Origin of the sequence: Ramlibacter tataouinensis (assembly GCF_001580455.1) — a bacterium.
In the GTDB taxonomy this organism is placed as follows: domain Bacteria; phylum Pseudomonadota; class Gammaproteobacteria; order Burkholderiales; family Burkholderiaceae_C; genus Ramlibacter; species Ramlibacter tataouinensis_B.
Genome location: NZ_CP010951.1, coordinates 775,165 through 999,907, shown reverse-complemented (window position 1 = coordinate 999,907; position 224,743 = coordinate 775,165). Strand labels below are relative to the sequence as shown.

Here is a 224,743-nt window from a genome sequence, read left to right as displayed (position 1 = left end):
TGCTGCTCATCGCGCTCGGGCTGGCGGTGTGCTTCCGCTCCAACGTCTGGAACATCGGCGCCGAGGGCCAGTACGTGATCGGCGCCGTGCTGGCCGGCGGCGTGGCGCTGATGGCCGGCAAGGACACGAGCGGCTGGATCGTGCTGCCCATCGTGCTGGCGGGCATCGCGGGCGGCATGGCTTGGGCGGCGATCACCGCGTTCCTGCGCGACCGCTTCAATGCCAACGAGATCCTGGTCAGCCTGATGCTGGTGTACGTGGCCGTGCAGTTGCTCAACTACCTGGTGTTCGGGCCCTGGAAGGACCCGGGCGGCTACAACTTCCCGCAGACCAAGACCTTCGAGGCGGCCACGCAGATCCCGCGGCTGATGAAGGGATCGCGCGTGAGCATCGGGCTGCTGTTCGCCCTGCTCGGGGTGGCGGCGCTGTGGGTGTTCCTGTTCCGCACGCGCGCCGGCTTCGCCCAGCAGGTCGGCGGCCTGGCGCCGGCGGCGGCGCGCTACGCCGGCTTCTCGTCGCGCCGGGCGCTGTGGACCGCGCTGCTGGTGTCCGGCGGCGCCGCCGGCCTGGCCGGCGCCTTCGAGGTGGCCGGACCGATCGGCCAGCTCACCCCCTACGTGCCGGCCGGCTACGGCTTCGCGGCCATCATTGTGGCCTTCGTCGGCCGGCTGCATCCGGTGGGCATGGTGTTCTCCGCCATCCTCATGAGCATGTTCTACATCGGCGGCGAGCTGGCGCAATCGCGCCTGGGCCTGCCCAAGTCGCTGACCGGGGTGTTCCAGGGCCTGCTGCTGTTCACGCTGCTGGCGTGCGACACGCTGGTGGCCTACCGCTGGCGCCGGCGCCGCGCGCCGGTGCCGGCACCGGTCCCCGTGGAGGCGCGCTGATGGACAGCTACGCCCTGCTCGTCGCCGCCACGCTCAGCGCAGGCACCGTGCTGGCGCTGGCGTCGCTCGGCCTCCTGGTCAACGAGAAGGCCGGCATCGTCAACCTGGGCGCCGAAGGCATGATGCTGTGCGCCGCGATCGCGGGCTTTGCCACCGTGGTGCACACCGGCAACGACTGGCTCGGCTTCGCGGCCGGCATGGCGGCCGGCGCCGTGCTCGCCGCGGCCTTCGGCGCGCTCACCATCTGGCTCAACACCAACCAGTACGCGACGGGGCTGGCGCTCAGCCTGTTCGGCGCCGGCTTCTCGGCCTTCGTGGGCATCGGCTACGTGCAGGAAAAGCTGCCGCCGCGGCCGCAGTTCAGCGTTCCCGTGCTGGGCGACACCCCCTTGCTGGGGCCGGCCCTGTTCCAGCAGCACCCGCTGGTGTATTTCGCGATCGCGCTGGCGGCCTGGCTCATCTGGTTCCTGTACCGCTCGCGCGCCGGGCTGGTGCTGCGCTCGGTGGGCGAATCGCCGTCCTCGGCGCATGCGCTGGGGTACCCGGTGCGCTGGATCCGGCTGGCGGCGGTGATCGCGGGCGGCGCCCTGTGCGGGCTGGCCGGGGCCTACCTGTCGGTGATCTACACGCCGCTGTGGATCGAGGGCATGGTGGCCGGCAAGGGCTGGATCGCGCTGGCGCTCACCACCTTCGGCACCTGGCGCCCGGCCCGTGTCCTGCTGGGCGCCTACCTGTTCGGGGGCGTGACCATGCTGCAGTTCCACCTGCAGGGGACCGGCATCGACGTGCCCAGCCAGTTCCTCACGATGCTGCCGTACCTGGCCACCATCCTGGTGCTGGCGCTGATCTCTCGCAATCCGGCGTGGATCCGCGTGAACATGCCGGCCTCCCTTGGAAAACCCTTTTATCCCGGCTCATAATCCCGTCTTTCCCGTCATCCGGAGAAGGACACCCATGGACCTGAAGAAACGCTCGATGCTCAAGCTGGGCACCCTGTCGGCGCTGGCCGCCGCGGCGGCCGTTGTCGGCTGCAGCAAGACCGAGGCACCCGCACCCACCGCCGCCGCTCCCGCGGCCTCCGCGGCCGCGCCTGCGCCCAAGGCCGAACCGCTGAAGGTGGCGTTCGCCTACGTGGGCCCGGTCGGCGACGGCGGCTGGACCTTCGCCCATGACAACGGCCGCAAGGCGGTCGAAAAGGAGTTCGGCGACAAGATCAAGACCAGCTTCGTCGAGAACGTCCCCGAGTCGGCCGACGCCGAGCGTGTGCTGCGCGACATGGTGGGCCAGGGCAACAAGCTGGTGTTCGGCACCACCTTCGGCTACATGGAGCCCATGCTCAAGGTCGCCAAGGACCACGCGGACGTCAAGTTCGAGCACGCCACCGGCTACAAGAGCGCCGAGAACCTGCGCGCCTACGACAGCCGCACCTACGAGGGTGCCTACATGGCGGGCGTGGTCGCCGGCAAGATGACCAAGACCAACACGCTGGGCGTGGTCGGTTCGATCCCGATTCCCGAGGTCGTGCGCAACATCAACAGCTTCACGCTGGGAGCGCAGTCGGTCAACCCGAAGGTCAAGACCAAGGTGGTGTGGGTCGGCGACTGGTTCAATCCGCCAAAGGAAACCGAAGCGGCCACCTCGCTGATCAACGGCGGCGCCGACGTGCTGATGCAGAACACCGACTCCTCGGCGGTGCTGCAAACGGCCGAGAAGATGGGCAAGCGCGCCTTCGGCTGGGACAGCGACATGAGCAGCTACGGCCCCAAGGCGCACCTGGGCTCGGCCGTCATCAACTGGGCACCGTACTACGTCTCCACCGTGCGTGAGGCGCTGGAAGGCAAGTGGAAGACCTCGCCCACCAAGCTCTGGTGGGGCGTGAAGGAAGGCGCGATCGACTTCGTGTCGCCCGCCGCCGACGTGCCGGACGAAACGAAGAAGAGGCTCGACGAGATCAAGGCCGGCCTGAAGGACGGCAGCTTCGTGATCTGGAAGGGCCCGATCGCCGACAACGCCGGCAAGGAAGTCCTGGCCAAGGACAAGGCGGCGGACGACGCGTTCCTCGGCGGCATCAACTTCTACGTCAAGGGCGTCGAAGGCAAGGTGCCGGGCGGCGACAAGAAGTAAGCCGGCTGCTGCCGCAACACGAGAAGGGCCGCAGCGATGCGGCCCTTTTTCATTGGATTTCCCTTGGAGTATCTTCGCCGCATGCTGCCGGTCATTCACTCGGACGCCGACCTGGTCGCGATCGACAAGCCTGCCGGCCTGCTGGTGCATCCGAGCCGGCTCGATGCGCACGAGGAGCGAACCGCGCTGCAGTTGCTGCAGGCCCAGCTCGGCGAGCGGCTGTTCCCGCTGCACCGGCTGGACAAAGGGACGAGCGGGGTGCTGCTGTTCGCGCGAACGCCCGACGCGGCGCGGCAGTGGGGTGGCGCGTTCGATCGCGGCGAGGTCCGCAAGCGCTACCTCGCCCTGGTGCGCGGCTGGCCCGCCGAGTCCGGGCGCATCGACTATCCGCTGGCGCGCGACCCGGAGCTGCCGTCGTCCGGCCAGGCGCGCGTGGAAGCCGTGACGCAGTTTCGCCGGCTGGCCTGTTTCGAGTGGCCCTTCAGTGTCGACGGCCGCCATCCGGTCAGCCGCTATGCCCTGGTCGACGTGAACCCGCTGACCGGCCGGCGTCACCAGATCCGCCGGCACTTCAAGCACATCGGGCATCCGCTGGTGGGCGATGCGACGCATGGCAAGGGCGCGCACAACCGCGCGGTGGCGGCCTTCCTCGGCACGCAGCGTCTCTGGCTGCACGCCCTGAGCCTGGTCCTGCCGGGAGGGCTGCGGATCGAGGCGGCATGCGGGCCGGAATGGAATGGCCTCGGCCCGCCCACAGCGGGCGCTCACACTGCCGAGTGAATCATGAAACGGGCTGAGCTCTAGCGCCCTCAGGGGCTTGCCGCGGCCAGCGCCTGGGTGACGGTGCCGGCAAGCAGGCGGTGGCCCGTGGGCGTGGGATGGAAGCCATCGGCGAAGGCCCACGTCGTCCACCAGCCGGGGGCGGTGCCCGGCACGGCATCCAGCGACGCGGAGGTGCAGGTCGGCAGCGACCACTCCGGCAAGCCCGCGGAGCTCACGCTGGTCACGGGGCAGGCCGCGTGGATGGCGTCGCTCAGGCCCCAGGCGGCGGCATGCGCGATCTGGTCGTCCACGGCCGCGCGTACATCGACCAGCACCACCCGCCCATCGCTTCCGAGCCGGCTTTGCAGCCGTGCGTTGAAGGCGCCGACGGTCTGCCGCACGACGCCCTGGATGACCGTGGCCTCGTCGACGCCGCGCTCCTGCACCAGCTTCTCGAACGCTGCGCTGAATCGCGGGGTCAGCGTGATGTCGGGCAGGTTCAGCACGGTGACGCGGGTCGCGCCCCGGTCCAGGGCGTGGGCCACGACCGCATCGGCCATCACGTCGGCGGCCTTTTCCATGTAGAGATTGGCGCTGCGGGCCAGGCTGGCGTCGCCGGGCGCGGTGGACACCAGGGCGTCCACCTCGACCTCGCGCGCCAGGAAGGCGAGGAAGGCCAGCATGCCGGAGCGGCTCGACACCCCGACCAGGTAGGCCGCGGCCAGGTCGGATGCGTCGTTGCCGCCGCCGTTCACCAGCACCAGGTCGCCCGCGCCGAAGCGGCCGCCGACGGTCACCGCGGCATCCTGCAGCTGGAACGGGATGCCCTGCGGGCCCTCGCCGCGCAGGAGGCGGCCACCGCCGACGGCAAAGTTGGTGCAGGGCAAGTTGCCCCGGGCGATGACGCCACTGGCACCGTTGTCCATGTAGTGGCTGCACATGGCAGACAGCCCGTAGGCGGCGCCGACCAGTTCGGGAAAGATCGGAAAACCGGCCGGGCTGGCAGCGTCCTGCACCGTGAACTTGATGCCGAAGGTGCCCACGTCCGCCAGGCTGTCGCCCGCCACGATCACGCGCGACACGCCGCTCATTGGGGGACCGGACGGAGCAGGGGCTGCGCCCGGGCCGGTCACCGTCGCCGGGCCAGGATCCACCGGGGTGGGCGCTGTCGGGGTCGCCGGGGTGGGCGCGGCAGGCGTCGGTGCAGAAGGAGCGGGTGCCTCGGACGTCGGCGCGGCGGGCGTCGGCGCAGCCGTAGCCGGCGCGTCGCCGCCACCGCCGCCGCAGCCGGCGGCGAGGAGCGCCCACAGCCAAGCGGCCAGCAGGCACCGGGGTGGGCGCTTCGTCATCGGCGCAGGATAGGAGCCGGAGCCGGTCCGGGCAGCTGGGCAATCAAGTGTTACCCCCGGGCGCCGGCGGGTCCCACACCGGCGGCGCTTCAAGCGATGCGCCGGAACCAGAGCACCGACAGCATTCCCGCCGCCAAGGTGAGCAGCGCGGCGGCCAGGGCGAACAAGGCCGTGATCTCGGTTTCGCGCGTCAGCATCTGCATCCGTGAGCCGAGATGATGGTAGACGTCGCGCAGCCGGTCCGCCGAGCCGGCATGGTGGTACTCGCCTCGGGTCATGCGTGCCACTTCGCGCAACGTCTCTTCGTCCAGCCGAAGGTAGATCGGCGTGCCTTCGGGCGTCGCGCCGTCGCCGTCGGGGGTCCCCAGCCCCACCACGTAGATGCGCACGCCGCGGTCGGCCGCCATCTTCGCTGCGGCCAGCGTGTCGACTCCGACCGTGCGGCGGCCATCGCTCAGGAGAATGATGGCGGCGGACTTGTACGAGCCCGGCGCGACCGGCGCGATGGGCTTGAGCGCCGGTTCGTCCCGCTCGTCGATGCTGCGGCCGCGCGTCAGCTTGTCGCCGAAGGTCAGCTGGCCCACGTCGATGCCTTGGTCGGGAAACAACTCGGCCAGGCTCAGCACGATCGCGTTGCCCACGGCGGTGCCCATCTGCATCTGGAAGCCGTCGATGACCGTCACCAGCACCTCGCGGTCGAGCGTCGCGCGCTGCGCGACCTGGGTGCTGCCGGCAAAGGTGACGAGCCCGACTTCAATGTGCTTGGGCAGGTCGCGCAGGAATTGCTTCGCCGCCTCCTGGGCCGCCACCATCCGGCTCGGCTGCACGTCGGTGACGCGCATGCTCAGGGACACGTCCATGGCCAGGATGATCGTGGTCTGCGCCCAAGGCAGCGTGACCTGCGCCACCGGGCGAGCGCCGGCCAGCAGCATCGCCGCGCAGGCCAGCAGCAGCAGCGCCGGTGGGACGTGTCGCCGCCAGTTGCCGGCCGCTGCCGCGCGGACGATGCCCAGGCTGCTGTAGCGCAGCGCCTGCTTGCTTCGCCGGCGCAGCAGCCAGACATAGGCTGGCGGCAACAGCAGCAGTCCCAGCATCAGCCAGAGGTAATGAGGCCACAGAAAGTACATCGCGGCGCCTGTTGTCCTCGAGCAGCTCGGCCGGCCCCAGGGGCAAGCCGGCAGCGCGTGCGAATCTTGCGCAGTGGAACGGCATCGTGCGCCCGAAGCAGCGACTTGGCAATCGTCGGACTCGAGCTTGCACCCCGGGCTTGGCAACTTGCGGTTACAGCGGATGGCGAAACCGCGTGCCCTGTTGCCGGTCGTACTTCTTGAGGGCGGCAATCCGGCCGCCGCTTTTTTTCAATCGAGCAACGAATGGGAGAAGTCGATGCTGCAGGAATTTCCCATGTACGCCTACATCCCGGCCAAGGACCTGGCCCGGGCGCGGCAGTTCTACGAAACGAAGCTGGGCCTCAAGCCCAAGGAGGAGGTCAACGGGGGCGTGGTCTACGAGTTCAGCCGGGGCACGGCGTGCTTCCTGTACCCGACGCCCAATGCGGGCACCTCGAAGGCGAGCCAGGCCTTCTGGAGCGTCGACGACGTCGACCGTTTGATCGAGGCGCTCAAGGCCAAGGGCGTGGTCTTCGAGGACTACGACCTTCCCGGGGAGAAGAGCAAGGCGGGCGCCATCTCCGCCGGCGGCGCCAAGGCCGCCTGGTTCAAGGATAGCGAGGGAAACATCATGGCGCTGATCCAGCAGCTCTAGCGGCGCTACCGGCGGGCTCCTTCTCGGCCGCCTGCGCTTGCGGCGGCGTGAACGGGTCGAGTCCCCACTCGGCCCAGTCGTCGCCGAACAGTTCGCTGGGATGCTGGGTTCGCTCCGAGCCGTTGCCGCAGGCCAGCGAGGTCGACGGGCAGTAGCGGTCGCAACCCCAGCAGTTGCGCTCGGGATGTGCCGGGTGGATGGGGAATTTCTTGCTCGCCACCATGATGAGACCATGGTAGAGGCGGCGGCCGCGGCTCGTGTTGCGATGGATCAAGCAAGCGATCCGGCTTGGCGTCGCCGAGCCAGGCTCAGCCGCGCAAGACCAGTTGACACCGAAGGACGACTGCAACAGGCTAAGTGGACTGCGGGGCACGCGCCCCGCGCGTGCGAGCCGCCAGGAGACGACCATGCAGGACAAGATGTCAACGGCCGAGTTGCGCGAAGCCGCGCTGGAGTACCACAGCACGCCGGGCAAGGGAAAGATCTCCGTCACGCCGATCAAGCCCCTGTCGAACCAGCGTGACCTGTCGCTGGCTTACTCCCCCGGCGTCGCCTATCCCTGCCTGGACATCAGGGACAACCCGGCGCTGGCCGCCGAGTACACGGCGCGGGCCAACCTGGTGGGCGTGGTCACCAACGGGACGGCCGTCCTCGGCCTGGGTGACATCGGACCGCTCGCCGGCAAGCCGGTGATGGAGGGCAAGGCCTGCCTGTTCAAGAAGTTCGCCGGCCTGGACGTCTTCGACATCGAGCTCGCCGAGCGCGACCCCGACAAGCTCGTCGACATCATCGCGGCGCTGGAGCCCACGCTCGGCGGCATCAACCTCGAGGACATCAAGGCGCCCGAATGCTTCTACATCGAGCGGAAGCTGCGCGAGCGGGTCAACATCCCGGTGTTCCACGACGACCAGCACGGCACCGCGATCATCGCCAGCGCGGCCCTGATCAACGGCCTGGAACTGGTCGGCAAGCGCCTCGGCGAGATCAAGCTGGTGTCCTCGGGTGCCGGCGCCGCGGCCATCGCCTGCCTGGACCTGATGGTGCACCTCGGCGTGTCTCCGAAAAACATCTACGTCGTCGACTCCAAGGGCGTGGTCTACCAGGGGCGGGCCGGTGGCATGGACGAATCCAAGGCCCGCTATGCGCAGGACACCAGCGCCAGGACGCTGGGCGACGTGTGCGAGAAGGCCGATGTCTTCCTGGGCTGCTCCACCGCCGGCGTGCTCACGCAGGACATGGTGCGCTCCATGGCCGACCGGCCCATCATCCTGGCGCTGGCCAACCCTGAGCCGGAGATCCGTCCCGAACTGGCCCGGGAGGCGCGCCCGGACTGCATCGTGGCCACCGGCCGCTCGGACTACCCGAACCAGGTCAACAACGTCCTGTGCTTTCCCTACATCTTCCGCGGCGCGCTCGATTGCGGCGCCACCAAGATCACCGAGGACATGAAGCTGGCGTGCGTGCGCGAGATCGCTGACCTGGCCAAGGCGGACATCAGCGAGGAGGTGTCCAACGCCTATGCCGGCCGGGAGTTGTCCTTCGGCGCCGACTACATCATCCCGACGCCGTTCGACTCCCGGCTGATCCTGCGCATCGCGCCCGCGGTGGCCAAGGCGGCGGTGGCATCGGGCGTGGCCACGCGCCCGATCGCCGACTACGAGGCCTATCGGCAGAACCTCACCCGTTTCGTCTACCAGACCGGGATGATCATGCGTCCCGTGTTCGTCGCCGCACGCGCCGCGTCCAAGCGCCGGGTGGTCTTCGCCGAAGGCGAGGACGAGCGCGTGCTGCGCGCCACGCAGCTGTCGCTGGACGAGCGCATCGCCACGCCGATCCTGATCGGCCGCCCCGCGGTGATCGAGACACGGATCGCCAAGGCCGGCCTGCACATGCGCCTGGGCACGGACGTGGAGTGCGTCAATCCGGAAAGCGATGTGCGGTTCCGCCAGTACTGGGAGGCCTATCACCGGCTGATGGGCCGCAACGGCGTCACGCCGGAGGCCGCGAAGGCCGCCGTCCGGCGCTCCAACACCCTCATCGGCTGCCTGGCCCTCCACCTGGGCGATGCGGACGCCATGCTGTGCGGGATGGTCGGCCGCTTCGATCACCACCTCTCGCATGTGCAGGATGTCGTCGGCCGCGTGCCGGGGGCGCCGGGGTTCGCGACGCTCAATGGGCTGATGCTGCCGAACCGGACGCTGTTCATCGCGGACACCTACGTCAACGAGGACCCGGATGCGGAACTGCTGGCGCACACCGCGCTCATGGCGGCCACCGAGGTGCAGCGCTTCGGCCTGCCGCCCAAGGTCGCCTTCCTCTCGCACAGCAACTATGGCTCGTCGACCCGGGGCTCCGCGCTGAAGATGCGGCAGGCACGGAACATCTTCCGCCAGCTGGCCCCGCAGATCGAGTGCGACGGCGAGATGCAGGGCGATGCCGCGTTGTCCGAGAGCCTGCGGCAGGCGACCCTGATGGAGACCACGCTGTCGGGCGAGGCCAACCTGCTGGTGTGTCCGGACCTGGACTCGGCCAATATCCTCTTCAACGTGCTGAAGATGTGCGGCGGGCAGGGCATCACCATCGGGCCCATGCTGCTCGGCGTGCGCTCGCCGGTCCATGTGCTCACCCCCTCGGCCACCGTCAGGCGCATCCTGAACATGACCGCGCTGGTGGCGGCCAGCGCGGCCCGGGGCGGTTAGGGCCTGTTAACAGGCCCAAGCTCACAAACTCTTCTGCGCGCCGTCCGGGCGGACGAGGTAGGCTCTGGCCATGGACTCCCTGGTCGCCGCCTCCGCGCGCGCGCTCGCTGCCGGCGACGCGCTCGGCGCCCTCAAGCGGGTCGCGCTGCGCGACGACCCGCCGGCGCTGGCGCTGCGCGGCATCGCCATGGCGCAGCTGGGCGAGCACGCGCCGGCGCGCGATCTGCTGCGGCGCGCAATCCGCGCATTCGGCGCTGCCGAGGAACGCGAGCGCGCGCGCTGCGTGGTGGCCGAGGCCGAAGTGGCGCTCGCCATGCGCGACCTGGACGGCTCGACGCGCGCGCTCGCCGCCGCAGCGGCCGCGCTGGAGACGCACGGCGACCGCGCCAATGCCTCGCATGCGCGCCTGATCGCGGCCCGGCGGCTGCTCCTGCTCGGCCGCCTGGCCGAAGCGGCGCACGAGCTGGCAGCGGTCGATCCCGCTGCCCTGCCACCTACGCAGGCCGCGGTGGCCGGCCTGATCGCCGCCGAACTGGCGCTGCGCTCGCTGCGCTGCGAGCCCGCGCAGGCGGCGCTGGCACGCGCGCACCAGGCGGCCTATCGCACGGGGGTGCCGGCCTTGATGGCCGAGGTGGCCGAGGCGCGGGCCGTGCTCGACCGCCCCGCGGCCCGGCGCCTGGCGGCCGGCGCCGGGACCGCCCTTCGCCTTCACGAGATCGAGGCGCTGCTCGCCTCCGGCGCGCTAGTGCTGGATGCCGGGCGGCGGGGTCTCGCGGCGGCCGGCGCCTGGCAATCGCTGGCGCGCCGGCCGATCCTGTTCGCGCTGGCTTATGAACTGGCCAAGTCCTGGCCCCGCGACGTGGCGCGCGACCACCTGATCGCGACCGCCTTCCGCACCCGCCGCTCCGACGAGACGCACCGGGCCCGCCTGCGGGTGGAGATCGGCCGGCTGCGCGCGCTGCTGCGGCCCCTGGCCGGCATCGAATCCACGCCGGGCGGCTTCGTGTTGGCGCCGCGGGCCGGTGCCGAGGTCGCCGTGCTGGAGCCGCCCATCGCCGGCGAGCAGGCTGCGCTGCTGGCGCTGCTGGCCGACGGCGCCGCGTGGTCGACCTCCGCCCTGGCGCTGGCGCTTCAGGCCAGCCAGCGCACCGTGCAGCGCGCGCTGGCCGAGTTGCAGGCGGCGGGCCAGGTGCGCGCCATCGGCCAGGCGCGCGCGCGCCGCTGGCTCGCGCCGCCGCTGGTGGGTTTCACGACAATCTTGTTACTCCCCGCTTCGCTGCCAGGTGCGTAGAGTGCACTCATCGCGTCACGACAAGGCGCAGGAAGGATCCCCCACCATGAGCAGCAGCAAGCTTTCCGCCAAGCCCGAACCCGTGGCGCAGCCCGCCGAGATCGTGCGCGAGTACGGTTTCGCCGGCGTGAGCAAGGTCGCCGGCGTCAGCTATGACGGCAGCCGGGTGTGGGCCGCCACCGGCGCGCAGCTGGTGGCCTTCGATCCGCAGCGCGGCGAAGTCGCGCGCACCCTGGACTGCGCCTGCGACGCCGGGACGGCCTTCGATGGCAAGCATCTCTACCAAATCGCCGAGTCGCGCATCGACAAGATCGATCCCGTCACTGGCGAGGTGCTGGCGTCGATCCCCGCGCCGGGCGCCGGCACCGACTCCGGCCTGACCTGGGCCGAGGGCAGCCTGTGGGTGGGCAACTACCGCGGCCGCAGGATCCAGCAGATCGACCCCGCCACCGGCGCGGTGCGGCGCACCATCGAATCCAACCGTTTCGTCACCGGCGTGACCTGGGTGGACGGCGAGCTGTGGCACGCCACCTGGGAGGCCGACGAGAGCGAGCTGCGCCGCATCCATCCGCAAAGCGGCGAGGTGCTGGAGCGGCTCGCGATGCCGCGCGGCACCGGCGTGAGCGGGCTGGAGTCCGACGGCGCCGGCCTCTTCTATTGCGGCGGCGGCGAAAGCGGCAAGGTGCGCGCGGTGCGGCGCCCCAGGGCCACGCGCGACTAAGCACCACCTGGAGCAGCATGCGAAGGCCGGATCCCCGGTCGGGCCGCCGCATGGGGCGATCGATTTCAACAAGGGCTGATCGAGCCAAAGGAGCACACCATGACCCATCTCACTGCACAAGGCACCACCGCCGCCACCGGCCACCACGCTGTCGTCTCCGACGAACGGTGGATCGAGGAGCGCAAGAAACTGCTGGCCCGCGAGAAGGAACTCACGCACCTGCGCGACGAACTGGCTGACGCGCGCCGCGCCTTGCCCTGGCGGCGCATCACCAGGGACTACATGTTCGACGCGCCCGAGGGCCGGCGCAGCCTGGCGTCGCTGTTCGAAGGCCGCCGCCAGCTGATCGTGCAGCACTTCATGTTCGGGCCGGGCTGGGAGCAGGGCTGTCCCAGCTGCTCGTTCATGGCGGACCACACCGACGGCCTGAACATTCACCTGGCCCACCGCGACATCACCTTCGTGGCGATCTCGCGCGCGCCGCTGGCCGACATCCAGCGCTTCCGCCGGCGCATGGGCTGGCAGTTCTACTGGGTCTCTTCGCACGGCAGCGATTTCAACCGCGATTTCTGCGTGAGCTTCACGCCCGAAGAGCTGGCCAGCGGCGAGGTCTACTACAACTACGGCAAGGGACCGTTCCCGGCGGAGGAGGCGCCCGGCGTCAGCGTGTTCTACCGGGACGACGCGGGCGAGGTGTTCCACACCTACTCCACGTTCGGCCGCGGCGTGGAAGTGATGATGGGCGCCTACATGCTGATGGACCTGACGCCCAAGGGGCGCGACGAGCGCGACACGCCCTACAAGATGGAATGGGTGCGGCACCACGACCGCTATGCGCCCGAGCCGGCGACCGCCGCCGCCGCGGCCGCCGCCGGGTGCTGCCACGCCGAGTCCTGATGGCGCGCGGGGTGCGTGCATGGACAGCCTGTGGCCTTGGCTGGCCGTGGCGGGCGCAGGCGCCCTGCACGGGGTGAATCCTGCCAGCGGCTGGCTCTTCGCGGCCTGCGGCCCGCGCCTGGATGGCCGGTCGCGGCCGCTGCGCGCCCTGGCGACCATCGCCGTGGCGCACCTCGCCGCGGTGGCCATGGTGCTGCTGATGCTGGGGGGCGTGCCTGCGACTTCGCCATCCAGGCTGGCTGTCGATCCCCTCGTCCTGCAGGGCCTGGCGGCGGTATTGCTGCTTCTGCCGCCGGCGCTGCATGCTGTCCGCGGGCAGGCGCCCGGGCGGGCATGGGGAATGCTCGGCCATGCAGGCCTGGCACTCTGGGTGTTCGCGGTGAGCACGGGTCATGGGGCGGGCCTGATGCTGGTGCCGCTGCTGGCGCCGCTGTGTGCGAGCGCGGGGCCTGCGCAGCAGTCCATGGCCGCTGGGGCCGTCCTGCTGGCGCTCGCGGTCCACCTGGCGGGGATGCTGGCGGCCACGACACTCATGTCGGCGGGCGCTCGGCGCGGGTGGGATGCGCTGGCGCGGTGGATGAAAGGGCGTGTCGACTCAGCCGTGACTGACGGTTGACAGCAAAGCGCGATGGCATAGGCTAGGGCTAACAGGCCCTAGCTGCCACAAGGAGATCAGCCGCCATGCGCATCCTCGCACCCCTCGCCCTGGTCCTTGCCGGCCTGGCCGCCTGCGCCACCGGACCGTCCGCTCCCGATCCTGGACGCTACGCCGCGATCGTCGCCGCGCCGGATCGCAGCGCGGCCGATCGCACCAATGACGTTCGACGCAAGCCCGCCGAGATGCTCGCCTTCCTCGGCGTGCGCCCCGGCATGGTGGCCCTGGACCTGAGCGCCGCGCGCGGGTACACCAGTGAACTGCTGGCCCGTTCGGTGGCGCCGGATGGCAAGGTGTACGCCCAGAACCGCCCTCCCGCCGCCGCGCGCACACCGCCGCCGCAAGCCGAGGGCGCTTCAGCGCCGGCGCCGGCCACGGCCCCACCTCCGATGCCCACGCTGCCCGAGCGGCTGCGGAACCCGGCGCTCGCGAGCGTGCTGGTGCCCGTGACGCGGCCCTTCGAGGACCCGGTGCCCCCGGAAGCGGAGGGGCGCCTGGACCTCGTGACACTGATGTTCAACTACCACGACTTCGGCCACCTCGGTGTGGACCGGGCGCAGCTGAACCGGGCCGTGTTCCGCGCACTCAAGCCGGGCGGCCAGTACGTGATCGCGGATCACTCCGGCCGCGCCGGCACCGGCATCTCCGAGTCGGGCACCTTGCACCGCGTCGAGGAGGCCTTCGTCGTGCGCGAAGTGGAGGCGGCGGGGTTCCGCCTTGCCGCACGCGGCGACTTCCTGCGCAACCCCGCCGACCCGCGCGACCGCAATACGCCCGAGCCGCCGATGCCCAAGGACGAGTTCGTGCTTCGCTTCATCAAGCCGAACTGACCAGCGGCGGCCACACGCATACCGCCGGCGGCGCCGCGCTGCGGGTGCGCGGACAATCGGCCGGTGACTTCTTCCACTCGCTTTCGCGCCGCCGTCATCGGCGGCGGACCGGCCGGCTTGATGGCGGCCGAGATGCTGGCCCGGGAGGGCGTGGTGGTCGACTTGTTCGACGCCATGCCCTCCGTCGGCCGCAAGTTCCTGCTGGCCGGACGCGGTGGCCTCAATCTCACCCACTCGGAAGCGCCCGGACCCTTCCTCACGCGCTACGGAGACCGCAGCGCTGCACTGCGAGCGGCCATCTCGGCCTTCGGCGGCGAGGAGGTGCGGCGCTGGGCGGCCGGCCTCGGCATCGAGACCTTCGTGGGGACCTCCGGGCGCGTGTTCCCGACCGGCATGAAGGCCGCGCCGCTGCTGCGCGCCTGGCTGCAGCGCCTGGGCGCTGCCGGGGTGCGGCTGCACACCCGGCACCGCTGGGCGGGATGGGATCCTGCGACGGGTGAGCTCGTTTTCGATACGCCGACGGGGCGGATCGCCCACGGCGCGGACGCAAGCGTCCTGGCCTTGGGTGGCGCGAGCTGGCCGCGCCTGGGCTCCGATGGCGCATGGGTGCCGCTGCTGGCCGCCCGCGGCGTGCCCATCGCGCCGCTGCAAGCGGCCAACTGCGGCTTCGACGTGGCGCCCACTCGCGCAGACGCTGCGGGGTGGAGCGATCATCTGCGCACGCGCCATGCGGGCCAGCCCGTCAAGCCCGTGGCCGCACGCTTGCCCGCGCAGGCGCCGGAGGACAGCCAGCAGGGCGAGTTCGTGTTGACGGACACCGGCATCGAAGGCAGCCTGGTGTATGCGTTTTCGGCGCGGCTGCGCGACGAGATCGCCAGGCAGGGCCGCGCCAGCTGGGTCATCGACCTGCTGCCGCAACACAGTGCGGCGCAAGTGCTGGCCGAGACCCGCCGCCCGCGCGGCGCGCGCAGCCTGTCCACGCACCTCAAGAGCCGGCTCGGCATTGCCGGGCTCAAGATGGACCTGCTGCACGAGCTGCTGTCGCCGCAGCAACTGCACGATCCGGAGCAGCTGGCGGCGGCCCTGAAGGCGCTGCCACTGACACTCGTTCGTCCGCGCCCCGTGAAGGAAGCGATCAGCACGGCAGGTGGCGTGCGCCTGGACGCGCTGGACGCGAATGGCATGCTGCGCGACCTTCCCGGCGTGTTCTGCGCGGGCGAGATGCTCGATTGGGAGGCGCCGACGGGCGGCTACCTGCTCACCGCCTGCCTGGCCACGGGCCGGGTCGCCGGGCAGGGCGCAGCGCGGTGGCTGCAATCGCGCGGCCGCGGGTGATGGCGCCGAGGGAAGGGCGTATGCTGGCTCACTCCCAGTCTCATCCTGACGGAAGGCGCCCATGAAGAAGCCGGATTCGAGCGCGGGCCAACCGGCCTCCGCGCTGATCGACCAGAGAATCGCCGAACTCGCGGACTGGCGCGGCGACACCCTGCGCAGGATGCGCATGCTGATCAAGGAGGCCGTGCCGGATGTCGTCGAGGAGTGGAAGTGGATGGGCACGCCCGTGTGGTCGCAGGGCGGCATCATCTGCACCGGCGAGTCCTACAAGGCGATCGTGAAACTGACCTTCGCCAAGGGGGCTTCGCTGGAGGATCCGGCCCGGCTCTTCAACGCGAGCCTCGATGGCAACGTCAGGCGCGCGATCGACATCCACGAGGGGGAAGAGGTCGACGCGGGCGCGTTCAAGGCGCTCGTCCTCGCTGCGGTGGCCCTGAATGCCGCCGGCGCCAAGGCCAAGCCGAAGCGAGCGAAGTAGCCTGGGCAGCTGGCACGCGCCATGAGGGAGCCGGCGAGTCTCGACACCGAAGTCCTGGTCGCAGGCGGCGGCCCGTGCGGCCTGATGCTGGCGAACGAACTGGGGCGTCGCGGCATCCGCTGCCTGCTGGTCGATCCCAAGCCGGGGACGGCCTTCAATCCGCAGGCGAACGCGACGCAGGCGCGCACCATGGAGCACTTCCGGCGACTGGGCTTCGCCCACGAGGTTCGCGCGCTGGGCCTGCCGCCGGACCATCCGACGGACATCGTGTACATGACGCGCTTCTCGGCGCATGAGCTCGCGCGCATTCGCCTGCCGACTGCCGCTGAAGCGGTTGAGAAGGTCAGGGCGATGACGGGCTCCTGGAGCGCGGCCGAACTGCCCCACCGCGTCTCGCAGAAGTTCGTCGAGCAGGTGCTCCTGCGGCATGCGCGGGCCTGCGCCAGCGCGGACATCCGCTACGGCTGGGCCCTGGAGTCCTTCGAGGCGTCGGACGATGCGGTCACGGCCACCGTGCGCCCGGCGGCATCCGTCGGCGAGGCGGTCCGCGTCCGGGCGAGCTATCTGGTCGGCGCGGACGGCGCGCGCAGCATGGTGCGGCGCGCGCTGGCCATCGAGTGGGGCGGCGCGACGGGGGCCTCCCGCGAGTTCATGGGCGGGAAGATGTTCGCCATGTACCTGCGCGCCCCCGGGTTCTTCAGCGTGCTGCGCCATCCCAAGGCATGGATGTACGTGGCGGTCAATGCCCAGCGCAGGGCCTTCATGGCATCGGTCGACGGCATCTCCGAATTCGCCTGCCATGCCGCGCTGCATCCGCACGAGAGCGCGGACGATTGGGGCGAGGCGGAGGCGCGCCGCCTGTTCGCGGAAGTCGTGGGCGCCGAGGTGCCGGTCGAGATCCTGTCGACCGGCACCTGGATCGCCGGCCATTCACTGGTGGCCAAGCGCTTCCAGACCGGTCGGGTCTTCATTGCCGGCGATGCCGCTCATCTCTTCACGCCCACGGGAGGGCTGGGCTACAACACCGCGGTCGAAGACGCGGTGAACCTCGCCTGGAAGCTGGCCGCCGTGTTGCACGGCCAGGCGGGGCCGGGGCTGCTGGGCAGCTACGAGGCCGAGCGCAAGCCGCTCGCCGAGCGCAACACGGCCTATGCGCGCCGCTTCGCGGACTCGGTGGGCCTGTTCCGCGCGACGCCGGAGCTCGAAGAGGACTCCGAACGCGGCGCGCTGGGACGCCAGCGGGCTTCGGAGCACCTGAACGAGCACGCGCGGCTGGAATTCAACATCCCCGGCGTGACCTTCGGCGGCCGCTACGACGCCTCGCCCGTCATCGTGAAGGACGGTTCCGCCGCGCCGTCCGACCAGCCGAACGAATATGTGCCGACCGCCTCTCCCGGCGGCCGGCCGCCGCACGCCTGGCTGGACGATGGCCGCTCGCTGTACGACCTGTTCGGGCGGGACTGGACGCTGCTGGTGCTCGGGAAAGGCGCGCCGACGACGGCGCCGTTCGAATCCGCTGCCCGGCATCTGGGGCTCGCCTTGCAACGGGTGAACCTGGAAAGCGAAACGCTGGAGGCGCTCTATGAGGCGCCGCTCGTCCTGATCCGGCCCGACCAGATCGTCGCCTGGCGTGGCAGCGCCGCGGACGATGCGCTTGCCGTCCTCGGGCAGGTCACGGGACGCCACTGAAGCTGCGCGCTCAGGCGATGAAGCGCTTGCCGACGGCCAGGGGGACGACCGTGCCGGCGAAGGCCTGCTCCAGGGCGCCAATGGCGCGCCAGCCGGTGCAATGACCGGGGGCCAGCAGTTGGAGGTCGAACTGCCGCAGGTCGGCCACGGTGTCCGGAATGATGCGTTCCGTCGAGCCGGAAAGGTGAAGTCCCCCCATCGCGCCATACAGCGGCAGCTGCGGAAACAGCGAGCGCGCGTGGCCCAGGACGTTGATGATCCCGGCGTGCGAGCAGGCCGAGAAGATGAACTGGCCCTTGTCCTTCACGTGGACCGAGACGAAGCGCTCGTCCATCAGCAAGGGGTCCGGCTCCCAGCCGGTGCCGTCGTCGGATCGCCGAAGGTGGCCGGGCAGTCCGGTCTCGTAGGGCGTGGTCCGCGGAATCTCCCCACTGATGTAGAACAGGCCACCACCGGCGGTGTGCGCGTCCCGCGAGCTGATCACCGTGGCGCCGGCGCGGGCCAGTTCGCCTGGCGCCGGCACGTCTTCGAAGGGGAAGACGATCCCGCTGGGCAGTTTCATGCCGCGCTGCGCGAACATGCCGGGATGCACGTGGCAGCCGACCTGGCCGGCGCCGCGCGCGCCGGCGATCTGCTCGATCGCGGCGGTCAGTCCGCCGGCATGGTCCCAGTGCCCGTGCGAGAGCACGACATCGGGGATCGCGCCGAAGTCGATGCCCAGGATGCGGCTGTTGCGCAGGAACACGGCGCCTTCCGGGCCGGCGTCGAACAGCAAGCTCCGGACCTCACCGTCGCGGCGCGCCTGCAGCAACAGCGACAGCCCGTGGTGCGCGCAGCAGATGCTGGTCCCGCCCAGCAGCTGCAGCCGATTGCGTTCGCGCAAGCCCTGCCACTCGGACACCACGCCGGCCGGATTGGTGGACAGTCCGTCGGTGGCGTTGTCCACGATCACCAGCACCTCGAGGCCGTCCGCGACGGCGACATCGCTGCTCATGGCGGCCTCGCCCGCGCGTCAGGCGCTACGCGCTGGTCGCGCTAGGAGACCAGCTTCGCGTTGAGCGTGATCGGCAGCGCCTTGAGCGCCTGGCTCACCGGGCAGTTGGCCTTGGCGTCCTGCGCGATCTCCTCGAAGCGCTTGGCATCGAGGCCCGGCACGCGGCCCTCCACGTTCAGCTCGACCCCGCTGATGCGGAAGCCGCCCTCGGCGCGCTCCAGGCTGACGGTGGCGCGTGCGTCCAGCTGCTCGGCGGGGTGTCCCGCTCCTTCCAGCTTGAACGCCAGGGCCATGGCGAAGCAGCCGGCGTGCGCGGCAGCGATCAGTTCCTCGGGATTGGTGCCGGCCCGGCCGTCTTCGCTCTCGAAGCGGGCGGCGAAGTTGTAGGGCAGCTTCTGCAAGGCCCCGCTCTGGCTGTCGAGCGTGCCGCTGCCGCTCTTGCCGGCGCCGCGCCACTGGGCACTGGATGTTCTCTTCATGAGCTTGCTCCTGGTGGTTCAGACGAAAAGAACATTCTCGGCGCATCACGGGCGCCGTGGGGCGGGGTGCTCCTCGCTGCGGGACGTGGCCATGGCGCGCACCATGAACAGCGAGTCCGTCCCGTAGCTCTGCAAGTTGGGCGCCTGCGGCTGCGGCGCCCGGAAGCCATGGCGCGTCCAGAAGGGCGCTGAACTGTTCACCGCCACCAATGAGACCTCGGCCACGCCGAGTTGCCTGGCCAGTTCCATCACCCGTCGCACCGCTTCCCCTGCCACGCCCGAACCCCGGGCTCCGGGCAGCAGCGCGAGGTCGTGGACATAGAGCGTGCCGGGCTGCAGGGGCAGCCGCTGCAGCAAGGAATTCAGCGGCACCGGCGTTTCGCGATGCCAGGGATGGCTCAGGAGGTATCCGAGCAGCCCGTCGTGCGGGTCGACCAGCACCCGGCAGCCGGCCGGAAACAGGCGCAGGCGCTCAGCGAAGACGGCTTCGTGCTCCGGAAAATCCGGATGAACGAGGGCGGCCACCGACAACAGCGCGGGGAGGTCTGACGCTGCCATGTCGCGCCAGCGCAGCGCGGTGGGAGAAGGCCTGGTCACGGCGGGCGCCCCTCCCGGTCACGACAGCCCCGGCGGCGGCATGACATAGCTCGCCGGCCTTTGCTTGCGGATCAGGAGATTCTTCACCTCCCACTGCACGGCGGGCTCCAGCGGCTGCAGGTAGCGGATGTCGCCGCCGCTTTGCGTGGCGATCGGAACGCCGGCTTCGAACAGCAGGCGGTTGCCGGCCAGGCGCGGCACCTTGTCGCCGGGCGTGAGGATGCCGGCGAGGTTCAGCGGATCGACCGCCGAGATCGCGACGCGCTCGCGCCCCGGCGTGCGGGCGGTCTTGCGCAGGGCCGCGGCGGCTTCCGGCAGCGCGAACTGCTCGCCGGAAAAGCCGCTGACGAAGCGGCCGCCGCGCACCTCGCCGCGCGCCTCCAGCCGGCGCAGCACGTAGTACAGCTCGCGCCAGGGCGGCAGTCCCTCCTCGCGTTCGATCAGTTTGCGAAACAGCACGCCATAGCGGCGCAGCAGCACGCGCGCGATGTGCTCGACATGCGGCGCGGCCAGCGCGCCCGGCGCCGGCTCCGTCGGTCGCGGCCGGCGCGTCAGCGCCCAGCGGCCGGCGTCGGCGATCGGGTCCCGGTTCTTGCGGCGCAGCTTGTTGCGCTTGTCGGCCGGCATCACCAGCGTACGCAGGCCGGCGAAGGAATCGCAGCTGACCAGGCCCTGCGCGACCAGCTCGGACAAGGCCTGCTCGAGCTGCTCGCCCAGCAGCCGGGCGTCGTGCTGCAGGTCGGCGAAGAAGCTGGCGCCGTGCGCGCGCAGCAGTTCCAGCACTTCCCGGGCCTTGCCGGACAGCACCGCTTCGTCGACTGCCACGGCGCCGGCCGCCTGCTGCCAATGCGACAGGGCATCGCGTTCGCACAGCAGCACCGGCGTGCCGCGCACTGGCCCCGACTTGTGGCCGCCGGCCTCGCCGGGTTCCGCCGGCCGCCACCAGGCGATGCGGCCCACCGCGCACAACTTATCCAGCATGGCGGGCAGGTAGTCCCCGACCCGCGCGGGCAGCAGGTCTTCTTCCCAGGCCGAGGCCGGCGCGGCATGGCCTTCGAGCTGCCGCAGCACATCGGACAATGAGCTTTCGCCTTCACGGCGCTCGTCGCCCTCGCTGCCGGCGAGCTGGTGCCAGCGGAACAGAAAGCGCATGAATTGCGCCGGCGGCACCGGCTGGATTTCGGCGCGCAGCTTGTCGCGCGTCATGCGGTGGATGCGCGCCAGCAGACGCCGGTCGCACCATTCGGCCGCACCCGCCGCGCTGGAGGCGCCGCGCATCACGGCGCCTTCGGCCTCGAGCGCGAGCAGGGCGGGCAGCACGGCGTCGCCGGGCAGGCCGAGCGGCGCGCCCAAGGCGCCGGCCGTCACCGGCCCCAGCATTTCCAGGCGCCCGCGCACGATCTCGCGCAAGGCCATCTCGGGGGCGGGACGGTCCTGGACCACCGCTTCGATGGGTGGGTGCAGCGGCGCCTGCGGGAAAAGCGCCTGCATCTCGTGCAGGCGCTCGGCCGCGACCTGCAGCGCGCCGCCGGCCGGCGTGTGAAGCCGCGTGATGCGGCGCTGCTGCACGAGCGCCTCGACCAGCTCCGGCAAGGGTGCTTCGCCGGTAGTGAGGAAGCCATGCACCACCAGCGCATCGTGCAGTTCCTCGGCATTGCCGATCTCGGGCCAGGCATCGGCGCGCACCTGCGCGATCGCCTCCGGGTCGAGCTTGCCGATGTCCTGCGCCGTCTGCAGGTCCATGATCGGCTGCGTCCGCACGGCCCGGGTGCGGCGCTCCTCCGCCGCGCCATCGTCGAGGAAGGCGAAGGGACGCGCATTGAGGATGGCGTGCGACAGCGGCGAGGGTGAGGCGAGCTCGCGGGTGCTGATCTGCACCTCGCCGGTTTCGATGCGTGCCAGCAGCGCCACGAAGCCCTCGGCATCCATGGTCTCGGTCAGGCAGTCGCGCAGCGTCTGCGCCACCAGGGGATGGTCCGGGATCTCGCGTTCGCCCACGAGGTTCTCGGCGCAGGCGATCTGGTCCGGGAACACCACCGTCAACAGGTCCTGCGCGTCGGTGCGCTGGAACTGCGGCGGCACCTTGCGACCGCCGTTCATGCGGCGCACCGCCAGCGAAGCGGTGGCGTTCCAGCGCCAGCGGGTGCCGAACATCGGCGCGTCGAGCAACGCCTGCACCAGCACATCGCGCGCGCTGCCCGACTTCAGGTAGTGCTGCACTTCATCCAGCGGGAAGCTGTGCGTCGGACCCAGCGACAGCACGATGCTGTCCTCCAGCGCGCTGGCCTGCAGCTCGAAGTTGAACTTGCGGCACATGCGCTTGCGCAGCGCCAGGCCCCAGGCCTTGTTGATGCGCGAACCGTAGGGCGAATGGATCACCAGGTGGGTGTCGCCGACCTCGTCGAAGAAGCGCTCGAATACGATCCGCTTGCGGGTGGGCAACGCGCCCAGCGCCGCCCGGGCGGCCGCCAGGTAGTGCGTCAGCTGCTCCGCGGCCGCGGCGGGGAGGCGCAGGACCTCGCGCAGCCAGGCGGCGCATTCCGGCACGCCGTCCTCGAGCAGGCTGTCCGCGGTCTCGCACAGGCGCGACACCGCCTCGCACAGCTCGTCGCTGCGGCCCAGGCCCTCGCCGAGCCAGAACGGCATGTTGGGCGCCTGCCCCCTGGCGTCTTCCACCAGCACCCGGCCGGTCTCGACCTTGACGATGCGGTAGGAGGTGTTGCCCAGCTGGAAGATGTCGCCGGCCAGGCTCTCGAAGGCGAAATCCTCGTTGAGCGTGCCCACGCGGTGCTCCTCGGGCAGCAGCACCACGTCGTAGTCGAACTGGTCGGGGATCACGCCCGCGTTGGTGACGGCTGCCAGCCGCGCGCCGCGGCGCGCCCGCAGCATCCGGTTGACGCCGTCGTAGTGCAGGTAGGCGCCGCGCCGGCCGCGGCGGGTGCTGTAGCCGTCCGCCAGCATCTGCACCAGCTGCTCGAACTCCGCCAGCGCGAGCTCGCGATAGGGCTGCGCACGCCGCAGGCGCTCGTACAGCGCATCGAGTGGCCATTCGCGGCAGGTCGTCTCGGCGACGACTTGCTGCGCCAGCGCGTCCAGCGGCTTGGCCGGCACCCGGATGCGGTCCAGTTCGCCGCGCGCCACCGCGTCGAGCAGCGCGGCGCATTCCAGCAGGTCGTCCAGCGCCAGCGGGAACAGCCGTCCCTTGGGGATCGCGCCGATGGCATGGCCGGCGCGGCCGACCCGCTGCAGGAAGGCATTGACGGCGCGCGGCGAACCGATCTGGCAGACCAGGTCGATGTCGCCGATGTCGATGCCCAGTTCCAGCGAACTGGTCGCCACCAGCGCTTTCAGTTCGCCCTGCTTGAGCCGCTGCTCGGCCTGCAGGCGGTGTTCGCGCGCCAGGCTGCCGTGGTGGGCGGTGACGTGTTCCTCGCCGATCCGCTCGGCGAGGTGGCGCGCCATCCGCTCCGCGGTGCGGCGCTGGTTGACAAAGATCAGGGTGGTGCGGTGCTGGTGGATCAGTTCGGCGAGGCGGTCGTAGAGCTCGTCCCACACTTCGGTCGGCATCACCGCGGTCAGCGGCGAGCGCGGCATTTCGATGGCCAGGTCGCGCTCGCGGATGTGGCCCGCATCGATGATCTCCACCGCCTCGTCGCGCGCGCCGATCAGGAAGCGTGCCATCTCCTGCAGCGGTTTCACGGTGGCGGACAGGCCGATGCGCACCGGCGGCCGCTCGCACAGGGCCTCCAGCCGCTCGATCGACAGCATCAGGTGCGAACCGCGCTTGCTGCCGGCCACCGCGTGCAGCTCGTCGACGATCACGCTCTTGACCGACTTCAGCATGGCGCGGCCAGAATCGGAGCTGAGCAGGATGTACAGGGACTCCGGCGTGGTCACCAGGATGTGCGGCGGCGTGCGGCGCATGCGCTCGCGCTCCGCCGCCGGCGTGTCGCCGGTGCGCACCGCGTCGCGGATGCCGGGGTCGGGCAGGCCCATCGCGGCCAGTTGCGCGCGGATGCCGGCCAGCGGCTCCTGCAGGTTCTTGCGGATGTCGTTCGACAGCGCCTTGAGCGGCGATACATAGAGCACATGGACCTCGTCCGTGAGCCCGCCGGCCAAGCCCTCGCGGACCAGCGCGTCGATGGCCGACAGGAAGGCTGCCAGCGTCTTGCCGGAACCGGTGGGCGCGGCGATGAGCGCGTGGCGTTGCCGTGAAGTGACTGCCCACGCCTGGGCTTGCACCTCGGTCGGCTGGCCGAAGCGACGCTCCAGCCAAGCGGACACGGCCGGGTGGAAGGGGAGCCGGGACATGCCGCCTATTTTGGCCGCTTGCCTGGCTGGACACGAGGGACCCAGCAGAGCCCTGGCGAAAAGCAGGGACGCAAGGCAGCAAGCCAGAGCTTGTTATCTGGTGACGAAGGAGCCGGTCACAAGGAGGTATTGGCCGACTCGTCACCCGAACCCGGCTTGGCCGGCGTCTCGAGTTCGTCGGTGACCCGCAGGCGGCGGACCACAAGCTCGTCAATCTCGAGCTTCCTGATGCGCGCACGCCCCACCGCGAGCCGGCCGATGGCTAACGCGCCCAGAGCCAGGGCCCCGGTGGCACAGGCGCCCAGCGCCATGGCGCCGAGGGCTCGAGCGCCCGTCGCGGCGGCCGGCTGGATTTGCGCGACACCGCGCTGAATCGGTGGAGCTTGGTGCATATCGGGACGGCTGCAGAGAGCTTGAACGAGGGTAAGCCGACCGGGCGCTTCGCAAGCGCAAGCGCTGCAATCGAATGTTGCGATGGCGTATGCTTTCCTGATGACTGCGATTCCCCAGATTTCCCCTGAGCGGCTGCCCGAACTGCTGCAGCGCATGCCCAAGGCCGAGTTGCACATTCACATCGAGGGCTCGCTGGAGCCTGAGCTGATCTTCGAATTGGCCCGGCGCAACGCAGTGAGCATTCCGTATTCCAGCGTCGAAGAGCTGCGCAAGGCCTACGCCTTCAGCAACCTGCAAAGTTTCCTCGACATCTATTACGCCGGCGCCAGCGTGCTGCTCCAGGAGCAGGACTTCTACGACATGGCCTGGGCCTACCTGAAGCGCGCCCAGGCCGACAACGTTCTGCGTGCGGAGATATTCTTCGACCCGCAGACGCACACCGCGCGCGGGGTGGCGATGGAGACGGTGGTCAAGGGCCTGCACCGCGCGTGCCAGGACGCGCGCGGCCAGCTGGGCGTGGATGCCGAGCTGATCCTGTGCTTCCTGCGCCACCTGTCCGAAGCCGAGGCCTTCGAGACGCTGGAGCAGGCGCTGCCCTTTCGCGACAAGTTCATCGGCGTGGGGCTGGATTCCAGCGAAGTGGGCCATCCGCCGGAGAAATTCGCGCGCGTGTTCGCCAAGTGCCGCCAGCAGGGCCTGCACCTGGTAGCCCATGCGGGCGAGGAGGGGCCGCCGGCCTATGTCTGGGCGGCGCTGGACGTGCTCAAGGTCGAACGCATCGACCACGGCGTGCAATCGGCCAAGGACCCGGCGTTGATGCAGCGGCTGGCCCAGCAGCGCATCCCGCTCACGGTCTGTCCGCTGTCCAACCTGAAGCTGTGCGTGTTCCCGAAGCTGGCCGACCACAATCTGCGCCAGCTGCTGGATGCGGGCTTGTGCGCCACGGTCAACTCGGACGATCCGGCCTATTTCGGCGGCTACATGAACCAAAACTTCAGCGAGACCTTCGGCGCCCTCGGCCTGGAAGCGCGGCACGCCTGGCAGCTGGCGGCCAACAGCTTCGAGGCCAGTTTCGTCGATGCCGCGACGCGGCGCGGCTACATGGACAGGCTGGGTGCGGCGTTCGAGCAATTCGCCTGAGAAGGACAAGAACATGCGCATCGTCAAGTTCACGCTCAAGGGCCTGCTGGCCCTGCTGCTGCTTTCGCTTGTCGCCGGCGGCATCTACGCCTGGCGCAGCTTCCCCACGCTGGATGGCGACATCCGCGCGCCCGGGCTCACTGCCCCGGTGCAGGTGCGGCGCGACGGCTCCGACGTGACGCACATCGAGGCCCAGAGCCAGGCCGACGCGTCGTTCGCGATCGGCTATGTGCACGCGCAGGAACGCAGCTGGCAGCTGGAATTCAACCGCCGCGTCATGCACGGCGAGCTGAGCGAGGTGTTCGGCCCCAGGACGCTGGAAACCGACAGGCTGATGCGGCGGCTGGGCATCATGCGCGCGGCGCAGGCGCAGTGGGAGCGCCTGCCGGCCGAAAGCCAGGCCCTGTTGCAAGCCTATGCCCGCGGCATCAACGCCTACCACGCCAGCAGCGCGCAGGCGCTGCCGCCCGAGTTCCATGTCCTGGGGGTGAAGCCCGGCGAGTGGACCGCGCAGGACAGCGTGGCCTGGGCGCTGATGATGGCCCTGGACCTGGGCGGCAACTGGGGCGCCGAATTCGCCCGGCTGTCGGCGCTGCAGCGCCTGTCGACGCAGCAGTTGTGGCAGCTGATGCCGGCCTACCCGGGCGAGGCGCCGGCCACCGGCACCGACCTGGCGGCGCTGTACCGGGGGCTCAATGTTTACAAGCCCGAGGGCCCCGCGCCGCAGAAGACGGTGGCCATCGATCCCTTGCACGACGAGTGGCTGCAAGGCATCGGCCAGGCCGAAGGCGTCGGCTCCAACAACTGGGTGGTCGCCGGTAGCCACACGCAAAGCGGCAAGCCGCTGGTTGCCAATGACCCGCACCTGGGCCTGAGCTCGCCGGCGATCTGGTATTTCGCGCGACTGAAGGCGCCGGCGGCGCCGGGCGGCAAGGCGCTGGACGTGATCGGCGCCACCCTGCCCGGGCTGCCGATGGTGGTGCTGGGCCGCACCGCGGGTGTGGCCTGGGGGTTCACCAATACCAGCCCGGACGTCCAGGACCTGTACCTGGAACAGGTCAATCCGGCCAACCCGAAGCAATACCGCACGCCCGAGGGCTGGGCCGACTTCGTCGCGCATGAGGAGACCATCAAGGTCAAGGGCCAGCCGGACGAGAAGTTCACGGTGCTGGCCACGCGGCACGGCCCGGTGCTGAGCAACGAGCATCCGACCTACAGCCAGGTGCTCGACACCAGCCGCTATGCGCTGGCGCTGCGCTGGGCGGCGCTGGATGCCGACAACCAGACCCTGCTGGCCGGCTACCGCGCCAACCTGGCGCAAAACGTGGACGAACTGCTGGCCGCGTTTTCGCTGCACCACTCGCCGATGCAGAGCCTGGTGGCGGCCGACACCTCGGGCAAGACCGCGTTCCAGGCGATCGGCCGCTCGCCGCTGCGGCGCGCCGACAACGACCTGCGCGGCGTCGCGCCGGCGCCCGGCTGGGACCCGAAGTACGACTGGAGCGGCTGGATCGGGCCGGGCCAGACGCCGCAGGTGGACCATGCGGCGATCGAGGCCAAGGGCTGGCATGCCACGGCCAACCAGCGCATCCCGCCCAAGGATTTCCCGCACTACATGGGCCAGGACTGGGTGACCCCCGAGCGCTACAACCGCATCGAGACGCTGCTGGCCGCCACGCCCAAGCACGACGCCGCCAGCATGCGCGAAGTGCAAAGCGACACCTTCTCGAGCGCGACGGCCAGGCTGCTGCCGGTGCTGCAGGCCACGAAGAGCGAGCACCCGCAGGCGGCGGCCGCGCTCGCCCTGCTGAAGGACTTCGACGGCACGATGAAGCAGGACAGCGGCGCGCCGCTGCTGTTCGCGGTGTGGGCCGATGAACTCACGCGTGGCCTGATCGAGCCCCAGCTGGGCGCCGCGCGCTTCAAGGCGCTCTACGGCAAGCGCACCTACCGCGCCGGCCTGGAGACCATGCTGCTCGATGCGAACGCGCAGGCGTTCTGGTGCGGCGCGGGCGGCTGCGCCGAGGCGTCCTCCAAGGCGCTGGCGCGCGCGCTGGACCGCATCGCGGCGCAGCAGGGCAGTGACTCCGGCGCCTGGCGCTGGGGCAAGGCGCATCCTGCGATCTCGGGGCATCGGCCCTTCAGCAACGTGGCGGCGCTGGCGAAATTCTTCGACGTGCAGGTGCCCACGGGTGGCGATCCCTGGACGGTGAACGTCGGCCAGTACTGGGCCAATGAACCGGCGATGCCCTTCGCGACCCGGCATGCGGCCAGCCTGCGGGCGATCTACGACCTGGCCGACCCGGAGAAGTCGCAGTTCGTCTACCAGACCGGGCAGAGCGGCCTGGTGTTCAGCCCGCGCTACCGCGACATGGCGCAGGAATGGGCGCAGGTGCGCTATCGGCCGCTGCAGATGCAGCCGCAGGGCTGGGCGCACCAGGCCACGCTGGTGCCTTGAATCACGGGATCAGGGATCGGTCACGAAGACAAGCGCGGATGCGATGCCGCGCAGGAGGAGAGGGAGTCATGCGTTCTGTCTTCAAAGGCTGCGCCGCAGCCCTGATGCTGGCGGCGCTGTCGGCGTGCCAGGCGCCCCTGCCACGGCAGCAGGGCGCGCCGGTGGCGGCGTCCTTCGACTGCCCGGTGGCTGCAGGCGTGAAGGCCGAGTACGTGGGGCCTTACCGCGGCCTGGACAACGACATCCCGGCGGCGGACCTGGCCCGCGACACCTACTGCGGCGAGGTGTTCAAGGCGAGCCGCTACCCGAACGGCTTCGTCACCGTGTTCGGCAGTTCCCGCATCAGGGAGGCCAATGAGGCCTGCCTGCCCGGCGGGCCCTGCGACCCGCAGCTGAAAGCCCGTTACGACGCGCTCTACGGCGCCGTGCGCACGTTTGCCGCCGACTGGAGCCGGCGTTTCGGCCAGCAATATCCCGTGATGGCCGGCGCCGGCCCGGGCCTGATGGAAGCGGCGAACCGCGGTGCGGCCGAGGGCGGGGGACCCAGCATCGGCTACACGACCTACTACGACCGGTCGCCAAGTCCCAGCCCGCAACGGCCTTACGGCGGGGATCCGGCGAAGGCCTTCAACCCCTACGTCACGAACGGGCTGATCTTCACCAGCGTCGCGGTCCGGGAGGCCGCGATGGTCCGCCACTCGGCCGCGATCGTGATCGCCCCCGGCGGCACCGGCACCGAGTGGGAGACCTACCAGGCGCTGGAGATGATCAAGAGCTCGCAGCTGAGGCGGATTCCGGTCTATTTCCTGGGGGACCGGACGCTCTGGAGCGGGCTGGAGGCACGCATCCAGGGCCTGGTGGCGCAGCGTGTCGTCGCGGCGGACGAGCTCAGGTTCATCCGGTTCGCTTCCGCGCCCGAGGCACTGGTCGCCGCCCTGGCCGCCGATCTCGGCCTCCAGCCCCCGCCCGGCCCGCCGGTAAAATAGCGGGTCAGAGGCCGCGCCCCGGCGGCCACTTTCGTCGATTCATCCGGGGCCATGTAGAGGAACACCATGTACAAAAACCTCGCTGCCGTGCTCATTGCGGCCGCCTCGTTTTTCACTCCCGCTTTTGCCCAATCGCCTGCGACGCCGCTCAAGGTGGGCTTCGTCTATGTCGCACCCATCATGGACACCGGCTGGGTCCACCAGCACGACGAGGGCCGCCGGGCGGTGGACGCGGCCTTCGGCAGCAAGGTCAAGACCAGCTATGTCGAGAACGTGCCGGAAGGCGCCGATGCCGAGCGCGTGATCCGCGACCTCGCGCAGCAGGGCAACAAGCTGATCTTCACGCCCAGTTTCGGCTACATGGAGCCGACCCTGAAGGTGGCGCGCGACTTCCCCGATGTGAAGTTCGAGTCGGTCACCGGCTACAAGAACGCGCCCAACGTGGCCACGGTCAACGCCCGCTACTACGAAGGCCGCTACCTGGCCGGCGTGCTGGCCGGCCGCATGACCAGCACCAATGTCGCCGGCTACGTGGCGGGTTTCCCGATCCCCGAGGTGCTGCAGGGCATCAATGCCTTCACGCTGGGCATGCGTTCGGTCAACCCGAAGGCGCAGGTCAAGGTCGTGTGGCTCAACGCCTGGTTCGATCCGGGGCGCGAGCGCGAAGCCGCGATGAGCCTGTTCAACCAGGACGTGGACGTGATTGCCTTCCACACCGCGACCGACGCGGCCATGCGGGTGGCGCAGGAGCGCGGCAAGATGGCGGTGGCCTATCACTCCGACATGCGCCAGGCCGGGCCCGACGCCCAGATCGCCGCGGTCACCCACCACTGGGACGAGTACTACAAGCGCCGCACGCAGGCGGTGCTCGACGGCACCTGGAAGAGCGACAAGCTCTGGGGCGGCGTGAAGGAGCGCATGGTGCGCATCGAGGCCTTCGGTCCCAAGGTGCCCAAGGCGGTGCAGGAGGAGGTGCTGGCGCGCCAGAAGGACATCGCCTCCGGCAAGCTGCAGCCCTTTGCCGGGCCGATCGCGGACAACGAGGGCAAGTCGCTCATCGCCGCCGGCCAGCAGCTGTCCGACGAGCAGATCCTGACGATGAACTACCTGGTGACCGGCGTGGTCGGCAAGGTGTCGAAGTAAAGGGCCTGTTCGGACCCTAGGCGATGCGTTCCAGGTAACTCTGGAACACGGCGACGTGCACCAGGGCCGGCTCGGCCGACCCGGGCCACAGGTCTTCGCTGCGGAAGCGCACGTCGTAGGTGGGCTCGTCCTGCGACGCGACGCCGTGCGCATGGGCATCGGGGAACGGGTAGGTCGGGGACTCGCTCACCACCACGCCGGTCTTGCCGCGAATGTAGCCCGGCATGCGCACGTGGCCCGGCACGTAGTCGGCGCGCACCCGGACCCGGTCGCCGGCCCGCAGCGGCTGGCTTGCCGGATGGTTGCTGCGGCCTTCTGCGGCGGGCGCCGCCAGCGGAAACCGGCCCTGCGCGCGCCGCTCGAGTTCTTCGTGGGTGACCAGCCCCTTTTCCACGAGCAGGGTCGCGCAACCGGTGAGCGAGCGCTCGTAGTAGCCGGCCGACAGGTAGTGGCGCGGTTCCATGCGTTCGATCGCATGGCGGTACTCGTCCATGTTGAACAGGCCGCGGCGCACCGCCAGTGCGTACAGCGAATTGGCCCGCACCTCCCACGAAGCGTGGAATGCCGGCGCGTTCAGTGTGTAGCGCACCCGGCCGAAACCCTGCTTGCCGCCCAGATCATGCATGCCGTCCATCTGTGCCCCTTCAAAGCCGCGCTACACCGATCATGGAATCACGGGTGACGATCGCCGCCAGCCGCTCGGGCGACCACCCCACGGTTGCGGCCGGCTGCATCGGCAGCACCATGTAGCGCGTATCGGCGGTGGTGTCCCACACGCGGATCTCCGTCTCCGGCGGCAGGTCCAGCCCCATTTCCTTCAGCACCGTCCGGGCCTCGCGCACCACGCGCGAGCGGTACTCGAAGTCCTTGTACCAGTCCGGCGGCAGCCCGATCAGGGTGAAGGCGGTGCAGGAGCAGAGCGTGCAGCAGATGACGTTGTGGACGGTGGCGGTGTTTTCCAGCACGACCAGATGCCGGTGGTGCTTGGGCATGGGCAGCCCCATCTCGGCCACGGCGGCGCGCCCATCGGCGAGCAGGCGCGCGCGGAATGCCGGGTCGGACCAGGCACGCGCGACGACGCGGGCGCCGTTCTGCGGCACCCATTCCTGCTGTGCAGAGTGATCCAGGTCGGCCAGCCCGGCCGCCGCGTCCCCTCCCTGCTCCTGCAGGACGGCCTGGACGGCGTTGACCCGCTCTTCGATCGAAGCCGTGCGCTGAAAGACCTGCTTGGGTGGGATCGCTTCCATGGCGCCTCCAGTCCCGGTTCGCCGGGCCGCCCCAGTGTGTCGCATCCCGCGCACCGGGGCAACCCGGCGGGCGCCGCGCTGGCCTGACAATAGGCGCATGCAAGCGTTTCGCGCCGCCATCCTGCGCTTTGCCGATGACCGCAGTGCCGTCTACGAGGAGGATGGCCTGCTGGTGGTCGGCCCCGACGCCACGGGCCGCAAGGTGGTGCGTGCGGTGGGCTCCTACGCGGCGCTGGCGCCCAACTTTCCGGGCGTGGCTGTCCAGCATTTTCCCGGCCGCATCATCGCGCCGGGCTTCATCGACCTGCACATCCACTTTCCGCAGCTGGACGTGATCGGCTCGCCGGCCGAGGGGCTGCTGCCGTGGCTGGAGAAGTACACCTTCCCGCATGAAGCGCGCTTCGCCGACGCCGGGCACGCGCGCGCGCTGGCGACCTTCTTCATCGACGAGTTGCTGCGCCACGGCGTGACCAGTGCGCTGGCCTTCGCCACCTCGCACCCGGTGTCGGTCGATGCGCTGATGGCCGAGGCCGGCGGGCGCGGCCTGCGGATGGTCGCGGGCAAGGTGCTGCAGGACCGGCATTCGCCCGAGGGCGTGCGCGACCAGACCGAGCAGTCGCTGGTCGACACCGAAGCGCTGATCCAGCGCTGGCACGGCGTGGGCCGCCTGGGCTATGCCATCACGCCGCGCTTCGCGCCGAGTTGCAGCGAGGCGCAGCTGCGCGGCGCCGGTGAGTTGGCCGCCCGCTACCCCGGGGTATGGATCCAGTCGCACGTGGCCGAGAACCGCGAGGAGATCGCCTGGGCGCGCCAGCTCTTTCCGGATGCGCGCAGCTACCTGGCGGTGTACGAGGGCTTCGGCCTGATGCGCGAGCGCGCCATCTACGCGCACTGCATCCACTTCGACGACGAGGACCGCCGCCTGATGCGAAGCACCGGCGCGGCCGCTGCCGTCAGTCCCACCAGCAACCTGTTCCTGGGCAGCGGCTTCTTCGACTACGAAGGCGCCGAGCGCATCGGCTTCCGCTACGGGCTGGCCAGCGACGTGGGCGGCGGCACCAGCTTCAGCCCCTTCCACACCATGCTCGCCGCCTACTACGTGGGCCGCGAGGGCCAGACCAAGCCGGGCCTGTCGCTGTCGCCGCAGCAGCTGTGGTGGCAGCACACCGCCGGCGCCGCGCAGGCCCTGGGGCTGGAAGGCGTGATCGGCAACCTGCAGCCCGGCTGCGAAGCCGACTTCATCGTCATCGATCCCGGCGCCACGCCGCTTTTGGCGCGCAAGACGCGGCTGGCGGGCAGCCTGGACGAACTGCTGTTCTCCCTCATCGTGCTGGGCGACGATCGCGCGATCGAACGCGTGGTTATCGGAGGAACCTGATGGCCTTCGCCACCTTCGACCCGAGCCACGACGAAGACGGCCGGCCCATCGTCCTGCGCGAGCCGCGCCAGTCCTGGCGGGCCAACGTGTTCTGGGCCTTGATGCTGGGGCTGCCGGCGGTGGGCCTGCCGCTGCTGGCCGGCGACGAGGCCATGGCCCTGGAGAAATACGGCACCGTGCTGCTCGGCCTGGGCTGGATGGGCTTCATGGGCGCCTCGGCCTGGCGCAACCTTGGCCGCACGGTGCGCTGCGACATGGAATGGATCACCCTGTCCCAGGCCTTCGCGCCGACGCGCGTGGCGCTGTCGCAGGTGGCCAGCGTCACGCGCGAGGACGTGCGCCGGCAGTTGCGCGCGTTCCGCGACATCGGGGTGTCGCAGGCGCAGCGGCGCCACACCTTCGACACCCTGCCGCCCATCGTGATGTACGTGCTGCGCGACGCGCAGGGCCGCACGCTGATGCGGCTGGACCAGGGCATGGAGCCCGCCGGCGAGATGAGCCGTTTCCTGAAGCGCCTGCAAAGGCAGGCCGGACCGGTGCGGGAGGGCTGACCGGCCGCTTTGGTATATTGGCCCGCAACCTTCATCGAGCCCATGAGCATCAAGAGCGACAAGTGGATCCGGCGCATGTCGGAGCAGCACGGGATGATCGATCCCTTCGAGCCCAAGCAGGTCCGCGAGGCCCATGGCCACAAGATCATCAGCTACGGCACCAGCAGCTACGGCTACGACATCCGTTGCGCGCCCGAATTCAAGGTCTTCACCAACATCCACAGCACGGTGGTGGACCCCAAGAAGTTCGACGAAAAAAGCTTCGTCGACATGCACGGCGACTACTGCATCATCCCGCCCAACAGCTTCGCGCTGGCGCGCACGCTGGAGTACTTCCGCATCCCGCGCAACGTGCTGACCATCTGCCTGGGCAAGAGCACCTATGCGCGCTGCGGCATCATCGTCAACGTCACGCCCTTCGAGCCCGAATGGGAGGGCTACGTGACGCTGGAGTTCTCCAACACCACGCCCCTGCCCGCCAAGATCTACGCCGGCGAAGGCTGTGCCCAGGTCCTGTTCTTCGAGAGCGACGAGGTCTGCGAGACCAGCTACAAGGATCGCGGCGGCAAGTACCAGGGGCAGCACGGCGTGACGCTGCCCAAGGCCTGATCCGGGCTCGCTTCAGCCCGCGGCCGCCCGCGCGGCGGCCAGGTCCCAGCCGGCCCAGCCACAGCTCTTGAACAGCACCGGGCCGCGCCGGCCCGGCTGCGCCTGCAGCAAGACCTCGCGCAGCGTCGGAAAGCCGGCCGCATCGAGCCCGGCCTGCAGCAGGTCGCCCGCTTCCTGCGCGGCCAGCGGGGTGTCGACCACCACGCTGCCCTGGCTGGCGCAATGCCGGCACAGGTCCGGCGCGAGTTCCACCATGGCCGGCGTGAAGGCGCCGATAGCGGCGATGAAGGCATCGGGGCGCGGGATGCCGGACAGCACGACGCCGGCGGCCGGCGTGCAGGTGACGACGAGCGCGCAGTCGGCGAGGGCCGCGTCGGCATCGGCGGTGAACTTCGCGCGCGCGCCCAGCCGGCGCGCATGCCCGGCCAAGGCCTGGGCGCTCGCGGCGCTGCGCGAGGCCACCAGCACCTCCTGCACGCCCAGCACCTCGATGAAGGCCTCCACATGGGCATGGCCCTGCGCGCCCGCGCCCACCACCAGCAGCGGCCCGTCGGGCTTCGGCGCCAGTTCCTGCGCTGCCAGCAGCGACACCGCGGCCGTGCGGCGGGCGGTCACGGTAGGGCCGTCGAGCACCAGCCGGCGCTCGCCGCTCTTCACATCGAAGACGACGACGTCGCCCTGGATGGCCGGGCGCGGCGTGCCGGCGTTGCCGGGCGTGAAGGTGATCAGCTTGGTCATGGCGATGCGCGCATCCAGCGCCGGCATGACGAACAGGCTGCCGCCGCCCGGCAATGGCTGCACCAGCCGGTCGGGGACCTGCACCGAGGGATCGGCCAGCACCTCCCGCACCTGGCGCAGCAGGGCGGGATAAGGAAGGCGTTGCGCCGTCGCCTGCGCGTCCAGAAGCGTCATCGGGCGGTTTTCAACCATGGTCGAGCCATTCTGTCCTACAGCGACATGCGCCAGGCGGCGGCCGACGGTGCGCAGGCACTGCCTAGGATCGCATGAAAGGTATCGGAGAGTGAACGTCATGCCACCCGCCTTGCGCCAGCTGTCGCGTGCCGATCTCGGCTTGAGGGTGCTGCTGGCCGTTTTGGTCGTGGTTCAGCTGACGGCCTTGTGGATGGTCTGCCTCGGCCAGGTGCGCAAGGCCGAGCTGCGCCACGAGAACCTCTTGGGTGAGCAGCGCGCGGTGGAGGAATGCGTGCGCCGCAACACCAAAGACTCGCTCGTCCAATGCGCCGGCCTCGCCACGGATCCGCAGACCACGGGCAGTGCCGGTGCAAAGGCAAACCGCTACGCCGCTTCCTCGCGCTGACCGACGCGAATTCGTCCAGGCGTCCTTCCACCGACTCGGCAGTGTCCGACACGGACGGGGCATGAGCGCCGACGGTCAGCGGACCGGCCGCATCCTAGATTGAAGGCATAGGCTTCACTGGGAGCGGGCCATGGACAACGCGGTATCCCCTTCAGGCGCATGGCGGCACGATGGCGCGCCGTCTTCCCTTGACGCATCGGACGATTTCGAATCCCCTGATGCGCAGCACTACTGCCCGATCCGGCTGCTCTGTGCCTTTGCCCTGCTGATGGCCGGCCACGGCCACTGCGTCAACACCTCGATGATGCTCGGTGACCGCGAATACGCGATGTGGCAGCTCGCGAGCGCCCACACGCTGGACGATCCGGAACTGCGTGAAATCTCGGCCCGGCTCTTCGCGTATTTCGACAATCAACAGGCGCCGGTGCCGGTCGGCATGCGGCCCTGAAGGGCCGGCTTAGGTCCTAGATTTCCGCGCCTTCCACCAGGAAACGCACCCGCCGCACCCCCTGCCACTCGTCGGCGTCCAGCCGGTACGCCAGCTTCACGCGCGGCGGCAGCGGGTCGGTGTGGCCGAACCAGATGCCGTCCACCAGCTGCCCGTGGTGGCGGATCTTCAGTTGCAGGTGCTTCTCGCCCACCAGGCGCTGCGAGACGATCTCGACCTCTTCACCGAACAGCGGCGGCGCGAAACCCTGGCCCCAGACGGCGGCATGCAGCGTGTCCACCAGGTCGGCGCGCCGGTAGTCCGGCGCCAGCGGCCCGTCCGTGTGGATGCGCCGCGCCAGCGTCGCGGCATCCAGCAATTCGTGCGCCACCTGCGCCAGGGCCTGCTCGAACACCGCCAGGTGCTCCTCGCGCAGCGTGCAGCCGGCCGCCATCGCGTGGCCGCCGAAGCGCAGCAGGATGCCGGGATGCCGCTTGGCGACCAGGTCGAGCGCGTCGCGCAGGTGGAAGCCGGCGATCGAGCGGCCCGAGCCCTTGAGCTCGTCCTCCTTGCCATCGGCCTGGCTGGGCGCGAACACGAAGGTGGGGCGGTTCCAGCGGTCCTTGATGCGCGAGGCGACGATGCCGACCACGCCTTCGTGGAAGTCCGGGTCGAACACGCAGATCGCGGGCGGCTGCTCCTCGCTGTCGTCGAACAGCGATTCCACGATTTCCATCGCCTGCTCGCGCATGCCGCCCTCGATGTCGCGCCGCTCGCGGTTGATCCCGTCCAGCGTGCGTGCCAGTTCGTCGGCGCGCGCAGCGTCCTCGGTCAGCAGGCATTCGATGCCCAGCGTCATGTCCGCCAGGCGCCCGGCGGCGTTGATGCGCGGGCCGAGCGCGAAGCCGAAGTCGAAGGTGGTGATCGTCTCGTGCTTGCGGCCGGCCGCCTGCAGCAGGGCCGCCAGGCCCGCCGGCAGCGCGCCAGCGCGGATGCGCTTGAGGCCCTGGGCCACCAGCCGTCGGTTGTTCGCATCGAGCCGCACCACGTCGGCCACCGTCCCCAGCGCCACCAGCGGCAGCAGGCCGTCGAGTTTCGGCTGGCTGGCGGCGTCGAAGGCGCCGCGCCGGCGCAGCTCGGAGCGCAGCGCGAGCAGCACGTAGAACATGACGCCGACGCCGGCGATCGACTTGCTTTCGAAGCCGCAGCCGGCCTGGTTCGGGTTGACGATGACAGCGGCGTCGGGCAGTTGCGCGCCGGGCAGGTGGTGGTCGGTCACCAGCACCTTGAGGCCCAGCGCGTTGGCCGTGGCCACGCCCTCGATGCTGGCGATGCCGTTGTCCACCGTGACCAGGAGGTCGGCGCCCCTGTCCTTGACCCGCCGCGCGATCGGCGACGTCAGCCCGTAGCCGTCGGTGATGCGGTCGGGCACCAGGTAGTCCACCTGGGCGGCGCCGAGCTGCCGCAGGCCGCGGATCGCCACCGCGCAGGCGGTGGCGCCGTCGCAGTCGTAGTCGGCGACGATGCAGATCCGGCTGTTGGCGGCGATCGCATCGGCCAGCAGGACGGCCGCCTCGGCCAGTCCCTTCATGCCGGCCGGCGGCAGCAGCCGCGCCAGGGCGTCGTCCAGTTCTTCCATGGCGATGACGCCGCGGGCGGCGTACAGGCGCGCCAGCAGCGGGTGCACGCCGGCTTGCTCGAGCGCCCAGGCGGCGCGAGGGGGGATGTCGCGGGTGATGATCTTCATAAAGTGTCGAGAACGGCGGCCGCCTGTTTGCCGCGCAGGGCGGCGGCCAGCCGGGGCAGCAGCCCCGCGCCGCGGCCGTGCCAGGTCCGGGCCTGGCGCTCGCCGCACAGCGTGAGCGCCACTGCCTCGCCCTGGTCCAGCGATTCGAGCAGCCGCGCGCACTGCTGCGCGTCGATCTGCTGCCAGGCCGAGGCCCAGCCGGCCCAGTCCTGCTGGAGGGCGGGGTTGTGCAGTTCGTGCGCGACCTGCAGGCCGGGCGGCGGCTGCGCCGTCGAAGGGGAAGCGGGGAGGGCGCCGGTGCCGCTCACCCAGAAGGAATTGACGGGCGGCAGCCCACGGGCCAGCCGCTCTTCGTTGATCGGATGGGTGTAGAGCAGCATCTGCATTTCCTGCTGCAGCCGGCGCAGGGTCCGGGCCTGCTGCGAGCGGGGCAGCCAGTCATCGATGATGCGGCCGACCACGCGGTCGAGCGAGGCGCTGGCCAGGCCGCGAAACACCTCGCCGCGGGCCAGCCACCGGGTGGGGGCCTCGTACTCCAGGGCGATGCCGTCTTCCTCGAAATACGGCCGCATGGCCGCCAGCAGCGCCTGCGAGTCGCGCTCATCCAGGGCCAGCTGCTGCGGCGCGTCCATGGCGATGTGGTCGCGGCCCACACGCCAGTGGCAGGGCGTGATCCAGGCCCAGGCGGCGCCCTGGGGGTCGCGGCCGGCCTGCGCCAACTGCCAGGCCGCCCACGGAATCCCGCCGTCGGGGGCATGAAGGCCCCACGCGCGGGCCAGCGCGCGCTCGTGCGGCATGGACAGGGTGTTCGCCCCACCGTCGTCGTCGCCGCCGCTGGCGGGCGCCAGGCGTGCCAGCAGCTTCTCCAGGTGGGGCCAGGCCAGGTGCCGGCGCGCCGCGATACAACCTTCGGCATCGCATGAAGCCAAAGGAATCAGTAAGTGGGCTCCGGCACCGTCCGACATCCCGGTATTCTCGGCGATGACACAATCCGCAGCACAGCAATAGTTCACTAACGTGCCCACCATCCCCTACGAACTGGCCCTGGGCTGGCGCTACACCCGCGCCGGCCGCGCCACGCGCCGCAACGGGTTCATCTCGTTCATCTCGGGCGTGTCGATGCTGGGCATCGCGCTCGGCGTGGCCGCGCTGATCATCGTGCTGTCGGTGATGAACGGCTTCCAGAAGGAAGTGCGCGACCGCATGCTGGGCGTGGTGTCGCATGTGGAGATCTACGGCGCCAACGGCGGCGTGCTGCCCGACGTGAACAAGACCATGGAAGAGGCCAAGCGCCATCCGGAGGTGGTCGGCGCCGCGCCCTTCATCGCCTCGCAGGCCCTGCTGGCGCGCGGCGAGGACATGCGCGGGGCCATCGTGCGCGGCATCGACCCGGCGCGCGAACCCGAGGTCACCGACCTGGCGATGGGCATGAAGCCGGTGCTGGCGCGGCTGCAGCCCGGGCGCTTCGGCGTCGTGCTGGGCGCGGAGCTGGCGCGCAACCTGGGCGTGCGCGAGGGCGATCCGGTGACGCTGATCGCGCCCGGCGGCCAGGTCACGCCGGCGGGCGTGGTGCCGCGCCTGAAGCAGATGACCGTGGTCGGCACCTTCGATTCCGGCCACTACGAATACGACAGTGGCCTGGCCCTGCTGCACGAGGAAGACGCGGCGCGCATCCTGCGGCTGGACGGGCCGACCGGCGTGCGCCTGAAGCTGCAGGACCTGCACCAGGCGCCGCAGGTGGCGGCCGAACTGTCGGCCACGCTGAGCGGCGCGCCGCTGGTGCGCGACTGGACCCGCCAGAATCGCACCTGGTTCGCCGCGGTGCAGGTCGAAAAGCGCATGATGTTCATCATCCTCACCCTGATCGTCGCGGTGGCGGCGTTCAACCTGGTGAGCACGCTGGTGATGACGGTGACCGACAAGCGCGCCGACATTGCCATCCTGCGCACCCTGGGCGCCAGCCCGTCCAGCATCATGGGCATCTTCGTGGTGCAGGGCGCGGCCGTGGGCGTGATCGGCACGCTGCTCGGGCTGCTTCTGGGCCTGGGCGTGGCCTTCAACATCGACGTGATCGTGCCGGCGCTGGAGCGCCTGTTCAACGCCAGCTTCCTGCCGCGCGACATCTACCTGATCAGCCGCATGCCCAGCGACCCGCAGCGCGGCGACATCATGCCGATCGCCGTGATTTCGCTGGTGCTGGCTTTCGTCGCCACCATCTATCCGAGCTGGCGCGCCAGCCGCGTGAACCCGGCCGAGGCGCTGCGCTATGAGTGAAGGCCAGGTGGTGCTCAAGGCCGAGGGCCTGACCAAACGTTTCCATGAAGGCGACATCGACGTCGAAGTGCTGCGCGGCGTCGATCTCGAAGTGCGCGCCGGAGAGACCGTGGCCATCGTCGGCGCCTCCGGCTCGGGCAAGAGCACGCTACTTCACCTGCTGGGCGGCCTGGACGCGCCGACCACCGGCAGCGTGCAGCTGATGGGCGAGGCCTTTTCGCAGCTGGACGCGGCCGGCCAGGGGCGCCTGCGCAACCGGCACCTGGGCTTCGTCTACCAGTTCCACCACCTGCTGCCGGAATTCAGCGCACTGGACAACGTGGGCATGCCGCTGCGGATCCGGCGCGACACGCCCGACAGCTGCCATGAGCAGGCCGCGCGGACGCTGGAAGCGGTGGGCATGCAGCATCGCCTGCGGCACCGGCCGGCGGAACTCTCCGGTGGCGAGCGCCAGCGGGTGGCGATCGCGCGCGCCCTGGTCACGCACCCGGCTTGCGTCATGGCCGACGAACCCACCGGCAACCTCGACCGCGGCACCGCCGACGTGGTGTTCGAGCTGATGCTGGAACTGGCGCGCAAGAGCGGCACGGCCTTCGTGATGGTCACGCATGACGAGCAGTTGGCCGCGCGCTGCGGGCGCACCCTCCGGCTGGCGGCCGGAAGACTAGGGCCTGTTAACGCTATGGGAGGGCTCGCGTGACCCAGGAAACGGGCGCCATCAAGGCGCAAAGCACAGCCGGGGTGGGCCCCGGCGAGCATTTGCAACGCCGAGGGCGCCCGTTTCCTGGGTCACCCTTCGGGCCGGTGGCTGTCAGGCCGCAGGGCGTCGTTGCGACCTCGTTGTGTGCACGAGCACACGGCCTCGGCCGCGCCTAGCCCTGCGGCCTGACAGCCACCGGCGCGAGCCCTCCCATAGCGTTAACAGGCCCTACGCGCTTAGACAACCGCGGCGCGGGCCGCTTAGAACCTAAGATTAAGATAGCAGCCATCCTGGGGGAAGGAGAACCACCATGGCTGCCAACTGGCTGCTCGAACAAGTGCGGCGCACGAGCCGCAACCGCATCATCCTGGCCGCACTCGTGGCGCTGGGGGCCGCCGGCGTGCTGGCCGCCAATGCCACCTACCTGAAGGAGTACTTCCGCGGGCCGGCGCTCATGACGGCCGCCGAGCTCGAAAGGGCGCCCTCGCTGGAAGCCCTGCCCCGGCGCTGGGTGCGGCTGGACGCCCGCGCGATCCAGGACACCGGCATGACCGAAGTGACCGTGCGCACCAAGCGCGGGGTCGAACGCGGGCGCAGCGTGTCGGCCAGCTATCACGCCGCTTTGCTGGACCAACGGCTGATCCTGGTGCGCCAATCGGAAGAGGGCAGCCCGGGCACGCGGCTCACGGGGGAGCTGCGGCCGCTGGAGCCGCGCGCCGTGCAGGCCCTGTTCAACGGCAAGGACGGCGCCGACCTGCAGGCGCTGTTCCTGCCGATGGAGCTGGAGCTGCACGACTACCGCGGCAGCGGGCACTGGCTGCTGCTGGGCGCGCTGGCGGCGTTCGTGGTCGCGGGCTACCTGGCGTTGACCGGGCGGGCCTGGATGGCCGAGCCGCACACCCATCCCGCGCTGCGCAAGGCCTCGGCCTGGGGCGACCTGCGCGCGCTGGACGCCGCCGTGCGCGGCGAGCGCGATGACGCGCAGCAGCTGGGCGGCTGGCAGATCGGCGCCAACTACCTGGTGCGCAGCAGCCTGCTGGGCCTGCAGTTGCACAACCTGAACGAGCTGCTGTGGGCCTACGTCGAAGTGACGAAGAAGAAGCTGTACTACGTCATCCCGGCCGGCCAGACCCAGGCGCTGATGCTGAAGTGGCGCGGCGAGCACGTGAAGATCGACGGCAAGGAAGACGAGGTGCTGGTGGCCTTGCAGCGGATCGCCGAGCAGCACCCGTGGATCGTGGTGGGCTGGACGGAGGATGTGAAGGCGCTCTACGAGCGGCAGCGCGCCAGCTTCGCGACGCAGGTCGGCAAGGCGCGCCAGCAGTGGCAGCAGGCCCGGGCAGAAGCCGCCTCGGCCCAAGCCGCCCCGGCCCCGGTTCCCGCCGCCCGCGGACAGGTGCCGGCGGCCCTCGTGCGGCCCGGGTTCGAGCCGACCCAGCCGCAACCGCTGTGAGGCGGCTCAAAGAATCCGGTTGAACCAGAGCAGCGACAGGCCGGCCGACAGCAGCGCCAGCACGGCGGCCGTCATCGCGAACAGGGCCGAGATCTCGGTTTCCTTCTTCTCGACCGTGAGCTTGGAGCTGAGCGTGTCGTAGACCTTCTTCAGGTCGTGCGCCGTGCCGGCGTAGAAGTATTCGGCGTCGGTCTTCTGGGCGATGGCCTTGAGCGTTTCCTCGTCCAGGCGCACGCGCATGGACCAGCCCTCGAAGCCGATGGTCTCGCCGTCCACCGTGCCGATGCCCACCGTGTAGACGCGCACGCCGCGCTCGGCCGCCATCTTGGCGGCGTCGATCGGATCCACCCCGGTGGTGCGCTGGCCGTCGGTCAGCATGATGATGGCGGCCGAGGTGTAGGAGCCGGGTGCCACCGGCTGGAACTCCTTCTTTTCCTTCTTCTCGCCGTCGATGGCGACGCCGCGCTGGCGCTCGCGGCCCATCTGCAGCGTCTGCAGGTCGATGCCCGCATCGGGAAACAGCGTCGCCAGCGAGATCACGATGGCGTTGCCGGTGGCGGTGGCGCGCTGCAGCTGGAAGCGGTCGATGGCCGTGACCAGGTCTTCGCGGTTGGTCGTGGGCAGCTGCGCTACCTGGGCCGACCCGGCGAAGGCGACGATACCCACTTTGACGTGGCGCGGCAGCTCGGCCAGGAAAGACTTGGCGGCATTCTGCGCGGCCACCAGCCGGTTGGGCTGCACGTCGGTGGCGCGCATGCTGCCCGACACGTCCATCGCCAGGATGATGGTCTGCTGGTTCGAGGGCAGGGTGACCACCGCGACCGGCCGCGCCGCCGCCGCCAGCATCGCCGCCAGCGCCAGCAGGAAGAGCAGCGGCGGAATGTGCCGCTTGAAGCTCTGAGCCCCGCCCATGGCTTCCTTGACGATCGACAGCGACGCGTAGCGCAGCGCCATCTTCTTCTTGCGCCGCATCAACCAGATGTACAGCAGCACCAACAGCGGCAGGGCGGCAAGCAGCCACAGGAATTCGGGCCAGAGGAAGTTCATGTCGACACCTCAGGCAGCATGTTTCAGGTGAGCGGGCAAGCTGCCGCCGGCCGACAGGCGGGCGCGGCGCTTGCGCATGTCGGCAAAGCGCACCACGGCGTCGACCAGGTCGCCGTCGGTGGACAGCTCCAGCGCGTCCACGCCGGCCTTGGTCAGGCCTTCGCGCAGTTCGGCCTCGCGCTGCGCGGCGATGCGGGCAAAGCGCTTGCGGAAGCCCGCGTCGTGCGTGTCCACCAGCAACTGCTCGCCGGTTTCCGCGTCGCGGATGGTCAGCAGCCCCAGGTCGGGCAGCTCCAGCTCGAGCGGATCGAGCACCCGCACCGCCACAACTTCGTGGCGCTGCGCCAGCTGGGCCAGCGAGCGTTCCCAGCCCGGCTCGCTGATGAAGTCGGACACCACGAACAAAGTGGACCGCCGCTTGATCAGCGAGGCGGCGGCGTCGAGCAGTTCGCGCAGCCGGGTCGGCCCGGACTCCACCGGCGCCGGCCGCTGGCGGATCGCATGCAGCAGGTGCAGCACGTGGCGGCGGCCGCCGCGGGTCGGGATCACCGAATCCACGCCGGAGCCGTACAGCATGGAACCGACGCGGTTGCCGTGCCGTGTCAGCAGCCGCGCCAGCACGGCGACAAAATCGGCCGACACGTTGCGCTTCCGCTGCTCGCCCGAGCCGAAATCGACCGAGGGGCTCAGGTCCATCAGGAACCAGGCCGCCATTTCGCGGTCTTCGGTGAACACGCGCACGTGCGGCACCTGCATGCGCGCCGTCACGTTCCAGTCGATGTGGCGCACGTCGTCGTGGTGCTGGTATTCGCGCAGGTCCGCCAGGTCCAGGCCGGCGCCGCGCAGCAGGGTGCGGTAGTCGCCCTGCAGCAGCCCGTCCAGCCGGCGGATGGTGGTCCATTCGAGCCGGCGCAGCACGCGCTCGGTCGACTCGGGCGCGGCGCCCGGGGAAGCGGCTCGCACCGCGTTCGGTCGTTGTTTATGCCACCAGCTTCTCATGCTCGAGCGGTTTCTGCGGCGCCGGGATCTTGGCCATGATCCGCTCCACCAGCGCATCTGCCGACAGTCCTTCGGACAGGGCTTCGTACGACAGCACCAGCCGGTGGCGGAACACATCGGCCACGAGGTCGGTCATGTCTTCCGGCAGCACATAGGTACGGCCGCGCAGCATCGCCAGCGCCCGGGCGCCTTCGGTCAGGTTGATGGTGGCGCGCGGGCTGGCGCCGAAGGTGATGTAGGGGCGCAGCTCCTTCAGGCCGTGCCGCTCGGGCGTGCGCGTGGCCGAGACCAGGCGCACCGCGTACTGCACCAGCGAGGGGTCGACGTAGATGCGCCGGCACTCTTGCTGGAGCGCCGCCAGCTGGTCGGTGGTGGCCACCGATTGCACCGTGATCGCCGGGCCGGTGACGCGCTCGACGATGACGAATTCCTGCTCGTCCGTCGGGTAGTCGACCAGCACCTTCATCATGAAACGGTCGACCTGCGCCTCGGGCAGCGGATAGGTGCCTTCGGTCTCGATCGGGTTCTGCGTCGCCATCACCAGGAAGGGTTCCGGCACGCGGTGCGTCTCACCCGCGATGGTCACCTGCCGCTCCTGCATGACCTCGAGCAGGGCGCTTTGCACCTTGGCCGGCGCGCGGTTGATCTCGTCGGCCAGCAGCAGGTTGGTGAACACCGGGCCGAGCGCCGTGCTGAACTCACCGGTCTTCTGGTTGTAGATGCGCGTGCCCACCAGGTCGGCCGGCACCAGGTCGGGGGTGAACTGGATGCGCTTGAACTGGCCGCGGATGGTGTTGGCCAGGGTCTTGACGGTCAGCGTCTTGGCCAGGCCCGGCACCCCTTCGACCAGCAGGTGGCCCTGCGCCAGGGTCGCGACCATCACGCGTTCGAGGAAGCGGTCCTGCCCCACGACCACGCGCTTGACCTCGTAGAGGATCTGCTCCATCAGTTGCGCGGTGTCGGTGTCCTGGCGGTTCGGTTCCATAGGGGCGGGGGTCCTCGCGAGTCGGGTGTGGAGTCGTCAGAAGGGCGGCAGCCCGGCGGCCGAGGCCGCGTTCTCGATCGGTACAGCAAAACCAATGCCAATGAAAGTGCGCGCCGGGGTCGGGTTCAGGATCGCCGTGACGATGCCGACCACCTCGCCGTCCATGGTCACCAGCGGCCCGCCCGAATTGCCGGGATTGGCCGCCGCGTCGAACTGGATGAGGTTGTTCATCTCCTGCTTGCCTTCGGGCGACCGGAAGGCGCGCTTCAGCCCGGAGACGATGCCGCCGGAGGCCGAGGGCCCGATACCGAACGGGAAGCCCACTGCCATGACCTTGTCGCCGGGCGCGAGGTCGCCGGTCGAGCGCATCGTCGCGGCGATCAGGTCATCGGGGATCTTGCTCGCCTGCAGCACCGCCAGGTCGTTCTCGGGCTGCACGCCGGTGATCGCGGCATCGGCTTCCAGACCGTCCTGGAACGTAACCCTGATGCGATCGGAGCCCGAGACCACGTGCAGGTTGGTCAGGATCACGCCCTTGTCGATGATGACGACGCCGGTGCCTACCCCTTGCTCGACCTCTTCGTTGTCGTCGTTGGTATCGGGCTCGACGGCAGGGCCGAGCGCCTTGGGCTTGGCCCGGGGCACGCCATGCGACTTGCCCATCGACTCTTTCAGCTTACTCTTCTTGACGTAGCCGACCACGCGCACGATGGACGGGCGGATGTTTTCGTAGGCCTTGGCGTACTCGGAGGGCAGGACCTGCGTCTCCATCGTCTTGAGCACCGCGGCGTTGATGTCCTTCTGGGTGATCGGGCGCTGCTGCGGCCGCAGCGACAAGCTCAGACTGAGCGCCAGCAACGCCGACAGCAGCAGGATGGCCGACCACATCAGCACGGGGCTGGAAAGCGACAGCCGGCGCCTGCGCGGCGCCGGCGCTTGCTGGGCCGGCGCGCTGTCCTGAGCCTGGCTCGCGGACGCACTGGTCTCCGGCGGACTGGCCGCCGGACGCGCTGACCGGCTGGAGCTGTAGAGAGCTGACCTGCGCATATCCAGATGGATGTGAGCTTGCACGGTAGCACGGTTTTCCAAGGACTGCACGCGGCTCCCGGGCCATTGGGGCATCATCGGACGGTGATCTCATGGATTGATACACATTGCCACCTGGACGCGGCCGAATTCGCGGGCGACCGGGACGGCGTCCGTGAGCGCGCACTGCAAGCCGGGGTCGCGCACTGCGTGCTGCCCGCGGTTGAGGTGGGCAACTTCGCGTCCGTGCGGGACCTGGCGCACCGGCATGGCGACAGCTACGCGCTGGGCATCCATCCGATCTGCACCGGCGGCGCCCGCGACGAAGACCTGGAGCGCCTCGAGCATGCGTTGCTGGCCGGCCGCAATGACGAGCGGCTGGTGGCGGTGGGCGAGATCGGCCTCGACTACTTCCTGCCGCAGCTGGACCCGCAGCGGCAGGAGTTCTTCTTGCGCGAACAGCTGGCGCTGGCCGACCGCCTGGGCTGGCCGGTGATCCTGCATGTGCGGCGCTCGGCGGACCAGCTCCTGAAGCACCTGCGGCGGGTACCGGTGCGCGGCATCGCCCACGCTTTCAACGGCAGCGACCAGCAGGCGCGCGAGTTCGTCCGGCTGGGATTCAAGCTCGGCTTCGGCGGCGCGCTCACCTTCGAGCGCGCCCAGCAGATCCGCCGGCTGGCGGTGGACCTGCCGCTGACGGCGCTGGTGCTGGAGACCGATTCGCCCGACATCCCGCCGCACTGGCTGTATCGCACCGCGCAGGAACGCGAGGGCGGCCTCGCGCAGGGGCGCAACGAGCCGGGGCAACTGCCGCGCATCGCCCAGGTGCTGGCGGACCTGCGCGGCATCGCCGTGGAGGACCTGGCGCGCGCCTGCCGCCGCAACGCCATCGAGGCGCTGCCCCGGTTGGCAAGGCTGCTGCCCGCGGAATCACATGACGGGGCGTTGCCATAATCCCCGGCAGTGAAATCCCGCCTGCCGCCGCTGCCTGAAGTCAATTTCTCCGATTACGGGGACGTCCGCTACCTCCACCTGGGCACCGAGTGGGTGCAGGGCTCCATGCGACTGGGCCGGCCCTTCGACATCCAGCTGGAGTACGTGCAGCGCATGATGGCCTGGCTGCTGTTCATGGAACCGGCCTCGGTGCCGAAGCGCCATGCCATGCAGCTCGGGCTGGGCGCCGCCGCGCTCACCAAGTTCTGCTGGCGCCAGCTGCGCATGAAGACCACCGCGATCGAGCTGAATCCGCAGGTGGTCGCGGCTTGCCGCCTCTGGTTCAAGCTGCCCGCCGACGACGCGCGACTGTCCGTGGTACTGGGCGATGCCGGCGAGGTCGCCGCGCACGAGCACTGGCGCGGCCAGGTCGACGCCCTGCAGGTGGACCTGTACGACCACGAGGCGGCAGCGCCGGTGCTCGACTCCAGGGCCTTCTACGCCGACTGCCGGCGCCTGCTCACCGAGGACGGCTGCATGACCGTCAACCTGTTCGGGCGCGCGTCCAGCTTCGACGAAAGCCTGCGCAAGATCGTCTCGGTGTTCGGCGAGGACTGCGTGTGGACGTTCCGGCCGACGCGCGAGGGCAACACCATCGTGCTGGCGCTGCGCACCCCCCGGCATCCGGTGCGCGGCGAGCTTGCCGGGCGCGCGGAAACCATCGAAACTCGCTGGGGCCTTCCGGCGCGCAAGTGGTTGCGGGTGTTCAAGCCGGTGGCCGATCCCCGCCAACCACACTAAGACATGAGCGCCGCCCCTCCCCAGACCTCCGCCAAAGCCCACCGCGCCGCGCATCACGGTCCCGTCACCTGGCGCCTGCTGGTCGACTGGCTGGCGCAGGACGGTGTGATCTCGCCCGAGGAGGCGCAGCGCACGATCTCGCGCTGCTCGCAGGCCGAAAGCGCCCAGCACGCGCTGGTGCGGCTGCCGGCCGTGGCGATCACGCGCAAGGACGGCAAGCCGCTGGACGTCGAGACGCTGGCGCAGTGGCTGGCCGTGCGCTGCGACATGGAATACCTGCGCATCGATCCGCTCAAGGTGGACGTGGGCAAGGTGGCCGACGTCATGAGCGCCGCCTACGCCGAGCGGCACCGGGTGCTGCCGGTGCAGGTCACCGCCGGCGAGGTGGTGGTGGCCACCTCCGAGCCCTTCCTGGCCGACTGGGTCGACGAAGTCGAACGGCAGTCGCGGCGCACAGTCCGGCGCGTGCTGGCGAACCCGCAGGACATCCAGCGCTACACGGCGGAGTTCTTTGCCCTGGCCAAGTCGGTGCGCGCTGCCCAGAAGACCGGCGGCAACGCGGGCGGCGGCAGTTTCGAGCAGCTGGTCGAACTCGGAAAGACCAACAAGCAGCTCGACGCCAACGACCAGGGCGTGGTGCAGGTGGTGGACTGGCTGTGGACCTACGCCTTCGACCAGCGCGCCAGCGACATTCACCTGGAGCCGCGCCGCGAGCAGGGCGTGATCCGCTTCCGCATCGACGGCGTGCTGCATCCGGTCTACCAGATGCCGCTGCCCGTGCTCAATGCGATGACCGCGCGCATCAAGCTGCTCGGCCGCATGGACGTGGTCGAAAAGCGCCGGCCGCAGGACGGGCGCATCAAGACCCGGAACCAACGCGGCGATGAGGTCGAGATGCGGCTTTCAACGCTTCCCACCGCCTTCGGCGAGAAGATGGTGATGCGCATCTTCGACCCCGACACCACCGTCAAGGATCTGGACGGACTGGGCTTCTCCCAGCACGACGCCCAGCGCTGGGAAGCGCTGGTGCGGCGCCCGCACGGCATCGTGCTGGTCACCGGGCCGACCGGCTCGGGCAAGACCACCACGCTGTACTCGACGCTCAAGCGCCTGGCCACCGAAGAGGTGAACGTCAGCACCGTCGAGGACCCGATCGAGATGATCGAGCCGGCCTTCAACCAGACGCAGGTGCAGCCGCAGCTCGACTTCGGCTTTACCGAAGGCCTGCGGGCGCTGATGCGGCAGGACCCGGACATCATCATGGTCGGCGAGATCCGCGACCTGGCCACGGCCGAGATGGCGGTGCAGGCCGCGCTGACCGGGCACCTGGTGTTCTCGACGCTGCACACCAATGACGCGCCCTCGGCGATCAGCCGGCTGCTGGAGCTGGGCATTCCCGCCTACCTCATCAATGCCACGGTGCTGGGGGTGCTGGCCCAGCGGCTGGTGCGCACCCTGTGCAAACAGTGCCGGCGGCCGCACGAGAACGCGCCGCGGGAGGCGCTGGACGCCGTGGTCAAGCCCTGGAAGATCAGCGGCAGCTACCAGCCCTACCAGCCGGTGGGCTGCGTGGACTGCCGCATGACCGGATTCATGGGCCGCATGGGCTTGTACGAGCTGCTCACCGTGAGCGAGGCGCTCAAGGACAAGGTGAGCCGCGAGCCCTCGATCGAAGGGGTGCGCCGCCAGGCGGTGGCCGACGGCATGCGCCCGCTGCGCCTGGCCGGAGCCCTGCGCGTGGCCGAGGGCCTGACCACGGTCGAGGAAGTGCTCACTGCCACCCCGCCGCTGGACTAGGGCCACGCGGCCGCCGGCGCGACTGCCATAGGTGAAACCCACATCGGGTGACACTGCCGTTGCCACCAAAATGCGCCATCGAGATTCCTTTTCGAGGGGTGCACCGTGAAGATAAAGAGCCAGCGGGACTTCTACTCCGGCCTGATGTTCATGGCGGTCGGGATCGCATTTGCCTGGGCCGCCACCAACTACAGCATCGGCGAGGGCGCGCGCATGGGGCCGGGCTATTTCCCGTTGGTGCTGGGCATCCTGCTCACGGGCCTGGGCGGCTTCATCGTGTTCGAGGCCCTCGTGGTCGAAACCGAGGACGGCGAGCCGATCGGCAAGTGGGCCTGGAAGCCGCTGTCCTTCATCATCGGCGCCAACGTGCTGTTCGGTATCCTGCTCGGCGGGCTCCCCCGCATCGGGCTGCCGCCCATGGGGCTGATCCTGGCGATCTACGGGCTGGTCTTCGTGGCCAGCCTGGCAGGCGACGAGTTCAACCTCAAGGAGAACCTGATCCTGGCCACCGTCCTGGCCATCGGCAGCTACCTGGCCTTCGTCGTGCTGCTCAAGCTGCAGTTCCCGGTCTGGCCGACGTTCATCACCGGCTGAAAATACAAGGACAAGGATCACCGACATGGAACTCGTCACGAACCTCATGACCGGTTTCGGCGTGGCTTTCACGCCGATCAACCTGCTGTACTGCTTCATCGGCTGCGTGCTGGGCACGCTGATCGGCGTGCTCCCGGGCATCGGCCCGGTGGCCACCATCGCCATGCTGCTGCCGGCCACCTATGCGCTGCCGCCGGTGTCGGCGCTGATCATGCTGGCCGGCATCTACTACGGCGCGCAATACGGCGGCTCGACCACCGCCATCCTGGTCAACCTGCCGGGGGAATCGGCCTCGGTAGTAACGGTGATCGACGGGCACCAGATGGCGAGGCAGGGCCGCGCCGGGCCGGCGCTGGCAGCCGCGGGCCTGGGCTCCTTCTTCGCCGGCTGCGTCGGCACGCTGATCCTGGCGGCCTTCGCCGCACCGCTGACGGAAGTGGCCTTCAAGTTCGGTTCGGCCGAATACTTCTCGCTGATGGTCCTGGGCCTGATCGGCGCCGTGGTGCTGGCCTCCGGCTCGCTGATCAAGGCGATCGCGATGATCGTGCTGGGGCTGCTCCTGGGCCTGATCGGCACCGACGTGAATTCGGGCGTGGCGCGCTTCTCGTTCGACATCCCCGAGCTCACCGACGGCATCGGCTTCGTGGTGATCGCCATGGGCGTGTTCGGCTACGGCGAAATCATCAGCAACCTGTCGCAGTCGTCCGAGCACCGTGAAGTCTTCACCGGCAAGGTCAAGGGCTTGTTCCCGACCAAGGAGGACTTCAAGCGCATGCTGCCGGCCGTGCTGCGCGGCACCTTCCTGGGTTCCGCGCTGGGCATCCTGCCGGGCGGCGGCGCGCTGCTGTCGTCCTTCGCGGCCTACACCATCGAGAAGAAGACCCGCCTGCAGCCGGGCGAGGTGCCGTTCGGCAAGGGCAACATCCGCGGCGTCGCGGCGCCGGAATCGGCCAACAACGCCGGTTCGCAGACCTCCTTCATCCCGCTGCTGACGCTGGGCATTCCGCCCAACGCGGTGATGGCGCTGATGGTGGGCGCCATGACCATCCACAACATCCAGCCGGGCCCGCAAGTGATGACCAGCAACCCGCAGCTGTTCTGGGGGCTGATCGCCTCCATGTGGCTGGGCAACCTGATGCTGGTGGTCCTCAACCTGCCGCTGATCGGCATCTGGATCAAGCTGCTCAGCGTTCCTTACCGCTGGCTGTTCCCGGCCATCGTGCTGTTCTGCGCGATCGGCGTGTACTCGACCAACAACAACACCTTCGACGTCTGGACGGTCGCCATCTTCGGCGTCATCGGCTACGTGTTCATCAAGCTGGGATGCGAGCCCGCGCCGCTGCTGCTCGGATTCATCCTGGGGCCGATGATGGAAGAGCACTTGCGGCGCGCGTTGCTGCTCTCGCGCGGCGACTGGAGCGTGCTGATCACGCGGCCGCTGTCGGCCAGCCTGCTCGCGGCGGCGCTGATCCTGATCGTGATCGTGGCCTTGCCCTCGATCAAGGCCAAGCGAGAAGAAGCCTTCGTCGAGGACTGACGGCGCCGGCGACACCGGATGACAAAATACCGCCTGCGGCCCAGGCGGTATTTTTTTGGCGGGACGCTGAACACGAGTCCGGTTCCACCACACCATGTACGCTACCCATCCGCAGCGCATTCCCCTTCACAACGAGATCCATGCCCGGCCGCCCGAGGCCATGAGCGCGCCGCTGGCGATCTCGCACATCGTGATGACGGCCGATGCCGGCGAGCGCGAGGCCAGCCGCGAGCACCTGGCCGCGCTGCTGCGCGAGCGCCACCTGCCGCAGCCCGCTGCCGGGGCGGCGCACCTGCGCATGGACCTGGGGGCCTTCCGCATCCGCTGGGAGATGCACACCGAGTTCGTGACCTGGACGTTCACGCGCGCCTTTGACGCCGAGGCCTTCGGCGAGCGCGAGCCGCCGACGGCGATCGAGGCCGTGCCCAAGGAATGGCTGGCGCAGCTGCCGGGCAAATGCCTGGCGAGCCTGCACCTGTGGCTGCTGTCCGCCCGCGGTTCGGCGGTCAACGGCAACCTGGTCAAGCATGTCCTGCAGGAGGACACGCTGGTGGCCTCGACGGTGGTCGACGGCCATGGCGAGGTCTACACCGACTTCGCGATCCACGCCGACGGCTTTTCGCGCATGGTGCTGCTGGCCGCCGGCATCACGCCGCGACGCCTGGGCCGCCTGGTGCAACAGCTGATCGAGATCGATACCTACCGCATGGCGGCGCTGCTCGGCCTGCCTGCGGCGCGCGAGGCCGCGGCGGTCCTGGCTACCGCGGAAGGCGAACTGGCCGAGCTGGCCGGTTCGATCCGCGCCGCCGGGCGCGACCAGGAACCGCAACTGCTCGACCGGCTGACCCGGCTGGCCGGGCAGGTGGAAAGCCAGCACGCGGCGACCCACTCGCGCTTCTCGGCGAGCAGCGCCTACTTCCAGCTGGTGGACCGGCGCATCGAGGACATCAGCGAGACGCGGCTGGCCGGCCTGCAGACCATCGGCGAGTTCATGGAGCGGCGCCTGTCGCCCGCGCGCGCGACCTGCGAGTGGGCGGCGCGCCGGCAGGATGCGCTGTCGCAGCGGGTGTCGCGCATCAGCAACCTGCTGCGCACCCGCGTGGAGATCGAGCAGCAGCAAAGCAGCCAGGAGCTGCTGGCCACGATGAACCGGCGCCAGGGACTGCAGCTGAAGCTGCAGGCGACGGTGGAAGGCCTGTCGGTGGCGGCGATCACCTATTACATCGTCGGCCTCGTGAGCTACCTCGCCAAGGGCGCGCACGCGGTCGGCTGGCCCTGGAGCGCCGAGAGCACCGCCGCCCTGGCCATCCCCGTGGTCGCATTTGGCGTCTGGCTGTCGCTGCGCAAGCTGCACTCCACGGTGTTCGCCGATTGAGCGAACAACGCGACCCGCGCCTCGTGTCCGGGCTGGCGATGGCCGTGGCCGGCGCGATCGCCTTCTCCGGCAAGGCCATCATCGTCAAGCTCGCCTACCGCCATGAGGTGGACGCGGTCACGCTCATCATGCTGCGCATGCTGTTCGCGCTGCCGCTGTTCGCCGGCATGGCCTGGTGGGCCAGCCGCGGCAAGCCGGCGCTGTCGCGCGCCGACTGGCTGGGTGTGATCGGGCTGGGTGTCAGCGGCTACTACCTGGCGAGCTTCCTCGACTTCGCGGGGCTGCAGTACATCAGCGCGTCGCTGGAGCGGCTGATCCTGTACCTCAATCCGACGCTGGTGATGTTGCTCGGGTGGATCCTGTACCGGAAGTCGCTCGAGCCGAGGCAGTTCGCCGGCATGGCGATCAGCTATGCCGGGGTGATCTGGGTGTTCGGCCAGGAGGTGCGACTGGAGGGCGCCAACGTCGCGCTCGGCGCCATGCTGGTGTTCGCCAGCGCGGTGAGCTATGCGGTGTACCTGGTGTACAGCGGCCGCATGGTGCAGCGGCTCGGGGCGCTGCGGCTGGTGGGGCTGGCCACCAGCGTCGCCTGCGTGTGCTGCATCGTTCAGTTCCTGCTGCTGCGCCCCGTGGCAAGCGCCTTCGAGGTGGCGCCGCCGGTGATCTGGCTGTCGGTGCTGAATGCCATCGCCTGCACGGCGGTGCCGGTGCTGCTGGTGATGATGGCGATCGAGCGGATCGGCCCGGCGATGGCGGCGCAAACCGGCATGGTCGGCCCGATGTCCACCATCCTGATGGGCGTGCTGATCCTGGGCGAGCCCTTCACCGCCGGCATCGCGGCGGGCACGGTGCTGGTGATCGCCGGGATCTTCGTGTTCAGCCGCGCCGCCCGGGCCTGAAGCCACTAGGGCCTGTTGACGCTATGGGAGGGCCCGCGCCGGTGGGTGTCAGGCTGCAGGGCTAGGCGCGGCCGAGGCCGTGTGCTCGTGCACACAACGAGGTCGCAACGACGCCCTGCGGCCTGACAGCCACCGGCCCGAAGGGTGACCCAGGAAACGGGCGCCCTCGGCGTTGCAAATGCTCGCCGGGGCCCCACCCCGGCTGTGCTTTGCGCCTTGATGGCGCCCGTTTCCTGGGTCACGCGAGCCCTCCCATAGCGTTAACAGGCCCTAGATCATCTTCGCCGCGGCGCGCAGGCCCGCCGGGACTTCGCTCTCGAGCTTGGCGCGCATCTGCGCATTGGCGCACGAGCCCGCCAGGGCAATGGTCACTTCGCCGCCCGCCGCGCCGGCGACGGTGAGGCAGGTCGCGCCCAGCTTGGCATTGAGCGGTCGCAGCACCGCTTCCTGCACGACGTCCGGCGCATTGCCCTGGGGCAGCTGCACCCGGAAGCGGCCTTCGGCCAGCGGCTGCGCGTCCAGCACCGCGCGCAGGGCGCGCAGCTCGCGCAGCATCAGCGCGGCGCCGCCCTCGGGCAGGCCGGTGAAGGTGAGGATGGCATTCTGCGGACGGAAGCTGAAGTGCGACAGGAAGAAGTTCTTGGAGAACTCGTCGCCCACCAGCCTGCCGATCTCGGCCAGCGCCTGGTCTTCCGAACTCCAGCTCTGGCCGGCCGGCAGCCGCGTGCTCAGGTACACCTCCTCGCCGCTCGCCGTATCGACCGCCTTCAGGGTCCAGGAGGTGAGGGTGGTCTTGGTGATGGTGAGTCCCGACGCCGGCAGCCTGGCCGACAGCTGCTTGAGCTTGACCTCGCCCCGGATCGCAAAGTCGGCCGCCTGCGCGTTCGCCCCGTTGGGGTTGTCGCCCTCGGCCGCCCAGACCCGGAAGCCGAAGGATTTGATGCGGTCCTTGACCACGTTCTCGGCCAGCTGCGAACGCTCCCGGCCCAGCGCGGCGCCGCCTTCGGCGCCGATGTCGATGCGGATCGAAATGCGCGGGTCGCCCTGGTTGCGGATGAACTCGATGCGCTCCTCGCGCGAGAGCTCGTTGAGCGACTTCTGCAGGTCGCGCACGTTGACGACGGCGCGGGTCGGCATTTCGAGGAAGCCGGCCTTGCCGGCGTCGGCCGCGCCTTCCTGCAGCACGTTGCGAATGAAGGCGCCGGAGTTGGACAACAGCTTGCGCTCGATCAGGCCCTGGTGGCTTTCGAGCGAGGCGCGCTCCACGTACAGCGCCAGCGCCTTTTCCACCAGTTGGCGCTTGGCCTGGCTGCGGGCCTCGAGCTGCGCGGCGCCGAGGTCGCCCTTGAAGCGCGCGTCGCGCGGGTCGACCACGCCCAGCGCGCTGATCACCATGGTGCCGGGTTCGGTGGCGGGCACCGCGGCCTCGGCGGTGGCCGGGGCGGTGGGGGCCGCGGCAGGCGCCGCCGCCGGCGCAGCGGCTGCCGGCGCCGGCGCCTGGGACGTCCGTCCGAGGAAGAGGAAGGCGCCCGCACCCACGGCAACCACCGAGGCCGCCACGGCCACCCACAAGCCAGTGGAACGCTGGGGGCCGGCCGCCGGCAGGGCGGCTCCGGGCTGGGCGGCTGGCGCGGCCGGCTGCGGCGCCACGGGCTGGCCGGCGACGGCGCTGCGCAGGGCCTGAGCGAATTCGCTGCCGCTCTGGAAGCGCTGGTTCGGGCTCTTGGCCAGCGCCTTCTGGATGACGGCATCCAGCGCCGGCATCAAGGACATGTTGAGTTGCGAGGGCGGCACCGGGTCTTCGCGCAGCACCTTGTACATCAGGGTGGTCGTCGACTCGCCGGTGAACGGCTTTTCGCCGGTGAGCAGCTGGTACAGCATGACGCCGCAGGAGAACAGGTCGCTGCGGCCGTCCAGCGGCTGGCCCATGAACTGCTCGGGCGACATGTAGGAGGGCGTGCCCAGTACGGCGCCGGTCTGCGTGAGCTCCGAGGCCTCCAGGCGCGCGATGCCGAAGTCGGCGATCTTCACGCGCCCGTTGTCCAGCACGATCAGGTTGGCCGGCTTGATGTCGCGGTGGACCACGCCCTGTGCATGCGCGTGGTCCAGCGCCTCCAGGACCTCGGTCATGATGCGCGCCACGTCGGCCACGGGCAGTCGCTCGCCGCTGGCGAACAGGTCGCGCAGCTCGCGGCCCTTGACGAACTCCATCGCGATGTAGGCCACCTGCTGGCCGGCCTGCGCGGGCGTGGGCGAAGCCAACATGGTGGCGTCGTCCTCGCCCACGTCGTGCGCGATCTCCTCGCCGTAGTCGTAGATGGCGACGATGCCCTGGTGGTTCAGGCGGCCGGCGGCCTGCGCCTCGCGCTTGAAGCGGGCCATCAGCTCGGCGAATTCGCCGCCCTGGATCTGAGAGGGCAGGATGGTCTTGATCGCCACCGTGCGCTCGATCACCGGATCGAAGCCCTCGTAGACGATGCCCATCGCGCCCTTGCCCAGGACGCGCCGGATCTGGTACTTGCCGAGCCGTTTCATCGCGAAGTGTTCCTGCACACCCGCGATCACTTGTACTTGTTGTCGATTTCCCAGACGCTGGTCTGCACCAGGCGCTGCACCATGGTGTCCAGGCCGACGCCACCCTTGGCCGACTGCGACACGCCCATCACGCTGGTGGCGTTGGCGCCGACTTCCATCTTCAGTTCCTTGTAGCCCTGCGCCACCTGCTCGGTGGTGGTCGCGTCCATGATCTTGTAGCGCATGCCGATCAGCCAGACGCCGGTGCTTTCCTTGGTCTGCACCGAGCCGGCGACCTGGCCCGCCGCCCAGGCGTTGCGGCTCCAGCCCCCCAGGGTGGAGATGACGCCGCCCACGGCGCCGCCATCGAATCCGGACTTGTTCTCCGCGATCTGTTCGGCCTTGAGGATGTCGAACTTCACCACCCACTTGGTGGTCTTGAGCTTGCCCACCTGCATGGTCTTGCGCGCGGCGGCGGGATCGCCCAGGTTGTAGGCCAGCGAGATCTCGCCCAGCAGCGGCCCGAGGTTGGAGCGCTCCAGCACCTGGAAGTTGGCCTGCGAGAGCTCCAGTTCGCCGAAGTCGGCGATGTTGTTGGGGCCGAACTTCTGCAGGAAGTCGGCGCTGGCGCTCTTGATCTCGCCCGGGATCACCACCAGGGCGGGGCCGGCCTTGCCCTTGTTGGTGTAGGCCACTTCCTGGTAGGCGGCCTGGTCCGCCGCGGCATTGGCCTTCTGCGAGGTGGAGCTGGCCGCATTGGGGGACGGGTTGCCGAAGGTGGGCTGCGCGAGCGCGGCGCCACAGCCGGCGAAGGTGATGGCGGCCATGGCCGCGGTGACGCGAAGGATCCTGTTGTTCATGCTCTTCTCACTCCTCTTTGAAACCTGTTCTTCAGCGGGCACTGCGGCAATGGTCGCTGTACAACTGGGCAACCACCTCACCGGCGCGTTCCTCGATCAGCTGCAGCGCCATGCCGGCGACGTCGGCGCCGGCGTAACTGGCGTTGGTCGTTTTTGCGGTGGAGATCGGACGGCCCGCGGCGTCGGTGAGGGTGAAATCCATGTTCACGCTGACCTGGTTGACGTTGACCATCGGCTTGTAGGCCGCCTCGGTGGCGATCACGCCCTTGAGGACGTACTGCGCCGCCAGCCGTTTGGACGCGCTCAGGGCGCGGTCCGGATCGTTCTTGAAATAGGCGTCGACTTCTTCCTGCGCGACCTGCCGCCGGATCTGTTCGGCCGAGTAGGTCTTCAGGCCGACGGCCTGCAGGCGCTGGTTGATCGCCTCGACGTGGCGGCCAAAGTTGCCCTGGGCCGAGCTGAGCGCGCCGTTGTTTTCTTCGGCCACCAGCACCACGATCTTGCGGTTCTTGATGCGCTCGCGGCAGGGCGTCGCCAGCTGCTCGGCGATGAGGGCGTCCTTGCGCGAGTTGGCGGCGGCCGCTGCCTGCTCGTCGCGGGACGGATTGGAGAACTTGAAACCTTGCGCGTGGGCCGAGGTCGCGAGGCAGCAGGCGAGGAAAATCGCCGATGATGTGCGCATCGCTACTGTCATGTTATTAGTATTGGCTCAGCTTTAAGAAGGGCTGATTATTATGGATTTGGGTATTGCAGGTAAATGGGCGCTGGTGTGCGGCGCGAGCAAAGGACTGGGTTTTGGATGCGCCGAAGCCCTGTTGCGTGAAGGAGTTAACGTTGTCGTCGTCGCGCGCGGCGCCGAAGCGCTGGAGGCCGCGGCGCGCCAGCTGATGGCCGATCCCGCGCGGCCGGCGCCGGCGGCCGTCCAGCACGTGGCCGCCGACATCACCACGGCGCACGGGCGCGAGCAGGTGTTCGCCCTCCGCCGCGACTGGGACATCGTGGTCACCAACGCCGGCGGGCCGCCGCCGGGTGACTTTCGCGACTGGGATCGCGAGGCCTGGATCCGGGCCGTGGACGCCAACATGCTGACCCCGATCGAATTGATCAAGGCCACGGTCGACGGCATGGCGGCGCGCGGCTTCGGGCGCATCGTCAACATCACTTCGAGCGCGGTGAAGGCGCCGATCGACATCCTGGGCCTGTCCAACGGCGCGCGCAGCGGCTTGACCGGATTCGTCGCGGGGCTCGCTCGCAGCAGCAAGCTGGCGTCGGCCAATGTCACAATCAACAACCTGCTGCCCGGTGCCTACGACACCGATCGCCTGCGCGGCACGATGATCGGGGCCTCGCAAAAGTCCGGCAAGCCGCTGGAGGAAGTGATGGCGGCGCGCCGCCAGACGATTCCCGCGAAGCGCTTCGGCACGCCGGCGGAGTTCGGCGCCACCTGCGCCTTCCTGTGCAGCCAGCAGGCGGGCTATATCACCGGGCAGAACGTGCTCACGGACGGTGGCGCTTATCCGGGGACTTACTAAGGTTCAGCGCTTCGACGAGACGAGGATCCCGCCAACGATCAGGGCGAAAGCGAGCGCGTGATACGGCTGCGGCGCCTCGCCCAGGAAGGCGGCCGACAGCAGCGCCGCGAACAGCGGCGTCAGGTTGGCGAAGAAGCCGGCAATGGTGGGCCCTACCCGCTGCACGCCCAGGCCCCAGCTGCGGTAGGCCAGGATGGCGGGGCCGATGGCCACGTAGGCGAGGGCGCCCGCCAGCGGCCAGCTCCATGCGATGTGCGTGTCGCCGCCGGCCCATTCGCCGGCCGCGAAAAGCGTGGACCAGGCCAGGCCAGGCACCAGCTGCGCCATCAGGAAGGCCGCCCAGTCGGTCCGGATCGCCGGCGGATCGCCCGGGCGCACCAGCAGCCAGCTGTACACGGCCCAGGCGGCGGTGGCGAGCAGCACGTAGAAGTCCCCCGGCACCAGGCGCACCTGCATCAGCGAATCCAGGTCGCCGCGGCCGAGCACCACCAGCACGCCGGCGATCGACAGGATGGCGCCCAGCACCTGGCGCCGCGTGATGCGCACGCCGAAGAACAGGGCGCCCACGCCGATCATCCACACCGGCGAACTGGCCGCCACCAGCGTCACGTTGACCGGCGTGGAGGTCTTCAGCGCGAGGTACTGCAAGGCGTTGTAGCAGCCCACCCCGAGCAGGCCGAGGACGGAATAGCGCTTCCAGTGCTTCCACAGCCCGCTGCCCGGCCGCAGCACCCAGCCCGCCAGCGGCAGCAGCAGCACGAAGGCCAGCGCCCAGCGCAGCAGGTTCAGCGTGACGGGCGGCACCACGCCATTGAGCATCCGGCCGGTGACCGCGTTGCCTGCCCATAGCAGCGGAGGCAGGATCAGGAGCGCGGCGGTGCGGAATGTCAGTCGTTGGTCCATGGGCAAGCCCGCGACTCTACCCGCCTCCCGGCGGTTTCGTGGCAGGATCAGTGATTCGCACAGGACAACCCAAGGACATCGACATGACACGCGCAGTAGTGGTCGAACAGACCGGCGGACCCGAGCAGCTCAAGATCGTCGACGTCAAGGTCGGCGAGCCCGGCCCCGGCGAGATCCGCATCCGCCACCAGGCCGTGGGCCTGAACTTCATCGACGTCTACCACCGCACGGGCCTCTATCCCTTGCCGCTGCCGGCGACCATCGGCGGCGAAGGCGCGGGCATCGTGGAGGCCGTGGGCGAGGGCGTGAGCTTCCTCAAGGCGGGTGACCGCGCCGCGTATGCCAGCAACACGCCCGGCTCCTACGCCGACGTCCGCGTGATGCCGGCCAAGCACGTGGTCAAGCTGCCCGATGCGATCGATTTCGACACGGCCGCGGCGATGATGCTCAAGGGCCTCACGGCGCAGTACCTGCTCAAGCGTTCATCGATGGGCCAGTTGCAGCGCGGCGACCAGATCCTCTTTCACGCGGCCGCCGGCGGCGTCGGGCTGATCGCCTGCCAGTGGGCGAAGGCCCTCGGCTACGAGGTGATCGGCACCGCGGGCAGCGAAGAAAAGTGCGCGCTGGCCAAGGCCAACGGCGCGGCGCACGCGATCAACTACAGCAAGGAAGACTTCCTCGCGCGCGTGAAGGAGATCAGCGGCGGCAAGGGCGTCAAGGTGGTGTACGACTCGGTCGGCAAGGACACCTGGGACAAGTCGCTCGACTGCCTTCGTCCGCTGGGCATCATGGTGAGCTTCGGCAATTCGAGCGGGCCGGTGCCGCCGTTCTCTCCCGCCATCCTGGGGCCCAAGGGGTCCCTCTTCGTGACGCGCCAGACCCTGTTCTCCCACATCGCCGTCCGCGAGACCTTGCAGGCCATGGCCGACGACCTGTTCGAGGCGGTGACCAGCGGCAAGGTCAAGATCCACATCGCCCAGCGCTATCCCCTCGACCAGGTGCAGCAGGCGCACCGCGACCTCGAGGCGCGCAAGACCACCGGCTCCACCATCCTGACCTTGTGAGCGGACTCGCGCTGGAGGCAAGTTGGGTCGCGCGACAGCGAGCGCGCGCCGACCAGCCTCCGCGCACGCCGCGCCAGTCCTTGTGGTGCGCCGGCGCGCGCATCGGATCGGTCGAGCCGGATTTCTTCGCGCGGCTGGCGCCGCCCCCTGGCTTGGTGAAAGGCACCATGCGAGGGGACGAGTCCGGCTGGGAACTACAAGGCGATGTGACCGGCTCGCTGAGCCGGCTGGCCCACCTCATGCGCGACGCCGGGCTGGCCCATGTGTGGCGCGACGAACAACTCGCCGTGACCGACGAGGCAGGTTGCGCGGTTGGCACAGTCGAGCGTGCGGTGGTGCGGCCGCTCGGCATCACGACCTTCGCGGTCCACCTGGCGGCCCTGTCCCCGGACGGCCGTCACTGGGTGCAGCAACGCTCGCTCGCCAAGGCGAACGATCCGGGCCTGTGGGACACGCTGATGGGCGGCATGGTGCCGGCCGGCGAGTCGCTGGAGACGGCGCTGGCGCGTGAAACGCGCGAGGAGGCCGGGCTGGACTTGTCCCAACTGCAAGGCCTGCGCTGGCGCGGCCGCATTCCCACGCGCCGGCCCAGCGGCGACATCGAGGGGGGCTACGTGATCGAGCACATCGACTGGTTCGACTGCGTGCTGCCATGGGGTGTCACACCGTGCAACCAGGATGGCGAGGTCGAACAGTTCGTGCTGCTCGATGCCGGTCAACTGGCCGACAAACTGCTGGGTGAGCAGTTCACCTTGGAAGCCGCACTGGTCCTGACCCACCACGTACCCTGACTCTGACCCGGCAGGAGCTTGCACGACCGTTCCTACGTTAGCTTGGCTTGGGACCTTTCATGCTTCCATCGCTTGGGAGGATAGAGTCAACCCCTAGAGCAGGGATCGCGGCCAGTTGACGTCGTGGAATCCCACGGAAATCACAACATGGCCTGTCGTGCATACATCGTCGAAGATAGCCCGACGATACGGGAGAACCTCATCGAGACTCTGCAGGAGCTCGCCATGGTCGAGCCAGTGGGCAGCGCCGAGACCGAAAGTGAAGGCAAGGAGTGGCTGGCCCAGAACGACGAGCACTGGGACCTGGCGATCATCGACCTGTTCCTCAAGGAAGGCAGTGGCCTGAATATCCTGCAGGCCTGCCGCACCAGGCGTCCGACGCAGAGGATGGTGGTGCTGTCGAATCACGCGACCAAGGATGTGCGCTGGCGCTGCAGCCAGCTGGGCGCGGACGCGGTCTTCGACAAGTCGACCGAGATCGACGCCCTGATCGACTATTGCATGAGCCCGGTCAAGAGCGAGCCCGAGACACACTAGACACCCCGGCCGTCACGCTGGGGGGCGCTTCCGGCAGCGTCTGCTGGCGCAGGCGGCTGGGCGCGAGCGCGCCGGCCGAGTCCAGGATCGGGTAGGCGATCGAGCAAATGTGCGAATTGATGCGCTTGAGATCGCTGATCAGGTCGATGTGCAGAGAACTGGTCTCGATGCTTTGCACGCTGTTGCCGGTGAGGCGCGTGAGGTGCGTGGAGGCATAGGCGCGCTCCAGGTCGCGAAAGCGCGCCTTCTCCTCCAGCAGTTTCTGGGCGTCGCGCACCGAGCCGTTGAGGAAGACGCTCATGCCCAGGCGCAGGTTGTCGATCAGGCGCGCGTGCAATTCGCAAATCTCGGCCATGCCGGCATCGGAGAAGCTGCGACCCTTGCGGATCTTCTTGTCCTCGATGTCGATCAGCACCCGCTCGATGATGTCGCCGATCTGCTCCATGTTGATCGTGAAGCTGATGATGTCGGTCCAGCGGCGGCTCTCTTCCTCGCCCAGTGCCTCGCGTGAGATCTTGGTGAGGTAGTACTTGATGGCGGAATAGAGCTCGTCGACGTCGTCGTCGAGCGCCCGCAACTCCTCGGCTAGCCGCAGGTCGTTGGTCTTGATCACGGTGAGCATGCCCACCATCATGGTCTCGACCACGTCGGCCTGGTGCAGGGCCTCGCGTGCCGCGCAGGAGATTGCCAATGAAGGGGTTTCGAGCGCCGACGGATCGAGGTGGTGCGGCCGGCCGGCGACCAGTGTCTTGTCCGGCTTGGGCAGCCACTGGTTGACCCAGCGCGCGATCACCTGGGTGAAGCCGATGAATGCGAGCGCGACGACCAGGTTGAAGCCCAGGTGGAACAGCACCACCACCGCGCCCGGGTCGCCGATGAACGGACGGACATGGCGCAGCCACAGTCCCGACAGGGGAGCGATCGCCAGCACGCCGAGCGCCTTGAAGATCAGGTTGCCCAATGGCACCTGCCGGACTTCCACCGACGACTTGCCGGTGGTGACCACGGCCAGCAGGCCGCTGCCCAGGTTGGCGCCCAGCACCAGCCCAATCGCCGATTCCAGGGGCACCAGCCCGGAGGCCGCGAGCGTGGCGGTCAGCAGCACCATCGCCAGGCTGGAATAGGCCAGCACCGCCAGCATCGCCCCCACGGTGATCTCGAGCAGCAGGTCGCTGGAGATCGAGGCCAGCAGGCTCTTGACCACGGGCGATTGGGTCATGACCTGGGTGGACTCGGCGATCAGCCGCAGCGCCAGCAGCATCAGCCCCAGGCCGATCAGGATGCGGCCGAAGCGGCCGACCGGGGTGGACTGGCGCGAGATGAAGAGCACCACACCGAAGAAGATGAAGAACGGCGACAGCCAGGACAGGTCGAACGAGAACACCACCGTCATCAGGCTGGTGCCCACGTCGGCGCCCAGCATCACGGCCAGCGCCAGCGGCAGCGCGACCAGGCCCTGGCCCACGAAGGAGGAGACGATCAGGGCGGTGGCGGTGCTCGACTGCACGAGGGCGGTCACGCCCAAGCCGGAAAGCGCCGCCTTCCAGCGATTGCCAACGCTGCGGGCGAGCACGTTCCGAAGGTCGGCGCCGAACACCCGAAGAATGCCGGCGCGCACAAGATGTGTCCCCCATACCAGCAGCGCGATCGCCGCCAGGAGATTCAACAGGTGCTTCATTGCTTCTGGGTCAACTATACGCCTTGGGCAGGCGTCGTGGGATCCGGAAGCGGCAGCCGTGTTGCTAACTCGCCCGGGACCCTGCGCGGCTAGCTGGTGCGCCGCACCCGGCGCAGTTCGTCCAGGATCAGGCAGGCGGCGCCCACCGTGATGGCGCTGTCGGCCACGTTGAATGCCGGGAAGTAGTAGCGGCTGTCCCAGTGCAGCTGGATGAAGTCGACCACGTAGCCGTGCAGCAGCCGGTCGAACACGTTGCCGATCGCGCCGCCCAGGATGCAGGCGAGGGCGAAGGAGAACAGCTTCTGTCCCGCGTGCGAGCGCAGCAGCCAGACGATGAAGACCGCCGCGACGACGCCGATGGCGGTGAACAGCCAGCGCTGCCAGCCGGAGGCGTCGGCCAGAAAGGAGAAGGCCGCGCCGGTGTTGTGGGCCCGCACGACGTTGAAGAAGCTGGTCACATAGGTCGAATCGCCGAGGCGGTAGTAGCCCAGGATCAGGACCTTGGTGAACTGGTCGGCAATGAAGATGGCCAGGGCCAGGCCCAGCCAGTGGACCCAGCCGGCGGCGGCGCGCGCGCCCGCCATCAGGCGCAGGTCCGGGTTTCGCCGGTCCCGAAGAGGTTGCTGACGCAGCGGCCGCAGATGGTGGGATGGGCCGGATCGCTCCCGACGTCATCGCGCCAATGCCAGCAGCGCTCGCATTTCTGCGACTCGGACGGCGTGACGTCCACCTTCATCGACTCGCCCGCGACCACGGCGGCGCGCGAGGTGATGAAGACGAACTTCAGGTCCTCGCCCAGGCTGGCCAGCGCGTTCCACAGCTCGCCGTGGGTCTGCATCGGCACGGTGACGGCCACGTTGGCCTGCAGCGACGAGCCCACCTTGCCGGCTTCGCGCAGCGACTCGATCTCCTTGTTCACCATCTCGCGGGCGGCGCGGATGCGGGTCCACTTCTCGATCAGGGCGGCGTCGGGGCCGCCGATCTCGGCGTAGGTCTCCAGGAAGATCGATTCGGAGCTGCCGAAGATCCTCCAGGCTTCCTCGGCAGTGAACGAGAGGAAGGGCGCCATCCAGCGCAGCATCGCGTGGGTGATGTTCCACAGGGCCGTCTGCGCGCTGCGGCGCGCCAGCGACTTGGGCGCAGTGGTGTAGAGGCGGTCCTTCAGCACGTCCAGGTAGAAGGCGCCCAGGTCCTCCGAACAGTACACCTGCAGCTTGGCGACCACCGGGTGGAACTCGTACACCTCGTAGTGCGCCAGCACCTCCTCCTGGAACTGCGCGGCGCGCGACAGCGCGTAGCGGTCGATCTCCAGCATGTCGGCCAGCGGCACCGCGTCCTTGGCCGGGTCGAAGTCGCTGGTGTTGGCCAGCAGGAAGCGCAGCGTGTTGCGGATGCGGCGGTAGGCGTCGACCACGCGGGCGAGGATCTTGTCGTCGCCGGCAATGTCGCCCGAATAGTCGGAGGCGGCCACCCACAGGCGGATGATCTCGGCCCCGAGCTTTTGCGTGGTCTCCTGCGGGTCCACGCCGTTGCCCTGCGACTTGCTCATCTTGCGGCCCTGCGCGTCGACGGTGAAGCCGTGGGTGAGCAGGCCGCGGTAGGGCGCGCGCCCGTACATCGCGCAGGCCGTCAGCAGCGAGGAGTGAAACCAGCCGCGGTGCTGGTCGTGGCCTTCCAGGTAGAGGTCGGCCTCCGGCCCGTGCTCGTGGGCGGCGCCGGCGTGCGAGCGCTTGAGCACGGTGGTGTGGGTGGTACCGGAGTCGAACCAGACCTCCAGGATGTCGGCGCTCTTGGTGTAGTGGGGCGCGTCGGCGGCCGCCCCGACCTTGGCCAGGATCTCCTCGGTCGATGCCTTGCTCCAGGCCTCGATGCCACCTTGCTCCACCATGATCGCGGCGACGTCCAGGATCTCCATCGTCTTCGGGTGGAGGTCGTTGCTGTCCTTGTGCAGGAAGAAGGGCAGCGGCACGCCCCAGCTGCGCTGGCGGCTGATGCACCAGTCGGGGCGGCCCGCGATCATGTCGCGCAGGCGGGCCTTGCCGTTTTCCGGATAGAAGCTGGTTTCCTCGATGGCCGCCAGCGCCATCTGGCGCAGCGTCTGGGGCGCCTTGTCCTTGGTGAACACGCCCTCGCCCTCGTCCATGCGCACAAACCACTGCGCGGCGGCGCGGTAGATCACCGGCGACTTGTGGCGCCAGCAATGCGGATAGCTGTGGGTGATGCCCTCGGTGGCGAATAGCCGGTGCGCATGGCGCAGCGCGTCGATGATCTGCGGCACCGCCTTCCAGATGTTCAGGCCGCCGAACAGGGCGAAGTCCGGCGCGTAGGCGCCGTGGCCCTGCACCGGATTCAGGATGTCGTCGTAAGCCAGGCCATGCGAGACGCAGGAGTTGAAGTCGTCCAGGCCGTAGGCGGGCGAGGAGTGCACGATGCCGGTGCCGTCCTCGGCCGTGGCGTAGTCGGCCAGGTACACGGGCGACAGGCGCCGGTAGCCCGGGTCGACGTCGTACAGCGGATGCTGGAACGACAGGCCGGCAAGCTTTTCGCCCTTGACGGTGGCGAGCACCTGGCCTTCGAGCTTGTAGCGCTCCAGGCAGCGGCCGACCAACGAGGCGGCCAGAACCAGCAGGCCCTTCTCGGTATCGACCAGTGAATACTCGAGCTCGGGGTTGAGGTTCAGCGCCTGGTTGGCCGGGATGGTCCAGGCGGTGGTGGTCCAGATGACGACGAAGGCGTCCTTGGTGGAAGGCGCAACGCCGAAGGCGGCGGCCAGCTTGTCCGGCTCGGCGCTCTTGAAGCCGACGTCCAGCGTCTGCGACTTCTTGTCGGCGTATTCGATCTCGAACTCGGCCAGCGAGGAGCCACAGTCGAAGCACCAGTACACGGGCTTGAGGCCGCGGTAGACGAAACCGCGCTCGATCACCCGCTTGAAGGCGCGGATCTCCTCGGCTTCGTTGACGAAGTCCATGGTGCGGTAGGGATGGTCCCAGTCGCCCAGCACGCCCAGCCGCTTGAAGTCGGCCATCTGGATACCGATCTGCTCGGTGGCGAAGGCGCGGCTCTTGGCCTGCATCTCGTCGCGCGGCAGGTTGCGGCCGAACTTCTTCTCGATGGCGTTCTCGATCGGCAGGCCGTGGCAATCCCAGCCGGGGATGTAGGCGGCATCCAGCCCCTTGAGCTGGCGCGCCTTCACGATCATGTCCTTGAGGATCTTGTTGACCGCGTGGCCCATGTGGATCTGGCCGTTGGCATAGGGCGGGCCGTCGTGCAGCACGAACTTCTCGTGCTGGCAGCGCGCCGCGCGCAGCTTCTTGTACAGGCCCTTTTCCTCCCACTCGCGCACCCAGCCCGGCTCGCGCTTGGGCAGGTCGCCGCGCATCGGGAATGGCGTGTCGGGCAGGTTGAGCGTGGCTCGGTAATCGGTCTTGTCGGTCATGCGGGAACTCGTGTGGGCATCGACAGGCTCACCCCATCTGAAAGGCGAGTGCGGGAGCGAGGCGGAACCGTTCGCCCTGAGCCTGTCGAAGGCCGGCGAGCGGGCAGCCGCCCACTAAATTCGGTCGCGCGTGGTCTGGCGGCGCGTGGAGGCGAAGAACGCGCGAGCCTCCGCGCAGTCGCGGCGGATCCCGGCGCTCAGGGCGTCCAGGCCGTCGTACTTGAGCTCGTCGTGCAATTTGTGCAGCAGTTCCACCTGAATGATTTTACCGTACCCCCCCTCGGGGCCGAGGTGGGCGGGCCAGTCGAAGACGTGCGTCTCCAGCAGCACCCGGCCGCCGTTGACGTCGCGCGGGTCGAGCGAGGGCCGGATGCCCAGGTTGGCCACGCCTTCGAGCGGCTGATCATCAAGGCCGTGCACCAGCACGGCGAAGATCCCGCTGGCGGCCGGTTTCCAGTGCTTGAAGCGCAGGTTCACCGTCTTGAAGCCGAGCTCGCGCCCGAGCTTGCGGCCATGCAGCACATGGCCGCTGATGCTGTAGGGGCGGCCCAGCAGGGCGGCGACGCCTTCCATGTCGCCGCGCCCCAGCGCCTCGCGCACCGCCGAGCTGGAAACCCGCAGGCCGTGGACCTGGTAGCTGTTCATGCGCGCCACGTCGAAGCCCTTGGCCGCACCGGCGGCATCCAGCATCGCGTAGTCGCCGGCGCGCTTGGCGCCGAAGCGGAAATCATCGCCTACCAGCACGTAGCGCGCGCCCAGACCCTGCACCAGCACACGGTCGATGAAGGCCTCGGGAACCATGGACGACAGGCGGGCATCAAACGGAAGTACGACGCACTGGTCGACGCCACAGCGGGCGAGTTCGGTGAGCTTGTCGCGCAGCGTGGCGACCCGGGCGGGCGCCAGTTCTGGCTTGCGTGCGAGCGCGGCGAAGTAGTCACGCGGGTGCGGCTCGAAGGTGAGCACGCAGCTGGTGACACCGCGGTGCCGCGCCTCGTTGTTCAGCAGCGCGAGCATGGCCTGGTGGCCGCGGTGCACGCCGTCGAAGTTGCCGATCGTGACGGCCGACGCGCGGGCGATGCCCGGATGGTGGAAGCCTCGGAAGATCTGCATCGGCGGCGCTGCGGTGGTATCTTTTTGATAGCAGTTCATGCCCGTCCGCCAAGCAGCGCCAAGCTTTGCGCTGCGGAGAAAGGGTCACGAAAAGAGGGTATATTGTGCTGTAGAGCGCGTCCCAGCGCGCCCGGCGTCACCTCAGCGTGGTTTCCTCTCAGAAAGGAGTCGTGTCTTGAAGGTATTGAAGCTGTCCGCCCAAGGACTGCCCCAGTCGTGGATTTCGCTGGAGCAGGCCGTGCTGCACTACGCCGCCGATGAGGTGCGGTGGGAGGTGGGCGCGCGGGTGGCCCTGTTCCGTGGCGGCCACAACGCCATCACCGGGCTGCAGTCGCAGATCGGGGTCAGCAGCATCATCGGCACCAAGGGCGTGCCGAACATCAATCCCTTCGAGCTCAAGCCGGGCCTCACCAATAGCAAGCTGTTCGCGCGCGACCGCAACGTCTGCGCCTACTGCGGCCGGCACTTGCACGAGGAAGAGCTGACGCGCGAGCACGTCATTCCGTTCGCGCAGAACGGCAAGGACCACTGGATGAACGTGGTCACCGCCTGCCGGGCCTGCAACCACCGCAAGAGCAACCGCACGCCGGAGCAGGCCCGCATGCCGCTTCTCTACGCGCCCTACATTCCCAGCCTCTGGGAAGACTTCATCCTGCGCAATCGCCGCATCCTGGCCGACCAGATGGAGTTCCTGATGGCGCACTTGCCACGAAACTCCAGGCTGCACGCCTAGGACCCGGCGCGCCCCGCCTTCCCCTGGGCACGCTCGCCCAACACCGGCCCATGCCGTCGACCGACACCGTGCGGTCGTAGCTGTCGGCACAGAGGTGATGGCCCTCGCTCAGCCTTCCGCGCTCCGCCCCACCCAAAGGTTTTTACTACGCCGGTGACCCAAGACTTTTGGGTTCCAGGCTGCTCCGACGCTTAGCTGCTTCCCCAACCGGTTCCTTCAATCGTTTCGAACATGAGCTTCAAAAACCCTCGCCATGCGATCGGGGCCTCGCAACAAGAATCGAATCCATGGGTACGTCTTCATTGCGACCCCCATCGAATCCGGCGTATCGCCGTCTTCAAGACCCTATCGAAAACCGACACGAGGCCCCATGAACCAGATCCGCCGTTCCGTTTCCTTCGCCATTGCCGCCACCGGCCTGGCGCTGTCCGCCGCCGCCTTTGCCGCTGCCCCGGCGCCCGTCCCCGCCGGCGCCTACAAGATCGACGCCGCCCATTCCGGCGCCTTCTTCGAAGTCGGCCACCTCGGTGGCGTCAGCCGCTTCATGGGTCGCTTCAACGACATCTCCGGCGACCTGGTGGTCGACGCGCCCGAGAAGAGCAAGATCTCGGTCACGATCAAGACCGAAAGCATCGACAGCAACCACGAAGGCCTGGACAAGCACCTGAAGAGCCCCGACTTCTTCAATGTCGTGCAGTTCCCGACCATGACCTTCGCCTCCACCGGCGTGAAGCTGGACGCCAACGGTGAAGGCTCCATCGGGGGCAGCCTCACCCTGCGTGGCGTGACCAAGCCCGTGACCTTCAAGCTCAAGCAAGTGGGCGCCGGCAAGGGCATGAAGGGCGAGCAGCGCGTGGGCTACGTCGCCACCGGGACCATCAAGCGCACCGACTTCGGCATGAATTACGGCGTGCCGGGCGCAGCCACCGACGAAGTGGACCTGCGTATCAACATCGAAGGCGTCAAGCAGTAAGCACGCACCCGGCGCCGGCATCCACCAGGGCCGGCGTCGCCCGCCGAAGGACCGCCATGCCAGAGACCTCATTCTTCCTGCCGCTGCTGCTGCAAAGCGCGGTGGTGCCCTTTGGCGTCGCGTTCGCGGTGCTGGTGGCCTGTCGCGCCGCCCGCCCGGACGCGCCCGCGCCCTTGCTGGCCTTGCTCGCCGGCTTCCTGTCGTCCTATTTCGTCACGCTGCATGCGCAGTGGTCGCCCGTGCCCCGCGTGGCGCTGGACTGGCTGCCCTGGATCGCCCTCGTGGGCGCTGCAGCCGCTTTGGGCGTGCAGCGCATCCCCGGGGCTGCTGGCCGCGTGGCGGTGCGCGCCGTCGTGTCGCTGGCTTTCGGCGGCCTGATCGTGTCCAGCGCCATCGGCAGCCTCGGCGCGCAGAAGGCGGCCCTGGCTGCGCTGGCGATCGGCCTGATCCTGGCGCTGCTGTGGGCCCTCAGCAGCCGTCCCGCCCGGGGCGCCGCCACCCGACCGCTGCTGCTGGCGCTGGTCGCCGGGGGCAGCGGCCTGGCGCTGATGATGGATTCCAGCCAGTCCATGGGGCAGTTGGCCGGCGCGCTCGCCATGGCGCTCGCTGCCTGCACGCTGTTCGCGCGGCCGCGCCCAGGGGCGGGCTTCGCCCCCGCCGCTGGCGCCACCGCCGCGCTCGTCTTGGGCAGCCTGCTGGCGACCGCGCATGTGTACTCGGGCTTCCCCCTGGGCTACGTGGCGCTGCTGGCCGGCGCCCTGCTGGTCGATCCGGCACTCGCAGCGATCCGTCGCGGCGGCCAGTCCGGCGGCCTGCCCTGGGTCCCGGCCACGGTGCTGACAGCCATCCCGGTGCTGGTCACGGTGGCGCTGACCGTCAAGGCCATGCAGGAGTCCGGCGGGTACTGATCCCACCGGCGCAGCAATACCCGGCCCAAAGAAAAAAGCCCGCGAATGCGGGCTTTTCTGCTCGTGGAGCGCCTGTCTCAGGCGAACACGCCCGCCGTATCCTGCATGCGTGCGGACACCTCGCCCAGATGGTGCAGGGTGTCGCCGAAGGTCATCTCGAGCTGCGTGAGCTTCTTGAAGTAGTGGCTGCCGGCATATTCGTCGGTGACGCCGATGCCGCCGTGCATCTGCACCGACTGCTGGCCGATGAAGCGCATGGAGACCCCCAGCTGGTACTTGGCGCGGCCCATGGCGCGGCGGCGCTCCTCGGTCGGCGCATTGAGCTTGAGGGTGGCGTAGTAGCTCATGGAGCGCGCGAGCTCCAGCTGCATCTTCATGTCGGCCATGCGGTGGCGCAGCGCCTGGAAGGTCGACAAAGTGACGCCGAACTGCTTGCGCGTGTTCATGTACTCCGCCGTCAGCGCCATGGTCTTGTCCAGCGCGCCGACGGCTTCGGCGCAGGTGGCCGCGATGCCGATGTCCACCGCGTGCTCCAGGGCCGTGAGGCCGTCCTTGGTGACCAGTGCCGCTGGCGCAGACTGGAACTTCACTTCGGCGGCGCGGCTGCCGTCCTGCGTGACATAGCCTCGCGCGTTCACGCCCTGCGCGCTGCGCTCGACGAGGAACAGCGCGATCTTGCCGTCCACGGTGGCGGGAACGAGGAAAGCGTCGACCTGGTCGCCGGCGGGCACGATGCTCTTGTCGCCGGTCACGCTCCAGCCGTTGCCGGCCGGCGAAGCCTTCGCTTCGCACAAGTCCAGGCGGTAGCGGGCCTTGCGCTCCTGGTGCGCCAGTACCACCAGTGCCTCACCCGAAGCGATACGCGGCAGCCACGCCGACTTCAGGTCATCGTTGGCGTAGCCGCTGAGGACGCCCGAGGCAATCAGGGTCTGCGCCAGCGGTTCCATCACGATGCCGCGGCCCAGCTCCTCCATGACGACCATGGCCTCGACCGGCCCCATGCCCATGCCGCCGTGCTCTTCGGCGATGTAGAGGCCGGCCAGCCCCAGTTCGGCCAACTGGCCGTAGATGCCGCGGTCGAAACCGCCCGCTTTCACGATGGCGCGGCGGCGTTCGAAGTCATAGCCCTTGTCGACCCACTTGCGCACCGCGTCGCGCAGTTGTTCCTGGTCGTCGGAAAAATTGAAATCCATGTCCTGCTCCTCTTAGCCCAGCACCGTCTGTGCGACGATGGTGCGCTGTACTTCGCTCGAGCCGCCGTAGATGGTCGTCTTGCGGTAGTTGAAATAGGTGGCCGCCAGCGGCGCGACGTAGGCGGCGCCCACGTGCTCGCCCTGCCAGCCGGCTTCCATGGCCTCCTTGATGAAGGGCAGGGCGTAGGGACCGGCGGCCAGCATCATCAGCTCGGTGTAGCGCTGCTGGATCTCGCTGCCCTTGATCTTCAGCAGGCCGGCGATGTCCAGCGGGTTCTTGCCGGATTTTTCGGCCGACAGCACGCGCAGCACCATCATCTCCAGCGCCACCACGTCCACCTCCAGCCTGGCGACCTCGTCGCGGAAGCGCGGGTCCGCGTACACGCCTTCGGACTTGGCGATGCGCTTGAGGCGTTCCAGCTCGCGCTTGGCGCGGTTCACGTCGGCGATGTTGGTGCGTTCGTGCGACAGCAGGTGCTTGGCGTAGGTCCAGCCCTTGTTCTCCTCGCCGATCAGGTTCTCGGCGGGCACTTCGACGTTGTCGAAGAACACCTCGTTCACCTCGTGGCCGCCGTCCAGCATGATGATCGGGCGCACCGTGACGCCGGGCGACTTCATGTCGATCAGCAGGAAGGAGATGCCGGTCTGCGGCTTGCCTTCGGTGGAGGTGCGCACCAGGCAGAAGATCCAGTCGCCGTACTGCGCCAGCGTGGTCCAGGTCTTCTGGCCATTGACGATGTACTTGTCACCCTTGCGCTCGGCGCGGGTCTTGAGCGAGGCCAGGTCGGAGCCCGAGCCGGGCTCGCTGTAGCCCTGGCTCCACCAGACCTCGCCGCTGGCGATGCCCGGCAGGAAGCGCTTGTGCTGCTCGGCGTTGCCGAAGGTCATGATCACCGGCGCCACCATCACCGGGCCGAAGGGCACGATGCGAGGCGCGCCGGCCAGGGCGCACTCTTCCTCGAACAGGTGTTTTTGCACCGCGGTCCAGCCCGGGCCGCCGAACTCCTTGGGCCAGCCGTAGCCGAGCCAGCCCTTCTTGCCGAGGATCTTCGCCCAGCGTTGCATGTCGTCACGGGTGAGGTGCAGGGCGTTGTGCACCTTGTGGGAAATCTCCTGCGGGAGGTTGTCGCGCACCCAGGCGCGGATCTCCTCTCGGAATTTCTGTTCTTCAGGGGTGAATGCGAGGTCCATAACTGTCCTTTGGAGGCTGCTGCGCGAGTTTAAGCACGATCGTTCGATTTCAGGTGTCCAGGCGGTGACAGGCCCAGTTCGCCGCAGACGCCCTGCACCCATGCACGCAGGTCGGCGAGTTCGGCTTCCAGCGTCGCGACGCGATCGACCAGCGAACTGCCGGCAGCCTCGGCCGCCCCGGACGGCGCCGAGAGCGCCGCCGCGTCGACCGGACCGCACAGCAAGTGCGCCCAGCGCGCTTCACGTGCGCCGGCGGCGCGCGGCAACTGCACGACCAGCGGGCCGCCGCGCTCGTCGGGGCGCTCGCGCAATTCGTCTAGGAAGGCTTCCACCGAGGAGATGTCGGCGAAGCGGTACCAGCGCTCGCTGTGGATGCGCAACTCGCCGGGCGTCTGCGGGCCGCGCAGCATCAGCAAGCCCAGCAGCACGGCGGACTGCTCGGGCACGAGCATGGCGCGCTGGAAATTGTGTTCCCAGCGGGCGACCCGGTTGCCGCTGGAGCTCAGCGCCAGCGAGCGCCCTTTCAGGCCGTCGAGCGCCTCCTGCACCTCGGCCTCGGACAGCTGGGTCACCGGATCGCGGCTGCTTTTCTGGTTGCAGCCGGCGACCAGGGCATTGAGCGACATCGGATAGGTATCGGGCACAGTGCGTGCCTTTTCCATCAGCGTGCCGAGCACGCGGGCTTCGTGGAAGGTGAGGGGAGTCATGTCGGGAGCCTGGACGGCAGAGTCCAGGCTCCAAGGATAATCGCGGCCGACATGAAGAACATCGTGATACTGATCTCGGGTGGGGGCTCGAACATGGCTGCCATTGTGCGCGCGGCCCAGCGCGACGACTGGCGCCGGCGCCACGACGCGCAGGTCGTCGCCGTCATCAGCAACCGCGCCGACGCCGGCGGACTGGCGTTTGCGCGCAGCCAGGACATTGCCACCGAGGTCGTCGACCACAAGGCGTTCGCCTCGCGCGAACTCTTCGACGAAGCGCTGGCCCGCGCGATCGACGCGCATCGGCCGGCGCTGGTGGTGCTGGCCGGCTTCATGCGTATCCTGACGCCGGCTTTCGTGGCGCGCTATGCGGGGCGCCTGCTGAACATCCATCCTTCGCTGCTGCCGGCCTTTCCCGGCCTGCATACGCACCAGCGCGCGATCGAGGCGGGCTGCAAGTTCGCCGGCGCCACCGTGCACCAGGTGACGTCGGACCTCGACCACGGCCCCATCCTGGAGCAGGCGGTGGTGCCCATCCTGGCCGGTGACAGCGCCGACCGGCTGGCCGAGCGCGTGCTGACGCAGGAGCACTTGATCTATCCACGCGCGATTGCAGCCCTGCTGCCCACCTTGCCCGGGGCGAGCCATGCATCCTAAAGCGCTGCTCGATGCCTGCAGCGAACTAGTGGGGCAGGTCCTCAAGTTCGAACACCCGGCCGACGCCGTGGTGTCGCGCTATTTCCGCGAGCACCGTTCGCTGGGGCCGCGCGAGCGCGCGACGCTGGCCGAAACGGTGTACGCGGTGCTGCGGCGCAAGCTGCTGTTCGACCACCTGGCCCCTTCGGGCAGCGGGCCGCGCCAGCGCCGGATGGCGATCCTGGGTTTCCATGGCCCGCGCGACTTCCTGAAGAGCGCCCTGACTGAGCAGGAAAAATCCTGGCTCGACCAGTGCGACGCGATCCGTCCGCAGGACCTGCTGGAACGCCACCGCCACAACTTCCCGGAGTGGCTGGTGCAGCCGCTCAAGGATCAGCTGGGCGAGGGCTTCTGGGCCCTGGCCGAGGGCCTGAACCAGCCGGCGCCGCTGGACCTGCGCGTCAACCTGCTGACCGACAAGCGCGAGGACGTGCGGCGCGAACTGGAACTGGCAGGCCTGCACGGTCAGCCGACGCCTTATTCGCCGTGGGGCCTGCGCCTGGCCGGCAAGCCTGCGATCAACCGGCTCGATGCCTTCGCGCGCGGCGCGGTCGAAGTGCAGGACGAGGGCTCGCAGCTGCTGGCGCTGCTGCTGGATGCCAAGCGCGGCGAGATGGTGGTGGACTTCTGCGCCGGCGCCGGCGGCAAGACGCTGGCGATCGGCGCGGCCATGCGCAATACCGGCCGGCTCTACGCCTTCGACACTTCGGCGCACCGGCTGGACGCGCTCAAGCCGCGGCTGGCGCGCAGCAAGCTGTCGAATGTGCATCCCGCGGCGATCGCGCACGAGCGCGACGACCGGGTCAAGCGCCTGGCCGGCAAGATCGACCGCGTGATCGTCGATGCGCCCTGTTCCGGGCTGGGCACGCTGCGGCGCAACCCGGACCTGAAATGGCGCCAGTCGGCCGAGGCCGTGCAGGAGATGACGGAGAAGCAGGCGGCCATCCTGCAAAGCGCCTCGCGCCTGCTCAAGCCGGGAGGACGCCTGGTGTACGCCACCTGCAGCCTGCTGCGCCAGGAGAACGAGGACATCGCAGCCGCGTTCGGCGCCGCCAACCCGGACTTCAGCGCGATGCCGGCCGGCCAGGTACTGGAGCCACTGAAGGTGCGCGATGCGGCAGCGCTCTGCTCGGGCGGCGACGACGGCCTGCAGTACCTTCGCTTGTGGCCGCACCGGCATGCCACGGACGGATTCTTTGCCGCCCTGTGGGTGAAAAATTGACGGGCTGGACCCAGGGCTGATCCAAAAATAGTGCGGACAGGCGCTATTTGGAATCGCCTGGGGATATGCACAGCTTGCTTTCGTACCCCGGATCTTAAAATTCTGGTTGAGGAAGGCTGTCCCGGCCGTCCCGTTCCTACACAAGAGAGACCCCCGATCCATGATGCTTCCCGATTGGCCCGTGCTGAACGCGGCTGTTGACTGGCTGGCGAACGGCATGTGGCAGTTGTCCTGGTGGCAGGTGGTGCTGTACACGCTGGCGGTGACCCACATCACCATCGCCTCGGTCACGATCTTCCTGCACCGGAGCCAGGCGCACCGGGCGCTGGACCTGCATCCGATCCCGGCTCATTTCTTCCGTTTCTGGCTGTGGCTCAGCACGGGCATGGTGACCAAGGAATGGGTGGCCATCCACCGGAAGCACCACGCCAAGTGCGAGACCGCGGATGACCCGCACAGCCCGCAGGCCAAGGGCATCGAGACCGTGCTGTGGCGTGGCGCCGAGCTTTACCGTGCGGAAGCGAAGAACCAGGAAACCCTGGCCAAGTTCGGCCACGGCACCCCGAACGACTGGATCGAGCGCAATCTGTACACGCGCTACAGCTGGCAGGGCGTGGGGCTGATGCTGATCATCAACCTGGCGCTGTTCGGTGTGCTCGGCCTGACCGTCTGGGCGGTGCAGATGCTCTGGATCCCCGTGACGGCGGCCGGCATCATCAACGGCATCGGCCACTACTGGGGCTACCGCAATTTCGAGGCACCCGACGCCAGCACCAACATCTCGCCCTGGGGCATGATCATCGGCGGCGAGGAACTGCACAACAACCACCACACCTATCCGACCTCGGCCAAGTTCTCGGTCAAGAAGTACGAGTTCGACCTGGGCTGGGTCTACATCTCGCTGATGCGCAGGATCGGCTGGGCCACCGTGAAGAAGGTGCCGCCCAAGCTGCAGCTCGGCGCCGTCCGTCCGGTGGCCGACGAGAAGACGCTGGAAGCGCTGATCGCCAACCGCTACGAGGTGATGGCGGCCTACGGCCGCGAGATGAAGCGCGTCTGCAAGACCGAGATCGCCACGCTCAAGGCCAAGCGGGCCGATTTCTCGGTGCTCAAAACGGCCAAGCGCTGGCTGCACCGCGACGAGGACCGGGTGCCCGCGTCGGCGCGGCCCCAGCTGGCCCAGGCGCGCGCGGCGCACCCGGTGCTCGACAAGATGGTGGCGATGCGCGAGGAACTGCGCCAGATGTGGCTGAACACCTCCCAGTCGCGCGAACAGCTCACCGCCGAGCTGCAGTCCTGGTGCCGCCGCGCCGAGGAAAGCGGGATCGTGGCCCTGCAGCAGTTCTCGCAGCGCCTGCGCTCCGCCCACGCCTGAGTTCCCGGCCCTCCAGAACGAAAGCCCCGCCATGCGGGGCTTTCTTATTTGCGGGTGCCGCGGGCGCTAGCTCAGCTGCTCCACGCCCAGCTTGCGGTGAAGCGGCCCTTCGTCGGCCAGGAAGAGGAAGGCGGGCCGGTCGCTGCCGAGGTTGCGCAGCCGCACCTCGCAGTAACCCGGCGCGCAGCAGGTGTCGGCTTCGGCCAGCGCAAACACCTCGCCGGCGATGGAGGCCTCGGCGCCGCCTTCGATCAAGTGGAACACGCAGGCCGGCGAGCGCGCCGGCAGCACCAGCGTCTGGCCTGGGCGCAGCATCAACGCGTGAAAGCCCAGGATGTTCTGCGCGTCCGCTCCGGTTTCCGGGTTGACGTAACTCATCTGCACACACTCCAGCGCCGGCCGGTCGGCCGCCAGCGACAGCAGTGCGGCGCGCGCATCCGCCCAGGGGTAGCGAAGCATCGGGTAGGCCTTCGGCCCACGCTGGAACATGGGCGTGGGCACCAGGCCGGCGCGGGCATAGGCCGATTCGCCATGGCCGGCCGCGGGATCCTGGCGCCGGCCTTCCAGCACGTAGGAGGTCTCCAGGTAGTACACCAGCGGCAGGTCCAGCACGTCCAGCCAGACGACCGGGTCGCTGCCGTCATGGCCATGCTCATGCCACATGCCGGTGGGCGTGAGGATCAGGTCGCCGCGCTCCATCGGGCACTTCTCGCCGTTGACCGTGGTGTAGGCGCCTTCGCCCTCGATGACCATGCGCACGGCGTTGGGCGTGTGGCGATGCGCCGGCGCCCATTCGCCCGGCAGCAGCAGTTGCATGCCCAGGTAGATCGCGGCGCTGGCTTTCATGTTGTCCAGCCCGTGGCCCGGGTTGGCCAGCACCAGCACACGGCGCTCGGCCTTTTCCATGGGGGTGAGCTCGCCGGCGCGCAACAGCAGCGGCCGCAGCGCCTGGTAGGACCAGCAGGTGGGCCGGGTGGCCGGGCGCGGGCGGCCCGGCGGCAACACCGCGCGCAGGCTGGGCCACAGGGGGACCAGGTTCTGGGCGCGCAGGTCCGCCACGTATTGCTCCGGCAGGTCTTCCAGTCGTCCGAGTTCGTTCATGCGGGGTCTCCGGTTAGCGTGCGAGGCAGTTGTCGACCTTCCAGCCGTACAGCCATTCGAGCGCGTCGTAGAAGCGCTCGGGCGTGCGGCCGCGCCACAGGTCATTGCGCACCAGGCGCTCGACGCCCTTGGCGTGGTAGATGCGGCCCATCTCGCGCGAGGAGAGCACCACGCGGGCCGTGCGCGCCACGCGCGAACGCTGGTACAGGGCCAGGGCGCGCGGGAAATCATTGCCGTTCACGCGCAGCGCCTCGCCCAGCGTCACCGCGTCCTCCATGGCCATGCAGGCGCCCTGCGCCATGTACTGCGTGGTCGGGTGCGCGGCATCCCCCAGTAGCGTGGCCCGGCCGAACGCCCACTGGCCGATGGGTTCGCGATCGGCGGTGGCCCAGCGCTTCCAGCTCCTGGGCAGGTCGATCAGTTGTCTGGCGCGCGGGCATACCTCGCCGAAGTAGCTTTGCACTTCCTCGCGGCTGCCGTCGGTGACACCCCATTCCTCCTGCTGGCGGCTATGGAAGGTGACCACCACGTTGTACTGCTCGCCGCCGCGCAGGGGATAGTGCACCAGGTGGCAGTTGGGGCCCACCCAGATGCTTGCCGCGTTCCAGCGCAGCTCCTCGGGGAAGTCCTTGCGGTCGACCACGGCCCGGTACACCACATGACCGGTCACGCGCGCCGGGTCGTTCACGTACTGCTGGCGCACCACCGAGCGGCCACCATCGGCGCCGATCAGCGCCTGGCCGCGAAAGCTGCGGCCGTTGGGGCAGTGCGCGGTCACGGTGTCGCCGTCCTGCTCCACGCGTTCGACGCGGGCATGGGTGTGGATCTCGACCTCGCCGGTGGCCTGCGCGCCTTCCAGCAGCGAGGTGTGGATGTCCACGCGGTGGATCACCGCGTAGGGGTTGCCGAAGCGCTCCCGGAATGCCTCGCCGGTCGGGATCTTCGCCACCTGGTATTCGTCGATGGCGTCGTGCATCACCATGTAGTCCGTGTAGACGGCGCGGCCGCGGGCACGCTCGCCCACGCCCAGGGCGTCGAAGGCCGAAAAGGCGTTGGGGCCGAGCTGCATGCCGGCACCGATCTCGCCAATCTCCGCGGCCTGTTCCAGCACCGTCACCTTGAACCCCTGCCGCACCAGCGCCAGCGCGGCAGCCAGCCCGCCGACGCCGCCGCCGGCCACGATCACCGGCAGGGCCTGAGCTTGTTGAGCCATCTCTTGTCTCCTGTGCCAAGGTCCATCTTGGCAGGCCGTGTCATCGAGTAAAGAGCTTAAGATGCATTTGATCGATCAGGTTTTTTGATTATGGCCAAGCTCGACCTGGAGTGGCTGCACGTCTTCCTGGAGGTGTACCGCACGCAAGGCGTCACGCGCGCGGCCGAGCGGCTGGCGCTGCCGCAGTCGAACACAAGCGTCGCCCTGAACAAGCTGCGCCGCTACTACGGCGACCCGCTGTTCGCGCGCACCTCACGTGGCATGGAGCCCACCGCGTTCGCGCAGGCCATCTATCCCGAAGTGCGCGACGCCGTGGAGCGCCTCGCCCGGCTCAGCGGCGCGCGGGCCAGCTTCGACCCCGCGACGGCACAGCGCAGCTTCTGCATCAGCATGACGGACATCAGCGAGATCGTGGTGCTGCCGCGGCTGGTCAACCAGCTGCGCCGGGTGGCGCCCGGCGTGCAGATCGCGACCGAGCACTCCTCGCCCGAGACCGCGCGCCGGCTCGAGTCGGGTGAGGTCGACCTGGCCATCGGCTTCCTGCCGCACCTGGAGGCCGGGTTCTATCAGCAGACGCTGTTCAAGCAGGACTTCGTCTGCCTGGCGGCGGCCCGCCACCCGCGCGTGCGGAGCACGCTCACCAAGCAGGCCTTCCTGGCCGAAGGCCACATCAGCGTGACCACTTCGGGCACCGGCCATGCGATCGTCGACAAGGTGCTGGCGCGGCACCGCATGGCGCGCCGCATCGCGTTGCGCGTGCCCAGCTTCCTGGGGGTGGCGCGGCTGGTGGCAAGCACCGAACTGCTGGTGATCGTTCCGCGCCGACTCGGCGAAGCCCTGGCCGGGCAGGAGGCGATCCGCATCATCGAGCCGCCGGTGGCGCTGCCGCCCTTTGCGGTCAAGCAGCACTGGCACGAGCGCTTCCACGCCGACGCCGGCAACGCCTGGCTGCGCGCCACGCTGGCCCAACTGATGAAGGAAGGCTGAGCCGTTTGCAGTGGCCTGGCTGGCGGATGCAGCGAACTGCGTTACACACCCACCCATTTTTGACCTGGGGCCCCTACCTCCGTCGCCCCCGGACGCCTAGAATGCCCGACCGTAATGGCCACCGGCCATGCGATCGAGTGTCCCGAACGAGCGGGATTGCGGCTCGTTGCAAGAACAGCGAAGCCGAGAGAGGCATCTCGTTCCTGAACATGGCGAACTTCTCCTGGAGGGAGGCACTGTGAAGGAACATCTATGGCTACCGACCGGCAAAAGGGTAAGGGAACGGCCGACGATCTCGCACGGCGCAAATTTCTGAGCGCTGCCGCCGCCGCCGGCTTGGGCGGCACCGGTTTGGCCGTGGGGCTGGCCTCCTGCGACCGGCCGGACAAGACCGCCACGACCGCTGCGCCCGCGGCCAGCGGAAGCGGACCTGGCGAGACAGCCCCGGCGCCGGGCGCAGCGACCCGGGTGGGTGGCACGCATGGCGGCCACGAAGTCCCGCCCGGGCAGCTCGATCCCTACTACGGCTTCTGGAGCGGCGGCCACTCCGGCGAATTCCGCGTGCTGGCGGTGCCGTCGATGCGCGAGATCAAGCGCATCCCGGTGTTCCAGCCGGACCCGCTCAGCGGCTGGGGACAGACCAACGAGTCGAAGAAGATCCTCGGCACCCGGCCGGACGGCAGCCTGAAGTTCAGCAACGGCGACTCGCATCACCCGGTGGCGTCCTATGCCAACGGCACTTACGACGGCAAGTACGCCTGGACCAACGACAAGCTGAACACGCGCATCGCGCGCATCCGGCTGGACACCTTCGAGTGCGACAAGATCACCGAGCTGCCCAACGTGCAAGGCCTGCACGGCGCCTGCCCCGACAAGCGGGATCCGGTCGATGCCAATATCAACCACACCACGCGCCTCTTCGTGGGCGCCGAGTTCGGCATCCCCTTGCCGAACGACGGCAAGGACATGGAGAACCCGGCCAAGTACGGGAGCCTGGTCACCTGCATCGATGCCGAAACCATGGAAGTGCGGTGGCAGTGCCAGATGGACGGCAACATGGACCTGCTGGCCACTTCCTACGACGGCAAGCTGGCCGCCTGGAACCAGTACAACAGCGAGAACGGCCTGAAGTTCGCCGACATGATGGTCGCCGAGCGGGACAACGTCGTGTTCATCAACGTCGCGCGCATCGAGCAGGCGGTCAAGGACCGCAAGTTCAAGACGATCGGCGATTCCAAGGTGCCGGTGGTCGACGGTACCAAGAACGGCAACAAGGACCCGAAGACGGCCGTGGTCTGCTATGTGCCGATTCCGAAGAACCCGCACGGGGTGAACGCTACGCCGGACGGCAAGTACTTCATCGCCTCGGGAAAGCTCTCGCCGACCTGCTCGGTGATCGACCTGTCGCTGATGCTCAAGTGGTTCGACGGCGAGGTGAAGGAGCCGCGCGACACCGTGGTCGCCGAACCCGAGCTGGGCCTGGGGCCCCTGCACACGACCTTCGACGGCAAGGGCAATGCCTTCACCACTCTGTTCCTCGACAGCCAGGTCGTCAAGTGGGACGTCGAGGCGGCCATCAAGGCGTTCAAAGGCGACAAGAACGCGAAGGTCGTGCTCGATCGCATCGACTGCAACTACCAGCCGGGCCACCTCAATGCCAGCATGGCCGAAACGCGCGAGGCCGACGGCAAGTGGCTGGTGGTCGGAAGCAAGTTCTCCAAGGACCGCTTCCTGCCGGTTGGGCCGCTGCACAGCGAGAACGAGCAGCTGTTCGACATCGGCGGCGAAAAGATGAAGCTGATCGGCGACCATCCGGCGCACCCGGAGCCGCACGACTTCATCATCGTGCGGCGCGACAAGGTCAAGACGCGGCAGGTCTACAACCTCGACGATTTTCCGAACCCGATCAAGGACTTCAAGGACAGCCGTCTCGAGCGCAAGGGCAACAAGGTCACGGTGTTCCTGGCGGCCGGCGCGCCGCAGTTCAGCCTGCCCGATTTCAAGGTCAAGCGCGGCGACGAGGTGACCATAGTGCTCACCAACATCGACAAGGTCGAAGACCTGACGCACGGGATCGGCATCCAGAACTACAGCGTCAACATGATCGTCAACCCCGGCGAGACCAAGTCGGTCACCTTCAAGGCCGACAAGCCGGGCGTCTATTGGTGCTACTGCACGCACTTTTGCCATGCCCTGCACCTGGAGATGCGCAGCCGGATGCTGGTGGAAGCGTGATCGTCGTGCCGGCCGCCGCGCGCGGCCGGATCGCCCATGGCCTGGGCTTCGAGCGGGATGAGCCGAATGTCAGCCATCGCCCGGAGGGTCCTGTCGCTGCTTGCGGGCCTCGCGCTCGCCGCGGGTGCGTTCGCGCAGACCTATGAGGCGCAACTTTCGCCCAAGCTGTCGAGCGACCCGGACATGTGCGCGCATGCGCCCTGCGCCGAGGTGCTGCCGGGCGCCGACAGCTTTTCCACCCGCAAGGGCCGGCCCGCCTACGTCGAGGCCTACGCCACCCGAGGGGGCGCGAAGCAGTTGGTCGGCTACGTCTTCCTGTCCACCGACATCGTCGACATTCCGGCCTATTCGGGCAAGCCGGTCGTCACGCTGATCGGGATGGACACCAAGGGGATCATCACCGGCGTCAAGATCCTCAAGCACAGCGAGCCCATCCTGCTGCTGGGGATTCCCGAATCCAAGCTCCTCGGCTTCATCGGCCAGTACGTCGGCAAGTCGGCGAGCGACAAGATCGAGGTCGGCCGCGGGCGGGCCGAACCCGGCACCACCCGCATCGATGCGATCAGCGGCGCGACCGTGACGGTGATTGCGCAGAACCAGGTCATCACGCGCTCGGCCTACGAAGTCGCGCGCCAGGTGGGCCTCGTCAAGGCGCAGGAAAAGCCGGCGGCGAAGTTCACCGAGATCGCCGGGAAGCTGGACTGGAATGCGCTCACCAAGGAAGGCAGCGTGCAGCGGCTGACCGTCGAGCCCAGGCAGATCGGCGAGGCCGACACCGGCCAGCCACACCTAGACATGCATTTCGGCTACCTCAACGCGCCGAACGTGGGATCCAACGTGCTGGGCGCGGAAGCGTGGCGGCAGCTGATGGCGGGCCTGAAGCCCGACGAGCACGCCATCTTCATCGTCGCGCAGGGTACGGGCTCGTTCAAGGGCTCCGGATTCGTGCGCGGCGGCATCTTCGACCGGATCCAGGTGATCCAGGGGCGTGATACCTTCACCTTCCGCGACCTGGACTACCTTCCGTTCCCCGGTTTCGCGGCGCCCGGCGCGCCCGAGTATCGCGAGTCCGGGATCTTCATCCTGCGCGGCGGCGGGTTCAGCGGTGCCTATCCATGGAGCCTGGTGTACCTGGCGAGCCGGGTGGATCAGCAGACCGGTGCCCGCACCTTCTCCGGATTCGAGCGGGAATACTGGCTGCCCGCGCGCTACCTGGAGGGCGGGCGGCCGGCCGTGCAGCGGCCGCAGGCGGCGTGGGTCGCGGTGTGGCAGGCCAAGCAGGCCGAGGTCATTGCGCTGGTGCTGTTCCTCGCGGCCGTGGCCGGGGTGTACGCCGTGCACGACAAGCTGGTGCGCAAGGCGACGCGCAAGGACAAACGCTGGGTCACCGTGCCGCGCTACATCATCTGGGTGATCAGTGTTGGCTTCATCGGCTTCTACGCGCTCGCGGTGCCCAGCATCACCCACGTGATGACCTGGCTGCACGCCATCCTCTTCGAGTGGCGCTGGGAGCTGTTCCTGTCGGATCCGCTGATCTTCATCTTCTGGTGGTTCATAATCATCACCGTGTTCATCTGGGGGCGCGGCCTGTTCTGCGGCTGGCTGTGCCCCTACGGCGCGCTGGCCGAGCTGGCGCACAAGCTGGCAGCGGCACTCGGCCTGCGGCGCTTCCAGTTCAACTTGCCCATGCGCTGGCACAACAAGCTCAAGTGGGTCAAGTACGGCATCTTCGGGCTGCTGGTGGCCGTGTCGTTCTATTCGATCGAGACAGCGGAGAAGATGGCCGAGGTCGAGCCCTTCAAGTCGACCTTCCTCGTGGGCGGCTTCTGGAGCCGGGCATGGCCCTTCGTCCTGTACTGGGTGGCACTGTTCGGCGTCTCGCTGTTCATTGAGCGCCCGTTCTGCAAGTACCTGTGCCCGCTGGGGGCCGGATTGGCGATCCCCACCACCTTCCGCGCCGTGCCGCTGAAGCGCAAGGCCGAATGCGGGAACCCCTGCCATGCCTGCGCCAAGGGTTGCAGTGCGCTTTCGATCGACAAGAGCGGGCGCATCGATCAGCGCGAGTGCCTGCTGTGCCTCGAGTGCCAGATCCTCTACTACGACGATCACTCCTGTCCGCCGCTGTCTTCCGAGCGCAGGCGGCGCAGCCGGGCCGGCCTTCCCTTGACGCCCATTGCCAAGGACGGCTATTTCATTCCCATCAAGGAGGTCCGGTGAGGCGGGCGCGCCTTGCCGGGACGACGCTGGCCGGTGCGTTCCTGCGCGCCGGTCTCCTCCTGCTTGCGGCCACCCTGGCCGGGCTGTCGCACGCGGCCCGCCACAGCGTCAGCCCGGGCGAGTCGATCGCGGCGGCCATCCGCGCAGCGCAAGCCGGCGATGTGATCCAGGTCGAACGCGGCCATTACGAAGAGCGCCTGTTGATCGACAAACCCCTCGCGCTGGTGGGCGTGGACCGGCCGACGCTGAGCGCGCAGGGCGAGGGCGACGTGATTCGCGTGCGGGCCGCCGATGTGAGGATTGAAGGCTTCATCGTGCGCGACAGCGGCGCCGACCTGGGCGAGCAGAACGCCGGCATCTACGTCGAGCCGGGCGCGGATCGCCTCATCGTGCGGGGCAACCACCTGGTCTACAACCTGTTCGGCATCTGGCTGAACGGCGTGAAGGACGTGCAGCTCGCCGGCAACGTGATCACCGGCAAGCGGGACCTGTCGTCGGCGCAGCGCGGCAACGGCATCCAGCTCTACAACACCACCGGCGCCCAGGTGATCGGCAACAACATCAGCTTTACGCGCGACGGCATCTACGTCGACATTTCGCACCATGCGGTGTTCCGCGACAACCGGCTGCACCACTCGCGCTATGGGGCGCACTACATGAATTCGAACGACAACGTGTGGGAGGACAACGTCTCCTACCTCAATCGCGGCGGGATCGCGCTGATGCAGGTGCGCAACCAGGTCGTGCGCGGCAACCGGGCCTGGGGCAACACCGACCACGGCATCATGCTGCGCAGCATCCAGGATTCGGTCGTCGAGAACAACGTCGTCAGCGGCAACAATCGCGGCCTGTTCGTCTACGACGCCGAATACAACGTCCTGAAGGGAAACCTGGTCGCCGCCAATCGCGTCGGGGTGCACCTGTGGGCCGGCTCCATCCACAATCAGGTCGAAGGCAACGACTTCATCAACAACCAGGAGCAGGTGCGCTTCGTCGCCACGCGGGACGAGGAGTGGGGCAGGCAGACCGGCAACTACTGGAGCAACTACCGCGGCTGGGACACCGCGGGCGACGGGGTGGGCGACGTGCCTTACGAGGCCAACGACCTGGTCGACCGGCTGACCTGGAAGCACCCGCTGGTGAAGCTGCTGCTGAACAGCCCGGCGGTGCACAGCCTGCGCCTGCTCGCCCGGCAGTTCCCGATGCTGCGCAGCCCGAGCGTGGTCGACAAGCATCCGCGGATGCGGCCGTTCCACGACGACTGGAACCTGTCCTTCGATGAACAGCGTCATTGAACTGCGGCAGGCCGGCATGCGTTTCGGCGAGGTTCGCGCCGTCGAGGACGTGGACCTGTCGGTCGCGCAGGGCGAGGTGTTCGGACTGATCGGGCACAACGGCGCCGGCAAGACCACCTTGTTCAAGCTGATGCTGGGGCTGCTGGCGCCGACCTCCGGGGAGGTTCGCGTCTGCGGCGAGCCGGTGCGCGGCGAAGCGTTCCGCCAGGTGCGCCGCAGGATCGGTTACCTGCCCGAGAACATCTCGCTGTACGAGAACCTCACGGGGCTCGAGACCCTGGAGTTCTTCGCCGGGCTGAAGGCGATCGATCCGCAAACCTGTCCGGCGCTGCTCGGGCAAGTCGGCTTGGCCGATGCCGGGCTGGTGAAGGTGAGCGCCTATTCCAAGGGGATGCGGCAGCGCCTGGCATTCGCCCAGGCCCTGCTTGGCAAGCCGCAACTGCTCTTTCTCGACGAGCCCACCAACGGGCTGGACCCGCAGGGCATCCGGGACTTCTACGAGGTGCTTCGCAGCCTGAGCGAAGACGGGGTGACCACGATCCTGAGCTCCCACCAGATGGCCGAGATCCAGCAGCGGGTGAGCCGGCTGGCGCTGATGAAGCAGGGAAAGATCGCGTCGCTGGGCACTGTGCGCAATCTGCGCGAGCGGTCCGCGCTGCCGCTGCGGATCGAGGTGGAGCTGCGCAATGGCGCCGAACCCGAGCTGCGGCGCATCCTGCCCGAGGGCGGCCAGATCATTCGCGTCAACGGCTCGACCGCCCACCTGCAGTGCCTGCGCAGCGACAAGCTGAGGCTGCTCGCCTCGCTGTCCGCGCTGGGCGACCACCTGGTCGACATCCACATCAGCGAGCCCTCGCTCGAGGATCTGTTTCTCGGCAACGCGGAGTTCGCGTCATGACCGCAGCGCGCGTTCAATGGCGCCAGGTCGGTGTCATCGCCGAAAAGGAGTTCCGCGACCGGATCCGCAACCGCTGGGTCCTGGCGGTCGCCGTGCTGTTCACCGCCTTTGCCCTGGCCATCGCCTACCTGGGCGCGGCGCAGCAGGGTTCGGTCGGCTTTCGCGGCATCGACGTCACCATTGCCGGCCTGGTCAGCCTCGTGATCTACCTGGTGCCCTTGATCGCGCTGCTGCTCGGGTACGACGCCATCGTCGGCGAACGCGACAAGGGTTCGTTGGAACTGCTGCTGACGATGCCGATCACCCGGCTGGAGTTGGTGATCGGCAAGTTCTCCGGTCTGGCCGCAGCCCTCGCTTTCTCCACGCTGGCCGGGTTCGGCCTGGCGGGCGTGCTGCTGTCCTACCAGATCGGCCTGGCCGCCTTGCTCCACTACGCGGTGTTCATGGTCAGCGCGCTGCTGCTGGGCCTGTCGTTTCTCAGCCTGGCCATGCTGGTCTCGGTGCTGGCAGGCAACAGGATGCGCGCCAGCGGTGTGGCGATCGGGCTGTGGTTCTTCTTCGTGCTGGTCTACGACCTGCTGCTGCTCGGCTTCCTGGTGGTCACCGAAGGCAAATACGATCTCGGCTTTTTTCCGCTGCTGCTGATGCTGAATCCGGCGGATATCTTCCGGATCCTGAATGTCTTCTGGCTCGAGGACGTGAGGCAGCTCTACGGCCTGGCCACGGTATTCCCGGCCGTGCTGGCGAACGTCTGGATCCTCGGGGCCGCGATGGCCCTGTGGATCGCGGCGCCGCTGGCATTCGCGATCTGGAGGTTCAGGTGAAGAGGCGCGTGGCCGGCATGGCGCTTTTCCGGTGGACGGGCATCGTGCTGCTCGCGACCGTTGCGGCGTGTTCGAGCCGGGTCGAACAGGCGAAGCCCCAGGAGATCACGAAGGAGACCGTGTGCGCCCTCGACGGCATGCTGCTCGCCGAGCACCCCGGGCCGAAGGGCCAGATCCACTATGACCAGGGCGCGCCCGACTTCTACTGCGACACCAAGGAGGTGCTGGCCATGGTGCTGCGCCCGGAACAGCGCAGGCGCGTCACCGGGGTGTTCGTGCAGGACATGGGCAAGGCCGACTGGAATCAACCCAGCGGTCACTGGATCGACGCCAAGGGAGCGCTCTACGTGCTCGGCAGCCGCCGGAATGGATCGATGGGGCCAACCGTGGCCACCTTCGGCCGCGAAGAGGACGCGCAGCAGTTCGTCAAACAGTACGGCGGCAAGGTGTTGCGCTTCCAGGAAATCACGCCCGACATGGTCGCGCTCGACGGCGGCGTGGTGCGGGATCAACGCATGTGATGGCATGACGACACGACGGCAGGTTCTCTTCGCGAGCAGCGCCTTGAGCGGAACGGCCGCCTTGGCGCTGCTGCAAGGCTGCTGGGCCGAGGCCACCGATCTGGGCCTGCGGACCGTACGGCGCACCTGGCGCGCCATGGGCACGGAGGTGACCATGGTCGCGCTGCATGAGTCGCGCACGGCGGCCTTGCGCGCGCTCGATGCCGCATTCGCCGAAGTGGCGTTGGTCGATGAGCTGATGAGCCTCTACCGTCCGGACAGCGAACTGAGCCAGCTCAATCGCACCGGCGTCGTGCAGCATCCCCACCCGCACCTCGTGTCGGTGCTCGAGCGCGCGCAGCAGCTGGCGCGGCGGACGGCCGGGGCGTTCGACGTGACGGTGCAGCCGCTGTGGCGCCTGTACGCCGAGGCGAACGACCAGGGCCGCCTGCCGGACGACGCCGCGATCCAGGCGGTGCGCTCGCGGGTAGATTTCCGGCGCCTCGAGCTCACTTCGTCCCGCCTGCGGCTGCACGGCGAAGGCCAGGCGGTGACGCTGAACGGCATCGCGCAGGGATTCGCCGCCGACCGCGCGCTGGCGGCCTTGCGCGCGCACGGCGTTCGTCATGCCCTGGTCAACGCGGGCGAGCTGGGCGCCTGCGGGCACAACGAAACGGGCCAGGACTGGACGGCCGGCATCCGGCACCCGCGCCGCTCGGACGACTACGTCTCGACGGCCAGGCTCGATGGCCGCTGCATGGCGACCTCGGGTGACTATGCGACGGCCTTCACCCCGGACCTGTCGAGCCACCACATCTTCGACCCGGGCACGGGGCGGTCGCCGCTGGCGTTCTCCAGCGTGACGGTGGTGGCGCCGGCGGCGGTGGACGCCGACGCCCTGTCGACCGCCGTCTTCGTGCTCGGTCTCGTGAAGGGCTCGCAGTTGATCCAGGCATGGCCGCGCGCCGACGCGCTGTTCGTCCTCAAGGACGGACGGGTGCTGGCGACCCGGGGTTTTCCGGGGGCGGCGTAGTGGCGGCCAGGGCTCGTCTGGCTTTTCCGGTCTTTCATCAGAAAGGAGATGTGCAGTGAAGCAATTGCTGATCCCGGCGCTGACAGGCGCGGCACTGGCCTGGACGGCCGTCGCTCATGCGGCGGACTCGGGCGAGGATTTGATGAAGAAGAACGGCTGCGTGGCCTGCCATGCGGTCGACAAGAAGGTGGTCGGGCCGTCGTTCAAGGAGGTGGCGGCCAAGTACAAGGGGGACAAGACAGCCGAGGCCAAGCTGGTCGAGAAGGTCAAGAAGGGTGGCTCCGGGGTGTGGGGCCAGGTACCGATGCCCCCTAACGCCCAGGTCAAGGACGAAGACATCAAGACCATGGTGAAATGGGTGCTGACCCAGTAAGCCGGCGCGCAAAAGCAAAAGGCCCCGCGATGCGGGGCCTTTGATGAATCGCCGCGGGGCAGCGATTACTTCAGCTTGGTTTCCTTGTACTCGACGTGCTTGCGCGCCTTCGGGTCGAACTTCATGATCGACATCTTCTCGGGCATGGTCTTCTTGTTCTTGCTCGTCGTGTAGAAGTGGCCGGTGCCCGCGGTGGACTCCAGCTTGATCTTTTCGCGGCCGCCTTTGCTTGCCATGGTCTTTCCTTTCAGTCGGGGACAGAGCTAAAGGTCTGTCCCCAAAGTTGTTGTTAAGCCTGGCCGCGGGCCCGCAGGTCCGCCAGCACGCTGTCGATGCCGTTCTTGTCGATCAGGCGCAGCGCGGCGCTCGAGACGCGCAGGCGCACCCAGCGGTTCTCGCTCTCGACCCAGAAACGGCGGTATTGCAGGTTCGGCATGAACCGGCGCTTGGTCTTGTTGTTGGCGTGGGAAACGTTGTTCCCGACCATCGGGCCTTTGCCCGTGACGTCACATACGCGTGCCATGAAGCACTCTCGCTTTTTCAAATAACGGCCGGTACTGGCGGTCGGCGCTTGAAAGCGCTTCCCTCGCACCTGCCTCACCTCGCCAGATAGGGTGGCGGTAGCCCGAACCCGGCATTATAGCAAGCCTTGCCTACCCCTGCTGTTCGAGGAAGCGCTGGGCGTCCAGGGCGGCCATGCAGCCGGTGCCGGCGCTGGTGATCGCCTGCCGGTATACATGGTCCTGCACGTCGCCGGCGGCGAACACGCCCGGCACGCTGGTCATGGTGGCCATGCCGGACAGACCGGAGCGGGTGATGATGTAGCCGTCCTTCATTTCCAGCTGGCCCTTGAAGATATCGGTGTTCGGCTGGTGGCCGATGGCGATGAAGCAGCCCTGGAGCTTCAATTCCTCGGTCTGGCCCGAGTTCACGTCCTTGAGCCGCACGCCGGTGACGCCGGTCTGGTCGCCCAGCACTTCGTCCAGGGCCTGGAAGAGCTTCAATTCGATCTTGCCTTCCTTGACCTTGTCCATCAGCTTGTCGACCAGGATCGGCTCGGCCCGGAACTTGTCGCGGCGGTGCACGAGGTACACCTTGGAGGCGATGTTCGACAGGTACAGGGCCTCTTCGACGGCGGTGTTGCCGCCGCCGATCACGCAGGTGGTCTGGCCGCGGTAGAAGAAGCCATCGCAGGTAGCGCAGCCCGACACGCCCTTGCCCATGAAAGCCTGCTCCGAGGGCAGGCCGAGGTACTTGGCCGAGGCGCCGGTGGCGATGATCAGGGAGTCGCAGGTGTACTCGCCGCTATCGCCCTTCAGGGTGAAAGGCCGGCGGCTGAAGTCCACTTCGTTGATGTGATCGAACACGATCTGGGTCTTGAAGCGCTCGGCATGTTCCAGAAAGCGCTGCATCAACTCGGGGCCCTGCACGCCGTTCACGTCCGCCGGCCAGTTGTCCACGTCGGTCGTGGTCATGAGCTGCCCGCCTTGCGCGATACCGGTGACCAGCACCGGATTGAGGTTGGCGCGAGCGGCGTAGACCGCGGCGGTGTAACCGGCAGGGCCGGATCCGAGGATCAGAACTTTGGCGTGTTGCGTGCTTGGCATGGTAGAAATCCGTGTGGTAAATACCACAGCTGGGTGTACATTTCGGGGCTGCACCGCAAGTATCAAGCCCACGACAGGCGGGCGGCGCTTGCCTGTTTCAATCGGGCCGATTGTAAGAAGCCATCACCGGCCGCGCTGAAAGGGATAGGGAAGAAACATGTCGATGCTGTCCAATCTGGAACTCATTCGCCGGGTGCCGCTGTTCGCGTTGCTGACAGCCAACCAGGCGGAGGCCGTTGCGGACGCGGTGAGCAAGCGCCGTTTCAAGCGGGGCGAGATCGTGGTGGAACAGGGCGAGAAGTCCAACACCCTGTTCATCATCCTCACCGGCCGCGTGCGCGTGGTCACCTCCGACAAGCGTGGCCGCGAGGTGATCCTGGCGACCCTGAGCCCGGGCGACTATATCGGCGAGATGAGCCTGATCGACAACGAGCCGCACTCGGCCACGGTGCGCGCCGAAGTGCAGACCGACATGCTGGCGCTGGGGCGGGCCGAGTTCGCCCGCTGTCTGCCGGAGAACAGCTCGATGGCCTACGCCATCATGAAGGGGCTGGTGCAGCGCCTGCGCCAGGCCGACCGCAAGATCGAATCGCTGGCGCTGATGGACGTGTATGGCCGGGTCGCGCGGGCGCTGCTCGAATTCGCAGTGCCGGACAAGGACGGCCAACCGACCATCCGCGAGCGCATTTCCCGCCAGGACATCGCCAAGATGGTGGGCGCCTCGCGCGAGATGGTCAGCCGGGTGATGAAGGACCTCGAGGACCGTGGCTTCATCGAGACACGCGAGGACGGCTCGATGTTGATCAAGGATCGCCTGACCACGTTGGGATAAGGCTCTGCGGTAAGCTGGTGGCTACATCAGCCACCGCATGACGTACTCGCTTCACACACTCTCCGGCGCTGGCGCGGGCGCGCCGCCGCAGCGCTCCGGTGCCGGCCGTTTCGCGCACGAATTCGCGCTCGTCGCCTCGCTGGTCGCCATCATCTACTGGCTGCTCGCGCTGGTCTCCTATTCGCCGTTCGACGCGGCCTTCTCCACCTCGGGGGCCGGCGGCCCGGTGCGCAACTGGGGCGGGCGCCTGGGCGCCTGGCTGGCCGACGCCAGTTATTTCCTGCTCGGGTTTTCCGCGTGGTGGTGCTTCGCTGCCGCCGTGCGCGCCTGGATGTCGACGCTGGCGCGCTGGATGCGCGGCGAAGCGAAGGCGCCGGAGCCGCGTTTCTCGCGTAGCCGCGTCGCTTTCTGGCTGGGGCTCGCCGCGTTGCTGTGCGCGAGCACGGCGCTCGAGTGGTCGCGCCTGTACCGGCTGGAACCCAAGCTGCCGGACCACGCGGGCGGCGCGCTCGGCTACCTGGTCGGCCCGGCGGCGGTGAAGTGGCTCGGGTTCACCGGCTCGGGCCTGGTGGCCGTGGCGCTGGTGGTGCTGTGCTGCGCGCTGGTCTTCCGGTTCTCCTGGAGCCAGGCCGCCGAGCGCCTGGGCGCGCGCATCGATGCCTTCATCGAGTCGCGCCGCGAGCGGCGCGAGCTGGCCGAAGACATCGCCTTCGGCCAGGCAGCAGCGCGCCAGCGCGAAGAAGTGGTGGAAGTCGAGCGGGTCGAGATCGCCGAGCACCATCCGGAGCCCGTGCTGATCGAGCCGGTGGTCGTGGCGGTGCCGCGCAGCGAGCGTGTCGCCAAGGAACGGCAGAAGCCGCTGTTCACCGAACTGCCCGATTCCAAGCTGCCGCAGGTGGACCTGCTCGATGGCGCGCAGGCCCGGCAGGAAACCGTGGCGCCCGAGACGCTGGAGATGACCAGCCGCCTGATCGAGAAGAAGCTCAAGGACTTCGGCGTGGAGGTGCGCGTGGTGCTGGCGCAGCCCGGACCGGTGATTACGCGCTACGAGATCGAGCCGGCCACCGGCGTCAAGGGCTCGCAGATCGTCAACCTGGCGAAGGACCTGGCGCGCTCGCTGAGCCTGGTGTCGATCCGCGTGATTGAAACGATTCCGGGCAAGAACTACATGGCGCTGGAACTGCCCAACGCCAAGCGGCAGTCGATCCGGCTGTCCGAGATCCTGGGCTCGCAGGTCTACAACGAGGCCAAGTCCATGCTGACGATGGGCCTGGGCAAGGACATCATCGGCAATCCGGTGGTCGCCGACCTGGCCAAGATGCCGCACGTGCTGGTGGCGGGCACCACCGGCTCGGGCAAGTCGGTGGGCATCAACGCCATGGTGCTGTCGCTGTTGTACAAGGCCGAGGCGCGCGACGTGCGCCTGCTCATGATCGACCCGAAGATGCTGGAGATGTCGGTCTACGAGGGCATCCCGCATTTGCTGGCGCCGGTGGTCACCGACATGCGCCAAGCCGCGCACGGGCTGAACTGGTGCGTGGGCGAAATGGAGCGGCGCTACAAGCTGATGAGCAAGCTGGGCGTTCGCAACCTGGCCGGCTACAACGTCAAGATCGACGAGGCCAAGGCCAAGGAACAGTTCATCTACAACCCCTTCAGCCTGACGCCCGACAGCCCCGAGCCGCTGGAGCGGCTGCCGCACATTGTGGTGGTGATCGACGAACTGGCCGACCTGATGATGGTGGTGGGCAAGAAGATCGAGGAACTGATCGCCCGCCTGGCCCAGAAGGCGCGCGCCGCCGGCATCCACCTGATCCTGGCGACGCAGCGGCCCAGCGTGGACGTGATCACCGGCCTGATCAAGGCAAACATCCCCACGCGCATCGCCTTCCAGGTCTCCAGCAAGATCGACAGCCGCACCATCCTCGACCAGATGGGCGCCGAAGCGCTGCTCGGGATGGGGGACATGCTCTACATGCCCAGCGGCACCGGCTTCCCGATCCGCGTGCACGGCGCCTTCGTCAGCGACGATGAAGTGCACCGGGTCGTCGGCTACCTCAAGGCGCAGGGCGGCGAGCCGAACTACATCGAAGGCGTGCTCGAAGGCGGCACGGTGGACGATGAGGGCGACCTGCTGGACGGCGAGGGCGGCGCCAGCGGCGAGAAGGATCCGATGTACGACCAGGCGGTGGAGATCGTGCTGAAGAACCGCAAGGCCAGCATCTCGCTGGTGCAGCGCCACCTGAAGATCGGCTACAACCGCGCGGCCCGCCTGGTGGAAGACATGGAAAAGGCCGGGCTGGTGAGCGCCATGAGCGGCAGCGGGCAGCGCGAGATCCTGGTGCCCAGCCGGGCGGAATGAGTCCAGGCGCCGGCTGACCCTCGCGCCTGGCCGGGGCGCGAGACAATGGAGCCATGAGAAAGCTCGTCATTGCATCGCTGCTGTTCGCCGGCGCCCTGATGGCGCGGGCCGATGGCCTGGACAGCCTGGAGCAGTTCATCCGGTCCGCCAAGAGCGGCCGGGCCGACTTCACCCAGGTCGTCACCTCGCCCGGCCGAGAGGGGCAGGCCTCGCGCAGCAAGACGTCCTCGGGCACCTTCGAGTTTGCGCGCCCGAACCGTTTTCGCTTCGACTACCGCAAGCCCTTCCCGCAGACCATCGTCGCCGACGGCCAGACGCTATGGCTCTACGACGCCGACCTCAACCAGGTCACGGCGCGGCAGCAAAGCGCGGTGCTCGGCTCCACCCCGGCGGCGCTGATTGCCTCGGCCGCCGACGTGGGTCAGCTGCGCAAGGACTTCAAGCTGGAAGCCGCGGGCGAGAAGGACGGCCTGCAGTGGGTCCTGGCCACGCCGCTGGCCAAGGACGGGCAGCTGCACAGCATCCGCCTGGGCTTTCGCGGCGAGGAAGTGGCTGCGCTGGAGATCCTGGACAGCTTCGGGCAGCGCTCGGTGCTGACTTTCTCGAAGATGGAGCTGAACGTGCCGGTCGCCGCCGACCAGTTCCGCTTCAAGCCGCCGCAGGGCGCGCAGGTGCTCCGGCAGTAGCGGCGGCGCGCAAACGGGGTGGCCCGGCCTCAGATCTCGCGCACGATCTTCTGCAGGTCCTTGCGCTCGATGTATTCGTCCATGCGCGACACCAGCCGCCACCACTCGCTGCCGTCGTCCCGGTAGATGCGCATCGCGCCGGCCCGCACCAGGATCTTGCGCAGCTCGTCCTCCTCGAAGCCGCCCAGGTGCCTGCGCAAGGTCTCGAACGAGCGGTCGGTGAAGCCCTTGTGGCTGAGGAATGCCCGGGCGGTTTCCTCGGCCATGAACTCGGTGCGGTGCTGCTCGCGCGTCAGGCGCAACTGGTTGGCGAACTGCTGCCGGTTGAGCAGGTAGCTGATGCCGCCACCTACGGCGGCGCCCAGCAGCGCTGAGAGGGACGACCAGAGCGAAGCAGCATCCATTGTGGCGGGACTATAAACTGCCCCCACATCCGGACCGTCCCGTGCCGCCTCCACCCGTCGCCCCCGCCCTGCAACCCCTGGCCGAACGCCTGCGCCCGCGCAACCTGGGCGAAGTGACCGGCCAGCAGCACCTGTTGGGTGAAGGCATGCCGCTGCGCATCGCCTTCGAGTCGGGGCAGCCGCACAGCTGCATCCTTTGGGGCCCGCCCGGCACCGGCAAGACCACCATCGCCCGGCTGATGGCCGACGCCTTCGACGCCCAGTTCATCCAGATCAGCGCGGTGCTTGGGGGCGTCAAGGACATCCGCGAGGCCGTGGAGCAGGCGCAGCTCGCCCAGGGCACGGCGCTGGAAGCCGCGGCCGGCGCCGGCGGCAGGCGCACTATTGTCTTCGTCGACGAAGTGCACCGCTTCAACAAGAGCCAGCAGGATGCCTTCCTGCCGCACGTGGAGTCCGGGCTGTTCACCTTCATCGGCGCCACCACCGAGAACCCGTCGTTCGAGGTGAATTCGGCGCTGCTGTCGCGCTCAGCCGTGTACGTGCTGCAACCGCTGAGCGAGGATGACCTGAGGCAGATCGCCGGCAAGGCGCAGGCGATCGCCGCGGTGCCGCCGATGGAGCAGGCCGCGCTCGACCGTCTGGTGGCCTACGCCGACGGCGACGCCCGGCGCCTGCTGAACACGCTGGAAACGCTGATGGTGGCGGCGCAGAAGGAGCAGATCGCCGAGATCACCGACGGCTGGCTGCTCAAGGTCCTGGGAGAGAGGCTGCGCCGCTACGACAAGGGCGGCGAGCAGTTCTACGACACGATCAGCGCGCTGCACAAATCGGTGCGGGGATCGGACCCCGACGCCTCGCTCTACTGGTTCATGCGCATGCTCGATGGCGGCGCCGACCCCCGCTACATCGCCCGCCGCCTCATCCGGATGGCGGCCGAGGACATCGGGCTGGCCGACCCGCGGGCGCTGCGCCTGGCGCTGGACGCCGCCGAGGTGTACGAGCGCCTGGGGTCGCCCGAGGGCGAACTTGCGCTGGCGCAATGCGTGATCTATCTTGCAGTGGCACCCAAGTCCAACGCGGTGTACGCCGCGTTCAACGAAGCGAAGGCCTTGGTGCAGCGTGACGGCACGCGGCCGGTGCCCCTGCACCTGCGCAATGCGCCGACGCAGTTGATGAAGGACCTCGAATTTGGGAAAGGCTACCGCTACGCCCATGACGAGGAAGGTGGCTTCGCCGCAGGCGAGAACTACCTGCCCGATGGCATGGCGCCTCCCGGGTTCTATCGGCCGGTGGACCGCGGCCTGGAAATCCGCATCTCCGAAAAGCTGCGAGAACTGCGCAAACGCAACGACAAGGCGGGCCGCTGAATGCATCCTTGAACCAGCTCCGGCCTTGAGGGTAAACCCGGCAAACCCGAACTCCGGGGCGCAAGGCGCTTGGCTACAATGCCCATCAACCCGCCCACGAACACGAAGGCGGGTTTTTTGCTAATAGCGGTGTGCCCAAAACGCGTGCCGCCATTGGCCCGGAGAAGCAACGGAGACGTTTATGGATATCTTGCTGCAGCAGTTGATCAATGGGCTGGTGCTGGGCAGCATGTACGCCCTGGTGGCCCTCGGCTACACCATGGTGTACGGGATCATCAACCTGATCAACTTCGCGCACGGCGAAGTGTTGATGGTAGGGGCGCTCACCAGTTGGGCGATCATCGTGGGCATGCAGGAAGCGATGCCCGGGATGCCCGGGTGGCTGATGCTGGTCGTCTCGCTGGTGATTTCCTGCGTGGTGGCGTCGGCCCTGAACTTCGCGATCGAAAAGATCGCCTACCGGCCGCTTCGCAACAGCCCCAAGCTTGCACCGCTGATCACGGCCATCGGCATGTCGATCCTGCTGCAGACGCTGGCGATGATCATCTTCAAGCCGAACTACAAGCCTTATCCGACGCTGCTGCCGCCGGCGCCGATCCTGATCGGGGGGGCGGTGATCACCTCGACGCAGATCATGATCCTGGGGCTGACGGCAGTTTCGCTGGCAGTGCTGATGTACCTGGTGAACTACACCAAGCTCGGACGCGCGATGCGGGCAACGGCCGAAAACCCGCGGGTGGCGGCCTTGATGGGCGTCAAACCCGACACCGTGATTTCAGCTACCTTCGTGATCGGCGCGGTGCTGGCCACCATCGCCGGCGTGATGTACGCCTCGAACTACGGCTCGGTGCAGCACACGATGGGGTTCCTGCCCGGACTCAAGGCCTTCACGGCCGCAGTGTTCGGCGGCATCGGCAACCTCGCAGGCGCGGTGGTGGGAGGCATCCTCCTGGGCCTGATCGAGTCGTTCGGCTCCGGCTACATCGGCGCGCTGACCGGCGGCGTGCTGGGCAGCCACTACTCGGACATCTTCGCCTTCATCGTGCTGATCATCATCCTCACGCTCAGGCCATCGGGTCTGCTGGGCGAGCGTGTCGCTGACCGGGCTTGAGGAGGCGCACATGAACGGCTTCATCGAACGGCAAAACAAGTACGTGGTCTACGTGCTGGCGGCGCTGGCACTGGCGATCCTGCCGCTGCTGCTGCAGGCGGCCGGCAATTTCTGGGTCCGCATCGCCGACATCGCGCTGCTCTATGTGCTGCTCGCGCTGGGCCTGAACATCGTGGTCGGCTACGCGGGCCTGCTGGACCTGGGCTACGTGGCTTTCTTCGCGATCGGCGCGTACATGTACGCCCTGATGGCCTCGCCCCACCTGTCGGATACCTTCCAGTGGTTCCAGCAGACGTTCCCGAACGGGCTGCACACCTCGATCTGGCTGGTCGTTCCGCTGGGCGCTGCGTTGGCCGGATTTTTCGGCATCCTGCTGGGCGCGCCGACGCTGAAGCTGCGCGGCGACTACCTGGCCATCGTGACGCTGGGGTTCGGCGAGATCATCCGCGTGTTCCTGAACAACCTGGACCACCCGGTGAACATCACCAACGGCCCCAAGGGCATGGGACAGATCGACTCGATCAGAATCTTCGGCCTCAACCTGGGCAAGCGGCTGGACATCGGGGACTACTCGATCAACGCGGTCACCTTCTACTACTACCTGTTCCTGATCCTGGTGGTGCTGAGCGTGGTGATCTGCCACCGGCTGGAGCTGTCGCGCATCGGCCGGGCCTGGATGGCGATCCGCGAGGATGAAATCGCAGCCAAGGCCATGGGCATCAATACCCGCAACATGAAGCTGCTGGCTTTCGGCATGGGCGCCACCTTCGGCGGGGTTTCCGGGGCCATGTTCGCCGCCTTCCAGGGCTTTGTCTCGCCAGAGTCCTTCAGCCTGAACGAGTCGGTGATGATCGTGGCGATGGTGGTGCTGGGCGGCATCGGGCACCTCCCGGGCGTGATCCTGGGCGCGGTGCTGCTGGCGTCGCTGCCCGAGGTGCTGCGCTGGGTGTCGGGCTATTTCGACCTGCAGGCGATGACCGGCGGCCGGCTGGACGCGTCCATCCTGCGCCAGATGCTCATCGCGCTGGCGATGATCGTGGTCATGCTGATGCGGCCGCGGGGCCTGTGGCCCACGCCGGAGCACGGCAAGTCGCTGCGCCAGAACGGCGGCAAGTGAGGGGCGGGCACATGGCAGAAATCGTTCTTCGCGTCGCGGGCATCTCCAAGCGCTTCGGCGGCCTGCAGGCGCTCTCGGATGTCGGCATCACCATCGAGCGCGGCCAGATCTATGGCCTGATCGGGCCCAACGGGGCGGGCAAGACCACCTTCTTCAACGTGATCACCGGGCTGTACGCGCCGGACAGCGGCACCTTCGAGCTGGGCGGCAAGCCCTATTCGCCTACGGCGGTGCACGAAGTGGCGCGCGCAGGCATCGCCCGCACGTTCCAGAACATCCGGCTGTTTTCCGAGATGACCGCCATCGAGAACGTGATGGTGGGCCGGCATATCCGCACCCAGTCGGGCCTGATAGGCGCCATCTTCCGCACCGGAAGCTTCAAGGCGGAGGAGCGGGCGATCGCCAACCGCGCGCGCGAGTTGCTGGACTATGTGGGCATCGGCAAGTACGCCGACTACCGGGCGCGCACGCTCTCTTACGGCGACCAGCGCCGGCTGGAGATCGCGCGGGCGCTGGCGACCGACCCGCAGCTGATCGCACTGGACGAACCGGCCGCCGGCATGAACGCCACCGAGAAGGTGCAGCTGCGCGAGCTGATCGACCGGATCCGCCGCGACAACCGCACCATCCTGCTGATCGAGCACGATGTGAAGCTGGTGATGGGCTTGTGCAACCGCGTGACCGTGCTCGACTACGGCAAGCAGATTGCCGAGGGCACGCCGGCGGAAGTGCAGCACAACGAGAAAGTGATCGAGGCCTACCTCGGGCACGGCCACGGCACCGCCGCGACGAAGGCGGCGGTCGCCGCGAGCGGAGAAGCGCAATGATCCGCACGGCCGCTCCGAAGGCTCATCGCACCGCAGCCCGCAGGGCGGAGGTAATCCAATGAGCCAGACGCTGTTGAAAGTGAAGGGCCTGAAGGTCGCCTACGGCGGCATCCAGGCGGTCAAGGGCGTGGACTTCGAGGTCCGCGAGGGTGAACTGGTGTCGCTCATCGGTTCAAACGGCGCCGGCAAGACTACGACCATGAAGGCGATCACCGGCGGCCTGCCGATGAACGAAGGCGACATCGAGTACCTGGGGCACAGCATCAGGGGTCGTGGCGCCTGGGACCTGGTCAAGCAGGGGCTGGCCATGGTGCCGGAAGGCCGGGGCGTGTTCGCCCGCATGACCATCACCGAGAACCTGCAGATGGGCGCGCACATCCGCAGCGACAAGGACGGCATCGCCACCGACATGGAGAAGATCTTCGCGATCTTCCCGCGGCTGAAGGAGCGCAAGGACCAGCTCGCGGGAACGCTGTCCGGCGGCGAGCAGCAGATGCTGGCGATGGGCCGCGCGCTCATGAGCCGGCCGAAGGTGTTGCTGCTGGACGAGCCCTCGATGGGCCTGTCGCCCATCATGGTGGACAAGATCTTCGAAGTGGTCCGCGAGGTCTATGCGCAGGGCGTGACCATCCTGCTGGTCGAACAAAACGCCAGCCGCGCGCTGGAGATCGCCGACCGCGGCTACGTGATGGAGTCGGGCGTCATCACCATGAGCGGCGACGCCAAGGCGATGCTCAGCGACCCGAAGGTGCGCGCAGCCTACCTGGGCGAGTGAGCCCGGCCCGGTCCGCCGGGATGGAACTCAGTAGCGGTATTGCAGCCCCAGGTTGGTGGAGCGCACCGGGTCGCGGGTCCCGCCCGCGAAGCGCAGGTCGTGTGTTTCCCATTCGAGGGTGCCCGACAGCCTTGGCGTGAAGTCGTAGCTGACGCCGCCGCCCATCGACATCCCGAATCCCTGCTCGCTGCCGCCGGGCGTGCTCGAAGCGGCCATGGCCGTGGTGTCGGTGCGGCCGTAGGTGGTGCCCACGCGCCCGAACAGGCTCCACGAGCTCGCCAGGCGGGTGCGGCCAACCAGGCTGAGGTTCAAGCCCTCAGCGCGCGATTCGCCGGTGGGGCGAAGCACCCGCCCGAGATCGACATAACCGAACTCCGCGCCCCAGGTCCGCCCGAAGGTCGTGCCCGCATACAGGCGCGCCGTCGGATTGCCCTGATCGCACACCAGCGCCGTGCTGCTGCACGAGCTCTCGTAGTAGCTGCGGCCCATGTTCAGGCCGAGGTAACTGCGCTGGGTCGCCGTTCGCAGTGAATACGGGTCTTTGAAGCCGCCGGAATCCTGCGCATAGGCCGGCGCAAGGCTCGCGCAGACAGCGAGGGTGAGACTCGAAGCAGTGCGGCGGACGGCAGCCATGCGATGCTCCTGAAACCAAGGTGGTTGAGTCACTGTAAGCCTGCGGTAACTCGCACATCTGTAGGACAAAGCCGCACGGCAGAAAAGCAACACGTGAGCCCTAGTCGACCTTGGCTCCCGAGAGTTTGACCACCTTCTCGTACTTGGCAAGCTCAGCTTTCATGAAGCTGCCGAATTCGTCCGGCGTGTTCCACACGGGTTCGGCCATCAAAGCGGCGAAGCGCGTCCTCGCTTCGGGCGACTGGAGCGCCGCCACGAAGGCCGCATTGAGCCTGGAAACCACCTCGCGCGGCGTGCCGGCGGGCGCCACCAGTCCCCACCAGGTGTCGATGGCAAACCCCTTGATCGTGTCGGCTACCGGCGGCGCCTCGGGCAGCGCGGGGGACCGGGCCAGGGTGGTCACGGCCAAGGCCTTCAGCTTGCCGGCCCGGATGTTGGGTGCCGCGGTGGCGAGGTTGTCGAAATTGAAATCGACCTGGCCGGACAGCAGCGCCAGCTGCGCCGGGTTGCCGCCGTTGTAGGGAATGTGTACGGCGAAGATGCCCGCGCCCTGCTTGAACATCTCGCCGGCCAGGTGCCCGGCGCTGCCATTGCCGCCGCTGCCGTAGTTGAGCTTGCCGGGATTGGCCTTGGCATAGGAGATCAGGTCGGCCACCGTGTTGACCTTGAGGCGCGCAGCCGTCTCGGCGTTGACGACCAGCACGTTCGGCACGCGCACCATCTGCGTGATGGGCGCGAAATCCTTGGCCGCGTCGTAAGGCATCTTCGCGAACAGCCAGGGGTTGATCGCGTGCGTGGCCACCGCCGAAATGCCGATGGTGTAGCCATCGGGCGCGGCCTTGGCGACCGCGTCGGCGCCGATGTTGCCGCCGCCGCCCGGCCGGTTCTCGATGATCACGGTACCGAGCGTGTCCTTCACCCGTTCCGCGAGCAGCCTTGCGGTGACATCGATCGGCCCGCCCGCTGCGTAGGGGACGATGAGGCGAATCGGTTTGGCTTGCGCCCAGGCGGCAGGTGCGGAGAGCGTGGCGCTTGCCGCCAGGCCGGAAAGAAGAAGGTGTCTGCGTTTCATGGTTCGGTATTGTTCTGGGCCGGGGACGCAAGCGTCACTGGCACCGCTTCGCTATCGCTTGTGTCTACTCGCTGCGCGCCTGCGACGCAAGCACGCTCTGGTGCTTGTGTCCAGTCGCTGCGCGCCTAGACGCAAGCACGCTCTGGTGGCTTGTGTCCAGTCGCTGCGCGCCTGCGACGCAAGCACGGGCTAAGCTCCGTGCTTGTCGGCTTCGGTCGTGAAGGCGTCGGCGTAGAACTCGTCGGGCGGCAGCTTGGCCTGCGCGGAATACTCTGCGCGGGCCGAATCCACCACGATCGGGGCGCCGCAGGCGTAGACCTGGTGTCCCGAGAGATCGGGGAAGTCCTCCATCACCGCCTTGTGCACGAAGCCCGTGCGGCCGGTCCAGTTGTCCTCGGGCAGGGCGTTCGAGATCACCGGGACGTAGGTGAGATGCGGCATCTCGACCATGCGCTCCCGCACCCAGTCGTCGAGATACAGGTCGGCCGGCCGGCGGCCGCCCCAGTACAGGACGGAGGGGCGCCGGATGTCCTTGAACTTCATGTGCTCGATGACGGCCTTGATCGGCGCGAAGCCGGTGCCCGAGGCCAGGAAGACGATCGGCTTGTCGCTGTCCTCCCGCAGGTAGAAGTGGCCATAGGGACCCTCGACGCGCAGGATCTCCTTTTCCTTCATGGCGGTGAAGACATGGTCGGTGAACTTGCCGCCGGGCATGTGGCGCACGTGCAGCTCGATCGCCGGCGTCGGCGGCACGCCGTCGCGCGGCAGCATGGTGTGAGGGGCGTTGGCCATCGAGTAGCTGCGGCGCGCGCCGTCGCGCAGGATGAACTCGACGTACTGGCCCGCGTGATAGCGCATGGTGTCGTTGGCCGGCAGCTGCAGCCTGACGACCATCACGTCGTGCGACCGCTTCTCGAGTGACATCACCCGCGAGGGCATCTTGCGCACCGGGAATCCGCTTTCGTCGGTGACCTGGCGCGACTCGATCACCACATCGGTCTGGGGAACGGCGCAGCAGGTGAGGATGTAGCCGGCGGCTTCCTCTTCGGCGTTGAGCGCCTTGGTCTGGTGGGTGCCGTGGACCACGGTGCCGTCCAGCATCTTGCACTTGCAGGAGCCGCAGGCGCCGTCCTTGCAGCCGTAAGGCATGCCGATGCCTTGCCGGATCGCGGCCGGGAGGATCGCCTCCCCAGCGTCGACGCTGAACGATCGGCCGCTAGGCTGCACCGACACCTGGAAGGTCCCGGCCGCCTGGTGAGAAGCGTTCGCCATGTTTGGGTATCCTCGAACCTTTGTTGTCTACGCCTGATTTTGCCCTCAATCCAAAGTCCCTACGGCGCACTGCCGTCGCGCTTTCGCCGTGAGCGCGTGCTGATCGTCGGGTGCGGCGACGTGGGCATGCGGGTGGCACGCGAGCTTGGCGGCCGTGTGACGCTGCGGGCGCTGAGCTCTTCGCCCTCGCGCGTCGCCGAGTTGCGCGCAGCCGGCATCACACCACTCATCGGGAACCTCGATGAGCCGCGCTCGCTCGCGCGGCTGGCGGGACTGGCGACACGCTTGGTGCACCTGGCGCCTCCGGCCACCGAGCATTCCGGCGCCTGGTGGCTGGATTGGCGCACGCTGTCGCTGATGCGGGTCATCGCGCGGCGCGGCCGCCCGGCGAGTTGCGTGTATGCATCCACCAGCGGTGTCTACGGCGACTGCGGTGGCGAGCGCGTGCAGGAGTTCCGGCCGCTGCAGCCACGCACGCCCCGGGCGCAGCGCCGGCTTGATGCCGAAAGGCTGATGCGCCATTTCGGGCGTCGCGCCGCGCGCGTGTCGCTGCTGCGGGTGCCCGGGATCTACGCGGCGGATCGCCCGGGCGGGCCGCGCGAACGGCTGCTTCGCGCCCATCCGGTGCTCGAGGCCGCGGACGACGTATATACGAGCCACATCCATGCCGACGACCTGGCGCGCGCGCTGCTCGCCGCGCTGTGGCGCGGCGCGCCCCAACGCATCTACAACATCTGCGATGACACGCAACTGAAGCTCGGGGACTACTACGACCTGGCCGCCGACGTGTACGGCTTGCCCCGGCCGCGGCGTGTGTCGCGGGTGGCCGCAGCCGACGAACTGCCGCTGTCGGTGCTCAGTTTCATGAATGAATCGCGCCGCCTGGACAACAGCCGGCTCAAGCGCGAACTGCGCGTGCGGCTGAGATTTCCCACGGTCGGCGAAGGATTGCGCTCGGCCCCTTGCCGTTGACACGCGAGACGGCGCGGCGCGCAACGCGATTCGGACAGGGCCCGTTGCAAGGACTTGATGGGGATGCAGCGAGGCTGACGCCTGGCTGGTGTCGGAGGCCGGAATCCAGCGCACGTGGTGCGCTTTCATTTCGGGCCCTGCCGGTTCGAGGCCGGTCGAAGGCACGCTGGTGCCGGAGGCCGGAATCCAGCGCACGTGGTGCGCTTTCGTTTCGGGCCCTGCCGGTTCGAGGCCGGTCGAAGGCACGCTGGTGCCGGAGGCCGGAATCGAACCGGCACGGGTTTTACCCCGGGGGATTTTGAGTCCCCTGCGTCTACCAATTTCACCACTCCGGCGGGCAAGGGTGAGGAGCCGGAAATTATGGCACAGTGATGTGCATGAATCCTCCGTCCTATCCCAGCATCGAAGACGCCGTCGGCAAGACGCCGCTGGTGGCCTTGCAGCGCATTGGCGCGGCCGCCAACCGTGAGCGCGGCAACATCGTTCTGGGCAAACTCGAGGGCAACAACCCGGCGGGTTCGGTGAAGGACCGGCCGGCGCTGGCGATGATCCGCGGGGCCGAGAAACGCGGCGAGATCAAGCCGGGCGACACGCTGATCGAGGCCACCTCCGGCAACACCGGCATCGCGCTGGCGATGGCCGCCGCGATCAAGGGCTACCGCATGCTGCTGATCATGCCGGAAGACCTGTCCGTCGAGCGCGCGCAGACCATGAAGGCCTTCGGCGCCGAACTGCTGCTTACGCCCAAGAGCGGCGGCATGGAATACGCGCGCGACCTGGCGGAAAACATGCAGCGCGAAGGCAAGGGCCGGGTGCTGGACCAGTTCGGCAACGCCGACAACCCGCGGGTCCACTACGAAACCACGGGGCCGGAGCTGTGGGACCAGACCAAGGGCCGCATCACGCACTTCGTGAGCGCCATGGGCACCACCGGCACGATCACCGGCGTGTCGCGCTATCTCAAGGAGAAGAATCCGGCCATCCGCATCATCGGCGCGCAGCCGAGCGAGGGCTCGCGGATTCCCGGCATCCGCAAGTGGCCGCAGGAATACCTGCCCAAGATCTACGACCCGAGCACCGTGGACGAGCTGGTCTACGTGTCGCAGGATGATGCCGAGGAGATGTGCCGCCGGCTGGCGCGCGAGGAAGGCATCTTCGGCGGCATCTCGGCGGCTGGCGCCTGCTGGGTCGCCCAGCAAATCGCGCACGACGCGCACGATGCGACCATCGTGTTCGTTGTCTGCGACCGCGGCGACCGCTACCTGTCCACCGGTGTCTTTCCCGCGTGATGCAACAAGCTTTCCGCTTTTGCCCCCAGTGCGCGGCGCCGCTGCAGCCGATCGCGCAACTGGAAGACGGCGGCGAGAAGGTTCGCCTGCGTTGCGCCGCTTGCGCCTGGACGCACTGGAACAACCCGACGCCGGTGCTGGCGGCGGTGATCCAGTACCAGGACCGCATCCTGCTTGCCCGCAACGCCGCTTGGCCCGGCCGCCGCTTCGCCCTGATCACCGGCTTCATGGAGGCGGGCGAAAGCCCGCAGGACGGGATCGCGCGCGAGATCAGGGAAGAAACCAGCCTGGAAACCAGCGAGCTGAACCTGATCGGCGCCTACGAGTTCACCCGGATGAACCAGGTCATCATCGCCTACCACGCGGTCGCGCATGGCGAGGTGAAGCTGTCGCCCGAACTTGCCGAGTACAAGCTCTTCGAATACGACGACGTGCTCTGCTGGCCGGCCGGGACGGGATATGCTTTGGCCGACTGGTTGCGCAGCCGCGGCTACGAACCCAGGTTCATGGAAACGTCGCTGAGATGAACATCGACAAGGAAATCGACACCCGCGGGCTCAATTGCCCGCTACCTATCCTGAAGGCCAAGAAGGCGCTGGCCGACATGCAATCGGGCCAGCTGCTGAAGGTGGTGGCCACCGACGCCGGCTCGGTGCGCGACTTCCAGGCCTTCGCCAAGCAGACCGGCAACGAGCTGGTCGATCAGCAGACCGTGGGCGCCGAGTTCATCCACGTGCTGCGGCGGCGCTGAGCCGGCCTGCCGCCTACAGCAGTTCGGTGCGGCACAGGCCCTGGAGGTATTCGCGGAATCCGGCCTGCACCTCCGGGTGCTTCAAGGCGAATTCGACGCTGGCCTCCAGGAAGCCGTGCTTGCTGCCACAGTCGTAGCGCTTGCCCCGGTACTGGTAGGCGTGCACGCCTTCCGTCCCCATCAACTTCGCAATGCCGTCGGTCAGCTGGATCTCGCCGCCGGCGCCGCGCGGGTTCTTCCGGATCTCGTCGAACACCGCCGGCGTGAGGATGTAGCGGCCGGCCACACCCATGCGCGAGGGCGCATCCTCGGGCGACGGCTTTTCGACCATGCGGTCGACCTTGATGAGTCGCTCGCCCGCCGGCTGCCCGGCCACGATGCCATAGCGCTTGACGTGCTCCCGGGGGACTTCCTGGACTGCTAACAAAGATGTCGGTTTTTCCCGGAAGACTTCGACCATTTGTGTCAGTACCCCGGGGCCGCCGTTGTCGCCAATCATCAAGTCGTCGGCCAGGAGCACCGCAAACGGCTCGTTGCCCACGAGGGGCGCGGCGCAAAGCACGGCGTGCCCGAGCCCCAGCGATCGCGGCTGGCGCACGTACGAGCAGTCCATGTCCTCGGGCACCGAGCGCACCAGGCTCAGCAGGTCGAGCTTGTGGTTGGCGGTGAGTTCGTTCTCCAGCTCGTAGGCCGTGTCGAAATGATCTTCGATGGCACGTTTGTTGCGACCTGTTACGAAAATCATGTGGCGGATGCCTGCGGCGTAGGCCTCCTCCACGGCGTATTGGATCAGTGGCTTGTCCACGATCGGCAGCATTTCCTTCGGCTGTGCCTTGGTCGCCGGCAAAAACCGCGTACCGAGGCCTGCTACGGGAAAGACCGCCTTGCGAATCTGTGTAAATTTGTACATGGACCTGTGTTACGAATACAGCTAAAGTGCACCTGACCGAAAACAGAGGGGAAGGCCAGAGTATCCGGCTGGAGTTCAGCGGTTGTTGTAAGACAAGGACGAATCGCGGGTGAACATCTTACTTCTCGAGCGCCTGGTGCCTGAGGCGCTTGCCTGGCTGGACGAGCGGCATGCCGTCGACTGCCGGCCGGAGCTGGCTGCTGACCTGACCGCGATCCGCAAGGTTGTGTACAAGGCGGAGGCCGTGGTGCTGCCACGCAAGGTCCAGGTGACCCGCGAGTTCCTGGACTTCGCGCCCAGGCTCAAGGCCATCGCCCGCATGCACGTGGGGACGGACAACACCGACCTGGAAGCCTGCCGCGGGCGCAATGTCCGCGTGATCCAGGCCACCACCGCCAACGTCCGCTCCAACGCGGAGTACCTGCTGGCAGCACTGTTGCTGCTGATGCGGCGGGGCATCGGCTCCTCGCTCATCGGCGATCGGCACGCCGAGATCCGGCTCGGCCGGGAGCTCAACGGAAGCGTCGTGGGCATCTTCGGCCTGGCACCGACCGCCCACACGCTGGCGCTCATGCTGCAGCCGCTGGGCGCCCGGCTGATCGGCTACGACCCGGCCGTGCATCACACCGCCCCCATCTGGCGGCGGCTGCAGATCCAGCCCATGAGCCTGCCGGACATGCTGGCGCAGGCCGATGCGGTCTCGGTGCAGGTGATGTACGCCTCGCGCTACGAGGGCTTCATCAACGACAAGGTGCTGGCGCACTGCAAGCCCGGCCAGCTGTGGGTAGGCACCAGCCGGTCGCACCTGTTCGACAGCCAGGCGCTGGCCGCCGCGCTCACCGATGGCCGGATCGAAGCCTGCATGATCGATGGCGCCGAAGCCGGTTTTGCGTCCCGGGGCACGCCCCTGCACGAGCTGCAGAACCTGTTCCTGACGCCGCGGATCGGCTCGCATACGCGCGAGTCGCGCCTGCGCGCGAGCTGGTACGTGGCCCACCGCATCCACGAGGCGCTGTCGCCGCGCGCCACCGAACCCCTGGTCAGCGCGACCATGGGCCTGGAACCCGAGGGCGCGCCGCGCCGGTCGGAGTTCATCATCCGCTGAGAGCCCGGCGGCAGCCGGCTCGGCTCAGCCCAGGCGAGCCAGCTGGTCCTGGATCTTTTCCAGCGTCGCGGTGAAATCGGCGATGCGCTTGCGTTCCTGCTCGATCACCGCGGGCGGGGCCTTGGCCACGAAGGATTCGTTGGCCAGCTTGCCGTTGGCCTTGCCCAGTTCGGTCCGCAGGCGCTCGGCTTCCTTGGCCAGCCGGGCCTTCTCGGCCGCCACGTCGATCTCCATGTACAGGCAAAGGCGCGTGGCCCCGACCACCGCAACCGGGGCGGCCTTGGCCGCGGCGGCCCAGGCGCCGGCGTCATCGAACAGCTTGAGGTCGGCCAGGCGCGCCAGCGCCTGCAGCACGGGCGCCGTCTCGCGCATGAAGGCGGCATCCTCGGCGGATTCGGTCACCACGTAGGCCGGCAGCCGCGTGGCAGGCGACACGTTCATCTCGCCGCGCAGGTTGCGGCAGGCATCCACCACGGATTTCAGGCGCGCCACATAGGCTTCGGCCGCCGGGTCGATGGCGGCGCTGTTCGAGGCGGGGTAGGGCGCCAGGCTGATCGATTCGCCGTCCTTGCCGGCCACCGGGGCCACGACCTGCCACAGCTCCTCGGTGATGAAGGGGAGCACGGGATGCGCCAGGCGCAGGATCGCCTCCAGCACGCGGATCAGCGTGCGGCGGGTGCCGCGCTGCCGGTTCGCATCGCCCGTCTGGATCTGCACCTTCGCGATCTCCAGGTACCAGTCGCAGAACTCGTCCCAGACGAACTGGTAGACCGCGGCAGCGACGTTGTCCAGGCGGTACTCGGCAAAGCTCTTGGCCACTTCGGCCTCCGCGCGCTGCAGCAGCGAGACGATCCAGCGGTCGGCCTGGGTCTGCGTCGCGCCCGCTTCCGCGAGGTCTTGGCCCTCGCAGTTCATCAGCACGAAGCGCGAGGCGTTCCAGAGCTTGTTGCAGAAGTTGCGGTAGCCCTCGCAGCGCTTGGTATCGAAGTTGATGTTGCGGCCCAGGCTGGCGTAGCTGGCCATGGTGAAGCGCAGCGCATCGGCGCCGTAGGCGGGCATGCCCTGCGGGAATTCCTTGCGCACCCGCGCCATCACCTTGGGCGCCGTCTCCGGCCGGCGCAGGCCGACGGTCGATTTGTGCAGCAGCGTGTCTAGGTCGGCGCCCTGGATCAGGTCCACCGGGTCGACCACATTGCCCTCGGACTTGCTCATCTTCTTGCCTTCGCTGTCGCGCACCATCCCGTGGATGTAGACGCTGCGGAAAGGCACCTGCCCGGTGAAGTGGGTGCTCATCATGATCATGCGGGCGACCCAGAAGAAAATGATCTCGTAGCCGGTCACCAGTACCGAGGAGGGCAGGTACAGGTCCAGCTCCTGTGTCTTGGCCGGCCAGCCCAGCGTCGAGAAGGGCACCAGGGCCGAGGAGTACCAGGTGTCCAGCACGTCCTCGTCGCGGCGCAGTTGCTTGCCGGGCGCCTGCGCCTGCGCTTCCTGCTCGTTGCGGGCCACGTAGATGTTGCCGTCCTCGTCGTACCAGGCCGGGATCTGGTGGCCCCACCAGAGCTGGCGCGAGATGCACCAGTCCTGGATGTTGTTCATCCACTGGTTGTAGGTGTTGACCCAGTTCTCCGGCACGAAGCTGACGGCGCCGGACTCCACCGCGTCGATGGCTTTCTGCGCGATCGATTTGCCGGTGGGATCCTTGTCGCTCACCTTGCTGACGGCGACGAACCACTGGTCGGTCAGCATGGGCTCGACGACCTGGCCGGTGCGCGCGCAGCGCGGCACCATCAGCCGGTGCTTCTTGGTCTCGGCCAGCAGGCCCTGCGCCTCGAGGTCGGCGACCACCGCCTTGCGGGCAGCGAAGCGGTCCAGGCCGCGGTACTTCGCCGGCGCGTTGTCATTGATCCTGGCATCCAGCGTCAGTACGCCGATCATCGGCAAGCCGTGGCGCTGGCCCACGGCGTAGTCGTTCGGGTCGTGCGCGGGCGTGACCTTGACGACGCCGGTGCCGAACTCGCGGTCCACGTACTCGTCGGCGATCACCGGGATGTCGCGATCGCACAGTGGCAGCTTCACCTTCTGGCCGATGAGCTGCCGGTAGCGCTCATCATCGGGGTGGACCATCACGGCGACGTCGCCGAGCATGGTCTCCGGGCGCGTCGTCGCCACCGTCAGCGCGCCGGAGCCGTCGGCCAGCGGATAGCGGATGTGCCAGAGGAAGCCGTCTTCCTCTTCGCTTTCCACTTCGAGGTCGCTCACCGCGGACTTCAGTTCCGGGTCCCAGTTCACCAGCCGCTTGCCGCGGTAGATCAGCCCCTGCTCGTACAGGCGCACGAAGGTTTCGGTCACGACGTTCGACAGCTTGTCGTCCATCGTGAAGTACTCGTGCGACCAGTCCACGCTGGCGCCGAGGCGCCGCATCTGCGAGGTGATGATGTTGCCGGACTTCTCCTTCCACTCCCACACCTTGGCCACGAAGTTCTTGCGGCCGAGGTCGTGGCGGGACAGCTGCTGGTCCTGCAGCTGGCGCTCCACCACGATCTGGGTGGCGATGCCGGCGTGGTCGGTGCCGGGCACCCACAGCGTGTTGAAGCCGCGCATGCGGTGGTAGCGCGTCAGGCTGTCCATGATCGTCTGGTTGAACGCATGGCCCATGTGCAGCGTGCCGGTGACGTTGGGCGGCGGCAGCTGGATGGCGAAGGCGGGCTCGCCCTCGCGCGCCTGGCCGGTGCCGCGCCAGCCCGCCCGCGCGTAGCCGCGCTCCTCCCATACGGAACCCCAGCGCGCCTCGATGGGCGCGGGTTCGAAGGACTTGGAAAGGCTGTTCAGGCCCGGCTGGGCGGTGGTGTCGTTCATGGGTGGGGGATGGCGATGGCAGAAGGCCGCCGCTGCCCCAATTTTATTCGCCCCGCGAAAGCAAACCTCAGTCGTACAGCGGGCAGTGCCTCCAGGCGGCCGCCTGCAGGTCCTTGGCCGAGAGCGTCGGGGCGCCGTCGATGGCCGACAGCGGCCACTCGATGGCGAGATGGGGATCGTTCCACAGCAGCGCGCGTTCGTGCTGCGGCGCGTAGTAGTCGGTCGCCTTGTAGAGGAAGTCCGCGGTTTCGGACAGGGTGAGGTAGCCGTGCGCGAACCCGGGCGGCACCCACAGCTGGCGGTGGTTTTCCGCGCTCAGCTCCACGCCCACCCATTGGCCGAGGCGCGGCGAGGACCGGCGCAGGTCGACCGCCACGTCGAACACCCGGCCCGACACCACGCGCACCAGCTTGCCCTGCGGCTGCTGGATCTGGTAGTGCAGGCCTCGCAGGACGCCCCGGCTGGAGCGCGAGTGGTTGTCCTGCACGAATTCGACCGCGGCGCCCGCCGCCTCGTCGAAACGTGCCTTGTTCCAGCTTTCCGTGAAGAAGCCCCGCTCGTCCCCGAACACTCGGGGCTGCAGCACCAGGACCTCGGGCAGGTGGGTGCGTTCGATGATCACCAGGCGCCCCCCGCCTTCAGCAGGCTGGTGAGGTACTGCCCGTAGGCGCTCTTGCCCAAGGCCTGGGCCAGGGCCAGCAACTGGTCGTCGCTGATCCAGCGGTTGCGCCAGGCGATCTCTTCCGGGCAGGCGACCTTCAGCCCTTGCCGCTGCTCGAGCGTATGGATGAACTGGCTGGCCTCCAGCAGGCTCTCGTGCGTGCCGGTGTCGAGCCAGGCGAAGCCGCGGCCCATGGTGCGCACGCTCAGCTTCCCGTGTTCCAGGTAATGCTGGTTGACGCTGGTGATTTCGAGCTCGCCACGCGCCGATGGCCGGACCTGGGCAGCGACGTCGCACACGTCCCCGTCATAGAAGTAAAGACCGGTGACCGCGAAGTTGCTCCTGGGATGCAGCGGTTTCTCCTCGATCGAGGTGGCGCGCCCCCGCTCGTCGAAAGCGACCACGCCGTAGCGATGCGGGTCCTTCACGTGGTAGGCGAACACCGTCGCCCCGTCGGCCTGCGCATTGGCGTCCTGCAACAGCTTGACGAGGTCGTGTCCGTAGAAGATGTTGTCGCCCAGCACCAGGGCGCTCGGGCCGCCGTCCAGGAAGGCGCGCCCGATCAGGAAGGCCTGGGCCAGTCCCTCCGGCCGGGGCTGCACCGCGAACTGCAGGTTCAGCCCCCACTGCGAGCCGTCACCGAGCAGCTGCTCGAAGCGCGGCGTGTCCTCGGGCGTGCTGATCACCAGCACGTCTCGGATGCCGGCCAGCATCAGCGTGGCCAGCGGGTAGTAGACCATCGGCTTGTCGAACACCGGCAGCAGCTGCTTGGAAATCGCCAGTGTGGCCGGATGCAGGCGAGTGCCGGCGCCACCGGCCAGGATGATGCCCTTGCGCTTGCCGTGCTGTTGGGACATGCGAGTTCTTTCTGTGCGGAGCGTGTCAGGAAGCGGCAAGCGCCTGCCGGGCCAGTTCGGCGACGACTGCCGAGACCCCATCCTGCCACGGGGGCAGGTGGATGCCGAAACCCGAGCGCAGGCGCGTGGTATCCAGCCGCGAGTTGGCCGGCCGCGGCGCCCGCGCCGCGTAGTCGGCGGTGGAGATCGCCCGCACCTGCGAGGACCGCGCCCGCAGGGGAAGGCCGGCGGCAGCGGCTTGCTCGATGGCGAAGCAGGCGTAAGCGTGCCAATTGGTCTCGCCGGCGCCGGCCAGGTGGTAGACACCCGCCCGTGCCATGGCATCGGGGTCCTGGCGCAGCTGCCGCAGCGCCAGCGCCGTGACGTCGGCGATGAGCGCGGCCCGGGTGGGGGCTCCCCATTGGTCGCTGACCACGCTGAGCTCATCGCGGTCGCGGGCGGCCTTGAGGATGGACTTCAGGAAGTTCCCGCCCCAGGTCTCGAAGACCCAGCTGGTCCGCAGGATCAGGTGGCGCGGCGTCGTCGCCACCGCCAGGTCGCCCTGCAGCTTGCTCTTGCCGTAGACGCCCAGCGGCTCGCAGGGATCGGTTTCCCGCCAGGGGCCCGCGCCGTCACCCCGGTAGACGTAGTCGCTCGAATAGTGGACGAGCCAGCAGCCGGCCTGCGTGCAGGCCTCGGCCATGGCCTCGCATGCGCGGGCGTTGATGGCGAAAGCCAGCTCGGGCTCGTCTTCGGCACGATCCACGGCGGTGTAGGCTGCCGCGTTGACCACCGCCTGCGGACGCAGCGCGAGGATGGCGTCACGGATCGCGGCAGGCTGCAGCAGGTCGCCGCAGCAGGGGGTGCCCTGGCGCTCGGCGACGACGACTTCGCCGAGCAGCGACAGGCTGCGGCGCAACTGCCAGCCCACCTGCCCGCGGCCGCCGAAGAGCAGGACCTTCATCAGCGCGCCGCCCGCGAGTGGTATTGCTGCTCCACCCACTGCCGATAGCTGCCACTGGTGACCGACTCCACCCAGGCGGAGTTGTCCAGGTACCACTGCACCGTCTGGCGGATGCCATCGGCAAACCGCATCTTCGGCTGCCACCCGAGTTCGGCGGCCAGGCGCGAATCGTCGATCGCGTAGCGCCGGTCGTGGCCGCGGCGGTCGGTCACGTGGGTGATCAGTCCGGCGTGGGGCGTGGCGCGCGGGCGCAATTCGTCGAGCATGGCGCAGATGCCGCGCACCACGTCCAGGTTGGTCATTACGGAGCGCCCGCCGATGTTGTAGGTCTCGCCCGGCCGCCCCTGGGCCAGCACGGCCCGCAGGGCGCTGCAGTGATCCGACACATGCAGCCAGTCGCGCACCTGCATGCCGTCGCCATACACCGGCAAGGGCTGCCCGCGCAGGGCATTGTGGATGACCAGGGGGATCAGCTTCTCGGGAAACTGGCGCGGACCGTAGTTGTTCGAGCAGTTGGTGGTGATCGTCGGCAGCTGGTAGGTGTGCCACCAGGCGCGCACGAAATGATCGGCCGACGCTTTCGACGCCGAGTACGGGCTGTTGGGCTGATACCGGTGGGCCTCCGAGAAAGCCGCGTCGGTGGGCTCCAGCGAGCCGAACACCTCGTCGGTGGAGACGTTCAGGAAGCGGAAGGCGTGCGCCTCCTCGGGCGGCAGGGTCTGGACCAGCTCCTGCGCGGCCTGCAGCAGGTTGACGGTGCCGGTCACGTTGGTGTCGACGAAGGCAGAGGGCGCCGCGATCGAGCGGTCGACATGGCTTTCCGCGGCGAAATGGACGATGGCGCGCGGCTTCCACTGCTGGAACAGGTCGCGCATCAGGCTCTTGTCACGGATGTCGCCGTGCACGAAGTGATAGTTGGGATTGCCGGCCGCGGCCTCCAGGTTGCCCGGATGGCCCGCGTAGGTCAGCGCGTCGATGTTGAGCAGCGGCTCTTGCTGGTCGCGCAGCCAGTCCAGTACGAAGCAGGAGCCGATGAAGCCGCATCCGCCGGTGACGAAAATCATGATGTCCAGTGTCGAAAGCTGAACAATACCAGCCCGCGGCCGCGTCCCCCGCCCCGGAACACTGCCTCAGCTGCCTCCGGGCGCGGGCATCTGCCGGGCCGCCTGCACGCAATCGGCGAGCACCCGGGCATCGCCGACCTGGTTGGCCAGCAGCAGGATCAGGCGGGCATCCAGCAGCCGTGACTGCTCGTCCGACAGCCCCTCGTGGGCGTCGAGGAGCTGCTCATAGAAGCCATCCGCGTCCTGCAGGTTCAGGGCTGTTTTCATGCGTGAGCCTCCACGGCGCCGAGCGCGTTGCCGACGGCGTCGACCAGCGACGCGTCCACGGTTTCGCCGGTCGCCGCAACATAGGCGTCCGGGCGCAGCAGCGCCCAGGCATGACCGAAAACATGGCACGCCGCCTGCAAGTTGCCGTGCGGATCGCGCACGTACTCGGCCGCGTCCGGCGCGGCGTCCAGGTCCAGCACCTGCACACAGCGCAGCGGCGCGCTGTCGGCCAGGTCGCGCAGGCGCCGCAGATTGGGGGCGGCGATGTCGCCGAACAGCAGCAGCAAGAGGTGGCCGCCGGCCCAGCGCAGCAGGTCGTTCACGCGTCCTTCGGAGCCGTCGGACCATTGGAAGGAGGCGTTCTGCACCGGCTGGCCGCCGCCGGCCACGCAGGCGCTGGAGCGGGTGTAGGGATTGGCGATCGCCATGCGGCCGGTGTTGACGAACTGCCGCGCGAAAACGTACTGGCGCGCCAAGCCCAGGGCCGCGTCCCGGAACAGTTTTTCCACCGGGCCGGAAGGGCGCAGGAAGCGCGCCGTCCGGTTGGTGACCAGCACGTTCTGCCGGGCCGCTTCATGCCTTTCCTCGTGATAGCTGTCGAGCAGGGCGGGTCCGGCCTGGCCCTTCACCACCGCCGCCAGCTTCCACGCCAGGTTGTCCGCATCGGCGATGCCCGTGTTGCCGCCCCGGGCACCGAACGGGCTCACGACCTTGGCGGCATCGCCCATGAAGTACAGGTGCCCGTGGCGCATCTGGTCCACGCATTCGCTGCGATAGGCATAGGGGCCGACCCAGACGATCTCCAGCTCGCAGTCGGCGCCGAACTGGCGCTCCAGGCGCTCACGCACCACCGCCTCCCGGCTGACCTGCTCGGGGTCCGCGTTGGGCGCCATCTGGTAGTCGATGCGCCAGACGTTGTCGCCCATCAGGTGCTGCCACACGGCCCGGTTCTCGTTGAACGGTGCCTCGATCCAGGTGTGGCGCTCCACCGGCGGGTGCTTGGAAAAGCGCACGTCGGCAATGCACCAGCGGTCATCGCCCTTTTTGGCCGTGACCGAGGCGCCGACCCAGGCGCGGAAGGGGCTGCGCGAACCGCTGGCGTCGATCACGTGGTCGGCCCGGATCTGGTAGGCGCCGGCCGGCGTGCTCACGCTGAGCGTGGCGCCCGCACGGTCCTGCTCGAAAGCGGTGACCCGGTTGCTCCAGCGCAGTTGCACGGAGCCGAGTTCCCGGATGCGGTCGACCAGGAAGGCCTCGATGTAGAACTGCTGGATATTGATGAAAGGCGGCTGGCTCGACAGGCTGTAGCTGCTCTGCTGGCGCAGGTCGAACGAATAGACCTCGTCCCGGCCGGCGAAGGTTCGGCCGACGCTCCACTGGATGCCCTTGGCGACGATCCGCTCGTAGATGCCCAGCCGTTCGAAGATCTCGAGCGAGCGCTGCGTGTAGCAGATGCCGCGCGAGGACGCGCCCTTGACGCCGACCGTGTTGTCCTCGTCCAGCAGCACCGCGGCCACCCCGTAGTGGGCGAGGCAGCAGGCCATGGTCAGCCCGGCCAGGCCGCCGCCGACGATCACGATGGGATGGTGGCCGGCCTGGCCCGACGCGAGCTCGGGCGGCGCGACGAAGGGGTATTCGGGCAGCACGTAGCCCGTGCCCTGGGCGAACTCGTAGCTGTTGGTGAACGCGGTGTCAGCGAAACGCTCCCCCATGCGGTCTCCTTGAGCTGGCGTCAGGCCCTCATTGCGGCTTGGCAAACTCCGGCCGGTCGTTGCGCTGCGGCTTGAGCGGCTCGGCCGCGTTGCCCGCCGCGCGCTCGCGGCGCCACTGTTCCTTGCGGGCAGTCCATTCGTCCAGGCGGGCGCGCGCCGTCTTGCTTTCCTCCAGCATCTGGAACTCGTCGGCCAGCTGGGCCGTCAGCTCGAGGCGAATGCCGTTGGGGTCGAAGAAGTAGATGCTGTGGAAGATGTGGTGGTCCGTGATGCCCAGCACTTCCACACCATGGGCTTCCAGCCGCGCCTTCATGTCGTGCAGCGCCTGCATCGAGTCGACCCGGAAGGAGATGTGGTTCACCCACTTGGGCGTGTTCGGTGAAGGCTCGCAGGCCTGGTCGTCCCCCAGGTCGAAAAAGGCGATAAAGGAGCCGTCCTGCAAGCGGAAGAAGAAGTGTGTGTAAGGGCAGTACTCGCCGGTGCTGGGAACATGGTCGCTCTGGATGATGTGGTAGAGCGGCAGCCCGAGGATGTCCTCGTAGAAGCGCCGTGTCTCTTCCGCATCCCGGGCGCGATAGGCGAAGTGGTGCAACTGCTGAATCGGTGGCGGCGCCGGCAGCGCGGCGGCGGCTTTCGATGCGGCGGACATGGCTCTCCTTCGAGGTTGGCCGGATCGTGGGGGTGCTTTGAAGGGTAATCGTCCGGGTCATCGAACGCTAGAGCGTTATACTATGTTTATAGATTGATTGATAGTCAAAAACAATCGAGTGCATTGACGCATCCAATTAGACGGAGCATTCGACGCGGGATAGGCTGCCTTGGTCTTGGTCCCGCGCGCGCGGTGGCCGAGTCGCATCGTCATCAACCCAAGGAGATTCCATGGCAGCACTCAAAGGCTCCAAGACGGAAGACAACCTGAAGGCCGCCTTCGCGGGCGAATCCCAGGCCAATCGCCGCTACCTGTACTTCGCGAACAAGGCCGACGTCGAAGGCCAGAACGACGTGGCGGCGCTGTTCCGCTCCACGGCCGAAGGCGAGACCGGCCACGCGCACGGCCACCTGGAGTGGCTGGAGCAGTGCGGCGACCCGGCTACCGGGCTGCCCATCGGCGCCACCCGCGACAACCTGAAGGCGGCGGTCGCCGGTGAGACCCACGAGTACACCGACATGTACCCCGGCATGGCCAAGACGGCCCGCGAGGAAGGCTTCGACGAAGTGGCCGACTGGTTCGAGACGCTGGCCAAGGCCGAGCGCTCCCATGCCAATCGCTACACCAGGGCGCTGAACGAACTGGTCGACTGAGACCGCGGCACCGGGGTGGGCCCCGGTGTATGACGAATGGCGGGGTGCCTGCGCGCGATCCGCCATTCGTCATGCAGCTTCACGCAGGACGCTGCCGACAACGATGTGAACAGGCATCACGGGAGAACAGATGACCGCACCCCGCGAAGGCAGCCTGGAGGCGCCGACCAGGCACCCGATCGATTGGAAGAACCCGGCCTTCTACGATGAGGAAGCCGCGTTCAAGGAGCTCGAGCGCATCTTCGACATCTGCCATGGCTGCCGGCGCTGCGTCAGCCTGTGCAACTCCTTCCCGACCCTGTTCGACCTGGTGGACGAGGGCAAGACCGGCGAGGTCGACGGGGTGGACAAGCAGGACTACTGGAAGGTGGTCGACCACTGCTACCTGTGCGACCTGTGCTACATGACCAAGTGCCCCTACGTGCCGCCGCACGAGTGGAACGTGGACTTCCCGCACACCATGCTGCGGGCCAAGGCCATCAAGTTCAGGAAAGGCGGCGTCGATTTCGGCTCCAAGCTGCTGTCCTCGACCGACCTGCACGGCCAGCTGGCGGGGATTCCGGTCGTGACGCAGGTGGTCAATGCGGTGAACCAGACCGCGCCGGCGCGCGCCGCGCTGGAGAAGGGCCTGCACGTGGATCGCCACGCCTGGCTGCCGGCGTTGGCCACGCGCCGGTTCCGCAGCGCCGCGCCCGATTCACCCAAGCTCGAAGTGCGGGACGGCGAGCGCTCGCCCGGCAAGGTGGTGGTGTATTCCACCTGCTACGTGAACTACAACGAGCCGGGAATCGGGCTGGACCTGCTGAAGATCCTGGCGCACAACGACATTCCGTACACGGTCGTGAGCAAGGAGAAATGCTGCGGCATGCCCAAGCTCGAGCTGGGCGACCTGGAGTCGGTGGATGCCAGCAAGCGCGCCAACATCCCGGTGCTGGCGAAGTATGCGAAGGAGGGCTGGGCGATCGTCTCGCCGGTGCCCAGCTGCACGCTGATGTTCAAGCAGGAGCTTCCGCTGATGTACCCGGATGACGCGGAGGTGCAGGCGGTCAAGGAAGCGATGTGGGACCCGTTCGAGTACCTCGGCGCCCGCCGCCGCGACGGCCTGCTCAAGACCGATTTCAGCCGGCCGCTGGGCAAGGTGAGCTATCAGGTGCCGTGCCACCAGCGGGTGCAGAACATCGGCCGCAAGACCGAGGAGCTGCTGAAGATGATCCCGGGCACGCAGGTGCACACCAACGAGCGCTGCTCGGGCCACGCCGGCACCTACGGCGTCAAGACCGGCACCCACGAGGTGGCGATGAAGATCGGCAAGCCGCTGTTCAAGCGCATGTCCGAGCATCCGGCCGGCGGCGCGCCGGACTTCGTCAGCTCCGATTGCGCGCTGGCCGGCCACCACATCGGCCAGGGCTTCGAGCGCAACGCGCTGGGCAGCCCGAAACTCGAACACCCGCTGTCCCTGGTGCGGATGGCCTACGGACTGGATTGAATCGGCTCATGCAACTCACCGGAAGAATCACGCCCGACAACCTGATGTCGCTGGAGGCGTACGCGAAATGGCGCAAGGCGCACAAGCCCGAGGTGGTCGCGCACCGCAAGCTGCGCACCGTGCCGCTGGGCGAACACGTGTCGCTGCAGTTCGAGAGCGAGACCACGATCCGCTACCAGATCCAGGAGATGCTGCGCCTGGAGAAGATCTTCGAGGAAGAGGGCATCCAGGGCGAGATCGAGGCCTATGCCCCGCTGGTGCCGGACGGCAGCAACTGGAAGGCGACCCTGCTGATCGAGTACCCCGACGTCAACGAGCGCCGGCGCGAGCTCGCCCGCCTGATCGGCGTAGAGGACCGGATGTTCGTCGAAGTCGAGGGCCACGAGCGCGTGTATGCGATCGCCGACGAGGACCTCGACCGGGAAACCGAGGACAAGACCTCGGCGGTGCATTTCCTGCGGTTCGAGTTCACGCCGGCCATGGTCCAGGCCGTGAAGGCCGGCGCCGGCGTCAAGCTCGGGTGCGACCACCGCAACTATCCGGCGCACACCAGCATCACGCCCGAGACGCTGGCCTCGCTGGCCAGCGATCTCAAATAAACCTTCGCTAGGGCCTGTTAACGCTATGGGAGGGCTCGCGTGACCCAGGAAACGGGCGCCATCAAGGCGCAAAGCACAGCCGGGGTGGGGCCCCGGCGAGCATTTGCAACGCGGAGGGCGCCCGTTTCCTGGGTCACCCTTCGGGCCGGTGGCTGTCAGGCCGCAGGGCGTCGTTGCGACCTCGTTGTGTGCACGAGCACACGGCCTCGGCCGCGCCTAGCCCTGCAGCCTGACAGCCACCGGCGCGAGCCCTCCCATAGCGTTAACAGGCCCTAGCCCGCGGGCGAGAACAGGTCGACGCGGTCGGTGATGATGCCGTCGGTGCCCAGGCCGGTCAGCCGCTGCACGGTCGCCTCGTCGTTGGGCGTGTAGCTCAGGCAGCGCAGGCCGGCGCCGTGGACCCGGTCGACGGTGGCGCGGTCCCAGAGCGCGTGATTGCACACGATGGCCACGCAGCCAAGCGACTGGGCCACCTCCAGCCAGCCGGACCAGAGCGTTTCGAGCAGCAGGCCGCGCGGCAGGCGCGGGGCGGTGGCCAGCGCGCCTTGCAGCGCTTCCGGCCGGAAGGAGGTGAGCAGCGGCGGCACCGGCGCGTTGTTCCACAGCCGGTCGGCATGGCGCGCCACCACCTCGCCGGTGGGGCGCTCGAAGCCGGGCGTCGGCTTGATCTCGATGTTCAGGAGGTAGTCGTTGGCCAGGCAGAAGCGCGACACGTTCTCCAGGCTCGGCAGGGGCTCACCGGCATAGCGGCCCGAGTGCCAGCTGCCGGCGTCGAGCCGGGCGAGTTCACTCCAGGGATGGTCGCCGCCGATGTTGCTGGGCGCAGGCCCGAAGATCTCCCGGGCATTGGTCGTGCGGTCCAGGGTGGCGTCGTGCATCAGGAAGGGCACGCCGTCCGCGGCCAGCTTGGCGTCGCATTCGAACATGCGAAAGCCGTACTCTGCGCCCAGGCGAAACGCCGCCAGCGTGTTTTCAGGCGCCAGCTCGCCGGCGCCGCGGTGGGCGATCCAGCGGGGGTAGGGCCAGGGTGGCATCCTTCAGATTCGCTTGCCGGTGCCGGCGTCGAACCAGTGCAGCCGGTCCTCGCGCGGCTTGACGTGGATCACCTGGTCGGGCGCGGGCACCGGATCGTGCTCCGCCACCCGCACGATCATTTGCTCGCCATTCAGGCGCCCGTAGATCAGGCGCTCGGCACCCAGCATCTCGACGGTCTCGGTGCGCACTTCCCAGCCGTCCTGGGCAACGTCCAGGTGCTCGGGGCGGATGCCGGTGATCGCGCCGCTGCGGCCGCCCTGCACGTTCTTGAGCAGGTTCATCGGCGGCGAGCCGATGAAGCTGGCGACGAAGGTGGAGGCCGGACGGTGGTACACCTCTTCCGGCGTGCCGAACTGCTCCATGTTGCCTGCGTTCATCACGATCATGCGCTGGGCCAGCGTCATCGCCTCCACCTGGTCGTGGGTGACGAACAGCGAGGTGATGCCCAGTTCGCGGTGCAGCTTCTGGATCTCCAGCCGGGTTTGCGCGCGCAGCTTGGCGTCCAGATTGGACAGTGGCTCGTCGAACAGGAACACCTGCGGCTGGCGCACGATGGCGCGGCCCATGGCCACGCGCTGGCGCTGGCCGCCCGAAAGCTGGCGGGGCTTGCGGTCGAGCAGATGCGACAGCTCGAGGATGCCGGCGGCCTTGTCCACACGCTGGCGGATCTCGGCCGGCGGCATCTTCTTGATCTTCAGGCCGTAGGCCATGTTGTCGAATACGCTCATGTGCGGATAGAGCGCGTAGTTCTGGAACACCATGGCGATGTCGCGCTCGGCGGGCTCCAGGTCGTTGACCACGCGATCGCCGATGCGGATCTCGCCGCCGGAGATCTCCTCCAGCCCCGCCACCATGCGCAGCAGCGTGGACTTGCCGCAGCCGGACGGACCGACGACGACGATGAACTCGCGGTCGGCGATGTCGGCGTTGACGCCGTGGATCACCTGCAGCTCGTGCTTGCCGGTGCCGTAGCGCTTGACCACGTCCTTGAGTTGGATGGCTGCCATTTCTCTATTTTTCAGTATCGACCAGGCCCTTGACGAACCACTTCTGCATCAGGATCACGACCACGGCCGGCGGGATCATCGCCAGCATGGCGGTGGCCATCACCGCGCCCCATTCCGTCTGTGCCTCGCCGCCGGAGATCATGCGCTTGATGCCGATCACCACCGGGTACATATCCTCCTGCGTGGTCACCAGCAGCGGCCACAGGTACTGGTTCCAGCCGTAGATGAACTGGATCACGAACAGCGCGGCGATGGAGGTGGCCGACAGCGGCAGCAGCACGTCCTTGAAGAAGCGCATGGGTCCGGCGCCGTCCATGCGCGCGGCTTCCACCAGTTCGTCCGGCACCGTCAGGAAGAACTGCCGGAACAGGAAAGTGGCGGTGGCCGACGCGATCAGGGGGACCGTGAGCCCCGCGTAGGTGTTCAGCATCCCGAGGTCGGCGACCACCTTGTAGGTGGGCGCAATCCGCACCTCCACCGGCAGCATCAGGGTGACGAAGATCGCCCAGAAGAAGAAGTTGCGGAAGGGGAAGCGGAAGTAGACGATGGCGAAGGCCGACAGCAGCGAAATCGCGATCTTGCCGAGCGAGATCGTCAGCGCGCAGATCAGGCTCACGGTCATCATGCGCGCCACCGGCGCCTTCGACCCCGAGCCGCCCTGGGTGCCGGTCAGTACCGCCTGGTAGTTCTCCACCAGATGGTCGCCGATGGTCAAAGGCATCGGCGGGTGGACGATGGTCTGGGTGTCGTGGCTGGACGCGACCAGGGTGATGTAGACCGGGAGCGCCACGATGAGCACGCCCAGGATCAGCACCATGTGCGACAGCAGGGAAAGGCCGGGACGTCGTTCGACCATGCGAGTGTCAGCCTCCGCCGAGCCGCCTCAAGGAGGCTGAAGCCCCCTCGGGAGGCAGCGAGTACACGTAGTGACGAGCGTGGGGGTCCATGTTCTTGTTTTAGTAGTTGACGCGCTTCTCGACGAACCGGAACTGCAGCACCGTGAGCGCGATCACGATCGCCATCAGCACGGCCGACTGCGCGGCCGAGCCGCCGATGTCCAGCGCCTTGAATCCGTCGTAGTACACCTTGTAGACGAGGATCGCCGTGTCCTTGCCGGGCCCGCCCTGGGTGGAGGCGTCGACGATGGCGAAAGTCTCGAAGAAGGCGTAGATGACGTTGATCACCAGCAGGAAGAAGGTGGTGGGCGACAGCAGCGGGAACTGCACGGTCCAGAAGCGCCGCCAGGCGCCGGCCCCGTCGATCGCCGCGGCCTCGATCAGTGACTTGGGGATGCTCTGCAGGCCGGCGAGGAAGAACAGGAAGTTGTACGAGATCTGCTTCCACACCGCGGCCATCACGATCAAAGCCATGGCGTGGCGGCTATTGAGCAGGCTGTTCCACTCGAAGCCCCACTCGTTGAGCAGGTAGGCGACGATGCCCACGCTGGGCGCGAACATGAACAGCCACAGCACGCCGGCCACCGCGGGCGCGACCGCATAGGGCCAGATCAGCAGCGTGCGGTAGGCCATGCTGCCGCGCACCACCCGGTCGGCGAAGACGGCCAGCAGCAGCGACAGCGAAATGCCCGCAGACGCCACCAGGAAGGAAAACACCGCCGTGGTCCAGAACGACGCGAGGTAGGTCGGGTCATTCCAGAGGTCACGGAAGTTGTCCAGCCCCGCCCATTCCACCGACGTGCCGAACGCGTCGGAACGCTGGAAGGCCTGGATCACCGTCTCGCCGGCGGGCCAGAAGAAGAAGACGCTGATGACGGCCACCTGGGGTGCCAGCAGCACCCAAGGCAGCCACGAAGAGCGGAATACGACGCGCTTTTCCGCCGCCATCAGTTCTTGTTCGTCTTTTCGAAGCGCTCGATGAGTTCGTTGCCGCGCGTGACGATCGAGTCGAGGGCCTCCTTGGGCGACTTCTTGCCGGCCCAGACCTGTTCGAGTTCCTCGTCCTCGATGGTGCGGATCTGCAGGTAGTTGCCCAGGCGGATGCCGCGCGACTTTTCTGTCGTCTTGCGGATCATCTGGTTGACGGCGGTGTCGGTGCCGGGATTCTGCTTGTAGAAGCCCGACTTCTCGGTCAGCTGGAAGGCTGCCATGGTGATCGGCAGGTAGCCCGTGCGCTTGTGGCTTTCGCTCTGGACGTCAGGCTTGGAGATGAAGTCGAAGAACCTGGCCACGCCCTTGTATTCCTCGGGCTTCTTGCCGGCCATCACCCACAGGCTGGCCCCGCCGATGACGGTGTTCTGCGGCGCGCCCGGCACGTCCGGGTAGAAGGGCATGGTGGTGACGGCGAAGTCGAACTTCGCATTCTTCTTGACGTTGCCGTAGAAGCCGGACGAGGTGGTGATCATCGCGCACTCGCCCGAGATGAACGTGGCTTCGGGGATGTTGGCGCGGCCCTTGTAGACGAAGAGGCCGGTCTTGGCCATGTTCGCCAGGTTCTCGATGTGCCGCACGTGCAGCGGCGAATTGGCGACCATGCGCGCGCCGGGACCCTTCAGCCCGTTGCCCTGCGTGGCCAGCTCGACGTTGTGCCAGGTGGAGAAGCTCTCCAGCTGCGTCCAGCCCTGCCAGCCGATGGTCAGCGGGCACTTGTGGCCGCTGGTCTTGAGCTTGGCGGCTGCCAACGCGACTTCCGGCCAGGTCGCCGGCGGCTTGGCGGGATCCAGGCCAGCCGCCTTGAAGGCGTCCTTGTTGATGTAGAAGACCGTTGTGGAGCTGTTGAACGGCAGGCTCAGCATCTGGCCGTTGGGCGCCGTGTAGTAGCTTGCGACCGAGGGGATATAGGCGGCCGGGTCGAACTTGAAGCCGGCGTCCTGCATCACCTTGCCCACCGGCACCGTGACGCCCTTGGCGGCCATCATCGTGGCCGTTCCGACCTCGAACACCTGCAGGATGTGCGGCTGCTGGCCCGCCCGGTAGGCGGCGATGGCCGCGGGCATCGACTCGAAGTACTGGCCCTTGTAGATGGGCACGATCTTGTAATCTTTCTGGCTGTCGTTGAACTGCTTGGCCAGGTCGTTGACCCACTCGTTGTTGACCGCGGTCATCGAGTGCCACCACTGGATTTCGGTCTGGGACTGGGCGGAGACGGAGAAGGTGGCCGCCGCAATGAGGGCGGAAATCCTGAATTTCATCTGATGCTCCTGGGCTGTGCGTCCTTGTTGTGAAGGCGCTGACTCTACGTTGGTTTTGTGACGGCGATTTAACCCGCGGCCCTGCCCGGCTACAAGCGGGTTTCCACTGGCGCAGGCAAGGCTTTGCTGCGCTGCGGTAACATCTCTCCTCAGCCGCGTTGCATTCGTTCGGCTGTAGCGCCCTACCGAGAATGAACGCACCCACCACGCTCAACCAGTTCCTGGTCGCGGCCGGCGACGAAGCACCGCGCCTGCGCGAGATCCCCTACAACTACACCTCCTTCTCCGACCGGGAGATCGTGATCCGGCTGCTGGGCGCCCGCGCATGGGCGGTGCTCAACCGGCTGCGCGAGGAGCGCCGCACCGGGCGTTCGGCCCGCATGCTGTACGAAGTGCTGGGCGACATCTGGGTGGTCCAGCGCAATCCCTACCTGCAGGACGATCTGCTGGACAACCCCGGCCGGCGCAAGCTGCTGGTGGACGCCCTGAACCACCGGCTGACGGAGGTGCAGAAGCGCCGCACGCCCGGCGGCGACGCCGAGCGCGATGCGCTTGTGGGCGAACTCCTGGACCAGGCGCGGCAGGCCGTGCAGGCCTTCGATTCCGGCTTCCGCGACGTGGCAGAGCTGCGCCGGCGCACCCAACGGGCGCTGCGACGCTACACCGCCAAGGACAACATCCGCTTCGACGGCCTGGCCCGTGTCTCGCACGTGACTGATGCGACCGATTGGCGCGTCGAATACCCCTTCGTGGTGCTCACACCCGACACCGAGGCCGAGATGGCCGGACTGGTCAAGGGCTGCATCGAGCTGGGCCTGACCATCATCCCGCGCGGCGGCGGCACCGGCTACACCGGCGGCGCCGTGCCGCTGGACTGGAAGAGCGCGGTCATCAACACCGAGAAGCTGGAGGCCATGACCGAGGTCGAGCTGGTCCGGATTCCCGGGCACGAACAGCCGCAGCCCACCGTCTGGACCGAGGCCGGGGTGGTCACCCAGCGCGTGGCCGACGCGGCCGAGCGCGCCGGCTTCGTGTTCGCGGTGGACCCCACTTCGGCCGAGGCCTCCTGCATCGGCGGCAACATCGCGATGAACGCCGGCGGCAAGAAGGCCGTGCTGTGGGGCACCGCCCTGGACAACCTGGTGTCCTGGCGCATGGTGACGCCGCAGGCGCAGTGGCTGGAAGTGGTCCGCATGGACCACAACCTCGGCAAGATCCACGACGCCGAGGTCGCCCGCTTCGAACTGCGCTATTTCGACGCTGCCGGCAAGGTCGCCTGGGACAAGCCGGTGCGCGTGGAACAGCTCGAGATCCCCGGCCGCACCTTCCGCAAGGAAGGCCTGGGCAAGGACGTCACCGACAAGTTCCTGGCCGGCCTGCCCGGCATCCAGAAGGAAGGCTGCGACGGCCTGATCACCAGCGCCCGCTGGGTGGTGCACCGCATGCCCGCCCACACGCGCACGGTCTGCCTGGAATTCTTCGGCCATGCGCGCAACGCCGTGCCCAGCATCGTGGAGATCAAGGACCTCATGTTCGCCGAGCAGAAGCGCTCGGGCGTGCTGCTGGCCGGCCTGGAGCACCTGGACGACCGCTACCTGCGGGCGGTGGGCTACGCCACCAAGTCCAAGCGCGCCGTGCTGCCCAAGATGGTGCTGGTCGGCGACATCAGCGGCGACGACGCCGACGAAGTGGCGCGCGTCACGTCCGAGGTGGTGCGCATCGCCAATTCGCGCGAAGGCGAGGGCTTCGTGGCCGTCAGCCCCGAGGCGCGCAAGAAGTTCTGGCTGGACCGCAAGCGCACCGCGGCGATCAGCCGCCACACCAACGCCTTCAAGATCAACGAGGACGTGGTGATTCCGCTGCCGCGGATGGCGGAGTACACCGACGGCATCGAGCGCATCAACATCGAGCTGTCGCTGGCCAACAAGATAGAGTTCGCGGACCACCTCGAGGCCTTCTTCAGCCGCGGCAACCTGCCGCTGGGCAAGCAGGACGACGCCAGCGAGATCCCGTCGGCCGAACTGCTGGAAGACCGTGTCGGACAGGCCCTGGCGCTGGTGCGCGAGGTGCGCGGCCAGTGGCACGAGTGGCTGGCGAACATCGACAGCCACTTCCCGCAGTTGCAGGACCACAGCCTGCGCGCCAGCTGGAAGACCCAGATCCGGGCGCCGCTGCAGGTCATCTTCGCGGGCCAGGCCTTCGCGCCCATCCTGGCGGAGGCGAATGCCATCCACAAGCGCGTGCTCAAGGGCCGGGTCTGGGTGGCGCTGCACATGCACGCCGGCGACGGCAACGTGCACACCAACATCCCGGTCAACAGCGACGACTACGCGATGCTGCAAAGCGCCCATGCGGCCGTGAAGCGCATCATGGTGCTGGCCCGTTCGCTCAACGGCGTGATCTCGGGCGAGCACGGTATCGGCATCACCAAGCTCGAATTCCTCACCGACGAGGAGCTGCAGCCCTTTGCCGACTACAAGCGGCAGGTCGACCCGGAAGGGCGCTTCAACAAGGGCAAGCTGCTGCGGCACGCGCAGGCCGACGCGCCGGGCTCGGTGTACGCCGACCTGACCAACGCCTACACGCCCAGCTTCGGCCTGATGGGGCACGAGTCGCTGATCATGCAGCAGTCGGACATCGGCGCGATCAGCGAGTCGATCAAGGACTGCCTGCGCTGCGGCAAGTGCAAGCCGGTGTGCGCCACCCACGTGCCGCGCGCCAACCTGCTGTACAGCCCGCGCAACAAGATCCTGGCCACCTCGCTGCTGGTCGAGGCCTTCCTGTACGAGGAGCAGACCCGCCGTGGCGTCTCGGTCAAGCACTGGCAGGAGTTCGAGGACGTCTCCGAGCACTGCACCGTGTGCCACAAGTGCGCCTCGCCGTGCCCGGTGAAGATCGACTTCGGCGACGTCTCGATGAACATGCGCAACCTGCTGCGCAAGATGGGACAGAAGAGCTTCCGGCCGGGCAGCGCCGCGGCCATGCTGATGCTCAACGCCACCAATCCGGAGACGATCAAGCTGCTGCGCACGGCGGTGGTCGGCGTCGGCTACAAGGCCCAGCGCATGGCCAACAACCTGCTGCGCGGCTTTGCGCGCAAGCAGGTGGGCAAGCCGCCGGCCACCAGCGGCGCCGCCGCTCCGATCAAGGAGCAGGTGATCCACTTCATCAACAAGAAGCTGCCGGGCGGCCTGCCCAAGAAGACGGCGCGCGCGCTCCTGGACATCGAGGACAAGGACTACGTGCCCATCATCCGGGACCCGAAGGCGACCACGTCGGAGACCGAGGCGGTGTTCTACTTCCCGGGCTGCGGCTCCGAGCGCCTGTTCTCGCAGGTCGGACTGGCCACCCAGGCGATGCTGTGGCATGCCGGCGTGCAGACGGTGCTGCCGCCCGGCTACCTGTGCTGCGGCTATCCGCAGCGCGGCGCCGGTCAGTTCGACAAGGCCGAGAAGATGATCACGGACAACCGGGTGCTGTTCCACCGCGTGGCCAACACCCTGAACTACCTGGACATCAAGACCGTGGTGGTCTCCTGCGGCACCTGCTACGACCAGCTGCAGGGCTACGAGTTCGACAAGATCTTTCCGGGCTGCCGCATCGTCGACATCCACGAGTACCTGCTGGAAAAGGGGATCAAGCTGGATACGGGGGCGGGCGCGCAGGCGTACATGTTCCACGACCCCTGCCACTCGCCGATGAAGCTGCAGGACCCGATGAAGACCGTGAAGGCGCTGGTCGGCCCGGACGTGCGCAAATCCGAGCGCTGCTGCGGCGAATCCGGCACGCTGGCGGTCGGCCGCCCCGACATCTCCACGCAGGTCCGCTTCCGCAAGGAGGAGGAGCTGCGCAAGGACGAAGCGGCGCTGCGCGCCAGCGGTAAGGTCGGCGCCACCGACAACATCAAGATCCTCACCAGCTGCCCGAGCTGCCTGCAGGGCCTGACGCGCTACAGCCACGACCTGCAGAACGGCCTGCTCGAGGCCGACTACATCGTGGTGGAGATGGCCAGGCACATCCTCGGCGAGAACTGGATGCCTGACTACGTGCACGCCGCCAACTCGGGCGGCATCGAGCGGGTGCTGGTCTGATGCGCGCCGCCGGCTGTCCCCTTTGCGACGGCGACGGCGGCCAGCTGGTGTTCCGCGGCGACAGGTTCCGCGTGATCCGCGCCACGGAGCCGGGCTTTCCGGCCTTCTATCGCGTGATCTGGACCGACCACGTGTCCGAGTTCTCCGACCTGGCGCCGGCTGACCGGGCGCTGTGCATGGAAGCGGTCGCCTGCGTCGAGCGGGTCGTCCGCCAGCAGCTGCAGCCGGCCAAGATCAACCTGGCCGCGCTGGGCAACATGGTGCCGCACCTGCACTGGCACGTGATCGCCCGCTTCGAGTGGGACAGCCGCTTCCCGGCCCCGGTGTGGGCGCCAGCGCAGCGGGAGGCGCCGCCGCAGCTGCTCCAGGGCATCGAATCCGCCCTGCCGGCCCTCGACGACGCGCTGCGCGCCGCCCTGGCGGCCGGCGCTTCGAATCACCGGCCTTCGTGACAATCCGCACAGCCACGCGGGCCCGCGCCAGGGCTGCGCGTGGAACTGAATCTTGTAACCGTGTATAACTTCACGGCTGAGGTCCAGAGGAAGAGCCGTGTCCGGAGGAGTGTTCATGTCGCCGATCGAGAAATTGCCCCTGGCGCGCGCCGCACTGGGGATCGGGCTGCTGCTCGCGGCCTTCGCGGCCGGCGCGCAGCCTGCCGGCGGCGAGGTCGAGTTCTCGCGCGGCGTCGGCTTCGCGCAATCGCCCGGACAGACGCCGCGCACGCTTGGCAAGGGACTGCCGCTGCGGGAGGGCGACCGGCTCACCACCTCCGAGGGCGCCCTGGCGGTCATCAAGCTGGATGACGGCACCCGCATGACGGTCAGGCCGAATTCGGAACTGGTCCTGTCGCAGTACAAGTTCAAGGAAAACGCGCCGGACAACAGCCTGCTGATGCAGTTGGTGCGGGGCGGCTTCCGCGCCGTCACGGGGCTGGTCTCCAAGAGCTCGCCCAACGCCGCGCGCGTGCAGACCAGCACGGCGACCATCGGCATCCGCGGCACCGACTTCGACGCCCGGGTGTGCGCCGGGGACTGCGCCACCGAGTCCGCCGGCGTGGCGGCCGGCGCGCGTCCGGCCACGATCAAGGCCAGCGCCAAGGTCGTCATGGCGCAGGGCGTGGTGCAGGCGGTGGATGCGGCGGGCCAGCGGCGCCTCGTCGTCGAAGGCGGCAGCGTCTATGCGGGCGAAACGGTCGAGACCGCGGCGAATACGCGCACGGTGCTCGCCTTCCGGGATGAATCCCGGATCACGCTGGGGTCCAACAGCCGCTTCCGCATCGACAACTTCGTCTTCGACAGCAGCAACGCGGGGGAGGGGCGCTTCCTCGTCTCGGTGCTGCGCGGCTCGGTGCGCGCCCTGACCGGGCTGATCGCCAAGGCGAACAACCGCAATGTCGGCTTCTCGACGGCCACCGCGACCATCGGCATCCGCGGCACCGGCTTCGACATCATGTGCACCGGCCCCTGCGCAGGCGAGCCGGGCGACCCCGATTCGGGCCTGACCCTCTGGATCTGGCTGGGCTCCATCGAGGTCTCGGCCACCGGGCTGACGGCGCTGCAGGTGCTGCAGGCCGGGCAGGGCCTGTTCATCTCCCCCACGGGTATCCGCGCGATCAGCCTGGAGCCGCCGGTCGACGGCCCGCGCCCGGACGGCGTGGAGGTGCCGGCCAAGCTGTTCACCAGCGAGGGCGTCTCCGATGCGGAGGAGGGCCTGTTCGTCTTCGTGCGCGACGGCCATATCGAAATTGCCACCGCCCGGGAGGTGCTGCACCTGGGACAGGGCGAAACCGGCTTCGCCGGCCCGGCCGGCCAGACCCGGCGTCCCGATCACATTCCGAAGTTCATCGAGTTCGATCGGATTCCCTTGCCGGGGGCGAAGAATCCCCTGCTGGCCGGCGTGCTGGCCGACAACGGCATCAAGCCAGCCGACCAGTGCAAGTAACGCCGCAAGCGATGCGGCATACGTGACAAGATGCAACCCGGATGACAAAATTCCCGCTCATCCGGATCGATACGAACGAAGAGGGGCGATAACAATGGTCAGAGGGTCTCGCGCGCCGCGTCGACGGAGCGGCCACGGCGCGCTGCTGGGCTTTGCGGCCTTGGCGGCCATCGCTGCGCCCCAGGTCTGGGCGCAGCCGGTCGCGCCGGCCCGGGCCGCCGCCGCGTCCGCGCCGGTGTTCGCCATCAAGGGCTTCAAGGTCAGCGGCGAGAACCCGCTGGGCGAGGCCGAGACCGCGAGCATCCTCGCGCCCTACGTCCGCCCCGACGCCAGGCTGGAGACCCTGCAGCAGGCCACGGCGACGCTGGAGAAGGCCCTGCGCGACAAAGGCTTCGGCCTGCACCGCGTGGCGCTGCCGCCGCAGGAAGTGGGCGACACGGTCAGGCTCGACGTCGTCAAGTTCAGTATGGGCAGGATCGCCATCGAAGGCCGGTCGCTGTACGACGAAGAGAACATCCGGCGCACGGTGCCCGAACTGCGGGAAGGGCAGACGCCCAACTTCAAGACCCTGGCCGTCCAGACGGCCATCGCCAACGAGAACCCGAACAAGGCCATCGTCGTCGGCCTGCGCGAGTCCGACCAGCCGGACAAGATCGATGCGACGATCACCGTCAAGGAGCAGCGCCCCTGGAACATCGGCTTCGGCGTCACCAACGGCGGCAGCGACAGCACCGGGCATGACCGCTTTACGGTGACGGCGTCGCACACCAACCTGTTCAATCTCGATCACCAGTTCGCCGCCGCCTACACCACCTCGCTGGAGCGCGGCGAAGACGTCAAGCAGTTCGGCCTGTCCTACCGGGTGCCGCTCTACGCCTGGGGCGGGGTGGTCGGCGCGACCTACACCCGTTCCGACGTGGTGGGCGACTTCGGCACCTTCACCAGCACCGGCGCCGGGCACACCTTTGGCGTCAACTACACCCACTACCTCGCGCCCCAGGGTGGCCGGCGCAGCTACCTGACCGCGGTGCTGGACGACAAGCTGTTCAACGGCACGACCATCAGCGGACAGCCTGCCGGCGAAGACCGGCGCAGCCGGCCCATCACCCTGGGCTACACGGCCCGCACCACGGGCGACACCTTCACCTGGGGTTACAACGCCGACTTGGCCTTCAACACGGGCTGGGGCGAGCACAACGACCTCCAGTCCTACAAGCAGGAGAATACGCTCATCGACACCGTGCACTGGAAGGCACTGCGCGGCGGCATCTACTATTCGGCCGGATTTGCCGGCAACTGGATCTGGAACGCTCGCGGCACCTTCCAGTACAGCCCGGACGTCCTGATCTCGGGCGAACAGTTCGGCCTGGGCGGCATCGGCTCGGTGCGCGGCACCAGCATCGACCGCCCGGTGAGCGCCGACAGTGGCATCGCCGCCACACTGGAAGTCACCACACCGGAACTGTTGGGCGGCCTGCGCCTGGCCGGTTTTGTCGATGGCGGCTGGCTCAGCAACAACGAACCCAACGGAGCCGGCAAGCCGTCCAGCGACCGGCTGACCAGTGCCGGCATGGGCCTGCGTTACTCGCGCGAGTCCTTCGGCTTCTCGCTGGACTACGCGCGCATCGTCACCGGCAGCCGCGTGCCGCTGGCCTCCAACTCCGCGGCCCCCCAACGCGGCGACGACCGCGTCTATGTGACCCTGTTTGCGCGTTTCTAAGCCCTGCTGTGCACCGCCATGACTAGAATCGGTCATGGCTGGCTTGGCTTCCGACACTCCGGCGCCCGTATCCATGACCGTGCACGGCCGGTCGCGGATGCTCGAGGTGGCTTTTTCCGACGGCTCGCAGTTCCGCATTCCCTTCGAGCTGATGCGCGTTTATTCGCCTTCGGCCGAGGTCAAGGGCCACGGTCCCGGCCAGGAGGTGCTGCAGACCGGCAAGCGTGAGGTCGAACTGGTGGATGTCCAGCCCGTGGGCAATTACGCCATCCAGCCCACCTTCTCCGACGGCCATTCCAGCGGCATTTTTTCCTGGGACTACCTGTACATGCTGGGTGCGCAGCAGGAGCGGCTGTGGTCCGAGTACCAGCAGCGCCTGGCCGAGGCGGGCGTCGACCGCGATGCGCCGATGGCCGACAAGGCGGGCCACGCCTGCGGACACTAGGATGAGCGACACCCATTTCGGCTTCGAATCGGTCGACGAACGCGACAAGGCACGGCGTGTGCGCGGCGTCTTCGACTCCGTCGCCCCCCGCTACGACCTGATGAACGACCTCATGTCCATGGGGTTGCACCGGGCCTGGAAGGCCTACACGGTGATGGTCGCGGACATCAAGCCGGGCGCGCGCGTGCTGGACCTGGCCGGCGGCACGGGTGACCTGGCGCTCGCCTTCGCCAGGAAAGCGGGACCCACCGGCCAGGTGGTCCATACGGACATCAACGAGGCCATGCTGCGCACCGGCCGCGACCGGCTGCTCGATGCCGGCATCGCTCTGCCCACGCTGGTGTGCGATGCCGAACAGCTGCCGCTGGCGAGCGACTCCTTCGACCTGGTGAGCGTGGCGTTCGGGCTGCGCAACATGACGCACAAGGAAACCGCGCTGGCTGAGATGCACCGCGTGCTCAAGCCCCGCGGCAAGTTGCTGGTGCTGGAGTTTTCCAAGGTAGCCCAGCCGCTGGAAAAGGCCTACGACTGGTATTCGTTCCAGGTGCTGCCGCGCCTGGGCCAGTGGGTGGCCGGCGATTCGGCGAGCTACCGCTACCTGGCCGAGTCGATCCGCATGCACCCCAGCCAGGAGGAGCTCAAGGCCATGATGCGCAAATGCGGTTTCGGCCATGTGGACTATCACAACCTCACTGGCGGGTTGGTGGCGCTGCATGTTGGAATCAAGTGTTGACGTGCCGAAGGCGCACATGCAAGGAGGCAAGATGAAGTTCTGGTCAACGATGTTCGTCGTGCTGCTGGCACTCGGCAGTCTCGATGCAGAGGCCGCGCGCCGCCTTGGCGGCGGCAGTTCGGTTGGACGCCAGTCGGGCAACGTGACGCAGCGCGAGGCGCAGCGCACGCCACCGGCGGGCCCCGCGCAGAACCAGGCGGCACCCGCGCAGAACCAGGCCGCACCGGCCGCGGCCCCCGGCCAGGCCGCTGCCGCCGCCGCGCCCAAGCGGCCCTGGGGCGCCATGCTGGGTGGCCTCGCCGCCGGCCTGGGCCTGGCCTGGCTGGCCCATACGCTGGGGCTCGGTGAAGCCTTCGGCCAGTTCCTGTTGATCGCCTTGCTGGTGATGCTGGCAATGATGGCGGTGGGCATGATCATGCGTTCGCGCCGGACCCAGGCCGCGGGGGCCTACGCCTACCCGGGCGGCGCCGCGCCGGCCGACGTGGCCCGGCCGCCCCCGCAGTACAGCCCCGACAAGATCGGCAACGACGCGTCGGCACGGCCGTGGGAACGCAGCAGCATGGCCTTCGAGGCTGGCAAGTACGCGCCGCAGGGGCGCGGCGTCCAGATCGGCTCGGCCCTGGGCGGACCGTCCGGCAGCTGGGAAGTCCCCGCCGGATTCGACATCGAAGCCTTCACCAGCGCGGCCAAGCGCAATTTCATCAGCCTGCAGGACGCCTGGGACCGGTCGGACGTGGCCACCTTGCGGGCCATGATGACCGACGACATGCTGGGCGAGATCAAGTCCCAGCTGACCGAGCGCGAAAACCAGTTGGGCGGCCGGCCGAACAAGACTGACGTGGTCATGCTCGAAGCCCAGTTGCTCGGCATCGAGGACATGGGCGATGCCTACATGGCCAGCGTGGAGTTCTCCGGGATGATCCGCGAGGAGCCGTCCGCCGGACCCAGTCCCTTCCGCGAGGTGTGGAACATGACCAAGCCCAAGAGCGGCCCGGACGGCTGGCTGGTGGCCGGGGTGCAGGCGCTTCAGTGAATGCCGCGGCCGGTTGGCCGCCATCAAGGCCGCCCTGCTGGGCATTGCCTTAACATTGGGGACGATGGCAACTGAGTCCCCTTTTTCTTTCCTGGACGACTTGTTCGCGGGTGCGGCGCGCACGCTGCAGCCGCCGCCGTGGGTGGTCGAGGAGCTGCAAAGGCGGCTGGTGCTGCTGTTCAACCACGTGCTGATGCAGGAGCCGGAAGCGCAGGCCCGGCTCGGACGCCAGGCCGGCAAGGTGGTTCATGCCCATTGGCGCATCTTCTCCATGCGGGTGGCGACTACCCGTGCGGGCCTGCTGGAGCTGGCGCCGCTTTCGGAAGAACCGGCCGACCTCACGCTCGCGCTAGCCGAGGACTCGCCCTGGCAGCTGGCGCAGGCGGCACTGCGGGGCGACAAGCCGCCGGTGCAGATCGCTGGCGACGTGCAGTTCGCCGCGGAGATCAACTGGCTGGTCGAGCATGTCCGCTGGGACATCGAGGAAGACCTCTCGCGCCTGGTCGGCGACGCGCCGGCCCACGCCCTGGGCGACGCCGCGCGCCGGGCCGTGCAGACGCTGCGCGAATTCGTGGCCGGCAGCCGTCGCCCCCCGGACACCGCACCGGAGGGCCCCGCGCGCCCGGGCCAGGCATGAGCCGCCGGGCCGCTCCCAAGGCTCATAGCACCGCAGCCCGCAGGGCGGAGGCTACCCAATGACGCGCTACCTGCGCGGCATCTATATCGTCTGGGTGGCCCTGCGCTACGGCTTGGACGAGCTCGTGCTTTCCAGCTTCCAGAAGCGCCACCTGAGTTTCGCCGCCCGGGTCCTGTCGATCGGCCGCGACCTGCGCGCCCCGCGCGGCCAGCGCCTGCGCCAGATGCTGGAGCACCTGGGCCCCATCTTCGTCAAGTTCGGCCAGGTGCTGTCGACCCGGCGCGACCTGCTGCCGGCCGACGTCGCCGACGAGCTCGCGCGCTTGCAGGACCGGGTGCCGCCGTTCCCGACCGAGGTCGCCATCGCCACCATCGAGCGCGCGTTCCGGCGCCCGCTGGATTCCATCTTCGCGGAGTTCGAGCGCGAGCCGGTGGCCAGCGCGTCGATCGCCCAGGTGCACTTCGCCCAGTTCAAGGATCGCGACGGCCACCTGCGCGAAGTGGCGGTGAAGGTGCTGCGGCCGGGCATGCTGTCGGTGATCGAGAAGGACCTGAGCCTGATGCGCATGATGGCCGGCTGGCTGGAGCTGTCGCACGACGGCCGGCGCCTGAAGCCGCGCGAGGTCGTCGCCGAGTTCGACAAGTACCTGCACGACGAGCTCGACCTGGTGCGCGAAGCCGCGAACGCGGCGCAGCTGCGCCGCAACATGGCGGGCCTCAACCTGGTGCTGATCCCGGAGATGTACTGGGACTTCTGCCACCCGGAAGTGATCGTCATGGAGCGCATGCGGGGCGTTCCCATCAGCCAGACCGCGCGCCTGGTGGACGCGGGCGTGGACCCGCGGCAACTGGCCCGCGACGGCGTCACCATCTTCTTCACCCAGGTGTTCCGGGACGGCTTTTTCCATGCCGACATGCACCCGGGCAACATCCAGATCAGCCTGGAGGAGGCCACGTTCGGGCGCTACATCTCGCTGGATTTCGGCATCGTCGGCACGCTCAGCGAATTCGACAAGGAATACCTGGCGCAGAACTTCACCGCCTTCTTCCGCCGCGACTACAAGCGGGTGGCCGAACTGCACATCGAGTCCGGCTGGGTGCCGCCGGCCACCCGGGTGGACGAACTCGAAGCGGCGGTGCGTACGGTATGCGAGCCGTACTTCGACCGGCCGCTGAAGGAGATCTCGCTGGGCATGGTGCTGATGCGGCTGTTCCAGACCTCGCGGCGCTTCCAGGTCGAGATCCAGCCGCAGCTGGTGCTGCTGCAGAAGACGCTGCTGAACATCGAGGGCTTGGGCCGCCAGCTCGATCCCGAACTGGACCTCTGGGCCACCGCCAAGCCTTTCCTGGAGCGCTGGATGCTCGAGCAGGTCGGGCCGCAGAAGCTGATGGACGAATTGCGCGACCAGGCGCCGCGCTACGCCAAGCTGCTGCCCGAGCTGCCGCACCTGCTGGACCGCTACCTGCGCCAGCGCCAGTCCGCCGACCGGCGCGACCTGATGGACCTGCTGGTCGAGCAAAAGCGCACCAATCGCCTGCTTCAGGGTATCGTTTACGGCGGAATCGGCTTCGCGGTCGGCCTGATCGTCATGCAGATCATCGTGCGGGCGCGCGTTTTCTAGGGGTCTGCCAGCAGGCCTGCTCGGGCATAATTCCGCCGCATCAAACTGGGGTCGGGGGACGTCGATGAACTACACACTCGTTTCGTTTGTCGTGCTGTACCTGCTCGGCACGCTGGCGCTGGGCGTCTGGGCGGGCACGCGGATCAAGAACACGGCCGACTTCGCCATCGCCGGGCGCAGCCTGCCGCTGATCATGGTGGTGACCACCACCTTCGCCACCTGGTTCGGCGCCGAAACCGTCATGGGCATCCCCGCCAAGTTCGTGCAGGGCGGGCTGAACGCCATCGTCGAGGACCCGTTCGGCGCCGGCACCTGCCTGATCCTGGTGGGCCTGTTCTTCGCCGCCCGCCTGTACCGGCAGAACCTCCTGACCATCGGCGACTTCTACCGCCAGCGCTATGGCCGCGGCATCGAAGTGTTCTGTTCCGCCGCCATCATCCTCAGCTACCTGGGCTGGGTCGCGGCGCAGATCACCGCGCTGGGCCTGGTGTTCTCGGTGCTCACCAACGGCGCGATGTCCGAGACCGCGGGCATGATCGTCGGCACGATGGCGGTGCTGGTGTACGTGGTGATCGGCGGCTTCCTGGCGGTCGCCTGGACCGATTTCATCCAGATGATCGTGCTGGTGGTCGGGCTGTCCATCATCGCCATGTTCTCCGCCGACCTGGCCGGCGGTTCGGACAAGGTGATGGCCATGGTCAACTCCAAGGAGCTGTGGAATTTCCTGCCGCCGCCCACCTTCACGGACATCGCCTTCTTCATCGGCGCCGGCCTGACCATGATGCTGGGCAGCATCCCGCAGCAGGACGTGTTCCAGCGCGTGATGTCGGCCAAGAACTCGCAGACCGCCCAGCGCGGCGCGGTGATCGGCGGCGTCAGCTACATCCTGTTCGCCTTCGTGCCCATGTTCATCGTGGCCGCCGCGGTCGTGGTGATGGGCGACAGCGCCATGGAAATGGCCAAGAACGACTACCAGCGCGTGCTGCCGACCTTCGTGCTGACCAAGATGCCGCTGGTCATGCAGATCCTGTTCTTCGGCGCGCTGCTGTCGGCCATCAAGAGCACGTCCTCGGCGACACTGCTGGCGCCTTCCACCAGCTTCGTGGAGAACATCCTCAAGAACCTGCGTCCCCACATGAGCGACCGGCAGCAGCTGCTGGCCATGCGTGTGACCATCGTGGCCTTCACCGGCGCCGTGCTGGCCTACGCGATCGCCATGAAGGGCACGCCCATCTACGACCTGGTGTCGGCGGCCTACCAGGTCACGCTGGTGGGCGCGTTCGTGCCGCTGGTCATGGGCCTGTACTGGAAGCGCGCCACCACGCAGGGGGCGATCGCCTCGGTGGCGGCGGGCATCGCGGTCTGGGTGCTGTTCTTCCCCCAGGTCGGCGGCGAGGCGCTGAGCAAGCTGTTCCCGGGCCAGCTCGCCGGCCTGCTGGCGGCGTTCGTCGGCATGGTGGCCGGATCGCTGGCGCCGCAGGTACTGCGCAACCGTCACGAACCGCGGGCGGCGATGGCCGGCTTGCGGCCGCACTGAGCCGGGGCCCCGCGGGGGCTTGGGTTTTGGGTCACCGCCTATAATTGAGGGCTTTGCACCGCCGCAAAGAACCTTCACCGCCCGCCATGCCGATCTACGCGTACAAATGCGCATCCTGTGGCCATGCCAAGGATGTCCTGCAGAAAATGTCCGACGCCCCGCTGACCGAATGCCCGGCCTGCGGCGCGCAAGCGTTCGGCAAGCAGCTCACCGCCGCCGGCTTCCAGCTCAAAGGCTCGGGCTGGTATGTGACCGATTTCCGCGGCGGCTCCGGCGGCGGCGCATCCGGCACGCCCAGCGCCGACAAGTCCGGTGAGGCCAAGCCGGCCGAATCCAAGGACGATTCCGGCGCGGCCAAGCCCGCCGACAGCAGCAAATCCGACACCCCCTCGGCCGCATCCGGCGGCTGCGGCGGTTCCTGCGCCTGCCACTAGGCCTGCGCCAACACGGGTCCGACCAGCATGCACGCACTTCGCAAGTGGTTTGTCGCCGGCCTGCTGGTGATCGTCCCCGTCGCAGTGACGGTGGCGGTTCTGCAGTGGATCATCGGCACGCTGGACAGCACCCTGCAGATCCTGCCGCAGCACTGGCATCCCGACCGGCTCCTCGGCTACCACATCCCGGGCTTCGGCGTGCTGCTCACGCTGGCCATCCTGCTGATCGCCGGCGCGATCGTCAGCAACATCGTTGGCCGCAAGCTGGTGTCTTGGGGCGACCGGCTGGTCACCCGCATCCCGGTGGTGCGTTCGATCTATTCGAGCGTCAAGCAAGTCTCGGACACCCTGTTCTCGCCCAGCGGCAACGCCTTCCGCACCGCGGTGCTGGTGCAGTGGCCGCGGCAGGACGTGTGGACCATCGGCTTCGTCACCGGCGCGCCGGGCGGCGACGTCACCAACTACCTCGTGGGCGACTATGTCAGCGTCTACGTGCCCACCACGCCCAACCCCACGGGCGGGTACTTCGTGATGCTTCGCAAGAGCGACTGCATCGAACTCAAGATGACCGTGGACGAGGCGTTGAAATACGTCATCTCCATGGGTGTCGTTTCCCCGAAAACCAATTGATCGAGGATGGACGCCGCCGCCGAAAGGCGGCGCGTTATGGCCTATGTTGATGCGCACGACTTATAGCGGTCTCGTGACCGAAGCCCTGATGGGCCAGGCTGTCACCCTGTGCGGCTGGGTGAACCGCCGCCGCGACCACGGCGGGGTGATCTTCGTTGACCTGCGCGACCGCGAGGGCTACGTGCAGGTGGTGTGCGACCCCGACCGCGCCGAAACCTTCAAGACGGCCGAAGGCCTGCGCAACGAGTTCTGCGTGCAGGTCAAGGGCGTGGTGCGCGCGCGCCCGCCCGGCACCACCAACGACCACCTCAAGAGCGGCAAGATCGAGGTGCTGGCGCACGAGCTGACGGTGCTCAACCCGTCCGTCACGCCGCCGTTCCAGCTCGACGACGAGAACCTGTCGGAGACCACGCGCCTGGTGCACCGGGTGCTCGACCTGCGCCGCCCGTACATGCAGAACAACCTGATGCTGCGCTACAAGGTGGCCATGGAGGTGCGCAAGTTCCTCGATGCCAACGGCTTCATCGACATCGAGACGCCCATGCTCACCAAGAGCACGCCGGAGGGCGCCCGCGACTACCTCGTGCCCAGCCGCGTGCATGACGGCATGTTCTTCGCGCTGCCGCAGTCGCCCCAGCTGTTCAAGCAGCTGCTGATGGTGGCCGGCTACGACCGCTACTACCAGATCACCAAGTGCTTCCGCGACGAGGACCTGCGCGCCGACCGCCAGCCCGAGTTCACGCAGATCGACGTGGAGACCTCCTTCATGACCGAGGAGGAGATCCGCGAGATGTTCGAGGGCATGATCCGCAGCACCTTCCAGAACGTGCTGGGCATCGACATCGGCGCCTTCCCCGTGATGAAGCACGAGGACGCCATGCGCCTGTATGGCTCGGACAAGCCCGACCTGCGCGTCAAGCTCGAGTTCACCGAAATGACCGACGTCATGAAGGACGTGGACTTCAAGGTGTTCTCCGGCCCCGCCAACTCGGCTGACGGCCGCGTGGTCGCCCTGCGCGTGCCCGGCGGCGGCGAGATGAGCCGCGGCGAGATCGACGGCTACACCGAATTCGTGAAGATCTACGGGGCCAAGGGCCTGGCCTGGATCAAGGTCAACGACGCTGCCGCGGGCCGCGAAGGCCTGCAGTCCCCGATCGTCAAGAACCTGCACGACCGGGCCATCGCCGAAATCATGAAGCGCACCGGCGCCGCCAGCGGCGACCTGATCTTCTTCGGCGCCGACAAGGCCAAGGTCGTCAACGACGCCATGGGCGCCCTGCGCGTGAAGGTCGGCCACAGTGAGTTCGGCAAGTCCAGGGGCCTGATCGAAGGCGCATGGAGGCCGCTGTGGGTGATCGACTTCCCGATGTTCGAGCACGACGACGAGGCGCAGCGCTGGAACGCGGTGCACCACCCGTTCACCTCGCCCAAGGACGGGCATGAGGACTGGCTGGAGACCGACCCCGGCCGCTGCGTGGCCAAGGCCTACGACGCCGTGCTCAACGGCATCGAGCTGGGTGGCGGTTCGGTGCGTATCCACCGCGAAGACGTGCAGAGCAAGGTGTTCCGCGCCCTCAAGATCGACGCCGAGGAAGCCAAGCTCAAGTTCGGCTTCCTGCTGGACGCGCTGCAGTACGGCGCGCCCCCGCACGGCGGCATCGCCATCGGCCTGGACCGCTTCGTCATGCTGATGGCCGGCGCCGAGAGCCTGCGCGACGTGATCGCCTTCCCCAAGACCCAGCGCGCCCAGTGCCTGCTGACGCAGGCGCCCGGGCCGGTGGACGAGAAGCAGCTGCGCGAGCTGCATATCAAGCTGCGGAATCCGCAAGGGGCCTGACCGGGGGGAGGGGTGATCCCCTCCGGTTTTGCCTCTATCCCATGCACGTCGCCGGGATGACAGGGCGCGGCGGCTCTATGAAGGCGAGGATCTCGATCCCTCGAACGATACCGTTGTCCGAGCGGGCTGCATCGCCGGGGCGAGGCGGCCGTCCGCCGCAGCTTCAGTAGCTGCGGCCGCCGCGATACATGCCGGTGGTCTTGCGGCCAAGCTGCGTGGCCTGTGCGATGCGATCCTGGGCGGCGCCCACGTGGGCGTGCGTGATCGCCAGGCCCAGCGCGTCCGCCGCATCCTTGCCGGGCAGCCCCGGCAGTTTCAGCAGGCGCTTGACCATTTCCTGCACCTGGGCCTTGGCCGCCTGGCCGTGACCGGCCACGGCTTGCTTCATCTGCAGCGCCGTGTATTCCGCCACCGGCAGGCCGCAGGACACCAGGGCGGTGACGCAGGCGCCGCGCGCCTGCCCCAGGAGCAGGGTCGCCTGCGGGTTGACGTTGACGAAGACGATCTCGACCGCCGCCGCATCCGGCGCGTAGCGCGCTTTCACTTCGGCGATGCCGTCGAACAGCACCTTGAGGCGCGCCGGCAGGTCGCCGCGCTCGATATGCGTGGTGGTGATGGTGCCACTGGCCACATAGCTGAGCGCGTGGCCGGCGACATCGATCACGCCGAAGCCGGTGGTCTGCAGGCCGGGGTCGATGCCGAGGATGCGCATGAGCCAAGTCTATACGGCTCGTGGGCAGCACGACACTTGCGCGAAAGGGAAATCCGGGTGCGTCCGTGGCTGCCATGGGGATGAGAAGCAAACGCCTGGCGAGTCACTTCGCCAATGGCGCCTTCATCCCCCTGGGATTCCGCGCGGATAAGGGCTGACATGATTCCGAGGGCTGATGTTTACCATGCGCTCCGCCCGGTAGGGTTGGCAAGATCAACCTTCGACATTGGGTGGATGGGACTTCCCATGACGGCCGTGCGTCGATGGCGAAAAAAGTCAAGCACCGCCAGAAGCAGCAGCGGCGCCATCAGATCCAGCCCGAGCTGCGCCGCCCACAAGTGCTTGCTCAAGTCGCGGACCCCATCGCCCAGGAGGCTGACCGCGACCTGTGAAACGACCAGCAGCACGCAGAAGAGCAATGCCGGCGCATATCGGCGGTCGCCTCGCCGCACGCCCGTCGCCGCAACAGCGAGCGCGAGGACCAGGATGACAGGGATAGCGGGCGTCAGGTAATGCTCGCGCCACTTCGATAGCTGCAGCAGCAGCCGCTGGCCGGCGCCCTCGGTGCCCGGCAGCACCCTCAGGAGGCGGAATGAGGGCCAGACGTGAAAGTAGTCGACCGTGAAGTGCGCAGGAAGGGCAAACGCGGGCATCCGCACCGCGAGCGAGGGATGGCGCCAGTACGGCTCGAGGACATCTCGCAGCGTGAGCGTCCGATCCGACACGCACGTCGGCTTGCCGGGGCGCACATCGAGCGCGCCGGGGCCGGTCGCGAAGTTGCCCCAGGCATCTACGCCCACGCACGCCAGCTCCCGATCAGACCGTCCCATGGCGCGCAACTCGCTCTGCTCCAGGAGCATGTAGGTGCCGAAGTAGGTCGCGTGGTAATGGTGCACTTGCCGGTGGGGATTGGCCCACAAGGGGATGAGGCAGACAAGCTGCGACAAGACCAGCGCGGCGACCGTGGTGCGGCTGATCCTGGCGCCGCGCGGTCGTGCGACATACAGGCAGGCGAGGATCAGCAACGGGACATAGAAGTATTGGATCTTGGCCAGACCAGCCAGCAGGCCGCCTGCGCCCAGCCCGAGGACCCTCCCCCATTCCGTGCGCGCAAAAAATCCGGCGAGCAGCAGCGGCATCGCGAGAAAGATCGCGTACTCGAAATAGAACGACTTCAACATGCCGATGTTGTGCCCGGCGAAGGCGAACAGCGCCAGACCAACAAACAAGCACGCGCGCACCAATGGCCGCTCGCGACCGGCCACAGCGTGTGCCAGCACGGCGAGACCGGCCAGGAGCGCAACCTTGCCTGCCACCGAAGAAACCATCAGGTCGTACTGGTCGGAGAACAGGCGCTGCAGCCAGCCAAACGCGAGGAAGACATAAGCGGCGACACTGAACTCCTCGATGGGAGCGAAGCCGCCGGCCCGGAACTGCCGGGTGGTGTCCAGCCCGCGCGTCACATCGGCCAGCATGAACAACGAGGTGCGCAAGAAGTCGGCGTTGTTCTCGAAGATCAGGCCCTCGGAGGCCGGGATGAGCAGCACGCCCAGAACGACCAGCAGCGCGGCGAGCGCGGCATCGGCGCGGCGACGCGTCAAGGTCTGCATCATTTTTCGAGTTCCCGGCCAGGGCGGATGTGATCAGCGAGGGCGTAGAGTGGCCTGCGCACGACCGCGTATTGTAGAGCTGTGGATATGAGCCCGGTCAGCACGAAAACGCCTCAACATCGGGTCTCGGCTTCCAACCCGGACATCTATCCGCCGCTTGCCTAGACGCCGAAATACCACCGCGCCGAATGAAAGAAGATCGGCGCGGCGAAGCACAGCGCGTCGACGCGATCGAGCAGGCCGTTGGCGCCGGTGACCGACATGCCGCGCGCTCCCCAGGCGGTGACGCCGCGGTCGCGCTTCAAGGCCTTCATCACCAGGTGGCCCATCGAGCCGGCGGCGCAGGCGACAAAAGCCATCGCCACTGCCTGTCCGGCCTTGAACGGCGTGATGAAGGACAGCAGCCCGCCCACGAAGCTGCCCAGGACCATGCCCAGCGCCCACGTGTACCAGTTGAAGCTGGCGCTGATCTGCGGGATGCTGGCCGGGCGCCTGAGCCGGCGGGTGAGCAGGTGCTGCACCAGCATGCAGGCCTGCACCACGAAGACCAGGAAGAACACCAGGAAGGCGCCCTTGCCCTCGTAGTTCCTGAAGTCCAGCAGCATCAGCGCCGGCACATGGCTGGCACCGTAGATGCACACCACGACGCCCCACTGCAGCTTGGCATTGCGTTCCAGGAAACGCTGCGTGTCGCCGGCCAGGGCGCTGGCCAGCGGCAGGGCGAAGAACACGTACACCGGGATGAACACCGTGAACAGGTCGAAGCGGCGCGTGGCCACCAGCCAGAACTGGATCGGCAGCACCACGAAGAAGGCCAGCACCAGGCTGCGATGGTCGCCGCGCCGCGTCGGCGACAGGGTGATGAATTCGCGCAGCGCGAAGAACGAGGTCAGCGCGAACAGGGTGGTGGCCACGGCCGGGCCCATGATCCAGGCGATCCAGAACAGGATGGCCATGAACCAGGAAGTGCGCAGCAGCTGGCGCAGGTCCTTGAGTTCGGCCTGCCAGGCTTCGTCATGATCGCGCTGGCGAAAGGACGCGAGGAAGGCCGAGATGCTGGCAATGGCCAGGATGCCGAAGACGAACAGGAACAGCGCCGCGACCTGCTGTGAGGGGGTGAGGTTGCGCAGGAACTGGTTCATCGGCGTGCGTCGGTCTCAAATGTCCCGCAGCGCGATCACGGCCTGCCGCGCGCGGTCCAGGAACTGCCGCCGCTCCTCGCCCGGCTCGAGCCGGATCGGGGCGCCGAAAGTCACGGAACACAAGATGGGCACCGGCACCACTTCGCCCTTGGGCATCACGCGCTGGATGTTCGCGATCCAGGCGGGCACCAGCACCACGTTCGGGAAGCGCAGCGCCAGGTTGTACAGGCCCGCCTTGAAGGGTTGGGGCTCCTCGGCGTTGCCGCGCGTGCCTTCGGGAAAAAGGATCAGCGAGTCGCCGCTGGCCAGCGCGTCGGACAGCGGCTGCAGCGGATCTTCATCGCCTTTTCGTTCACGGTCGACATAGACCGCATTGAAGACGGCCGTGGTGATCCACTGCTTCAGCGGCGTCCGGGTCCAGTAGTCCTTGGCGGCGATCGGGCGCGTGATGGCGCGCAATTCCTCGGGCAGGGCCGCCCAGATCATCACGATGTCGCCGTGGCTCTGGTGGTTGGCGAAGTAGATGCGCTGTTCCGCCTTGGGCGGGCAGCCGTACCAGCGAGCCTGCGCGCCCGTGAGCAGGCGCACCAGGTTCAACAGGAAAAGGCCCATCAGTTTCGCCAGCATGGCCGCGAGTCTAGGGCCAGTTGCAAAACTTTGTGAACGGGCCTTTAGGGCAATTCGGCCGAACGCATGCGGGCGGCGATGGTGGAGGCGCGCCCGGCCAGGTAGGCGGAATTGGGCAGCTTCTCGAAGTACTTGGGCCGCGGCAGCATCACCGCCACTCGCGCCGCCTCCCAGGCGGTGAGCTGCGCCGCGCTCTTTCGAAAGTAGTGGCGCGCGGCGGCCTCGGCGCCGAACACGCCTTCGCCCCATTCCACGCTGTTGAGATAGATCTCGAGGATGCGTTCCTTGCTCAGCATGCTCTCCAGCGCATAGGTCAGGACGATCTCCTGGCCCTTGCGCAGCAGCGTGCGCTCGCCCGACAGCAGCAGGTTCTTCGCGAGCTGCTGCGTGATGGTGGAGCCGCCGACGATCTTCGGGGGCCGGCGGCTGGCGGCCTGGCGCGCCGCACGCTCCTCGGCCAGGGCGTTGCGCTGCCAGGCCTTTTCCACCGCATCCCAGTCGACGCCGTCGTGCGTGGCGAAGCCGTCGTCTTCAGAGGCGATCACCGCGCGCTTGAGGTTGTCCGAAATGCGCGCGTAGGGCACCCATTCCTGGCGCCAGCGCAGGTTCTTGTGCGTGGCGATGCGCCAGGCTTCCGAGCGCTGGAAGGCGGTGGACTGCGGGTCCACGGTGGCGGCCAGCGCGATGCGCGCGATGAAGAACAGCTCCAGCGCGCAAGCGGCGATCAGGAGCAGCAGCAGCCAGCGCGCCAGCGCTTTCATGCCAGTGCTGCGCGCAATTCGCCCAGCACCTGGGCCGCGGGCGGGCGCACGCCGCGCCACACGACGAAGGACTCCGCCGCCTGTTCCACCAGCATGCCCAGGCCGTCGCGGGGCGTGCCGCCGTTGTCGCGCGCCCAGGCCAGGAAGGCCTGGGCCGCCGGGCCGTACATCATGTCGTAGGCCAAGGCGCCGGGCTTGAGCACATGGCCCGCAACCGGGACGCCGGCGCCGGCCAGGCTGCTGGCCGTGGCATTGACCACGACGTCGAAAGCGCCGGTCACGGCCAGGCCGCTGGCGGCCAGCTCCACCCGGTGCTGCGTCGCCAGAGCGTCATGGCGTTCGATCAGCGCCTGCGCCTTGTCCAGCGTGCGGTTGGCCACCGCGACCCGGCGCGGCACGGCCTCGATCAAGGGGCCGAGCACGCCGGCCGCGGCGCCGCCGGCGCCCACCAGCAGCACGTCGCGGCCGCGCAGGTCGATGCCGGCATTGGCGGTGATGTCGCTGACCAGGCCCACGCCGTCGGTGTTGTCGCCGAACACGCCGGCGTCATCGAAGCGCAGGGTGTTGGCCGCCTGGGCGAGCAGCGCCCGCGGCGACAGGCGCGTCGCCAGCGCGGGCGACTCGAACTTGAAGGGCACGGTGACGTTGCAGCCCTTGCCGCCATGCGAGGCGAATTCGCGCACGGCATGGGCGAAGCCGTCGAGCGCGACCAGCTGCTTGTCATAGCGAAGCCGCTGGCCGGTGAGCTCGGCGAAGCGCGCGTGGATCCACGGCGACTTGCTGTGCTCCACCGGGTTGCCCATGACACAGTACTTGTCCATCAGGTTCAGGTTCCCTGGCGCTCCACCAGCTTGGTCTCCAGCGTGCCGTCGCGCGCGAAGGTGAAGGTCTGGATGAAGGCGAGCCGGTTGTAGCCGGACTTGCCGAGCGTGGCCTGCACCTTCGCCGGCACCGTGCCGAACGGGCCCGCGCTCTTGGCGATGGCCTGCGCGCGCCGGTCGAGCGTGGGATTGCCGGAGGAGCGCTCGATGAGCGCCTCGGTCACCTGGCCGTTGAAGCCCACGGTGACCTGCACCACCAGCTGCCCGTAGAGCCGCTTGCCGGCCACCTCGGGGAAGTTGCGGGTGCCCTTGTCCTCGATCTTGCGGCGCAGCATGTCGTAGTAGATGGCGAACACTTCCTCGCGCGTGGCCGGCGTGACGTAGCGCTTGCGCGGGCGCGCGTTCTCCTCGCTGATCCGCCGCTCGATCTCGGCCAGGATCTTCAGCTGGTGCTTGCGCTTTTCCTCGAAGGCTGCGACCTCGGTCTTGTTGACCTGCGACAGCTCCGGCGGCTTCATCGCCAGCACCTCCTGCCGCTTCTGCGCCAGCAGCAGCGTCTGCTGCTGCAGCATCTGCATCTCGGCCTGCCGCTGCATGTCCTCGGCCGAGTCGCCGATCGAGGTCAGCGCCGAGGGCGGCAGCGGTGAAGTGGCGCGGCCCTTCTGCGCCTCACCGCCGCCGGCCAGCGAGGCCTGCGCGATGGCCTGCGCCTTGTCCGGCCGCTCGTTGGTGTTGGCATTGACCAGGATCACTTCCAGCGGACTGTCCTCGAAGACGCGGTTGAAGCCCTCCGGGTCCACGAAGCGGAAAGTGAGCAGCCCTGCGTGGATGGCGAACGAGATGCCGAGCGCGATCTGCAGGGTGCTGAGCGAACGAAGCGATGAAAGACTGGGCGAGCGCAGGTTCACGAGACGCTATTTTGTTCTTCAATGTCGTTGACATCCACCGCGATGGCAATCGGGCCGGCGACGGGTTCGTCCTCGCCTTCCTCCTCGGCCTCCAGCGCTTGTGGCGCCTCCTCGAGATGCTGCGTGACGGTGCCCTTCACATCGAGCGAGATCAGGTCGACCTCGCCGAGCGCCACCCGCACCCGCGCGCCGCGCGGAAGCTGTGAGCCTCCCAGCACGCCCAGCACCAGCGGCAGGTCGTCGGCACGCACCAGGCCATCGCGGAACATCACACCCTCGATCTCGGTGATGCCTTGCTGGCGCAGGTATTGCAGCGTCCAGAAGCGTTCCATTCCGGCCTGGTGCCCGTTGTAGGCGCTGTAGGCCGAATCGAAGGCGGAGATGATGGAAAACAGCTCCGCGTCCTTGGGTTTGAACGGCGCCGCGAGCGCCGCGGTGCGGCCGTGGCGGGCGGCGGCGATGATCTGCCACTGGTTCACCAGGTCGGTGTAGCGGCGCAGCGGCGAGGTGCTCCAGGCGTAGCTCTTGACGCCGATGCCGGCGTGCGGCAGCGCCTTGGTCCCCATGCGCACCTTGACGCCGGGCGCCAGGCTCGCCTGGCTGCGGTAGATCGCCGGCACGCCCAGTTCGGCCAGCCAGCTGCCCCAGCTGCTGTTGGCCAGGATCATCGCCTCCGACACGATCAGGTCCAGCGGGGCGCCGCGCCGGCGCACGCTGATCTCGACTTTTTCATCGCCGGAGGGCTCGCTGCCGTCGTGGCCCAGCAGCCGGAAGTTGTAGTCCGGCCGCGTGAAGTTCTCGGGCTTGCCGCGCACCTGCTCGCGCTGCGCCTTCAGGTGCAACGCCAGCCGGTACAGCAGCGACAGCGGATCGCGCAGCGCATGCACCGGATGGTTAACGTCGGCGTGGCCGCCTTGCAGCCACTCTTCGCTCACGGCCGAATCGAGCTGGTCGTGCCGCAGGTTCCAGGTGATCGGCACCCGCTCCAGGCGGGTCTGCGTGCCTTTCAGCTCCAGGGTCTTCTCGTCGAAGGTGGCGTACAGCGATACCGAGGGGCACTCGCGGCCTTCCTGCAGCGTGTAGGCCTGCACCACCTCGTCGGGCAGCATGGTGATCTTGTAGCCCGGCATGTAGACCGTGGACAGGCGCTGCCGCGCCACGCCGTCGAGCACGGCACCAGGCGCCAGCGCCAGGCCCGGCGCGGCGATGTGGATGCCCACGACGACCGTGCCGCTGCCCAGGCCCTGCACCGAGAGCGCGTCGTCGATCTCGGTGGTGCTGGAATCGTCGATCGAGAACGCCTCGACGGCGGCCAGCGGCAGTTCGTCCTTGATCGCCGGCGCCTGCAGGGGCTGGAAGCCCGTGCCCTTGGGGAAATTGTCGAACAGGAAGCGCTTCCAGTGGAACTGGTAGGCCGAATCGATGGCGCCGGCGTCCTGCAGCAGCGCCAGCGGCGCGGCATGGGAGGCCCGCGCGGCCTCGACCACCGCCTTGTATTCAGGCGAGTTCTTGTCCGGCTTGAACAGGATGCGATAGAGCTGCTCGCGAATCGGCGCGGGGCAGCTGCCGGCGGCCAGTTCCTGGGCCCAGGCGCTGATCTGCGCCTGCACCTGCTTTTTCTTCTCGATCGCGGCCAGCGCCTGCTGCACGATCTCGGCGGGCGCCTTCCGGAAGCGTCCCTTGCCGATGCGGCGGAAATAGTGGGGCGCCTCGAACAGGCGCAGCAGCGCCGCCGCCTGCTGCGCGGTGGTGGCCTGGGCTGAGAAGTAGTCGCGTGCCAGGTCGGCGAAGCCGAATTCCTCCTCGGGCGCGAATTCCCAGGCCAGGTCCAGCTCGATGCCCTCGGCCAGCTGCTGCGCGTCGCGCAGCAGTTCGGCCGGCGAAGGCCGGTCGAACTTCAGAAGCATGCTGGCGGCCTTGACCTTGACGCGCTTGCCGCTGTCCAGCTCCACCTGGGCGGAAGACTCGGCCTCGGACAGCACGCGCCCGGCCAGGAATTTCCCCGCTTCTTCGAACAAAACGAACATGGGCCGGATTGTCCCATGCAGATGTTTCCAAACTGTTCAGTCAGCCAGGTTCAGAAACTGGAATATGTCGTCGATGTGCGAATCGAAATCCGACAGCGCGTGATCGCCGCCTTCCAGCAGCTTGATCCGCGCGCCCGGGTAGCGGGCGACCATCTCGCGCCAGTCCAGCACTTCGTCGCCCTTGGCGATGACCGCGAAAAAATTCTCAGGCTGCCGCAAGGGCCCGGCGTCGAGCGTGCGCAGTTCGTCGACGAAGCGCGGCTCGAAGTAGAACTTTTCGGCGGGGTCATGCCAGGCGGTCTGCTCGCCGATGCGGCCCGCCAGGTCCCGCGCCGGCTGGACGGCGGGGTTCAGCAGGACGGCCCGGCATCCGCAGCGCTGCGCCACCCAGGTCGCATAGAAGCCCCCCAGAGACGATCCGACCACCGCCATGCGCTCGCGCGGCCAGGCGGCAATCCCTTCCATCACCATGGCCATCGCCGCGGCCGGGGAGGGCGGCAGCTGCGGGCACCACCAGTTCACGCCGGAATGCCGCTCGCGCACGCGCGCCGCCACCTGCCGGGCCTTGGCCGACTGCGGCGAGGAGCGGAAGCCGTGCAAGTACAACAAATGCGTCACGGATGGGGCGGCGGGATGCATGGGCGCCGATGATGCCATCCTGGTGACCCCGGGCAGGACACTAGATAATTCGGGCCCATGTCAGCAGTATTCGACCAACCGTCCGTCCGGCACCGGCTCGTGCCCATGCTGGTGGGCTTCGACGGCCCGCTCGCGTTCGCGGTGTTCCTGCTCGCCTGCGCCGGTTTGCTGACCATGTATTCCAGCGGCTACGACTCCGGCACCCGTTTCCCCGACCACACGCGCAACATGGTGCTGGCCGGCGTGATCATGTTCGTGGTGGCGCAGGTGCCGCCGCAGCGCCTGATGCGGTTTGCGGTGCCGCTGTACACCGTGGGCGTCATGCTGCTCATCGCGGTGGCGATCTTCGGCATCACGAAAAAAGGCGCCAGACGCTGGATCAACGTGGGCGTGGTGATCCAGCCCAGCGAAATCCTCAAGATCGCGATGCCGCTCATGCTGGCCTGGTGGTTCCAGAAGCGCGAGGGCCAGATGCGGCCGCTCGACTTCGTCGTGGCCGGCGGGCTGCTGCTCCTGCCGGTCGGCCTCATCGTCAAGCAGCCCGACCTGGGCACTGCCATCCTGGTGATGGTGGCGGGGCTGTCCGTGATCTTTTTCGCGGGGCTGTCGTGGAAGCTGATACTGCCGCCGGTGGTGCTGGGCATCATCGGCGCGGTGCTGATCGTCTCCTTCGAGGGCCAGCTGTGCGCCGACGGCGTGCGCTGGCCGGTGCTGCACGACTACCAGCAGCAGCGGATCTGCACGCTGCTCGATCCCAGCCGGGATCCGCTGGGCAAGGGCTTCCACACCATCCAGGGCATGATCGCTATCGGCTCCGGCGGCTTTCTCGGCAAGGGCTTCATGAAGGGCACCCAGACCCACCTGGAGTTCATCCCCGAGCGCACCACCGACTTCATCTTCGCCGCCTTCTCCGAGGAGTTCGGCCTGCTGGGCAACCTGTGCCTGATCGCCGGCTTCATTTTCCTGGTGCTGCGCGGGCTGGCGATCGCGCTGGAAGCCTCCAGCGTGTTCTCGCGCCTGCTGGCCGGGGCGATCACCATGATCTTTTTCACCTACGCCTTCGTGAACATGGGCATGGTCAGCGGCATCCTGCCGGTGGTGGGCGTGCCGCTGCCCTTCATCAGCTACGGCGGCACGGCCATGGTCACGCTGGGCATGGGCCTGGGCATCCTGATGTCGATTGCCAAGAGCAGGCGGCTGATGCAGACCTGACCGGTATCCGATTCCATGAACGCCAAGGTCGTCGGCATCGTGGGTGTGGGCAACATGGGCGGCGCCATGGCCGCCCGCCTGCTCGAGCTTGGCTGGACGGTGCAGGTCCATGACATCGCCCGCGCCAAGGTGGATGCGCTGGCGGCGGCCGGGGCCCGCCCCTGCGCCAGCGCCGCCGAAGCCGCCCGCGGCGCCGGCGCCCTGATCGTTTGCGTGGTGGACGCCGACCAGACCGGACAGGTGCTGTTCGGCCAGGCCGGCGCACTGCCGGCCTTGGCGCCCGGCCAGGCGGTGCTGCTTTGTCCCACGATCGCACCCGACGATGTGGAGCGCTTCGCCGGGCAACTGGCCGCCGCCGGCATCGCCGCCATCGACGCGCCCATGTCCGGCGGTCCGGCCCGCGCGCGCGACGGCTCCATGAGCCTGATGGTGGCCTGTGCCGACGCCGCGTACGAGGCGCATCGCCCGCTGATCGACGCCCTCAGCAGCCGGGTGTTCCGCATCAGCCAGCGGCCCGGCGACGGCGCGCGGACCAAGCTGGTGAACAACCTGCTGGCCGCCATCAACCTGGTCGGCGCTGCCGAGGCGCTGGCGCTGGCCGGCCGGATGGGGCTGGACCTTTCCCGGACACTCGACGTGATCGAGCAGTCCAGCGGGCAGAGCTGGGTCGGCGTCGACCGGATGCGCCGCGCGATCGCGGGCGACTACGAGCCGCGCGCCCATGTGACGCTGCTGCAGAAGGATTCCGGGCTGGCGCTGCAGGCAGCCGCGGCCGTCGGCTTCAAGGGCCCGCTCGGGGCCGCCGCGCGCGCGGTGTTCGACCGCGCGGTGGACGCCGGCTGGGCCGGCCTGGACGATGCGGCCATCTTCCGGGTGTTGGACGCAGGCCACTACCGTGAACCGTCACGCCCCTAGACTTGGGGTTGTGAACCGGCCCGCACCATGACCTCCATCCTGGTCGTCGAAGACGACGACGCCATCCGCACCAATGTCATCCGGCTTTTGAAACTGGAAGGCTACGACATCGAGTCGGCGGAGAACGGCCGCATCGGGCTGGAGCGGGCCAGGGCCGTGCGGCCGGATGTGGTGATTTCCGACATCAGCATGCCCGAGATGGACGGCTTCGCGATGCTGGAGGCGATCCGCGCCGAACCCGCGCTGGCGGCGACCTCGGTGATGCTGCTCACGGCGCTGGACGACCGCGCCAGCATGCGCCGCGGCATGACGGCCGGCGCCGACGACTACCTGGCCAAGCCTTTCACCCGCGTGGAGCTGCTCGATGCCTTGCAGGGGCTGCTGAAGAAGCGGGGCCGAATCGAGGCCTCGATCGCATCGGCGGTGCAGGCGCGCGAGGAGCACCTGCGGCGCGCGTTCACCGAGCACCTGGGCGGCCGCTCGATGCCGGACCGCTTCGACCTGGACCCGCCCCAGGGCGCGGTCACCGACACGGTGCTGGACGCCACGGTGCTGTTCTCGGACATCCGCGGATTCACCTCGCTGGCGGAGAAACTCAGCTCGCGCGAGGTCGCCGAACTGCTGAACGCGTACTTCGAACGGGTTTGCGAACCGGTCCTGAAAAACGGCGGCCATCACCTGCGCTTCATCGGCGACGGCCTGATGGCGGTGTTCGCCGAGCTGCCGGGCGGCCCGCCGCTGGCGCCGGCGCGGCGGGCGATCTCGGCCGCGCTCGGCATGGCGCTGGCCACGCATGAATTCCGCGCGTGGATCGCGCAGCGCTTTGGCCAGCGCGGCCTGCCGCCGTTCGCCGTCGGGATCGGCCTGCACACGGGCGAAGTGACCATCTGCCGGCTCGGCGCGACGCAGAACAAGGAAACGACTGCGATCGGCGACACCGTCAACGTCGCCGCGCGCCTGCAGTCGGCCAGCAAGGAACTGGGCTGGACGGTGATCGCCAGCCAGGCGACGCTGGAGCGTGCCGGCCCCGGCGTGCAGACCGGCGGCATCACCTGGACGGAGGTGCGCGGCAAGCACGGTTTCGTCGAAGTGGCCGAGATCACCGGACTGCTGGCCGAAAGCGGGCTGCACGGGCTCGCCACGCTGGCCGAGCGCGCGGGCGAGGTGGGCGAAGCGGTGCGCATCAACTCGGAAATCACGGCGCGCGCGGTCAAGGGCGCGCTGCACTCCAAGCTCTCGGCCTTCAAGGATCACCGCTTCGACTCCGGGGCGGAGCCGCCGCGCCTGAAGGGCTACCGGCTGGCACGCAAGATCGGCGCGGGTGGGATGACCCAGGTGTTCCTGGCCGAGCGCGAAGCCGACCGCATCCCGGTGGTGCTCAAGGTGCTCGACGCCAGCGGCAAGGGCGCCGGCGAGCACCTGTCGCGCTTCATCCAGGAGTACACGTTGCTGTCGAGCATCCAGCATCCGCATGTGATCGGCATCTACGACCAGGGCTTCACCGACGACCTGGCCTACATCGCGATGGAGTATTTCGAGCAGGGCGACCTTCGCCCCGAGATCAACGCCGGCATGACGCAGCAGCGGGCGCTCGAGGTGGTGGTCCAGGTCGCCCAGGCGCTCGAGGCCATCCACGGGCGCGGCATCATCCATCGCGACCTCAAGCCGGAAAACATCATGCGGCGTGCCGACGGCACGGTGGCGGTGGCCGATTTCGGCATTGCGAAGTCGACGCTGGCGGGCAACTTCGACCTGACCCAGACCAGCCACGGCGACGTCGTCGGCACGCCTTTCTACCTCAGCCCCGAGCAGGCGGGCGGGCAGGCGATCACGCCGCAGACCGACCTGTACAGCCTGGGCGTCATGCTGTTTGAGATGCTGGCCGGCCAGCGGCCCTTCCGCGCCGAGTCGCTGCATGAGCTGCTGGCCCTGCATGTGTCGGCGCCCACGCCCGCGCTGCCGGCCGCCCATGCGGCGGTCCAGCCGGTGATCGACAAGCTGATGGCCAAGCTGCAAGGGCAGCGCTACGCCTCGGCCCGGGCGCTGCTGGACGACCTGGCGCTGCGCCAGCTCGACCGCGGCGCGGCCCAGCCAGCCGCCCACTAGAATGTTTCAATGATTTCCCGCGAACCCACCCTCGAGCGTCTGGCCACGGCGGAGCGCTTGCTGCTCGAGCCTTTCGGCCTGAACCAGACTCATCTGTCGCGTGCCCTGGCCGAGATCGCCACCCACAAGGTGGACGACGCCGACCTCTACTTCCAGTACACGCGCAGCGAAGGCTGGAGCCTGGAGGAGGGCATCGTCAAGACCGGCAGCTTCAGCATCGACCAGGGCGTCGGGGTGCGCGCGGTCAGCGGCGAGAAGACGGCGTTCGCCTATTCCGACGACATCTCCGAAGCCTCCCTGCTGGATGCCGCCCGCACCGTGCGCAGCATCGCGGCTGCCGACGGCCAGGGCCGCGCCCGGGTCGGCGAGAAGAAGATCGCCGGCGGCCGATCGCTCTACCAGGCGATCGATCCCATCGCCACGCTGGACAGCACGGCCAAGGTCCGGCTGCTGGAACACGCGGAGCGGATGGCACGCGCCAAGGACCCGCGTATCGTCCAGGTCATGGCGGGGCTGGCCAGCGAGTACGACGTGGTGATGGTGGCGCGTGCCGACGGCACGCTGGCGGCCGACATCCGCCCGCTGGTGCGCCTGTCGGTCACCGTGATCGCCGAGCAGAACGGCCGGCGCGAGATGGGCAGCGGCGGTGGCGGCGGCCGCTTCGGGCTGGCCTGGTTCGACGAGGAGCGCATCCAGGAGTACGTGAACGACGCCGTCAACGCGGCGCTGACCAACCTCGAGTCGCGTCCGGCGCCCGCCGGCGAGATGACGGTGGTGCTCGGGCCGGGCTGGCCCGGCGTGCTGCTGCACGAGGCGATCGGCCACGGCCTCGAGGGCGACTTCAACCGCAAGGGCTCCAGCGCCTTTTCCGGTCGCGTGGGCAAGCGGGTGGCAGCCAAGGGCGTCACGGTGCTGGACGACGGCACGATCGCGGACCGCCGCGGCTCGCTCAACGTGGACGACGAAGGCAACGCGACCCAGCGCACGGTGCTGATCGAGGACGGCATCCTGCGCTGCTACATGCAGGACGCGCTCAATGCCCGGCTGATGGGCGTGGCACCCACCGGCAATGGCCGGCGCGAGAGCTATGCGCACATTCCCATGCCGCGCATGACCAACACCTACATGCTGGGTGGCGACAAGTCGCCCGACGAGATCGTCGCCAGCATGAAGAAGGGCCTGTACGCCACCAACTTCGGCGGCGGCCAGGTCGACATCACCTCCGGCAAGTTCGTGTTCTCGGCCAGCGAGGCCTTCTGGGTCGAGAACGGCAAGATCCAGTACCCCGTCAAGGGCGCCACCATTGTCGGCAACGGTCCCGACGCGCTGACGCGCGTGACCATGATCGGCAACGACATGCGGCTCGACAGCGGCGTGGGCACCTGCGGCAAGGAGGGCCAGAGCGTGCCGGTGGGCGTGGGCCAGCCAACCCTGCGCATCGACGGCCTGACCGTCGGCGGCACGGCCTGACGGTTGCGGGGATCAGGCAGGTGGCGAACTCCCGGATTCGGATCGATCCCACCACCAACCTGCCCAGCATCCACAGCTTCGGCGACCTCAGCAACTTCCTGCGCAGCGCCGTCGCCGACGAGGAAAGCCGCCAGTTCTCCGAAAGCATGGGACAGCTCGCGGTGCGCGTCGAGGCGATCATCGCGGCCTTTCGCATCACCCGCGAGCGCGACAGGATCGCGCCCCAGCTGGTGGACCTGCTCACCGTGTTGCGTGGCCATCGCAACCTGGTGGTCAACCTGGGAATGACCTGGCGCGGCCTCTACGAATACGCCGTGTACCTGCAGTCGCTGAACAACTTCCGGGTCCTGATCGGGCAGTGGCTGCTCGATGGCGGTCCCCGCAGCCGGGACCTGCCGATCTGCGCCGAGGATTTCGAGCTGGTCGCGTGGCGAACCCTGGGTGAGGGCATGCTGCTGATCGACATGTACGACCAGTGGCTCTTGTCCGGCGAGCCGGTCGAATCCAAGCTGGACGCGCCCACCGAGCCGATGTTGGACCGTGCCGTCCAGTGGTGGAAACCGGGCCGCTGACGGCCCCGTCATCGCGATGGCCGCCGACTGTGCTACATTGCGCCTCATGCATGCACTGCGCGCGTATTTTTTTGGCTACTTTTGGATCTCACGCCCCGGCGGTCGAGAGAGCTGAGCGTACCTGAAGAAAACGCGAAAGAACTCCCAAAGAACCGCCGGAACCCCCGGCGGTTTTTTTTTTGCCCCACCCCTTGCTTCCAGGAGAGACAGACGACATGAATCCGAAGCCCGCCCTCGCCAGCGATGCCTGGTATGCGCACCCCGTCGACAAGACCAGCGAAACCGACGACCAGCGCATCAAGGACATCACCGTGCTGCCTCCGCCTGAACACCTGATCCGCTTCTTCCCCATCCGGGGCACGGCGGTCGAATCCCTCATCAGCGGCACGCGCCGCGCGATCCACAACATCATGGCCGGCAAGGACGACCGGCTGCTGGTGGTGATCGGCCCGTGCTCGATCCACGACCCGGCGGCGGCGCTGGACTACGCGCGCCGCCTCAAGGAAGCGCGCGACCGCTACCACGGCACGCTGGAAGTCGTGATGCGCGTCTATTTCGAGAAGCCGCGCACCACGGTCGGCTGGAAGGGCCTGATCAACGACCCCTACCTCGACGAGAGCTTCCGCATCGACGAGGGCCTGCGCATCGCGCGCCAGCTGCTGATTGAGATCAACCGCATCGGCCTGCCGGCCGGCAGCGAGTTCCTCGACGTGATCTCGCCACAATACATCGGCGACCTGATCGCCTGGGGCGCGATCGGCGCGCGCACCACCGAGAGCCAGGTGCACCGCGAGCTGGCCTCGGGCCTGTCGGCGCCGATCGGCTTCAAGAACGGCACCGACGGCAACATCCGCATCGCCACCGACGCCATCCAGGCGGCCGCGCGCGGGCATCACTTCCTGTCGGTGCACAAGAACGGGCAGGTCGCGATCGTGCAGACCAACGGCAACCGCGACTGCCACGTGATCCTGCGCGGCGGCAAGGCCCCCAACTACGACGCCGCCAGCGTGGGCACCGCCTGCCGCGACCTCGAGGCCGCCAAGCTGCCGCCGGTGCTCATGGTCGACTGCAGCCATGCCAACAGCAGCAAGCAGCACGAAAGGCAGGTGGACGTGGCCGGCGACATTGCGCAGCAGATCGCCGGCGGTTCGCGCAGCGTGTTCGGCGTGATGGTGGAAAGCCACCTGCATGCCGGCGCCCAGAAGTTCACGCCGGGCAAGGACGACCCCCGCCGGCTGGAATACGGCAAGAGCATCACCGACGCCTGCATCGGCTGGGACAGCTCGATGCAGGTGCTGGACACGCTGTCGCAGGCGGTGAAGGCGCGGCGCTCCCGCTGATTCGCGTCCCGGAGCCCCTCGTCCGGCGATCTTGAGCGCCGTCATTGACGCGGCTGGCGCGCCATGGCAGTTTGCCAAGTGCGTCTCAACCGTCAGTCAGAGGGGGGTGCAGAAGTTGAATCCGTTGCAACACGGGAGCGTGTCCCACCACGAACAGCCGGTGTTCGGGCTCGGGCTGTCGGGCTTCGCTCCGGGAGAAAAAAAAGAGCTTGAGTCCAGGCTCGCCTCGCGTGCCGGCAGGCCCCGCTGGCGCTTTGGCGCCTTCGCGGAGGCCGATGCCTGGTGGATCAACGGCGCGCGCGTGCGGCTGATGCCGGACGGCATGCTGCGGATCGCACCGGGACTGCCCAACGAAAAGGCGCTGCGCCTGGACCTGGCAGCGGTCGACCGCCCGGTGGCTTTCGCCACGCCGCTGGCGCTGGCCGAACCCGGGTCGCACCGCCAGTTCGACCCGCGATCGCCGCTCAGCATCGAGCAGACCCTGCTGCAGTTCGACGCCTGGCTCCGGCAGGCGCGCGCTCAGTTCGTGCTGGGGGCGCGCATCGTCGAGGCCGGCGAGCAGTTCGATGGCGGCGTGTACCACGTCAGTCACGAAAACCGCCTGCTGGCGGTGATCGACTTCGAGCAGCGCAGGGCGGCGTTCATGCCTCGGGCGCATCCGGTGGCCTTGTGGGAGGCGCGCTGGAGCCGGCGCCCCACCGGCGCGCACGACCTGCCCGAAAGCTTCGCGCCCACGACGCCGGCCGAACTGGCGTGGATGTATGCGCGGCACAGCGAGCGCAACCTGCTGCCTTCGCGGTACCGCCATCGCACCATCCACTACCGGCGGGTGCCGCGGGTGCCCTTGCGCATGCTTCGCGACTCGCAGCTTCAGATCCTGAACGAGCTGGCCACGGGCGGCTTGACGCTGGACGAACTGGAGGTGCGGACGGCCTGGCCGCGGCAGCGCCTGGAGCGCGACCTGGCCTGTCTTTACTTCGCCAATGCGATCACGACCGCGCAACGCAATCCGGACAGCATAGGCCGGCTCGCGGCGGATGACCCGGTGCTGCGGGTGGTCCCGCACCAGCGGCAGGATGCCGGCCTCACCACCCCGGTGATGCTGGAGCTGGGCGCAGACACGGTGCCCGTCCTGGCGCGCCGCCCGCAGGCGGGGTAGCGGCCGGGGCAGGCGGGCGGGCTGGTTTGGCTAGCGGGCGCCCAGGCGGCGCAGCAGCTTGGCGTGCACGTCGCCGAAGCCGCCGTTGCTCATGCACAGCACATGGTCGCCCGGCCGCGCCGCGGCAGCCACCGTCTCGACGATCTCGTCGATGGTGCGCAGCACCTGGGCCCGCGGGCCCATGGGCGACAGCGCTTCGGCAGCGTCCCAGTCCAGTCCGCCCGAGTGGCAGAAGGCCAGGTCCGCCTGTTCCAGGCTCCAGGGCAGCTGCGACTTCATCGCGCCCAGCTTCATGGTGTTGCTGCGCGGCTCGAACACCGCCAGGATGCGAGCCGCGCCCACCTTGCGCCGCAGGCCGTCGACGGTGGTGCGGATGGCGGTGGGGTGGTGCGCGAAGTCGTCGTACACGGTGACGCCGCCGGCCTGGCCGCGCACCTCCATGCGCCGCTTGACGCTGTGGAAGTTCGCGAGGATGCGGGCAGCAGCTTCGGGCGCGACCCCAACATGCTCGGCGGCGGCGATCGCGGCCAGCGCATTGAGCTGGCTGTGGACCCCGGTCATGTCCCAAGCCACGCGCCCGACCTTGGCGCCTTGCAGCAGCACGTCGAATCGATCAGGCTCGCCGACGGCGGTGAAGTCGCTGGCGGCCGTGCCGAAGCTGCGCACCTCGCTCCAGCAGCCCGCGTGCAGCACCCGCGCCAGGCTCTCCTCCAGGCCATTGACCACGACGCGGCCGCTGGCCGGCACGGTGCGCAACAGGTGGTGGAACTGGCGCTCGATGTCGGCGAGATCGTCGAAGATGTCGGCGTGGTCGAACTCGAGGTTGTTCAGCACCGCGGTGCGCGGGCGGTAGTGCACGAACTTGCTGCGCTTGTCGAAGAAGGCGGTGTCGTATTCGTCGGCTTCGATCACGAAGTGCTTGCCTTTGCCAAGGCGTGCCGAAATGCCGAAATTGCCCGGCACGCCGCCGATCAGGAAACCCGGCGCCAGGCCGGCGCTCTCCAGGATCCAGGCGAGCATCGAGCTGGTGGTGGTCTTGCCGTGGGTGCCGGCCACCGCCAGCACATGCCGGCCCTGCAGCACGTGCTCGGACAGCCACTGCGGCCCGCTGGTGTAGCGCTGGCCGGATTCGAGGATCGCCTCCATCAGCGGATAGCGCGGGGCCCCGTCGGCCTGCCGCGCGCGCGAAACCACGTTGCCCACGACCCAGACGTCGGGCTTCAGGGCCAGCTGGTCCGGGCTCCAGCCTTCGATCAGGTCTATACCCAGGGCCCGCAGCTGGTCGCTCATGGGCGGGTACACGCCGGCATCGCAACCGGTGACCTTGTGGCCGGCTTCGCGGGCCAGGGCGGCGAGGCCGCCCATGAAGGTGCCGCAGATGCCGAGGATATGAATGTGCATAGCCCGGCATTATCGGGCCGCACGCTCGTGCGACCCGTGCGGTAAATCCGACTCGCGTTGGCCTGAAGCTACTTCGGAAAACGCTCGCGCAGCTTCATCTTCCAGAACTTGCCGGTCGACGTGCGCGGCACGGCGTCGATGAACTCGTAGCGCTCGGGCAGCTGCCACTTGGCGAAGCTGTGTGCCAGCAGGTGGGCGTCGAATTCTTCCTTCTGCGCCTGCCGGCCCGGTTTGAGGACCACGCAGGCCAGCGGCCGCTCGCTCCATTTCTCGTCGGGGATGGCGATGACGGCGGCTTCGGCCACCGCCGGATGCGCCATCAGCGCGTTCTCCAGGTCCACCGAACTGATCCACTCGCCGCCCGACTTGATCAGGTCCTTGGTGCGGTCGGTGATGCGCACGAATCCGAGAGTGTCCACGTGGGCGACGTCGCCGGTGCGCAGCCAGCCATCGGCAGTGAACTTGTCGCGCTCGACGGGCACCTCGTGGTAGCTGCCGGTGATGAAGGGTCCGCGCACCTGGAGCTCGCCGACGCTCTTGCCGTCCCAGGACTGTTCGCCGGTCTCGCCCCACACGCGCAGGTCCACCAGCGGCACCGGCACGCCCGCCATCGCCGCCCGCCGGTACTTTTCGTCGTCGCTGGCGTCGCGGATCTCGGCCCGCGGATAGGAGACGGTGCACACCGGCGAGGTCTCGGTCATGCCCCAGCCCTGCATGATCCAGATGCCGTGCTTGTCGAAGGCGCGGATCAGCGCCTCCGGCACCGCCGCCCCGCCCACCAGCGAACGCATGCCGTGCGGCAGCGTCCACCGGCCGCGATTCGGCGCGCCTTCGGCCTGCGCGGCGTCGTAGGTCTGGATCAGGCTCATCCAGATGGTGGGCACGCCCAGCGCCAGGGTGGGCGGCTCCATTTTCATCAGGTCCAGCAGGTCGTCCGGGTGCAGGTGCGGCCCGGGAAACACCAGCTTCACGCCCATCATCACCGCGCCGTAGGGCATGCCCCAACTGTTCGCGTGGAACATGGGGGTGACCGGCAGCACGACATCGGTGCCGCGCAGTCCCCAGAAATCCCCCAGGCTGGCCACCAGCGTGTGCAGGATGGTCGAGCGGTGCGAATACACCACGCCCTTGGGGCGGCCGGTCGTGCCCGAGGTGTAGCACATGGCCACCGGGTCGTCTTCGTCGTGCGGCGCGTATTCGAAGCCCTCCGCGTCGGCGTCCTGCAGCAGGGCCTCGTAGTCGCTGAATTCCGCCGGCACCGCGGCGCCGGAGAAGGGGAACACGATGACTTTCTCGAAGCGGTGCAGGTGCGCGAACTGCTTGTAGAGGGGCAGCAGCACGTCGTCCACCACCAGGAAGCGGTCCTGCGCGTTGCCGGCGATCCAGCCGATCTCGTCGGGCGCCAGCCGCAGGTTCAGGGTGTGCATCACCCCGCCCGCGGCCGGAATGCCGAAGTAGCACTCGAGGTGGGCGTGGTGGTTCCAGCACAGGGTGGCCACCCGGTCGCCCTTGCGCAAGCCGAGGTCGCGCAGGGCCGCGGCCAGCCCGCGCGCGCGGCGGTGGAACTCGCCGTAGCTCTGGCGCCGCAGCGATTTGTCCGGCAGCCGGGACACCAGCTCGTTGCCCGCAAACAGCCTGCCCGCGCGCTCCAGCAAATGGTTGAGCGACAGCGGCACGTCCATCATCGTGCTCTTCATGACTCGTCTCCTGTGTCGGCAATAAACTGTAAGCGTCCCGGCCACGCCGGGCAATGCAGAATTCGCCGATGGACAGCAGCAAGCCCGAGATCGCCCACGCCGCGGCGCGCCTGGTCGTGGAAGAGGGCCTGGAATACGGGCCGGCCAAGCGGCGCGCCGTCAAGCAACTGGGACTGAACGCCCGCACCGCCTTGCCGGACAACGAGGCCCTGGAGGACGCGGTGCGCGAGTACATCGCCATCTTCTGCGCCGACACGCAGGCCGTCGAGCTGGCGGCGCTGCGCAAGCTGGCGCTGGTGTGGATGGAGCGCCTGCGCGAGTTCCGGCCCTACCTCGGGGGGGCGGTGTGGCACGGCACGGCCACCCGGCTGTCCGACATCTATATCCAGCTTTTCTGCGACGACCCGAAATCGACCGAGATGGCGCTGATCGACAACCGCGTGGACTTCGAGCCGCGCACCGTCAACGGCTTCAATGGCGAACCCGTCGAAGCGCTGAGCTTCTCCAGCCACAGCCCGGAACTCGGGGAGGCCATCGGCGTGCACCTCATGATCTATGACCACGACGACGTGCGCGGCGCCCTGAAGCCCGATTCCCGCGGCCGCACGCCCCGCGGCGACATCGCCGCCGTCCGCGGCTTGCTGGAAAATGTGGCTCCATGACTTCTGCTCCGACTGCTTCCGATCCTCGCCGCCGCATGCTGCTGTTCGCAGGGGTGGGCGCGGCGGCGGCACTTTCCGGGGCCGGTGTGGCCCTGCTCAATCGTCGTTCCGACGCGCCCGCCGACCTGGATCCGGCGTTCTGGCGGATGAGCTTCGACACACCCGCCGGATCGCCCCTGCCCATGCAGGCCCTCCGGGGCAAGCCCTTGCTCCTGAACTTCTGGGCCACCTGGTGCCCGCCCTGCGTGGAGGAAATGCCGATGCTCGATGCGTTCTTCCGCGAAAGTTCTGCAAAGGGCTGGCAATTGCTGGGATTGGCTATCGATCAGCCGACCGCGGTGCGCAATTTCCTGCAGCGCACGCCCGTCAGCTATCCCATCGCCCTGGCCGGGATGGGCGGCACAGAGCTCGCAAAAACCTTGGGCAATGAAGCCGGCGGCTTACCCTTCACCGTGGTGATCGGCGCCGGCGGGCAGGTTCTGCGGCGTAAAATGGGCCGCGTCAGCCAGGGTGAACTGACGCAGTGGGCGCAATTGAAGTAGCCGCCGCCCGTCAGCTCAGCCGTAGTCGCCGCCATCTGCCTTGTCAAGCAGATTTCAAAAATACAAGAAAAAAGACGGAAGAAAGCAAAAGTAAGCGAATTTTGCTGTAGATTCGCCACCTTTCTGCCGGAGGCTGGAGACATGGACCTGCGCAAGCTCAAGACGCTGATCGACCTGGTGTCGGAATCGAACGTCTCTGAACTGGAAATCACCGAGGCCGAAGGAAAGGTCCGCATCGTCAAGGGCGGCACCGTGGTGCAGCAAGTGCTGTCGCCGATGGCCGTGCCGGCGGCGACCGCGATGCCGATGGCGCTCGCTTCGGCGCCCGCCGCCCCGGTGGCCGGCGCTGCACCCGCCGTCGCAGCCCCGGTGGGTCACACGGTCAAGTCCCCCATGGTCGGCACCTTCTACCGCTCGGCCAGCCCGGGCGCCAAACCTTTCGTGGACGTCGGCAGCCCGATCAAGGAAGGCGACACCGTCTGCATCATCGAGGCGATGAAGATCCTCAACGAGATCGAAGCCGACAAGACCGGCACGATCACGCAGATCCTGGTGGAGAACGGCCAGGCCGTGGAGTTCGGGCAGCCCCTGTTCGTGATCGAGTAAGGGCGCGCTCACTCCATGTTCAGCATGAAGCTTGCCGCCGCTTGCGGCGTTCGGGCCGAAGGCCGCGGGGATAACAATGTTTAAGAAAATCCTGGTCGCCAACCGCGGCGAGATCGCCTTGAGGATCCAGCGCGCCTGCCGCGAACTGGGGATCAAGGCCGTGATGGTCTATTCCGAGGCCGACCGCGAGGCCAAGTACGTCAAGCTCGCGGAGGAGGCGGTGTGCATTGGCCCGCCGCCGTCGCCGCTAAGCTACTTGAACATGCCCGCGATCATTTCGGCAGCGGAGGTGACCGACGCCGAGGCGATCCATCCCGGCTACGGCTTCCTGTCGGAGAACGCCGATTTCGCCGAGCGGGTGGAAAAGAGCGGCTTCCAGTTCATCGGTCCCACGCCCGAATCGATCCGCATCATGGGCGACAAGGTGTCGGCCAAGCAGGCCATGATCAAGGCAGGGGTGCCTTGCGTGCCCGGCTCCGAAGGCGAACTGCCGGACGATCCGGTCCAGATCAAGCGCATCGCCAAGTCGATCGGCTACCCCGTGATCATCAAGGCTGCCGGCGGCGGCGGCGGGCGCGGCATGCGCGTGGTGCACACCGAGGCGGCGCTGGTCAACGCGGTGCAGATGACCAAGGCCGAAGCCGGAGCCGCTTTCGGCAATCCGGCGGTGTACATGGAGAAGTTCCTCCAGAACCCGCGCCACATCGAGATCCAGGTGCTGGCCGACAAGCACCGCAACGCCGTGTACCTGGGCGAGCGCGATTGCTCGATGCAGCGCCGCCACCAGAAGATCATCGAGGAGGCGCCGGCGCCGGGCATCCCGCGCAAGCTGATCGAGAAGATCGGCGAGCGCTGCGTCGCCGCCTGCAAGCGTATCGGCTACCGCGGCGCGGGCACCTTCGAGTTCCTGTACGAGGACGGCGAGTTCTACTTCATCGAGATGAACACCCGCGTCCAGGTCGAGCACCCGGTGACCGAGCTGATCAGCGGCGTCGACATCGTCAAGACGCAGATCATGGTCGCCGCCGGCGAGAAGCTGCCCTTCAGCCAGCGCGACATCCAGTTGCGCGGCCACGCCATCGAGTGCCGCGTCAACGCCGAGGATCCGTACAAGTTCGTCCCGTCCCCCGGGCGCATCACGCTGTGGCACGCGCCGGGCGGGCCGGGCGTGCGCGTGGACTCGCACGTCTACAACAACTATTTCGTGCCGCCCAACTACGACTCGATGATCGGCAAGATCATCGTGCACGGGGACACGCGCGAGCAGGCGCTGGCGCGCATGCGCACGGCCTTGCTGGAAACCGTGGTCGAGGGCATCAACACCAACATCGCGCTGCATCGCGAGCTGATGGTGGACGCCAAGTTCATGGACGGCGGCACCAACATCCATTACCTCGAGGACTGGCTGTCGCAGCACAAGCGATAGACCCTGGAAGGGTCCCGGGACGACTTCATGTTTGAACTGCGCCTGTTGTGTCCCGAGGAACGGGTCGAGCCCGTGAGCGACGCGCTGGACGCGCTGGACGCGCTAAGCGTCTCGGTCGAGGACGCCGATGCGCAGACCGATGCGGAGCGCGCGCTGTTCGGCGAACCTGGCCTGCCCCCGCCCAAAGAGGGCTGGAGCCGCTCGCGCGTGCTGGCGCTGTTCGCCACCGAAGCCGCCGCGAGCGAGGCGGGGGACATCCTCGCCGCGCAGGATTTCTTCCAGGGCTGCGAGATCCAGGGCATCGCTCAGGTGCCCGACCAGGACTGGGTGCGCCTGACGCAGTCGCAGTTCGCGCCGGTGCCGATCACCCCCGAGTTCTGGATCGTCCCAACCTGGCATGAGCCGCCCGCCCAGGCGCGCCAGCTGATCCGGCTCGACCCCGGCCTGGCTTTCGGCACCGGCACCCATCCCACCACCCGCATGTGCCTGCGCTGGATCGCCAACAACCCGCCGGCCGGCAAGCGCGTGCTCGACTATGGCTGCGGTTCAGGCATCCTAGCGATCGGGGCCGCGCGCTTCGGCGCCGCCGAGATCGACGCCGTGGATATTGACCCGGCCGCGGTGCAGGCGACCGTCGCCAACGCCCAGGCCAACGGCGTGCAGCTGCGGGCCGGGCTGCCGGCCGAGGCCGCCGGCCACTATGAGCTGGTGCTCGCCAATATCCTGGCCATGCCCCTGAAGGTGCTGGCGCCGCTGCTGTGCGCGCATGTCGCGCCCGGCGGCGCGCTGGTGCTCGCCGGCATCCTCGAGCGTCAGGCCGACGAGCTGAAGGAAGCCTACGCGCCGTTCGCCGCGCTGGAAGTCAGCGACAGTGAGGACGGCTGGGTGCTGATGACGGCCCGTCTCTAGCGTCAGCCCCCCGGCTTATCCCGGTAAGCAGGCCCGCGAGGGCTGTCTACAATCGCTGGCTCATGAGCCTGATCACGCGCTGCCCTGCCTGCGGGACGATGTTCAAGGTCGTCGCCGACCAGCTCAAGGTTTCCGACGGCTGGGTGCGCTGCGGTCACTGCGCCGAGGTCTTCGACGCGACGGGGAACCTGCAGGATGAAGACGCCGTCCACGGGCCGGCGGCGCCAGGGGCCGCCCTGAACGAAGCGCCGGAGCCGCAAGCGCCGGCATCCGCGCCCGAGCCGGAGCCCCAGCCCCAGCCGGCCGCAACGATCTCGAAACCTCCGGTCGACGGGCCGATCTTCGATCCGGTCCCGGACGACACGGCCCCGGCGACAACGCCCCTGCCGGAAGCGGCGGCGCACGACGACGACTTCCCGACCTCCATCCACTCGCAGGTCGATGACAGCGAGATCGAAGGGTTCGCGAACTCGCGCGAACTCGACGACGCGGCCCAGGTCCTGCGGGCCGATCCGCGCGACCGGCCATTCGCGCTGCGCCGCGCCGACCCGATGGAGAGCCACGATATCGGTCCGCACGGCCTGAGCCGGCCGACCCCGCTGGAGGATCCAGAACTGCACGACCTGTCCTTCGTGCGGCAGGCGCGGCGCAAGGCGTTCTGGCGGCGTCCCGTGGTGCGCTTCGGCCTGCTGCTGCTGGCGCTGGCGCTGGCCGCGCTGCTGGCGCTGCAGGTCGCCTGGCACGAACGTGACCGGCTGGCTGCCGCCGAACCGGCGCTGCGCCCCTGGCTGCAGAAGATGTGCGAGGCGGCGGGGTGCAAGCTCGGCCCGCCGCGCCGGATCGAGGCCGTCGCCATCGACAATTCATCGTTCAACAAGCTGCGTGGCGATGCCTACCGGCTGAACATCACGCTGAAGAACCGCGCGGACACCGAAGTCGCCATGCCCGCGCTGGAGCTCACGCTCACCGACAGCCAGGACCAGGCCGTGCTGCGCCGGGTGCTGACCGCCGCCGAGTTCGCGGGAAGCACCACCACGCTCCTGCCGCGTGCGGAGTGGTCCACCACGCTCGCGCTCGGAGTGGCCGGCAGCAGCGCCTCGCGCATCGCCGGCTATCGCGTGCTCGCCTTCTATCCCTGACGCCCACAGAAAGAAAGACAACGAAATGCCCGCCCTGATCTGCGGATCGCTCGCCTTCGACACCATCATGGACTTCCCGGGACGCTTCGCCGAGCAGATCCTGCCCGACCAGCTCCACATCCTGAACGTGTCCTTCCTGGTGCCGCAGCTGCGCCGCGATTTCGGCGGCTGCGCCGGCAACATCGCCTACAGCCTGAAGCTGCTGGGCGGCACGCCGCTGCCCATGGCCACCGTGGGCAGCGACGGCCGCGACTATGTCGCGCGACTGCAGTCCATGGGGATCGCCACCGAATTCGTCCGCGAGGTGGGTGACACCTACACCGCGCAGGCGATGATCATGACCGACCGCGACAACAACCAGATCACCGCCTTCCATCCCGGCGCGATGATGCAGGCGCACATCACGAAGATCGCGCCGCGCAGCGACATCAAGCTGGGCATGATCTCGCCCGACGGCCGCGACGCCATGCTGCAGCACGCCCAGCAGTTCAAGGACGCGGGCATCCCTTTCGTGTTCGACCCGGGGCAGGGGCTTCCGATGTTCGACGGGCGTGAGCTCGCCGGCTTCATCGAGGCCGCGACCTGGGCCACGGTGAACGACTACGAAGGCAAGATGCTGTCGGAGCGCACCGGCTGGGACAGCGCGGAGATCTCCCGCCGCCTGTCCGGCTACATCGTCACCCTGGGTGCCGAGGGCTGCGAGATCTGGATCGACGGGGAAAAGATGCGGGTCCCCGGCGTGAAGGCAGCCCAGGTGGTGGACCCCACGGGCTGCGGCGATGCCTGGCGCGGAGCACTGCTGTACGGCCTGGAGCAGGGCTGGGACCTGGCGCGCTGCGCCCAGCTCGGCAATCGCGTCGGTGCCGTAAAAATCGCCAGCCGCGGCCCGCAAAACTGGACCTGGGGCGGCTGACGCCGTGCCTTTCTCCTTCCCCTCCGGGGGAAGGTCGGGATGGGGGCGCTTGGATTAACTGGGAGCGCCCCCACCCCAGCCCTCCCCCAGCGGGGGAGGGACACACGCCATCAGCCCCGCGCCAGCGTGACGCCCCCGTCCACCACGATCGTCTCACCCACCACGTAGTCGCCCGCGCGCGAGGCCAGGTAGATCGCCACGCCCGCCATGTCCTCGTCGGTGCCGATGCGGCCGGCGGGAATGCGCTTGGCGATCTCGTCGCCGTGGTCGCGCGCTGCCCGGTTCATCTCGGAGGCGAAGGCGCCGGGCGCGATGCCGCTGACCACGATGTTGTCCTTGACGAGCCGCAGCGACATCCGCTTGATCAGGTGGATCAGGCCCGCCTTGCTCGCCGCGTAGGAATAGGTCTCCTGCGGATTGACCGACACGCCGTCGATCGAGGCGATGTTGATGACCTTGGCGGGCTGCGCCTTCGCGCCTTCTTTCAGCACGCCGTGCAGCGCCTGCGTGAGGAAGAAGGGCGACTTCAGGTTGAGGTCCACCACCTTGTCCCAGCCCTTCTCGGGAAAGGTATCGAAGTCCTCGCCCCAGGCGGCGCCGGCGTTGTTCACCAGGATGTCCAGCGATTTTTCCGTGGCCGCGTAGGCGGCGGCCAGGCCCTTGGCACCCTCCACCGTGGAGACGTCGGCCGGCAGCGCGATGCAGGTGCCGGCGGCCGACAGCTCACGTGCCGTCTGTTCGCAGGCATCGGCCTTGCGGGAAGAAATGTAGACCTTGGCGCCTTGCGCCAGGAAACCGGCCGCGATCATGCGGCCGATGCCGCGCGAGCCGCCAGTGACCAGCGCAGTGCGCCCTTTCAGGGAAAACAGATCGTTCATGGGGTCCTCGCCAAAACGGCAAGGTTAGCCGCTTATCGCGGCTTTCCCAATCACCTGGATGACACGGTGCGGCGGCGCTCCATGAAGGCGTGGAGCTCGCCCACCAGGCCCTTGCGGAAGGCCAGCACGCAGACCACGAAGATTAGGCCGATGATGACGTTGACCCAGGCGCCGACCCTGTCGGCCAGGTAGTCCTGCAGGGCGATGACGATGCCGGCACCAAGCACGGGGCCGAAGAAGGTGCCCACGCCGCCCAGCAGGCTCATCAGGATCACCTCGCCGGACATCTGCCACTGCACGTCGGTCAGCGTCGCGAAGCCCATCACCAGCGCCTTGAGCGACCCGGCCAGGCCCGCCAGAGCGGCCGACAGCACGAAAGCGAGCAGCTTGTACTTGTCGACGTCATAGCCGAGCGAGGTGGTGCGAGCCTCGTTCTCGCGGATCATCTTGAGCACCTGGCCGAAGGGCGAGTTGACGATGCGCATGATGCCGAGGAAGCAGGCCACGAAGATGGCGAGCACCACGTAGTACATGGTGGTGTCCGTATCGAGCGGGAGCAGGCCGAACAGGCGGCTGCGCGGCACACCTTGCAGGCCGTCTTCACCGCCGGTGAAGGGCGCCTGCAGGCAGAAGAAGAAGACCATCTGCGACAGCGCCAATGTGATCATCGCGAAATAGATGCCCTGGCGGCGGATGGCGATCAGGCCGACCACAAGGCCGAGCACGGCGCCGATCAAGGTGCCGGCGACCAAGCCCAGCTCGGGCGTCCAACCATGCGCCTTGACCACCCAGCCGCAGGCGTAGGCCGCCATGCCGAAGAAGGCTGCGTGGCCGAACGACAGCAGGCCGGTGAAGCCGAGCAGCAGGTTGAAAGCGCAGGCGAACAGCGCGAAGCAAAGCACCTTCATCACGAACACCGGGTACAGGCCCACCAGCGGTGCGAGCAGGAGCAGGGCGAGCAGGCCCAGGTAGGTGTAGCGAACCGTCTTGCTCATGCCGGCATGACGCACGGGCGCGGCGGTTTCCTTCACAACGGCTTTGGCGTCGGCGGCCACGGTCGAATTCATTTCAAGCTTCCTTGCCGAACAGGCCCGCGGGCCGCACCATCAGGACGATCGCCATGATCACGAACACGACGATGTTGGAGGCCTCGGGGTAGAAGACCTTGGTCAAACCTTCGATGATGCCCAGACCCAGGCCGGTGATGACCGAGCCGATGATCGAGCCCATGCCGCCGATCACGACGACCGCGAACACGATGATGATCAGGTTGGAACCCATCTGCGGCGCGACCTGGTACACCGGCGCGGCCAGCACGCCTGCCAGCGCGGCCAAGGCAGCGCCGGCGCCGTAGGTCAGCATCACCAGCATCGGCACGTTGACGCCGAAGGCCTGCACCAGCTTCGCGTTTTCGGTGCCGGCGCGCAGGTAGGCGCCGAGGCGGGTGCGCTCGATCAGGAACCAGGTGCCCAGGCACACGACGATGGAGGCCAGCACCACCCACGCGCGGTAGTTGGGCAGCACCATGAAGCCGAGGTTGGTGGCGCCGGTGAGTGCCTCCGGCACCGAATAGGACTGGCCCGACACGCCGTACTGGTCGCGGAAGATCCCTTCCAGGATCAGCGAGAGGCCGAAGGTGAGCAGCAGGCCGTACAGCGGGTCGAGGCCGTACAACCGCTTGAGCATGGTGCGTTCGATCACGACGCCCAGGGCGCCGACAACGAGCGGCGCCAGGATGAGCGCGAACCAGTAGTTCACGCCCCACTTGTCCAGCATGATCCAAGCCGCGAAGGCGCCGACCATGTACAGCGCGCCGTGCGCGAAGTTGACGATGTCCAGCAGACCGAAGATCACGGCCAGCCCGAGGCTGAGCATGGCGTAGAAGGCGCCGTTCACCAGCCCCAGCATCAGCTGGCCGAGGAAGGCCTGGATCGGGATTCCAAAGATTTCGGTCATCGGGGACTCGTGGTCAGGGGGCCGGCCCCGCGACGGGGCCGGCGTTCATGCGTTTACTTCCAGAGGGCGCACTTGGTTTCGGCCTTGGTGGTCCAGGCTTCTTCGCCCTTGAACACCTGCTTGACCTCGTAGTAGTCCCAGGGTTCGGTCGACTTGCCAGGCTCCTTGACCTGCATCAGGTACATGTCGTGGATCACGCGGCCGTCGCCACGCACCCAGCCGTCCTTCATGAAGATGTCGTTGAACTTCGCCTTCTTCAGGTGCGCCAGCACCTTCTCGGTGTCATCGCTGCCTGTGGCCTTCACGGCAGCCAGGTACTGCGTGGCGGCCGAGTAGTCGCCGGCCTGCAGCGAGGAGGGCATGCGCTTCATCTTGTCGAAGAACTTGCGCGACCAGGCGCGCGTTTCGGCATTCTGGTTCCAGTACCAGCTGTCGGTGAGGTACATGCCCTGCGTGGTCTTCAGGCCCAGCGAGTGGATGTCGTTGATGAACACCAGCAGGCCGGCGAGCTTCATCGTCTTGGTGATGCCGAACTCATTGGCGGCCTTGATCGAGTTGATCGTGTCGCCGCCCGCGTTGGCCAGGCCCAGGATCTGCGCCTTGGAGCCTTGCGCCTGCAGCAGGAAGGACGAGAAGTCGCTCGCGTTCAGCGGCACCTTGACCGAACCCACCACCTTGCCGCCGTTGGCTTCGACCACCTTGCTGGTGTCGGTCTGCAACTGCGCGCCGAAAGCGTAGTCGGCGGTGAGGAAGTACCAGCTCTTGCCGCCCTGCTTGACCACCGCCGCGCCCGTGCCCTTGGCCAGCGCGGTCGTGTCGTAGGCCCAGTGAAGCGTGTAGGGGGTGCACTGGTCATTGGTCAGGGCCGAGGAGGCGGCGCCGACCACGAGGAAGGGCTTCTTCTTTTCGGCGGCGACCTTGGCCATGGCCAGGTTGGCGCCCGAGTTGGTGCCGCCGATCAGCACGTCCAGGCCCTGGGTGTCGAACCACTCGCGCGCCTTGGTGGCGGCGACGTCGGCCTTGTTCTGGTGATCGGCCGAGATGACCTCGACCTTCTTGCCGTTGATCGTGCCGCCCATGTCGGCGATCGCCATCCTGATGGCCTCGACGCCGCCCTGGCCGTCGATGTCGGCGTAGACGCTGGACATGTCCGTGATGATGCCGATGCGGATCACGTCACCCGAAATCTGGGCCACGGCGGGCGTGGCCGCGCCGAACAGGCCCGCGGCGGCGAGGGCGCCTGCGGCGAAGACATTCTTCAGTTTCATGCGAGTCTCTCCTTGATAAAACTTGGGGGTGGCGATTGGCGGGCTAGACACCCAGGAATTCCTGCAGCATGGCCATGTTGCCGGCCAGTTCGCTCTGCGCGAACTGCTTGACGATCTTGCCATGCTCCATGATGTAGAAGCGGTCCGCGAGCGGCGCGGCAAAACGGAAGTTCTGCTCGACCAGCACCACCGTGTAGCCTTTTGCCTTGATCGTGCGGATCATCTCGGCCAGTCGTTGGACGATGACCGGCGCCAGGCCTTCGGAGATCTCGTCCAGCAGGAGCAGGCGCGCGCCGGTGCGCAGGATGCGCGCCACGGCCAGCATCTGCTGTTCGCCGCCCGACAGCCGGGTGCCGGGGCTGCCCGCGCGCTCCTTGAGGTTGGGGAACATGTCGTAGATCTCGGCCACGCTCATCCCGCCGGGACCGATTTCCGGAGGCAGCAGCAGGTTCTCCTCGGCCGACAGGCTGGCGAAGATGCCGCGCTCCTCCGGGCAGTAGCCCACGCCGAGCTTGGCCACCTTGTGAGGCGGCAGCTTGATCGATTCCTGGCCGTTGATCCGGATCGAGCCCGTGCGCCTGCCGGTCAGGCCGACGATGGCGCGCATGGTGGTGGTGCGGCCCGCGCCGTTGCGGCCCAGCAGGCACACCACTTCACCCTCATGCACAGTGAGATCCACGCCATGCAGGATGTGCGATTCGCCGTACCAGGCGTTCAGGCCGTCGATCCGCAAGAGTTCATTCGCGGCCATCTAGTGAGCTCCCTGCAGTTCGCTGTTGGTCGACCCCATGTAGGCCTCGATCACCTGCGGGTTCTTGGACACCTCGGCATACGGGCCATCGGCGATCACCGCTCCGCGCTGAAGCACGGTGATGCGGTCGGCGATGGAGGACACCACGTTCATGTTGTGCTCGACCATGAGGATGGTCCGGCCAGCCGACACCTTCTTGATGAGTTCGGTCACGCGGTGCACGTCCTCGTGGCCCATGCCCTGCGTCGGCTCGTCGAGCAGCATCAGCTCCGGCTCGAGGGCCATCGTGGTGGCGAGTTCCAGCGCGCGCTTGCGCCCGTAGGGGAGGTTGACTGTCAGCTCGTCGGCGAAGTCCTGGAGGCCCACCGAGGCCAGCAGTTCTTCGGCGCGTTCATGTAGCGGAAAGAGCGAGCGCTCGGGCCGCCAGAAATGGAAGGAAGTGCCAAGGCTGCGCTGCAGCGCGGCGCGCACGTTCTCCAGCACCGTCATGTGCGGGAACACCGCCGAGATCTGGAACGAACGGATGATGCCGCGGCGCGCGGTCTGCGCCGGCTTCTCGTTAGTGATGTCCTGACCCTGATAGGTGATGGTCCCGCGCGTCGGGGGCAGGAACTTCGTGAGCAGGTTGAAGTAGGTCGTCTTGCCGGCGCCGTTCGGGCCGATCAGCGCGTGGATGTCGCCCCGGCGAACTTTCAGGTCGACGTTGTTGACCGCAACGAAGCCCTTGAACTCCTTGGTCAACCCTTTCGTCTCAAGAATGATCTCACCTGGCAAGTCGGCCTCCTGGTCCCTTAGGGCGACGCACGCCCGGCAGCAAAGTTGGCGAATGCTATTTACGCATGTTGCGGCGCGGTAGGGGGTAAGACCTTAAGTAGTTTTGCGTGTTACATAAACTGACCCTGTAGAGACCGGGTCGGGTGCGTGCATAGAATGCCTGAGCCGCGACCAGGCGCGGTCCACAACCCAGAATCCAGCCCATGCACCGGAAGCTGATCGCGGTTTCACTTGTCGTCGCCATGGCGGCGGTGCTGGCCGGCTGCTCGAGGGATTCCGCACCGGCCTACCAGGGCTACGTCGAGGGCGAATACGTGCATCTCGCATCGCCCCTGGGTGGCCGCCTGGAGCATCTCTTCGTGCAGCGGGGCCAGTCGGTCGGCGTCGGTGCCCGGGTCTTCGCGCTGGAGGCGCAGGAAGAGTCCACTGCCAGGCAGCAGGCCGACGAGCAGGTAAAGGCGGCCCAAGCCCAGCTCGCCGACCTGCGGCTGGGAAGGCGAACCCCCGAGGTTGACGTCGCGCAGGCGCAGCTGGCGCAGGCACGTGCAGCGGAAGAGCAGGCGGCGCAGCAGGTGCGGCGCGACGAGGCGCAGCTGGCCGCCGGCGGCATCGCGCGGGCCCAGCTCGACGATTCGCGCGCGGACCATTCGGTCAAGGCAGCGCGCGTGAAGGAACTGGCGGGGCAGCTGTCCGTGGCGCGTCTGCCTGCCCGCGAGCACCTGATCCGCGCCCAGATGGCGCAACTGGAGGCGGCCCGCGCGGTGGCGAGCCAGGCCCAATGGCGTTTCGACCAGAAGCAGGTGTCGGCCGCGCAGGCCGCGCTCGTGGCCGACACCCTGTACCGTGAAGGCGAATGGGTTCCGGCCGGCAGCCCCGTGGTGCGCCTGTTGCCGCCGCAGAACGTGAAGATCCGCTTCTTCGTGCCGGAGCCCGTCGTCGGTGGCCTGCGGCCCGGGCGCAAGGTGGCGCTGCATTGCGATGGCTGCGAGTCCGGCTTGCAGGGCGAGGTGAGCTTCATCGCGAGTGAGGCCGAGTACACGCCACCGGTGATCTACAGCAATGAAACGCGCGCCAAGCTGGTGTTCATGATCGAGGCCCGGCCGGCGCCCGGCCAGGCGCAGCGCCTGCACCCGGGCCTGCCGGTGAGCGTGACGCTGCCATGAGCCGCCCGGCCGCTCCGAAGGCTCATAGCACCGCAGCCCGCAGGGCGGAGGTTCTTCAGTGAACGCACAGCCCGCCGAGTACGCAATCGACGTCCACGGGCTGAACAAGCGCTTCGGCAACAAGCATGTGGTGGTCGACCTGGCCCTGCAGGCGCGGCGCGGCGAAATCCTTGGCTTCCTCGGCCCCAACGGCAGCGGCAAGACCACCGCTATCCGCCTGATGTGCGGCCTGCTCACGCCCGACTCCGGTGCCGGCACCTGCCTGGGCTGGGACATCCGCACCGAAAGCCGCGAGATCAAGCGCCGCGTGGGCTACATGACGCAGCGCTTCTCGTTCTGGGATGACCTGTCGATCCGCGAGAACCTGGACTTCATCGCGCGCATGTACGAGACGCCTGCCCGCGGTGAGGCAGTGGAGCGGGCGATCGAGGGCCTCGACCTGGCCGGGCGCGCCGACCAGCTCGCCGGCACGCTGTCGGGCGGCTGGAAGCAGCGGCTGGCGCTGGCAGCTTGCATGCTGCACGAACCCGAGCTGCTGCTGTTGGACGAGCCGACCGCCGGTGTGGACCCTAAGGCGCGGCGCGAGTTCTGGGAGGAACTGCACGCGCTGGCAGCGCGCGGCATCTCGGTGCTGGTCAGCACCCACTACATGGACGAAGCCGAGCGCTGCCACCGGCTGGCCTACATCGCCTACGGCCGCCTGATGGCGCAGGGCACGGCGGCCGAGATCGTCGCGCAGCAGGGCCTTAGCACCTGGGCGGTGACCGGCGAGGACCTCCCCGCATTGGGCCGCAAGCTGGAGGGCGAATCCGGGGTGGAGCAGATCGCCGCCTTCGGCGCATCGCTGCACGTGACCGGCCGCGATGCGGCGGCCCTCGAAGCGACCTTGCGCCGTGTCACCGAGGGCACGCCCTGGCGCATGGCGCCCACCGAGACCGGCCTGGAAGACGTGTTCATCCACCTGATGAAGCGCTCTTCCGACAACTTCGCGCCGGCCCGATGAAGCGCTTTTCACTCAGCCGCTGGTGGGCCATCGTGCGCAAGGAGTTCCTGCAGCTGCGGCGCGACCGCCTGACCTTCGGCATGGTGGTGGGCATCCCCATCATCCAGCTGGTGCTGTTCGGCTACGCCATCAACAGCGACCCGCGCCACCTGCCCACCGCCGTGGTGGCGGCCGACCACAGCGAGTTCACGCGCAGCTGGGTGGCGGCCATGCGCACCAGCAGCTATTTCAAGATCGTGAAAGAGGTGGCGAACGAGGCGGAGGCGCGCGCCGCGCTGGCCCGCGGCGAAGTGCAGTTCGTCGTGCAAATTCCCGCCGGCTTCACCCGCGCGCTGCTGCGCGGCGAGCGGCCGGCCCTGCTGATCGAAGCCGACGCCACCGATCCGGCAGCGGCGGGCGCGGCGCTGGCCTCGGTGCGCGAGCTGGCCACCTCGGTGGCGAAGAAGGACATGCAGGGCCCGCTGGCCCGGCTGGCGGTGCGCGAGCCGCCATTCGAGGTGCGCGTACATCGGCTGTACAACCCCGAAGGCCTCACCCAGCTCAACATCGTGCCCGGCCTGATGGGCGTGATCCTCACCATGACCATGGTGATGATGACCGGGCTGGCCATGACGCGCGAACGCGAACGCGGCACCATGGAGAACCTGCTGGCCACGCCGGCGCAGCCACTGGAGGTGATGACCGGCAAGATCGTGCCCTATGTCTTCATCGGGCTGGTGCAGTCCACCATCATCTTGCTGGCGGCGCTGTGGCTGTTTGGCGTGCCCTTCGTCGGCAGCGTCTTCGTGCTGTACATCGTCGCGCTGCTGTTCATCGCGGCCAACCTCACCGTCGGTATCACGCTGTCGTCGCTGGCGCGCAGCCAGCTGCAGGCCATGCAGCTGACCTTCTTCTACTTCCTGCCCACCATCCTGCTGTCCGGTTTCATGTTCCCGTTCCGCGGCATGCCGGGATGGGCGCAGGCGCTCGGCGAAGTGCTGCCGGCCACCCACTTCATGCGCCTGGTGCGCGGCATCCTGCTCAAGGGCAACGGCTGGGTGGACCTGTGGCCCGACATCTGGCCGATGATGGTGTTCACCCTGGTGGTGATGACTTTTGCGGTGGTCTTCTACCGCCGGACGCTGGACTAGGGCCTGTTAGCGCTATGGGAGGACTCGCGTGACCCAGGAAACGGGCGCCATCAAGGCGCAAAGCGCAGCCGGGGTGGCGCCCCGGCGAGCATTTGCAACGCCGAGGGCGCCCGTTTCCTGGGTCACCCTTCGGGCCGGTGGCTGGCAGGCCGCATGGCGTCGTTGCGGCCTCGTTGTGTGCGCGAGCACACGGCCTCGGCCGCGCCTAGCCCTGCAGCCTGCCAGCCACCGGCGCGAGCCCTCCCATAGCGCTAACAGGCCCTTATGAAGCCCGCGATCATCGGCCTGGCGGCCCTCGCGCTGACGGCTTGCGCGGTCGATCCCGTGCAGCCGCCGCAGGTCGCGTCGCCGGGCCAATACACCGCGGCACCCGTCGAAGTGCCGCAGCTGGCCCCAGGCGCCGACATCCCGGCCGCGTGGTGGCAGCTGTTCGGCTCGCCCGCCCTGGATGCGCTGGTGCGCCGGGCGCTGGAGGCGAGCCCGACGCTGGCGCGTGCGCGTGCGCGCTTGTCGCAGGCGCAGGAGGAACTGAACGCCCGCACCGGCGCCACGCAGTATCCGCAGGTCGACGCCCGCCTCGCCGCCAACCGGCTCGACCTGCAACCGCAGGCGCTCGGCGTGCAGGGGCTGCCCGTCGCCTTCCCGTTCAACCTGTATCTCGCCTCGGTCGGGGTGTCATACACCTTCGACTTCTTCGGCGCCACCCGCCAGGAGCTGGCGGCGCTGCAGGCCGAGGTGGACCAGGAGCGCTACGAACTCGAGGCGGCGCGCCTGGCGCTGGCCGGCAACGTGGTCACCACCGCGGTCCGGGAAGCCGCGCTGCGCGAGCAGATCGCCTCCACCGAGGACATGATCGCCCTGCACGCGCGCCAGGTGGCCATCGTCGAGAGGCTGGAAGCCATCGGCACCGCGTCGCGCGCCGACCTCGCGGCGCAGCGGCGCGACCTCGCGCAGGCGCGCGCGGGCCTGCCCGAACTGCGCCGCCAGCGCGAGCAGGCGCGCCATCGCTTGGGCGTCTATGTGGGCGAAGCGCCGGGCACCGCGCAACTGCCGGAACTGCGGCTGGCCGAGCTGAAGCTGCCGGCGCCGCTGCCGCTGGCCCTGCCTTCCGAGCTGGCGCGCCGCCGTCCCGACATTCGCGCGGCCGAGGCCCTGCTGCAGCAGGCCGGCGCGCGCGTGGGGGTGGCGACCGCCCACCTGTACCCGCAGATCACGCTGTCGGCCACGGCCGGCTCGCTCACTTCGCACGCGGCCGACCTGTTCGGCGGCGGCACCGGCTTCTACCTGCTGGGGGCATCGCTGGCGCAGCCCTTGTTCCGCGGCGGCGAACTGCAGGCCAGGCGCCGCGCCGCCGTCGCCGCCTACGAGCAGGCCGGCGCGGCCTACCAGGAATCGGTGCTCAAGGGCTTCCAGGAAGTGGCCGACGTGCTGCGCGCGCTGGAGGCGGACGAGGTCAAGCTGCGCGAGCGCAGCGAAGCAGCGGAGCAAGCGCGCCGCGTGTCGGACATCGCCGCCGCCCGGCTGGAGGCAGGCGGCATCAGCACCTATGCGGCGCTCGACGCGCAACGCCGGCTGCACGCCGCGCAGTTGGAGCGCACGCAGGCGATGGCCGACCGCCACGCCGACTCCGCGGCGCTGCTGCAGGCGCTGGGCGGGGGGTGGTGGGACGCGCCGCGATGACGGCGTGGGCCCGGCGGCCTGCGCGGGACTGAAGTCCGGATCGCATACCATCCGCCCAGCTTGCGGAACCATCACCATGTCCGGACCTGCCCTCACCGACCTCGAACGCACCGAACGCTTTTTGGCCGCAGACCCGGATAACCCGCTGCTGCTGGCGAAGGCCATCGACATGGCGCTGGCATCGGGCGCCCTCGACAAGGCGCGCCGCTACGCCGACGCGGCGCTGAAGGCCGTGCCCGACGATCCGTTCATGCGCAATCGCCATGGCAACGTGCTGATCGCCGAAGGGCGCCTCGACGAGGCGGCGCAGGTCTTCTCCGCTTTGCTGCAGCGGACCGCCGACGCCAACGTCGCCCACAACCTGGCCCTGGCGCGGGCCCGCCAGGGCGACCATGAGCAGGCCCGGGTCGTGCTGGAACCCTTCGTTGCCGCTGCCGATGCGCCGGTCCGGGCAGTGACGACCTACATCCGTGCGCTCCACCATCTGGGCCACACCGAAGCCTCGCTGCGATCGATCGAACTTCACTTCGCCCATTGCGGCGCCGATGCCGAGTTCCTCGCCGTCGCCAGCCTGGTCTGCCTGGACGAAAACCGCCTGGGCCAGGCTGCGCAGTTCAGCGCCGCCGCGTTGTCCCAGGGTGCGCGGCCGCTGGAAGCCCTGGTCGCAGCGGGCGCCGTCGCCTTGTCGCGGCAGGATGTGCCGGCCGCGCAGGGACTTTTCAACGAAGCGCTGGCCGCGCGCGCGGACACCGGCCGCGCCTGGGCCGGCCTGGGAATGGCCAGATTGCTACTGGGCGATGGCGCTGGAGCCAGGCAACAGCTCGAACGCGCGCTGGCGGTCATGCCGGAGCATGCGGACACCTTGCAGGCCCTGGGCTGGGCCGCGCTCATGGCAGGCCACCTGCAAGACGCGGAAAGCGCGTTCGCCCGGGCGGCGGCCGCCGATGCGGAGGCCAGCGAAGCGCAGGGCGGCTTGGCGGTCGTTTGCGCGATGCAGGGGCGTCGCGCCGAGGCGGAGCAGCACATCGCGCGGGCGCGGCAACTCGATCCACAGGATGCCGCGGCGCAGTTCGCGCAGGCGATCCTGTCGGGCGCAATGGGTGACGCGCAGGCGATGCAGGCATTGGTGCGCCGAAGGTTCACACCGCGCTGACGCGTGCGCCGTCGCGCGCGGCTGCAAAAGTCACAAGAATCGTCGGCCGCACCCGCTAGCCCGGCCGAATAATCCATCTCACGCCCACCCCCGTCGACCGTCCGGTCGAGCGCTTGGCGCCAGGATGCGCCACGTTCATGCGCTGCAAAAACGGTAGCGGGCCCAGAGCCAACCGCTTGGCGCCAATACATCCTGCGCACGCGAATACCATTTAGCCTAAACGATTAAAAACTAGGGATACTACCTAGTTCTTAGGTGCTCTCTTGTCTAGGTTTATACCTAGAATTCGCGACACAAAGAAAGACGGTTACGTGTTGCAACGGTAAGGATGGGCTGGATTCCAGCCGGGAAGAGGGAGGACAGGATGCATTCCGATCTGGCCATCTCCATGATGGCGGACTTGTTTTGGACGGGCTTGCTGGTGTGCTTGCCCGTGCTGGGGTTGGTCATGGTCGTGGGCCTGGCAATCAGCGTGCTGCAGGTCGTCACCCAGGTGCAGGAGATGTCCCTCACCTTCGTGCCCAAACTGCTCACCGCGGGCGTGGCACTCGTCCTCTTCGGGCCCTGGATGCTGCGCACGCTGTCGCAGTTCACCACCCGGCTCTGGACCCAGATTCCCTCGATGTTCTGAGTCCGAGGCAGCCGTGCTACTCGTCGTCGACGCTGTCCAATCTGCCGCCGCGCCTTACCAGGCGTTCGTGCTGGCGGTGTTCCTGCTGTCCCTGCGGATCTCGGCCGTGTTCTTGTTCACGCCGATCCTGCAGGTCTTCAGCGTGCCGGCGACGGCGCGCGTGCTGCTGGTGGTGGGTCTGTCCGTGGGGCTGGCGCTGGGCATCGCACCGGCGCAGTTGCCGGACCCCATCGCTGTCAGCAGCGGGCAATTGGTCACGGCTGCCTTGACTGAACTTGGCCTGGGCGCGACCTTGGCGCTCGGCGTGATCATCGCCTTTGCCTCGGTCTCGATGGCGGGGCGCCTTGTCGATGTGCAGATCGGCTTCGGTATGGCACAGGTGTTCGATCCCGCCACGCGCCGACAGGTTCCGGTGTTGCAAGCCGGGTTCGACAAGCTCGGCGTGATCGTGTTCTTCCTCGTCAACGGTCACCATGCGCTGCTGCGCGGGATTGCGTTCAGCCTGGAGCGCTTTCCGCTCGGGCGCGCGTGGCCGGTCGACGCGGCGGCGCCTTGGGTATTGAAGCAGGTCGGAGGCCTCTTCGGGCTCGGGTTGGCGTTGGCCGCGCCCGTCGTCGTGTGCTTGCTGATGGTCGAACTCGCCTTGGGTGTCGTCGCGCGCAATCTTCCGCAGATGAACATGTTCGCCGTCGGCGTGCCGGTGAAGATCATCGTGGGCCTGGCAGCGCTGTCGCTGTGGCTCGGGGGGATCGGCGATTCGCTGAACCGCGTCTACGGCTCGATCTACCGCACCTGGGACGGGATTTTCGCAACGGCCCCCGCGGCAGGGACACGCTGATGGCCGAGCAGGATCTCGACCGCAACGAGGCGGCCACCCCTTACAAGCTCCAAAAGGCCAGGGACAAGGGCCAGGTTGCCAAGAGCCCGGAAGTGGTGTCAGCGCTGGTCTTTACCGTCGCGGTCGGCTGCTTCTATTGGCAGGGCTGGGATGGGCTCGTTTCGCAGTTCGGCTACGACCAGGCGCTTCTCACTCAGGCCGCGCGGATCGAGATCAACCCCTCGACCTTGTGGAAACTCGTTGGCAACATGGTGCGCGACAGCGGCCTCATGCTCGCGCCCTTCCTTGCCGCAATCATGGCAGCCGCCATCGTCGGAAACGTGACGCAGACCGGACCCATCCTGTCGGCGGACCCCATCAAGCCCGATTTCGGGCGGGTCAATCCCGCAAACGGCTTCAAGAAGCTTCTGTCTATGCGCACGCTGTTCGATGCGGCGCGCGCTGTCGTCAAGCTGCTCCTTCTGGGCCTGGTGGTTTACTACGCGCTCAAGGCGCTGGTCCCGCAGTTTTTCCACCTGGCTGCCATGGCACCCGCGCGACTCGCGCGCACGCTGGTCGACGACATCGCGGCAACGGGCCTGAAGATCGCGCTCATGCTTTGCCTGATCGCCGCGGTGGATTGGGGCTACACGCGCCGCGAGTTCGCCAAGAAGATGCGAATGAGCAGGCGCGAGCTCAAGGACGAGCACAAGAATCGCGAGGGCGACCCGCGCATCCGCGCCCGCCTGCGCGAGTTGCGCCGGGAAGCGCTGGCCCGCAGCATGGCAGCGCGCAAGACCGCCAGTGCGGACGTGGTGCTCACCAACCCCACGCACTACGCGGTCGCGCTGCGCTATGTGCACGGAGAGATGCAGTCGCCCCAACTGGTGGCCAAAGGCGCGGGCTCCCTCGCGGCGGCGATGCGTGAAATCGCGGCACGCCATCGCATCCCCGTGGTGCAGAACCCACCGCTGGCGCGCGAGCTGTACCGCACGGTCGACGTGGAACAGCACGTGCCGCCATCGCTCTATGCCCAGGTCGCCCGGATTCTGGTGTGGGTCTTCGCGATGAAAAAGGCGCGCGATGCAAACCTGCCGGGGGCCGCTGCATGAAAGCGCTGCAGGGGTTCTTCGGCAAGCACAGCGACATCGCTCTGGTACTGCTGGTATTGGGCGTGCTGATCGTCCTCTTCGCGCCGATTCCGAGCGCGCTGCTGGATTTCCTGATCCTCACGAACTTCAGCTTTGCCTTCCTGATCCTGCTGCTGACGTTCTACATGGCGCGGCCGGTGGAGTTCTCGACCTTTCCCTCGCTGCTGCTGATCGCCACGCTGTTCCGCCTGTCGCTCAACGTCGCCGCCACACGCCTGATCCTGTCGGACGCGGATGCAGGCAAGGTCATCTCCGCCATCGGTTCGTATGTCGTGGGCGGAAACTACGTAATCGGCCTGATCGTCTTCCTCATTCTCATCGTGGTCCAGTATGTGGTGGTGACGAACGGCGCCCAGCGCGTCTCGGAAGTCGCCGCGCGCTTCACGCTGGACAGCATGCCCGGCCAGCAGATGAGCATCGATGCCGACCTGAACATGGGCTTCATCGACCAGGCTGAAGCCCAACGCCGCCGGAAGAACATCGAGAAGGAAGCCGCGTTCTACGGGGCGATGGATGGCGCTAGCAAATTCGTCAAGGGCGACGCCATCGCCGGCATCGTCATCCTCCTGATCAACATCGTCGGCGGCTTGCTGATCGGCGTGATGCAGCACCACATGCCATGGGGGCAGGCGCTGCAGACCTACACCTTGCTCACCATCGGCGACGGGATCGTCACGCAGGTGCCGGCGCTGGTGATCGCTGTCGGCACGGGGATCATCGTCACGCGCTCGGCATCGGACAGCAACCTGAGCCAGGAGGTGCTGCGCCAGATCACCTCGTTCCCGAAGACGCTGCTGCTGGTGGGCGGCGCACTGTGCGGCCTGCTTCTGCTGCCCGGCATCCCGGTCCTGCCCACGCTGATGCTGTTGGCGGCCGTGGTTCTGGTTGCCACGGTGGCGTATCGCTTGCCGCGCCGCCGAGATGAGGGTGCCGCCGAAGTCCAGGAGAGGGACGGCGCGGACAACCCCGGTGCCGACGACACCTATGCCACGCTCGCCGTGGAGCCGGTCGAGGTGCACGTGGGGCGCAACTGGGTCTCGCTCGCGAGCCAGCCCGAAGGCCTGTTCATGGAGCGGATCAAGCAGTTCCGAAAGCAGCATGCCTTCGAGCTCGGCCTGGTGCTGCCGCGCGTCCGCTTCAAGGATTCCGGCAAGCTCGGCGCGGATCGCTACGAGATCAACATCGACGGGGTGCCGGTCGCCAGGGGCGAAGCGCGCAGCGCGCAGTGGCTGGCGATCCACCCGAGCGGTGACGTCCGGTCCATGCCCGGCGAAGTGACGCGCGACCCGACCTACGGCCTGCCCGCGCTGTGGATCGAGGAAGAACAGCGCAGTGCCGCCTTGGCCGCGAAGTTCACATTGGTCGACGGGTCGACGGTGATGATGACGCATCTCACCGAGGTGCTGCGCCGGGAGTCGGCAACGCTGCTGACGCGCGCAGAAACCGACCGCTTGCTCGCCCGCGTCCGCCAAAGCCACCCGGGCCTGGTCGAGGAATTGATCCCCACGGTGCTGTCGGTCAGCGACGTGCAGAAAATCCTGCAGAACCTGCTGCGCGAGAAGGTCTCAATCCGCCACATCGAGGCGATCCTCGAAACGCTGGCCGACGCCGGCCGCGCCACCAAGGACGCCGGCCTGCTCACCGAATATGTTCGCCAGCGGCTCGGAGCCGCGATCTGCCAGGGCCTGGTCGGCGAATCTGCGTCCTTGCAGGTTTTGACGCTGGACCCGTTGGTCGAGAGCCGCCTGATGCAGGGCCTGCAGGCGGCGCAGGCCGTCTCGCAACCGTACGCGCTGGAGCCCAAGCTGGCCGAGCAATTCATGGCGCGCATGGTGCAACAGGCCGAGCAGATGATGAAGAACAACCTGCTGCCCGTGCTGCTGTGCGCGCCTGACCTGCGCCGGCACATCCGGTCCCTCTGCGAACGCACGGTTCCGCACCTGCGCGTGCTGTCGCTCACCGAGATTCCGCAAAACATCGAACTGAAGTCCTACGCCGTGGTAGCCGTATGAAGCCGAGGGGAATCTGTCATGAATGAAGTGCTTGCCATCGGGCTGCAGAGCATGCAGGGCGACATGGCCCGGCTCGACCAGGTCGCGACCAATCTCGCGAACGTGCTGACGCCAGGCTACAAGCGGTCGGTCGCGCTGCAGGCGCCGTTGGGCGCGAGCTTCGCCGCCCACCTCACGAATGCGGCGGAGGTCGCTGAAACGCACGCGGCTGCCGCGCCGATGCAGCATCCGAGCGACCAACGGGCGGGAACGCTCAAGGCCACCGGACAGCCCCTGGACGTTGCACTCATGGGCAATGGCTATTTCGAGGTGATGACGGACACAGGCTTGGCCTACACGCGCCAGGGAAATTTCCGGCTCGACGCGCGTGGCCGCCTGGTCACCGCGCAGGGGCACGCGGTGATGGGAACGTCGGGAGAGATCCAGCTGAACATCGCGAATCCGGTCATTGCCACCAACGGCACGGTGTCTGCGGCGAACGCCGCGGCCGGCACGCAGCCGCTCGCACAGCTGAAAGTCGTCGAGTTCGACACGGCGTCGGCCATGGACCGGCTCGGTGACGGGCTGCACGCCGCCGGCAGCGGCATGAAACCCCTGTCGGACGAAGAGGTGCAACTGCGCCAGGGCTACCTTGAGAACTCCAACGCGAGCTCCACGCAGGAGATGGCCAGCCTGATCCGGGCCATGCGCCACTTCGAGGGCATGCAGAAGATGGTCCTGGGCTACGACGAGATGCTGGGCATCGCCATCCGCAAGCTCGGCGAAACCTCCTGACCCCGACGCAAAGACGAAAGGCACTCATGTTCGACGCACTTTCCATCGGCGCCACCGGCATGCTAGCCCAGCAGCAGAACGTGGAAACGATTGCCAACAACCTCGCGAACGCCAACACCGTCGCGTTCAAGAAGGGCCGTGTCGGCTTTTCCGACCTGATGGTGCGCGAAGGCAACCGTGTGGCGCTTGCAGGCATGGAGGAATCTCGTAACGGCACCCCGGCCTCCGCGCAGCGGCTCGGCGCCGGCGTGGGCATCGCCGCCATGAGCAAGGTCTTCGAGGCGGGCGAATTGAAGAAGACGGATTCGCCACTGGACCTGGCCATCCGGGGCGAGGGCTTTCTCGAAGTGTCGATGCCCGATGGTTCGAGCGCGGTCACGCGCGGCGGAACCTTGAGGGTGAAAGACGGAGCGCTAGTGACGCAAGCAGGCTACCCGCTCAAGCCGTCGATTGCCTTGCCGGACAACGCCAAGTCCCTCGTCATCGGCGCCGACGGCCGCGTGCTCGTCACCGTGCCGAACCAGGTCAACCCAGTCGAATTGGGCCAGATCGAAGTGGTGCGCTTTGCCAACCCGGGCCTCCTCATCAGCCTTGGCGACAACCTCTATCGCGCAGGAGACGGAACGGGGGATGCGATCTCCGCACGACCCGGCGAAGACGGAGCCGGCTCGCTGGCGCAAGGCTTCCTCGAAGCCTCCAACGTGAAGATGGTGGATGAAATGGTCAACCTGATGCTCGCGCAGCGCGCTTATGAGGCGAGCGTCAAAGTGGTGCAGGCGGCGGACGAAATGCTCGGCCTCGTGAACAACCTGCGCAAGTGAGGCCATTCATGCGACAGATGCCAGCCGTGCTTGCACTCATCGCCGGGGCCATGGTGCCTGCGGCGGCGGTGGCGGGACCGTGGTCGCAAGCCCAAGTGCGGATCGAGTTGCAGCCGAACTTCCTGGCACACGCGGGCGAAGTCCGGCTGGGCGATGTCGCGATCGTGCGCTCCACCGACCTTCGCGCGATCCGGCAACTGGTCGCGATGCCATTGGGGAGCTCACCGCAACCCGGGACCGAGGCATGGGTGCGACGAGACGCCATCTCGCGTTGGCTGCGCGTCCGACTCGGCATCCTGCAGGACGATGTGCAATGGTCGGGCGCGGATGAGGTGCAGGTGATCGGCGCCGCCACGGAGTCGCCGGGCAGGGGACCTGTGGCGACGCGCGGCGCGGTCTACATCAGCCACGGCGAGTGGGTATCCCTTGAAATCCGAAGCGGAGCGGTGCAGCTCGAGATGCGAGCCCAGGCTTTGCAGGATGGCATCGCCGGCCAGACGATCAAGGTGCGCACAACCCAAGGCGGCAGTGTCGTGTTCGCGCGCGTGATCGGCCCGGGCCGAGCGGAGGCCATGCTGTGAAGCGACGCTCCTCGTTTGCGGCTTGCGTCGCCGTCGTGCTGATGGCGGCGTTCCACACCCTGCCCACCATCGGCGCGAGTCTGTACGACGAAGCGACCTATCGGCCACTCACTTCCGACAACAAGGCGTTCCGTGTGGGCGACGCTCTCACCGTCCAGGTCTTCGAGAACTCGAGCGCCACCAGCAGTGCAGAAACGGGCACGCGTCGCAAGAACAACCTTAACGCGGAGCTCACGCACGGCGTTCGCCGGGTCGCCGAGACCGGCATCGCCGCCACCGGCGAGTTCGACGGCGGCGGGCGCACGCAGCGCGCGAACCGCGTCCTGATCACCTTGACGGTGTCGGTGAAGCAGATCCTGCCCAACGGCGACCTGCGCGTCGCGGGCGAGCAACTGCTCGTCGTCAACGAGGAGCAGCAACGAGTGACCCTGGAGGGCCGTGTGCGTCCGCAGGACGTGTCGGACGGCAACGTGGTCCTTTCGACACGCCTGGCTGACGCGCGCATCACCTACCTCGGCGAAGGCGATGTCTCCGAGCGCCAGCAGCGAGCCTGGTGGCGCAAGTTGCTCGATTGGGTGGGGATGTGATGCGCATCGCAAGCTGCTTCATCGCCGCGGCCATGGCGGCCGCCGCGCTCGCACCCGGCTTTGCCCTCGCGCAGCCGGCCGCGAATGCGCGTGCACAGATCCGCGTCAAGGACCTCGGCAAGCTCCAGGGCTGGCGCGACAACACGCTTGTGGGCTGGGGCATCGTCACCGGCCTCGCCGGTACGGGCGATTCGCCCGCCAACCGGGCGATGCGCCAGGCCATGTCCAACGTGCTGTCGCAATTCAATCTCACCGTGCCGCCCGAACAGGTGCAGAGCCGCAACGCCGCCGTGGTCTCCGTCAGTGCTTTCTTGCCCGCATTTGCGCGCGAAGGCGACACGCTCGACGTCACCGTGAACTCAGCCGGTGATGCGCGCAGCCTGTTGGGCGGCAGCCTGTTGCTCACGCCCTTGAAGGCGCCGAACGGCCGCGTGTACGCGCTCGCGCAAGGCCCCCTGTCCGTCGGCGGCTACCGCTACGACGCGAACGGCAACGTGGTGCAGAAGAACCATCCGACCGTGGGATCCGTACCGGGGGGAGCCGTGGTCGAAGTGGGGGTCGCCGGCGATTTGGTGGCGGCGGCGCAAAGTCTCACGTTCGTCCTGGCCGAACCGGACTACACGACGGCGAGCCGGGTCGCCGCCGCCATCAATGCGCATGTCGGGCCCGGCCTGGCCCACGCGCGCGACGCGTCAGGCATCGAGATCGCCGTGCCCGAGCTGCAGCGATCGCAGCTGGTCTCCTTCGTCGCGAAGCTGGAGAACGTGGCGGTCATGCCCGACCGCCGCGCGAAAGTCGTGATCAACGAGCGCACCGGCACCGTCGTGGCCGGCGGCGACGTCACGATATCCCGCGTGGCCATCTCCCACGGGGACCTGAAGATTTCCGTGGTGGTGCAAAACGGCATCTCCCAGCCCCTGACCATGGGGTATGCAGGGCCGGGCGTGAGGACCGCCGCCGTCACGAACGCCAGCGTCGATGTCGGTGAGGAAAACGGTCCCGGCTTCCTGTCGTCCGGCACGACCGTGGCCGACCTGGTGCAGTCCCTGGCCAGGCTCAAGACCAGTACGCGCGACGTCATTTCCATCCTTCGCGCGATCAAGGCCGCAGGTGCCTTGCACGCCGAATTGGTCGTCCAGTAACTCCAAAGCGTTCACAAATGACAGCCGCCATCGATTCCATCACCACCGCCGCGCTGGCCCTCGCGCTCGACGCCGCCAGCCTGCGGCAGCAGGCCATCGCCGCCAACATCGCGAACCACGCCACGGAGGGCCATGTGCCGCAGAAGCTCGACTTCGCCTCGCAAATGGACGACGCGCGGCGCAGCGTGGACAGCAAGGGCCGGATCGATCCCTCGTCACTTGCCGGCGTGCGATTGCAACTGGAGCCAATGCTGGACGCCCAGGGATTGCCCGCCAAGGTTCATCTCGATGAGCAAATGGCGGACCTTGCACACAACACCGTGCACTTCCAGGCCCTTGCCCGGGGCCTCAGCCGGCACTTCGCCATCCTCTCCAGCGCTGTCAACGACGGCAAGCGCTGATCCTTCGTCGAGCCCAGGCACCATGGACTACTCACCCACCTTCGCCATCAGCGCCGCCGGGATGGCGCTCGAACGCGCGCGCGTCGAAGTCGCCGCCTTGAACCTCGCCAACGCGCACACGACGCAGGCGGCCGGCCGGCCGGCCTACCAACCCCTGCGAGTCGTCGCGCAAGCCGCCTTGCCGGAAGCCTTCGCCGCGCTGCTGGAAAGCGACAGGGCGGCGGGCCTGAAGCCCGACTTTCGCGTCGAACCGGCCGCGGTCGCGCCGCGCATGGTGCACGAGCCAGGCCATCCGCTCGCCGATCCGCGTGGCTTCGTGAGCTACCCGGGCGTCGATCCTGCAACCGAGATGGTGTCGATGATGAGCGCGACGCGCGCGTACGAGGCCAACGTCGCCGCAATGAACGCGGCCCGCACGATGGCATTGAAGGCGCTGGACATCGGGGGGACGTCATGAACGGCGGCCTGCCTCCCATCGGTGCCATCCCGCCCGCACAGGTCAACAACCTCTTTCCGGAAGACCTGGTTGGCCCGCAGCGCATCACGGGCGCCGGCACCGGCGCGCCCGCGATGTTCGCCGACATGGTCAGCCAGGGCCTGGCGCAGGTGAACGAGAAGCTGCAGGCCGGCCAGGCGGGCCTGCAGCGCCTCGCCACGGGTGACGTCCAGAACGTTCACCAGGTGATGATCCAACTCGAGGAATCGCGGCTGTCCTTCCAGCTCATGATGCAAGTTCGCGGGCGCCTGCTCGAGGCCTACCAGGACATCATGAAGATGCAGATATAGCGGGCCGGGGAAGACACGATGCTGAAGGACTTCTGGAGTTCCCTCGCACCCGCCGCGCGTGCGGGCTTCGTGGCCGGCGTGGTGCTCGTGGTGACACTGACCGCCGGCGCGGCGGCCTGGGTGCTGCGCACCGACTACCAGGTGCTGTTCACCGATCTGAAGCCGCAGGACACCGCGCTCATGGTTGCCGAACTTGACCGCATGAAGGTCCCGTACAGGATCGGCGCGGACGGCAACACCATCTCCGTGGACGGCGCTGTCGTCCATGCGACGCGACTCAAGCTGATGGGCAAGGACATTCCACTGCACGGCGCGGCGGGCTTCGAGTTGTTCAACAACGCGGATTTCGGCATGACCGAGTTCGCACAGAAGGTCAACTACCAGCGCGCCTTGCAGGGCGAGATCACGCGCACGATCCTCGCGCTGTCGGAAGTGCGCGATGCGCGCGTGCACCTGGCGATGCCGGAGGAAGGTCTCTTCAAGCGCGCCACCAGCAGGGCCAAGGCCGCCATCACGCTCAGTCTAAAGACCGGGCAGTCGCTGCGGCCCGAACAGATCACCGGCATCCAGCGGCTGGTGGCCGCGGCGGTGCCCGGCATCGTCGCGCAGGACGTCACGATCGTCGACCGGCAAGGCGTGGCGCTGACCCGGGTCACTGCGGCCGAAGGCGAACAGGACGGGGCGGGCTCGAACCGCCTCGACCTCAAGCGCGACACCGAACGCCTGTTGGCACGCAAAGCCACGGAAGTGCTCGAAGGCGCCTTCGGTTCCGGCCAGGTGCTCGCCAGCGTCGACGTGACACTGAACATGGACTTGGTGCGCGTCACCACCGAAGACGTCATCGGGGCGCCGGGGCGCTCCGGCCAGAGTTCTGCCGGTGTGATCGTGCGGGAACGGGAAAGCGCTCGCGATGTCGGCCCCCCGCTGGGCGGCCGCACGGATGCGGGCGGCCGCGCCAGCAACAGTCAGCGCGAGGTCGAGTACCAGGTCGGCCGCCGGGTCGAGCAGGTCGCCACGCAACCGGGCGCGATCCGGCGCCTTCAGGTGGTGGCAGTCGTCCGCCAGCCTATGGACGACAAGCAGATCGAACAGATGCGCACGCTCGTCGCGGCCGCCGTCGGTGCGATGCCCGAGCGCGGCGATAGCGTGGTCGTGCAAAGCCTGCGTGCCTTCGAGACCCCCGCACTGCAGGATGCGCCGCCGGCGGTGATCGAAGAGCGCGCGCCGCCTGCGGCGAAGACCCCGAACTGGCCCGACATCGGGGCGATTGGCGCACTGGCGACGGCACTGGCCCTGTCGTTCATCCTGGCCGCCATGGTGCTCTGGCGTCGTGCGCGCAGCCGTGACAGCGGGATGAGCGCGGACCAGAGGCAACTGCTGCTGGAACAGATGCGCCAGTGGCTCGACGCCGGGGGCACTCAGGATCGGGCGGCCAACGGAGGTCCGGCATGAGTGCCCGGCAGGAAGCCCTGCGTCGCTGCGCATTGACGCTGCATTCGGTGGCCAAGTCAGACCGCGAGTGGTTGCTCGCCCGGTTGCCGGATCAACAGCGCGGTGAACTCGCCACACTGCTGGGTGAACTCGAAGCACTCGGGATCCCGCCCGATCGGGCCATGGTGAAGATCGCGACCCGGCCGTCGCCCGCGGCTCGCCGACCTGCACGGATTGCGCCGGCATCGCCGCAGCACGTTTCGCTCGCAAGTCCGCAGGATGTCGCCATGGTCTTGCGGCACGAACCCGCTGCCGTGATCGCGAGGGTGCTGGACGCACGCGGAGCACAGGAGCGTGACGCCGTGTTGTCCCGGCTCGGCCCGGCCAAGCGGCGCGAAGTCCAGGAACTGAAGCGGAGCCACGACGCGCGTCGCGCGCCGGGGGAGGGCGCGCGACTCTACGAAGTCCTGCGCGAAGAATTCGAGGCGCGCCTGTTGGCACAGGTCGCGGCTCGTCCGGCGACGATCTCGCATGCTCTCAGCCGCCGTTGGTATGCGGCGCGCGGCCGGCTCGGCGCCTTGCTGGCATGAGACCCAAGCACCTCGCCGACAAGCCGGCAGCAGCGCCCGTGCTGCGCGGTGTGGTGCTGCACGCGCAGCCACACGCGCTCGTGCGGCCGGGTCGCATGCCCATCGCTCCCGCTGCCAAGACGACGGTGCACCCACAGCCTGCCCCCTCGGCCCAGGCTGCGGTCGAAGCCGCGTTCGCTGAAGGGCGACGGGAAGGATTCGCCGCGGGCCACTCGGCCGGCGCCGGCGAAGAGCGCCTCAAGTTCGATGCGCTGATCGAGGAGGCTCGCGCGCGCGCACGGGAAGAGGGTAGGCAAGCGGGGCTGCAGCAGGGCCTGGACGAGGCCGGGCAACAACTGGCCCGCGCACGGGATGACGCGCGCGCAGAATCGCTGGCCGTGCAGCGCGCAGCTGTCGCGCGGCTGGAGTGCCTGTTGCGCTCGGCCTCCGCCGCAGTCATCCAATGGCGTGCCGATGGCGAAGAGGATCTCGTTGCGCTGGCCCACGAAGCGCTATGCCGCATTCTCGGCGCGCAGGCGTCGCAGCCCGAAACGCTGAAAGCGATGGTGCGTCATTTGCTCGCCGAACACGGCCGGCGGTCGCCGTTGAGCGCTCATGTGCACCCCGAAGACTTCGCGGCGCTGGCGAGCGTATCCGAGCCTGACGGCTGGCAGTGGGTCGCCGACGAGGCAGTGTCGTTCGGCGGCATGATCCTGCGCTCGCCGCAAGGTGGCCTGGATGCCCGGCTCGAAACGCAGCTGGCGGCGCTGGGTGGCGCCCTCGCCGCCGCCCGGGCGAAGCGCAGGCCGGCGCAGGCCTCGTACTCCGACGGTGGACAAGCCTCATGACGAGCGTGCTGGCCGCCTATCGCCCGATCGTCAACCAGGTGCCCCTGGTGCGGCGCGTTGGGCAGGTATCCCGACTCGGGGGCCTTTCGGTGGAGGTGCAGGGACTCGATGCGACGGTGGGCGAACTGTGTGCCATCTGGCCTCGCGATCCCCGTCACGGCGCCTCGCAACAACCCGTTCTGGCCGAGGTGGTCGGCGTGCGCACGGGCCATCTCGCGCTCATGCCCTATGGCCCGGTTCATGGCCTGGCCGCGGGCTGTGAGGTGGTGGCGCAGGGCAGCGACTCGCAGATCGCGGTGGGTGAGGCGCTGCTAGGCCGGGTGATCGACGGCTTCGGCCGTGTGCTCGACGGCCTTCCCGCGCCGCAGTTGCCCGAAAACAGGCCGCTGCGCGGCACGCCCGCGAATCCGATGCTCAGGCCGCGCATCGATGCCATGTTGGAGACCGGCGTGCGCGCCATCGACTCGCTCCTCACCCTGGGCCGCGGCCAGCGGGTGGGCATCTTCGCGGGAAGCGGAGTGGGCAAGAGCACGCTGCTCGGCATGATCGCGCGCCATGTGACGGTTGACGTCAACGTGATTGCGCTCATCGGCGAGCGTGGGCGCGAGGTCAAGGAATTCATCGACAAGCAACTCGGAGCACAGGGGCTGGCGCGCTCCATCGTGGTGGTGGCGGCGTCCGACCAGCCCGCGCTCGCGCGGCTGCGCGCGGCGCATGCGGCCCTTGCGGTGGCCGAGCACTTTCGCGATGCGGGCAAACACGTGCTGCTCACGATGGATTCGGTCACCCGTTTCGCGATGGCCCGCCGCGAAGTTGGGCTGGCCGCCGGCGAGCCGCCCACAGCGCGCGGCTACACGCCGTCGGTGTTCGCGGAACTGCCCGAGTTGTGCGAGCGTTGCGGCACCGGCGCGGCCGGCGGTTCGATCACGGCGCTGATGACCGTGCTGGTGGAAGGCGACGACATGAACGAGCCGGTGTCCGACAACATGCGGGCCATCCTCGACGGCCACATCGTGCTCTCACGCCAGCTCGCGCAATCGGGGCAGTATCCGGCCATCGACGTGCTGCAAAGCACGAGTCGCGTGATGCCCGACATCACGTCCGCCCCGCACCGCCAGGTCGCGCTCCATGCCGTCAAGACCGTCGCGTTGCTCGAGCGAAATCGGCAGCTCATCGATATCGGCGCGTACGAGACGGGCAGCAACCCGGCACTTGACTCGGCGCTCGCGCTGCAATCGCAACTGCTCGACTGGCTGCGCCAGCGTGACGGCGGCGTGCCTGCCGCGCAGGCCTTGGCGCAGTTGGCCGACATCTTCAAGCCCGTGGCTGCAGCTCCCGCCATTCCTGCAAGGATGGCGGCATGAGCGCCAGGCCCGTGCGTGGCTTCGACTACGCGCTCGAGCCCGTGCGGCGCCGGCGCGAGTGGCAGCTCGAGGCCGCGCAGGCCGAGCTGGGCCGCGTGCAGCGTGCCTTGGCCGAATGCGAAGCCGATCGCGAGCGCGTCGAGACGGAATGCGCGGCCGAAGCCAGCGTGGCGGGCAGGGCCTGGTCCGCACGCCCCGACCCGGTGGCGCAGTCGCATCGGCTCGCCTACCTTGCAGCCCTCCAGCAGCGGCGCAAGGACGTCGAGGCAGAAGCGGCTGAGCTCGCGCGCCAGGTGGCGGACGTTCGGCGAAAGTGCCTGGAACGCCAGCGTCAGCTCGATGTGCTCGACGAGCATCGCGGCGACGCCCTTGCCGAACACTTGGCCGAGGCGACGAGAAGGCAAGCCGTGCAGGCCGACCAGGAGTGGTCCGCGCGCGCGGCACAAGCCGGAGAATTTCAATGAGCACCCCTCAAGTCGGCGCCGCGCCGGCCTCGTCCCTGTTCAAGCGCGAACCCGCAGGGGGCGCGAACGGCGAGGGCGAACAGGAGGCCTGGCGGCGCGAGATGGAGCGCGCACAGATGCAGGCGTGGCTTTCACACGGTTTGCTGCGCCATGGCGCGGCGACACCCCAGCTCGCCGTGAGCGCATCGAGCGCATCGAGCGCATCGAGCGCATCGAGCGCAGCGGCAGCCTCGCCTGCCGCAGCCTTGGGCGAGACAGACCGATCGGGCGCGTCCACGGTCTTGGTTGCGCCCTCGTCCTCGCACACGATGTCAAGCGGCGGGTCGCGAGCCCTGGGCGCCAGCGACACGCCCAAGACCCAAGAGGGCATCCGCGATGGCATCCCCGCCGCATCTTCGTCGGAACACGCCGTGTGCCAGTCGTCTGCATTGGAAGCCGGGTTGGATCAGCCCGCACCGCGGGCCCCAGCCGGTCCGGCGCAACCGTCGATGCCATTCGCTGGAGCATGCCCAGCCGGCATCCGGATGGATGAGCCCGATCGAATTGCAGATTCGGAAGAAGCCACACTTCCTGAAGCCGCATCTCCGCAGCCATGCGTCGTCGCGCAACAGTCCTGGCAAAGCTCCTCGCCCGAGGCGTGCGTGCACGGGGGCGATGATGTGCGTGCGGCCTCCAGCCCGTCAGGCGAAATCGGGCACGGCAAACGCGCGGAAGTTGCGGCGGTGGCCGGTGCCACAGGTGATGCCATGGCAAGCTCCGGGTCGCCGGCTGGCCGAATGCCGTCCATTGCCGAGCATGCACACGACCATGCGTTTGGCGACTGGATGACGCAATTGGCTGCCGTGCTTCAGCGCCATGGGCCGGTCCAGGCGAGCTTCGGCCACGCGACCTTCAGCGCACTCGCGATCGGCGGCGGAACGACGCCTCATGCGATGCTGGCCTCGGATGCCTCCGTCGCCAGCCTCCCGGCGGCGATGCAGCCCGAGCTGCCCGTCCAGCCCCCGATGCTGGGCTCGGCGGCATGGCTCCGACCCGGTACGACTGCCCGTGCCGATGCCGACGTTCAGCCGGAGGCTGCCCTCCGCCGAAGCGGCGCGGGAGCCGCCAATGCCTCCGGAGTGAAGCACTCACCGCAAGCCGCGCAGGAGCCGATCCGCGTCCATGCCGATTGGTCGGCCGACGGCGTGCGGATCTGGCTCGGCATGGATGCGGGAACCCAGCAGGCCTTGCCCGCCATCCGTGCGCAACTGCAGCGCTGGCTGGCCGCCCAGGGGTTCAAGCTGTTCGCGATTTCCTGCAACGGCCGCTTGCTCGAGCGCGAGTCAGATGTGGCGGGCCTTTCCGATGCCGACGGTGCATCGATGCCAGCCAACGAGCCCCTCCCGTCGTTCTTTCCCAAGGAGATTCCATGACGATCAGCGCAATTTCCTCTGGCGCCGCGACCACGCAGGCCAAGCCCATGGGCATGGAGGACTTCCTGAAAGTGCTGCTCACGCAGTTGGTCTACCAGGACCCGCTCAAGCCCATGGACAACCAGGAGTTCATGGCGCAAATGGCGCAATTCACGTCACTCGAGCAAACCGAACAGCTCAACGAGAAGATGTCCACTTTGATCGCCAACCAGGCTGCGCTGCAGTCGGTCGGCCTGATCGGCCGCACCGTCGACATCGCAACGTCCGGCGGCCCGATCACCGGCCAGGTCGCCGCCTTGTCCCTCTCGGGTGACGTTCCTTCGATGACCGTGACGACCAGCGGCGGCGTCACGATCGACAACGTCAGCCTCAGCCAGATCACCGCCGTGCGCTGATCGCGCGCCAAGAATCCCAAGGAGAAACCAGTGCTCAACTCGATCTACATCGGAATGTCCGGCCTCCAGGGCTACTCACAGGGCCTTCGCGTCATCGCCAACAACACGGCCAACCTGAACACCCCGGGCTTCAAGGGCTCCAACCTGCAGTTCGCCGACATGTTCTACAGCAACAACCAGGCGCAGGCCGGGGCCTCGGGAATGATGCAGGTGGGCTACGGCCTCAACACCGCGGGCACGGTGCTGAACTTCCAGCAGGGCGAGCTGAGGCAGACGGGCAATAGCCTGGACCTCGCGGTGGACGGCCAGGGCCTGTTCACGGTGAAGGACGCCAACGGCAACCTGCACTACACGCGTGCGGGCCAGTTCAGCTTCAACACCGAAGGTGTGCTGGTCAACCGGGTGGACGGCAGCAAGGTGATGGGCATGGACAAGAACGGCCAACTGCAGGAGATCACGCTCAGCGGCGCGTCGACGTTGGCAGGCAAGGCGACGACGACGGTGAAATTCAACGGCAACCTGTCCAGCACCGCGACGGAGCAGACGATCAGCGCTGTGAAGGTCATCGACAGCGTCGGCGGCGAACACCTGCTCACCGTCAAGTTGACCAACGATGGAGCCACCACGCCGGGCCATTGGACGGTGCAGGTGCTCGATGGCACGACGACAGTCGGGTCCGGCAGCATCCAGTTCTCCGGCGGCAGGCCCGATCCCGCGAACAGCAAGGTCAACGTCACGTACACGCCCACCGGGCTGGCCGCCCTTCCGCTGACCTTCGACTTCAGCACCGATGTGACCTCTTTCGCGTCGGGCAACCTGTCGACCCTCGCCTTTGCGAGCCAGGACGGGTTCGTGCCGGGCGCGCTCACGGGCGTGAGCTTCGACGGCAGCGGCACGCTGGTCATGGCGTATTCGAACGGCCAGACCGTGAAAGGCGCGCAACTGGCGCTGGGCCGCTTCGACAGCCTGGACGCCGTGGTAGCCGCCGGCAACAACCAGTTCGACGCGACCAACACGCTGGCCTGGCATATGGGCGTGTCCGGCGCCAACGGATTCGGTTCGGTCCGTGCCGGCATGGTCGAACTTTCGAACGTCGACCTCTCGCAGGAGTTCAGCGACCTCGTGATCATGCAACGCGGCTACCAGGCGTCGTCTCAAGTGATCTCAACCGCGAACGAGATGCTCCAGGAACTGTTCCAGATGAAGAGCAAGTAAGTGCGCTTGAACAACGACAAGTCGGCGGGCCGTCCGCTCATGTGGTGGACGGACTCGCAGCTGAACGATGTGGCCGGGCGCGTGCGGCTGGCCTGGGCGCAATGGGCTGCAGAATGGGCGTGCGAAACCCGCGGGGGCGATCGGGTGGTGGCGGCGCCCGCGCATGAGTCGAACGTGGAGGAGGAACCGCAGTGGCTCCCTTTGGGTTCGCACGGCGATGGCGGCGCATGGATCGCGCCCGCTGGCCATCCGCAGCAGGGGGTGCGTAGCCTGCTATTCGGACGCGAACCGGCCACTCGAGAAACGATCGCTGACGTGGTCGCGTGCCGCGCGTGGGACGAGCTGCTCGGCCGGCTGCGATCTGGCTTGCGCCAGCAGGATGCCCTGGACGCATCGCCGCCCGATGCGCACCTTCATCGGCCGTGGTCCGGCGCGGTGGTCGTGACCTTCGGTGGACAGGCGTCGTGGCGCCTGCTGCTCGAAGCGGCGTGCGTCGGCGCGGTCGCGGCGCCATTGCCAACTGCCGAACGGGGTGCCACCCACAGGCCCGCCCTCGTCCCGATGCAACAGGCCATCGCACCCCACCCGCTTCCGCTGTGCGTGGAAATCACCGGGTGCGACCTCGACCTGGGCAGCCTGGCCGGCTTGCGCGTAGGCGACATCCTGCCGCTGCCGCATCCCTTGGACCGCCCGCTGATGGTTTCCATGACCGGGGGAACGCCGCTGTGCAACGGCTTCCTCGGCCGCCAAGGCTCCTTGAAAGCCATCGAACTCGCGCCGGCGCACGCCGCTGAGCCTCATTGAATTCACCCAACCTGGAACAGAAGGCAGTATGACCCCCGAGCAAGCCACCACGACCGCGCGCGCTACCGGCGCGCCCACGGCGCAAATCATCAGCCTGGGTGATCTGCATGGCGAGCCTGCGCACCGCGCGGCCGCAGCCCCCGTGATCGACAGCGCGAATCCCCTGCATGCCGTGCGGGCGCGGCTGCAGGTCTGCGTGGGCGAGACCGAGGTGACGGTGGGGGAGTTGCTCGCCGCCAGGGAACACCAGGTGCTCGTGCTGGACCGTGCCGTGGATCAGCCGGTGGACCTGGTGCTCGAAGGCAAGGTCGTGGCGCGCGGACAGCTGGTGGCCGTCGACGGGTGCTTCGCCGTGCGCATCAGCGAGCTGCCGGTTCCGCTGAAGGCGTGAATCGCATGCTGCGCCGCCTGCTGCACGCGATCTGCTTCGCGCTGCCGTTGCTGGCGGCGGTCCCGGGCACAGTATGTGCCCAGGATGCGATCGCCTCCCAGTTTCCGCAACTGCCGCTCAAGCGTGAGCCCGCAGCACAAGACTCCGTATCCGCCGCGTGGGGATGGAGTGCCTTGCTGCTGCTGGCGGTGGCGGGTGTCCTCGTGGCTTTGAAGCGGCGCTCGCCGCTGACCGTGCGGAGTGCCCAGGGGGCTCCGAAACCGGTGGGCAGCGCCTCGCTCACGCCTCACGCAACGTTGCATGTCGTGGAGTGGCGGGGCGAGCAACTGCTTCTTGCCTGCACGCCCCACGCAGTCACCGTCGTGTCCCGGCACGAATTGACAGCGGACACGGAGTCCCCGAAGGGCACGGCCGCATGAATCGCATCGCCCTGATCCTGCTGTGGCTCTCGATGTCGTTCGCCTTCGTCCCGCCTTCCGCCGCACAGGCTCCAGCGGGGGCTGCATCCAAAGTCTCGCCCGCGCCGCGCGCGACAGCGACGTCGGCGCCCTTACAGGAGACGCCAGAGACGGCGCAGGCGGTGCGCATCGTCATCGGCCTCACGGTGCTGGCGATCCTTCCGGCACTCCTGATTTGCATGACGGCCTTCCTGCGCATCATCATCGTGCTGTCCATGCTGCGTCACGCGATCGGCATGCCGGAGACCCCGCCCAACACCGTGTTGCTCGGCCTGGCCCTGTTCCTCACGCTGTTTACCATGTCGCCCGTCTTGCAACAGCTCAACCAGGACGCAGTGCAGCCGTTCATTGATGGCAGGCTGGGTGTGCAGGGTGCTTACGAGCAGGGGGCGGCCCCGTTGCGCGAGTTCATGGTGCGCCAGACTCGCGAGCAGGACCTTGCCCTGATGGTCGAAGTGTCGAAGTCCGGGCGCCCGGAGAGCATGGCCGACATCAGCAACGTTCAGCTGATTCCGGCGTTCATGTTGTCCGAGCTGCGGGCCGCCTTCCAGATCGGCTTCGTGATCTTCCTACCGTTCCTGTTGATCGACCTCGTAGTCTCTAGCGTGTTAATGGCGCTCGGCATGATGATGATGCCACCGACGACGGTCGCCTTGCCGCTGAAGATTCTGATGTTCATCCTCGTCGACGGTTGGAGTCTCGTGCTCAAGGCGTTGATGGGCTCGTTCCACTAGCCGATGAACGCGACTCCCGGCTTGTCACAGGAAGTGCCTCACCCGACCGACGGCTCCTCGCACGAGTCTCAGTTGTGGCGCCGCTGGCGTGATGACGCGGACGAGGCTGCGCGGCGCGCGCTGCTGGACATCCATATGCCCTACGCTAAGGTCGTCGCTGCCTCCTACTTCGGAAAGCGCCTGAATGACGAAATCGAGTTCGCCGACTACCTGCAGCTCGCCTCGGTCGGCCTGATCGAATGCGTGGACCGATTCGACCCGTCGCTCGGCGTTCAGTTCAGGACCTATGCGGCCCGCCGCATGCACGGCTCACTGGTGGACGGTATCGAGCGCATGACCGAGAAGCAGCAGCAAATTGCCGCGCGCCAACGCATCGAGGAGCAACGACGTGTCGTCATCAAGGCGGCGGCCCCCGCGGCTCCAGCGGAAAGGACCGGCCAGCGCTCGGCGGAACAGGTGCTTCAGTACGTGGCCGACGCCGGCCTGGCCTTCGCGCTTGCGTGGTTGCTCGACGGCACTGGCATGTTGCAGGCGGGGGAGGCATCGGAGGCTGTGCCGTTCTACCGGGACGTCGAGCTTCAGCAGTTGCGCCAGCGCATCGTCGACCTTGTGCGCACACTACCGCCGCAGGAGCGCAAGGTGGTGCAGGACCACTACTTCCAGGAACAGCCGTTTGACGACATCGCCGACGCCATGTGTCTGAGCAAAGGCCGAATCTCGCAAATTCACCGGCGAGCGCTATTGCACCTGCGCGAAAACCTGCAGGGACAGCAGGCCTTTGATGTCAGTTGGTAGTGCTCAGGCCTGCGCGGCGGCGGGGCTGGCCAGCCGGTCGGACTGGCGCACCTGGCGCGCGATGGCAGCCCAGGCGCCGGCCGATATGCCCAGGATGGCCAGCATGGCGCCGCAGGACAGCATCGCCAGGCCGGTGACGCCGTTGCCGACCGAGCAGCCGAGGGCCGTGATGCCGCCGAATCCCATGAGTGCCGCGCCCGCGGCGTGGTCGCCGAGCTCGCGCGGGGTCCGGAACGATTCGATGCGGAAGTCGCCGCGCAGGCGGGCGGTGGCGAAGGCGCCCAACAGCACGCCGAGGGACAGCGTCACCCCGAAGGTGGCGACGGTCGCCTTGTCGGACCACATCGTGAGCAGGTCCAGCACGTGGCCCATGGGCGCGGAGAACGAGAGGGCCTCGGGGCGGCGCGATTGCGTGCCCAGCCAGGCGGGCTCCAGCGTCTCGGGGTGCTCCGGCAGGAAGCCGATGCTGCCGGTGAGGAACAGGGCGGCGCCCACGAGCAGGCCGACCACGATGCCCCCCAGCCAGTGGCCGGTGTCGATCTGCGAGCGCAGGCGCCAGGCCACCGCAGCCACAGCAGCGGCCAGGGCCGAGGCGAAGGTCCATCGCAGAACGCCCGGCGAGAGCGACAACGCGCGGCCGATCACGCCGCCCAGGTCCTGGGGGCCGGTCAGCGTGGCGCCCAGCGTGTCCAGCACGCCGCTGCGCAGGGGCGCCAGCGCCCCGCGCAAGGTCATGAGGGCCACGATGGCGACCAGCACCAGCGTGACGGCGGCCTTGAGGTCGCCCTGGCCGGCCTTGACCAGGCAGCGCTGCGGGCAACCGCCGGCGAGCACCATGCCGTAGCCGAACAGCAGGCCGCCGACCAGGTAGGACACCCAGGGGAAGCGCTCACTCCAATAGATGGTCCGGCCGGCATCGAGCAGTCCGGCGCTGGACAGGGCCTGCACGCAGATCGCGCTGGCGCCAATGGCCAACAGCCAGGCGACCAGCCGGCCCGCGCCGCGGAACACCACCCAATCGGAGATGGCGCCCCGCACGCAAAAGCGGGTGGCCTGGCCCACCGCACCGAGCGCGAGGCCGATGGCGAGGCCGCCCCAGACGACAACTTGGGAAAGGCTTCGCGGATCGAGTTCAGCGCTCATGTCGAATTCGTGGGTGGTCAGGCGAAACGCGCACCGCGCGGTTCAGTTCAATGTGGCACCGAGTGTAGCGTTCGACGCACGTTCGGCCTCGGCCTTCCGGGCGGAGAGTGCCGCGCTGATACATCCAAAATAAAGCAACTAGTGATATACCCTGAGCAGGCCCGGTGCCCGGATGGGCTAAGGTAGGCGCCGTGGGCCCGGCCCGCTTTCCTGGAGAGTTTCTTGATCCGAATCACACGCTTGCTGGCCGTCTTTGGCGTCATGTGGCTGCTCGCCTTTGGCGCGTTCGCCCAGGACAAGGTGGTCTACCACATCGATGATGCCGAAGCCCAGGCGACCAAGGGCCTGCGCAATGTCCGCAATCACCTCGACGTGGCGCCGGACACCAAGATCGTGGTGGTCACGCATGCCAATGGCGTCGACTTCCTGATGGAAGGCGCCAAGGACAAGAAGAACCCGAACATCGACTATGCCTCGCTGGTGAGCGCGCTCAAGGCGAAGGGCGTGCGCTTCGAGATCTGCGAGATCACGCTGCGCAACCGCAACCTCAAGAAGGACCAGTTCACCATGGATGCGGAGTTCACGCCTTCCGGCGTGGCGCGCATCGGCCAACTGCAGTCGCGCGAGCACTACGCGTACATCAAGCCCTGACAGGGACGGGCAGGGGCGATTTCCAGGGTCCGGCATGGTGAAGCGGCAGTCAGCGAGAGAGAGCAGCAGCGTCGAATCCGACGAGGTGTTCGAGATGGCGGCCGAGGTCTTCCGGGTGATGTCCGCCCCCATGCGCCTGAAGATCATCAGTTGCCTGTGCAACGGCGAGAAGAACGTCTCCCAGTTGCTGGAAGAGGTCGACACCACCCAACCCAACATGTCGCAGCACCTGAACACGCTGTACCAGGCGGGCGTGATCGGCCGGCGGCGCGAGGGCGTGCAGATCTTCTATCGGATCATCAACGACCGGGTCGTGACGCTGTGCCGCGCGGTGTGCACCCAGATCGCGATCGAATCCGATCTGAAGTAGCGCAAGGCCGTTGCGCCGCTTCGGTCCTGAACCCCCGTATCCACTGAGCTAGGCCATGGCTGCGCGCGCGACTCGGAGGCATTTCACCGCTGCGCTGGGCGCACTGCTGCTGGCAGGGGTCGCGGTGGCGCAGCCCAGCCCCCGCAAGGTCGAACCCAAGCAGGTGTCGCCGTCTGCCTGGTTCGTGCAGGGCGAGGCGGCGCTGGGCAGTCCCGGCAACCGCAATTTCATCTCGAATGCCGGCATCGTCGTGACGCCGGCCGGCGTGGTGGTAATCGACGCGCTCGGCTCGCCGCAGCTCGCGCGCGAGCTGCTGGATGAAATCGCCCGCATCACGCCGCAGCCGGTCACCCATGTGGTGGTGACGCACTACCACGCCGACCACATCTACGGGCTGCAGGAGTTCCGCAAGCGCGGGGCGCGCATCCTGGCGCAGCGCGGCGCGCTGGAGTACATCCACTCCGACACCGCCGCGGCGCGCCTGAAGGCATCGCGGGTGGACCTGGCGCCCTGGATCGACGAGCGCACTGAACTGGTGGTGCCCGACCAGTGGATCGACGAGCGCACCGAGCTGGTCGTCGGCGGCCAGCGGCTCATCCTGCAGCCGGTCGGACCGGCGCACACGCCGGAAGACACGGTGGTCCTGCTGCCGTCCGAAGGCGTGCTGTTTTCGGGCGACATCGTTTTTCGCGGACGCATCCCCTTCGTCGGGCAAGCCGACAGCCGCCAATGGATCGCCGCGCTCGACCTGCTGCTGAAGATGGAGCCGAAGGTGGTGGTGCCCGGCCACGGCGCCCTGTCGTCGACGGCGCGCGAGGACCTGCAGCTCACCCGCGACTACCTGGCCTTCCTGCGCGAATCCATGGGCGCCGCGGCGCGCGAGATGGAGCCGTTCGACGAGGCGTATGCGCGCACCGACTGGTCGCGCTTCGAGCACCTGCCGCTGTTCCGCGCGGCCAACCGCATGAACGCCTACAACACCTACCTGCTCATGGAAAGGCAGCGGTGATCACGCGGCGCGCGGCGCTGTGGGCCATGGGGCTGACGGAGTTTCCTCTCTGGGCAGGGGCGAACGACGGCAAGGCGGCCGGAGCGTTGCCGCAACCCAAGTCCCTGGCCACGGAACTGGAGCGCGCGCTGGCCGCGCGCAAGGCGCTGGTGCTCCTGGTCAGCTTGGAAGGCTGTCCGTACTGCAATCTGGTGCGCGGGTCCTACCTGGCGCCGCTGCGCGAGCAGGGGCAGCCCGTGGCGCAGATCGAATGGGGCCGCGCCACGGCGCTGGCCGACCTGCAGGGCCGCGCATCCACCCACGACGCCGTGGTGCGGGCTTTCGGCGTCCGTCTTGCCCCGACCGTGCTCTTCCTTGGGCGTGGCGGCAAGGAGGCGGCGCGCCGGCTGGCCGGCATGGCCATCCCCGATTTCTACGGCGCCTACCTGTCCGAGCGGGTCGAGTCGGCCAACCGGGAAGTCGCTGCCTAGCCGGCTTGGGGTTTGTCCCGACCCTTCACGGTGGCCTGCGCCAGTACATTCGCATCTCCTTATATTAGTAATTCACGATTCATTAGGCGCCGCACGGGCGCGATGGATTGGGCGGCAGGGGCAAGGAGCGACAGTGGATTTGAACCGGACGTCCGGCAGGCTCATCAAGGCACCGGAGAACTTCATCGACCGCGCCGGCGTGGGCAGGGTCTTCGCCGAGGCGAAGGAAGGGCGGCGGGACTTCCTGCGCAGCGCGTTCGCTGCCGCAGCCGGAGTCGCGGCGGCCGGCAGCGCCGTGGCGGCGCAGCCGGAGGGCGACCCCAACATCCTGAACCTGCCGGAGCACTCCAAGGGCCTGGGCCAGCCGGTGGTGACCGACGGCTACGGCAAGCCCTCCAGGTACGAAGGCAATGTGCAGCGCCGGCAAAGCCCGGGGCTCACGCAGACCGCGCAGGCCTCCGTGTCCTTCGCGCCGCTGCAGTCGCTGTTCGGCATCGTCACGCCCAGCGGACTGCACTTCGAGCGGCATCACCAGGGCTGGTGGGACATCGACCCGTCGAAGCACCGCCTGATGCTCAATGGCATGGTGAAGACGCCCAAGGTCTTCACGATGGACGAGATCATGCGGCTGCCCTCGGTGTCGCGCTTCCACTTCATCGAGTGCGGCGCCAACACCGGCATGGAGTGGGGCAACGTCGCGGTGCCGACCTGCCAGTACACCCACGGCATGCTGTCCTGCAGCGAGTTCACCGGCGTTCCGCTGATCACGCTGCTGGAGATGGCCGGCGCCGACCTGAAGGCGGGCCGCTTCATCCTGGCGGAAGGCGCCGACGGCTCGTCGATGACCCGCACCATCCCTATGAGCCTGGTGCGCTCGGGCGAGGTGCTGGTGGCCTACGGCCAGAACGGCGAGATGCTGCGCCCGGAAAACGGCTACCCCCTGCGCCTGGTGGTGCCCGGCGTGCAGGGCGTCAGCTGGGTGAAATACCTGCGGCGCATCGAGCTGGGTGACCAGCCCTACGGAACCAAGGACGAGACGGTCCACTACGTCGACCTGATGCCGGATGGCCTGCACCGCCAGTACACCAGCATCCAGGAATGCAAGAGCGTCGTCACGACGCCCTCCGGCGGCCAGGTGCTGCTGGACAAGGGCTTCTACAGCATCTCGGGGCTGGCCTGGTCGGGCCGGGGCAAGGTGAAGCGCGTCGACGTCTCGGTCGACGGCGGGCGCAACTGGCGCACCGCGCGCCTGCAGGACCCCGTCATGAGCAAGTGCCTCACGCGTTTCAACCTCGATTGGGTGTGGGACGGCAAGCCGGCGATCATCCAGAGCCGCGCGATCGACGAGACCGGCTACGTGCAGCCCACGAAGCCGCAACTGCGCGGCGTGCGGGGCACGCGGTCGATCTACCACAACAACGCGATCCAGTCCTGGCTGGTGCAAGAAAGCGGGGAGGTCCGGAATGTCCAGCTCTCCTAAGCGGCTCGCGTCATGGGCGATGGCGCTGGTGGCGCTGGTCGCGGCCGCGGCGCTGCCGGCCTCGGCGCAGGAATCGTCCAGGGACCGCTTTCCGGGCATCGGGCGCGCGGCCACGCCGGCCGAAGTCGCCGCCTGGGACATCGACGTGCGTCCCGACTTCAAGGGCCTGCCCAAGGGCGCGGGTTCCGTGGCCAAGGGCCAGGACGTCTGGGAAAGCAAGTGCGCCAGCTGCCATGGCGTGTTTGGCGAGTCGAACGAGGTGTTCGCCCCGCTGGTGGGCGGCACGACGGACGAGGACATCAAGACCGGCCGGGTGGCGAACCTGAAGCGCAACGACTTCCCCGGGCGCACCACGCTCATGAAGGTGTCGTCGGTCTCCACCCTGTGGGACTACATCAATCGCGCCATGCCGTGGAACGCCCCCAAGTCGCTGAGCACCGAGGAGGTGTACGCCGTGACCGCGTACCTGCTCAATCTCGGGCGCATCGTGCCGGACGACTTCACCCTCAGCGACGCCAACATCGCGCAGGTGCAGCAGCGGCTGCCGAACCGCAACGGCGTCACCACCGCCCATTCGATGTGGCCGGGCCGGGAGTTCGCGGGCACCGCGCAGCCGGACGTGAAGGCCGCTGCCTGCATGTCGAACTGCCCGGGCGAAACCAAGACCACGTCGATGCTGCCGGACCACGCGCGCAATGCGCACGGCAACCTCGCGCAGCAGAACCGCCTGGTGGGGGCCCAGCGTGGGGCCGACACGACGCGGCCGGCCGGCTCCGGCTCGCCCAGCCCGGTGCCGGCGGCGGCACCGGCGGCTGCCGCGAAGCCGGTTGCCGCGGCCGCGCAAGCGCCGATCGAGCTGCTGCAGAAGAACACCTGCACCGCCTGCCACGCGCCGGACCGCAAACTGGTGGGCCCCAGCTGGGGCGAAGTGGCGAAAAGGCACGGAGGCAAGGCCGACTATCTGGCGGCCAAGATCCGGAGCGGCGGCTCCGGGACCTGGGGCAGCGTGCCCATGCCCCCGCAGTCCATCAGCGAAGCCGACGCCGGCCGGATCGCCCAGTGGCTGGCCGCCGGGGCCGCGCCCTGAGCGGGGGCGTGCGTCGGCAGGGATTGTCCTGATCGAAATCAACAAGGCCTTACATTAGTATTGACTTAAGTAATTCTGGAGAGCAAATGCAGAACCGTCGTGAAATCCTCAGACAGTCGCTGGCCGTGGCGGGCCTCCTGGGCGCCACCGGGCTGTTTCCGCAATTCGCCTGGGCCTTCAACAAGTCCGCCTTCGAGGCCAAGAGCATCGCCGACGCGGTGAAGGCCTACGGCGGCGCGGCGCCGGCCGAAAGCAAGGACGTCACGCTGACCGCGCCCGACATCGCGGAAAACGGCGCCGTGGTGCCGATGGCGGCGGCTTCCAGCCTGCCCGGCGTCAAGCACCTGCTGATCCTGGTGGAGAAGAACCCCAGCGCGCTGGTCGCCAAGTTCGACGTCTCCGATGCGATCGAGCCGAACCTCGCCACGCGCGCCAAGATGGGCCAGACCTCGGACGTCTACGCGGTGGCGATCACCAACGACGGCAAGGCGTACTACGCCAAGAAGGAAGTGAAGGTCACGCTCGGCGGCTGCGGCGGCTGATCGGGGGCTGTTTCCCTCCATCCCAATCGAATTCCTGGAGCAGAACCAATGGCAGATCCGATGCGCATCCGCGCGCAATCCCAGGGCGGCAACGCCGTCGTGCGTGTCCTCATGAGCCACGAGATGGAAACCGGCCAGCGCAAGGACAGCGCCGGCAAGACCATCCCGGCCTGGCACATCACCAACGTCACCGCCACCCACAACGGCAAGCCGGTGCTCAATGCCGAATGGGGCCCGGCGGTGGCCAAGAACCCCTTCCTGCAGTTCACCGTCAAGGGCGCCAAGGCCGGCGACAAGATCGCCGTGACCTGGAAGGACAACAAGGGCGACACCCGCACCGACGAAGCCGCCGTCAGCTGACCGTTCGCGGCCGGTCCGGCATTTGGCATTGCAAGAGGCACCCCAAGAGGAGACAAGAACGATGCGAACCTCCAAGATCGCGCTGGCGATCGCCCTGGCCGGCGTCGCGGCCGGCGTGGCGGCCCAGAAGAGCGCCACCCAGGCCATCGACGAGTACCGCGCCATGCTGGCGGACGGCAATCCGGCGGACCTCTTCGAAGCCAAGGGCGAGTCCCTGTGGAAGCAGAAGCGCGGGCCGAAGAGCGCGTCCCTGGAAGCCTGCGACCTGGGCAAGGGTCCGGGCGTGGTCAAGGGCGCGTTCGTGGAGTTGCCCCGCTACTTCGCCGACACCGGCAAGGTGCAGGACCTGGAGACGCGCCTGATCACCTGCATGGAGCGCCTGCAGGGCTTCAACGCGGCCGAAATCGCCAAGACGCCGTTCGGCAAGGGCGAGATGGCGAACGTCACGGCGCTGGCCACCTTCGTCGCCGCCGAGTCCAAGGGACTGCCGTTCAACCTGCCGCAGGCGCACCCGCAGGAGAAGACCTTCTACGAAGCCGGCAAGCGCCTGTTCTTCATGCGCGGCGGCACGCACGATTTCTCCTGTGCCACCTGCCACGGCGAAGACGGCAAGCGCATCCGCCTGCAGGACCTGCCCAACCTGACCAAGAACCCGGGCGATGGCGTCGGCTTCGCGGCCTGGCCGGCCTACCGGGTGTCCAACGGCCAGATGTGGAGCATGCAGCTGCGCCTGAACGACTGCTACCGCCAGCAGCGCTTCCCGTACCCCGAATTCGGCAGCGACGCGCTCACCGCGCTGTCCACCTACCTGGGCGTCAACGCCAAGGGCGCCAAATCCGCGGCGCCCGCCATCAAGCGCTGAGAGGAGCCGTCATGAAGAAGACTCACGCCAAGCTGGCCGTTTGCATCCTGGCCGCCGCGGTGGCCGCCGGTTGCGCCGCCGTCATCGGTGGCCCGGACGCCGACCAGGTCGCCGCCGACATGGTCAAGACGGGCTTCCGCTCGGAAGGCATCGCCAAGATCGACCGCGTCACCACCATCGACGAGACGCTGAAGGTTTGCAACGCCGCGGACGTGGCTGGCAAGCCGCTGGAGGCCGCCCTGGCCAAGCGCATCGAAGAAGCCAACCTCAAGTCGATCAAGTGGCCGAGCGACGGCAAGTTCCTCGGCGACTGGAAGCAGGGCGAGCAGATCGCGCAGAGCGGCCGGGGGCAGACCTGGACCGACACCGCCGGCTCGGCCAACGGCGGCAACTGCTACAACTGCCACCAGATCGCCAAGGAGGAAATCTCCTTCGGCACCATCGGCCCCAGCCTCTACAACTACGGCAAGATCCGCGGCATCTCCGACCCGAACAGCGCGGCAGCCAAGCCCATCGTGGAATACACCTGGGGCAAGATCTGGAACGCCAAGGCCTACAACGCCTGCTCCAACATGCCGCGCTCGGGCCACATGGGCAACCTGAACGAACAGCAGGTCCGCCACATCATGGCCTTGCTGCTTGACCCGGCGTCACCGGTCAACAAATAGGCCGCGCCGGCGCGACCAGCGAGCGCTCAGCCCGGGGCCCCCCGGGCTTTCTTTTCCCGATTTCCCCACCATGAATCTTTCCAAGCGCGAGTTCCTGCAGGTCATGACCGCCGCCTCGGTGGCCGGCATGGGCCTGGGCCGCTGGGCCTCGGCCGATGCGGCGACCGCGTCCAACCGTCTCTACGACGTGCCGCGGTTCGGCAATGTGTCGCTGCTGCACATGACCGACTGCCATGCGCAGCTGAAGCCGATTCATTTCCGCGAGCCCAGCGTCAACCTCGGCGTCGCCGACATGAAGGGGCGCCTGCCGCACCTGGTTGGTGAACACCTGCTGAAGGCGGCCAAGGTGCCGGCCGGCAGCGCCGAGGCGCACGCGCTGACCTGCCTGGACTTCGAACAGGCCGCGAGCCGCTACGGCAAGGTCGGCGGATTTGCCCACCTGGCGACGCTGGTCAAGCAGCTCAAGGCGAGCCGTCCCGGCGCGCTGCTGCTCGACGGCGGCGACACCTGGCAGGGCTCGGCCACCAGCCTGTGGACGAAGGGCCAGGACATGGTCGACGTCTGCAAGCTGCTCGGGGTGGACGTGATGACCGGTCACTGGGAGTTCACGCTCGGCATGGAGCGCGTCAAGGAGATCGTCGAGAAGGACTTCGCCGGCCGGGTGGACTTCGTCGCGCAGAACGTCAAGACCACGGACTTCGGCGACCCGGTGTTCAAGCCCTACGTGATGCGCGAGATCAACGGCGTGCCCTGCGCCATCATCGGCCAGGCCTTCCCCTACACGCCCATCGCGAACCCGCGCTACATGGTGGCCGACTGGGAGTTCGGCATCCGCGACGACGAGATGCAGAAGGTGGTGGACGAGGCCCGCGCCAAGGGCGCGCAGGTGGTGGTGGTCCTGAGCCACAACGGCATGGACGTCGATCTCAAGATGGCCAGCCGTGTTTCCGGCATCGACGCCATCCTGGGCGGCCACACCCACGACGGCATGCCGGTGGCTTCGGTGGTGTCCAACAAGGGCGGCAAGACACTGGTGACCAACGCCGGCTCCAACGGCAAGTTCCTGGCCGTGATGGACTTCGACGTGAAGGGTGGCAAGGTCGTGGACTACCGCTACCGTCTGCTGCCGGTGTTCGCCAACATGCTCCCGGCCGACAAGGAAATGGATGCGCTGATTCGCCGCATCCGCGCACCCTACGAGGCGAAGCTGGCGGAGAAGCTGGCCGTGACGGAAGGCACCCTGTACCGGCGCGGCAATTTCAACGGCTCGGGCGACCAGCTGCTGCTGGACGCGCTCATGGACGTTCAGGGCGCCGAGATCGCCTTCTCGCCCGGCTTCCGCTGGGGCACTTCGCTGCTGGCCGGGCAGGACATCACGCGCGAGTGGCTGATGGACATGACGGCGACCACCTATTCCTATGCGACCGTGAGCGACATGTCCGGCGAGATGATCAAGACCGTGCTGGAAGACGTGGCCGACAACCTGTTCAACCCGGATCCCTACTACCAGCAGGGCGGTGACATGGTCCGGGTTGGCGGGCTGCAGTACACGATCGATCCCACCGCCGCGATGGGCAAGCGTATCGGCGAGATGCGCCTGAACGGCAAGCCGATCGAGGCCTCCCGCAGCTACAAGGTGGCGGGCTGGGCGCCGGTGGCGGAGGAAGCCGCCAAGGCCGGCAACAAGCCGGTCTGGGAGGTGGTGGAGCAGTGGCTCAAGTCGCGCGGCGGCAAGGTGGCGGCGCGCAGTCCGAACGTGCCCAAGATTGCCGGCGCCTTGCCGAACCCGGGATTCATCTAGGAGAACAGCATCATGTCGAACCGCCGTTGCCGGATCGCAAGCGCCGCGCTGGTCTGCGCGCTGGGGTGGGGCGCTGCCTCGGCCCAGCAAGCGGCCACCTACTCCGCGCGGTCGCTCACACCGGAAGCCGCGCTGCGCGCGGCGCAGGCGGCGATGCAACGCTGTGCCCAGGGCGGTTACCAGGTCGCCGTGGCGGTGAGCGATCGCGCCGGCCATCCGCTGGTGATGTTGCGCGACCGCTTCGCCGGACCGCACACCCCCGACACGGCGGCGAACAAGGCCTACACGGCCGTGACCTTCAAGATGGACACCCTGGCCTTCGCGCGTGCCACGCAGGCCAGCGAGGCGTCCTCCGGCATCCGCCAGCTGCCGCGCGTCGTCGCGATCGGCGGCGGCCTGCCGATCGAAGCCGCCGGCGCCTTGGTCGGCGGCATCGGCGTGTCGGGCGCGCCTGGCGGCGATGCCGACGACGCCTGCGCCCGCGCCGGCATCGCGGCGATCCGGGACGACCTGGAGTTCTGACCCGCGGCGAGGACGGGACGGCCGCTCGCGCAGGGGCCTGGAACTCAACAATTAGGCTTGCGTCGTGGCGCAAGTCCCCTCATCGTCCAATGGGCCGAAGGCTGCTACTGACCCGTGGGGGCATGTCGCCCCCACAAAGGGCGGGAAAAGGCCGCGGTGTTACCATTTCCCATGCTCATGAAAGCGCAAGAGACTCATCCCAAGCTGGACACCGACGAGGGCACGCCCGTGTCGGTGAAGATCCGCGAGCGGATCCTGGCCGCCCGCAAGCGCTTCCATTCCAACGACAACATCGCCGCCTTCATCGAACCCGGCGAGCTCGAACTGATGCTCGATGAGGTCGAAGCCAAGATGCAGGGCGTGCTCGACAGCATGGTCATTGATACGCAGGGCGACCACAACACCAACGACACCGCCCGGCGCATCGCCAAGATGTACATCAACGAGGTGTTCCGGGGCCGCTATGCCAAGCAGCCGTCGATCACCGAGTTTCCCAACGCCGAGCGCCTGAACGAGCTGATGATCGTTGGCCCGATCACGGTGCGCAGCGCCTGCAGCCACCACTTCTGCCCGGTGATCGGCAAGCTGTGGATCGGCATCATGCCCAACGAGCACACCAATGTGATCGGCCTGTCCAAGTACGCGCGGCTGGCCGAATGGGTGATGGGCCGGCCTCAGATCCAGGAAGAAGCGGTGGTGCAGCTGGCCGACCTGATCATGGAGAGAACGCAGCCCGACGGGCTGGCGGTGGTCATGGAGGCCAGCCACTACTGCATGGCCTGGCGCGGCGTGAAGGACCTCTCCAGCAAGATGATCAATTCGGTGATGCGCGGGGTGTTCCTGAAGAACGAAGCGCTGCGTCGCGAGTTCCTTTCCCTGATTCCCGACAAGGGCTAGAACGATGCGCCCCGACGCTCGTCACTTCGTGTACTCGCTGCCCCCCGGGGGGGCGTCAGCCTCCTTGAGGCGGCTCGGCGGAGGCTGAAATGCTGGTACGCCTCCTCTACTGCAGCCGGGCGGTGGATACCAGCCCCGACGCCATCGATTCGATCCTGGCGCAGGCGCGCCAGCACAACCCGTCCAGTGGCATCACCGGCATCCTGTGCTACGGCGCGGGCATCTTCCTGCAGGCCATCGAAGGCGGCCGCATCCCGGTGAGCGAGCTGTTCGGCACGATCCTGAACGATCCGCGCCACAAGGACGTGTCGCTGCTGCATTTCGAGGAAATCCTGGAGCGCCGCTTCGGCGACTGGAGCATGGGGCAGGTCAACATCTCCAAGGTCAATCACACGACCCTGCTGAAGTATTCCGAGACGCCGACGCTGGACCCCTACGCGGTGTCGGGCAAGGTCTCTCTTGCGCTGCTCGAAGACCTGATGGCCACCGCCGCGATCTGCGGCCGCGCCGGCTAGCGGCGCGTTCGAATGACAGTGCTCGCACGGCTCGCGCGCACGGTCACCTGGGGTGACTGCGATCCGGCCGGCATCATCTTCTATCCCACCTATTACCGCTGGATGGACGCGGCAACCTGGGCCATGGTGGCGGGCGCCGGCTTTCCGCCGGCGCGCATGCGGGCCGAGCATTTCACCATTCCGCTGGTCGATTCGAACTGCGCCTTCCTGAGCTCGCCGGTGTTCGGCGACGAATGCGAGGTGCGCTCGCAGGTTTCCCGCTGGGGCCGCAGTTCGTTCACCGTCAGCCACGAGTTCATCCTGAGCGACGGGCGCGTGCTGGCCCGCGGCACCGAGGCGCGCGTCTGGTGCCGCTACGAAGCCGGGCCCGGCAGCGCGCTGCGCAGCGAAGCGATCCCGCAGGAGCTGCGCGCGGCCCTGGGCGCAGCGCCGGCGTGACGGCCGCGCTGCCCGCGCTCGTGGGCTGCGATTTTTCCAGCGCGCCCAGCCGCCGCAAACCCATCGTCATCGCGCACGGCATGCTGTCTGGCGACGGCGTGCGTCTGGACCGATTGGAGCGGCTGGATTCGCTCGCAGACTTCGCCCAGTGGTTGAAGCAGCCGCAGGCCTGGGTCGGCGGCTTCGATGTTCCCTTCGGCCTGCCGCGCGCGCTGGTCGAGCATCTGGGTTGGCCCGCCGAGTGGCATGCCTGCATGGTCCACTATGGGCAACTCAGTCGCGCGCAGATCCGCGACACCTTCGCCGCGTTTTGCAGCGCCCGTCCGGCCGGCGCCAAGTTCGCCCATCGCGCCTTCGACAAGCGCGCCGGCTCGAGTCCCTCCATGAAATGGGTCAACCCGCCGGTGGCGTACATGCTGCATGCGGCGGTGCCGCTGCTGCTGGAGGCGGGCGTGCACCTGCCGGGGCTGCACGCAGGCGACCCCAGCCGGGTCGCGCTCGAAGCCTATCCCGGCTTGCTGGCGCGCGAGCTCATCGGGCGGCGCAGCTACAAGAGCGATGACAAAGGCAAGCAGACGCCCGATCGTCGCGCGGCCCGGGTCGAGCTGCTGGCGCAGCTGGAGCAAGGACAGACGCGCCTGGGCCTGCGTGCCGTGCTCAGGCGCGAGCTGCGCGCCGTGCTGCTGGAGGACGCCACCGGCGACGCGCTCGATGCCTTGCTGTGCCTGGTGCAGGCGGCCTGGGCCCTGCAACAGGGGCCGCCGCGCTACGGGTTGCCGGATGAGGTCGATGCCCTGGAGGGATGGATCGTTTCCTGCTGAGCACGCGGCAGGCAGCTCCCTGCGTGGCAGTTACGCGTGTTTACGATATCCGTTACGCATGCTTACGCACGGTCGGCCTAGCATGGCTCTGCAAGACACAGGTCTCACGCCCCGTAACGGAAGAGCGCGCATGGCTGATGAATTTTCATCCCACGAAGCACATGACGTACCGCCTCGTGCATTCCAGTTCGGGGCCGCCGTTCCCGTGCATGCCGCTGTGCCTGTCTGGGCGCGTCTCGGCGTGGCGGGCCATGCGGTTCGCGTCGCCTGGGCCGGACTCGACTTTGAAGCCGCAGAAAGCGATGCCGTCCTCGAGCCAGCCGCCGTGCTGCGCTTCGGCATCCTGGGCACCCTGAGCTTTCTTGTCGATGCCGGCGTGCTGATGGTCTCACTGGACCTGGGTGCCGTGGCCGCCCGCGGCATCGCGCTGCCCGCCGCCACCATGACGACCTGGTTGGTCAACCGCGGTCTCAGCTTGCCGCCGCACCCGCCGGCCGCGCCCAACCTGCTGCGCTACGTTGGCGCGAGCGGGCCGGGGGCTGCCCTGAACTTCATCGTGTATGCAGCCCTGGTGGCGCTCCCGTTCAATGGGATGGACGTGCACCCGCTTGCGGCATTGGCGGTGAGTTCCCTCGCCGCATTGAAGCTCAGTTACCTGGGGAGCCGGCGCTTCAGGTAGTTGATTCCAGCGCATGCAGCGCGTCCGCGTCGGTGCGATACATGTGCAGCAAGGGCCCGGGTTCCAGCGCGCCGGCGCGTTCCAGTACCTGTTCCACCGGCAGCTTGATGCCGCTGATATGCAGCGCGATGCCGCGCGCGGCCAGCATGGCGCGCAGTTGCATGAACACCTCGACCCCGGTGGCATCGACCCGGTTGATGGGTTGCGCGAACAGCACCACGTCGCGCGTGTCGGGATGCGCCGCGAGGTGTTCGACCAAAGCGCGCTCGAACGCGCTGGCGGAGGCGAAATCGAGCGCGCCGTCCATGCGCAGCGCATAGACCTGCTGGCTCAGGGGCGGCAGTTTCCACAGGTGCCGGTCGCGCATGCTGCCGTCGGGATGCACTCCCACTTCGATGATGCGGGGGTGCAGCCGCAGGTACAGGAAATGCGCCAGCCCCATGAGCACGCCGGCCAGCACCCCCCAGTAGATTCGGGGCGAAAAGTACAGGGTGAGGGCGAAGGTCACCAGTCCCGTGAGGGCTTCGACCCGGTCGATGCGCCACAGGCGCGGCAGGGTGTCCGGGCGGATCAGGCCCGACACCGCGGCCACCACCACCGCGGCCAGCACCGCCCGCGGCACGTGCTGCAGCGCCGGCGTGAAGAAAAGCAGCACCACCAGCATGAAAACCGTCACGGCGACAGTGGCCCAGCCGGTCTTGGCGCCCGAGTACAGGGTGATCGCCGAGCGCGAGAAGGAGGTCGACGTCGGGAAGCTGGCGCAGAAGGCGGAGACGATCTTGCCCATGCCTTGACCCACCAGGTCCTGGCTGGCGTTCCAGCGCTTGCCCTCATGCTGGCTCTCGATCTTGGCGCTGGAAGCCATCTCCAGCGAACTCACCAGCGCGATCACCAGGGCCGGCACCATCAGTTTCTGGAAGCTGTCCCACGACAGCAGGCCGGGAACGTAGAACGAAGGCAGGCCGGCGGGCAGGGCGCCGATGACCGCGCCGTAGCCGGAGTAGCCCGTCCAGCTGGCCAGCGCCGCGCTGGCCGCGAGCACCAGCAGCACCATCGGCATGCGGGGCGCGAAACGCTTGCCCAGCACGAACAGCAGCAGGCTCAGCACGCCGAAGGCGAGGGCCACGGTGTCGAACTCCGGTTGGCCGAGCAGGCTGGTCAGCCCGCCTTTCAGTCCCAGCAAAGCGGGAATCTGCGAAGCGATGATCAGCAGCGCCGCGGCCTGGCTGAAGCCGGCCAGCACGGGCGAACTCACCAGGTTGAGTACCCAGGCCGCGCCGCCCGCCCCCAGCGCGAGTTGCAGGCCGCCCGACAGCAGCGCCAGCCACACGGCCAGGGCCACCCATTCGTCGGAGCCGGGTGGCGCCATGCCCATGAGCGAAGCGCCGACCAGCACGCTGGTGAGGGCCGAAGGACCCACCGACAAACGGGTGGACGCGGAGAACATCACCGCCGCCAGGGCCGGAAGAAAGCTCGCATACAGGCCCGCGACCAGCGGCATGCCGGCCAGGCTGGCGTAGGCCACCGACTGCGGAATCATGACCAGCACGATGGTCAGCGCCGCGATGGCTTCGCCGCGCAGCAGCGGCAGGCCGGGACGTGGCCAGGCCAGAAAGGGCAGCCATTGCGAAATTCGGGTCATCGGCCAAGTATGCCGTGCGGCCGGCCGATCGCTCATCACCTCTGCGGCATGTCCTTCGCACCGTAGCCCAGGCTGATGGTCGCATCGCCGGGAACGGGAGGCATCGTCGCGTTCCAAGCCTCCCAGGCTTCGCGCATGTCGGCCAGACGTGCGCTCTGGCGCGCGGCCAGGTTGGCGCGTTCGCGCTCGTCGGCCGCCAGGTCGAACAGGTAGTCGTGCCCGTCCACCCGCAGGTATTTCCAGTCGCCGTCGCGCAGCGCGCGCTGCCCCCGGTGGTTCATGCGCCAGTGCAGCACCCGCCGGAAGCTGCGTGCCGGCTCGCGCAGCACGGGAAGCAGCGACACGCCGTCGAGCGGCCAGGCCGGATGCGGGGTCACGCCCGCGGCGTCGAGCATGGTGGCGGACCAGTCCATGGTCATGCATTGCTGGCCGGTCACGCAGCCGGGCGCGATCACCTCCGGCCAGTGCGCGATCCAGGGCACGCGGATGCCGCCTTCGGTCAGGTCCATCTTGCCGCCCACCAGCGGCCAGTTGTCCGAAAAGCGCTCGCCGCCGTTGTCGCTGGTGAACACCACCAGGGTCCGGCGGTCGATGCCGTGGCGCCGCAGCGCGTCCATCACCCAGCCGATGCCTTCGTCCATGTGATGGATCATCCGGCGGTAGGTCTCGATGTTGCCGCCGTGCAGGTGGAACAGGTTGTCCTTCACCTCGCCGGCAACTGAGCGGTCCGTTCGCGCTTCCCAGGGCCAGTGCGGCGCCGTGTAGTGCAGGCTCAGGAAGAAGGGGTCGGGGCAGGCCGCGACACGGTCGATGTAGTCGACGGCGCGGCGCGAGATCAGGTCCGTCAGGTAGCCTTCTTCGCGGTGCTCCCCATCGCCGCACCAGAGGTCATGCGACCCGGTCCAGTCGCAATGGGTGAAGTAGTCGACGCCGCCCGACATGGGGCCGAAGAATTCCTCGTAGCCCGAGCGCAGCGGACCGAAGTGCGGCGGCCATCCGAGGTGCCACTTGCCGATCAGCGCCGTGCGCCAGCCGCTTTCCTTCAGCAGCGAGGGCAGCGTCGGATGCTGCGGCGGCAGGCCAAGCGTCGCGCTGCCGCGGCTCTTGCTGTTGATCGGCTCCTCGGCGGCGCCGCGCAGGCGGTACTGGTAGCGGCCGGTCATCAGCGCGAAGCGCGTGGGCGAACACACCGGCGAATTGGCGTAGCCCTGGAGGAACTTCAGGCCGTTCGCCGCCAGGGCGTCGAGCACCGGCGAGACCGGGCCGAACTGCGCGGGCCGTCCGCCATAGCACCCGAGGTCGGCGAAGCCGAGGTCGTCGGCAACGATGAAGATGATGTTGGGCCGGTTCATTCTTTTGCTTGTCGTTCAGCGCGCGGATGCGAAACGGGCGAGGCGTGAAAAGTTTGCGAGGCCGCGGCGCGCCTTCCGCAGCGGCTGGTGCTGCCGTAGTTGGTTGTGGGGAGTGAGAAGCTCGCCCTCGCCCTTAGGCAGTGCTGTGTCCATCGCGCCCGAGGGTGCACCTCATTGGTGCTAGCTAGCGGCTTTCCGCCGACTTCAGCAGCACGCGCGCAGCTTCGAGTGAAGCCTGGGCCAGGTCCGGGTCACTCTCCATCTGCTGCTGAACATGATCGACCATCACAGCAAACGACGGGTCGTTGACGATCTCCGGGCCGAGTTCTGACAGGAGCACCGTTTCGAGGAAGAGCCTAAACGCCTTCCGTTCGCGCTGTGGGTCGTCTTCGGAAATCGCCTTGATGCGCTGTGCGACGATGGAAGCGAGGTCCGCGCCCTGACCCGCGCCATCCACCGGTAGGCTTGTGGGCTGGCGCCCGCCTGCGGTCGTTCTGCTGGCCTGGCGCTGACGCAGCGAGGCGACTTGCACCCGGATGAGCGCGGCGAGCTGGTTCGCGGGATCGACGGAGGTCACTTGGAATCCTTCGCGCCGATTCTCGCACGGGGCCTGCTGGCAGAATGAAAGGCACCCTCGAGGTGCCCTTACCCCTTCATGGACAGGCCTTTCAAGATCCCCCAATCCGTCTTGGTCGTGATCCACACGCCCGCGTTGGATGTGCTGCTCATCAACCGGGCGGACGCGCACAACTACTGGCAGTCGGTGACCGGCGCCAAGGACCATGAAGGCGAGTCGTTCGAGCAGACTGCCGTGCGCGAGGTGTTCGAAGAGACCGGCATCGCCTGCGCGACCGGCCGGCTCACCGACTGGGGCCTGGAGAACGTCTACGACATCTATCCGCGCTGGCTGCATCGCTACGCGCCGGGCATCACGCGCAACACTGAACATGTGTTCGGCCTGTGCGTGCCGCCGGACTGCCCCGTCACGCTGAACCCGCGCGAGCACACCCACTACCGGTGGCTGCCCTGGCGCGAGGCGGCCGATGCCTGCTTCTCGCCCTCGAACGCGGAGGCGATTCTGTTGCTGCCACAATTTGCCGATGGCTGCCCCCTTTAGAGTCGCCACCTACAACATCCACAAGGGTGTGCAGGGTGTCGGGCCGGCTCGGCGGCTCGAGATTCACAACATCGGCCACGCGGTGGAGCAGCTCGACGCCGACATCGTGTGTCTGCAGGAGGTGCGCAAGCTGCACCGGCGCGAAGAGCAGTACTTCACGCGCTGGCCCGAGCTGCCCCAGCACGAGTTCCTGGCGCCGCAGGGGTACGAGGCGGTCTACCAGACCAATGCCTACACGCGGCACGGCGAGCACGGCAACGCCTTGCTCTCGCGCTGGCCGGTGGTCTCGCTTGCGCACGAGGACATCTCCGACCATCGCTTCGAGCAACGCGGTCTGCTGCACGTGAAGCTGCAGGCGCACCGTCGGCTCCTGCACGTGATCGTGGTGCACCTCGGGCTCATCGCCGGCAGCCGGCTGCGCCAGGTCGACCAGCTCGCCCGCTACATCGCCAGCGAGGTGCCCCGCCGCGAGCCCGTGGTGGTGGCGGGTGATTTCAACGACTGGGGCGGCAAGCTGCGGCCCAGGATGAACGCCGCCGGGCTGCGCGACCACGTGGCCGACCGGCTGTGGACTTATCCCTCGCGCCTGCCGCTCACCCAGCTCGACTACGTCTATGCGCGCGGGCTCAAGCCCGTGAGCGTGTCGATCCCGCGCGGGCGCATCTGGTGGCGCATGTCCGACCACCTGCCCTTGCTGGCGGAGTTCACCTTGTAGCCATGCCGCTGCCGCTGCCGCCACTGCGATCCGGACACTCCCTGCGGCTGCTGCAAGGCGCCGCGGAGCTGTTCCCGACCCTGGTGGCTGCGATCGACGCGGCGCGGGTCGAGGTGCGGCTGGAGACCTACATCTTCGATTTCCAGGGCCAGAGCGCGGACGTGGCGCAGGCGCTGGAGCGGGCGGCGCGGCGCGGCGTCAACGTCCGCGTCGTGGTCGACGGCTTCGGCTCGCTGCCGCTGCCGCGCTCATGGGCCGAGCGCTTCGTGGAGGCCGGGGTCGACTGGCGCGTCTACGAGCCGCTGGGACGGCTCGGCCTGCTGTGGCGGGGCAGCTGGCGCCGGCTGCATCGCAAGCTGTGCCTGGTCGACGGGCAGACCGCGTTTTGCGGCGGCATCAACGTGCTCGACGACCTGCACGACCAGGAGGGCCCGACACAGCTGGCGCCGCGCTTTGATTTTTCGGTGCAGGTGTCCGGGCCGCTGGTGTCCCAGATCGAGGCGACCATGAGCCAGCTCTGGCTGCGGCTGCAGGCGATGCGCGACATCCGCGGGGCGCACCTGGCCGGCGCGCTGCATACCTTGCGTGAGTCTACTGGGCACACCACGGCACCGCGAGTGGACACGCTGCCCGCGCCCAACGGCCGGGGCTCGCGCGCCGCGCTGGTGCTGCGCGACAACCTGCGCAACCGTGGCCGCATCGAACGTGCCTACCGCCGTGCGATCGGCCGCGCGCGCGAAGAGGTGATCATCGCCAACGCCTACTTCGTGCCCGGTCGCAAGATGCGCGACGCGCTCATCGCCGCCGCCCAGCGGGGCGTGAGGGTGGTGCTGCTGCTGCAGGGCCGCTACGAGTCTTTCATGCAGTACTACGCGGCGCGGCCGGTGTACGGCGTGCTGCTGCGCGCCGGCGTCGAGATCCACGAGTATTCGCCGAGCTTCCTGCACGCCAAGGTGGCGGTGATCGACGGGCTTTGGGCCACCGTGGGCTCATCCAACCTCGATCCGTTGAGCCTGCTGCTGGCGCGCGAAGCCAATGTCGTGGTCGGCGACGAAGAGTTCGCCGAGCAGCTGCGCCAGCGGCTGCTGCGGGCCATCGCCGAAGAGGGGCGCCAGATGAGCCCAGAGGAATACCTGAGCCGGCCCCTGCGCGAGCGCATCCTGGAGCGGGTGGCCCTGGGCGTCATGCGCCTTGCGCTGATGGTGCAGGGGAAAAGGTATCTATAAGCCCCGGGGCCGGGCGCCCGTCCTCCTGCCTTCGCTCAGTTCTTCTGCTGCGCGCGTTCGACCATCTCCACAGGAAACGGACACGACTTCCGCGCCGCCGTATCCATGTGCACCCCCAACAGCGTGGTTACTGCCGCCAGTTCCCCCGTTGCCTCATTCGTCATCTCATGGCGAAAGCGGACCTTCTTGCCCGCGAACTCGATCAAGTGGGAGCGGATGGTGACCACATCCCCTGCCTTGAGTTCGCGCTTGTACTCGATGTGCTGGTCCACGGCCGCCATGCCGCGGCCGTTCTCACGGAAGTAGGCAGGCGTCAGGCCGAGCTGGTTGAAGAAGTTCCAGGTGGCCTCGTCGAACTTGCCCACGTACCACATCACGTTCATGTGGCCGACGTGGTCGCAGTGCCAGGGATAGACCGTACCCCGGTAGGTGATGTCGTCCATCATCCCCGAGGCCCGTCACATGTTCCGCCGGTACTGGCCGCCGACCTCGAACAGCGCGTTCGTGATCTGGCCGAGCGAGCAGACGCGCACCGCGTCCATCAGTACCTCGAACACATTGCGGTTCTCGATCACGGCCTGTTGCAGCCGCTGCAGCATGGCGGGCGCTTGCTTGGCGTTGCGCTTGTGGAAGTCCTGCAGGCGCTTGAGCTGGCTTTGCTTTTCTTCCTCGGTCGAGCGGGCCAGTTCGAGCTTGTCGTGCACCGCGTCGCCATGCGGGTTGCGGAAGGTGTTGACGCCGATGATCGGCAGCTCGCCGGTGTGCTTGAGCATCTCGTAGTGCATGCTCTCGTCCTGGATGCGGCCGCGCTGGTAGCCGGTCTCCATGGCGCCCAGCACGCCGCCGCGCTCGGCGATGCGCTCGAACTCGGCAAGCACCGCCTCTTCGACCAGCTCGGTGAGCTCCTCGATGATGAACGAGCCCTGGTTCGGGTTCTCGTTCTTGGCCAGGCCCCACTCGCGGTTGATGATCAGCTGGATCGCCATCGCCCGGCGCACGCTGTCTTCGGTGGGCGTTGTGATCGCCTCGTCGAAGGCGTTGGTGTGCAGCGAGTTGCAGTTGTCGTAGATCGCGATCAGCGCCTGCAACGTGGTGCGGATGTCGTTGAACTGGATCTCCTGCGCATGCAGGCTGCGGCCCGAGGTCTGGATGTGGTACTTGAGCTTCTGGCTGCGCTCGTTGGCGCCGTAGCGCTCCTTCATCGCCACCGCCCAGATGCGCCGCGCCACCCGGCCCATCACCGTGTATTCCGGGTCCATGCCGTTGGAGAAGAAGAACGACAGGTTGGGCGCGAAGTCGTCGATGTGCATGCCGCGCGCCAGGTAGGCCTCGACGAAGGTGAAGCCATTCGAGAGGGTGAACGCGAGCTGGCTGATCGGGTTGGCCCCGGCCTCGGCGATGTGGTAGCCCGAGATCGACACCGAATAGAAGTTGCGCACGTCGTGGTGCACGAAGTACTCGGCGATGTCGCCCATGACCTTGAGCGAGAACTCGGTCGAGAAGATGCAGGTGTTCTGGCCCTGGTCTTCCTTCAGGATATCGGCCTGCACCGTGCCGCGCACGTTGGCCAGCACCCATTCGCGGATCTTGGCGGCTTCGGTGTCGGTCGGCTCGCGGCCGTTGTCGGCCGTGAACCTGGCGATGTTCTGGTCGATGGCGGTGTTCATGAACATCGCCAGGATGGTGGGCGCCGGGCCGTTGATCGTCATCGACACCGAGGTGGCCGGGTTGCACAGGTCGAAGCCCGAGTACAGCACCTCCATATCGTCCAGCGTGGCGATCGACACGCCGGAGTTGCCTACCTTGCCGTAGATGTCCGGGCGCAGGTCCGGGTCGTTGCCGTATAGGGTGACCGAATCGAAGGCGGTCGACAGGCGCTTGGCCGGCATGCCTTCGGACAGCAGTTTGAAGCGGCGGTTGGTGCGGAAGGCGTCGCCTTCGCCCGCGAACATGCGGGTGGGGTCCTCGTTCTCGCGCTTGAAGGCGAAGGTGCCAGCGGTGTAGGGGTAGCTGCCCGGCACGTTGTCCAGCATCAGCCACTTGAGGATTTCGCCGTGGTCCTCGTATTGCGGCAGCGCCACCTTACGGATCGTGGTGCCCGAGAGCGACTTGGTGGTGAGCGCGGTGCGGATCTCCTTGTCGCGGATCTTCACGACGTACTCGTCGCCCCCGTAGGCCTTCTGCATGTCCGGCCACTGCTTGAGCAGTTGCAGGGCGTCGCGGTCCATGCGCGACAGGCGATGGCCGGCGAG

General features: G+C 68.0%; 219 protein-coding genes and 1 tRNA gene (2 of these 220 running past the window's edge). 145 read left to right on the top strand and 75 right to left on the bottom strand.

Annotated features, from left to right (window positions below; all coding sequences use genetic code 11):
- From UC35_RS04870 to UC35_RS04855, 4 genes are all read left to right on the top strand, one after another.
- On the top strand, positions 1-887 hold the 3' portion of the coding sequence (locus UC35_RS04870) for an ABC transporter permease (RefSeq protein ID WP_145979332.1). Its footprint begins 205 nt before the window's first position; the window shows 887 of its 1,092 coding nt (coding positions 206-1,092); its start codon lies beyond the left edge, outside the window; it ends in the stop codon at positions 885-887.
- Positions 887-1,807: an ABC transporter permease gene (locus tag UC35_RS04865; protein ID WP_061496727.1), complete on the top strand. Its 921-nt coding sequence runs from the start codon at positions 887-889 to the stop codon at positions 1,805-1,807. The genes UC35_RS04870 and UC35_RS04865 overlap by 1 nt, the downstream gene beginning before the upstream one ends.
- A gap of 34 nt (positions 1,808-1,841) precedes the next feature.
- Positions 1,842-3,011 carry a BMP family ABC transporter substrate-binding protein gene (locus UC35_RS04860; protein WP_061496725.1) on the top strand — a complete coding sequence of 390 codons (1,170 nt, stop codon included), beginning with the start codon at positions 1,842-1,844 and terminating at the stop codon, positions 3,009-3,011.
- Positions 3,012-3,092: 81 nt separating this feature from the next.
- A complete protein-coding gene (locus tag UC35_RS04855) occupies positions 3,093-3,791 on the top strand; it encodes a pseudouridine synthase (RefSeq protein ID WP_227820450.1) in 699 nt (232 codons plus the stop codon).
- 29 nt (positions 3,792-3,820) lie between these two features.
- Here the strand turns inward: UC35_RS04855 and UC35_RS04850 are convergent, their stop codons facing one another.
- Complete coding sequence (locus UC35_RS04850; RefSeq protein WP_145979331.1) at positions 3,821-5,122, bottom strand: SGNH/GDSL hydrolase family protein; 1,302 nt, start codon at positions 5,120-5,122, stop codon at positions 3,821-3,823.
- Positions 5,123-5,211: 89 nt separating this feature from the next.
- A complete protein-coding gene (locus UC35_RS04845) occupies positions 5,212-6,249 on the bottom strand; it encodes a VWA domain-containing protein (protein WP_061496719.1) in 1,038 nt (345 codons plus the stop codon).
- Between the two features lie 163 nt (positions 6,250-6,412).
- On the opposite strand from UC35_RS04845, the gene UC35_RS04840 reads away from it, so the two are divergent.
- Positions 6,413-6,886: a VOC family protein gene (locus tag UC35_RS04840; protein WP_145979330.1), complete on the top strand. Its 474-nt coding sequence runs from the start codon at positions 6,413-6,415 to the stop codon at positions 6,884-6,886.
- Here UC35_RS04840 and UC35_RS22910 read toward each other — a convergent pair.
- A complete protein-coding gene (locus UC35_RS22910; RefSeq protein ID WP_082793516.1) occupies positions 6,861-7,109 on the bottom strand; it encodes a DUF3079 domain-containing protein in 249 nt (82 codons plus the stop codon). The genes UC35_RS04840 and UC35_RS22910 overlap by 26 nt on opposite strands.
- A gap of 184 nt (positions 7,110-7,293) precedes the next feature.
- Between UC35_RS22910 and UC35_RS04835 the strand changes: the two genes are divergently transcribed.
- The 9 genes from UC35_RS04835 to UC35_RS04795 all read left to right on the top strand — a co-directional run bounded on the left by UC35_RS04835 (position 7,294) and on the right by UC35_RS04795 (position 17,481).
- Positions 7,294-9,585 (top strand): NADP-dependent malic enzyme, encoded by a 2,292-nt coding sequence (locus tag UC35_RS04835; protein ID WP_061496716.1) that lies wholly within the window; start codon positions 7,294-7,296, stop codon positions 9,583-9,585.
- Positions 9,586-9,655: 70 nt separating this feature from the next.
- Positions 9,656-10,876, top strand: coding sequence for a hypothetical protein (locus tag UC35_RS04830; RefSeq protein ID WP_061496714.1), 1,221 nt, complete (start codon positions 9,656-9,658; stop codon positions 10,874-10,876).
- A gap of 46 nt (positions 10,877-10,922) precedes the next feature.
- Positions 10,923-11,597 carry a hypothetical protein gene (locus UC35_RS04825; protein WP_061503680.1) on the top strand — a complete coding sequence of 225 codons (675 nt, stop codon included), beginning with the start codon at positions 10,923-10,925 and terminating at the stop codon, positions 11,595-11,597.
- A gap of 99 nt (positions 11,598-11,696) precedes the next feature.
- Positions 11,697-12,494 (top strand): DUF899 domain-containing protein, encoded by a 798-nt coding sequence (locus UC35_RS04820; RefSeq protein WP_061496712.1) that lies wholly within the window; start codon positions 11,697-11,699, stop codon positions 12,492-12,494.
- Positions 12,495-12,513: 19 nt separating this feature from the next.
- The gene (locus UC35_RS04815; protein ID WP_061496710.1) at positions 12,514-13,110 is read left to right on the top strand and encodes a hypothetical protein; all 597 of its coding nucleotides are present in this window, start codon (positions 12,514-12,516) and stop codon (positions 13,108-13,110) included.
- Positions 13,111-13,175: 65 nt separating this feature from the next.
- On the top strand, positions 13,176-13,979 hold the full coding sequence (locus UC35_RS04810; RefSeq protein ID WP_061496708.1) for a class I SAM-dependent methyltransferase: 804 nt from the start codon (positions 13,176-13,178) through the stop codon (positions 13,977-13,979).
- Positions 13,980-14,042: 63 nt separating this feature from the next.
- A complete protein-coding gene (locus UC35_RS04805) occupies positions 14,043-15,314 on the top strand; it encodes an NAD(P)/FAD-dependent oxidoreductase (RefSeq protein ID WP_227820449.1) in 1,272 nt (423 codons plus the stop codon).
- Between the two features lie 61 nt (positions 15,315-15,375).
- Positions 15,376-15,792 carry a DUF1801 domain-containing protein gene (locus UC35_RS04800; RefSeq protein WP_061496706.1) on the top strand — a complete coding sequence of 139 codons (417 nt, stop codon included), beginning with the start codon at positions 15,376-15,378 and terminating at the stop codon, positions 15,790-15,792.
- Between the two features lie 21 nt (positions 15,793-15,813).
- Positions 15,814-17,481 (top strand): FAD-dependent oxidoreductase, encoded by a 1,668-nt coding sequence (locus tag UC35_RS04795; protein WP_061496704.1) that lies wholly within the window; start codon positions 15,814-15,816, stop codon positions 17,479-17,481.
- A gap of 10 nt (positions 17,482-17,491) precedes the next feature.
- Here the strand turns inward: UC35_RS04795 and UC35_RS04790 are convergent, their stop codons facing one another.
- The 5 genes from UC35_RS04790 to UC35_RS24175 all read right to left on the bottom strand — a co-directional run bounded on the left by UC35_RS04790 (position 17,492) and on the right by UC35_RS24175 (position 24,173).
- A complete protein-coding gene (locus tag UC35_RS04790) occupies positions 17,492-18,475 on the bottom strand; it encodes an MBL fold metallo-hydrolase (protein WP_061496702.1) in 984 nt (327 codons plus the stop codon).
- 41 nt (positions 18,476-18,516) lie between these two features.
- Positions 18,517-18,954, bottom strand: a complete 438-nt coding sequence (locus UC35_RS04785; RefSeq protein ID WP_061496700.1) for an OsmC family protein — start codon at positions 18,952-18,954, stop codon at positions 18,517-18,519.
- A 45-nt stretch (positions 18,955-18,999) separates the two neighbouring features.
- Positions 19,000-19,551: a GNAT family N-acetyltransferase gene (locus UC35_RS04780; RefSeq protein ID WP_227820448.1), complete on the bottom strand. Its 552-nt coding sequence runs from the start codon at positions 19,549-19,551 to the stop codon at positions 19,000-19,002.
- A gap of 18 nt (positions 19,552-19,569) precedes the next feature.
- Positions 19,570-23,862 carry a DEAD/DEAH box helicase gene (locus UC35_RS04775; RefSeq protein WP_061496697.1) on the bottom strand — a complete coding sequence of 1,431 codons (4,293 nt, stop codon included), beginning with the start codon at positions 23,860-23,862 and terminating at the stop codon, positions 19,570-19,572.
- Positions 23,863-23,978: 116 nt separating this feature from the next.
- Positions 23,979-24,173, bottom strand: a complete 195-nt coding sequence (locus tag UC35_RS24175) for a hypothetical protein (protein WP_227820447.1) — start codon at positions 24,171-24,173, stop codon at positions 23,979-23,981.
- A 181-nt stretch (positions 24,174-24,354) separates the two neighbouring features.
- Here UC35_RS24175 and UC35_RS04765 point away from each other — a divergent pair, with 181 nt between their 5' ends.
- The 4 genes from UC35_RS04765 to UC35_RS04750 all read left to right on the top strand — a co-directional run bounded on the left by UC35_RS04765 (position 24,355) and on the right by UC35_RS04750 (position 29,982).
- Entirely contained in the window at positions 24,355-25,395 is a 1,041-nt protein-coding gene (locus UC35_RS04765) for an adenosine deaminase (RefSeq protein WP_061503678.1), read from the top strand.
- Between the two features lie 13 nt (positions 25,396-25,408).
- Positions 25,409-27,853, top strand: a complete 2,445-nt coding sequence (locus UC35_RS04760) for a penicillin acylase family protein (protein WP_061496693.1) — start codon at positions 25,409-25,411, stop codon at positions 27,851-27,853.
- 68 nt (positions 27,854-27,921) lie between these two features.
- Positions 27,922-28,839, top strand: a complete 918-nt coding sequence (locus tag UC35_RS04755) for an LOG family protein (protein WP_061496692.1) — start codon at positions 27,922-27,924, stop codon at positions 28,837-28,839.
- 66 nt (positions 28,840-28,905) lie between these two features.
- Complete coding sequence (locus UC35_RS04750; RefSeq protein WP_061496689.1) at positions 28,906-29,982, top strand: BMP family ABC transporter substrate-binding protein; 1,077 nt, start codon at positions 28,906-28,908, stop codon at positions 29,980-29,982.
- A gap of 16 nt (positions 29,983-29,998) precedes the next feature.
- On the opposite strand, the gene nthB is transcribed toward UC35_RS04750, so the two are convergent.
- Complete coding sequence (nthB, locus tag UC35_RS04745; RefSeq protein ID WP_061496687.1) at positions 29,999-30,616, bottom strand: nitrile hydratase subunit beta; 618 nt, start codon at positions 30,614-30,616, stop codon at positions 29,999-30,001.
- Positions 30,617-30,626: 10 nt separating this feature from the next.
- A complete protein-coding gene (locus UC35_RS04740; RefSeq protein WP_061496685.1) occupies positions 30,627-31,229 on the bottom strand; it encodes a nitrile hydratase subunit alpha in 603 nt (200 codons plus the stop codon).
- Positions 31,230-31,326: 97 nt separating this feature from the next.
- On the opposite strand from UC35_RS04740, the gene guaD reads away from it, so the two are divergent.
- Genes guaD through dcd form a run of 3 tightly spaced genes read left to right on the top strand, consistent with a single transcriptional unit; the run spans position 31,327 to position 33,767 of the window.
- The gene (gene guaD, locus UC35_RS04735; protein ID WP_061496683.1) at positions 31,327-32,607 is read left to right on the top strand and encodes a guanine deaminase; all 1,281 of its coding nucleotides are present in this window, start codon (positions 31,327-31,329) and stop codon (positions 32,605-32,607) included.
- Positions 32,607-33,158: a hypothetical protein gene (locus UC35_RS04730; protein WP_061496681.1), complete on the top strand. Its 552-nt coding sequence runs from the start codon at positions 32,607-32,609 to the stop codon at positions 33,156-33,158. Before guaD ends, UC35_RS04730 begins: the two co-directional genes overlap by 1 nt.
- A 42-nt stretch (positions 33,159-33,200) precedes the next feature.
- Positions 33,201-33,767 carry a dCTP deaminase gene (gene dcd / locus UC35_RS04725; RefSeq protein WP_061496680.1) on the top strand — a complete coding sequence of 189 codons (567 nt, stop codon included), beginning with the start codon at positions 33,201-33,203 and terminating at the stop codon, positions 33,765-33,767.
- Positions 33,768-33,779: 12 nt separating this feature from the next.
- On the opposite strand, the gene UC35_RS04720 is transcribed toward dcd, so the two are convergent.
- Positions 33,780-34,697, bottom strand: coding sequence for a delta(1)-pyrroline-2-carboxylate reductase family protein (locus UC35_RS04720; protein ID WP_061496678.1), 918 nt, complete (start codon positions 34,695-34,697; stop codon positions 33,780-33,782).
- A gap of 100 nt (positions 34,698-34,797) precedes the next feature.
- On the opposite strand from UC35_RS04720, the gene UC35_RS04715 reads away from it, so the two are divergent.
- Positions 34,798-35,085 (top strand): hypothetical protein, encoded by a 288-nt coding sequence (locus tag UC35_RS04715; RefSeq protein WP_061496677.1) that lies wholly within the window; start codon positions 34,798-34,800, stop codon positions 35,083-35,085.
- Between the two features lie 130 nt (positions 35,086-35,215).
- Positions 35,216-35,533 carry a hypothetical protein gene (locus tag UC35_RS04710; RefSeq protein ID WP_061496676.1) on the top strand — a complete coding sequence of 106 codons (318 nt, stop codon included), beginning with the start codon at positions 35,216-35,218 and terminating at the stop codon, positions 35,531-35,533.
- A gap of 16 nt (positions 35,534-35,549) precedes the next feature.
- Here UC35_RS04710 and recJ read toward each other — a convergent pair whose 3' ends face one another.
- Complete coding sequence (gene recJ, locus UC35_RS04705) at positions 35,550-37,259, bottom strand: single-stranded-DNA-specific exonuclease RecJ (protein WP_061496674.1); 1,710 nt, start codon at positions 37,257-37,259, stop codon at positions 35,550-35,552.
- Complete coding sequence (locus UC35_RS04700) at positions 37,256-38,188, bottom strand: phosphoglycerate mutase (RefSeq protein ID WP_227820446.1); 933 nt, start codon at positions 38,186-38,188, stop codon at positions 37,256-37,258. Before UC35_RS04700 ends, recJ begins: the two co-directional genes overlap by 4 nt.
- A gap of 88 nt (positions 38,189-38,276) precedes the next feature.
- Between UC35_RS04700 and UC35_RS04695 the strand changes: the two genes are divergently transcribed.
- The 3 genes from UC35_RS04695 (at position 38,277) to UC35_RS04685 (ending at position 41,686) form a co-directional block, all read left to right on the top strand.
- Entirely contained in the window at positions 38,277-39,533 is a 1,257-nt protein-coding gene (locus tag UC35_RS04695; protein ID WP_082792642.1) for a lipoprotein-releasing ABC transporter permease subunit, read from the top strand.
- Positions 39,526-40,233 carry a lipoprotein-releasing ABC transporter ATP-binding protein LolD gene (gene lolD, locus UC35_RS04690; RefSeq protein ID WP_061496671.1) on the top strand — a complete coding sequence of 236 codons (708 nt, stop codon included), beginning with the start codon at positions 39,526-39,528 and terminating at the stop codon, positions 40,231-40,233. The genes UC35_RS04695 and lolD overlap by 8 nt, the downstream gene beginning before the upstream one ends.
- A gap of 310 nt (positions 40,234-40,543) precedes the next feature.
- On the top strand, positions 40,544-41,686 hold the full coding sequence (locus UC35_RS04685) for a DUF6709 family protein (RefSeq protein ID WP_061496669.1): 1,143 nt from the start codon (positions 40,544-40,546) through the stop codon (positions 41,684-41,686).
- Between the two features lie 6 nt (positions 41,687-41,692).
- Here the strand turns inward: UC35_RS04685 and UC35_RS04680 are convergent, their stop codons facing one another.
- The 4 genes from UC35_RS04680 to UC35_RS04665 are packed head-to-tail and all read right to left on the bottom strand — an operon-like array spanning position 41,693 to position 45,764.
- On the bottom strand, positions 41,693-42,733 hold the full coding sequence (locus tag UC35_RS04680) for a VWA domain-containing protein (RefSeq protein WP_061496666.1): 1,041 nt from the start codon (positions 42,731-42,733) through the stop codon (positions 41,693-41,695).
- Between the two features lie 9 nt (positions 42,734-42,742).
- On the bottom strand, positions 42,743-43,732 hold the full coding sequence (locus UC35_RS04675) for a DUF58 domain-containing protein (protein WP_082792640.1): 990 nt from the start codon (positions 43,730-43,732) through the stop codon (positions 42,743-42,745).
- A complete protein-coding gene (locus UC35_RS04670; protein ID WP_061496663.1) occupies positions 43,713-44,717 on the bottom strand; it encodes an AAA family ATPase in 1,005 nt (334 codons plus the stop codon). Before UC35_RS04670 ends, UC35_RS04675 begins: the two co-directional genes overlap by 20 nt.
- Positions 44,718-44,753: 36 nt before the next feature.
- A complete protein-coding gene (locus tag UC35_RS04665; protein WP_061496661.1) occupies positions 44,754-45,764 on the bottom strand; it encodes a S1C family serine protease in 1,011 nt (336 codons plus the stop codon).
- Positions 45,765-45,848: 84 nt separating this feature from the next.
- On the opposite strand from UC35_RS04665, the gene UC35_RS04660 reads away from it, so the two are divergent.
- The 7 genes from UC35_RS04660 (at position 45,849) to UC35_RS04630 (ending at position 53,679) form a co-directional block, all read left to right on the top strand.
- Positions 45,849-46,697 (top strand): TatD family hydrolase, encoded by an 849-nt coding sequence (locus tag UC35_RS04660; RefSeq protein ID WP_061496659.1) that lies wholly within the window; start codon positions 45,849-45,851, stop codon positions 46,695-46,697.
- A 9-nt stretch (positions 46,698-46,706) separates the two neighbouring features.
- Entirely contained in the window at positions 46,707-47,477 is a 771-nt protein-coding gene (locus tag UC35_RS04655; RefSeq protein WP_061496657.1) for a spermidine synthase, read from the top strand.
- Positions 47,478-47,480: 3 nt separating this feature from the next.
- Positions 47,481-49,274 (top strand): GspE/PulE family protein, encoded by a 1,794-nt coding sequence (locus UC35_RS04650; RefSeq protein ID WP_061496655.1) that lies wholly within the window; start codon positions 47,481-47,483, stop codon positions 49,272-49,274.
- 105 nt (positions 49,275-49,379) lie between these two features.
- A complete protein-coding gene (locus UC35_RS04645) occupies positions 49,380-49,868 on the top strand; it encodes a tripartite tricarboxylate transporter TctB family protein (protein WP_061496653.1) in 489 nt (162 codons plus the stop codon).
- Positions 49,869-49,893: 25 nt separating this feature from the next.
- The gene (locus UC35_RS04640) at positions 49,894-51,405 is read left to right on the top strand and encodes a tripartite tricarboxylate transporter permease (protein ID WP_061496652.1); all 1,512 of its coding nucleotides are present in this window, start codon (positions 49,894-49,896) and stop codon (positions 51,403-51,405) included.
- A 94-nt stretch (positions 51,406-51,499) separates the two neighbouring features.
- Positions 51,500-52,780, top strand: a complete 1,281-nt coding sequence (locus tag UC35_RS04635) for a DUF3422 family protein (RefSeq protein ID WP_061496650.1) — start codon at positions 51,500-51,502, stop codon at positions 52,778-52,780.
- Positions 52,781-52,818: 38 nt separating this feature from the next.
- Positions 52,819-53,679: a DMT family transporter gene (locus UC35_RS04630; RefSeq protein ID WP_082793514.1), complete on the top strand. Its 861-nt coding sequence runs from the start codon at positions 52,819-52,821 to the stop codon at positions 53,677-53,679.
- A gap of 270 nt (positions 53,680-53,949) precedes the next feature.
- Here UC35_RS04630 and UC35_RS04625 read toward each other — a convergent pair whose 3' ends face one another.
- From UC35_RS04625 to UC35_RS04615, 3 genes are read right to left on the bottom strand one after another with little or no spacing between them, the layout of a single operon-like run.
- Positions 53,950-56,214, bottom strand: a complete 2,265-nt coding sequence (locus tag UC35_RS04625; RefSeq protein ID WP_082793512.1) for a serine/threonine-protein kinase — start codon at positions 56,212-56,214, stop codon at positions 53,950-53,952.
- A gap of 26 nt (positions 56,215-56,240) precedes the next feature.
- Complete coding sequence (locus UC35_RS04620; RefSeq protein WP_061496645.1) at positions 56,241-57,053, bottom strand: hypothetical protein; 813 nt, start codon at positions 57,051-57,053, stop codon at positions 56,241-56,243.
- Between the two features lie 31 nt (positions 57,054-57,084).
- A complete protein-coding gene (locus UC35_RS04615; RefSeq protein WP_061496643.1) occupies positions 57,085-57,735 on the bottom strand; it encodes a hypothetical protein in 651 nt (216 codons plus the stop codon).
- A gap of 52 nt (positions 57,736-57,787) precedes the next feature.
- Between UC35_RS04615 and UC35_RS04610 the strand changes: the two genes are divergently transcribed.
- Positions 57,788-58,585, top strand: coding sequence for an SDR family oxidoreductase (locus UC35_RS04610; RefSeq protein ID WP_061496642.1), 798 nt, complete (start codon positions 57,788-57,790; stop codon positions 58,583-58,585).
- A gap of 3 nt (positions 58,586-58,588) precedes the next feature.
- On the opposite strand, the gene UC35_RS04605 is transcribed toward UC35_RS04610, so the two are convergent.
- Positions 58,589-59,488 carry a DMT family transporter gene (locus tag UC35_RS04605; protein WP_061496640.1) on the bottom strand — a complete coding sequence of 300 codons (900 nt, stop codon included), beginning with the start codon at positions 59,486-59,488 and terminating at the stop codon, positions 58,589-58,591.
- Positions 59,489-59,571: 83 nt separating this feature from the next.
- Here UC35_RS04605 and UC35_RS04600 point away from each other — a divergent pair, with 83 nt between their 5' ends.
- From UC35_RS04600 to UC35_RS04590, 3 genes are all read left to right on the top strand, one after another.
- A complete protein-coding gene (locus UC35_RS04600) occupies positions 59,572-60,552 on the top strand; it encodes a quinone oxidoreductase family protein (RefSeq protein WP_061496638.1) in 981 nt (326 codons plus the stop codon).
- Entirely contained in the window at positions 60,549-61,343 is a 795-nt protein-coding gene (locus UC35_RS04595) for an NUDIX hydrolase (RefSeq protein WP_061496637.1), read from the top strand. The genes UC35_RS04600 and UC35_RS04595 overlap by 4 nt, the downstream gene beginning before the upstream one ends.
- 147 nt (positions 61,344-61,490) lie before the next feature.
- A complete protein-coding gene (locus UC35_RS04590) occupies positions 61,491-61,880 on the top strand; it encodes a response regulator (RefSeq protein WP_061496635.1) in 390 nt (129 codons plus the stop codon).
- On the opposite strand, the gene UC35_RS04585 is transcribed toward UC35_RS04590, so the two are convergent.
- The 4 genes from UC35_RS04585 to UC35_RS04570 form a co-directional block, all read right to left on the bottom strand.
- A complete protein-coding gene (locus UC35_RS04585) occupies positions 61,855-63,558 on the bottom strand; it encodes a Na/Pi cotransporter family protein (RefSeq protein ID WP_061496634.1) in 1,704 nt (567 codons plus the stop codon). The two genes, UC35_RS04590 and UC35_RS04585, sit on opposite strands and share 26 nt — an antisense overlap.
- Before the next feature lie 89 nt (positions 63,559-63,647).
- A complete protein-coding gene (gene lspA / locus UC35_RS04580; RefSeq protein ID WP_061496632.1) occupies positions 63,648-64,142 on the bottom strand; it encodes a signal peptidase II in 495 nt (164 codons plus the stop codon).
- On the bottom strand, positions 64,142-66,994 hold the full coding sequence (gene ileS / locus UC35_RS04575) for an isoleucine--tRNA ligase (RefSeq protein ID WP_061496630.1): 2,853 nt from the start codon (positions 66,992-66,994) through the stop codon (positions 64,142-64,144). The genes lspA and ileS overlap by 1 nt, the downstream gene beginning before the upstream one ends.
- Positions 66,995-67,108: 114 nt before the next feature.
- Entirely contained in the window at positions 67,109-68,107 is a 999-nt protein-coding gene (locus UC35_RS04570) for a bifunctional riboflavin kinase/FAD synthetase (RefSeq protein ID WP_061503676.1), read from the bottom strand.
- Between the two features lie 175 nt (positions 68,108-68,282).
- Between UC35_RS04570 and UC35_RS04565 the strand changes: the two genes are divergently transcribed.
- The 3 genes from UC35_RS04565 to UC35_RS04555 all read left to right on the top strand — a co-directional run bounded on the left by UC35_RS04565 (position 68,283) and on the right by UC35_RS04555 (position 70,721).
- A complete protein-coding gene (locus tag UC35_RS04565) occupies positions 68,283-68,840 on the top strand; it encodes an HNH endonuclease (RefSeq protein ID WP_061496627.1) in 558 nt (185 codons plus the stop codon).
- Between the two features lie 370 nt (positions 68,841-69,210).
- Positions 69,211-69,813 (top strand): YceI family protein, encoded by a 603-nt coding sequence (locus UC35_RS04560; protein ID WP_061496624.1) that lies wholly within the window; start codon positions 69,211-69,213, stop codon positions 69,811-69,813.
- A 56-nt stretch (positions 69,814-69,869) separates the two neighbouring features.
- On the top strand, positions 69,870-70,721 hold the full coding sequence (locus tag UC35_RS04555; protein WP_061496622.1) for a hypothetical protein: 852 nt from the start codon (positions 69,870-69,872) through the stop codon (positions 70,719-70,721).
- A gap of 77 nt (positions 70,722-70,798) precedes the next feature.
- Here UC35_RS04555 and UC35_RS04550 read toward each other — a convergent pair whose 3' ends face one another.
- From UC35_RS04550 to UC35_RS04540, 3 genes are read right to left on the bottom strand one after another with little or no spacing between them, the layout of a single operon-like run.
- Positions 70,799-71,914 carry an acyl-CoA dehydrogenase family protein gene (locus UC35_RS04550; protein WP_061496619.1) on the bottom strand — a complete coding sequence of 372 codons (1,116 nt, stop codon included), beginning with the start codon at positions 71,912-71,914 and terminating at the stop codon, positions 70,799-70,801.
- A 12-nt stretch (positions 71,915-71,926) separates the two neighbouring features.
- On the bottom strand, positions 71,927-73,105 hold the full coding sequence (locus UC35_RS04545; RefSeq protein ID WP_061496616.1) for an acyl-CoA dehydrogenase family protein: 1,179 nt from the start codon (positions 73,103-73,105) through the stop codon (positions 71,927-71,929).
- Between the two features lie 29 nt (positions 73,106-73,134).
- Positions 73,135-73,812, bottom strand: a complete 678-nt coding sequence (locus UC35_RS04540) for a YceH family protein (RefSeq protein ID WP_061496614.1) — start codon at positions 73,810-73,812, stop codon at positions 73,135-73,137.
- Between the two features lie 51 nt (positions 73,813-73,863).
- Here UC35_RS04540 and purN point away from each other — a divergent pair, with 51 nt between their 5' ends.
- From purN to UC35_RS04525, 3 genes are all read left to right on the top strand, one after another.
- Positions 73,864-74,466, top strand: a complete 603-nt coding sequence (gene purN / locus UC35_RS04535) for a phosphoribosylglycinamide formyltransferase (protein WP_061496611.1) — start codon at positions 73,864-73,866, stop codon at positions 74,464-74,466.
- Positions 74,456-75,727: an RsmB/NOP family class I SAM-dependent RNA methyltransferase gene (locus UC35_RS04530; protein ID WP_061496609.1), complete on the top strand. Its 1,272-nt coding sequence runs from the start codon at positions 74,456-74,458 to the stop codon at positions 75,725-75,727. Before purN ends, UC35_RS04530 begins: the two co-directional genes overlap by 11 nt.
- Before the next feature lie 160 nt (positions 75,728-75,887).
- Complete coding sequence (locus UC35_RS04525) at positions 75,888-77,102, top strand: fatty acid desaturase (RefSeq protein WP_061496606.1); 1,215 nt, start codon at positions 75,888-75,890, stop codon at positions 77,100-77,102.
- A 66-nt stretch (positions 77,103-77,168) separates the two neighbouring features.
- Here UC35_RS04525 and UC35_RS04520 read toward each other — a convergent pair whose 3' ends face one another.
- Together UC35_RS04520 and UC35_RS04515 are read right to left on the bottom strand one after the other, a co-directional pair.
- On the bottom strand, positions 77,169-78,203 hold the full coding sequence (locus UC35_RS04520) for a cupin domain-containing protein (RefSeq protein WP_061496603.1): 1,035 nt from the start codon (positions 78,201-78,203) through the stop codon (positions 77,169-77,171).
- A gap of 13 nt (positions 78,204-78,216) precedes the next feature.
- On the bottom strand, positions 78,217-79,416 hold the full coding sequence (locus UC35_RS04515) for a 3-hydroxybenzoate 6-monooxygenase (protein ID WP_061496601.1): 1,200 nt from the start codon (positions 79,414-79,416) through the stop codon (positions 78,217-78,219).
- A 90-nt stretch (positions 79,417-79,506) separates the two neighbouring features.
- On the opposite strand from UC35_RS04515, the gene UC35_RS04510 reads away from it, so the two are divergent.
- The 9 genes from UC35_RS04510 (at position 79,507) to UC35_RS04470 (ending at position 89,778) form a co-directional block, all read left to right on the top strand.
- Positions 79,507-80,403 (top strand): LysR family transcriptional regulator, encoded by an 897-nt coding sequence (locus tag UC35_RS04510; protein WP_061496599.1) that lies wholly within the window; start codon positions 79,507-79,509, stop codon positions 80,401-80,403.
- Positions 80,404-80,655: 252 nt separating this feature from the next.
- Positions 80,656-82,638 carry a TAT-dependent nitrous-oxide reductase gene (nosZ, locus tag UC35_RS04505; RefSeq protein ID WP_061496597.1) on the top strand — a complete coding sequence of 661 codons (1,983 nt, stop codon included), beginning with the start codon at positions 80,656-80,658 and terminating at the stop codon, positions 82,636-82,638.
- 57 nt (positions 82,639-82,695) lie between these two features.
- Positions 82,696-84,855, top strand: a complete 2,160-nt coding sequence (locus tag UC35_RS04500) for a 4Fe-4S binding protein (protein WP_061496595.1) — start codon at positions 82,696-82,698, stop codon at positions 84,853-84,855.
- Between the two features lie 26 nt (positions 84,856-84,881).
- A complete protein-coding gene (locus tag UC35_RS04495) occupies positions 84,882-86,150 on the top strand; it encodes a nitrous oxide reductase family maturation protein NosD (RefSeq protein WP_415752700.1) in 1,269 nt (422 codons plus the stop codon).
- Positions 86,134-87,048, top strand: coding sequence for an ABC transporter ATP-binding protein (locus UC35_RS04490; RefSeq protein WP_061496593.1), 915 nt, complete (start codon positions 86,134-86,136; stop codon positions 87,046-87,048). Before UC35_RS04495 ends, UC35_RS04490 begins: the two co-directional genes overlap by 17 nt.
- A complete protein-coding gene (locus UC35_RS04485) occupies positions 87,045-87,872 on the top strand; it encodes an ABC transporter permease subunit (RefSeq protein ID WP_061496591.1) in 828 nt (275 codons plus the stop codon). Before UC35_RS04490 ends, UC35_RS04485 begins: the two co-directional genes overlap by 4 nt.
- Positions 87,869-88,393 carry a nitrous oxide reductase accessory protein NosL gene (locus UC35_RS04480; RefSeq protein ID WP_227820445.1) on the top strand — a complete coding sequence of 175 codons (525 nt, stop codon included), beginning with the start codon at positions 87,869-87,871 and terminating at the stop codon, positions 88,391-88,393. Before UC35_RS04485 ends, UC35_RS04480 begins: the two co-directional genes overlap by 4 nt.
- A gap of 4 nt (positions 88,394-88,397) precedes the next feature.
- The gene (locus UC35_RS04475) at positions 88,398-89,405 is read left to right on the top strand and encodes an FAD:protein FMN transferase (protein WP_145979328.1); all 1,008 of its coding nucleotides are present in this window, start codon (positions 88,398-88,400) and stop codon (positions 89,403-89,405) included.
- A gap of 55 nt (positions 89,406-89,460) precedes the next feature.
- Positions 89,461-89,778 carry a c-type cytochrome gene (locus UC35_RS04470; protein ID WP_061496589.1) on the top strand — a complete coding sequence of 106 codons (318 nt, stop codon included), beginning with the start codon at positions 89,461-89,463 and terminating at the stop codon, positions 89,776-89,778.
- A 65-nt stretch (positions 89,779-89,843) separates the two neighbouring features.
- Here the strand turns inward: UC35_RS04470 and rpmG are convergent, their stop codons facing one another.
- The 3 genes from rpmG to trxB form a co-directional block, all read right to left on the bottom strand.
- Positions 89,844-90,014: a 50S ribosomal protein L33 gene (gene rpmG, locus UC35_RS04465; RefSeq protein WP_055899695.1), complete on the bottom strand. Its 171-nt coding sequence runs from the start codon at positions 90,012-90,014 to the stop codon at positions 89,844-89,846.
- 53 nt (positions 90,015-90,067) lie between these two features.
- Complete coding sequence (gene rpmB / locus UC35_RS04460) at positions 90,068-90,301, bottom strand: 50S ribosomal protein L28 (RefSeq protein WP_013902510.1); 234 nt, start codon at positions 90,299-90,301, stop codon at positions 90,068-90,070.
- Between the two features lie 130 nt (positions 90,302-90,431).
- Entirely contained in the window at positions 90,432-91,385 is a 954-nt protein-coding gene (gene trxB / locus UC35_RS04455) for a thioredoxin-disulfide reductase (protein WP_061496587.1), read from the bottom strand.
- A 157-nt stretch (positions 91,386-91,542) separates the two neighbouring features.
- Here trxB and UC35_RS04450 point away from each other — a divergent pair, with 157 nt between their 5' ends.
- Genes UC35_RS04450 through lolA form a run of 3 tightly spaced genes read left to right on the top strand, consistent with a single transcriptional unit; the run spans position 91,543 to position 95,265 of the window.
- On the top strand, positions 91,543-92,217 hold the full coding sequence (locus UC35_RS04450; RefSeq protein WP_061496585.1) for a Crp/Fnr family transcriptional regulator: 675 nt from the start codon (positions 91,543-91,545) through the stop codon (positions 92,215-92,217).
- 37 nt (positions 92,218-92,254) lie between these two features.
- A complete protein-coding gene (locus UC35_RS04445) occupies positions 92,255-94,579 on the top strand; it encodes a DNA translocase FtsK (RefSeq protein ID WP_061496584.1) in 2,325 nt (774 codons plus the stop codon).
- Positions 94,580-94,632: 53 nt separating this feature from the next.
- Positions 94,633-95,265: an outer membrane lipoprotein chaperone LolA gene (lolA, locus tag UC35_RS04440; RefSeq protein WP_061496582.1), complete on the top strand. Its 633-nt coding sequence runs from the start codon at positions 94,633-94,635 to the stop codon at positions 95,263-95,265.
- A gap of 29 nt (positions 95,266-95,294) precedes the next feature.
- Here lolA and UC35_RS04435 read toward each other — a convergent pair whose 3' ends face one another.
- Positions 95,295-95,669, bottom strand: coding sequence for a hypothetical protein (locus UC35_RS04435; protein ID WP_061496580.1), 375 nt, complete (start codon positions 95,667-95,669; stop codon positions 95,295-95,297).
- 41 nt (positions 95,670-95,710) lie between these two features.
- Here UC35_RS04435 and UC35_RS04430 point away from each other — a divergent pair, with 41 nt between their 5' ends.
- The 5 genes from UC35_RS04430 (at position 95,711) to UC35_RS04410 (ending at position 100,866) form a co-directional block, all read left to right on the top strand.
- Positions 95,711-97,036, top strand: coding sequence for a replication-associated recombination protein A (locus UC35_RS04430; RefSeq protein ID WP_061496579.1), 1,326 nt, complete (start codon positions 95,711-95,713; stop codon positions 97,034-97,036).
- 181 nt (positions 97,037-97,217) lie between these two features.
- A complete protein-coding gene (locus tag UC35_RS04425) occupies positions 97,218-98,147 on the top strand; it encodes a branched-chain amino acid ABC transporter permease (protein ID WP_061496577.1) in 930 nt (309 codons plus the stop codon).
- 10 nt (positions 98,148-98,157) lie between these two features.
- Positions 98,158-99,264, top strand: a complete 1,107-nt coding sequence (locus UC35_RS04420; protein WP_061503672.1) for a branched-chain amino acid ABC transporter permease — start codon at positions 98,158-98,160, stop codon at positions 99,262-99,264.
- 11 nt (positions 99,265-99,275) lie between these two features.
- Positions 99,276-100,091 carry an ABC transporter ATP-binding protein gene (locus UC35_RS04415; RefSeq protein ID WP_061496575.1) on the top strand — a complete coding sequence of 272 codons (816 nt, stop codon included), beginning with the start codon at positions 99,276-99,278 and terminating at the stop codon, positions 100,089-100,091.
- A gap of 58 nt (positions 100,092-100,149) precedes the next feature.
- The gene (locus tag UC35_RS04410) at positions 100,150-100,866 is read left to right on the top strand and encodes an ABC transporter ATP-binding protein (RefSeq protein ID WP_061496573.1); all 717 of its coding nucleotides are present in this window, start codon (positions 100,150-100,152) and stop codon (positions 100,864-100,866) included.
- A gap of 27 nt (positions 100,867-100,893) precedes the next feature.
- Here UC35_RS04410 and UC35_RS04405 read toward each other — a convergent pair whose 3' ends face one another.
- The 3 genes from UC35_RS04405 to UC35_RS04395 form a co-directional block, all read right to left on the bottom strand.
- Entirely contained in the window at positions 100,894-101,499 is a 606-nt protein-coding gene (locus tag UC35_RS04405) for an outer membrane beta-barrel protein (protein WP_061496571.1), read from the bottom strand.
- A gap of 100 nt (positions 101,500-101,599) precedes the next feature.
- Positions 101,600-102,571 carry a Bug family tripartite tricarboxylate transporter substrate binding protein gene (locus UC35_RS04400; protein WP_061496569.1) on the bottom strand — a complete coding sequence of 324 codons (972 nt, stop codon included), beginning with the start codon at positions 102,569-102,571 and terminating at the stop codon, positions 101,600-101,602.
- Between the two features lie 189 nt (positions 102,572-102,760).
- The gene (locus tag UC35_RS04395; protein ID WP_061496566.1) at positions 102,761-103,843 is read right to left on the bottom strand and encodes a CDP-6-deoxy-delta-3,4-glucoseen reductase; all 1,083 of its coding nucleotides are present in this window, start codon (positions 103,841-103,843) and stop codon (positions 102,761-102,763) included.
- A 39-nt stretch (positions 103,844-103,882) separates the two neighbouring features.
- Between UC35_RS04395 and UC35_RS04390 the strand changes: the two genes are divergently transcribed.
- Positions 103,883-104,815, top strand: coding sequence for an NAD-dependent epimerase/dehydratase family protein (locus UC35_RS04390; RefSeq protein ID WP_061496563.1), 933 nt, complete (start codon positions 103,883-103,885; stop codon positions 104,813-104,815).
- A gap of 248 nt (positions 104,816-105,063) precedes the next feature.
- Here UC35_RS04390 and UC35_RS04385 read toward each other — a convergent pair.
- Positions 105,064-105,150: transfer RNA gene (locus tag UC35_RS04385), tRNA-Leu, on the bottom strand.
- A 42-nt stretch (positions 105,151-105,192) separates the two neighbouring features.
- On the opposite strand from UC35_RS04385, the gene cysM reads away from it, so the two are divergent.
- The 3 genes from cysM to UC35_RS04370 are packed head-to-tail and all read left to right on the top strand — an operon-like array spanning position 105,193 to position 106,855.
- Positions 105,193-106,104, top strand: coding sequence for a cysteine synthase CysM (gene cysM, locus UC35_RS04380; RefSeq protein ID WP_145979327.1), 912 nt, complete (start codon positions 105,193-105,195; stop codon positions 106,102-106,104).
- Positions 106,104-106,631: an NUDIX domain-containing protein gene (locus UC35_RS04375; RefSeq protein ID WP_061496560.1), complete on the top strand. Its 528-nt coding sequence runs from the start codon at positions 106,104-106,106 to the stop codon at positions 106,629-106,631. Before cysM ends, UC35_RS04375 begins: the two co-directional genes overlap by 1 nt.
- Positions 106,628-106,855 (top strand): sulfurtransferase TusA family protein, encoded by a 228-nt coding sequence (locus UC35_RS04370; RefSeq protein ID WP_061496558.1) that lies wholly within the window; start codon positions 106,628-106,630, stop codon positions 106,853-106,855. The genes UC35_RS04375 and UC35_RS04370 overlap by 4 nt, the downstream gene beginning before the upstream one ends.
- A gap of 13 nt (positions 106,856-106,868) precedes the next feature.
- On the opposite strand, the gene galU is transcribed toward UC35_RS04370, so the two are convergent.
- Positions 106,869-107,765, bottom strand: a complete 897-nt coding sequence (gene galU / locus UC35_RS04365; RefSeq protein ID WP_061496556.1) for a UTP--glucose-1-phosphate uridylyltransferase GalU — start codon at positions 107,763-107,765, stop codon at positions 106,869-106,871.
- Between the two features lie 109 nt (positions 107,766-107,874).
- Here galU and UC35_RS04360 point away from each other — a divergent pair, with 109 nt between their 5' ends.
- Positions 107,875-108,870: an NAD(P)-dependent oxidoreductase gene (locus UC35_RS04360; RefSeq protein WP_061496554.1), complete on the top strand. Its 996-nt coding sequence runs from the start codon at positions 107,875-107,877 to the stop codon at positions 108,868-108,870.
- Between the two features lie 24 nt (positions 108,871-108,894).
- Here UC35_RS04360 and UC35_RS04355 read toward each other — a convergent pair whose 3' ends face one another.
- From UC35_RS04355 to UC35_RS04320, 8 genes are all read right to left on the bottom strand, one after another.
- Positions 108,895-111,729, bottom strand: a complete 2,835-nt coding sequence (locus tag UC35_RS04355; RefSeq protein WP_061496552.1) for a valine--tRNA ligase — start codon at positions 111,727-111,729, stop codon at positions 108,895-108,897.
- Between the two features lie 67 nt (positions 111,730-111,796).
- The gene (rfbC, locus tag UC35_RS04350) at positions 111,797-112,351 is read right to left on the bottom strand and encodes a dTDP-4-dehydrorhamnose 3,5-epimerase (protein WP_061496549.1); all 555 of its coding nucleotides are present in this window, start codon (positions 112,349-112,351) and stop codon (positions 111,797-111,799) included.
- On the bottom strand, positions 112,348-113,247 hold the full coding sequence (gene rfbA, locus UC35_RS04345) for a glucose-1-phosphate thymidylyltransferase RfbA (protein WP_061496547.1): 900 nt from the start codon (positions 113,245-113,247) through the stop codon (positions 112,348-112,350). Before rfbA ends, rfbC begins: the two co-directional genes overlap by 4 nt.
- A gap of 25 nt (positions 113,248-113,272) precedes the next feature.
- Positions 113,273-114,190: a dTDP-4-dehydrorhamnose reductase gene (rfbD, locus tag UC35_RS04340; RefSeq protein ID WP_061496545.1), complete on the bottom strand. Its 918-nt coding sequence runs from the start codon at positions 114,188-114,190 to the stop codon at positions 113,273-113,275.
- The gene (rfbB, locus tag UC35_RS04335) at positions 114,190-115,254 is read right to left on the bottom strand and encodes a dTDP-glucose 4,6-dehydratase (protein WP_061496543.1); all 1,065 of its coding nucleotides are present in this window, start codon (positions 115,252-115,254) and stop codon (positions 114,190-114,192) included. The genes rfbD and rfbB overlap by 1 nt, the downstream gene beginning before the upstream one ends.
- Positions 115,255-115,320: 66 nt before the next feature.
- Complete coding sequence (locus UC35_RS04330) at positions 115,321-115,521, bottom strand: DUF2783 domain-containing protein (protein WP_061496541.1); 201 nt, start codon at positions 115,519-115,521, stop codon at positions 115,321-115,323.
- Complete coding sequence (locus tag UC35_RS04325; RefSeq protein WP_061496539.1) at positions 115,518-117,233, bottom strand: FAD-dependent monooxygenase; 1,716 nt, start codon at positions 117,231-117,233, stop codon at positions 115,518-115,520. Before UC35_RS04325 ends, UC35_RS04330 begins: the two co-directional genes overlap by 4 nt.
- Positions 117,234-117,261: 28 nt before the next feature.
- The gene (locus UC35_RS04320; RefSeq protein ID WP_061496537.1) at positions 117,262-117,882 is read right to left on the bottom strand and encodes a VOC family protein; all 621 of its coding nucleotides are present in this window, start codon (positions 117,880-117,882) and stop codon (positions 117,262-117,264) included.
- A gap of 230 nt (positions 117,883-118,112) precedes the next feature.
- Between UC35_RS04320 and UC35_RS04315 the strand changes: the two genes are divergently transcribed.
- The 3 genes from UC35_RS04315 (at position 118,113) to UC35_RS04305 (ending at position 120,620) form a co-directional block, all read left to right on the top strand.
- On the top strand, positions 118,113-118,535 hold the full coding sequence (locus tag UC35_RS04315; protein ID WP_061496535.1) for a rubrerythrin family protein: 423 nt from the start codon (positions 118,113-118,115) through the stop codon (positions 118,533-118,535).
- A 130-nt stretch (positions 118,536-118,665) separates the two neighbouring features.
- On the top strand, positions 118,666-120,021 hold the full coding sequence (locus UC35_RS04310; protein ID WP_061496533.1) for a (Fe-S)-binding protein: 1,356 nt from the start codon (positions 118,666-118,668) through the stop codon (positions 120,019-120,021).
- Positions 120,022-120,029: 8 nt separating this feature from the next.
- Positions 120,030-120,620, top strand: a complete 591-nt coding sequence (locus UC35_RS04305) for a DUF3501 family protein (protein WP_061496531.1) — start codon at positions 120,030-120,032, stop codon at positions 120,618-120,620.
- Between the two features lie 272 nt (positions 120,621-120,892).
- On the opposite strand, the gene ugpQ is transcribed toward UC35_RS04305, so the two are convergent.
- The 5 genes from ugpQ to ugpB form a co-directional block, all read right to left on the bottom strand.
- Complete coding sequence (ugpQ, locus tag UC35_RS04300; RefSeq protein WP_061496528.1) at positions 120,893-121,654, bottom strand: glycerophosphodiester phosphodiesterase; 762 nt, start codon at positions 121,652-121,654, stop codon at positions 120,893-120,895.
- 3 nt (positions 121,655-121,657) lie between these two features.
- Positions 121,658-122,662, bottom strand: coding sequence for a sn-glycerol-3-phosphate import ATP-binding protein UgpC (locus tag UC35_RS04295; protein WP_061496526.1), 1,005 nt, complete (start codon positions 122,660-122,662; stop codon positions 121,658-121,660).
- Positions 122,663-122,666: 4 nt separating this feature from the next.
- Positions 122,667-123,518, bottom strand: a complete 852-nt coding sequence (gene ugpE, locus UC35_RS04290) for a sn-glycerol-3-phosphate ABC transporter permease UgpE (RefSeq protein ID WP_061496525.1) — start codon at positions 123,516-123,518, stop codon at positions 122,667-122,669.
- A 100-nt stretch (positions 123,519-123,618) separates the two neighbouring features.
- On the bottom strand, positions 123,619-124,506 hold the full coding sequence (gene ugpA / locus UC35_RS04285; protein WP_061496523.1) for a sn-glycerol-3-phosphate ABC transporter permease UgpA: 888 nt from the start codon (positions 124,504-124,506) through the stop codon (positions 123,619-123,621).
- Positions 124,506-125,810, bottom strand: a complete 1,305-nt coding sequence (ugpB, locus tag UC35_RS04280; protein WP_061496521.1) for a sn-glycerol-3-phosphate ABC transporter substrate-binding protein UgpB — start codon at positions 125,808-125,810, stop codon at positions 124,506-124,508. Before ugpB ends, ugpA begins: the two co-directional genes overlap by 1 nt.
- 191 nt (positions 125,811-126,001) lie before the next feature.
- Between ugpB and UC35_RS04275 the strand changes: the two genes are divergently transcribed.
- The 13 genes from UC35_RS04275 to aspS all read left to right on the top strand — a co-directional run bounded on the left by UC35_RS04275 (position 126,002) and on the right by aspS (position 142,469).
- Positions 126,002-129,901, top strand: coding sequence for a DUF3683 domain-containing protein (locus tag UC35_RS04275; RefSeq protein WP_061496519.1), 3,900 nt, complete (start codon positions 126,002-126,004; stop codon positions 129,899-129,901).
- Positions 129,901-130,353 (top strand): HIT family protein, encoded by a 453-nt coding sequence (locus UC35_RS04270; protein ID WP_061496517.1) that lies wholly within the window; start codon positions 129,901-129,903, stop codon positions 130,351-130,353. Before UC35_RS04275 ends, UC35_RS04270 begins: the two co-directional genes overlap by 1 nt.
- Positions 130,354-130,468: 115 nt before the next feature.
- Complete coding sequence (locus UC35_RS04265; RefSeq protein WP_061496514.1) at positions 130,469-131,842, top strand: FecR domain-containing protein; 1,374 nt, start codon at positions 130,469-130,471, stop codon at positions 131,840-131,842.
- A 94-nt stretch (positions 131,843-131,936) separates the two neighbouring features.
- Entirely contained in the window at positions 131,937-133,562 is a 1,626-nt protein-coding gene (locus tag UC35_RS04260) for a ShlB/FhaC/HecB family hemolysin secretion/activation protein (protein ID WP_158513857.1), read from the top strand.
- Between the two features lie 34 nt (positions 133,563-133,596).
- Positions 133,597-134,007, top strand: coding sequence for a gamma-butyrobetaine hydroxylase-like domain-containing protein (locus tag UC35_RS04255; RefSeq protein WP_061496510.1), 411 nt, complete (start codon positions 133,597-133,599; stop codon positions 134,005-134,007).
- A gap of 1 nt (position 134,008) precedes the next feature.
- Positions 134,009-134,740 (top strand): bifunctional demethylmenaquinone methyltransferase/2-methoxy-6-polyprenyl-1,4-benzoquinol methylase UbiE, encoded by a 732-nt coding sequence (ubiE, locus tag UC35_RS04250; protein ID WP_061496508.1) that lies wholly within the window; start codon positions 134,009-134,011, stop codon positions 134,738-134,740.
- A 31-nt stretch (positions 134,741-134,771) separates the two neighbouring features.
- The gene (locus UC35_RS04245) at positions 134,772-135,773 is read left to right on the top strand and encodes a Tim44 domain-containing protein (protein WP_061503671.1); all 1,002 of its coding nucleotides are present in this window, start codon (positions 134,772-134,774) and stop codon (positions 135,771-135,773) included.
- 64 nt (positions 135,774-135,837) lie between these two features.
- On the top strand, positions 135,838-136,410 hold the full coding sequence (locus tag UC35_RS04240) for a hypothetical protein (RefSeq protein WP_061496505.1): 573 nt from the start codon (positions 135,838-135,840) through the stop codon (positions 136,408-136,410).
- Between the two features lie 58 nt (positions 136,411-136,468).
- Entirely contained in the window at positions 136,469-138,031 is a 1,563-nt protein-coding gene (ubiB, locus tag UC35_RS04235; RefSeq protein ID WP_061496503.1) for a ubiquinone biosynthesis regulatory protein kinase UbiB, read from the top strand.
- A gap of 64 nt (positions 138,032-138,095) precedes the next feature.
- Positions 138,096-139,568: a sodium:solute symporter family protein gene (locus UC35_RS04230; RefSeq protein WP_061496501.1), complete on the top strand. Its 1,473-nt coding sequence runs from the start codon at positions 138,096-138,098 to the stop codon at positions 139,566-139,568.
- Between the two features lie 86 nt (positions 139,569-139,654).
- Positions 139,655-140,002: an FmdB family zinc ribbon protein gene (locus UC35_RS04225; protein ID WP_061496499.1), complete on the top strand. Its 348-nt coding sequence runs from the start codon at positions 139,655-139,657 to the stop codon at positions 140,000-140,002.
- A 27-nt stretch (positions 140,003-140,029) separates the two neighbouring features.
- Entirely contained in the window at positions 140,030-140,632 is a 603-nt protein-coding gene (locus UC35_RS04220) for a DUF502 domain-containing protein (RefSeq protein ID WP_061496497.1), read from the top strand.
- A gap of 43 nt (positions 140,633-140,675) precedes the next feature.
- Complete coding sequence (gene aspS / locus UC35_RS04215; RefSeq protein ID WP_061496495.1) at positions 140,676-142,469, top strand: aspartate--tRNA ligase; 1,794 nt, start codon at positions 140,676-140,678, stop codon at positions 142,467-142,469.
- Between the two features lie 163 nt (positions 142,470-142,632).
- Here aspS and ruvC read toward each other — a convergent pair whose 3' ends face one another.
- From ruvC to UC35_RS04170, 9 genes are all read right to left on the bottom strand, one after another.
- Positions 142,633-143,181 carry a crossover junction endodeoxyribonuclease RuvC gene (gene ruvC / locus UC35_RS04210; RefSeq protein WP_061496493.1) on the bottom strand — a complete coding sequence of 183 codons (549 nt, stop codon included), beginning with the start codon at positions 143,179-143,181 and terminating at the stop codon, positions 142,633-142,635.
- Positions 143,182-143,360: 179 nt separating this feature from the next.
- Complete coding sequence (locus UC35_RS04205; protein ID WP_061496490.1) at positions 143,361-144,794, bottom strand: hypothetical protein; 1,434 nt, start codon at positions 144,792-144,794, stop codon at positions 143,361-143,363.
- 158 nt (positions 144,795-144,952) lie between these two features.
- Positions 144,953-145,933, bottom strand: coding sequence for a phosphatidate cytidylyltransferase (locus UC35_RS04200; RefSeq protein ID WP_061496487.1), 981 nt, complete (start codon positions 145,931-145,933; stop codon positions 144,953-144,955).
- 15 nt (positions 145,934-145,948) lie between these two features.
- Positions 145,949-146,560 (bottom strand): lysophospholipid acyltransferase family protein, encoded by a 612-nt coding sequence (locus tag UC35_RS04195; RefSeq protein WP_061496484.1) that lies wholly within the window; start codon positions 146,558-146,560, stop codon positions 145,949-145,951.
- Positions 146,561-146,604: 44 nt separating this feature from the next.
- Positions 146,605-147,321 carry a monofunctional biosynthetic peptidoglycan transglycosylase gene (gene mtgA / locus UC35_RS04190; RefSeq protein ID WP_061496482.1) on the bottom strand — a complete coding sequence of 239 codons (717 nt, stop codon included), beginning with the start codon at positions 147,319-147,321 and terminating at the stop codon, positions 146,605-146,607.
- Positions 147,318-148,142: a shikimate dehydrogenase gene (aroE, locus tag UC35_RS04185; RefSeq protein WP_061496480.1), complete on the bottom strand. Its 825-nt coding sequence runs from the start codon at positions 148,140-148,142 to the stop codon at positions 147,318-147,320. The genes mtgA and aroE overlap by 4 nt, the downstream gene beginning before the upstream one ends.
- Positions 148,143-148,147: 5 nt before the next feature.
- Positions 148,148-149,050, bottom strand: a complete 903-nt coding sequence (locus UC35_RS04180) for an energy transducer TonB (RefSeq protein WP_415752694.1) — start codon at positions 149,048-149,050, stop codon at positions 148,148-148,150.
- Complete coding sequence (locus UC35_RS04175) at positions 149,047-151,077, bottom strand: ribonuclease catalytic domain-containing protein (protein ID WP_061496478.1); 2,031 nt, start codon at positions 151,075-151,077, stop codon at positions 149,047-149,049. The genes UC35_RS04180 and UC35_RS04175 overlap by 4 nt, the downstream gene beginning before the upstream one ends.
- Before the next feature lie 36 nt (positions 151,078-151,113).
- A complete protein-coding gene (locus UC35_RS04170; RefSeq protein WP_061496476.1) occupies positions 151,114-151,716 on the bottom strand; it encodes a YqiA/YcfP family alpha/beta fold hydrolase in 603 nt (200 codons plus the stop codon).
- A gap of 57 nt (positions 151,717-151,773) precedes the next feature.
- Between UC35_RS04170 and rodA the strand changes: the two genes are divergently transcribed.
- The 7 genes from rodA (at position 151,774) to UC35_RS04135 (ending at position 160,490) form a co-directional block, all read left to right on the top strand.
- Complete coding sequence (gene rodA / locus UC35_RS04165) at positions 151,774-152,928, top strand: rod shape-determining protein RodA (RefSeq protein WP_061496474.1); 1,155 nt, start codon at positions 151,774-151,776, stop codon at positions 152,926-152,928.
- 15 nt (positions 152,929-152,943) lie between these two features.
- The gene (locus UC35_RS04160; RefSeq protein WP_061496472.1) at positions 152,944-153,843 is read left to right on the top strand and encodes an NAD(P)-dependent oxidoreductase; all 900 of its coding nucleotides are present in this window, start codon (positions 152,944-152,946) and stop codon (positions 153,841-153,843) included.
- Between the two features lie 27 nt (positions 153,844-153,870).
- A complete protein-coding gene (locus tag UC35_RS04155; RefSeq protein ID WP_061496468.1) occupies positions 153,871-155,949 on the top strand; it encodes a protein kinase domain-containing protein in 2,079 nt (692 codons plus the stop codon).
- Between the two features lie 9 nt (positions 155,950-155,958).
- The gene (gene tldD, locus UC35_RS04150; protein WP_061496467.1) at positions 155,959-157,419 is read left to right on the top strand and encodes a metalloprotease TldD; all 1,461 of its coding nucleotides are present in this window, start codon (positions 155,959-155,961) and stop codon (positions 157,417-157,419) included.
- 20 nt (positions 157,420-157,439) lie between these two features.
- The gene (locus UC35_RS04145) at positions 157,440-157,991 is read left to right on the top strand and encodes a hypothetical protein (RefSeq protein ID WP_061496465.1); all 552 of its coding nucleotides are present in this window, start codon (positions 157,440-157,442) and stop codon (positions 157,989-157,991) included.
- A gap of 215 nt (positions 157,992-158,206) precedes the next feature.
- On the top strand, positions 158,207-159,331 hold the full coding sequence (locus UC35_RS04140) for a 3-deoxy-7-phosphoheptulonate synthase (protein ID WP_061496463.1): 1,125 nt from the start codon (positions 158,207-158,209) through the stop codon (positions 159,329-159,331).
- Between the two features lie 139 nt (positions 159,332-159,470).
- A complete protein-coding gene (locus UC35_RS04135; protein WP_061496461.1) occupies positions 159,471-160,490 on the top strand; it encodes a hypothetical protein in 1,020 nt (339 codons plus the stop codon).
- Between the two features lie 30 nt (positions 160,491-160,520).
- On the opposite strand, the gene mpl is transcribed toward UC35_RS04135, so the two are convergent.
- A complete protein-coding gene (gene mpl / locus UC35_RS04130; RefSeq protein WP_061496459.1) occupies positions 160,521-161,891 on the bottom strand; it encodes a UDP-N-acetylmuramate:L-alanyl-gamma-D-glutamyl-meso-diaminopimelate ligase in 1,371 nt (456 codons plus the stop codon).
- A gap of 68 nt (positions 161,892-161,959) precedes the next feature.
- Positions 161,960-163,588, bottom strand: a complete 1,629-nt coding sequence (locus UC35_RS04125) for a long-chain fatty acid--CoA ligase (RefSeq protein ID WP_061496457.1) — start codon at positions 163,586-163,588, stop codon at positions 161,960-161,962.
- Positions 163,589-163,656: 68 nt separating this feature from the next.
- On the opposite strand from UC35_RS04125, the gene UC35_RS04120 reads away from it, so the two are divergent.
- The 7 genes from UC35_RS04120 (at position 163,657) to UC35_RS04090 (ending at position 169,785) form a co-directional block, all read left to right on the top strand.
- A complete protein-coding gene (locus UC35_RS04120; RefSeq protein WP_061496455.1) occupies positions 163,657-164,250 on the top strand; it encodes a hypothetical protein in 594 nt (197 codons plus the stop codon).
- Entirely contained in the window at positions 164,247-164,792 is a 546-nt protein-coding gene (locus UC35_RS04115) for a TlpA family protein disulfide reductase (protein ID WP_061496453.1), read from the top strand. Before UC35_RS04120 ends, UC35_RS04115 begins: the two co-directional genes overlap by 4 nt.
- A gap of 141 nt (positions 164,793-164,933) precedes the next feature.
- On the top strand, positions 164,934-165,398 hold the full coding sequence (accB, locus tag UC35_RS04110) for an acetyl-CoA carboxylase biotin carboxyl carrier protein (RefSeq protein ID WP_061496451.1): 465 nt from the start codon (positions 164,934-164,936) through the stop codon (positions 165,396-165,398).
- A gap of 76 nt (positions 165,399-165,474) precedes the next feature.
- Complete coding sequence (gene accC, locus UC35_RS04105; protein ID WP_061496449.1) at positions 165,475-166,824, top strand: acetyl-CoA carboxylase biotin carboxylase subunit; 1,350 nt, start codon at positions 165,475-165,477, stop codon at positions 166,822-166,824.
- A 27-nt stretch (positions 166,825-166,851) separates the two neighbouring features.
- On the top strand, positions 166,852-167,733 hold the full coding sequence (gene prmA, locus UC35_RS04100) for a 50S ribosomal protein L11 methyltransferase (protein WP_061496446.1): 882 nt from the start codon (positions 166,852-166,854) through the stop codon (positions 167,731-167,733).
- 62 nt (positions 167,734-167,795) lie between these two features.
- The gene (locus tag UC35_RS04095) at positions 167,796-168,872 is read left to right on the top strand and encodes a DUF3426 domain-containing protein (protein ID WP_061496444.1); all 1,077 of its coding nucleotides are present in this window, start codon (positions 167,796-167,798) and stop codon (positions 168,870-168,872) included.
- Positions 168,873-168,897: 25 nt separating this feature from the next.
- Positions 168,898-169,785 (top strand): carbohydrate kinase family protein, encoded by an 888-nt coding sequence (locus tag UC35_RS04090; protein WP_061496442.1) that lies wholly within the window; start codon positions 168,898-168,900, stop codon positions 169,783-169,785.
- Positions 169,786-169,895: 110 nt separating this feature from the next.
- On the opposite strand, the gene UC35_RS04085 is transcribed toward UC35_RS04090, so the two are convergent.
- From UC35_RS04085 to UC35_RS04060, 6 genes are all read right to left on the bottom strand, one after another.
- The gene (locus tag UC35_RS04085; protein WP_061496440.1) at positions 169,896-170,663 is read right to left on the bottom strand and encodes an SDR family oxidoreductase; all 768 of its coding nucleotides are present in this window, start codon (positions 170,661-170,663) and stop codon (positions 169,896-169,898) included.
- A 50-nt stretch (positions 170,664-170,713) separates the two neighbouring features.
- On the bottom strand, positions 170,714-171,658 hold the full coding sequence (locus UC35_RS04080; RefSeq protein WP_061503669.1) for a branched-chain amino acid ABC transporter permease: 945 nt from the start codon (positions 171,656-171,658) through the stop codon (positions 170,714-170,716).
- Positions 171,659-171,731: 73 nt separating this feature from the next.
- Positions 171,732-172,619, bottom strand: coding sequence for a branched-chain amino acid ABC transporter permease (locus UC35_RS04075; protein ID WP_061496437.1), 888 nt, complete (start codon positions 172,617-172,619; stop codon positions 171,732-171,734).
- A 53-nt stretch (positions 172,620-172,672) separates the two neighbouring features.
- Entirely contained in the window at positions 172,673-173,887 is a 1,215-nt protein-coding gene (locus UC35_RS04070) for an ABC transporter substrate-binding protein (RefSeq protein ID WP_061496435.1), read from the bottom strand.
- 43 nt (positions 173,888-173,930) lie between these two features.
- The gene (locus tag UC35_RS04065) at positions 173,931-174,638 is read right to left on the bottom strand and encodes an ABC transporter ATP-binding protein (protein ID WP_061496433.1); all 708 of its coding nucleotides are present in this window, start codon (positions 174,636-174,638) and stop codon (positions 173,931-173,933) included.
- Positions 174,639-175,412 (bottom strand): ABC transporter ATP-binding protein, encoded by a 774-nt coding sequence (locus tag UC35_RS04060; RefSeq protein ID WP_061496431.1) that lies wholly within the window; start codon positions 175,410-175,412, stop codon positions 174,639-174,641. It abuts the gene before it with no gap.
- Between the two features lie 203 nt (positions 175,413-175,615).
- Here UC35_RS04060 and UC35_RS04055 point away from each other — a divergent pair, with 203 nt between their 5' ends.
- The 30 genes from UC35_RS04055 (at position 175,616) to UC35_RS03905 (ending at position 202,124) form a co-directional block, all read left to right on the top strand.
- Positions 175,616-176,575: an HlyD family secretion protein gene (locus tag UC35_RS04055; protein ID WP_061496428.1), complete on the top strand. Its 960-nt coding sequence runs from the start codon at positions 175,616-175,618 to the stop codon at positions 176,573-176,575.
- A 58-nt stretch (positions 176,576-176,633) separates the two neighbouring features.
- Positions 176,634-177,578 (top strand): ABC transporter ATP-binding protein, encoded by a 945-nt coding sequence (locus UC35_RS04050; protein WP_061496426.1) that lies wholly within the window; start codon positions 176,634-176,636, stop codon positions 177,576-177,578.
- Entirely contained in the window at positions 177,575-178,708 is a 1,134-nt protein-coding gene (locus UC35_RS04045) for an ABC transporter permease (RefSeq protein ID WP_061496424.1), read from the top strand. Before UC35_RS04050 ends, UC35_RS04045 begins: the two co-directional genes overlap by 4 nt.
- Positions 178,709-178,972: 264 nt before the next feature.
- Positions 178,973-180,388, top strand: a complete 1,416-nt coding sequence (locus tag UC35_RS04040; protein ID WP_061496422.1) for an efflux transporter outer membrane subunit — start codon at positions 178,973-178,975, stop codon at positions 180,386-180,388.
- Between the two features lie 4 nt (positions 180,389-180,392).
- On the top strand, positions 180,393-181,541 hold the full coding sequence (locus UC35_RS04035) for a tetratricopeptide repeat protein (RefSeq protein ID WP_145979325.1): 1,149 nt from the start codon (positions 180,393-180,395) through the stop codon (positions 181,539-181,541).
- A 364-nt stretch (positions 181,542-181,905) separates the two neighbouring features.
- Positions 181,906-182,172, top strand: coding sequence for a flagellar biosynthetic protein FliQ (locus UC35_RS04030; RefSeq protein WP_061496414.1), 267 nt, complete (start codon positions 181,906-181,908; stop codon positions 182,170-182,172).
- 13 nt (positions 182,173-182,185) lie between these two features.
- Positions 182,186-183,010, top strand: a complete 825-nt coding sequence (gene fliR / locus UC35_RS04025) for a flagellar biosynthetic protein FliR (RefSeq protein WP_082792622.1) — start codon at positions 182,186-182,188, stop codon at positions 183,008-183,010.
- A complete protein-coding gene (gene flhB / locus UC35_RS04020; RefSeq protein ID WP_061496412.1) occupies positions 183,010-184,101 on the top strand; it encodes a flagellar biosynthesis protein FlhB in 1,092 nt (363 codons plus the stop codon). The genes fliR and flhB overlap by 1 nt, the downstream gene beginning before the upstream one ends.
- Entirely contained in the window at positions 184,098-186,152 is a 2,055-nt protein-coding gene (gene flhA / locus UC35_RS04015; protein WP_061496410.1) for a flagellar biosynthesis protein FlhA, read from the top strand. The genes flhB and flhA overlap by 4 nt, the downstream gene beginning before the upstream one ends.
- Before the next feature lie 18 nt (positions 186,153-186,170).
- The gene (locus tag UC35_RS04010; protein ID WP_061496408.1) at positions 186,171-186,926 is read left to right on the top strand and encodes a flagellar hook-basal body protein; all 756 of its coding nucleotides are present in this window, start codon (positions 186,171-186,173) and stop codon (positions 186,924-186,926) included.
- A gap of 26 nt (positions 186,927-186,952) precedes the next feature.
- Positions 186,953-187,747 (top strand): flagellar basal-body rod protein FlgG, encoded by a 795-nt coding sequence (gene flgG, locus UC35_RS04005; protein ID WP_061496407.1) that lies wholly within the window; start codon positions 186,953-186,955, stop codon positions 187,745-187,747.
- Between the two features lie 26 nt (positions 187,748-187,773).
- Complete coding sequence (locus tag UC35_RS04000) at positions 187,774-188,328, top strand: flagella basal body P-ring formation protein FlgA (RefSeq protein WP_158513856.1); 555 nt, start codon at positions 187,774-187,776, stop codon at positions 188,326-188,328.
- A complete protein-coding gene (locus UC35_RS03995; protein ID WP_227820444.1) occupies positions 188,325-188,915 on the top strand; it encodes a flagellar basal body L-ring protein FlgH in 591 nt (196 codons plus the stop codon). The genes UC35_RS04000 and UC35_RS03995 overlap by 4 nt, the downstream gene beginning before the upstream one ends.
- Complete coding sequence (locus UC35_RS03990; protein WP_082792620.1) at positions 188,915-190,057, top strand: flagellar basal body P-ring protein FlgI; 1,143 nt, start codon at positions 188,915-188,917, stop codon at positions 190,055-190,057. The genes UC35_RS03995 and UC35_RS03990 overlap by 1 nt, the downstream gene beginning before the upstream one ends.
- 17 nt (positions 190,058-190,074) lie before the next feature.
- Entirely contained in the window at positions 190,075-190,458 is a 384-nt protein-coding gene (locus UC35_RS03985; RefSeq protein WP_061496403.1) for a hypothetical protein, read from the top strand.
- Between the two features lie 22 nt (positions 190,459-190,480).
- Positions 190,481-190,915 carry a flagellar basal body rod protein FlgC gene (gene flgC / locus UC35_RS03980; RefSeq protein ID WP_061496401.1) on the top strand — a complete coding sequence of 145 codons (435 nt, stop codon included), beginning with the start codon at positions 190,481-190,483 and terminating at the stop codon, positions 190,913-190,915.
- Positions 190,912-191,244 (top strand): flagellar hook-basal body complex protein FliE, encoded by a 333-nt coding sequence (gene fliE / locus UC35_RS22905; RefSeq protein ID WP_082792617.1) that lies wholly within the window; start codon positions 190,912-190,914, stop codon positions 191,242-191,244. Before flgC ends, fliE begins: the two co-directional genes overlap by 4 nt.
- 18 nt (positions 191,245-191,262) lie before the next feature.
- On the top strand, positions 191,263-192,696 hold the full coding sequence (fliF, locus tag UC35_RS03970; RefSeq protein WP_061496400.1) for a flagellar basal-body MS-ring/collar protein FliF: 1,434 nt from the start codon (positions 191,263-191,265) through the stop codon (positions 192,694-192,696).
- Positions 192,693-193,265 (top strand): hypothetical protein, encoded by a 573-nt coding sequence (locus UC35_RS03965; protein ID WP_061496398.1) that lies wholly within the window; start codon positions 192,693-192,695, stop codon positions 193,263-193,265. The genes fliF and UC35_RS03965 overlap by 4 nt, the downstream gene beginning before the upstream one ends.
- Entirely contained in the window at positions 193,262-194,092 is an 831-nt protein-coding gene (locus UC35_RS03960; RefSeq protein WP_061496396.1) for a FliH/SctL family protein, read from the top strand. Before UC35_RS03965 ends, UC35_RS03960 begins: the two co-directional genes overlap by 4 nt.
- Positions 194,089-195,456 carry a FliI/YscN family ATPase gene (locus UC35_RS03955; RefSeq protein ID WP_061496395.1) on the top strand — a complete coding sequence of 456 codons (1,368 nt, stop codon included), beginning with the start codon at positions 194,089-194,091 and terminating at the stop codon, positions 195,454-195,456. The genes UC35_RS03960 and UC35_RS03955 overlap by 4 nt, the downstream gene beginning before the upstream one ends.
- Positions 195,453-195,920 carry a hypothetical protein gene (locus UC35_RS03950; protein WP_061496393.1) on the top strand — a complete coding sequence of 156 codons (468 nt, stop codon included), beginning with the start codon at positions 195,453-195,455 and terminating at the stop codon, positions 195,918-195,920. The genes UC35_RS03955 and UC35_RS03950 overlap by 4 nt, the downstream gene beginning before the upstream one ends.
- Positions 195,917-197,332 (top strand): hypothetical protein, encoded by a 1,416-nt coding sequence (locus UC35_RS23425; RefSeq protein ID WP_145979324.1) that lies wholly within the window; start codon positions 195,917-195,919, stop codon positions 197,330-197,332. The genes UC35_RS03950 and UC35_RS23425 overlap by 4 nt, the downstream gene beginning before the upstream one ends.
- Entirely contained in the window at positions 197,329-197,727 is a 399-nt protein-coding gene (locus UC35_RS03935) for a flagellar hook assembly protein FlgD (RefSeq protein WP_061496387.1), read from the top strand. The genes UC35_RS23425 and UC35_RS03935 overlap by 4 nt, the downstream gene beginning before the upstream one ends.
- 30 nt (positions 197,728-197,757) lie before the next feature.
- The gene (locus UC35_RS03930; RefSeq protein ID WP_061496385.1) at positions 197,758-198,942 is read left to right on the top strand and encodes a flagellar hook protein FlgE; all 1,185 of its coding nucleotides are present in this window, start codon (positions 197,758-197,760) and stop codon (positions 198,940-198,942) included.
- Between the two features lie 6 nt (positions 198,943-198,948).
- Positions 198,949-199,746, top strand: a complete 798-nt coding sequence (locus UC35_RS03925) for a FliM/FliN family flagellar motor switch protein (RefSeq protein ID WP_145979323.1) — start codon at positions 198,949-198,951, stop codon at positions 199,744-199,746.
- Positions 199,747-199,774: 28 nt separating this feature from the next.
- Positions 199,775-200,137 (top strand): FliM/FliN family flagellar motor switch protein, encoded by a 363-nt coding sequence (locus UC35_RS03920; RefSeq protein WP_061496382.1) that lies wholly within the window; start codon positions 199,775-199,777, stop codon positions 200,135-200,137.
- A gap of 5 nt (positions 200,138-200,142) precedes the next feature.
- Positions 200,143-200,556 (top strand): flagellar biosynthetic protein FliO, encoded by a 414-nt coding sequence (locus UC35_RS03915; protein ID WP_061496379.1) that lies wholly within the window; start codon positions 200,143-200,145, stop codon positions 200,554-200,556.
- Complete coding sequence (gene fliP, locus UC35_RS03910; protein ID WP_227820443.1) at positions 200,553-201,329, top strand: flagellar type III secretion system pore protein FliP; 777 nt, start codon at positions 200,553-200,555, stop codon at positions 201,327-201,329. Before UC35_RS03915 ends, fliP begins: the two co-directional genes overlap by 4 nt.
- A 3-nt stretch (positions 201,330-201,332) precedes the next feature.
- A complete protein-coding gene (locus UC35_RS03905) occupies positions 201,333-202,124 on the top strand; it encodes a sigma-70 family RNA polymerase sigma factor (RefSeq protein WP_061496378.1) in 792 nt (263 codons plus the stop codon).
- Positions 202,125-202,127: 3 nt separating this feature from the next.
- Here the strand turns inward: UC35_RS03905 and UC35_RS03900 are convergent, their stop codons facing one another.
- Positions 202,128-203,267 carry a YeeE/YedE family protein gene (locus UC35_RS03900; protein WP_061496375.1) on the bottom strand — a complete coding sequence of 380 codons (1,140 nt, stop codon included), beginning with the start codon at positions 203,265-203,267 and terminating at the stop codon, positions 202,128-202,130.
- Positions 203,268-203,489: 222 nt separating this feature from the next.
- On the opposite strand from UC35_RS03900, the gene UC35_RS03895 reads away from it, so the two are divergent.
- From UC35_RS03895 to UC35_RS22900, 17 genes are all read left to right on the top strand, one after another.
- Positions 203,490-203,918 (top strand): DsrE family protein, encoded by a 429-nt coding sequence (locus UC35_RS03895; RefSeq protein WP_415752693.1) that lies wholly within the window; start codon positions 203,490-203,492, stop codon positions 203,916-203,918.
- Between the two features lie 34 nt (positions 203,919-203,952).
- Positions 203,953-204,288 (top strand): ArsR/SmtB family transcription factor, encoded by a 336-nt coding sequence (locus UC35_RS03890; RefSeq protein WP_061496373.1) that lies wholly within the window; start codon positions 203,953-203,955, stop codon positions 204,286-204,288.
- 55 nt (positions 204,289-204,343) lie between these two features.
- On the top strand, positions 204,344-205,297 hold the full coding sequence (locus UC35_RS03885; RefSeq protein WP_061496372.1) for an MBL fold metallo-hydrolase: 954 nt from the start codon (positions 204,344-204,346) through the stop codon (positions 205,295-205,297).
- Positions 205,294-205,767: a hypothetical protein gene (locus UC35_RS03880; protein ID WP_061496371.1), complete on the top strand. Its 474-nt coding sequence runs from the start codon at positions 205,294-205,296 to the stop codon at positions 205,765-205,767. Before UC35_RS03885 ends, UC35_RS03880 begins: the two co-directional genes overlap by 4 nt.
- 139 nt (positions 205,768-205,906) lie before the next feature.
- A complete protein-coding gene (gene soxC, locus UC35_RS03875; protein WP_061496370.1) occupies positions 205,907-207,247 on the top strand; it encodes a sulfite dehydrogenase in 1,341 nt (446 codons plus the stop codon).
- The gene (locus UC35_RS03870; RefSeq protein ID WP_061496369.1) at positions 207,231-208,334 is read left to right on the top strand and encodes a c-type cytochrome; all 1,104 of its coding nucleotides are present in this window, start codon (positions 207,231-207,233) and stop codon (positions 208,332-208,334) included. Before soxC ends, UC35_RS03870 begins: the two co-directional genes overlap by 17 nt.
- 86 nt (positions 208,335-208,420) lie before the next feature.
- Positions 208,421-208,876 carry a thiosulfate oxidation carrier protein SoxY gene (gene soxY, locus UC35_RS03865; RefSeq protein WP_061496367.1) on the top strand — a complete coding sequence of 152 codons (456 nt, stop codon included), beginning with the start codon at positions 208,421-208,423 and terminating at the stop codon, positions 208,874-208,876.
- Between the two features lie 48 nt (positions 208,877-208,924).
- Positions 208,925-209,236, top strand: a complete 312-nt coding sequence (soxZ, locus tag UC35_RS03860; RefSeq protein ID WP_173861247.1) for a thiosulfate oxidation carrier complex protein SoxZ — start codon at positions 208,925-208,927, stop codon at positions 209,234-209,236.
- Positions 209,237-209,297: 61 nt separating this feature from the next.
- Entirely contained in the window at positions 209,298-210,098 is an 801-nt protein-coding gene (soxA, locus tag UC35_RS03855) for a sulfur oxidation c-type cytochrome SoxA (protein ID WP_061496362.1), read from the top strand.
- A gap of 11 nt (positions 210,099-210,109) precedes the next feature.
- Positions 210,110-210,766 (top strand): sulfur oxidation c-type cytochrome SoxX, encoded by a 657-nt coding sequence (gene soxX / locus UC35_RS03850; protein ID WP_061496361.1) that lies wholly within the window; start codon positions 210,110-210,112, stop codon positions 210,764-210,766.
- Between the two features lie 70 nt (positions 210,767-210,836).
- Positions 210,837-212,567 carry a thiosulfohydrolase SoxB gene (gene soxB / locus UC35_RS03845; protein ID WP_061496359.1) on the top strand — a complete coding sequence of 577 codons (1,731 nt, stop codon included), beginning with the start codon at positions 210,837-210,839 and terminating at the stop codon, positions 212,565-212,567.
- 12 nt (positions 212,568-212,579) lie between these two features.
- On the top strand, positions 212,580-213,089 hold the full coding sequence (locus UC35_RS03840; protein WP_061496357.1) for a GlcG/HbpS family heme-binding protein: 510 nt from the start codon (positions 212,580-212,582) through the stop codon (positions 213,087-213,089).
- A gap of 171 nt (positions 213,090-213,260) precedes the next feature.
- Complete coding sequence (folE, locus tag UC35_RS03835; RefSeq protein ID WP_061496355.1) at positions 213,261-213,986, top strand: GTP cyclohydrolase I; 726 nt, start codon at positions 213,261-213,263, stop codon at positions 213,984-213,986.
- A gap of 89 nt (positions 213,987-214,075) precedes the next feature.
- Positions 214,076-214,501, top strand: a complete 426-nt coding sequence (locus UC35_RS03830; RefSeq protein ID WP_061496353.1) for a BLUF domain-containing protein — start codon at positions 214,076-214,078, stop codon at positions 214,499-214,501.
- Positions 214,502-214,513: 12 nt separating this feature from the next.
- The gene (locus UC35_RS03825) at positions 214,514-214,939 is read left to right on the top strand and encodes an acyl-CoA thioesterase (protein WP_061496351.1); all 426 of its coding nucleotides are present in this window, start codon (positions 214,514-214,516) and stop codon (positions 214,937-214,939) included.
- Positions 214,936-215,760 carry a DUF429 domain-containing protein gene (locus UC35_RS03820; protein ID WP_061496349.1) on the top strand — a complete coding sequence of 275 codons (825 nt, stop codon included), beginning with the start codon at positions 214,936-214,938 and terminating at the stop codon, positions 215,758-215,760. Before UC35_RS03825 ends, UC35_RS03820 begins: the two co-directional genes overlap by 4 nt.
- A gap of 130 nt (positions 215,761-215,890) precedes the next feature.
- Positions 215,891-216,439, top strand: coding sequence for a GtrA family protein (locus tag UC35_RS22900; protein WP_158513855.1), 549 nt, complete (start codon positions 215,891-215,893; stop codon positions 216,437-216,439).
- Here the strand turns inward: UC35_RS22900 and UC35_RS03810 are convergent.
- The 3 genes from UC35_RS03810 to UC35_RS03800 form a co-directional block, all read right to left on the bottom strand.
- Positions 216,432-218,081 carry a SulP family inorganic anion transporter gene (locus UC35_RS03810; protein WP_061496345.1) on the bottom strand — a complete coding sequence of 550 codons (1,650 nt, stop codon included), beginning with the start codon at positions 218,079-218,081 and terminating at the stop codon, positions 216,432-216,434. The two genes, UC35_RS22900 and UC35_RS03810, sit on opposite strands and share 8 nt — an antisense overlap.
- A gap of 35 nt (positions 218,082-218,116) precedes the next feature.
- Entirely contained in the window at positions 218,117-219,433 is a 1,317-nt protein-coding gene (locus UC35_RS03805; protein ID WP_061496343.1) for a sulfatase, read from the bottom strand.
- A gap of 184 nt (positions 219,434-219,617) precedes the next feature.
- The gene (locus UC35_RS03800) at positions 219,618-220,010 is read right to left on the bottom strand and encodes a hypothetical protein (RefSeq protein ID WP_061496340.1); all 393 of its coding nucleotides are present in this window, start codon (positions 220,008-220,010) and stop codon (positions 219,618-219,620) included.
- Positions 220,011-220,088: 78 nt separating this feature from the next.
- On the opposite strand from UC35_RS03800, the gene nudB reads away from it, so the two are divergent.
- From nudB to clsB, 3 genes are read left to right on the top strand one after another with little or no spacing between them, the layout of a single operon-like run.
- Positions 220,089-220,550: a dihydroneopterin triphosphate diphosphatase gene (nudB, locus tag UC35_RS03795; RefSeq protein WP_061496338.1), complete on the top strand. Its 462-nt coding sequence runs from the start codon at positions 220,089-220,091 to the stop codon at positions 220,548-220,550.
- Complete coding sequence (locus UC35_RS03790; protein WP_061496336.1) at positions 220,534-221,265, top strand: endonuclease/exonuclease/phosphatase family protein; 732 nt, start codon at positions 220,534-220,536, stop codon at positions 221,263-221,265. The genes nudB and UC35_RS03790 overlap by 17 nt, the downstream gene beginning before the upstream one ends.
- Before the next feature lie 2 nt (positions 221,266-221,267).
- Positions 221,268-222,491, top strand: coding sequence for a cardiolipin synthase ClsB (gene clsB / locus UC35_RS03785; RefSeq protein ID WP_061496333.1), 1,224 nt, complete (start codon positions 221,268-221,270; stop codon positions 222,489-222,491).
- 35 nt (positions 222,492-222,526) lie between these two features.
- Here the strand turns inward: clsB and UC35_RS03780 are convergent, their stop codons facing one another.
- Both UC35_RS03780 and icmF read right to left on the bottom strand, forming a co-directional pair.
- Positions 222,527-222,937, bottom strand: a complete 411-nt coding sequence (locus UC35_RS03780) for an acyl-CoA thioesterase (protein ID WP_061496331.1) — start codon at positions 222,935-222,937, stop codon at positions 222,527-222,529.
- A 12-nt stretch (positions 222,938-222,949) separates the two neighbouring features.
- Positions 222,950-224,743: the 3' portion of a fused isobutyryl-CoA mutase/GTPase IcmF gene (icmF, locus tag UC35_RS03775; RefSeq protein ID WP_061496329.1), read on the bottom strand. It continues 1,500 nt past the right edge of the window; the window shows 1,794 of its 3,294 coding nt (coding positions 1,501-3,294); its start codon lies off the right edge, out of view — the gene reads right to left on this strand; the stop codon is at positions 222,950-222,952.

Bases quoted from the DNA above. Each gene is read 5' to 3' on its own strand.
- UC35_RS04865 (WP_061496727.1), top strand. From the start codon at position 887: ATGGACAGCTACGCCCTGCTCGTCGCCGCCACGCTCAGCGCAGGCACC.
- UC35_RS04860 (WP_061496725.1), top strand. From the start codon at position 1,842: ATGGACCTGAAGAAACGCTCGATGCTCAAGCTGGGCACCCTGTCGGCG.
- UC35_RS04855 (WP_227820450.1), top strand. From the start codon at position 3,093: ATGCTGCCGGTCATTCACTCGGACGCCGACCTGGTCGCGATCGACAAG.
- UC35_RS04850 (WP_145979331.1), bottom strand. From the start codon at position 5,122: ATGACGAAGCGCCCACCCCGGTGCCTGCTGGCCGCTTGGCTGTGGGCG.
- UC35_RS04845 (WP_061496719.1), bottom strand. From the start codon at position 6,249: ATGTACTTTCTGTGGCCTCATTACCTCTGGCTGATGCTGGGACTGCTG.
- UC35_RS04840 (WP_145979330.1), top strand. From the start codon at position 6,413: ATGGCGAAACCGCGTGCCCTGTTGCCGGTCGTACTTCTTGAGGGCGGC.
- UC35_RS22910 (WP_082793516.1), bottom strand. From the start codon at position 7,109: ATGGTGGCGAGCAAGAAATTCCCCATCCACCCGGCACATCCCGAGCGC.
- UC35_RS04835 (WP_061496716.1), top strand. From the start codon at position 7,294: ATGCAGGACAAGATGTCAACGGCCGAGTTGCGCGAAGCCGCGCTGGAG.
- UC35_RS04830 (WP_061496714.1), top strand. From the start codon at position 9,656: ATGGACTCCCTGGTCGCCGCCTCCGCGCGCGCGCTCGCTGCCGGCGAC.
- UC35_RS04825 (WP_061503680.1), top strand. From the start codon at position 10,923: ATGAGCAGCAGCAAGCTTTCCGCCAAGCCCGAACCCGTGGCGCAGCCC.
- UC35_RS04820 (WP_061496712.1), top strand. From the start codon at position 11,697: ATGACCCATCTCACTGCACAAGGCACCACCGCCGCCACCGGCCACCAC.
- UC35_RS04815 (WP_061496710.1), top strand. From the start codon at position 12,514: ATGGACAGCCTGTGGCCTTGGCTGGCCGTGGCGGGCGCAGGCGCCCTG.
- UC35_RS04810 (WP_061496708.1), top strand. From the start codon at position 13,176: ATGCGCATCCTCGCACCCCTCGCCCTGGTCCTTGCCGGCCTGGCCGCC.
- UC35_RS04800 (WP_061496706.1), top strand. From the start codon at position 15,376: ATGAAGAAGCCGGATTCGAGCGCGGGCCAACCGGCCTCCGCGCTGATC.
- UC35_RS04795 (WP_061496704.1), top strand. From the start codon at position 15,814: ATGAGGGAGCCGGCGAGTCTCGACACCGAAGTCCTGGTCGCAGGCGGC.
- UC35_RS04790 (WP_061496702.1), bottom strand. From the start codon at position 18,475: ATGAGCAGCGATGTCGCCGTCGCGGACGGCCTCGAGGTGCTGGTGATC.
- UC35_RS04785 (WP_061496700.1), bottom strand. From the start codon at position 18,954: ATGAAGAGAACATCCAGTGCCCAGTGGCGCGGCGCCGGCAAGAGCGGC.
- UC35_RS04775 (WP_061496697.1), bottom strand. From the start codon at position 23,862: ATGTCCCGGCTCCCCTTCCACCCGGCCGTGTCCGCTTGGCTGGAGCGT.
- UC35_RS24175 (WP_227820447.1), bottom strand. From the start codon at position 24,173: ATGGCGCTGGGCGCCTGTGCCACCGGGGCCCTGGCTCTGGGCGCGTTA.
- UC35_RS04765 (WP_061503678.1), top strand. From the start codon at position 24,355: ATGACTGCGATTCCCCAGATTTCCCCTGAGCGGCTGCCCGAACTGCTG.
- UC35_RS04760 (WP_061496693.1), top strand. From the start codon at position 25,409: ATGCGCATCGTCAAGTTCACGCTCAAGGGCCTGCTGGCCCTGCTGCTG.
- UC35_RS04755 (WP_061496692.1), top strand. From the start codon at position 27,922: ATGCGTTCTGTCTTCAAAGGCTGCGCCGCAGCCCTGATGCTGGCGGCG.
- UC35_RS04750 (WP_061496689.1), top strand. From the start codon at position 28,906: ATGTACAAAAACCTCGCTGCCGTGCTCATTGCGGCCGCCTCGTTTTTC.
- nthB (WP_061496687.1), bottom strand. From the start codon at position 30,616: ATGGACGGCATGCATGATCTGGGCGGCAAGCAGGGTTTCGGCCGGGTG.
- UC35_RS04740 (WP_061496685.1), bottom strand. From the start codon at position 31,229: ATGGAAGCGATCCCACCCAAGCAGGTCTTTCAGCGCACGGCTTCGATC.
- guaD (WP_061496683.1), top strand. From the start codon at position 31,327: ATGCAAGCGTTTCGCGCCGCCATCCTGCGCTTTGCCGATGACCGCAGT.
- UC35_RS04730 (WP_061496681.1), top strand. From the start codon at position 32,607: ATGGCCTTCGCCACCTTCGACCCGAGCCACGACGAAGACGGCCGGCCC.
- dcd (WP_061496680.1), top strand. From the start codon at position 33,201: ATGAGCATCAAGAGCGACAAGTGGATCCGGCGCATGTCGGAGCAGCAC.
- UC35_RS04720 (WP_061496678.1), bottom strand. From the start codon at position 34,697: ATGGTTGAAAACCGCCCGATGACGCTTCTGGACGCGCAGGCGACGGCG.
- UC35_RS04715 (WP_061496677.1), top strand. From the start codon at position 34,798: ATGCCACCCGCCTTGCGCCAGCTGTCGCGTGCCGATCTCGGCTTGAGG.
- UC35_RS04710 (WP_061496676.1), top strand. From the start codon at position 35,216: ATGGACAACGCGGTATCCCCTTCAGGCGCATGGCGGCACGATGGCGCG.
- recJ (WP_061496674.1), bottom strand. From the start codon at position 37,259: ATGAAGATCATCACCCGCGACATCCCCCCTCGCGCCGCCTGGGCGCTC.
- lolD (WP_061496671.1), top strand. From the start codon at position 39,526: ATGAGTGAAGGCCAGGTGGTGCTCAAGGCCGAGGGCCTGACCAAACGT.
- UC35_RS04685 (WP_061496669.1), top strand. From the start codon at position 40,544: ATGGCTGCCAACTGGCTGCTCGAACAAGTGCGGCGCACGAGCCGCAAC.
- UC35_RS04680 (WP_061496666.1), bottom strand. From the start codon at position 42,733: ATGAACTTCCTCTGGCCCGAATTCCTGTGGCTGCTTGCCGCCCTGCCG.
- UC35_RS04675 (WP_082792640.1), bottom strand. From the start codon at position 43,732: ATGAGAAGCTGGTGGCATAAACAACGACCGAACGCGGTGCGAGCCGCT.
- UC35_RS04670 (WP_061496663.1), bottom strand. From the start codon at position 44,717: ATGGAACCGAACCGCCAGGACACCGACACCGCGCAACTGATGGAGCAG.
- UC35_RS04665 (WP_061496661.1), bottom strand. From the start codon at position 45,764: ATGCGCAGGTCAGCTCTCTACAGCTCCAGCCGGTCAGCGCGTCCGGCG.
- UC35_RS04650 (WP_061496655.1), top strand. From the start codon at position 47,481: ATGAGCGCCGCCCCTCCCCAGACCTCCGCCAAAGCCCACCGCGCCGCG.
- UC35_RS04640 (WP_061496652.1), top strand. From the start codon at position 49,894: ATGGAACTCGTCACGAACCTCATGACCGGTTTCGGCGTGGCTTTCACG.
- UC35_RS04635 (WP_061496650.1), top strand. From the start codon at position 51,500: ATGTACGCTACCCATCCGCAGCGCATTCCCCTTCACAACGAGATCCAT.
- UC35_RS04630 (WP_082793514.1), top strand. From the start codon at position 52,819: ATGGCCGTGGCCGGCGCGATCGCCTTCTCCGGCAAGGCCATCATCGTC.
- UC35_RS04625 (WP_082793512.1), bottom strand. From the start codon at position 56,214: ATGAAACGGCTCGGCAAGTACCAGATCCGGCGCGTCCTGGGCAAGGGC.
- UC35_RS04620 (WP_061496645.1), bottom strand. From the start codon at position 57,053: ATGAACAACAGGATCCTTCGCGTCACCGCGGCCATGGCCGCCATCACC.
- UC35_RS04615 (WP_061496643.1), bottom strand. From the start codon at position 57,735: ATGCGCACATCATCGGCGATTTTCCTCGCCTGCTGCCTCGCGACCTCG.
- UC35_RS04610 (WP_061496642.1), top strand. From the start codon at position 57,788: ATGGATTTGGGTATTGCAGGTAAATGGGCGCTGGTGTGCGGCGCGAGC.
- UC35_RS04605 (WP_061496640.1), bottom strand. From the start codon at position 59,488: ATGGACCAACGACTGACATTCCGCACCGCCGCGCTCCTGATCCTGCCT.
- UC35_RS04600 (WP_061496638.1), top strand. From the start codon at position 59,572: ATGACACGCGCAGTAGTGGTCGAACAGACCGGCGGACCCGAGCAGCTC.
- UC35_RS04590 (WP_061496635.1), top strand. From the start codon at position 61,491: ATGGCCTGTCGTGCATACATCGTCGAAGATAGCCCGACGATACGGGAG.
- UC35_RS04585 (WP_061496634.1), bottom strand. From the start codon at position 63,558: ATGAAGCACCTGTTGAATCTCCTGGCGGCGATCGCGCTGCTGGTATGG.
- lspA (WP_061496632.1), bottom strand. From the start codon at position 64,142: ATGGCGGGCGCGCGCGCCGCCGCCGGCTGGGTCCACTGGCTGGGCCTG.
- ileS (WP_061496630.1), bottom strand. From the start codon at position 66,994: ATGACCGACAAGACCGATTACCGAGCCACGCTCAACCTGCCCGACACG.
- UC35_RS04570 (WP_061503676.1), bottom strand. From the start codon at position 68,107: ATGCAGATCTTCCGAGGCTTCCACCATCCGGGCATCGCCCGCGCGTCG.
- UC35_RS04560 (WP_061496624.1), top strand. From the start codon at position 69,211: ATGAACCAGATCCGCCGTTCCGTTTCCTTCGCCATTGCCGCCACCGGC.
- UC35_RS04555 (WP_061496622.1), top strand. From the start codon at position 69,870: ATGCCAGAGACCTCATTCTTCCTGCCGCTGCTGCTGCAAAGCGCGGTG.
- UC35_RS04550 (WP_061496619.1), bottom strand. From the start codon at position 71,914: ATGGATTTCAATTTTTCCGACGACCAGGAACAACTGCGCGACGCGGTG.
- UC35_RS04545 (WP_061496616.1), bottom strand. From the start codon at position 73,105: ATGGACCTCGCATTCACCCCTGAAGAACAGAAATTCCGAGAGGAGATC.
- UC35_RS04540 (WP_061496614.1), bottom strand. From the start codon at position 73,812: ATGACTCCCCTCACCTTCCACGAAGCCCGCGTGCTCGGCACGCTGATG.
- purN (WP_061496611.1), top strand. From the start codon at position 73,864: ATGAAGAACATCGTGATACTGATCTCGGGTGGGGGCTCGAACATGGCT.
- UC35_RS04530 (WP_061496609.1), top strand. From the start codon at position 74,456: ATGCATCCTAAAGCGCTGCTCGATGCCTGCAGCGAACTAGTGGGGCAG.
- UC35_RS04525 (WP_061496606.1), top strand. From the start codon at position 75,888: ATGATGCTTCCCGATTGGCCCGTGCTGAACGCGGCTGTTGACTGGCTG.
- UC35_RS04520 (WP_061496603.1), bottom strand. From the start codon at position 78,203: ATGAACGAACTCGGACGACTGGAAGACCTGCCGGAGCAATACGTGGCG.
- UC35_RS04515 (WP_061496601.1), bottom strand. From the start codon at position 79,416: ATGGCTCAACAAGCTCAGGCCCTGCCGGTGATCGTGGCCGGCGGCGGC.
- UC35_RS04510 (WP_061496599.1), top strand. From the start codon at position 79,507: ATGGCCAAGCTCGACCTGGAGTGGCTGCACGTCTTCCTGGAGGTGTAC.
- nosZ (WP_061496597.1), top strand. From the start codon at position 80,656: ATGGCTACCGACCGGCAAAAGGGTAAGGGAACGGCCGACGATCTCGCA.
- UC35_RS04500 (WP_061496595.1), top strand. From the start codon at position 82,696: ATGAGCCGAATGTCAGCCATCGCCCGGAGGGTCCTGTCGCTGCTTGCG.
- UC35_RS04490 (WP_061496593.1), top strand. From the start codon at position 86,134: ATGAACAGCGTCATTGAACTGCGGCAGGCCGGCATGCGTTTCGGCGAG.
- UC35_RS04485 (WP_061496591.1), top strand. From the start codon at position 87,045: ATGACCGCAGCGCGCGTTCAATGGCGCCAGGTCGGTGTCATCGCCGAA.
- UC35_RS04475 (WP_145979328.1), top strand. From the start codon at position 88,398: ATGACGACACGACGGCAGGTTCTCTTCGCGAGCAGCGCCTTGAGCGGA.
- rpmG (WP_055899695.1), bottom strand. From the start codon at position 90,014: ATGGCAAGCAAAGGCGGCCGCGAAAAGATCAAGCTGGAGTCCACCGCG.
- rpmB (WP_013902510.1), bottom strand. From the start codon at position 90,301: ATGGCACGCGTATGTGACGTCACGGGCAAAGGCCCGATGGTCGGGAAC.
- trxB (WP_061496587.1), bottom strand. From the start codon at position 91,385: ATGCCAAGCACGCAACACGCCAAAGTTCTGATCCTCGGATCCGGCCCT.
- UC35_RS04450 (WP_061496585.1), top strand. From the start codon at position 91,543: ATGTCGATGCTGTCCAATCTGGAACTCATTCGCCGGGTGCCGCTGTTC.
- UC35_RS04445 (WP_061496584.1), top strand. From the start codon at position 92,255: ATGACGTACTCGCTTCACACACTCTCCGGCGCTGGCGCGGGCGCGCCG.
- lolA (WP_061496582.1), top strand. From the start codon at position 94,633: ATGAGAAAGCTCGTCATTGCATCGCTGCTGTTCGCCGGCGCCCTGATG.
- UC35_RS04435 (WP_061496580.1), bottom strand. From the start codon at position 95,669: ATGGATGCTGCTTCGCTCTGGTCGTCCCTCTCAGCGCTGCTGGGCGCC.
- UC35_RS04425 (WP_061496577.1), top strand. From the start codon at position 97,218: ATGGATATCTTGCTGCAGCAGTTGATCAATGGGCTGGTGCTGGGCAGC.
- UC35_RS04420 (WP_061503672.1), top strand. From the start codon at position 98,158: ATGAACGGCTTCATCGAACGGCAAAACAAGTACGTGGTCTACGTGCTG.
- UC35_RS04415 (WP_061496575.1), top strand. From the start codon at position 99,276: ATGGCAGAAATCGTTCTTCGCGTCGCGGGCATCTCCAAGCGCTTCGGC.
- UC35_RS04410 (WP_061496573.1), top strand. From the start codon at position 100,150: ATGAGCCAGACGCTGTTGAAAGTGAAGGGCCTGAAGGTCGCCTACGGC.
- UC35_RS04405 (WP_061496571.1), bottom strand. From the start codon at position 101,499: ATGGCTGCCGTCCGCCGCACTGCTTCGAGTCTCACCCTCGCTGTCTGC.
- UC35_RS04400 (WP_061496569.1), bottom strand. From the start codon at position 102,571: ATGAAACGCAGACACCTTCTTCTTTCCGGCCTGGCGGCAAGCGCCACG.
- UC35_RS04395 (WP_061496566.1), bottom strand. From the start codon at position 103,843: ATGGCGAACGCTTCTCACCAGGCGGCCGGGACCTTCCAGGTGTCGGTG.
- cysM (WP_145979327.1), top strand. From the start codon at position 105,193: ATGAATCCTCCGTCCTATCCCAGCATCGAAGACGCCGTCGGCAAGACG.
- UC35_RS04375 (WP_061496560.1), top strand. From the start codon at position 106,104: ATGCAACAAGCTTTCCGCTTTTGCCCCCAGTGCGCGGCGCCGCTGCAG.
- UC35_RS04370 (WP_061496558.1), top strand. From the start codon at position 106,628: ATGAACATCGACAAGGAAATCGACACCCGCGGGCTCAATTGCCCGCTA.
- galU (WP_061496556.1), bottom strand. From the start codon at position 107,765: ATGTACAAATTTACACAGATTCGCAAGGCGGTCTTTCCCGTAGCAGGC.
- UC35_RS04355 (WP_061496552.1), bottom strand. From the start codon at position 111,729: ATGAACGACACCACCGCCCAGCCGGGCCTGAACAGCCTTTCCAAGTCC.
- rfbA (WP_061496547.1), bottom strand. From the start codon at position 113,247: ATGTCCCAACAGCACGGCAAGCGCAAGGGCATCATCCTGGCCGGTGGC.
- rfbD (WP_061496545.1), bottom strand. From the start codon at position 114,190: ATGAAGGTCCTGCTCTTCGGCGGCCGCGGGCAGGTGGGCTGGCAGTTG.
- rfbB (WP_061496543.1), bottom strand. From the start codon at position 115,254: ATGATTTTCGTCACCGGCGGATGCGGCTTCATCGGCTCCTGCTTCGTA.
- UC35_RS04330 (WP_061496541.1), bottom strand. From the start codon at position 115,521: ATGAAAACAGCCCTGAACCTGCAGGACGCGGATGGCTTCTATGAGCAG.
- UC35_RS04325 (WP_061496539.1), bottom strand. From the start codon at position 117,233: ATGGGGGAGCGTTTCGCTGACACCGCGTTCACCAACAGCTACGAGTTC.
- UC35_RS04320 (WP_061496537.1), bottom strand. From the start codon at position 117,882: ATGTCCGCCGCATCGAAAGCCGCCGCCGCGCTGCCGGCGCCGCCACCG.
- UC35_RS04315 (WP_061496535.1), top strand. From the start codon at position 118,113: ATGGCAGCACTCAAAGGCTCCAAGACGGAAGACAACCTGAAGGCCGCC.
- UC35_RS04310 (WP_061496533.1), top strand. From the start codon at position 118,666: ATGACCGCACCCCGCGAAGGCAGCCTGGAGGCGCCGACCAGGCACCCG.
- UC35_RS04305 (WP_061496531.1), top strand. From the start codon at position 120,030: ATGCAACTCACCGGAAGAATCACGCCCGACAACCTGATGTCGCTGGAG.
- ugpQ (WP_061496528.1), bottom strand. From the start codon at position 121,654: ATGCCACCCTGGCCCTACCCCCGCTGGATCGCCCACCGCGGCGCCGGC.
- UC35_RS04295 (WP_061496526.1), bottom strand. From the start codon at position 122,662: ATGGCAGCCATCCAACTCAAGGACGTGGTCAAGCGCTACGGCACCGGC.
- ugpE (WP_061496525.1), bottom strand. From the start codon at position 123,518: ATGGTCGAACGACGTCCCGGCCTTTCCCTGCTGTCGCACATGGTGCTG.
- ugpA (WP_061496523.1), bottom strand. From the start codon at position 124,506: ATGGCGGCGGAAAAGCGCGTCGTATTCCGCTCTTCGTGGCTGCCTTGG.
- ugpB (WP_061496521.1), bottom strand. From the start codon at position 125,810: ATGAAATTCAGGATTTCCGCCCTCATTGCGGCGGCCACCTTCTCCGTC.
- UC35_RS04275 (WP_061496519.1), top strand. From the start codon at position 126,002: ATGAACGCACCCACCACGCTCAACCAGTTCCTGGTCGCGGCCGGCGAC.
- UC35_RS04270 (WP_061496517.1), top strand. From the start codon at position 129,901: ATGCGCGCCGCCGGCTGTCCCCTTTGCGACGGCGACGGCGGCCAGCTG.
- UC35_RS04265 (WP_061496514.1), top strand. From the start codon at position 130,469: ATGTCGCCGATCGAGAAATTGCCCCTGGCGCGCGCCGCACTGGGGATC.
- UC35_RS04260 (WP_158513857.1), top strand. From the start codon at position 131,937: ATGGTCAGAGGGTCTCGCGCGCCGCGTCGACGGAGCGGCCACGGCGCG.
- UC35_RS04255 (WP_061496510.1), top strand. From the start codon at position 133,597: ATGGCTGGCTTGGCTTCCGACACTCCGGCGCCCGTATCCATGACCGTG.
- ubiE (WP_061496508.1), top strand. From the start codon at position 134,009: ATGAGCGACACCCATTTCGGCTTCGAATCGGTCGACGAACGCGACAAG.
- UC35_RS04245 (WP_061503671.1), top strand. From the start codon at position 134,772: ATGAAGTTCTGGTCAACGATGTTCGTCGTGCTGCTGGCACTCGGCAGT.
- UC35_RS04240 (WP_061496505.1), top strand. From the start codon at position 135,838: ATGGCAACTGAGTCCCCTTTTTCTTTCCTGGACGACTTGTTCGCGGGT.
- ubiB (WP_061496503.1), top strand. From the start codon at position 136,469: ATGACGCGCTACCTGCGCGGCATCTATATCGTCTGGGTGGCCCTGCGC.
- UC35_RS04230 (WP_061496501.1), top strand. From the start codon at position 138,096: ATGAACTACACACTCGTTTCGTTTGTCGTGCTGTACCTGCTCGGCACG.
- UC35_RS04225 (WP_061496499.1), top strand. From the start codon at position 139,655: ATGCCGATCTACGCGTACAAATGCGCATCCTGTGGCCATGCCAAGGAT.
- UC35_RS04220 (WP_061496497.1), top strand. From the start codon at position 140,030: ATGCACGCACTTCGCAAGTGGTTTGTCGCCGGCCTGCTGGTGATCGTC.
- aspS (WP_061496495.1), top strand. From the start codon at position 140,676: ATGTTGATGCGCACGACTTATAGCGGTCTCGTGACCGAAGCCCTGATG.
- ruvC (WP_061496493.1), bottom strand. From the start codon at position 143,181: ATGCGCATCCTCGGCATCGACCCCGGCCTGCAGACCACCGGCTTCGGC.
- UC35_RS04205 (WP_061496490.1), bottom strand. From the start codon at position 144,794: ATGATGCAGACCTTGACGCGTCGCCGCGCCGATGCCGCGCTCGCCGCG.
- UC35_RS04200 (WP_061496487.1), bottom strand. From the start codon at position 145,933: ATGAACCAGTTCCTGCGCAACCTCACCCCCTCACAGCAGGTCGCGGCG.
- UC35_RS04195 (WP_061496484.1), bottom strand. From the start codon at position 146,560: ATGCTGGCGAAACTGATGGGCCTTTTCCTGTTGAACCTGGTGCGCCTG.
- mtgA (WP_061496482.1), bottom strand. From the start codon at position 147,321: ATGAAAGCGCTGGCGCGCTGGCTGCTGCTGCTCCTGATCGCCGCTTGC.
- aroE (WP_061496480.1), bottom strand. From the start codon at position 148,142: ATGGACAAGTACTGTGTCATGGGCAACCCGGTGGAGCACAGCAAGTCG.
- UC35_RS04175 (WP_061496478.1), bottom strand. From the start codon at position 151,077: ATGTTCGTTTTGTTCGAAGAAGCGGGGAAATTCCTGGCCGGGCGCGTG.
- UC35_RS04170 (WP_061496476.1), bottom strand. From the start codon at position 151,716: ATGCATCCCGCCGCCCCATCCGTGACGCATTTGTTGTACTTGCACGGC.
- rodA (WP_061496474.1), top strand. From the start codon at position 151,774: ATGTCAGCAGTATTCGACCAACCGTCCGTCCGGCACCGGCTCGTGCCC.
- UC35_RS04160 (WP_061496472.1), top strand. From the start codon at position 152,944: ATGAACGCCAAGGTCGTCGGCATCGTGGGTGTGGGCAACATGGGCGGC.
- UC35_RS04155 (WP_061496468.1), top strand. From the start codon at position 153,871: ATGACCTCCATCCTGGTCGTCGAAGACGACGACGCCATCCGCACCAAT.
- tldD (WP_061496467.1), top strand. From the start codon at position 155,959: ATGATTTCCCGCGAACCCACCCTCGAGCGTCTGGCCACGGCGGAGCGC.
- UC35_RS04140 (WP_061496463.1), top strand. From the start codon at position 158,207: ATGAATCCGAAGCCCGCCCTCGCCAGCGATGCCTGGTATGCGCACCCC.
- mpl (WP_061496459.1), bottom strand. From the start codon at position 161,891: ATGCACATTCATATCCTCGGCATCTGCGGCACCTTCATGGGCGGCCTC.
- UC35_RS04125 (WP_061496457.1), bottom strand. From the start codon at position 163,588: ATGAAGAGCACGATGATGGACGTGCCGCTGTCGCTCAACCATTTGCTG.
- UC35_RS04120 (WP_061496455.1), top strand. From the start codon at position 163,657: ATGGACAGCAGCAAGCCCGAGATCGCCCACGCCGCGGCGCGCCTGGTC.
- UC35_RS04115 (WP_061496453.1), top strand. From the start codon at position 164,247: ATGACTTCTGCTCCGACTGCTTCCGATCCTCGCCGCCGCATGCTGCTG.
- accB (WP_061496451.1), top strand. From the start codon at position 164,934: ATGGACCTGCGCAAGCTCAAGACGCTGATCGACCTGGTGTCGGAATCG.
- accC (WP_061496449.1), top strand. From the start codon at position 165,475: ATGTTTAAGAAAATCCTGGTCGCCAACCGCGGCGAGATCGCCTTGAGG.
- prmA (WP_061496446.1), top strand. From the start codon at position 166,852: ATGTTTGAACTGCGCCTGTTGTGTCCCGAGGAACGGGTCGAGCCCGTG.
- UC35_RS04095 (WP_061496444.1), top strand. From the start codon at position 167,796: ATGAGCCTGATCACGCGCTGCCCTGCCTGCGGGACGATGTTCAAGGTC.
- UC35_RS04090 (WP_061496442.1), top strand. From the start codon at position 168,898: ATGCCCGCCCTGATCTGCGGATCGCTCGCCTTCGACACCATCATGGAC.
- UC35_RS04085 (WP_061496440.1), bottom strand. From the start codon at position 170,663: ATGAACGATCTGTTTTCCCTGAAAGGGCGCACTGCGCTGGTCACTGGC.
- UC35_RS04080 (WP_061503669.1), bottom strand. From the start codon at position 171,658: ATGAGCAAGACGGTTCGCTACACCTACCTGGGCCTGCTCGCCCTGCTC.
- UC35_RS04075 (WP_061496437.1), bottom strand. From the start codon at position 172,619: ATGACCGAAATCTTTGGAATCCCGATCCAGGCCTTCCTCGGCCAGCTG.
- UC35_RS04070 (WP_061496435.1), bottom strand. From the start codon at position 173,887: ATGAAACTGAAGAATGTCTTCGCCGCAGGCGCCCTCGCCGCCGCGGGC.
- UC35_RS04065 (WP_061496433.1), bottom strand. From the start codon at position 174,638: ATGGCCGCGAATGAACTCTTGCGGATCGACGGCCTGAACGCCTGGTAC.
- UC35_RS04055 (WP_061496428.1), top strand. From the start codon at position 175,616: ATGCACCGGAAGCTGATCGCGGTTTCACTTGTCGTCGCCATGGCGGCG.
- UC35_RS04045 (WP_061496424.1), top strand. From the start codon at position 177,575: ATGAAGCGCTTTTCACTCAGCCGCTGGTGGGCCATCGTGCGCAAGGAG.
- UC35_RS04040 (WP_061496422.1), top strand. From the start codon at position 178,973: ATGAAGCCCGCGATCATCGGCCTGGCGGCCCTCGCGCTGACGGCTTGC.
- UC35_RS04030 (WP_061496414.1), top strand. From the start codon at position 181,906: ATGCATTCCGATCTGGCCATCTCCATGATGGCGGACTTGTTTTGGACG.
- flhB (WP_061496412.1), top strand. From the start codon at position 183,010: ATGGCCGAGCAGGATCTCGACCGCAACGAGGCGGCCACCCCTTACAAG.
- flhA (WP_061496410.1), top strand. From the start codon at position 184,098: ATGAAAGCGCTGCAGGGGTTCTTCGGCAAGCACAGCGACATCGCTCTG.
- UC35_RS04010 (WP_061496408.1), top strand. From the start codon at position 186,171: ATGAATGAAGTGCTTGCCATCGGGCTGCAGAGCATGCAGGGCGACATG.
- flgG (WP_061496407.1), top strand. From the start codon at position 186,953: ATGTTCGACGCACTTTCCATCGGCGCCACCGGCATGCTAGCCCAGCAG.
- UC35_RS03990 (WP_082792620.1), top strand. From the start codon at position 188,915: ATGCGCATCGCAAGCTGCTTCATCGCCGCGGCCATGGCGGCCGCCGCG.
- UC35_RS03985 (WP_061496403.1), top strand. From the start codon at position 190,075: ATGACAGCCGCCATCGATTCCATCACCACCGCCGCGCTGGCCCTCGCG.
- flgC (WP_061496401.1), top strand. From the start codon at position 190,481: ATGGACTACTCACCCACCTTCGCCATCAGCGCCGCCGGGATGGCGCTC.
- fliE (WP_082792617.1), top strand. From the start codon at position 190,912: ATGAACGGCGGCCTGCCTCCCATCGGTGCCATCCCGCCCGCACAGGTC.
- fliF (WP_061496400.1), top strand. From the start codon at position 191,263: ATGCTGAAGGACTTCTGGAGTTCCCTCGCACCCGCCGCGCGTGCGGGC.
- UC35_RS03965 (WP_061496398.1), top strand. From the start codon at position 192,693: ATGAGTGCCCGGCAGGAAGCCCTGCGTCGCTGCGCATTGACGCTGCAT.
- UC35_RS03960 (WP_061496396.1), top strand. From the start codon at position 193,262: ATGAGACCCAAGCACCTCGCCGACAAGCCGGCAGCAGCGCCCGTGCTG.
- UC35_RS03955 (WP_061496395.1), top strand. From the start codon at position 194,089: ATGACGAGCGTGCTGGCCGCCTATCGCCCGATCGTCAACCAGGTGCCC.
- UC35_RS03950 (WP_061496393.1), top strand. From the start codon at position 195,453: ATGAGCGCCAGGCCCGTGCGTGGCTTCGACTACGCGCTCGAGCCCGTG.
- UC35_RS23425 (WP_145979324.1), top strand. From the start codon at position 195,917: ATGAGCACCCCTCAAGTCGGCGCCGCGCCGGCCTCGTCCCTGTTCAAG.
- UC35_RS03935 (WP_061496387.1), top strand. From the start codon at position 197,329: ATGACGATCAGCGCAATTTCCTCTGGCGCCGCGACCACGCAGGCCAAG.
- UC35_RS03920 (WP_061496382.1), top strand. From the start codon at position 199,775: ATGACCCCCGAGCAAGCCACCACGACCGCGCGCGCTACCGGCGCGCCC.
- UC35_RS03915 (WP_061496379.1), top strand. From the start codon at position 200,143: ATGCTGCGCCGCCTGCTGCACGCGATCTGCTTCGCGCTGCCGTTGCTG.
- fliP (WP_227820443.1), top strand. From the start codon at position 200,553: ATGAATCGCATCGCCCTGATCCTGCTGTGGCTCTCGATGTCGTTCGCC.
- UC35_RS03905 (WP_061496378.1), top strand. From the start codon at position 201,333: ATGAACGCGACTCCCGGCTTGTCACAGGAAGTGCCTCACCCGACCGAC.
- UC35_RS03900 (WP_061496375.1), bottom strand. From the start codon at position 203,267: ATGAGCGCTGAACTCGATCCGCGAAGCCTTTCCCAAGTTGTCGTCTGG.
- UC35_RS03890 (WP_061496373.1), top strand. From the start codon at position 203,953: ATGGTGAAGCGGCAGTCAGCGAGAGAGAGCAGCAGCGTCGAATCCGAC.
- UC35_RS03885 (WP_061496372.1), top strand. From the start codon at position 204,344: ATGGCTGCGCGCGCGACTCGGAGGCATTTCACCGCTGCGCTGGGCGCA.
- UC35_RS03870 (WP_061496369.1), top strand. From the start codon at position 207,231: ATGTCCAGCTCTCCTAAGCGGCTCGCGTCATGGGCGATGGCGCTGGTG.
- soxY (WP_061496367.1), top strand. From the start codon at position 208,421: ATGCAGAACCGTCGTGAAATCCTCAGACAGTCGCTGGCCGTGGCGGGC.
- soxZ (WP_173861247.1), top strand. From the start codon at position 208,925: ATGGCAGATCCGATGCGCATCCGCGCGCAATCCCAGGGCGGCAACGCC.
- soxA (WP_061496362.1), top strand. From the start codon at position 209,298: ATGCGAACCTCCAAGATCGCGCTGGCGATCGCCCTGGCCGGCGTCGCG.
- soxX (WP_061496361.1), top strand. From the start codon at position 210,110: ATGAAGAAGACTCACGCCAAGCTGGCCGTTTGCATCCTGGCCGCCGCG.
- soxB (WP_061496359.1), top strand. From the start codon at position 210,837: ATGAATCTTTCCAAGCGCGAGTTCCTGCAGGTCATGACCGCCGCCTCG.
- UC35_RS03840 (WP_061496357.1), top strand. From the start codon at position 212,580: ATGTCGAACCGCCGTTGCCGGATCGCAAGCGCCGCGCTGGTCTGCGCG.
- folE (WP_061496355.1), top strand. From the start codon at position 213,261: ATGCTCATGAAAGCGCAAGAGACTCATCCCAAGCTGGACACCGACGAG.
- UC35_RS03830 (WP_061496353.1), top strand. From the start codon at position 214,076: ATGCTGGTACGCCTCCTCTACTGCAGCCGGGCGGTGGATACCAGCCCC.
- UC35_RS03825 (WP_061496351.1), top strand. From the start codon at position 214,514: ATGACAGTGCTCGCACGGCTCGCGCGCACGGTCACCTGGGGTGACTGC.
- UC35_RS22900 (WP_158513855.1), top strand. From the start codon at position 215,891: ATGGCTGATGAATTTTCATCCCACGAAGCACATGACGTACCGCCTCGT.
- UC35_RS03810 (WP_061496345.1), bottom strand. From the start codon at position 218,081: ATGACCCGAATTTCGCAATGGCTGCCCTTTCTGGCCTGGCCACGTCCC.
- UC35_RS03805 (WP_061496343.1), bottom strand. From the start codon at position 219,433: ATGAACCGGCCCAACATCATCTTCATCGTTGCCGACGACCTCGGCTTC.
- nudB (WP_061496338.1), top strand. From the start codon at position 220,089: ATGGACAGGCCTTTCAAGATCCCCCAATCCGTCTTGGTCGTGATCCAC.
- UC35_RS03790 (WP_061496336.1), top strand. From the start codon at position 220,534: ATGGCTGCCCCCTTTAGAGTCGCCACCTACAACATCCACAAGGGTGTG.
- clsB (WP_061496333.1), top strand. From the start codon at position 221,268: ATGCCGCTGCCGCTGCCGCCACTGCGATCCGGACACTCCCTGCGGCTG.
- UC35_RS03780 (WP_061496331.1), bottom strand. From the start codon at position 222,937: ATGATGGACGACATCACCTACCGGGGTACGGTCTATCCCTGGCACTGC.